Annotated in this window: 185 protein-coding genes, 3 tRNA genes and 2 pseudogenes (1 of these 190 running past the window's edge); 101 read left to right on the top strand and 89 right to left on the bottom strand. The window is 69.1% G+C overall.

What is annotated here, in order from left to right:
- Window positions 1-290 precede the first annotated feature (290 nt).
- Both BSZ36_RS16360 and BSZ36_RS16355 read left to right on the top strand, forming a co-directional pair.
- Entirely contained in the window at window positions 291-4,421 is a 4,131-nt protein-coding gene (locus BSZ36_RS16360) for a PAS domain-containing protein (protein ID WP_143536940.1), read from the top strand.
- 74 nt (window positions 4,422-4,495) lie between these two features.
- Window positions 4,496-5,251: a sulfotransferase-like domain-containing protein gene (locus BSZ36_RS16355; protein WP_094550895.1), complete on the top strand. Its 756-nt coding sequence runs from the start codon at window positions 4,496-4,498 to the stop codon at window positions 5,249-5,251.
- A gap of 70 nt (window positions 5,252-5,321) precedes the next feature.
- On the opposite strand, the gene BSZ36_RS16350 is transcribed toward BSZ36_RS16355, so the two are convergent.
- From BSZ36_RS16350 to BSZ36_RS16325, 5 genes are all read right to left on the bottom strand, one after another.
- The gene (locus BSZ36_RS16350; RefSeq protein WP_094550893.1) at window positions 5,322-5,831 is read right to left on the bottom strand and encodes a transposase; all 510 of its coding nucleotides are present in this window, start codon (window positions 5,829-5,831) and stop codon (window positions 5,322-5,324) included.
- A gap of 324 nt (window positions 5,832-6,155) precedes the next feature.
- Window positions 6,156-8,804, bottom strand: coding sequence for a ligand-binding sensor domain-containing protein (locus tag BSZ36_RS16340; protein ID WP_094550890.1), 2,649 nt, complete (start codon window positions 8,802-8,804; stop codon window positions 6,156-6,158).
- 55 nt (window positions 8,805-8,859) lie between these two features.
- Window positions 8,860-9,255, bottom strand: a complete 396-nt coding sequence (locus BSZ36_RS16335; protein ID WP_094550888.1) for a hypothetical protein — start codon at window positions 9,253-9,255, stop codon at window positions 8,860-8,862.
- A 374-nt stretch (window positions 9,256-9,629) separates the two neighbouring features.
- Window positions 9,630-11,087, bottom strand: coding sequence for an RNA polymerase factor sigma-54 (gene rpoN, locus BSZ36_RS16330; protein WP_094550886.1), 1,458 nt, complete (start codon window positions 11,085-11,087; stop codon window positions 9,630-9,632).
- A gap of 59 nt (window positions 11,088-11,146) precedes the next feature.
- A complete protein-coding gene (locus BSZ36_RS16325; protein ID WP_094550884.1) occupies window positions 11,147-11,836 on the bottom strand; it encodes a DUF3109 family protein in 690 nt (229 codons plus the stop codon).
- 233 nt (window positions 11,837-12,069) lie between these two features.
- Between BSZ36_RS16325 and ruvB the strand changes: the two genes are divergently transcribed.
- Window positions 12,070-13,104 (top strand): Holliday junction branch migration DNA helicase RuvB, encoded by a 1,035-nt coding sequence (gene ruvB, locus BSZ36_RS16320; protein ID WP_094550882.1) that lies wholly within the window; start codon window positions 12,070-12,072, stop codon window positions 13,102-13,104.
- Window positions 13,105-13,162: 58 nt separating this feature from the next.
- Here ruvB and BSZ36_RS16315 read toward each other — a convergent pair whose 3' ends face one another.
- The 9 genes from BSZ36_RS16315 to BSZ36_RS16280 form a co-directional block, all read right to left on the bottom strand.
- A complete protein-coding gene (locus BSZ36_RS16315; RefSeq protein ID WP_094550880.1) occupies window positions 13,163-13,738 on the bottom strand; it encodes a hypothetical protein in 576 nt (191 codons plus the stop codon).
- Window positions 13,739-14,104: 366 nt separating this feature from the next.
- On the bottom strand, window positions 14,105-14,944 hold the full coding sequence (locus tag BSZ36_RS16310; protein ID WP_094550878.1) for an SDR family oxidoreductase: 840 nt from the start codon (window positions 14,942-14,944) through the stop codon (window positions 14,105-14,107).
- A 101-nt stretch (window positions 14,945-15,045) separates the two neighbouring features.
- Entirely contained in the window at window positions 15,046-15,585 is a 540-nt protein-coding gene (locus BSZ36_RS16305; protein ID WP_094550876.1) for a toxin-antitoxin system YwqK family antitoxin, read from the bottom strand.
- An 86-nt stretch (window positions 15,586-15,671) separates the two neighbouring features.
- Complete coding sequence (locus BSZ36_RS16300) at window positions 15,672-16,160, bottom strand: VOC family protein (protein ID WP_094550873.1); 489 nt, start codon at window positions 16,158-16,160, stop codon at window positions 15,672-15,674.
- 91 nt (window positions 16,161-16,251) lie between these two features.
- Window positions 16,252-16,890 (bottom strand): class I SAM-dependent methyltransferase, encoded by a 639-nt coding sequence (locus BSZ36_RS16295; RefSeq protein ID WP_094550871.1) that lies wholly within the window; start codon window positions 16,888-16,890, stop codon window positions 16,252-16,254.
- On the bottom strand, window positions 16,890-17,024 hold the full coding sequence (locus BSZ36_RS20070) for a hypothetical protein (protein ID WP_281253160.1): 135 nt from the start codon (window positions 17,022-17,024) through the stop codon (window positions 16,890-16,892). The genes BSZ36_RS16295 and BSZ36_RS20070 overlap by 1 nt, the downstream gene beginning before the upstream one ends.
- A gap of 402 nt (window positions 17,025-17,426) precedes the next feature.
- Window positions 17,427-19,346 carry a hypothetical protein gene (locus BSZ36_RS16290; RefSeq protein WP_143536939.1) on the bottom strand — a complete coding sequence of 640 codons (1,920 nt, stop codon included), beginning with the start codon at window positions 19,344-19,346 and terminating at the stop codon, window positions 17,427-17,429.
- Window positions 19,347-19,451: 105 nt separating this feature from the next.
- Window positions 19,452-20,162, bottom strand: coding sequence for a gamma-glutamyl-gamma-aminobutyrate hydrolase family protein (locus BSZ36_RS16285; RefSeq protein WP_094550867.1), 711 nt, complete (start codon window positions 20,160-20,162; stop codon window positions 19,452-19,454).
- Window positions 20,163-20,243: 81 nt separating this feature from the next.
- Entirely contained in the window at window positions 20,244-20,576 is a 333-nt protein-coding gene (locus tag BSZ36_RS16280) for a Smr/MutS family protein (protein WP_094550865.1), read from the bottom strand.
- 68 nt (window positions 20,577-20,644) lie between these two features.
- On the opposite strand from BSZ36_RS16280, the gene BSZ36_RS16275 reads away from it, so the two are divergent.
- The 6 genes from BSZ36_RS16275 (at window position 20,645) to BSZ36_RS19530 (ending at window position 26,199) form a co-directional block, all read left to right on the top strand.
- Window positions 20,645-21,667 carry a YihY/virulence factor BrkB family protein gene (locus tag BSZ36_RS16275; RefSeq protein WP_218827714.1) on the top strand — a complete coding sequence of 341 codons (1,023 nt, stop codon included), beginning with the start codon at window positions 20,645-20,647 and terminating at the stop codon, window positions 21,665-21,667.
- Between the two features lie 20 nt (window positions 21,668-21,687).
- The gene (locus BSZ36_RS19065; RefSeq protein WP_143536938.1) at window positions 21,688-22,092 is read left to right on the top strand and encodes a hypothetical protein; all 405 of its coding nucleotides are present in this window, start codon (window positions 21,688-21,690) and stop codon (window positions 22,090-22,092) included.
- A 100-nt stretch (window positions 22,093-22,192) separates the two neighbouring features.
- The gene (locus tag BSZ36_RS16265) at window positions 22,193-23,389 is read left to right on the top strand and encodes a KamA family radical SAM protein (protein WP_094550861.1); all 1,197 of its coding nucleotides are present in this window, start codon (window positions 22,193-22,195) and stop codon (window positions 23,387-23,389) included.
- Window positions 23,390-23,431: 42 nt separating this feature from the next.
- The gene (locus tag BSZ36_RS16260) at window positions 23,432-23,923 is read left to right on the top strand and encodes a hypothetical protein (protein ID WP_094550859.1); all 492 of its coding nucleotides are present in this window, start codon (window positions 23,432-23,434) and stop codon (window positions 23,921-23,923) included.
- An 84-nt stretch (window positions 23,924-24,007) separates the two neighbouring features.
- Complete coding sequence (locus BSZ36_RS16255) at window positions 24,008-26,020, top strand: M13 family metallopeptidase (protein ID WP_094550857.1); 2,013 nt, start codon at window positions 24,008-24,010, stop codon at window positions 26,018-26,020.
- A gap of 14 nt (window positions 26,021-26,034) precedes the next feature.
- The gene (locus BSZ36_RS19530) at window positions 26,035-26,199 is read left to right on the top strand and encodes a hypothetical protein (protein ID WP_179271234.1); all 165 of its coding nucleotides are present in this window, start codon (window positions 26,035-26,037) and stop codon (window positions 26,197-26,199) included.
- On the opposite strand, the gene BSZ36_RS16250 is transcribed toward BSZ36_RS19530, so the two are convergent.
- Entirely contained in the window at window positions 26,196-27,605 is a 1,410-nt protein-coding gene (locus BSZ36_RS16250) for an OmpA family protein (RefSeq protein WP_094550855.1), read from the bottom strand. The genes BSZ36_RS19530 and BSZ36_RS16250 overlap by 4 nt on opposite strands.
- Before the next feature lie 114 nt (window positions 27,606-27,719).
- Entirely contained in the window at window positions 27,720-28,553 is an 834-nt protein-coding gene (locus BSZ36_RS16245) for a carbon-nitrogen hydrolase family protein (protein WP_094550853.1), read from the bottom strand.
- A 152-nt stretch (window positions 28,554-28,705) separates the two neighbouring features.
- Here BSZ36_RS16245 and BSZ36_RS16240 point away from each other — a divergent pair, with 152 nt between their 5' ends.
- From BSZ36_RS16240 to BSZ36_RS16230, 3 genes are all read left to right on the top strand, one after another.
- Window positions 28,706-29,017, top strand: coding sequence for a YhbY family RNA-binding protein (locus BSZ36_RS16240; protein ID WP_094550851.1), 312 nt, complete (start codon window positions 28,706-28,708; stop codon window positions 29,015-29,017).
- 213 nt (window positions 29,018-29,230) lie between these two features.
- Window positions 29,231-29,764: an RNA polymerase sigma factor gene (locus tag BSZ36_RS16235; protein ID WP_179271233.1), complete on the top strand. Its 534-nt coding sequence runs from the start codon at window positions 29,231-29,233 to the stop codon at window positions 29,762-29,764.
- Window positions 29,765-29,771: 7 nt separating this feature from the next.
- On the top strand, window positions 29,772-30,416 hold the full coding sequence (locus BSZ36_RS16230; RefSeq protein ID WP_094550847.1) for a hypothetical protein: 645 nt from the start codon (window positions 29,772-29,774) through the stop codon (window positions 30,414-30,416).
- Window positions 30,417-30,689: 273 nt separating this feature from the next.
- On the opposite strand, the gene apaG is transcribed toward BSZ36_RS16230, so the two are convergent.
- Window positions 30,690-31,073: a Co2+/Mg2+ efflux protein ApaG gene (apaG, locus tag BSZ36_RS16225; RefSeq protein ID WP_094550845.1), complete on the bottom strand. Its 384-nt coding sequence runs from the start codon at window positions 31,071-31,073 to the stop codon at window positions 30,690-30,692.
- Window positions 31,074-31,208: 135 nt separating this feature from the next.
- On the opposite strand from apaG, the gene BSZ36_RS16220 reads away from it, so the two are divergent.
- Window positions 31,209-31,475 (top strand): hypothetical protein, encoded by a 267-nt coding sequence (locus tag BSZ36_RS16220; RefSeq protein ID WP_094550843.1) that lies wholly within the window; start codon window positions 31,209-31,211, stop codon window positions 31,473-31,475.
- Window positions 31,476-31,493: 18 nt separating this feature from the next.
- Here BSZ36_RS16220 and BSZ36_RS16215 read toward each other — a convergent pair whose 3' ends face one another.
- From BSZ36_RS16215 to BSZ36_RS16205, 3 genes are all read right to left on the bottom strand, one after another.
- Window positions 31,494-32,729, bottom strand: coding sequence for an esterase/lipase family protein (locus tag BSZ36_RS16215; RefSeq protein WP_094550841.1), 1,236 nt, complete (start codon window positions 32,727-32,729; stop codon window positions 31,494-31,496).
- 7 nt (window positions 32,730-32,736) lie between these two features.
- Window positions 32,737-35,322 (bottom strand): cation:proton antiporter domain-containing protein, encoded by a 2,586-nt coding sequence (locus BSZ36_RS16210; RefSeq protein WP_094550839.1) that lies wholly within the window; start codon window positions 35,320-35,322, stop codon window positions 32,737-32,739.
- Between the two features lie 197 nt (window positions 35,323-35,519).
- Entirely contained in the window at window positions 35,520-36,956 is a 1,437-nt protein-coding gene (locus BSZ36_RS16205) for a DUF4139 domain-containing protein (RefSeq protein ID WP_218827713.1), read from the bottom strand.
- 362 nt (window positions 36,957-37,318) lie between these two features.
- On the opposite strand from BSZ36_RS16205, the gene BSZ36_RS16200 reads away from it, so the two are divergent.
- Window positions 37,319-38,515 (top strand): pyridoxal phosphate-dependent aminotransferase, encoded by a 1,197-nt coding sequence (locus BSZ36_RS16200; RefSeq protein ID WP_094550837.1) that lies wholly within the window; start codon window positions 37,319-37,321, stop codon window positions 38,513-38,515.
- Window positions 38,516-38,886: 371 nt separating this feature from the next.
- On the opposite strand, the gene BSZ36_RS16195 is transcribed toward BSZ36_RS16200, so the two are convergent.
- The 6 genes from BSZ36_RS16195 to lipA form a co-directional block, all read right to left on the bottom strand.
- On the bottom strand, window positions 38,887-40,254 hold the full coding sequence (locus BSZ36_RS16195; RefSeq protein ID WP_094550835.1) for an ankyrin repeat domain-containing protein: 1,368 nt from the start codon (window positions 40,252-40,254) through the stop codon (window positions 38,887-38,889).
- 86 nt (window positions 40,255-40,340) lie between these two features.
- On the bottom strand, window positions 40,341-41,255 hold the full coding sequence (locus tag BSZ36_RS16190) for a DUF4349 domain-containing protein (protein WP_179271232.1): 915 nt from the start codon (window positions 41,253-41,255) through the stop codon (window positions 40,341-40,343).
- 135 nt (window positions 41,256-41,390) lie between these two features.
- Window positions 41,391-42,026, bottom strand: coding sequence for a PDZ domain-containing protein (locus tag BSZ36_RS16185; RefSeq protein ID WP_094550831.1), 636 nt, complete (start codon window positions 42,024-42,026; stop codon window positions 41,391-41,393).
- 166 nt (window positions 42,027-42,192) lie between these two features.
- The gene (gene ndk / locus BSZ36_RS16180; RefSeq protein ID WP_094550829.1) at window positions 42,193-42,633 is read right to left on the bottom strand and encodes a nucleoside-diphosphate kinase; all 441 of its coding nucleotides are present in this window, start codon (window positions 42,631-42,633) and stop codon (window positions 42,193-42,195) included.
- A 141-nt stretch (window positions 42,634-42,774) separates the two neighbouring features.
- A complete protein-coding gene (locus tag BSZ36_RS16175) occupies window positions 42,775-43,194 on the bottom strand; it encodes a hypothetical protein (protein WP_094550827.1) in 420 nt (139 codons plus the stop codon).
- Between the two features lie 10 nt (window positions 43,195-43,204).
- Window positions 43,205-44,089 carry a lipoyl synthase gene (lipA, locus tag BSZ36_RS16170; protein WP_094551389.1) on the bottom strand — a complete coding sequence of 295 codons (885 nt, stop codon included), beginning with the start codon at window positions 44,087-44,089 and terminating at the stop codon, window positions 43,205-43,207.
- A gap of 713 nt (window positions 44,090-44,802) precedes the next feature.
- Between lipA and BSZ36_RS16165 the strand changes: the two genes are divergently transcribed.
- From BSZ36_RS16165 to BSZ36_RS16125, 9 genes are all read left to right on the top strand, one after another.
- Entirely contained in the window at window positions 44,803-46,881 is a 2,079-nt protein-coding gene (locus BSZ36_RS16165) for a putative bifunctional diguanylate cyclase/phosphodiesterase (RefSeq protein WP_094550825.1), read from the top strand.
- A gap of 222 nt (window positions 46,882-47,103) precedes the next feature.
- Entirely contained in the window at window positions 47,104-49,755 is a 2,652-nt protein-coding gene (locus tag BSZ36_RS16160) for a T9SS type A sorting domain-containing protein (protein WP_094550823.1), read from the top strand.
- 167 nt (window positions 49,756-49,922) lie between these two features.
- Window positions 49,923-52,562, top strand: coding sequence for a T9SS type A sorting domain-containing protein (locus BSZ36_RS16155; RefSeq protein ID WP_143536936.1), 2,640 nt, complete (start codon window positions 49,923-49,925; stop codon window positions 52,560-52,562).
- A gap of 128 nt (window positions 52,563-52,690) precedes the next feature.
- The gene (locus tag BSZ36_RS16150; protein ID WP_094550819.1) at window positions 52,691-53,353 is read left to right on the top strand and encodes a NuoI/complex I 23 kDa subunit family protein; all 663 of its coding nucleotides are present in this window, start codon (window positions 52,691-52,693) and stop codon (window positions 53,351-53,353) included.
- Between the two features lie 64 nt (window positions 53,354-53,417).
- Window positions 53,418-53,972, top strand: a complete 555-nt coding sequence (locus tag BSZ36_RS16145; protein ID WP_094550817.1) for a hypothetical protein — start codon at window positions 53,418-53,420, stop codon at window positions 53,970-53,972.
- On the top strand, window positions 53,969-54,853 hold the full coding sequence (locus BSZ36_RS16140) for an alpha/beta hydrolase (protein WP_094550815.1): 885 nt from the start codon (window positions 53,969-53,971) through the stop codon (window positions 54,851-54,853). Before BSZ36_RS16145 ends, BSZ36_RS16140 begins: the two co-directional genes overlap by 4 nt.
- A 103-nt stretch (window positions 54,854-54,956) precedes the next feature.
- Window positions 54,957-55,706: a hypothetical protein gene (locus BSZ36_RS16135; RefSeq protein ID WP_094550813.1), complete on the top strand. Its 750-nt coding sequence runs from the start codon at window positions 54,957-54,959 to the stop codon at window positions 55,704-55,706.
- 117 nt (window positions 55,707-55,823) lie between these two features.
- Window positions 55,824-56,846, top strand: a complete 1,023-nt coding sequence (gene holA, locus BSZ36_RS16130; protein WP_094550811.1) for a DNA polymerase III subunit delta — start codon at window positions 55,824-55,826, stop codon at window positions 56,844-56,846.
- 276 nt (window positions 56,847-57,122) lie between these two features.
- Complete coding sequence (locus BSZ36_RS16125) at window positions 57,123-57,698, top strand: RNA polymerase sigma factor (RefSeq protein ID WP_179271257.1); 576 nt, start codon at window positions 57,123-57,125, stop codon at window positions 57,696-57,698.
- A gap of 115 nt (window positions 57,699-57,813) precedes the next feature.
- On the opposite strand, the gene BSZ36_RS16120 is transcribed toward BSZ36_RS16125, so the two are convergent.
- Both BSZ36_RS16120 and BSZ36_RS16115 read right to left on the bottom strand, forming a co-directional pair.
- Entirely contained in the window at window positions 57,814-58,332 is a 519-nt protein-coding gene (locus BSZ36_RS16120; RefSeq protein WP_094550807.1) for a hypothetical protein, read from the bottom strand.
- A 202-nt stretch (window positions 58,333-58,534) separates the two neighbouring features.
- Window positions 58,535-59,194, bottom strand: coding sequence for a hypothetical protein (locus BSZ36_RS16115; protein WP_094550805.1), 660 nt, complete (start codon window positions 59,192-59,194; stop codon window positions 58,535-58,537).
- Between the two features lie 177 nt (window positions 59,195-59,371).
- Here BSZ36_RS16115 and BSZ36_RS16110 point away from each other — a divergent pair, with 177 nt between their 5' ends.
- From BSZ36_RS16110 to BSZ36_RS16085, 6 genes are all read left to right on the top strand, one after another.
- A complete protein-coding gene (locus tag BSZ36_RS16110) occupies window positions 59,372-60,058 on the top strand; it encodes an OmpA family protein (protein ID WP_094550803.1) in 687 nt (228 codons plus the stop codon).
- Window positions 60,059-60,392: 334 nt separating this feature from the next.
- Window positions 60,393-61,910 (top strand): SulP family inorganic anion transporter, encoded by a 1,518-nt coding sequence (locus BSZ36_RS16105; protein WP_342760094.1) that lies wholly within the window; start codon window positions 60,393-60,395, stop codon window positions 61,908-61,910.
- Window positions 61,911-62,004: 94 nt separating this feature from the next.
- Window positions 62,005-62,442: a hypothetical protein gene (locus BSZ36_RS16100; protein WP_094550801.1), complete on the top strand. Its 438-nt coding sequence runs from the start codon at window positions 62,005-62,007 to the stop codon at window positions 62,440-62,442.
- A gap of 197 nt (window positions 62,443-62,639) precedes the next feature.
- Window positions 62,640-64,976: a TonB-dependent siderophore receptor gene (locus BSZ36_RS16095; RefSeq protein ID WP_094550799.1), complete on the top strand. Its 2,337-nt coding sequence runs from the start codon at window positions 62,640-62,642 to the stop codon at window positions 64,974-64,976.
- A gap of 13 nt (window positions 64,977-64,989) precedes the next feature.
- Window positions 64,990-66,228 (top strand): PepSY-associated TM helix domain-containing protein, encoded by a 1,239-nt coding sequence (locus BSZ36_RS16090; protein ID WP_094550797.1) that lies wholly within the window; start codon window positions 64,990-64,992, stop codon window positions 66,226-66,228.
- On the top strand, window positions 66,225-66,476 hold the full coding sequence (locus BSZ36_RS16085; protein ID WP_094550795.1) for a hypothetical protein: 252 nt from the start codon (window positions 66,225-66,227) through the stop codon (window positions 66,474-66,476). Before BSZ36_RS16090 ends, BSZ36_RS16085 begins: the two co-directional genes overlap by 4 nt.
- 34 nt (window positions 66,477-66,510) lie before the next feature.
- On the opposite strand, the gene BSZ36_RS16080 is transcribed toward BSZ36_RS16085, so the two are convergent.
- The 3 genes from BSZ36_RS16080 to BSZ36_RS16070 all read right to left on the bottom strand — a co-directional run bounded on the left by BSZ36_RS16080 (window position 66,511) and on the right by BSZ36_RS16070 (window position 69,917).
- Window positions 66,511-67,368, bottom strand: a complete 858-nt coding sequence (locus BSZ36_RS16080) for a DUF4344 domain-containing metallopeptidase (RefSeq protein WP_179271230.1) — start codon at window positions 67,366-67,368, stop codon at window positions 66,511-66,513.
- Window positions 67,369-67,524: 156 nt separating this feature from the next.
- Window positions 67,525-69,012 carry a hypothetical protein gene (locus tag BSZ36_RS16075; RefSeq protein WP_094550791.1) on the bottom strand — a complete coding sequence of 496 codons (1,488 nt, stop codon included), beginning with the start codon at window positions 69,010-69,012 and terminating at the stop codon, window positions 67,525-67,527.
- Between the two features lie 284 nt (window positions 69,013-69,296).
- Complete coding sequence (locus tag BSZ36_RS16070) at window positions 69,297-69,917, bottom strand: TetR/AcrR family transcriptional regulator (RefSeq protein ID WP_179271229.1); 621 nt, start codon at window positions 69,915-69,917, stop codon at window positions 69,297-69,299.
- A gap of 157 nt (window positions 69,918-70,074) precedes the next feature.
- Here BSZ36_RS16070 and BSZ36_RS16065 point away from each other — a divergent pair, with 157 nt between their 5' ends.
- The gene (locus BSZ36_RS16065) at window positions 70,075-70,776 is read left to right on the top strand and encodes a hypothetical protein (protein WP_094550787.1); all 702 of its coding nucleotides are present in this window, start codon (window positions 70,075-70,077) and stop codon (window positions 70,774-70,776) included.
- 72 nt (window positions 70,777-70,848) lie between these two features.
- Here BSZ36_RS16065 and BSZ36_RS16060 read toward each other — a convergent pair whose 3' ends face one another.
- The 3 genes from BSZ36_RS16060 to BSZ36_RS16055 form a co-directional block, all read right to left on the bottom strand.
- On the bottom strand, window positions 70,849-71,094 hold the full coding sequence (locus BSZ36_RS16060) for a VF530 family protein (protein ID WP_094550785.1): 246 nt from the start codon (window positions 71,092-71,094) through the stop codon (window positions 70,849-70,851).
- 353 nt (window positions 71,095-71,447) lie between these two features.
- Window positions 71,448-72,350 (bottom strand): DUF3800 domain-containing protein, encoded by a 903-nt coding sequence (locus tag BSZ36_RS20165; RefSeq protein ID WP_425442688.1) that lies wholly within the window; start codon window positions 72,348-72,350, stop codon window positions 71,448-71,450.
- A gap of 182 nt (window positions 72,351-72,532) precedes the next feature.
- Window positions 72,533-75,535, bottom strand: a complete 3,003-nt coding sequence (locus tag BSZ36_RS16055; RefSeq protein ID WP_094550783.1) for a vitamin B12-dependent ribonucleotide reductase — start codon at window positions 75,533-75,535, stop codon at window positions 72,533-72,535.
- Window positions 75,536-76,069: 534 nt separating this feature from the next.
- On the opposite strand from BSZ36_RS16055, the gene BSZ36_RS16050 reads away from it, so the two are divergent.
- From BSZ36_RS16050 to BSZ36_RS16040, 3 genes are all read left to right on the top strand, one after another.
- Window positions 76,070-76,453: a co-chaperone GroES gene (locus BSZ36_RS16050; RefSeq protein WP_094550781.1), complete on the top strand. Its 384-nt coding sequence runs from the start codon at window positions 76,070-76,072 to the stop codon at window positions 76,451-76,453.
- Window positions 76,454-76,463: 10 nt separating this feature from the next.
- Entirely contained in the window at window positions 76,464-76,997 is a 534-nt protein-coding gene (locus BSZ36_RS16045; protein ID WP_179271228.1) for a DUF1131 family protein, read from the top strand.
- A gap of 72 nt (window positions 76,998-77,069) precedes the next feature.
- Entirely contained in the window at window positions 77,070-77,594 is a 525-nt protein-coding gene (locus BSZ36_RS16040; RefSeq protein ID WP_094550777.1) for a hypothetical protein, read from the top strand.
- Between the two features lie 33 nt (window positions 77,595-77,627).
- Here the strand turns inward: BSZ36_RS16040 and BSZ36_RS16035 are convergent, their stop codons facing one another.
- The 9 genes from BSZ36_RS16035 to BSZ36_RS15995 all read right to left on the bottom strand — a co-directional run bounded on the left by BSZ36_RS16035 (window position 77,628) and on the right by BSZ36_RS15995 (window position 88,474).
- Window positions 77,628-78,383: a hypothetical protein gene (locus BSZ36_RS16035; RefSeq protein ID WP_094550775.1), complete on the bottom strand. Its 756-nt coding sequence runs from the start codon at window positions 78,381-78,383 to the stop codon at window positions 77,628-77,630.
- A gap of 135 nt (window positions 78,384-78,518) precedes the next feature.
- Window positions 78,519-81,443, bottom strand: a complete 2,925-nt coding sequence (locus tag BSZ36_RS16030) for an FAD-binding and (Fe-S)-binding domain-containing protein (RefSeq protein WP_094550772.1) — start codon at window positions 81,441-81,443, stop codon at window positions 78,519-78,521.
- A 73-nt stretch (window positions 81,444-81,516) separates the two neighbouring features.
- Complete coding sequence (locus tag BSZ36_RS16025; RefSeq protein ID WP_094550770.1) at window positions 81,517-81,822, bottom strand: GIY-YIG nuclease family protein; 306 nt, start codon at window positions 81,820-81,822, stop codon at window positions 81,517-81,519.
- A 266-nt stretch (window positions 81,823-82,088) separates the two neighbouring features.
- Entirely contained in the window at window positions 82,089-83,213 is a 1,125-nt protein-coding gene (locus tag BSZ36_RS16020; RefSeq protein ID WP_094550768.1) for an alkene reductase, read from the bottom strand.
- A 79-nt stretch (window positions 83,214-83,292) separates the two neighbouring features.
- Window positions 83,293-83,943: a peroxiredoxin-like family protein gene (locus tag BSZ36_RS16015; RefSeq protein WP_094550766.1), complete on the bottom strand. Its 651-nt coding sequence runs from the start codon at window positions 83,941-83,943 to the stop codon at window positions 83,293-83,295.
- Window positions 83,944-84,028: 85 nt separating this feature from the next.
- The gene (locus BSZ36_RS16010; RefSeq protein ID WP_094550764.1) at window positions 84,029-84,556 is read right to left on the bottom strand and encodes a DsbA family protein; all 528 of its coding nucleotides are present in this window, start codon (window positions 84,554-84,556) and stop codon (window positions 84,029-84,031) included.
- Between the two features lie 41 nt (window positions 84,557-84,597).
- A complete protein-coding gene (locus BSZ36_RS16005; protein ID WP_094550762.1) occupies window positions 84,598-85,191 on the bottom strand; it encodes a thioredoxin family protein in 594 nt (197 codons plus the stop codon).
- A gap of 148 nt (window positions 85,192-85,339) precedes the next feature.
- Entirely contained in the window at window positions 85,340-86,713 is a 1,374-nt protein-coding gene (locus tag BSZ36_RS16000) for an MBL fold metallo-hydrolase (RefSeq protein WP_094550760.1), read from the bottom strand.
- Window positions 86,714-86,872: 159 nt separating this feature from the next.
- The gene (locus BSZ36_RS15995; RefSeq protein ID WP_094550758.1) at window positions 86,873-88,474 is read right to left on the bottom strand and encodes a S8 family serine peptidase; all 1,602 of its coding nucleotides are present in this window, start codon (window positions 88,472-88,474) and stop codon (window positions 86,873-86,875) included.
- 134 nt (window positions 88,475-88,608) lie between these two features.
- On the opposite strand from BSZ36_RS15995, the gene BSZ36_RS15990 reads away from it, so the two are divergent.
- The 3 genes from BSZ36_RS15990 (at window position 88,609) to BSZ36_RS15980 (ending at window position 91,992) form a co-directional block, all read left to right on the top strand.
- The gene (locus BSZ36_RS15990) at window positions 88,609-90,096 is read left to right on the top strand and encodes a 1-acyl-sn-glycerol-3-phosphate acyltransferase (protein WP_094550756.1); all 1,488 of its coding nucleotides are present in this window, start codon (window positions 88,609-88,611) and stop codon (window positions 90,094-90,096) included.
- Window positions 90,097-90,213: 117 nt separating this feature from the next.
- Window positions 90,214-90,591, top strand: coding sequence for a PRC-barrel domain-containing protein (locus BSZ36_RS15985; protein WP_094550754.1), 378 nt, complete (start codon window positions 90,214-90,216; stop codon window positions 90,589-90,591).
- A gap of 153 nt (window positions 90,592-90,744) precedes the next feature.
- Entirely contained in the window at window positions 90,745-91,992 is a 1,248-nt protein-coding gene (locus tag BSZ36_RS15980) for an alkaline phosphatase family protein (protein ID WP_094550752.1), read from the top strand.
- Between the two features lie 26 nt (window positions 91,993-92,018).
- Here the strand turns inward: BSZ36_RS15980 and BSZ36_RS15975 are convergent, their stop codons facing one another.
- The 4 genes from BSZ36_RS15975 to BSZ36_RS15960 all read right to left on the bottom strand — a co-directional run bounded on the left by BSZ36_RS15975 (window position 92,019) and on the right by BSZ36_RS15960 (window position 96,192).
- Window positions 92,019-92,426: a hypothetical protein gene (locus tag BSZ36_RS15975; RefSeq protein ID WP_094550750.1), complete on the bottom strand. Its 408-nt coding sequence runs from the start codon at window positions 92,424-92,426 to the stop codon at window positions 92,019-92,021.
- Between the two features lie 161 nt (window positions 92,427-92,587).
- Complete coding sequence (locus BSZ36_RS15970; protein ID WP_094550748.1) at window positions 92,588-93,199, bottom strand: hypothetical protein; 612 nt, start codon at window positions 93,197-93,199, stop codon at window positions 92,588-92,590.
- 103 nt (window positions 93,200-93,302) lie between these two features.
- The gene (locus tag BSZ36_RS15965; RefSeq protein ID WP_179271227.1) at window positions 93,303-95,696 is read right to left on the bottom strand and encodes a TonB-dependent receptor; all 2,394 of its coding nucleotides are present in this window, start codon (window positions 95,694-95,696) and stop codon (window positions 93,303-93,305) included.
- Between the two features lie 112 nt (window positions 95,697-95,808).
- A complete protein-coding gene (locus BSZ36_RS15960) occupies window positions 95,809-96,192 on the bottom strand; it encodes a hypothetical protein (RefSeq protein WP_094550744.1) in 384 nt (127 codons plus the stop codon).
- Window positions 96,193-96,424: 232 nt separating this feature from the next.
- Between BSZ36_RS15960 and ccsA the strand changes: the two genes are divergently transcribed.
- From ccsA to BSZ36_RS15920, 8 genes are all read left to right on the top strand, one after another.
- Window positions 96,425-98,983 carry a cytochrome c biogenesis protein CcsA gene (gene ccsA / locus BSZ36_RS15955; RefSeq protein WP_094550742.1) on the top strand — a complete coding sequence of 853 codons (2,559 nt, stop codon included), beginning with the start codon at window positions 96,425-96,427 and terminating at the stop codon, window positions 98,981-98,983.
- A 132-nt stretch (window positions 98,984-99,115) separates the two neighbouring features.
- Window positions 99,116-100,261, top strand: coding sequence for an alpha/beta hydrolase family protein (locus tag BSZ36_RS15950; RefSeq protein WP_094550740.1), 1,146 nt, complete (start codon window positions 99,116-99,118; stop codon window positions 100,259-100,261).
- Between the two features lie 186 nt (window positions 100,262-100,447).
- The gene (locus BSZ36_RS15945) at window positions 100,448-101,605 is read left to right on the top strand and encodes a cysteine desulfurase family protein (protein WP_094550738.1); all 1,158 of its coding nucleotides are present in this window, start codon (window positions 100,448-100,450) and stop codon (window positions 101,603-101,605) included.
- Between the two features lie 86 nt (window positions 101,606-101,691).
- Window positions 101,692-102,321 (top strand): DUF2480 family protein, encoded by a 630-nt coding sequence (locus BSZ36_RS15940; RefSeq protein ID WP_094550736.1) that lies wholly within the window; start codon window positions 101,692-101,694, stop codon window positions 102,319-102,321.
- Between the two features lie 58 nt (window positions 102,322-102,379).
- Window positions 102,380-103,162: a subclass B1 metallo-beta-lactamase gene (bla, locus tag BSZ36_RS15935; protein ID WP_094550734.1), complete on the top strand. Its 783-nt coding sequence runs from the start codon at window positions 102,380-102,382 to the stop codon at window positions 103,160-103,162.
- 66 nt (window positions 103,163-103,228) lie between these two features.
- Window positions 103,229-104,005: an SDR family NAD(P)-dependent oxidoreductase gene (locus BSZ36_RS15930; protein WP_094550732.1), complete on the top strand. Its 777-nt coding sequence runs from the start codon at window positions 103,229-103,231 to the stop codon at window positions 104,003-104,005.
- Window positions 104,006-104,066: 61 nt separating this feature from the next.
- On the top strand, window positions 104,067-104,879 hold the full coding sequence (locus tag BSZ36_RS15925) for a hypothetical protein (RefSeq protein ID WP_094550730.1): 813 nt from the start codon (window positions 104,067-104,069) through the stop codon (window positions 104,877-104,879).
- Between the two features lie 58 nt (window positions 104,880-104,937).
- Window positions 104,938-105,753: a hypothetical protein gene (locus BSZ36_RS15920; RefSeq protein WP_094550728.1), complete on the top strand. Its 816-nt coding sequence runs from the start codon at window positions 104,938-104,940 to the stop codon at window positions 105,751-105,753.
- Window positions 105,754-105,888: 135 nt separating this feature from the next.
- Here BSZ36_RS15920 and BSZ36_RS15915 read toward each other — a convergent pair whose 3' ends face one another.
- The 3 genes from BSZ36_RS15915 to BSZ36_RS15905 form a co-directional block, all read right to left on the bottom strand.
- Window positions 105,889-106,932 (bottom strand): glutathione synthetase, encoded by a 1,044-nt coding sequence (locus BSZ36_RS15915; RefSeq protein WP_094550726.1) that lies wholly within the window; start codon window positions 106,930-106,932, stop codon window positions 105,889-105,891.
- 272 nt (window positions 106,933-107,204) lie between these two features.
- Window positions 107,205-109,166 (bottom strand): peptidase MATCAP family protein, encoded by a 1,962-nt coding sequence (locus tag BSZ36_RS15910; RefSeq protein ID WP_094550724.1) that lies wholly within the window; start codon window positions 109,164-109,166, stop codon window positions 107,205-107,207.
- Window positions 109,163-109,963 carry an N-formylglutamate amidohydrolase gene (locus tag BSZ36_RS15905; RefSeq protein WP_218827712.1) on the bottom strand — a complete coding sequence of 267 codons (801 nt, stop codon included), beginning with the start codon at window positions 109,961-109,963 and terminating at the stop codon, window positions 109,163-109,165. Before BSZ36_RS15905 ends, BSZ36_RS15910 begins: the two co-directional genes overlap by 4 nt.
- A gap of 110 nt (window positions 109,964-110,073) precedes the next feature.
- On the opposite strand from BSZ36_RS15905, the gene BSZ36_RS15900 reads away from it, so the two are divergent.
- Together BSZ36_RS15900 and BSZ36_RS15895 are read left to right on the top strand one after the other, a co-directional pair.
- Window positions 110,074-110,883, top strand: a complete 810-nt coding sequence (locus BSZ36_RS15900) for a hypothetical protein (RefSeq protein WP_094550720.1) — start codon at window positions 110,074-110,076, stop codon at window positions 110,881-110,883.
- 46 nt (window positions 110,884-110,929) lie between these two features.
- On the top strand, window positions 110,930-111,820 hold the full coding sequence (locus tag BSZ36_RS15895; RefSeq protein WP_094550718.1) for a hypothetical protein: 891 nt from the start codon (window positions 110,930-110,932) through the stop codon (window positions 111,818-111,820).
- 30 nt (window positions 111,821-111,850) lie between these two features.
- Here BSZ36_RS15895 and BSZ36_RS15890 read toward each other — a convergent pair whose 3' ends face one another.
- Entirely contained in the window at window positions 111,851-112,696 is an 846-nt protein-coding gene (locus tag BSZ36_RS15890) for a CPBP family glutamic-type intramembrane protease (protein WP_094550716.1), read from the bottom strand.
- Window positions 112,697-112,930: 234 nt separating this feature from the next.
- Between BSZ36_RS15890 and BSZ36_RS15885 the strand changes: the two genes are divergently transcribed.
- Window positions 112,931-114,229, top strand: a complete 1,299-nt coding sequence (locus BSZ36_RS15885; RefSeq protein ID WP_094550714.1) for a DUF481 domain-containing protein — start codon at window positions 112,931-112,933, stop codon at window positions 114,227-114,229.
- Window positions 114,230-114,276: 47 nt separating this feature from the next.
- Window positions 114,277-114,933, top strand: a complete 657-nt coding sequence (locus BSZ36_RS15880; RefSeq protein ID WP_094550712.1) for a uracil-DNA glycosylase — start codon at window positions 114,277-114,279, stop codon at window positions 114,931-114,933.
- 42 nt (window positions 114,934-114,975) lie between these two features.
- On the opposite strand, the gene BSZ36_RS15875 is transcribed toward BSZ36_RS15880, so the two are convergent.
- Together BSZ36_RS15875 and BSZ36_RS15870 are read right to left on the bottom strand one after the other, a co-directional pair.
- Window positions 114,976-115,407 carry a type I restriction enzyme HsdR N-terminal domain-containing protein gene (locus tag BSZ36_RS15875; RefSeq protein ID WP_094550710.1) on the bottom strand — a complete coding sequence of 144 codons (432 nt, stop codon included), beginning with the start codon at window positions 115,405-115,407 and terminating at the stop codon, window positions 114,976-114,978.
- Between the two features lie 415 nt (window positions 115,408-115,822).
- A complete protein-coding gene (locus tag BSZ36_RS15870; protein ID WP_094550708.1) occupies window positions 115,823-116,266 on the bottom strand; it encodes a hypothetical protein in 444 nt (147 codons plus the stop codon).
- Between the two features lie 260 nt (window positions 116,267-116,526).
- On the opposite strand from BSZ36_RS15870, the gene thiL reads away from it, so the two are divergent.
- Entirely contained in the window at window positions 116,527-117,627 is a 1,101-nt protein-coding gene (thiL, locus tag BSZ36_RS15865; RefSeq protein ID WP_094550706.1) for a thiamine-phosphate kinase, read from the top strand.
- A 53-nt stretch (window positions 117,628-117,680) separates the two neighbouring features.
- On the opposite strand, the gene BSZ36_RS15860 is transcribed toward thiL, so the two are convergent.
- On the bottom strand, window positions 117,681-120,962 hold the full coding sequence (locus tag BSZ36_RS15860) for a PAS domain S-box protein (protein WP_094550704.1): 3,282 nt from the start codon (window positions 120,960-120,962) through the stop codon (window positions 117,681-117,683).
- A 281-nt stretch (window positions 120,963-121,243) separates the two neighbouring features.
- On the opposite strand from BSZ36_RS15860, the gene BSZ36_RS15855 reads away from it, so the two are divergent.
- The 3 genes from BSZ36_RS15855 (at window position 121,244) to BSZ36_RS15845 (ending at window position 126,863) form a co-directional block, all read left to right on the top strand.
- The gene (locus tag BSZ36_RS15855) at window positions 121,244-122,875 is read left to right on the top strand and encodes a hypothetical protein (protein ID WP_094550702.1); all 1,632 of its coding nucleotides are present in this window, start codon (window positions 121,244-121,246) and stop codon (window positions 122,873-122,875) included.
- 76 nt (window positions 122,876-122,951) lie between these two features.
- Window positions 122,952-124,517 (top strand): acyl-CoA carboxylase subunit beta, encoded by a 1,566-nt coding sequence (locus BSZ36_RS15850; RefSeq protein ID WP_094550700.1) that lies wholly within the window; start codon window positions 122,952-122,954, stop codon window positions 124,515-124,517.
- A 222-nt stretch (window positions 124,518-124,739) separates the two neighbouring features.
- A complete protein-coding gene (locus BSZ36_RS15845) occupies window positions 124,740-126,863 on the top strand; it encodes a LysM peptidoglycan-binding domain-containing protein (protein WP_094550698.1) in 2,124 nt (707 codons plus the stop codon).
- A gap of 79 nt (window positions 126,864-126,942) precedes the next feature.
- Here BSZ36_RS15845 and BSZ36_RS15840 read toward each other — a convergent pair whose 3' ends face one another.
- The 3 genes from BSZ36_RS15840 to BSZ36_RS15830 form a co-directional block, all read right to left on the bottom strand.
- Window positions 126,943-127,347 carry an HIT family protein gene (locus tag BSZ36_RS15840; RefSeq protein ID WP_094550696.1) on the bottom strand — a complete coding sequence of 135 codons (405 nt, stop codon included), beginning with the start codon at window positions 127,345-127,347 and terminating at the stop codon, window positions 126,943-126,945.
- Between the two features lie 33 nt (window positions 127,348-127,380).
- Window positions 127,381-129,138, bottom strand: coding sequence for a 2-succinyl-5-enolpyruvyl-6-hydroxy-3-cyclohexene-1-carboxylic-acid synthase (gene menD / locus BSZ36_RS15835; RefSeq protein WP_094550694.1), 1,758 nt, complete (start codon window positions 129,136-129,138; stop codon window positions 127,381-127,383).
- A 72-nt stretch (window positions 129,139-129,210) separates the two neighbouring features.
- Entirely contained in the window at window positions 129,211-130,557 is a 1,347-nt protein-coding gene (locus tag BSZ36_RS15830; protein ID WP_179271226.1) for an isochorismate synthase, read from the bottom strand.
- A gap of 154 nt (window positions 130,558-130,711) precedes the next feature.
- On the opposite strand from BSZ36_RS15830, the gene ubiE reads away from it, so the two are divergent.
- Both ubiE and BSZ36_RS19060 read left to right on the top strand, forming a co-directional pair.
- A complete protein-coding gene (gene ubiE / locus BSZ36_RS15825; protein ID WP_094550690.1) occupies window positions 130,712-131,440 on the top strand; it encodes a bifunctional demethylmenaquinone methyltransferase/2-methoxy-6-polyprenyl-1,4-benzoquinol methylase UbiE in 729 nt (242 codons plus the stop codon).
- Window positions 131,441-131,511: 71 nt separating this feature from the next.
- Complete coding sequence (locus tag BSZ36_RS19060) at window positions 131,512-131,703, top strand: hypothetical protein (RefSeq protein ID WP_143536934.1); 192 nt, start codon at window positions 131,512-131,514, stop codon at window positions 131,701-131,703.
- Between the two features lie 47 nt (window positions 131,704-131,750).
- Here BSZ36_RS19060 and BSZ36_RS15820 read toward each other — a convergent pair whose 3' ends face one another.
- Window positions 131,751-132,887 carry a PQQ-dependent sugar dehydrogenase gene (locus tag BSZ36_RS15820; RefSeq protein ID WP_094550688.1) on the bottom strand — a complete coding sequence of 379 codons (1,137 nt, stop codon included), beginning with the start codon at window positions 132,885-132,887 and terminating at the stop codon, window positions 131,751-131,753.
- A gap of 110 nt (window positions 132,888-132,997) precedes the next feature.
- Here BSZ36_RS15820 and BSZ36_RS15815 point away from each other — a divergent pair, with 110 nt between their 5' ends.
- Entirely contained in the window at window positions 132,998-135,004 is a 2,007-nt protein-coding gene (locus BSZ36_RS15815; RefSeq protein WP_094550686.1) for a TonB-dependent receptor family protein, read from the top strand.
- 108 nt (window positions 135,005-135,112) lie between these two features.
- Here the strand turns inward: BSZ36_RS15815 and BSZ36_RS15810 are convergent, their stop codons facing one another.
- Window positions 135,113-136,819, bottom strand: coding sequence for a dipeptidyl-peptidase 3 family protein (locus tag BSZ36_RS15810; RefSeq protein ID WP_094550683.1), 1,707 nt, complete (start codon window positions 136,817-136,819; stop codon window positions 135,113-135,115).
- A gap of 204 nt (window positions 136,820-137,023) precedes the next feature.
- Between BSZ36_RS15810 and BSZ36_RS15805 the strand changes: the two genes are divergently transcribed.
- The gene (locus BSZ36_RS15805) at window positions 137,024-137,497 is read left to right on the top strand and encodes a hypothetical protein (protein ID WP_094550681.1); all 474 of its coding nucleotides are present in this window, start codon (window positions 137,024-137,026) and stop codon (window positions 137,495-137,497) included.
- A 103-nt stretch (window positions 137,498-137,600) separates the two neighbouring features.
- Here BSZ36_RS15805 and murJ read toward each other — a convergent pair whose 3' ends face one another.
- A complete protein-coding gene (gene murJ, locus BSZ36_RS15800) occupies window positions 137,601-139,502 on the bottom strand; it encodes a murein biosynthesis integral membrane protein MurJ (RefSeq protein WP_094550679.1) in 1,902 nt (633 codons plus the stop codon).
- Window positions 139,499-139,936 (bottom strand): type II 3-dehydroquinate dehydratase, encoded by a 438-nt coding sequence (gene aroQ, locus BSZ36_RS15795; RefSeq protein ID WP_094550677.1) that lies wholly within the window; start codon window positions 139,934-139,936, stop codon window positions 139,499-139,501. The genes murJ and aroQ overlap by 4 nt, the downstream gene beginning before the upstream one ends.
- A 225-nt stretch (window positions 139,937-140,161) precedes the next feature.
- Between aroQ and BSZ36_RS15790 the strand changes: the two genes are divergently transcribed.
- From BSZ36_RS15790 to BSZ36_RS15735, 12 genes are all read left to right on the top strand, one after another.
- Window positions 140,162-141,343 (top strand): endonuclease/exonuclease/phosphatase family protein, encoded by a 1,182-nt coding sequence (locus BSZ36_RS15790; RefSeq protein ID WP_094550675.1) that lies wholly within the window; start codon window positions 140,162-140,164, stop codon window positions 141,341-141,343.
- A 184-nt stretch (window positions 141,344-141,527) separates the two neighbouring features.
- Window positions 141,528-143,741 carry a hypothetical protein gene (locus tag BSZ36_RS15785; protein ID WP_143536933.1) on the top strand — a complete coding sequence of 738 codons (2,214 nt, stop codon included), beginning with the start codon at window positions 141,528-141,530 and terminating at the stop codon, window positions 143,739-143,741.
- A 133-nt stretch (window positions 143,742-143,874) separates the two neighbouring features.
- Window positions 143,875-146,136: a T9SS type A sorting domain-containing protein gene (locus BSZ36_RS15780; RefSeq protein ID WP_094550671.1), complete on the top strand. Its 2,262-nt coding sequence runs from the start codon at window positions 143,875-143,877 to the stop codon at window positions 146,134-146,136.
- A gap of 87 nt (window positions 146,137-146,223) precedes the next feature.
- Entirely contained in the window at window positions 146,224-147,855 is a 1,632-nt protein-coding gene (locus BSZ36_RS15775) for a hypothetical protein (RefSeq protein ID WP_094550669.1), read from the top strand.
- 58 nt (window positions 147,856-147,913) lie between these two features.
- Complete coding sequence (locus BSZ36_RS15770; RefSeq protein WP_094550667.1) at window positions 147,914-150,826, top strand: TonB-dependent receptor; 2,913 nt, start codon at window positions 147,914-147,916, stop codon at window positions 150,824-150,826.
- A gap of 54 nt (window positions 150,827-150,880) precedes the next feature.
- Entirely contained in the window at window positions 150,881-151,900 is a 1,020-nt protein-coding gene (locus tag BSZ36_RS15765) for a PorV/PorQ family protein (protein WP_094550665.1), read from the top strand.
- A 191-nt stretch (window positions 151,901-152,091) separates the two neighbouring features.
- Window positions 152,092-153,417 (top strand): NHL repeat-containing protein, encoded by a 1,326-nt coding sequence (locus BSZ36_RS15760; protein WP_094550663.1) that lies wholly within the window; start codon window positions 152,092-152,094, stop codon window positions 153,415-153,417.
- Window positions 153,418-153,717: 300 nt separating this feature from the next.
- Complete coding sequence (locus BSZ36_RS15755) at window positions 153,718-156,990, top strand: TonB-dependent receptor (protein ID WP_094550660.1); 3,273 nt, start codon at window positions 153,718-153,720, stop codon at window positions 156,988-156,990.
- 196 nt (window positions 156,991-157,186) lie between these two features.
- A complete protein-coding gene (locus BSZ36_RS15750) occupies window positions 157,187-157,789 on the top strand; it encodes a LemA family protein (protein ID WP_094550658.1) in 603 nt (200 codons plus the stop codon).
- A gap of 76 nt (window positions 157,790-157,865) precedes the next feature.
- The gene (locus BSZ36_RS15745; RefSeq protein ID WP_094550656.1) at window positions 157,866-158,684 is read left to right on the top strand and encodes a TPM domain-containing protein; all 819 of its coding nucleotides are present in this window, start codon (window positions 157,866-157,868) and stop codon (window positions 158,682-158,684) included.
- A gap of 106 nt (window positions 158,685-158,790) precedes the next feature.
- Complete coding sequence (locus BSZ36_RS15740; protein WP_094550654.1) at window positions 158,791-159,114, top strand: tetratricopeptide repeat protein; 324 nt, start codon at window positions 158,791-158,793, stop codon at window positions 159,112-159,114.
- The gene (locus tag BSZ36_RS15735; protein ID WP_094550652.1) at window positions 159,111-160,184 is read left to right on the top strand and encodes a LysM peptidoglycan-binding domain-containing protein; all 1,074 of its coding nucleotides are present in this window, start codon (window positions 159,111-159,113) and stop codon (window positions 160,182-160,184) included. Before BSZ36_RS15740 ends, BSZ36_RS15735 begins: the two co-directional genes overlap by 4 nt.
- Window positions 160,185-160,200: 16 nt before the next feature.
- Here BSZ36_RS15735 and BSZ36_RS15730 read toward each other — a convergent pair whose 3' ends face one another.
- A complete protein-coding gene (locus BSZ36_RS15730) occupies window positions 160,201-160,908 on the bottom strand; it encodes a hypothetical protein (protein WP_094550650.1) in 708 nt (235 codons plus the stop codon).
- Between the two features lie 20 nt (window positions 160,909-160,928).
- Between BSZ36_RS15730 and BSZ36_RS15725 the strand changes: the two genes are divergently transcribed.
- From BSZ36_RS15725 to BSZ36_RS15690, 9 genes are all read left to right on the top strand, one after another.
- Window positions 160,929-162,362, top strand: coding sequence for an ABC transporter permease (locus tag BSZ36_RS15725; protein ID WP_218827710.1), 1,434 nt, complete (start codon window positions 160,929-160,931; stop codon window positions 162,360-162,362).
- Window positions 162,363-162,608: 246 nt separating this feature from the next.
- Complete coding sequence (locus BSZ36_RS15720) at window positions 162,609-163,520, top strand: outer membrane protein assembly factor BamD (RefSeq protein WP_094550646.1); 912 nt, start codon at window positions 162,609-162,611, stop codon at window positions 163,518-163,520.
- Window positions 163,521-163,562: 42 nt separating this feature from the next.
- Window positions 163,563-164,804 (top strand): hypothetical protein, encoded by a 1,242-nt coding sequence (locus BSZ36_RS15715; protein ID WP_094550644.1) that lies wholly within the window; start codon window positions 163,563-163,565, stop codon window positions 164,802-164,804.
- A gap of 210 nt (window positions 164,805-165,014) precedes the next feature.
- On the top strand, window positions 165,015-165,251 hold the full coding sequence (rpmB, locus tag BSZ36_RS15710) for a 50S ribosomal protein L28 (RefSeq protein ID WP_094550642.1): 237 nt from the start codon (window positions 165,015-165,017) through the stop codon (window positions 165,249-165,251).
- A 41-nt stretch (window positions 165,252-165,292) separates the two neighbouring features.
- Window positions 165,293-165,463, top strand: a complete 171-nt coding sequence (gene rpmG / locus BSZ36_RS15705; protein ID WP_094550640.1) for a 50S ribosomal protein L33 — start codon at window positions 165,293-165,295, stop codon at window positions 165,461-165,463.
- Window positions 165,464-165,543: 80 nt separating this feature from the next.
- Window positions 165,544-165,717 carry a DUF4295 family protein gene (locus BSZ36_RS19055; protein ID WP_143536932.1) on the top strand — a complete coding sequence of 58 codons (174 nt, stop codon included), beginning with the start codon at window positions 165,544-165,546 and terminating at the stop codon, window positions 165,715-165,717.
- Between the two features lie 39 nt (window positions 165,718-165,756).
- Window positions 165,757-165,830: transfer RNA gene (locus BSZ36_RS15700), tRNA-Pro, on the top strand.
- Window positions 165,831-165,872: 42 nt separating this feature from the next.
- Window positions 165,873-165,946, top strand: a tRNA-Arg gene (locus BSZ36_RS15695).
- Window positions 165,947-165,983: 37 nt separating this feature from the next.
- Window positions 165,984-166,054, top strand: a tRNA-Cys gene (locus tag BSZ36_RS15690).
- Window positions 166,055-166,131: 77 nt separating this feature from the next.
- On the opposite strand, the gene BSZ36_RS15685 is transcribed toward BSZ36_RS15690, so the two are convergent.
- Window positions 166,132-166,398 (bottom strand): hypothetical protein, encoded by a 267-nt coding sequence (locus BSZ36_RS15685; RefSeq protein ID WP_094550638.1) that lies wholly within the window; start codon window positions 166,396-166,398, stop codon window positions 166,132-166,134.
- 135 nt (window positions 166,399-166,533) lie between these two features.
- Here BSZ36_RS15685 and BSZ36_RS19525 point away from each other — a divergent pair, with 135 nt between their 5' ends.
- Window positions 166,534-166,911, top strand: coding sequence for a hypothetical protein (locus tag BSZ36_RS19525; RefSeq protein WP_179271225.1), 378 nt, complete (start codon window positions 166,534-166,536; stop codon window positions 166,909-166,911).
- Window positions 166,912-167,002: 91 nt separating this feature from the next.
- Window positions 167,003-169,225, top strand: a complete 2,223-nt coding sequence (locus BSZ36_RS15680; RefSeq protein WP_179271224.1) for a TonB-dependent receptor — start codon at window positions 167,003-167,005, stop codon at window positions 169,223-169,225.
- A 46-nt stretch (window positions 169,226-169,271) separates the two neighbouring features.
- On the opposite strand, the gene BSZ36_RS15675 is transcribed toward BSZ36_RS15680, so the two are convergent.
- Entirely contained in the window at window positions 169,272-169,793 is a 522-nt protein-coding gene (locus tag BSZ36_RS15675) for a DUF3124 domain-containing protein (RefSeq protein WP_094550634.1), read from the bottom strand.
- Between the two features lie 97 nt (window positions 169,794-169,890).
- The gene (gene ggt / locus BSZ36_RS15670; RefSeq protein ID WP_094550632.1) at window positions 169,891-171,645 is read right to left on the bottom strand and encodes a gamma-glutamyltransferase; all 1,755 of its coding nucleotides are present in this window, start codon (window positions 171,643-171,645) and stop codon (window positions 169,891-169,893) included.
- 75 nt (window positions 171,646-171,720) lie between these two features.
- Between ggt and BSZ36_RS15665 the strand changes: the two genes are divergently transcribed.
- Window positions 171,721-172,170, top strand: a complete 450-nt coding sequence (locus BSZ36_RS15665) for a DinB family protein (protein WP_094550630.1) — start codon at window positions 171,721-171,723, stop codon at window positions 172,168-172,170.
- An 83-nt stretch (window positions 172,171-172,253) separates the two neighbouring features.
- Here the strand turns inward: BSZ36_RS15665 and BSZ36_RS15660 are convergent, their stop codons facing one another.
- The 4 genes from BSZ36_RS15660 to BSZ36_RS15645 form a co-directional block, all read right to left on the bottom strand.
- Window positions 172,254-172,727, bottom strand: coding sequence for a hypothetical protein (locus BSZ36_RS15660; protein WP_094550628.1), 474 nt, complete (start codon window positions 172,725-172,727; stop codon window positions 172,254-172,256).
- Between the two features lie 348 nt (window positions 172,728-173,075).
- Window positions 173,076-173,915: a sigma-70 family RNA polymerase sigma factor gene (locus tag BSZ36_RS15655; RefSeq protein WP_094550626.1), complete on the bottom strand. Its 840-nt coding sequence runs from the start codon at window positions 173,913-173,915 to the stop codon at window positions 173,076-173,078.
- Window positions 173,916-174,282: 367 nt separating this feature from the next.
- Window positions 174,283-175,482 (bottom strand): trans-sulfuration enzyme family protein, encoded by a 1,200-nt coding sequence (locus BSZ36_RS15650; protein WP_094550624.1) that lies wholly within the window; start codon window positions 175,480-175,482, stop codon window positions 174,283-174,285.
- Between the two features lie 74 nt (window positions 175,483-175,556).
- Window positions 175,557-175,946: a hypothetical protein gene (locus BSZ36_RS15645; RefSeq protein WP_094550622.1), complete on the bottom strand. Its 390-nt coding sequence runs from the start codon at window positions 175,944-175,946 to the stop codon at window positions 175,557-175,559.
- A 167-nt stretch (window positions 175,947-176,113) separates the two neighbouring features.
- Between BSZ36_RS15645 and BSZ36_RS15640 the strand changes: the two genes are divergently transcribed.
- Entirely contained in the window at window positions 176,114-177,271 is a 1,158-nt protein-coding gene (locus BSZ36_RS15640) for a sensor histidine kinase (RefSeq protein WP_094550620.1), read from the top strand.
- A gap of 83 nt (window positions 177,272-177,354) precedes the next feature.
- Entirely contained in the window at window positions 177,355-178,215 is an 861-nt protein-coding gene (locus BSZ36_RS15635; RefSeq protein ID WP_218827709.1) for a LytR/AlgR family response regulator transcription factor, read from the top strand.
- Between the two features lie 45 nt (window positions 178,216-178,260).
- Here the strand turns inward: BSZ36_RS15635 and BSZ36_RS15630 are convergent, their stop codons facing one another.
- Complete coding sequence (locus BSZ36_RS15630; protein WP_094550618.1) at window positions 178,261-179,643, bottom strand: aminopeptidase P family protein; 1,383 nt, start codon at window positions 179,641-179,643, stop codon at window positions 178,261-178,263.
- 278 nt (window positions 179,644-179,921) lie between these two features.
- On the opposite strand from BSZ36_RS15630, the gene BSZ36_RS15625 reads away from it, so the two are divergent.
- The 3 genes from BSZ36_RS15625 (at window position 179,922) to BSZ36_RS15615 (ending at window position 181,681) form a co-directional block, all read left to right on the top strand.
- Window positions 179,922-180,392 carry an SRPBCC family protein gene (locus tag BSZ36_RS15625; RefSeq protein ID WP_094550616.1) on the top strand — a complete coding sequence of 157 codons (471 nt, stop codon included), beginning with the start codon at window positions 179,922-179,924 and terminating at the stop codon, window positions 180,390-180,392.
- Window positions 180,393-180,495: 103 nt separating this feature from the next.
- Window positions 180,496-180,957 (top strand): MarR family winged helix-turn-helix transcriptional regulator, encoded by a 462-nt coding sequence (locus tag BSZ36_RS15620; RefSeq protein WP_094550614.1) that lies wholly within the window; start codon window positions 180,496-180,498, stop codon window positions 180,955-180,957.
- Window positions 180,958-181,159: 202 nt separating this feature from the next.
- Entirely contained in the window at window positions 181,160-181,681 is a 522-nt protein-coding gene (locus BSZ36_RS15615) for a metal-dependent hydrolase (protein WP_094550612.1), read from the top strand.
- Here BSZ36_RS15615 and BSZ36_RS15610 read toward each other — a convergent pair.
- The 3 genes from BSZ36_RS15610 to BSZ36_RS15600 all read right to left on the bottom strand — a co-directional run bounded on the left by BSZ36_RS15610 (window position 181,608) and on the right by BSZ36_RS15600 (window position 185,465).
- Window positions 181,608-182,243, bottom strand: a complete 636-nt coding sequence (locus BSZ36_RS15610) for a hypothetical protein (RefSeq protein ID WP_094550610.1) — start codon at window positions 182,241-182,243, stop codon at window positions 181,608-181,610. The genes BSZ36_RS15615 and BSZ36_RS15610 overlap by 74 nt on opposite strands.
- Window positions 182,244-182,247: 4 nt before the next feature.
- Window positions 182,248-182,826 (bottom strand): TetR/AcrR family transcriptional regulator, encoded by a 579-nt coding sequence (locus BSZ36_RS15605; RefSeq protein ID WP_094550608.1) that lies wholly within the window; start codon window positions 182,824-182,826, stop codon window positions 182,248-182,250.
- A gap of 134 nt (window positions 182,827-182,960) precedes the next feature.
- Window positions 182,961-185,465, bottom strand: a complete 2,505-nt coding sequence (locus BSZ36_RS15600) for a cation:proton antiporter domain-containing protein (RefSeq protein ID WP_094550606.1) — start codon at window positions 185,463-185,465, stop codon at window positions 182,961-182,963.
- Between the two features lie 101 nt (window positions 185,466-185,566).
- Here BSZ36_RS15600 and BSZ36_RS15595 point away from each other — a divergent pair, with 101 nt between their 5' ends.
- The 3 genes from BSZ36_RS15595 (at window position 185,567) to BSZ36_RS15585 (ending at window position 188,130) form a co-directional block, all read left to right on the top strand.
- Window positions 185,567-185,908 carry a glutaredoxin family protein gene (locus tag BSZ36_RS15595; RefSeq protein WP_094550604.1) on the top strand — a complete coding sequence of 114 codons (342 nt, stop codon included), beginning with the start codon at window positions 185,567-185,569 and terminating at the stop codon, window positions 185,906-185,908.
- Between the two features lie 93 nt (window positions 185,909-186,001).
- On the top strand, window positions 186,002-186,838 hold the full coding sequence (locus tag BSZ36_RS15590; RefSeq protein ID WP_094550602.1) for an alpha/beta fold hydrolase: 837 nt from the start codon (window positions 186,002-186,004) through the stop codon (window positions 186,836-186,838).
- A 167-nt stretch (window positions 186,839-187,005) separates the two neighbouring features.
- Entirely contained in the window at window positions 187,006-188,130 is a 1,125-nt protein-coding gene (locus BSZ36_RS15585) for an aromatic ring-hydroxylating oxygenase subunit alpha (protein WP_094550599.1), read from the top strand.
- Here BSZ36_RS15585 and BSZ36_RS15580 read toward each other — a convergent pair.
- Complete coding sequence (locus BSZ36_RS15580; RefSeq protein ID WP_094550597.1) at window positions 188,127-188,981, bottom strand: universal stress protein; 855 nt, start codon at window positions 188,979-188,981, stop codon at window positions 188,127-188,129. The genes BSZ36_RS15585 and BSZ36_RS15580 overlap by 4 nt on opposite strands.
- Before the next feature lie 714 nt (window positions 188,982-189,695).
- Window positions 189,696-190,964, bottom strand: a complete 1,269-nt coding sequence (locus tag BSZ36_RS15575; protein ID WP_094550595.1) for a glucose-6-phosphate isomerase — start codon at window positions 190,962-190,964, stop codon at window positions 189,696-189,698.
- Between the two features lie 229 nt (window positions 190,965-191,193).
- Between BSZ36_RS15575 and BSZ36_RS15570 the strand changes: the two genes are divergently transcribed.
- Window positions 191,194-192,015 (top strand): aldo/keto reductase, encoded by an 822-nt coding sequence (locus tag BSZ36_RS15570; RefSeq protein WP_094550593.1) that lies wholly within the window; start codon window positions 191,194-191,196, stop codon window positions 192,013-192,015.
- Window positions 192,016-192,124: 109 nt separating this feature from the next.
- Here BSZ36_RS15570 and BSZ36_RS15565 read toward each other — a convergent pair whose 3' ends face one another.
- From BSZ36_RS15565 to BSZ36_RS15555, 3 genes are all read right to left on the bottom strand, one after another.
- Entirely contained in the window at window positions 192,125-192,736 is a 612-nt protein-coding gene (locus tag BSZ36_RS15565) for a DUF2911 domain-containing protein (protein ID WP_094550591.1), read from the bottom strand.
- A gap of 114 nt (window positions 192,737-192,850) precedes the next feature.
- Window positions 192,851-194,029: a glycosyltransferase gene (locus BSZ36_RS15560; protein ID WP_094550589.1), complete on the bottom strand. Its 1,179-nt coding sequence runs from the start codon at window positions 194,027-194,029 to the stop codon at window positions 192,851-192,853.
- A 111-nt stretch (window positions 194,030-194,140) separates the two neighbouring features.
- Window positions 194,141-195,295 carry a glycosyltransferase family 4 protein gene (locus BSZ36_RS15555; protein ID WP_179271222.1) on the bottom strand — a complete coding sequence of 385 codons (1,155 nt, stop codon included), beginning with the start codon at window positions 195,293-195,295 and terminating at the stop codon, window positions 194,141-194,143.
- Window positions 195,296-195,481: 186 nt separating this feature from the next.
- Between BSZ36_RS15555 and BSZ36_RS15550 the strand changes: the two genes are divergently transcribed.
- Window positions 195,482-196,615 (top strand): FIST signal transduction protein, encoded by a 1,134-nt coding sequence (locus BSZ36_RS15550; RefSeq protein ID WP_179271221.1) that lies wholly within the window; start codon window positions 195,482-195,484, stop codon window positions 196,613-196,615.
- A 46-nt stretch (window positions 196,616-196,661) separates the two neighbouring features.
- The gene (locus tag BSZ36_RS15545; RefSeq protein ID WP_094550585.1) at window positions 196,662-199,274 is read left to right on the top strand and encodes a hybrid sensor histidine kinase/response regulator; all 2,613 of its coding nucleotides are present in this window, start codon (window positions 196,662-196,664) and stop codon (window positions 199,272-199,274) included.
- Between the two features lie 77 nt (window positions 199,275-199,351).
- Here BSZ36_RS15545 and uvrA read toward each other — a convergent pair whose 3' ends face one another.
- Entirely contained in the window at window positions 199,352-202,516 is a 3,165-nt protein-coding gene (gene uvrA / locus BSZ36_RS15540; protein WP_218827708.1) for an excinuclease ABC subunit UvrA, read from the bottom strand.
- 236 nt (window positions 202,517-202,752) lie between these two features.
- Between uvrA and BSZ36_RS15535 the strand changes: the two genes are divergently transcribed.
- The 5 genes and pseudogenes from BSZ36_RS15535 to hflX all read left to right on the top strand — a co-directional run bounded on the left by BSZ36_RS15535 (window position 202,753) and on the right by hflX (window position 214,795).
- A complete protein-coding gene (locus BSZ36_RS15535; RefSeq protein ID WP_094550583.1) occupies window positions 202,753-206,232 on the top strand; it encodes a right-handed parallel beta-helix repeat-containing protein in 3,480 nt (1,159 codons plus the stop codon).
- A gap of 718 nt (window positions 206,233-206,950) precedes the next feature.
- The gene (locus tag BSZ36_RS15530) at window positions 206,951-210,433 is read left to right on the top strand and encodes a right-handed parallel beta-helix repeat-containing protein (protein ID WP_179271220.1); all 3,483 of its coding nucleotides are present in this window, start codon (window positions 206,951-206,953) and stop codon (window positions 210,431-210,433) included.
- Window positions 210,434-210,642: 209 nt separating this feature from the next.
- The gene (locus BSZ36_RS15525) at window positions 210,643-212,748 is read left to right on the top strand and encodes a BatA domain-containing protein (protein ID WP_094550579.1); all 2,106 of its coding nucleotides are present in this window, start codon (window positions 210,643-210,645) and stop codon (window positions 212,746-212,748) included.
- Between the two features lie 5 nt (window positions 212,749-212,753).
- Window positions 212,754-213,306 (top strand): annotated as a pseudogene (locus BSZ36_RS15520) (NADAR family protein).
- Window positions 213,307-213,400: 94 nt separating this feature from the next.
- Window positions 213,401-214,795, top strand: coding sequence for a GTPase HflX (hflX, locus tag BSZ36_RS15515; RefSeq protein ID WP_094550577.1), 1,395 nt, complete (start codon window positions 213,401-213,403; stop codon window positions 214,793-214,795).
- 39 nt (window positions 214,796-214,834) lie between these two features.
- On the opposite strand, the gene BSZ36_RS20065 is transcribed toward hflX, so the two are convergent.
- Window positions 214,835-214,957, bottom strand: a complete 123-nt coding sequence (locus BSZ36_RS20065; protein WP_281253159.1) for a hypothetical protein — start codon at window positions 214,955-214,957, stop codon at window positions 214,835-214,837.
- Between the two features lie 44 nt (window positions 214,958-215,001).
- Between BSZ36_RS20065 and BSZ36_RS15510 the strand changes: the two genes are divergently transcribed.
- Together BSZ36_RS15510 and BSZ36_RS15505 are read left to right on the top strand one after the other, a co-directional pair.
- Window positions 215,002-215,658, top strand: coding sequence for a CBS domain-containing protein (locus tag BSZ36_RS15510; protein ID WP_094550575.1), 657 nt, complete (start codon window positions 215,002-215,004; stop codon window positions 215,656-215,658).
- Window positions 215,659-215,716: 58 nt separating this feature from the next.
- Complete coding sequence (locus BSZ36_RS15505) at window positions 215,717-216,226, top strand: hypothetical protein (RefSeq protein ID WP_094550573.1); 510 nt, start codon at window positions 215,717-215,719, stop codon at window positions 216,224-216,226.
- 489 nt (window positions 216,227-216,715) lie between these two features.
- Here BSZ36_RS15505 and BSZ36_RS15500 read toward each other — a convergent pair whose 3' ends face one another.
- The 5 genes from BSZ36_RS15500 to BSZ36_RS20060 form a co-directional block, all read right to left on the bottom strand.
- Window positions 216,716-217,888, bottom strand: coding sequence for an anhydro-N-acetylmuramic acid kinase (locus tag BSZ36_RS15500; protein ID WP_218827705.1), 1,173 nt, complete (start codon window positions 217,886-217,888; stop codon window positions 216,716-216,718).
- The gene (locus tag BSZ36_RS15495; protein ID WP_094550569.1) at window positions 217,885-218,751 is read right to left on the bottom strand and encodes a tetratricopeptide repeat protein; all 867 of its coding nucleotides are present in this window, start codon (window positions 218,749-218,751) and stop codon (window positions 217,885-217,887) included. Before BSZ36_RS15495 ends, BSZ36_RS15500 begins: the two co-directional genes overlap by 4 nt.
- 50 nt (window positions 218,752-218,801) lie before the next feature.
- Entirely contained in the window at window positions 218,802-220,247 is a 1,446-nt protein-coding gene (locus BSZ36_RS15490; RefSeq protein WP_143536930.1) for a glycosyltransferase, read from the bottom strand.
- Between the two features lie 91 nt (window positions 220,248-220,338).
- Complete coding sequence (locus BSZ36_RS15485; RefSeq protein ID WP_094550565.1) at window positions 220,339-220,917, bottom strand: LptE family protein; 579 nt, start codon at window positions 220,915-220,917, stop codon at window positions 220,339-220,341.
- On the bottom strand, window positions 220,910-222,205 hold the full coding sequence (locus tag BSZ36_RS20060) for a sigma-54 interaction domain-containing protein (RefSeq protein ID WP_094550563.1): 1,296 nt from the start codon (window positions 222,203-222,205) through the stop codon (window positions 220,910-220,912). Before BSZ36_RS20060 ends, BSZ36_RS15485 begins: the two co-directional genes overlap by 8 nt.
- 179 nt (window positions 222,206-222,384) lie before the next feature.
- On the opposite strand from BSZ36_RS20060, the gene BSZ36_RS15475 reads away from it, so the two are divergent.
- The 3 genes and pseudogenes from BSZ36_RS15475 to BSZ36_RS15465 form a co-directional block, all read left to right on the top strand.
- Window positions 222,385-225,321, top strand: coding sequence for a GH92 family glycosyl hydrolase (locus BSZ36_RS15475; protein ID WP_143536929.1), 2,937 nt, complete (start codon window positions 222,385-222,387; stop codon window positions 225,319-225,321).
- A gap of 100 nt (window positions 225,322-225,421) precedes the next feature.
- A complete protein-coding gene (locus tag BSZ36_RS15470; RefSeq protein ID WP_218827704.1) occupies window positions 225,422-226,498 on the top strand; it encodes a glycosylasparaginase in 1,077 nt (358 codons plus the stop codon).
- Between the two features lie 26 nt (window positions 226,499-226,524).
- Window positions 226,525-226,872, top strand: a pseudogene (locus BSZ36_RS15465) ((2Fe-2S) ferredoxin domain-containing protein); the annotation flags it as partial.
- 235 nt (window positions 226,873-227,107) lie between these two features.
- Here the strand turns inward: BSZ36_RS15465 and BSZ36_RS15460 are convergent.
- The 4 genes from BSZ36_RS15460 to BSZ36_RS15445 all read right to left on the bottom strand — a co-directional run.
- Window positions 227,108-227,914 (bottom strand): hypothetical protein, encoded by an 807-nt coding sequence (locus BSZ36_RS15460; protein WP_094550559.1) that lies wholly within the window; start codon window positions 227,912-227,914, stop codon window positions 227,108-227,110.
- 12 nt (window positions 227,915-227,926) lie between these two features.
- The gene (gene miaB / locus BSZ36_RS15455) at window positions 227,927-229,429 is read right to left on the bottom strand and encodes a tRNA (N6-isopentenyl adenosine(37)-C2)-methylthiotransferase MiaB (protein WP_094550557.1); all 1,503 of its coding nucleotides are present in this window, start codon (window positions 229,427-229,429) and stop codon (window positions 227,927-227,929) included.
- 538 nt (window positions 229,430-229,967) lie between these two features.
- Window positions 229,968-230,579 carry a riboflavin synthase gene (locus tag BSZ36_RS15450; protein WP_094550555.1) on the bottom strand — a complete coding sequence of 204 codons (612 nt, stop codon included), beginning with the start codon at window positions 230,577-230,579 and terminating at the stop codon, window positions 229,968-229,970.
- Between the two features lie 32 nt (window positions 230,580-230,611).
- Window positions 230,612-230,686: the final stretch of an AMIN-like domain-containing (lipo)protein gene (locus BSZ36_RS15445; RefSeq protein WP_094550553.1), read on the bottom strand. The gene runs 495 nt beyond the window's last position; only the last 75 of its 570 coding nucleotides appear in the window; the start codon falls outside the window, past its right edge; it ends in the stop codon at window positions 230,612-230,614.

Raw genomic sequence — 230,686 nt, 5'->3', positions numbered from 1 at the left:
ATCCAGGCCGCTGGCGGGACTCCTGCCCGCATGACAGCCGTTATTGTTCCAGGACGGGAGTGCCAAGCCCGTGCCGGCGGCGGCGGACCGCCACGGTGGCAGACGGTCGGCGCGGCGGGCGGTTTCGCGGCCTCTGGCGCCAGAGGCGTGGTCTCCTTCGCGCGCCGGAGGCCGCTGCTCGGTTTGTGTGGGCGCTTCTCAGGTGACACAAACGGCAGGATCTGAGCCTACACGCTTCAGGATTGTCGCCATCCGGCGATACCGCTGACTCGGATCTCCCCTACGACTTCGTGCCTTCCGACAGCTCCTCCGCTCACCTCGCCAAACTCCTCACCTTCCGTTGGCTGTTGCTGCTCGGCGGGTTCTCGACTCTGGGGTTCTGGTGGCTGTACCGGTACGTCGGGCCGAGCGAGTACGACGTGCTCTGGCTTCGGGTCGTGATGGCCTCGCCGTTCTTCCTGATTTTGGGCGGGACGTACGTCAGCGACTGGGTGCGGAGAAAGGTGTGGGGGCTCAGCCTGGGCGCGGGCGCGCTCATGAATGGGTACTTCTCCACCCTGGCCGTGCTGGCCGGGCTCACGGAGGCCTGGACCATCGCCATCCCGACGGCGACGATCGCGACCGTTCTCGGCCTCGCGCCCTACGCCAGGACGCGCGGGCAGGTCTGGACCGCCGCCGCGATCAACGTCGCGGCGTCCGCGATCCCCCTCGTGGTGCTGGGAGCGGACCCGAACCAGTCGGCGCTGATCCTCTCCTACACCAGCCTTCTCGCCGTCCTGGTCTCCGTCGCGGGTCTGGCACAGGTCCGAACGCGCCACGCGTACCGCACGCAGCGCGATGCCGCCGCGGAGCAGTCCCAGCTGCTGCGGACCATCGTGGACACCATCCCGGACTTCATCTTTGTCAAGGACAAAGAGGGACGGGCGCTGCTCCGCAACCTCGCCAACACGCGCGCCTTCGGGTTCGAGAACCCCGACGACCTCGTGGGCCTGACCGAGCACGAGGCGTTCCCGCACGACGAGCTGGCGGCGAAGTACCACGCCGACGACATGCAGGTGATCGCCTCTGGCGAGCCGATGTTCGACATCGAGGAGCCCATCCTTATCGATGGGGAGGAACGGTGGCTTTTGACCACGAAGGTGCCGCTTCGGGACGCCAGCGGCGCCGTCGTGGGACTTGTGGGCACGGCCCGGGACATCACCGCCATGAAGGCCGCCGAGGCCGACCTCGTGGCCGCTCGCGACGAGGCGCAGGCCGGGCAACGCCTGATCCGTGCCGTCGTGGACGCCATCCCGATGCACGTCTACGTCAAGGACCGCGAGGGGAAGTGCACGCTCCGCAACGCGCACAGCGCCACGCGGATGGGCTTCACGAACCCCGAGGACGCCGTCGGGCTCTCCGTGTTCGACACGTCCGAGGACCCCGAGATCGCGGCCGAGTACTGGCGGCAGGAGGACCGCGTGATGGCCTCTGGCGAGCCCGAGATCGACCACGAGGAGCCGTACGCGTTCGGCGGCGAGACGGGGTGGATCGCCTCGTCCCGCGTGCCGGTCCAGGACGAGAACGGGGACGTGGTGGCCCTGGTGGGCATCACGCGGGACATCACGGCCCAGAAGACGGCCCGCACGGCGATGGAGAAGCAGCAGCGCCTGCTCAACACCATCATCGACGCGATCCCGGACCCGATCTACGTCAAGGACCGCGCCGGCAAAACGCTGCTCCGCAACCAAGCGTCGCTCAACGCGCTCGGCCTCAAAAGCAAGGAGGAGGGGACGAACCTCTCCGTGTTCGATATCGCCTCGCCAGAGGACGCGGAGAAGTACTGGGCGGACGAGCGGCGCGTGATGGAAACGGGCGTGCCGATCCTCAACCTCGTCCAGCCGTCCATCTACGTCACCGGCCACACGGTCATGACCACGAAGGTGCCGCTGCGGGGCGCGGACAATGAGATCATCGGCCTCGTGGGCATCTCGCGCGACATCTCCGCGCAGCAGGACGCGCAGGCCGCGCTCCGCACCAGCGAGGAGCGCCTCCGCTCCATCCTGGACGCCGCGCCCGACGCCATCCTCACGCTGGACGAGAACGACACCGTCCTGGACGCCAACGCGGCGGTGGAGCGGATCATGGGCTTCTCGCCAGAGGCCCTCCGCGGCAACCGCCTCTCCGATTACATCGTGCCCGAGCGCTTCCGCGAGGAGCACCGCGACAAGCTCCTGCGGTTCGCCCAGGAAGGCATCACGGGCTCGCTGACGCAGCGGTTGGAGCTTCCTACCCTCACGGCCTCTGGCGAGGAGATTGTGACCGAGGTCACGTTCCGACCCCTGCGGTTCGGCAAGGGCCGCGCGCTGTTCACGATGTACATCCGCGACGTGCGCGTGTACAAGGCCGCCGAGGCGGCGCTCGTCCAGGCCAAGGAAGCCGCCGAGGCGGCGACAACGGCCAAGAGCGAGTTCCTGGCCAACATGAGCCACGAGATCCGCACGCCGATGAACGGCGTGATCGGGATGACGAGTCTCCTCGTGGAGACCGACTTGGACAGCGAGCAGACGGAGTTCGTGGACACCATCCGGGCCTCTGGCGAGGCGCTGCTGACCATCATCAACGACATCCTGGACTTCTCGAAGATCGAGGCCGGGATGCTGGACATGGAGAAGGCGCCGTTCGACGTGCGGCAGTGCGTCGAGGAGGCGCTAGACCTGGTCGCCAAGCCCGCCGCCGAGAAAGGGATCGAGCTCGCGTACCTCATCGACGAGGGAACGCCGGTGTCGGTCCTCGGCGACATCACGCGCGTGCGCCAAGTGCTCGTCAACCTGCTTTCCAACGCCGTCAAGTTCACGCACGACGGCGGCGTCTGCGTGCGCGTAAGCGGCGAGCCGCCGGACGCCCAGCCGCCAGCGGCCTGCACGCTCCGCTTTGCCGTGGAGGACACCGGCGTGGGGATCGCCGAGGACGCGCTTGAAGGCGTCTTTGGCGCCTTTACCCAGGCCGATGCCTCCACCACCCGGGAGTACGGCGGCACGGGGCTCGGCCTCGCCATCTGCCGCCGCCTGACGGAGATGATGGGCGGCACGCTCCGCGCCGAGAGCGAGGTCGGCGTGGGGAGCACGTTCTCGTTCTCCATCGAGACCGAGGTGGCCCCCGGCCTTCGCCGCGTGTTCCAGCGCCCGGACCAGCCGCACCTCACCGGCCGCCGCGTGCTGATCGTGGACGACAACGTGGTCAACCGCGAGATCCTCCTCCGCCTCTCGCGGAAGTGGGGCATGACGCCTCTGGCGGTGCCCTCCGGCCCTGACGCGCTCCGCGCCCTCGACAACGAGGAGCCGTTCGACCTCGCGCTGCTGGACATGCAGATGCCCGAGATGGACGGCCTGGACCTCGCGACGATCATGTCGGCCCGGCCGGGCCCGACGCCCGTCATGATGCTCCTCACGTCGATCAACCGGAAGGTGTCGCTCCGCGAGCGCGCGGAGGAGATCGGCGTCGCGCGCGTGCTCTACAAGCCCCTCAAGCCCTCCGTTCTCTACCACGCCCTCGTCGACGTGTTCGCTTCTACCCCTTCCGCCTCCCTGGAGGCCTCCCCCACCGCCTCGCCAGAGGCCGCCACGGTGGACACCACCCTCCGTGTGCTCATCGCGGAGGACAACGCCATCAACCAGCGCGTGGCGCTGCGCACGCTCGGCCGCCTGGGCCTCACCGCCGACGCGGTCGCGAACGGCGCCGAGGCGCTCGCCGCGCTCCACGCCCGCCCGTACGACGTCGTCCTGATGGACATCCAGATGCCGGAAATGGACGGCCTGGAAGCCACGCGGCGCCTGCGCCAGGAGCTTCCCGAGGAGCGCCAGCCTTACGTCGTCGCGCTGACCGCCAACGCCATGCAGGGCGACCGGGAGGCATGCCTGGAGGCGGGCGCGAACGAGTACGTCTCCAAGCCCATCGCGCACGCCGCGCTGGTCTCCGCCCTCGGTGCAGCCACGCGCCTTGGCGACCCGCCTCCGGCGCCAGAGGCCGGCCCGAACCCGGACGTGCTGGAGCTGGTGCAGGACATGCGCGCACGCCTGTTGGAGCAGATCGGCGAGGACGACCCGGAGTTCATGCGCGAGTTGGTCGGGGCGTTCTCTGAGCGCGTCGGCGGGACGGTCGAGAACCTGCGGGCGTCGGTCGCGGCGGGCTCGCGCGAGGGCATCGGCGACGCGGCGCACTCGCTCCGCGGCGTGGCCCTCGCAATGGGCATGGACCGCCTGGCGTCGGTCGCGACGGCCATGGACGAGGGCTCGCGCGGGGAGGCGCCCGTGCCGTTCATGAAGCACATGGTGGCGCTGGACTGCGAGATGGCGCGCGTCCGCCTCGCGTTGGCCGTCCTGCTGGAGCCCGACGCCGCTGGCGCGGGACCTGCCGTGAGCGCCGCGCCGCAATCCCTCTAGCGGGCGACGCCAGAGGCCTCTGGCGCCGGGCAGCGCGCCGTGGGTAGCCTCCGGGCGCACCCACCCCGCCCGCGTTGTCCGACCCCGTCCGCATCGCCATCTGGAGCGGCCCGCGAAACATCTCGACGGCGCTGCTCCGCGCCTGGGGCAGCCGCGCCGATACCGCCGTGACCGACGAGCCGCTCTACGCGGCGTACCTCGCGGCGACGGGCAAGGAGCACCCCGGCCGCGCCGCGATCCTGGCTTCTCAACCGACGGACTGGGAAACCGTCGCCGAGCACCTGACGGGCCCCGCGCCTCTGGCGCCAGAGGCCTCGGACGACGCCCCCGCGCTCTGGGTGCAGAAGCACATGGCGCACCACCTCCTCCCGCACATGGGCCGCGCGTGGCTGGACGGCTTCCGCCACGCGTTCCTCATCCGCGAGCCCGCCGCGATGCTGGCCTCGCTCGCGAAGGTGCTCCCGGACGCACGGCTGGAGGACACCGGCCTGCCACAGCAGGTCGAGTTGTTCGAGCGCACCACCGACCGTCTGGGCCACGCGCCGCCGGTCCTCGATGGCCGCGCCGTCCGCGCCGCGCCTGAGCCCTCACTCCGCGCGCTTTGCGCCGCGATCGGCGTGCCGTGGGACTCGGCCATGCTCCGCTGGGCGCCCGGCCCGCGCGCGACCGACGGCGTCTGGGGGCCGATCTGGTACGAGCGCCTCTACGAAACGACGGGCTTCGAGCCGCCAGAGGCCGAGCGCGAGGCCGTCGTGCCTGAGCCTCTGGCGCCGGTTCTGGAGGCCGCGCGGCCGTTGTACGAACGCCTGGCGGCGTTCCAGATCGGGTAGCCTCTGGCGCCAGAGGCGGGGGGCGCGGCGGTTAGGTGGGACAAGGCTGCGGGCGAGGCGAGCCTCGCCCCTACAGGCGGTGCCCGTCGCGGCGCCCTGGGTCTAGAGCGTCCCACCGCATCGGGTTCTCAGCGATGTACCGGCGGATGTTCTCGGCCTCCCGGTCAGAACGGACCACGCGGTCGTAGTACCCGCGTTGCCAGACGCGAGTCGTCAGGTAGAGCCTCTGAGCGTGCCGGGACACTGCGGATTTGTACTGGCCGATCACGGCCCCCAGCGTCCCAGGCAGCGGGGTCCGACGCGTCTCTGGCGCCAGAGGCGGAAGACGGGAGGGCAAAAGAGCGAGCAGCATGTGGACGTGATCCGGCATCACGACGAACAGATCTGCGTGCAGGTGCTCGTACCTCTGGCACGTCCGCTCCCACTCGTCGTGCGCGAGATCGCCCAGTTCGGATCGGACCATCTCGCCAGAGGCCACCTCTCCGAATAGCCTCTGGCGGCCGTGGCAGCAGACGGTCACGAAGTAAGTCCCGTCGGCGTACGTATGCTCTCGGAGGCGGACGGACCGGCGCTGGCGCATGCGTCTGGCTGGGCAAATCTGCCGTCATAGACACGACACCGATCCCCGCCTAACGCTCCACCCACCACCCATCCCACCGTAGGGGCGAGGCTTGCCTCGCCCGTTCCGGGTCCACCGCCCGTTCCGGGTCCACCGCCCGTTCCGGGTCCACCGCCCGTTCCGGGTCCACCGCCCGTTCCGGGTCCACCGCCCGTTCCCGGTACACCGTCCGTTCCCGCCGCCGTCCGGCCCCCGCCGCCGTCCGGCCCCGCCTCTGGCGCCAGAGGCGCAGGAGCAAGCCATCGCGGTCGGTCGGTGGGCGAGGCGAGCCTCGCCCCTACGGAGTTATGGCCCGTCCCACTCGGGCGGGCCGAGTTCCTCCACGACCGTCACCAGTCCGTCGGCCACCTCGGTGACCGTGACGCGGACGGCGCGCGCGGGGTGGTTGTCGTCGCCAGAGGCCAGCGCGTCCAGGTCGTCGCCGACGCGGCGGAGCGCGGGGACGGGGCCGGTGTGCAAGTGGTGGGCCACGCGGCGCCTCTGGCGGAGATGCTCCAAGCGCTCGCGGCGCAGGCGGCCGCGGTGGATCCGCACGGCGGCAGCCGCGAGGCCCGAGACCGCGAGAAGCGCGGCCAGCATCTGCAGCCACCGCACCTGCCACCACGCGGGCACAACCGTCACGGCCACTTCCACAGGCTCCGGGTTGAACACGCCGTCGCGGTTGGCGCCGCGCACCTCGAACACGTACTCGCCCGGCGGAACGCGGGTGTAGACCGCGAAAGGCTGGCGGCCGTTCGTCTCGCGCCAGTCCGCCTCGTAGCCGCGCAGGCGGTACTCGTAGCGGTTCTGCTCCGGGTTGCGGAAATCCAGGCTCGCGAACTCGAAGCGGAGGAAGTTCTCGTCGTGCCCTACGCGGAGGCGGTCGCCGGACTCGACGAGGCCAGGCTGCGCCACGTCGCCGGCGCGGACGCCGGAGATGACGACGGGCGCGATCTCGCCGGTCGGCGCGAGGCGGTCCGGGTGGAAGTACGTCAGCCCGTGCGGGCCGCCGACGTACATCGTGCCGTCGCGGCCGCGGTGGTAGGCCATGAAGTCGAACTCGTTGCTCGCGAGGCCGTCCGCGACGGTGTAGACCGAGACGGCGCCAGAGGCCACGTCCAGGCTCGCGAGGCCCGCGTTGGTCGTCATCCAGAGGCGGCCGTTGCCGTCGGCGAGGAGGCCGTAGATGGTGTTGTTGGGCAGGCCGTCGGCGGTGGTCACGCGGCGCCACGTCTCGGCCTCGGCGTCGAACTTCGCGAGGCCGCCGCCGACGGTCCCGGCCCAGAGCGAGCCCCTGGCGTCCTCGGCGACCGTCCACACGATGTCGGCACCGAGGCTGGTGGAGTCGCCCGGGACGTGGCGGAAGCAGTCCAGCGCGCGGATCTCGCCCAGCACGCCGGGCGCGAAGCGGCACAAGCCGCCGTCGGTCCCGACCCACATCTGGCCCGTGCTGTCCTCGAACGCGACGTTGGTGTGCGTGGACGGCAGCCCGTCGCCAGAGGCCGTGAAGCCCCGCCACTCGCCGGTCACCTCGGGGCGCACGGCCAGGCCATCGCTCGCGCCGACCCAGAGACGCCTCTGGCGGTCCTGCATCACGTAGCGGATGGGTACGCTCGGCGCGTCGGAGCCGCCGAAGAGCGCGCCGTTGAAGCCGGCCTCGCGCGCGAACTGGCCGCTTGCGGGATCGAAGCGGAACAGCCCCTGGCGCTTGCCGCCCACCCAGAGCGTGCCCGCGGCGTCCTCGTAGACCCACCAGAAGGCGCTCGGGAAGGCCTCGCCCGGGGCGCCGTCGCGGCGGTAGACGGTGACCTCGCCGGTCTCGCGGTTCAGCTTGTGCAGTCCGTCGTTCGTCGCGATCCACACCAACCCATCGCGGGACTGGTGGATGCCGTTAGCGCCAGAGGCCAGCCCGCCGGGGCCTCGCTCGACGACCTGGAACGCGCCGGTCTCCGGCGGGCGCCAGCGGCCGAGGCCCAGCGCGGTCCCGATCCAGACCGAGCCCTGCGCGTCGCGGTAGAACGTGCGGACGGTCGCGGAGGGCAGGCTGCGCGGGTCGGCGGGGTCGGGGCGGTAGAAGCGGGACTCGCCGGTTTCCGGGTCCACCTCCAGGATGCCGTCGGCCTCGGTCGCGATCCACACGCTCCCGCTCGTGGCGATCGCGTTGCGCGAGCCGCCGCTCATGCGCACGCCGGGCCAGACCTCGGCGCGCGTCCACGTGCCGCCGTCTTCGGTGTAGAGCGCGAGCCCCTCGGGCGTGTCTCCGAACGCGACGCCTCTGGCGCCCGGGACCGCGCGCGTCCACGAGACGGCCATGGCCTCGCACGTCCGCGTGGCCTCGTCGATGCGGCAGACGCCCGCCGCGCCGTCCGTGCCGATGCCGGTGAGGTGCGCCCAGAGCGAGCCTCTGGCGTCGCGGAAAAGGGCGAGCGCGCCCGGCTGGTTTTCCGGGATGGGCCGGACGCGGACGGGCTCGAAGGCGCCAGAGGCGGCATCGCGGGTGCACAGCCCGCCGTTGCGCGTCGCGGTCCAGAGCGTGCCGTCGGCGCCCCCTGCGAGCGCGGTGACCTCGCGGCCACAGGCGCCGTCCAGGTCGCCCGGCGCGCCGGGCGCGATGGAGAACGTCTCGGTCCGGCGGTTCAGCCGCGCGAGGCCGTCCGTCGTCCCGACCCAAAGCGTGCCGCCCGCGTCCTCGGCGAGGGCCGTGACGCGGTTGCCGGGCAGCGCGGTGCTGTCGTCCGGCACGTAGCGGTAGGCGGCGAAGCGGGCGCCGTCGTAGCGGTTCAGCCCGTCCTCGGTCCCGAACCACAGGTAGCCCTGCCGGTCCTGCACGACGGCGTTGACGATGCTCTGCGAGAGGCCGTCCTCCGTCCCGAGCCGGTCGAAGCGCGCGCCGGGCTGGGCGCTCGCGCCAGAGGCGGCGAGGAGGGCGAGGAGCAGGAGCGCGCGGACGGTCACGCCCGAAGGTAGCCGGTGCGCGGATGCGGCGGCTCAGGCCTCTGGCGCCAGAGGCTCAGTTCCGGATCGGGATGCTGAAGGAGTACACCACGCTCCGCGTGCCCGGCGCGTCGTTCGTGATGCGGACGCTGGCTCCTGCGCTGCTCACGCGGCCGGGCACGTCGGAGGTGCGCGGAGCGATGAAGCGGACCTTCGGCCCGTCCGAACGCCCCTCGACGGGGAGCGTGTACGGCATCCCCCAGAGGTAACGGAAGCTCGTGTCGAGGCTGTCCGTGATGACGACGTGGATCAGCGTCGTGTCCCCCACCGCCACGGTATCGGGGTCGAGCGTGAGGCGGACCACGCGGGTCTGCGGGCCGCCGCCGGTGCTCGGCGGCGCCGTCGCGGGCGGGCCGATGTCGCAGGCGACGAGCGCGGCGGCGAGGAAGAGGACGGCGGCGAACAGCTTCACGGATGTGCGGGGGGATCTGCCCCAGAATACAGCCTCTGGCGCCAGAGGCTCTGGGCGGAAAGCTGCGGCATCCTGAACGCACCCCCTGAAAAACACGCCTGCGACGGCGGTTTTTCTGTTCCCCTCGGAGAGAGGGACAGTGGACACCAAGCACGCATCCCGGACCGCGTTGGCTCGGTGTCTCGCCAGAGACTGGACTTGGATTGTCCCCCTGAATCAGGGGGACAGCTTTGCGACCGAAGGGGAGCAAAGCGGGGTCCACCCGAAGCGCAGCGCCCCGACCCAGCGCCGGCCCCGAACGCCGGGCCTCTGGCGCCAGAGGCCTCCCCTGCCGCTGCTCACTCGCTGCTGCCCCCTTCCCACCTCGCCCGCGCCTACGCGAGCACGATCTGGCGGCGCAGCCTCGCGACCGGGATGTTGGCCTGCTCGCGGTACTTCGTTACGGTCCGGCGCGCGATGGGGTACCCCTTCTCCGCCAGCAGGTCCGCCAGCTTCTGGTCGCTCCAGGGCTTCGTCTTGTCCTCGTCCGAGATGATGCGCTCCAGGGCGGCCTTGACCTCCTTGTTGCTGACCTCCTCGCCGGTGTCGGTCTCGATGCCTTCGGAGAAGAAGTGCTTGAGCTCGAACACGCCCCACTCTGTCTGCACGTACTTGCCGTTGACCACGCGGGAGACCGTCGAGATGTCCATGTGGATAATCTCCGCGATGTCCTTGAGAATCATCGGGCGCAAGTGGCCTGCGCCGTGCTCGAAAAACGGCTCCTGGATCTGCACGATGGCCTCCATCACTTTCAGCATCGTGTTGCGGCGCTGCTGGATGGAGTTGATAAACCACCGCGCACTCTCCATGCGCGTCTTGAGGAAGTTCTTGGTCTCGGTCGCGGCCTTGTCGCCGCGCTTCTTCTTGGCCGAGAGGTCGTTCCACATGTTCCGGTAGTGCGCGTTGACGCGCAGCTCCGGGGCGTTCCGGCCATTGAGCGAGATGCGGAAGCCCTCATCGTCGCGGACCACGGTGTAGTCCGGCGTGATGTAGTTGGTCTGGGCCGCGAAGTCGCCCTCGCCGGGCTTCGGGTCCAGGCTCCGCACCAGGTCGTACGCCTCCTTCAAGTCGTACTCGTCGATGCCCAGCTTGCGCTGGATCTGGTCGAAGTGCTTCATGGTGAACGCCTTGTAGCAGTCGTGCACCAAGTCGTAGGCGTTCTCGCGGCCGTCCACGTCGTTCGGCATCATGTCCAGCTGCACCAGCAGGCACTCGCGCAGGTCCCGCGCGGCGATGCCGACGGGCTCCAAACGTTGGATCCGCGAGAGCACGCGCTCCACGTCGGCCTCGGTCAGCATCACGCCGAAGTTGAACATCACGTCGTCCAGGATCGACTCGACCGGGCGCCGCAGGTAGCCGTCCTCGTCAATGGAGCCGATGATCTGATCCGCGATCAGCTCTTCGGTCTCGTCGAAGTCCAGCAGGCCCACCTGCTCGCGCAGGCTTTCGGCCATGGACGAGAGGTCCGGCATGGGCGCCTCGCGGTCGTCCTCCTCGTTGTCCGGCGCGGCCTTGTAGCCGTAGAGGTCGTCGGGCGCGTTGAGGAACTCGTCCCAGTCGAACTCATCGTCCTGCTGCTTCTCGTCGGGCGCGTCGTCGCGCTCGGCCTCTGGCGTGTCCAGGTTGAGGTCGTCCTCCTCTTCCATGCCCTCCTCCAAGAGCGGGTTGCTCTCCAGCTCCGCCTTGATGCGCTGCTCCAGCGCGAGCGTGGGCAGTTGCAGCAGCTTGATGTACTGGATCTGCTGCGGCGACAGCTTTTGCTGGAGCGACTGCTTTTGGTGGAGGTTGAGCATGTCCGCGCGGGGCGGGAGGAGAAAGAGGGGTCGGGGGTATCGTCGTCGCAGCCGTCGGCTTAAGGTTCCGTGGACGCGGAGTGACGGCCGCCTGGAGCGCCGGCGCTGCGGTCGCCGCCAGAGGCAGGATCGCCCGCCGCGGGCGGGCTGTCTGTAGGACCGATGCCGAGAAGCTCCCGCCGCTCTTGGAGCGTGGCTTTAAAGCGCGCCAGCCAGTCGTCGCCGTAGCGGCGCGCCAGAGGCCGCGAGAGGAAGTCGGCGAGTTGGAGCCCCAGGCGGCGGCCGTGGGGAATCCCGGGGGTGCACATCTCGATCTGCTCGTAGTTGAGCACCTCCACGCGGCTCTCGCCTTCGCCGTAGGCCTCCACGCGGACCGGGTAGAGGTGGCACGAGATCGGCTTCTCCCAGTCCAGCTTGCCCTCGGCGTACGCCTCCTGGATACCGCACACGGCTGTGCCCTTGCGGAAGACGACGAACACGCACTCCTTCCCCGCGACGGTCGTCGTCGCGTAGCCCTCGCGCTCGTTGCCCTCCCACACGCCCTCCTTGCCGATCACGTCGTGCGCTTCCTTGCGCAGCCGCGGGCCGACGATGGGCAGCGCGCGTTCCAGCTCGGCGCGCTCCTCCGGAAGAAGCGGCGCGCCGCGGTCGCCCTCCACGCAGCAGCTGCCTTTGCACGCGGTCAGCGAGCAGCAAAAGGGCGCGTCGAGCAGCGCGTCGGAGACGAGGACGTGGTCTACAGCAAACATGGCGCCAACGTAGAGACACCCCCCGGCGGAGTCAACGGGGGGCGCCTCGGAAAGCCCGTCGCGCGGGGCAGTTCCAGGGGATCACGAGCCCGGCGGCTCGGGCGCCGCCGGAAACGCGGAGCCTCTGGCGCCAGAGGCCTGTGGCCTTCGCTCCCAGGCGGCCCTCCAGCCGGTGGCATGACACGCCCTGTCACACCCGCCGCGTACCTTGGGCGTAAACCACTCCCGCACACATGGACACCCCCGCCAGAGGCCCCATCGACGCCACCGCGCGCGACGCCGACTTCGAAACCGCTCTCCGCCCCCGCGCGCTCGACGAGTTCATCGGGCAGAAAAAGATCAAGGACAACCTCCGCGTGTTCGTGACGGCCGCGCTCCAGCGCGGCGAGGCGCTGGACCACGTCATCCTTTCCGGCCCGCCCGGACTCGGCAAGACGACGCTCGCGCACATCGTGGCCGAGGAGATGGGGGCGGCCATCAAGACGACGAGCGGGCCGGCGCTGGACAAGCCGGCGAGCATCGCGGGATTGCTCACCAACCTGGAAGAGGGCGACGTGCTGTTCATCGACGAGATCCACCGGCTCTCGCCCGTCGTGGAGGAGTACCTGTATTCCGCGATGGAGGACTACGCGATCGACATCCTGATCGACTCCGGGCCGAGCGCCAGAAGCGTACGGATCTCGTTGCCGCCCTTCACGCTTGTCGGCGCAACGACGCGCAAGGGGCTCCTGACGGCTCCGCTCCGCGCCCGCTTTGGCATCGACTTCCGGTACGACTACTACACGGCGGACCTCCTGCAGAAGATCGTGCTCCGCAGCGCCGAGCTTCTGGGCGTGGAGATCACCGAGGACGGCGCGTACGAGATCGCGCGGCGCTCCCGCGGGACGCCGCGTATCGCGAACAAGCTGCTCCGCCGTACGCGGGACTTCGCCGAGGTAGACGGCGACGGCCGTGTAACGCCCGCCCTCGCGAGCCACGCACTGGACGCGCTCGACGTGGACGAGGCCGGCCTGGACGACATGGACGCCCGCGTACTGCTCGCGCTCATGGAGAAGTTCGAGGGCGGCCCGGTCGGCGTGAGCACCATCGCCGTCGCTGTGGGCGAGGACCCGGGGACCATCGAGGAGGTCTACGAGCCGTACCTCATCCAGGAGGGCTTTATGGCGCGCACACCGCGCGGACGCGTCGCCATGCGCCGCGCGTACGACCACTTCGACCTGGTGCCGCCGCTCAAAGACACCGACCTCTTCGACGGGATGCTGGACTAGCCTCTGGCGAACGCTGCGCGCGGCCTCTGGCGCCAGAGGCCGCCGCTCCGCCCGAACGCTAGGCCTCCACCCGATCCGCCGCTTCTTCGGCCTCCTCCTCGGCGTCTTTCGCCAGGATGGCGTCGCCGTCCAGCCAGCACGTCTCGATGAGGTCCGTCGCCGCGTTGTACAGGCCGAGGACGACCGCGACGAGGAGCCCGGACGTGAGCGCGGACGCCGTTGCGAGGGTGTAGTACGCGACGGTGTAGAACGTGGAGGAAAGCCCGGCCTCTTCCCCGAACGGGATCACGAGCATTACCAGCAGCACGATGGAGCCGACAAACGTAGCGACATCGACCTGCGCGATCCGCCAGAGGCGGCGGTAGAATCCGGGGTCCACGTCTAGGTCCGTGTTCGCGCTCAAGCCGAGAAGCGTGAGGATGAGCGCGAGCGTCGTCGCGGAGGCGGTCACCACCGCCGAGGCCAGGAAGCGCACCGTCGGCATGGAGGCTTCGAGGAGCAGACGGACATCGACCCCGCTCGTGACGCCCACGATGGTGCCGGCGCCGAGCGAGACCGCGGCTGCGATGCCGCCACCGAGGAGCGCGCTTCGGAGGTACGTCTTGTTGGGCGAGATGTCTGGAGTCGGGAGCACGTGGAGGCGGCGGTGGGCACCGCGGGTGGTAAACAGGACGACGGACCCGGTAGCCTCGAAGCGCTCTCGCTCGCCGGAAAACGGGAGCCTCAGAAGGCGCGCGGCAGGCTGCTGACGCGAAGCCCTTCACGCCACGCCAGCGCCAGCCAAGACCGCCGCTGGCGTGGCGCCAGAGGCCAGCCGGGCACGGAAGCTCCTACGGAGGGGTGACACCGCCGTGTTCCTGCCCTTCCTAGCCTCTAAAGCTCCTTTACAAAGTGGGCCTCGGCGTGCCGTGTACGCCATCTCCGCAGCACGCGGAACGGGCCTCTGGCGCCAGAGGCCCGGGGGTTGCCGACGCCGGGCACATCTGATCAGCCCGTGCCTCTACAGGAACAGGTCCGGCATCAGCTCCGCGCCGGGGGTGACCGCGTACTGGTCGAACTGGGTTTCGCCCGCCATGCGGAGAACCTCCTCGTCCAGGAAGAAGTGGCCCGTCGTGCCGCGAGGGTCTTGGCTGAGGATCCAATGCGCGGCGTTGGCGACAATATCCGGCGTGCGGCTGGCCTCGATCATGTCCTGACCGCCGAGGAGGTTTTTGACCGCAGCCGTCGCGATGGTGGTCTTGGGCCAGAGCGCGTTGGCGCCGATGCCGATCTCTTTGAACTCGCGCGCCCAGCCCAGCACGCACATGGACATGCCGAACTTGGACATGGTGTACGGGAGGTGGCTCGCGAACCACTTCGGGTCCATGTCCAGCGGCGGCGAGAGCGTGAGGATGTGCGGCCCCCGGCCCGCCTTCGCGCTTTCCTTCAGGTGCGGGAGCGCCGCCTGGGTGACGGCAAACGTGGCGCGCACGTTGACGCTCATCATGAGGTCGTAGCGCTTCATCGGCGTCGCCTCCGTGGACGCGAGGAAGATGGCGCTCGCGTTGTTGATCACGATGTCGATGCCGCCGAAGTGCTCGGCGGTCTGCGCGATGGCCTCGGCGACGCGCTCATCGTCGCGGGCGTCCATCTGGATCGCGAGGCCCTTGCCGCCCGCCTCCTCGATCTTCTCGACGGCGGTGTGGATCGTGCCTGGCAGCTTGGGATGCGGCTCCGATGTCTTGGCAGCCACGGCCACGTTCGCGCCGTCCTGCGCCGCGCGGACCGCGATGGCCTCGCCGATGCCGCGGCTGCCGCCAGTGATGAAAATGGTTTTGCCTGCGAGCGGGGCGTCGGACATAGGAGGTGCGAGAGAAGGTGCGGCAAGGTAGACCGGACAGCGCACTCGGTTCCCCCTCCGGCGCTCGGCGCGCGGAGGGGCGGGCCTCTGGCGCCCGGTGCTTACATCCCGATCTGGACTTCGATCTCGACCACCGTGCCGCCCTCGTACGTCTCGATCGCCTCGACGGCGCCGTCCTTGCGCCACGTGTGCCATGCGCCCTCTTTCTCGCCCTGCTCAAAGCGCCCGGACCACGCACGGGCACCGTTCGGGTGCCACCCCTCGCTGATGCCGTGCCACACGTCCGCGGTGACGCGCGAGCGCTCGCGGATCGCACCGGTTTCGTGGAAGTACGTCCACACGCCCTTGCCGCCTGCCCATTCCCCGATGTACCGCGGCACGCCAGAGGCGTACCACTCCACCCACACGCCCTCCACCAACCCCTCGACAACGGTGTAGCGGATGCGCGGCGCTCCGTTCTCGTGCGTGCCTACAACCTGCGCCGTAATGGGCTCGCCCGTGGCGGCATCCGCTACCACGCCGTTCTCGCTCGTCACGCTGGCCTCCTGCACGACGGGAAGCTGGGAAGGAATACCGCGAACGTCCTGAGCCTCTGGCGCAGCGGCAAGCGCGAAGAGGAGGACAAAGAACACGGAGCGCATGAGGGCCGATGTGGAGTGGTGCCACAACGTACAGCCCTGCGCGCCTCACGCCAGAGGCCTCTGGCGCGCTCGTCTCCCCAGACCGATCAGCCTCCGGCTTCGCGGAGCCGCTTGAGCGTCAGGTTTTCCTGCTGTCCTTGCCAGAGCGGGTTTCCGCCTGGCCTCTTGCGGCGGTCGGTGTAGACCTCCAGCTTGTTGCCCTCGGGGTCGTGGAAGTAGCACTGCCACGCGATCTGCGCTTCTTGCAGGTCCGTCTCGCAGCCCATCTCGCGCAGGCGTTCTACAAACGCGAGAAGCTCGGCCTCGCTGTCCACCTCCCACGCGAAATGGTCCAGGCGCGTGGACTCCGCCAACGGCTCGCCAGAGGCCTCTCGCGATTGACGCAGCACGAGCCGGTGGTGCATCCCGTCCTGCGCGCCCCCGGGGATCGGCTGGGTGTCTGTCAGAAACGCGTAGTGGCTCTCCTCGTCCGTTGCGCGTTCGCGGACGCTCAGGCCGAGCGCGTCGCAGTAGAACTGCGCCATGCGGTCGAGGTCGGCGACATTGAGACGGAGGTGTCCGAGGCGGGCGGGCATATGCGGTGGGCAGGCCTCTGGCGCCAGAGGCCGCAGTGATTCCCCACGCCGACGGGCGGGCTCGGCGGCGGGTTCCACGGGCGCCAAAGGCTCAGGCGCGTTTCCTGAACACGCCGCGGACGACTTTCGCGAGGCCGTCGTGGTACGCGCCTTCGCGCAACGTGGTCTCGGTCTCTTCCAGCGCGAGCACGTCGGCGCCCTCGAAGTCGGCGCGCAGGAGATCGGCGGTGAACAGCATGTCGGCGCGGCCGGGACCGCCCGAGCCATGCACGGCGCGGTAGACGAGTTGCCCGATGTGGAAGCCTTCCACAACCACGAGACCGCCTGGTTTCAGCGCTGCCAGCGCCCGTCGGTGCAAGTCGCTCCGGACGTGCGGCTCCACGTGCACAAAGCTGAGCGCGACGACATCGACCTCCGCCAGAGGCCAGTCCCACGTCCTGAGGTCTGCGTGGACCGTCGCCACGTCGACGCCTCTGGCGTCAGCCAGGCGGTGCGTCTTGGCCAACCCGGCAGCCGAGAGATCCACGGCCGTAACCGTTAGACCTTGCTCGGCGAGCCAGACCGCGTCGCGGCCTTCGCCAGAGGCAGGCACGAGAGCGCGGCCGCTGGCGGGTAAATGGCTCGCCTGAGAGGCGAGCCACGCGTTGGGAGCGGTCCCGTAGGCGTACGCCTCCTCGGCGTAGCGCGCGTCCCAGAACGGGGTGGCGGGCGTGCCGAGCGCGTCCGGCACTACGCCAGAAGCAGGGCTCCGAGTAGGGGCACGAGGACGACGGCGGCCACGCCGAGAAGCGTCAGGACGCCGGGCCAGTAGATCGTAGAGAACACCGAGACCGCGTCGGGGTCGGGTGCGAAGTCGCGAGACATGACTGTGGAGGGAGGAGGTCAACCGAGCCGCGCGAAGCGGTCCCGAGGTATCGGCCGGTTCGCGGGCTTCGAAAGCGCCGACCTCCTACGAAGCGTGTTGGAACAAGTGCTTGACGAACCGCCCTAGATAGTCCCGGTTTCGCCTGAAAAGACGCCTTCTCGCAAGGGTCACGCCGGCCTCTGGCGACCTTCACAGTCCACACCGCGCCCCCGGTAGTACCGGTTTTCGAACGCCTGAGCCTGCTCCCGCTTTGGCCACCCCAGCCGTACGCGATGACTCACGCGCCAGAGGCCGGTGGCGGGGCCGAGAACGCGCCGGCACCCTGTACTCGGCCTCTGGCGCACAAAAAACCGCCCCCGCCAGAGGCTGACGGGGGCGGCGGGATTGGGAGGGCGCCAGAGCTAGAAGATCGGCGCGGGCAGCGGGCCGCTGGCGAGGCTGTCGTTGCGCAGATCCAGCGGGTTGATGGAGAGCAGGTTCTCGCGCGTGCTGACCAGGCTTTCGAAAGCGCTGGTGCGCCAGAACATCCGGTGGATGCCGATGATCTTGGACTGCGTCTGGCGGTAGCGGCTGTCCGGGTTCTGCCGCGCGAGCGCGTTCATGCTGCTGTACAGCGTCTCCAGACGGGCCTTGTTGGCGCGCGTGAAGCCGAACTGGCCGATGTCGTCTACGAGCGCCTGGTACTCGCGGTCGGTCGGGGTGACCTCGCTCGGGTCGAGAACAAAGGTGTCCTCGTCGAACGACGTCATCTCGCCGATCACGTCGAGACCGGTGCGCTTCATCGCCTCCACGGCTCCTGCCGGGAGGAAAAAGCGGATGGGCTCGCCGCCCGCAGCGGACGTCAAGACGAGGTTGCCGCGGTCGGGAACGCCAGAGGTCCCGGGCGCCATCGGGAGCTTGATGTGCGGGTTGAGCTGGCGGAAGCGCTCGTAGGCGGTGTCGCCATCGGCGTAGCTCCAGTCCAGGCGCTGATCCACGGACTCCAGGGCCGCAAGGATGCGCTCCAGCGTTACGCGCTCACCGGCGCGGACCTGCACGCGCTCAACGCGAGCGGTCTCCGAGGGATCGATGACCTGATCCTCCGTTGCGCGGAGGGCGCCGTAAGCCTTAAGAACGTAGATGCGAGAGTGCGGACCAAAGCTGGACACGGCGTCCACCTTCTCGAAGCCGTCGGTGATGCCCCACATGTAGGCGTCCGAGACGTGAAGGTTGGAGCGCACCGCCAGAGGATTGGCGCGGAGGTACTCGCGGTACAGCTTGTGGATGTTCGCGACACCGGCGTGGTAGGCCGAGATGCCCGGCAACTCGTGCCCGACGGCGTTGGAATACGCGCGGACGAGCATCAGCGCCGGCTCCATCGAGAGCAGCGGGTGCAACTCTTCAGCCACGCCCACCGAGCCACCGCCCGCCAGAGGCACGTTGTAGCGCTCCACGTTGAACATGCTCAGGATGTCCGGCATCATCTGGTAACGGGAGCGGGCGCCCGCGCTGGAGATGAGGTGGTCCTGGTTGAACGTCTCCACGGTGCCGATCTCGGTCGTGAGTAGGCTCAGGCCCAGCCGACGTGCGAGTTGCGCCTCGTACTCCACGAAGTGGTTGTCACGCGAGCGCGCTTCCAGGGAGTTGTCCTTGTAGCCCCAGCGGATCACGATGTCCTTGCGCGGGATGCCTGCGGCCTGAAGCTTCTGGCGAAGCTCGGTGGTCGCGGTACGGCGGGCGCGGTTGACCTCATCCCAGTTCACGCTGCCTGAGGCGCGGTACGCGTTGCGCATGCCGGTCAGCGTCACGGCGTCCAGCTCGCGGCCGTTGCGGCCGTCATAGGCGCGGATGGTAAAGTTGTCGTCCACGCCATAGGCCTTGCGGAACATCTCCAAGCGCCAGCGGAAGTCCGACATCATGTCGCCTTCGGCCGCGGCCTCTGGCGAGGCGTCGGTGAGGAACGCGCCGGCGAAGTACTTGCCGTGCATCCGATCCGGGTGGATGTCCAACTGGCGGAAGGCGTACGCCTCGCCAGCGGCAATCGGCGGAGCAGCAGGAGCCGCAGCCGACGCCGGGCTGTCCGGCGCCTTCTGCGCGGCCACGTCGCCTCTGGCGACGAGCGTGCCGACAAGCGCGACGGCGCCCAAGAAGGCGAGCGCCGCGAGCGGGATACGGAGGCCCGAGCGGAAGAGGTCGCGACCGCGCCTCCCCTGCGGAGAGGTGTCGTCCTCGGGGTCGCCGACCGCCGTCTCCTCCTGCATTGGGTCCGGGATGTAATCCAGGGCCGGGAGGAAACGGGGGGGCGCACCTTCAGGGCGGGGCGTGCTGTCGGGGTCGCTCATGGTGTAGGGGAGGTATTCTCGTGTTCTACGCTCGGGGGCCGCTGCGGGTCCGAGGAGGCGTGGACAGCGGGCGTTGACGATACGGCAAGAATCGGTCCGAGAACGCTACGGTGCGGTCTTTTGTGCACCACGGGCCCGCTCCACGAGGTCACGGAAGAGCACGTCGAGCGGGGGGTCCATCGCCTCCGGGTGGAACTGGACGCCCACGAACGACCCGTCTGCCGTCTCGATGGCCTCTATGACGCCGTCCGGCGCCGTCGCGCTCACGACGAGCCCCGCCCCGGGTTCGGCGAGCGCCTGCACGTGGCGCGTGTTGATGTGGAGCGTGTCCGTCTCCGTCAGGCGCCAGAGGCGTGTGCCCTCGTGGACGCGCGCGGGGTGCGTGCTTCCGCCGCGTCCTCGGCTGTGGACGGCGGTGCCCTCCACGTCGCGCTCCACGTCGGCGTAGATCGTACCGCCGCGCAACGCGCTCGCGAGCTGCATCCCGTAGCAGATGCCGAGCGCGGGGCGCCGCGCCTCCAGGAACAGCGCCAGAAGCCGCTTGTCGCTCGCCACACGGAGCGGCTCCGTCTCGTCGATGTCCTCCGGAAGCTCCCCCACGAGGCCGTCCGTGACGGCCGGGCCGCCCGTCACCACCAGCCCGTCCAGGAGGGCCGCGAACGCCTCCGCGGCCTCTGGCGTGTCGAGCATGGGCACGACGAGCGGGAGCCCGCCCGCGCGCTCGACGGCATGGACGTAGCGGAGGTCGAGGCGTTGTTCGAGGTCGCCGCGGTCCGTGCGGTTCAGCGAGGTGGTGATGCCGATGCGGGGGGCCATGTGGAGCAGAGGGGGTGGGATAGGGGAAGATCGGGCCTCTGGCGGAGCACCGGGAGAAGGCTGCTCAGCACGCGCCACAGGTTAGAGGTCCCCGATCGTGAGGCGGCGGCGGTCCGGCGCGCCAGAGGCGCTCAGGCCGAGCAGCATCGCGCCCTCGGTGAGGTGCTCGCTGGCGACCCAGGCGTCCAGCGCGCCGCTATCGAGCAGGTCCAGGAGCGCAGTCTTGACGGTCCGGTTGCCGCCGTCCCAGTCGGTCGTGCTCGCGCCGTGAACGATGCGGAGCGTGCTGCGGCCCGCGCCAGAGGCCTCTTGCGCGGCGCGGCGCGCGAGGTGCTCGGCCTCGGCGATGCGGGCGCCGTGGAGGTCCAGGGTAACGGCGCGGCCGTCGTCGGTCAGCGTGGGGCGGCGGAGCATGGCAAAGCAGTTGGGGCAACCTGAGAGGCGGGGCGCGCATTCTACCGCCCCCTTCTCCCCCGCCTTTCGTGAAGCTCACCGCCGCCGACGTCACCGCCGTCCTCAAGAAAACCGCCGCTGAGGTGATGGACGACGACGTCCCGAGCCTGAGCGCGGCCATCGCGTACTACACGGTGTTCTCCCTGCCGCCGCTGCTGGTGGTGATCCTGGGGGTTTCCGGCGCCATCTTCGGCGTGGACCGCGTGCAAGAGGCCCTTGTGGGCCAGGTCGGCAGCATCATCGGCTCCGACGGACAGGCGGCGATCCGCACGATGATCGAGAACGCGAGCACGCTCGGGGACGGCATCGGCGCCAAGCTGGCGGGGCTGGCGGCGCTGCTGTTCGGGGCCTCTGGCGCGTTCGGGCAGTTGCAGAAGTCGCTCAACCGCGCGTGGGAGGTAGAGAAAGCGGCCGAGGGCGGCGGACTCATGGCGGTCTTGGTCAAGCGGCTGCTCTCGTTCGGGATGGTGCTGACGATCGCGTTTTTGCTCCTCGTCTCGCTGGCGCTGAGCGCCGTCCTCGCGGCTCTCGGCGACGCCACCAGCGGCCTGGTGCCGGGCGGCATCGCGGGCACGCTGATCGACGTCGCGAACGTCATCGTCTCCATCGGCGTGATCGGGCTGCTGTTCGCGTTCATGTTCCGCTACTTGCCAGATGCCGAGGTCTCGTGGCGCGACGTGTGGGTCGGCGCGTTCGTCACCGCCATTCTGTTCACGCTCGGCAAAACGCTCATCGGGATCTACCTCGGCGTTTCCAGCCCCGGATCGGCGTTCGGAGCCGCGGGATCGCTCGCGCTACTCCTCGTCTGGATTTACTACTCGTCGCTTATCGTGCTCGTCGGTGCCGAGTTCACGCAGGCCTGGGCCGAGCGCATGGGCGACGGCATCGAGCCCGACCCGCCGGGCGGCGACGACGGCGGCTCCGAGCCCACGCCAGAGGTCCCGCGCACATCCGGCGACGGTGCCCATGCTCCGGAGGCACCCCTGCCCGACGTGGCGCACCCCGTTGCTGCCCCGCGCGACCCGGCGCCGTACTCGGGGAAGGAAGGATAGGGGGCATGCGATGAGGAGGGATGCGGGCCTCTGGCGGGACACGCCGCTCGCCTCTGGCGCCAGGGGCGGAGTGCGCCATCCACGTCGCGGGCTATCAGCGGCTCTGCGCCGGCCGGTCGGAATCCACCGCCCGTGCGCGAACGCCAGAGGCCTCTGGCGGTAGAATCCGAGCGCTCCCCCTCTCGATGATGGCCGACCGACCGACTTGCTCCTGCGGACACGACCGCTACCACCACTGGGCGCGCGCGTCGCTCTCGTACGGTGGCGGCGGCTGGCTGGCGCTTCTCAACGGGGCCAGCGGCACGCCGCGGCAGATCGTGTTCCGCTGCGGGAAGTGCGGCGAGACGTTCGAGACCACGCGCGATTCGGCCGTTCTCAAGGAGTTCCGCCGGTACCCGTACGTCCAGCGCTCGGACAGCGAGTGACCTATCGGCTTCCCCGTGCGCCTCTGGCGCCGGAGCCCCCGGCGCCTAGACGCGCCGCCTTCCACACCACCCCGCCGCACTGCCCGACCGCGCCAGAGGCATGACCACGTTTCCCCAGCACAACGCCTCGGACGAGGAGTGGACCGACTGGCGCTGGCAGATGCGCCACCGCGTCAACGACGAGGCGACCCTCGCACGCTACATCCGCATCACGGACGGCGAGCGCCACGCGATCAAGGCCACGCGCGGCATCTTCCGCTGGACCATCACGCCGTACTACGCGAGCCTGATGGACGCCTACGACCCCCAGTGCCCCGTCCGCCAGCACGTGGTCCCGCAGGCGCCAGAGGTGGAGCCCGACATCGTGGGCGTGGTGGATCCGTTGGACGAAGTGGGCCATAGCCCGGTCAAAAACCTCGTCCACAACTACCCGGACAAGGTGGCCTTCTGCGTGACGAGCGAGTGCGCGGTCTACTGCCGCTACTGCCTCCGCAAGAGGATGGTCGGCGACGCCGACTACATGATGCGGAAGGACGAACTGCGCGACGCGCTGGGGTACATCCGCGAGACCCCGGCCATCCGCGACGTGCTCCTCACCGGCGGCGACCCGCTGGTCTTCTCGGACGCCAACATCGACTGGCTGCTGGGCGAACTCCGCGCGATCCCTCACGTCGAGGTCGTCCGCATCGGCTCGCGCCTGCCGGTTGTCAACCCGATGCGGATCACGCCGGAGCTGTGCGCGGTCCTCCAGAAGCACCACCCGGTCTGGCTGAACACGCACTTCAACCACCCCAAAGAGCTCACGCCAGAGGCCTCTGGCGCTGCGGCGCGGCTGGCCGACGCGGGCGTGCCGGTGGGCAACCAGAGCGTGCTTCTGGCGGGCATCAACGACGACGCGGCGACGCTCAAGGCGCTCTGCGAAGGGCTCGTCGGGCTCCGCGTGCGGCCGTACTACCTCTACCACGCGCAGCTCATCGGCGGGACGGCGCACCTGCGCACGCCGATCGAGAAGGGCATGGACCTGATGCGCGAGATCCGGGGCCACACGTCGGGCTTCGCGGTCCCGGCCTACGTGCTGGACACGCCCGACGGCAAAGTGCCGCTCACGCGCGACTACGTCCTGGGACGCTCGGGCGACCACGTGGTCATGCGCACCACGCGCGGCACGCTCTGGGCCGAGCCGAATCCCCTCGGCGACTACCAGCCTCTAACGTCGGTGCCGGAGATCCCGATGCCGCCAGAGGCGCGGACGGTCCCCACGGGGGCGCCGACGTTCGTGCACGCCGAGGCGGTCTGAGCCTCTGGCGCAACGCCAGAGGCCGCGCGTCGTAGCCACGCGATGTTTGGCCTGTTCGTCTTTGTCCTGCTCGCGATTGGTCTCGGCGTCTGCGCGCTCTTCGGGGTGATGCTCTGGCGGGCGGGTCGGTGGGGAGTCGCTGTGTTGGCCGTGCTCGTGCTCGTGTTCGGAGCCGTTGCGTACCTCCTCCTCTTTCCAGACCTAGACGCGTATCGCACGCGGTTTACCCGAGAGAGCGCGGTCCCCTTCCCGGCCTCTGGCGAGTTCGTGCAGCACGCGACCTCGCATGGAGACGTGGACTGCTCCGCCGCGATTGTCGCCATCTCGCCAGAGGACGCCGCGCGGCTTCGGCGCTATCTCGAAAGCCACGACGCGGAGGTTGGGGACAGCCCGCGCCGCTCGTGTGGCGACCTCTTCATCGGGTTCGGGGAGCCCTACCTCGCGGACGGCTACGACTCCAAGGACGGTCGCTCGTTCTGGTGGGGGCTCGCAGAAGACGAGCAGACGTTCTCGTTTCTCTACCGAGAGATGTAGAGCCCCGCGCCAGAGGCTCTGCCTTCCCCCTCGCCAGGGGCCTCTGGCGTCGCGAGATTGCGCGCGCTCTCACCACCGCATTTGATGAAACGACTCCTCTTCGCAACGCTCCTGCTCGCCTCCGGCGCGAGCGCCCAGACGAGCGCGCCGCTCGGCCTCGGCGTGGACACGACGGCCATGGACCGGACCGTCCGCCCGCAGGACGACCTCTTCCGCTACACCAACGGCCGCTGGCTGGAGACTGTCCAGATCCCGGACGACAAGAGCCGCTACGGCTCCTTCGACATCCTCCGTGAGAAGGCCGAGGCCGATGTGCGCGCCATCGTGGAGGACGCCGCCGCCGGCCGCGTGGACGATCCCGATGCGCAGCGCATCGCGGCCGTCTACACCGCCTACATGGACTCCGCCCGCGTGGACGCGCTCGGCGTGACGCCTCTGGCGCCGGACTTCGCCCGCATCGATGCCATCGCCTCCCGTGACGACCTGGCGCGGTACTTCGCCGCCAACGCCAGAGGCACCTTCGGGCCGTCGCCGCTGGCGGCCTTTGTGACCGTGGACGCGCGGAACTCCGGCCAGCACATCACGGCGCTCTGGCAGACCGGGACGGGCCTCCCGGACCGGAGCTACTACCTCGAAGACGGCTTCGCAGACGAGCGCGCCGCCTACGTGGACTACCTCGCGACGATCCACGACCTCGCGGACCTCCCCGGCGACGCGCAAGAGGCCGCACGGACCGTGCTCGCGCTCGAAACCGAGATCGCGCGGCACCAGTGGACGCGCGTCGAGAACCGCGATCCCGAGGCCCGCTACAACAAGATGGCGTGGACCGAGCTCGTGGCGACGTACCCGCAGGTGCGGCTTCCTATCCTGCTCTCCGGGTCCGGCTTCCCGGCCGTCGATTCGGTGATCGTCAACCAGCCCAGCTACGTGGCCGCGCTGAATACGATGATGCGGCGCACCCCGCTGGAGGACTGGAAAACGTGGGCACGCCTCCAGACCGTGAGCGAGGCCGCCGGCCTGCTCTCCAAGCCCTTTGCCGAGGCCAACTTCGACTTTTTCGGCCGCACGCTTTCCGGCCAGACCGCCGACCGCGTGCGCTGGAAAAAGGCCGTCGGCGCGGCCTCTGGCGCGCTCGGCGAGGGCATCGGCCGGGTCTACGTGGCGCGGCACTTCCCGCCAGAGGCCAAGGCGCGCATGGACGAGATGATCCGCAACCTCCAGGTCGCCATGCGGCAGTCCATCTCCGAGTTGGAGTGGATGACCGACGAGACGAAGCAGGCCGCGCTCGCCAAGCTCGACGACTACACGTTCAAGATCGGCTACCCGGATGAGTGGGAGGACTACTCCGCGCTCGACCTCCGGCCCGACGACTTGATCGGCAACACGCGTAAGATCGCGGCCTGGAACTGGGAGGACATGCTCTCCGACCTCGGGCAGGCGCCCGACCGCGCCGAGTGGGGCATGACGCCTCAAACCGTCAACGCGTACTACAACCCGTCCTTTAACGAGATCGTTTTCCCGGCCGCTATCCTCCAGCCGCCGTTTTTCAACGTGGAGGCGGACGACGCCGTCAACTACGGCGGCATCGGCGCGGTCATCGGCCACGAGTTCTCGCACGGCTTCGACGACCAGGGCAGCCAGTACGACGGCCAGGGCAACCTCCGCAACTGGTGGAGCGAGGCCGACCGGACGGAGTTCGAGGCGCTGACCGACCGCCTCGTCGCGCAGTACGATGGCTACGAGCCTCTGGCGGGCGAGACCGTCAACGGCCGCCTCACGCTCGGCGAGAACATCGCCGACCTGGCAGGCCTCACGATGGCCTACCGCGCCTACCGGCTCTCGCTGGACGGCGAGGAGGCGCCGATTATCGACGGCTACACCGGCGACCAGCGCGTTTTCCTGGGCTGGGCGCAGGTCTGGCGCAACGCCTACCGCGACGCGTACCTCACGCAGTTGCTCAAGACGGACAGCCACTCGCCCGGCCCGTACCGCGCCGTCGGCCCGCTCTCGCACATCCCGGCGTTCTACACCGCGTTCGGCGTGGAGCCGGGAGACGGGCTGTACCTCGCGCCCGAGGACCGGATCAAGCTGTGGTAGAGGAGGGATAAGGGATGCGGGATGAGGGATGGGCAAAGCGCCTGTTCAGCCTCTCGCTCCCCGTCGACTCCTTCGCCAGAGGCTCGTTTGGTTTCGTTCGGCCCGTCTCGCCTCTGGCGGGACGGGCCGTTTTCGTTCGCGCCAGAGGCTGGGCTCGCGCCTCTGGCGCCAGAGGCTAGAGCCGCACGAGCTCTACGCGGCGGTTTTGCTGACGGCCTTCGAGCGTGCCGTTGTCGGCAGCGGGTTGGGTCTGCCCCAGCCCGGCGGCTTCCAAGCGCGAGCCGCTAATACCCTGAGCGGTGAGGTACGCCACCACGGCGTCGGCGCGCTGCTGGCTAAGGGTGAGGTTGGCCTCTGGCGTGCCGGTGTTGTCCGTGTGGCCCTCGATCCGCAGGCGGAGGTCGCCGTTTTGCTGCATCGTGCGCACGATGTCGCCGAGGGTGGGCGTGGACTCGGGCTTGATCGTCGCGCTGCCGCTGGCGAAGAGGATGCCCTGCGTGGCGACGCGGCCGTCCGCCAGAAGCTGGTCGTACAAGATCTCGCGCCCGCCGGCGGCGATGCGGACGTTGTCCACGAGGATGGGCCCGTTGCTGCCGTCGTCCGTTGCGGCGACCTCGCCACCGACGGCCCACAAGAGGCGGTCCGTGCGCTGGATGTCCGCATTGGGGATGTTCGCGACGCGCTCCTCGCCGATGTACATCTTGACGTAGGAGCCGTCCACGGCGATCCGGACGGGCACCATCGCGCTCAAAAAGGCGTCCTTACGCTGGAGCGAGGAGCCGCCAGAGGCGCCCTCGGAAACGCCGGTCTGGAAAAAGTCCGCGACGCGGAATTCGGAGGCGGCGTGGTTCTTCATGTCGCCGTGGAAGGTGTGGAAGCCGTCCTCCGCGTCCACGAGCGGGCCGGTGGCGAGCGTGGTGTAGTTCCAATCGTCGCCGTGATACAGGTCGAACTCGATGGTGAACCGCTCGGGGAGCGTCTCAGGGAGCGGGATCGCGAAGGCGCTCGCGTCGCCGAAGCGGAGCATCTGGTTGCCGTTCTCGCTCACGACCTCCATCACGCCGCTCTCGAACTCGATCCGGCTCGGCACGTTGCCTACATAGTCGCTCTCGAAGTCCTCGGAGAAGAGCGGCCGGGCGCCGGGCACGAAGTCGTAGTTGGCCCACGCCCCCGTGCCGGGCGCGGCGGACGGGCTGGCGCCAGAGGCCGCGCCGGATTGCGCCGCTGGCGCCCGCACGATGGCGTCGGTCGCGTTGTCCGTGCCGACGGGCGCGCCGTTGCGGTCCACGTACTGACCGTCGTCGTCCACGAGGACCACGTCGCTGCCCTCGGCCTGGGCACTCTCGATGCACTCGGGGTCGGTAAAGAGGCATTCGATGGCGTCCTCGCCCGCGTCGAAGGCGGCGCGGACGGCGTTCTCCACCGCGCGTTCTGTCCGGGATTCGACCTCGCGCTCGGCAGCGCGGCGAGCGGCGTCGCGGGCACGTTTGAAGATACTCTGGGCATCGGCCGCGTCGGCGGCGAACAGGCTGACGAGGAGCGTGAACAACAGGGCGCGCGTGAGGCGCCAGCGGAGCGGAGTCATGGTCAGGGATGGAGAGTGAAGTCGTCTCCATGTACCGGATCCGCCGCCTCGCCCCGTCACGCTGGCCAGGCCGCCTCTGGCGCCAAAGGCCGCGCACCGCTGCAGCGCCAGAGGCTATCGCGCGAGCCAGTCCGCGTACAGCTCCGGGCGGCGGTGCTGGAGGAACAGGCGGCGCGCGTGGGACTCCGCCACTGCGCCGAGGTCCACGTCGGCGTAGAGGATCTCGTCGGCGCCAGAGGCGGCCCGCGCGACGACGCGGCCGTCGGGGGCGGTCACAAAGCTCTCCCCCGCGAACGTCAGCCGCGCCTCCTCACCGACGCGGTTGACGAGCGCCGTGAAGTAGCCGTTCTGGAACGACGCCACCTGCATCTCGGCCTCGTAGAGCCCGTCCGGCCACTCCCCCACCGCCCCGGCCTGTGGCACGATGACCACCTCAGCGCCCGCCAGCGCGAGCGCGCGCATGGCCTCGGGAAAGTGCCGGTCGTAGCAGATCGCCACGCCGATGCGGCCGGCGGCGGTTTGGTAGACGGGCAGGCCGTTGTCGCCCGGCGCGTAGAACCCCTGCTCGTGGAACGCCTCGTAGTCCGTGATGTGGATCATCCGCGTCACGCCCAGCAGCGCCCCGTCCGCGTCGATCACCGGCGACGCGTCGAACGTCTGCTCGCCTCTGGCGCCAGAGGCCCGCTCGAACAGGTTGAGCACGCACACGACGCCTCTCGCTGCCGCGCGCTCGCGAAACGCCGTGACGGTCGGCCCGTCGATGGGCTCGGCGTGGGCCAGGAGTTCGGGCGTGGCGTGTCGCTGCGGCCAGAACGGGTGGAAGGCCAGTTCCGCGAAGGCCACGAGGTCGGCGCCCGCGTCGGCGGCGCGCTCGAAGGCGGCGAGGCCTCTGGCGAGGTTGTCCGCGAGGTCGGGCGTAGCGGTCTGCTGGACGAGGGCGAGCTTCATGGAGGACTGGGGACTGGGGACTGGGGACTGGAAGATCGCGGCGCCTCTGGCGCCAGAGGCTCCTCTCCGGCTCCGCGTTCTTTCCTCGTCCCTCTTTCCTTCTTCCCCGGCGCCAGAGGCGCGATCTTGAGGCCGATCCGATCTCCACTCCGATGGCCCTCACCTCCAAGCAGCGCGCTCACCTCCGCAAGCTCGCGCACCCGCTCAAGCCCGTCCTGCACCTCGGTAAAGAGGGCGCGACCGTCCCGACCGTGCGCGCGCTCCGGCAGGCGTTCAACACCCGCGAGCTCGCCAAAGTCCGCGTGCACGACGGCGGCGAGTTGGGCCCACGCGAGGCCGCCGAGGCGCTCGCCGCGCAGGTCGAGAACACCGTCGTGGTCTCCGTCGCGGGCCGCAGCGCGGTCCTGTACCGGCCGGACCCGGACGCGCCGCAGATCAAGCTCCCGCAGTCCAAGCAGGCGTAGCGCCAGAGGCCTCTGGCGTCTGGACTCGGGTTCGAGTCCCGGCATCCCCACATCACACAGGCCGGGCCGACACCGCAGCTGGAGATCGCCTCTGGCGCCAGAGGCCGATGCAATCACAGGAGAGCATGGGGCGTCTCTCCGCAGACGGTCTCTCCGCACGCCGCCTCTGGCGGAGCGGGCGGTGCCGCCCCATCTCCCCCTGCCCCATCGCTCGTGGCCCCTGCTCTCGCCCTCGCCTCCGCGCCCTCACTCCGGCGCGTCGTCGCGCCCCCGCCAGAGGCTGAAGAATTGGACGCGCTGCTCCAGCGCGCCTACCGCTTCGCGCTCTCGCTGACGCACGACGAGAACGAGGCGCGCGACATCGTGCAGGACGCGAGCCTGTCCGTCGCCCGGCGCGGCGGGCCGTGGCACGCGGGCTACCTGCTGACCGCTGTCCGCAACCGCTTTCTGGACCTCCGCCGCCGCCCGGCCCTGTTCGACCACGAGGTAGACACCGCCGCGCTGGACGACCCGGCCGACACGCCCTCGCCAGACGACACCGCGCCCTTTGCCGCCGTCGCGCTCGGCGACGCGCTGGGCCTCTTGCGCGAGGACGAGCGCGAGGTGCTGTTCCTCCACGCCGTCGAAGGCCTGACCGCGTCCGAGATCGGCGCGATCACGAACCGGCCGCGCGGGACCGTTCTGAGCCTGCTGCACCGCACGAAAAAGAAACTCCGCGCTCGCCTCGGCGACGCCTACCGTCCCTAGCGCCACCATGACTCAGCCCTCTCTCGACGAGGCCGTCCGCGAGCACTACCGGACCGCTTCCCTCGACCCCGACGCGCTCCGCTCGCTCCGCGAGGCCGTGCTCGACGCCGCGCCAGAGGCCTCAGCCCCGGTTCCGCCAGAGGCCAGCCGCCTGGCCTCGCGCCGCGCGGGGGGCCGCGCGCTCGCCTCTGGCGCCGCCCGCCTCTGGCGCCCCATCGTGGCAGGCGCGCTCGTGGTGGCTCTCGCCGCGGCTCTTCTGCTTGCCTGGCCTGCGGGCGGCGTCTCCGCCGAGGCCGTCGCGCAGGAGATCGCGCTCAACCACGTCCGCGCCCTCGACCCCGACGTGCGCGCGCCGTCCTTCGCCGACCTCGCGGGCGACCTGGAAGGCCTGGACTTCGCCGTTGTCCGGCCTGCCTCGATGGAGATGGGCGAGCTCGTCGGGGCGCGCTACTGCTCGCTCGGCGGCGAGATGGCGGCGCAGATCCGCTTCCGCGACGCCAACGCGCGCATCTGCACGCTCTACCAAGCCAAGGACTCCGATACGTTCCGCGACGTGCAGGAGGGCACGTACGAGCGCGGCGGCGTGCGCGTGCGCGTCTGGCGCGAGAGCGGCCTGGTCATGGGACTGGCCGAGCCCATCGCGGGAGCGTGAGGGAGGGATAAGGGATGTGCACGCTCCGCGCGCAGGGATAGAGGGATGGGCAGAGCCATCGAACTTCGCGCAAGCACCTCTCCTGAGGATCATCCCGGACTTGAGACGGGACCTCCTCGGTGCTGCCTACCCGCGTTTCTGTGCCCTCGGCCTGCGTCTTCAAGGGCTCCGCACGGATTCCCGCCTCAACATGCCAGAGCCTCTGGCGCCAGAGGCTTCCCTCTGCGCATCCCTCCGCCCCGCGTCCCCTATCCCTGCAGGCGCCTCTGGCGCCTAGTTCGCCATCGCGCGGAGAAAGAAGCGCGGGATCTCGGCGCGGAAGCGGGCCCCGTCGGCGCGCTGCATGAGGTAGTCACCTTCCATGCTGCCGCCGAAGGTGGGGAGCACGCAGAACGAGCGATACGTGTGCGCCTCCCCCGGCGCGAGGACTGGCTGCTGGCCGACGACGCCCTCGCCCTGCACCTCCTGCACGCCGCCGTCGGCGTCGCGGATCTGCCAACGGCGGCGCAGCAGTTGGACCTCTTGCGCGCCGGCGTTCGCGATCTGGACCTCGTAGCCGAACACGAAGCGCCGCGCGAGCGGCTGCGATTTTCCGTCGAGGTAAGCCGGGCGGACCGTCACGGTGACGGCTTCGGTGGTCGCTTCGTAGGACACCATGGGATCGCGTGATGGGGCCGGGGTTCACGCCAGAGGCCTCTGGCGGTTCGCGCCGCCGTCATTTTCACGCGCCCCGCGCGGCAACCTCTGGCGGGCTCGGCGGGTTCACCCCTCCGAACACGCCCCGCCGATCCCATGCACCCCGACCAGTACACCCCCGACTCCCACCGCTACCGCGCCGCCGATAGCAACCCGGCCAAGCCCGAGCAGGACCAGAACTCCGACGCCATCGACGAGGCCGTGGAGACGGACTCCGACGAGCCCGGCTCCGCGCCAGAGGTAGAGGGCGGCCGCCAGGCCGAGGCGGGCAACGCCTACGTGGGCCGCACGATGGATGACAGCCTGAAATCCAGCCCGCGCGTGGACGAGCCCGGCGCTGGCACGGCCGACGAAGACGACTAGCGCTCTTGGCACCAGAGGCTACGACGTGGCCTCTGGCGCGAGCCATCGGGCGAGCGCAGCCGTCACCTCGGGGCGGCTGAGCAGTTGGAAGTGGTGCGCGCCCGGGACAAGGAGGGACTCCGCGAACGCGAGCACGCGCGAGGGGTCCTCGTGCTCGCCGAGCGCGCTCGGGACCGGCACCAACCCGTCGCCCACAGTCCGTGCCGCCAGGGGCTGCACGACGGCGCGTTCGCGGGAGGCCGTGGACGCGGCGACGGCATAGCACGCGACGCCTTCGGGAAGCGGCACGGCTGCGCGCGTGTCGCCACGGCGCTCGAAGCGGTCGGCGCCTTGCCAGTCGGCGTCGAGGAGGTTGCCGTGGCGGAGGTCCGTCACGCCCGCGCTGCGGATCTGGCCCAGCGCCGCTAGAGGCCGCGTGGTTCGTCGCAATGCGAGCAGCGTGTCAATGCCGTTGCCGGCGCGCTCCAGCGGCGATCCGTGGTGCGGCGTGCCCAGAAACACGATGCGTGAGAGCAAGCCGGGCCACCTCAACCCCTCGCCTCTGGCGACGTGGACCGCGCTCCGCGTGACGAGGCCGCCCATACTGTGCGCGATTACGGCGATGTCCTGCACCGGAACGGGCCAGCTCGCGACGAGCGCTTCCATCTGCGCCGCCAGCTCACGCCCGTTTTCCGAGATGTGGAGGCCGGTGTTGTAGCGCGCATAGATGGGCGTCCACCCCAGCGAGATAGCGGTCTCGGCGTGGTTGACGGGCTCGCCTTCGTGGCGCGCCTGCCACTGGAGGTCGTTCATGCACAGGCCGTGGATCATGAGCACGATCCTGCCCGTGACCTCTGGCGACGCGGCCTCTGGCGAAACCGCATCGGCCTCTGGCGCCAGAGGCCCGGTGCGCAGCGTCATCGGGATGGCGAGCGCGTTGCCGGTCGCGGCCATGCGGTCGCCCAGCACGCCGTTGAGCGCGGCCACGAACGCCTGCCGGCCGCGCGACCCCTCGCCAGCGGCCGGGTCGGGGTCGGACGTGACGCGGCCCAGAAGCGAGTCCACCGTGCGGCCTACGAACCGCGTGACGGCGCGGACGGCGCGATACACCCCGCCGGTGATGCCGCGCGTGCGGCCGGGCGCTCCCGCGCGTACCCCGAGCGTGCGCCAGATCGCCGCGTGGACGCCCTCGGCGACATTGGCCGCGCCAGAGGTCGCCTCGGTGACGAGCGCGGCGAGGGCGCGGAGGTCGGAAGCGCGGAGGGGAGCGGACATGGCCCGCCTACACGCCAGCGGCAGCGGGGGTGCGCCCTCGCGAGATCTCCGCCGAGGCCTCTGGCGAGTTCGCGTCGGAATGCGCGGCTAGGAGCAGTGCGTCGATGGCGGCCTCTGGCGTCGGCGCAGAGCGCAGCGCCTCGACCGTGGCGTCGGCGTGGAGCGTGCGGGCGAGAAGAGCCAGCCACCCGAGGTACGCCGGCGACGCGGCCTCCAGCGGCGCCACAAACATCACCACCACGTGGACCGCGCCAGAGGCCCCGGGCACGCTCAGGCCCTCGGCGCTCGTGCCGAGGGCAAGGAGCGGCTTGCGCACGGCGGCGGTGCGGGCGTGGAGGAGGAGCACGCCGGGGCGGATTTCGGTCCGCGCCTCTGGCGGGGCGGCGAGGAGCGCCTCGCGGGCCGCGCTCCGGTTGGTCTCGGAAAAGGCGCTTGCGAGCGTTTGCCGCACCAGGTCGTCCACCGATCCGGGCCGGAGCGAGATGCGCACCCCGTCGGGGCCCAGGCGGTCCAAGAACGTGCGCTCGCCTCTGTCGGGGCGCGGGAGCACGCCGGAGCCGGGCGCCTGGCCGGGGTACAGCACCAGCAGCGGGTGTCCTGGGAATTGCTGCGCGAGCGTGCGCGGAAGGCGGTCCGCCGCGGCGCTCCACGCGATGGCGCCGGGCCGCGCGGAGACGAGCGCGAGCGCGTCCGACGGCCGCACGATCTGCGCGAGCGCCTCTGGCGCCCCCTTCCAGTCGTCCAGCGCCAGAGGCTCCGGCTTCGGCCCGCCGCGGCGCGACCCGAACGCGGCGAGGACGCCCTCGCGATGCGCCTCTGGCGTGAGAACCGCGAGACCTGCGCCTGCGCGCGAGGCCAGGCCGGCCAGGAGATGCGCGGCTTCGGCAAAGCCGGGCTCGCCCTCCGCCAGAGGCGGGACGACCACCACGAGCCGCCCGACGGTCGCCAGAGGCGCGCCACCGCGGGCGACGAGAACAGCCGCTGAGGTTTCGCGGAGCACGCGATCCGGGATAGTCCCGAAGAGCAGGCGCTCGGCTGTCGCGCTGCCGTCCCAGCCCATCACGAGCGTCGTCGCGCGGGTCTCGGTCGCGGCGCGCGCGAGGGCTCGGGCCACGTTGGCCTCGCTGCGGACCAGCGGCAGCACCGGCACGTCGGCGCCAGCGGCGTGGACGACGGCCGCCGAGAGGAGCCGCTCGCCTCTGGCGACCTCGGCCTCGGGATCGGCGCCGCGGTCGACGACCGTCACGGCCACGATCGGCGTGGCCGGATCGGGCTCGTGCGCGAGCAGCGCGAGGTCGAGGATGGCCTCCACGCTCGCAGGGTTGGAGAGCGAGACGAGAAGGCGCGGGCGCCGCGCCAGAGGCGCGTGGGCGGCGCGGGATTCGGCGGTGAGGGCGAGCCGCCGCCCGGCGCTCTCCACCAGCCATGGGCCAACCAGGCACGTCACCATCACCATCGCGATGGTCCCGTTGAGGATCGCAGCGTCGAATAGGCCCACTTCGACGCCCACGAGCACGGCGGCGAGCGTCGCGGCCGCTTGCGGAACCGTCAGGCCAAAGACCAGCCGCGCCTCGTCAGCGGTGTAGCCGAAGGCCGGGCGTGTGGCCCACGCCGCGGCGCCCTTGGTGAACAAAAGCGAGCCCACCATGGCCCCCGCGACGGCCCACGAGCGCGCGACATCGGGACCGGAGACGAACGCGCCGAGGTCGACCAGCATCCCCGTCGCGAGGAGGAAGAACGGCACGAAGAGCGCGTTGCCCACGAAGCCGACGCGGTTCATGAGCGCGCTGCCTTCGGGCACGAGCCGGTTGAGCGCCAAGCCCGCCAGGAACGCGCCGATGATGGGCTCCACGCCCAGCGCTTCCACGCTCAGCGCGCACGCGAAGACGACCGCGAGCACGAACACGAACTCGACCGTCGCGTCCTGCGCCGCGCGGCGCAAGAACCACGCGCCCGCCCGCGGCACGCCCCACAGGACCGCGACCGAGAACAGCGCCAGAGGCCCGGCCACACGGACGAGCACGAGGGGGTCGAACGCGGCGCCAGAGGCCCCGGACCGCGCGCCGCTGGCGATGACCGCGAGCACGAGCAGGGCGAGCGTGTCGGTCAGGATCGTCGCGCCGACGGCGGTCGTCACGGCGTTCTCCTTCTGGAGCCCGAGCCGCGCCGCGGCGGGGTAGGCCAGAAGCGTATGGCTGGCGAAGACGCTGCCGAGCAGGATCGCGGCGGGCCAGCCCATCCCGAACCCTAGAATGCCGACGGCCGTGCCGACCACCTGCGGGAGGGCAAACGTGAGGCTGCCGAAGACGAGGCTCTGCTTGCGGTGCCGGATAAACTCGTGGAGGTCGATCTCCAGCCCGGCCAAAAACATGATGTACAGCAGCCCGACCGTCCCGAGCAGGACCATCGTCGGGTCGCGCGCCAGCACGCCGAGAGCGTTCGGCCCCAGCGCCACGCCCGCCAAGAGCAGCACGACCGACGAGGGGATCCCCCGCCGGCCCACCAGCGGCGCCGCGAGGAGCACCAACAGCACGGCCGTAAACACGGCCACGGGTTCGGTAAGCGGGAGCGAAAGGTCGAGGGCGAGCAGCACGCGAGAAGAGGAGAAGCGGCCGTCCGCAAGAGGCGCGCACGATACGACGCGAAGCCTCTGGCGTCACCATCCGCGGCGCGGACCGTCTCGTGCGCCGAGCCCTGCACGAATCCGGCCTCTGGCGCAGTCGCCAGAGGCCGGATGACGGGGTGCGCCAGGGCGCGGGGCCTCATCGGAGGCGTGGCTTTCGCCAGAGGCTACCCGCGGAAGCGGGCGGTGTAGCGGACCGTCTGCGTCTCGTCGGGGCCGAGCGTGACGGTGAACTGCGCTGTGCGCGCGTCGATCTTCTCGCTCGGGACCGTGGACTGCGTGATCTCCCAGTCGCCGTAGAACACGCGCTCCACGATGTCGACCGTGGCAGGCACCTCTTTGCGGTTGCGGACCTCGACTTCGACCGTGATCTCGCGCACGCGGTTGGAGATCCGCTTGTTCTCGACCTCGCGCCGCGTGCCGACCACATCGAACGCGTCGCCGACGTAGAGGCGGACGGTCTCGTTGCGGGCCGTGTGCTGGATCTGGTCCTCGCCCAAGAACTGGAGGTTGCCCCGGCTGTCCTCCTTGTAAACCCGCACGATGCCCTCGGGAAGCGGCATCCCCATGTTGTTGGCCTCCGAGTTCTCGACCTCCAGCACGACCGCCGCAGCCATCTCATTCGTCGCGCCGCCCGCACCGGGACGCGGCGCGCGGTAGAACGGGAAGTAGCTGCCCGCGCCGTCGAAGATGAGGCGGCGCTGCGTGCCGGCCTCTTGCGCCGCGAGAAGTTCGAGCTGCTTGGTCTCGCGCTCTGCGATGGTCGTCGGGAGGGGGAACGTGTAGAGGTGGTACTCGAAAAAGGCCTCCTCTTGCGGCGCGGCGCTCACAGCTTGCGCTTCGTACATCACATCGGCAGCCCGCCCCCCGCGGAAGTTCATCTGCGGTTGCACGCGGCGCACGTCGCCCGCGATGAGTTGGAGGCTGGCGTCGGTGTAGGTCGCGCCGCTCTGGTTGTTGATGGTCACCCAGCCGGTGAGGTCCAGGCCCGTCTCGGCTTCGTTGACGACGGCCACGTAGTCGGCTTTCCAGCCGATGCCTTCGGTCATGTACCGCGCCTCCACGCGCTGCGTGCCCGCGCGCTCGGAGTCCAGGCGCCAGAGGAGCGAGGGGCGCGAGAGGAGGCCTTCGGGCAGCGTCAGCAGCTCGATGGTGCCCTCGGGGTTGACGAGCACGCGGCCGTCGTCCAGGCGGATGATGCGGCCCTGGTTGGGCTGCGAGATCAGCACGCCCTCTTCCGCGATGGTCCGGTCGCCGATGTCGCGCACAATCCGCACGCGCTGCCCGACCGCCGCGTCCAGCACGCTGTTCGTGCCGATGAGGTTGTACTGGTAGTTCTGCTCCAGCACGCTCAGGCTCCCGGGGTTGGAGAGCGAGGCCAGCGAGAGGCTCGCCGGGTTGATCTGCGCCGGGACGCCCTCGAAGCGTACGGCGTTGACGCCTCTGGCGAGCGCCAGCGGCCGCACCTCGCGCACGATGCCGAAGCCGCCGTTGTAAACTGTGAGGGAGACCGCCTCGCGCTGCTCGGGCGTGGAGACGACGGGCGATTGGGCACGCGCGGGCATGGCGAGCAGAAGGGCGAGAGCCGGGAGGAGAAGGCGCATGGGGTCGGGGGAGGTGAGCGGGGAAGACGCTGGAACCGATCGGTTTGGTATCCGAGGACCGCCAGAGGCCGCATCCGTCGCCTTCGCGTGACACGGCCCCCGGCGGCCCCGCCCCCGGCGCCAGAGGCCTTCCCAACTGGTGTCATCGCGAGGAGCGCAGCGACGCGGCGATCTGCTGGTCCGCGCTCGGGTGCGCGGGATCGCCACGCTCCGCTCGCGATGACACACTGGAGTAGTGGAGGCGTATGCAACTCCATGTCTAGCCCTCTGGATGTCTAAGCCTCTGGCGTCGCCTCCCTTGGCGGCTCCGGCCTCTGGCGCCAGAGGCCCGGTACCTTCGTGGAAACACAACGCCCCCCCGCATGAAGCCGCTCGCCTCGCGCACCGACGCCCTCCGACAGTCCGACATCCGCGCCATCACGTTCGCCGTCAACGAGCATGGCGGCGTGAACCTCGGCCAGGGCATCTGCGACCAGCCCACGCCAGAGGCGATCCGCGAGGGCGCCAAACGCGCCATCGACGCCGGGCGCTCGCTGTACACGGCCTACAACGGCATCCAGCCGCTGCGCGAGAGCATCGCGGAAAAGGCCCGCACGTTCAACGGGATCGACTGCGACGAGAGCCAGGTCGTCGTCTCGGTCGGCAGCACGGGGGCGTTCGTGAGCACGGTCCTCGCGCTGTGCGAAGCCGGCGACGAGGTGATCCTGTTCCAGCCGTTCTACGGCTACCACAGCGGCATCCTGCGGCTGCACGGCGTGACGCCCGTCGCCGTCCCTCTGGCGCCGCCCGGCGGCGCGCAAGAGGCCTGGGCGGTGGACCTCGCGGCGGTCGAGGCCGCGGTGACTGAGAAGACGAAAGCCGTCCTGATCTGCACGCCGGCCAACCCGACGGGCAAGGTCTGGACGCGCGAGGAACTGGCCGGCGTGCTGGAGATCGCTACGCGGCACGACCTCTGGTGCATCACCGACGAGATCTACGAGCACATGACCTACGACGGGCGCGAGCACGTCTCGCTGGCGTCCATGCCTGGCGCGGCCGAGCGGACGGTCACGCTCTCGGGCTTTTCCAAGACGTTCAACATGACCGGCTGGCGGCTGGGCTACGCCATCGCGCCGCCAGAGGCCTCTGGCGTGGACGTGGCGCAGAAGATGGGTCTCGTCAACGACCTGCTCTACATCTGCGCGCCCGCGCCGCTGCAGTACGGCCTGGAAGCCGCGCTGCCGATGCCGGACAGCTACTACGCGGAGATGCTCGCGGACTACACCGCCAAGCGGACGCTGATGTGCGACACGCTCGCGGCCTGCGGCTTCGAGGTCACTCCGCCCGAGGGCGCCTACTACGTGCTCGCGGGCTTCCGGCCTCTGGCGGACCGCCCCGGCTTCGCCGACGACAGCGAGGCGGCGCAGACGCTTATCGAGGGGGCGGGCGTGGGCTGCGTGCCCGGCAACTCGTTTTTCGCCGCCCCCGAGGACGGCCGCTACTTCCTGCGCTTCTGCTACGCCAAGGAGATGGACGTGCTGGAGGACGCCTGCCGGCGCCTCCGGGCCTTCTTCGCCTGAGCCTCTGGCGCCAGAGGCTGCGCGGGCCGGACGCACAACACTCTTCCAATCGGTGTCATCGCGAGCGGAGCGTGGCGATCTCGTGACGCCGAGCGCGAGCCAACCAGATCGCCGCGTCGCTGCGCTCCTCGCGATGACACCGGTTGGGGGAGGGTGCGCTGTTTGGGGGAGGTAGCACAGGGATGCCCGACGCCTCTGGCGCCAGAAGCCAAAGCGCCAGAAGCCAAAGCGCCAGAAGCCAAAGCGCCAGAAGCCAAAGCGCCAGAAGCCAAAGCGCCAGAAGCCAAAGCGCCAGAAGCCAAAGCGCCAGAAGCCAAAGCGCCAGAAGCCAAAGCGCCAGAAGCCAAAGCGCCAGAGGCCACGCGGGCGGACTACTCAGGCGCGCCCGCGGCTTCGAGCAGCGCGATGACTTCGGCGTGGCCTTCCCCGCGCGCGACGCCGAGCGCGGTCACGTCCTCCGTGCTCCGCGCGCCCAGATCGACGCCATCCACGGCGAGCAGGAACCGCACGATCTCGGCCTCGCCGTTGCGTGCCGCCTCCATGAGCGGCGTCCACGCGTACGAGTTGAAATCATTGGAGGCGCGGTTGACGTCGGCGCCAGAGGCGAGCAGCAGTTGGGCGATCTCGATGGCGACGCCGGAGTCCATGCTGCGGCCGGAGACGGCGTTGAGCAGCGGCGTGTAGCCCAGCGCGTCCGGGAGGTCGGGGTTGGCGCCCGCGTCGAGCAAGATCCGGACGGCCTCTGGGGAGCCGTTGGTGACGGCGAAGTGGAGCGCGCCCTGGTTTTCCAGAACCGGCAGTTGCGCGTCGGGGTCGGCGCCAGCGTCCAGGAGAAGCTGCATCCGTTCCAGGTCGTCGTCGATGGCGGCGCCGGGGAGCGGGGCGCGGTTGGCGAAGTCCTGCGTGACGTTGACCTCGGCGCCTGCGTCGATCAGGAGCTGGGAGATCGCCGCCGTGGCGACGTTGAGTGGCGCGAAGCCTTCGGCGTCGGTCGCGTTGGGGTCGGCGCCTCTGGCGAGGAGCAGGCGGACGGCGTCCTCATGCCCCGCGCGTGCGGCGGTGAGGAGGGCGCTCCCGCTGTAGAGGCCGGTCTCGTCGCCCGAGGCGTCGAGCGGCGCCCCGGCGTCGAGCGCCGCCTCGATGGTGGCGACATCGCCAGAGGCGGCGGCGGCGAGAAGGGCGCGCGAGGTCTCGGGAAGGCACGGGCGCTCGCCGCTCTGCACGTCCACCGTCACGCCGTCGGAGCCGGTCGAGATCTCGACACGGCGGCCGTAGAAACCCGGGCATTCGAGCACCCGGAGGCGCGAGAGGAGGCCGCTGTCCAACTCCCAGCCGGGCAGCGCGGTGGTCACCTCGCTCGCGATGGCGTCGCGCGTGGCCTCGTTGCGGCTGATGCGCTCCTGGCGCTCCTCGCGCTGATCGTAGGTGAGCTCCGAGGTGGAGAGCCCGAAGCGCGCGCGGTAGCTGGAGGTCACGTGGCCTTCCGGGTCCGTCGTGACGGTGACGAGCGCCTCGCGGGCGGAGTCGGCCGCCAGAGGCGCGCGGTAGAGCGTCTCGCGCGAGAGCAGATCGCCGTAGCCGTAGGTCTGCGTCGTGTCGGCCACGCCGCGGACGGCCGCGAACTCGTGCGGGGCGTCGGCGACGAGCGAGGCGAGATCGGCCGAGGGCGGGGCCTCTGGCGAGGGCTGCGCCGTGGCGCACCCGGCGAGGGCGAAGGCGGCGAGGGCAAAGGGACGCATGGGAGCGCGGGGGATTCGCCGGGGAGTCTACCCCCAGCGCCCCCGCGCTCGGCTCCCGAGATCACGGGAGGCTCAGGCCTCTGGCGTCATGCGTCGGGCGCATCGTGACGCGCCAGAGGCCTCTGGCGTCGCGGCGTGCGTGGGTGCCTCTGGCGCCAGCGGCGGAAGGCCCAGACGCCGAGGCCGAGCACGATCCAGAACGGCCACAGCGTCACGATCCCGACGAGGAAGCCAAGGAAGACCTCCCAGCCGTCGCCGAAGCCGTCGGCGAGGCGGCTGAAAAAGCCGGGGCCGGCGCTGATGCCCGTCGGCGAGGACTCGTAGAGCGTGAGCGTGACGGTGCTGAGCGCGGCGCGGTCGCGGAGAAAGCGCAGGCGGCCCTCGGCGCTCTCGATCTCCTCGCGCACCTCGGCAAGCGCGGTCTGCACGGCGAGGACCTCTTCCACGTCGCTCGCGCGCGAGAGGAGCGTGACGTACTGCGCCTCCACGGCGCGGCGGGCGCGCAGGCGGCCCTCCACGTCCACGTACTCCTCGGTCACGTCGTCCACGTTTATGCTGCGGGAGTCCACCTCGTCCGCGAGGTCCATCAGCGCCGTCATCAGCGAGTCGAACTGCGCCGCGGCCACGCGGATGGTGTAGGTGTTGCTCACGCGGTAGGACTCGCGCGATTCCTGCTCGCCGGCGAGGTACGCGTCGAACCGGCCGACGATGCCGGGCACGGCGCCAGAGGCCTCCACGTAATCGTCCACGCGCAGGCGGAGGTCGGCGCGGCGGATGAGGACGGGCGCGCGGCGCCTCGCGCTCGTGTCCTGCACCGCTATGACCGGGACGGCGCCGCTGGCGCCAGAGGCCGGGCTGGAGAGCGGCGCGGCGGCGTCCATTTCCGTCATCTCCGTAGAGGAGACGACGTCGGACTCGGAATACGATTCGCCCTGGCACGCGCCGAGCGCGGCGAGGAGCACGAGGAGCGACAGCGCTCGCGCGAAAGGGTGGGAATACATAGGCGTCCGGCGGGGTGAGAGCCGGGGTGGGTGAGCCGCCAGAACGTACGCGCCGCCGCCTCCGTGCTCTGTCATCGTTCTCCGCCTCTGGCGCCAGAGGCGCTCCGGCGCCTCGCGCGAGACCACGCCAGGGGCTCAGTCTGGGAGGCCGGGGCGGCTCACGCCGTGCTCGTCGGTGTAGACGCCCGGAGCCTGCGGCGTGTCGTCCAGGAAGGTGCCGGTCCAGCGCGAGCCGTCGGGCCAGAAGTAGGTGCCGCGGCCGTGGAAGAGGTCTCTGGCGTAGCCACCGGAGTAGATGCGGCCGTCGGCGAGGGTGAAGACGCCCCCGCCCTCGCGGACGCCCTCCACGAACGTGCCTTCGTACCAGTCGCCGTTGGGATGGCGCCAGAGGCCCGTCCCGTTCCAGCAGTCGCCCCTGAGGCAGAGGGTCGCGTTGGACGCCTGGAGCAGGTCGGCCGGGCGGTAGGGCGCGACGCCGAGCGCGAGGTCGAGCGTGTCGGCGCCTCTGGCGACGCGGACGGCCGCGGGCAGCGACTCGCGCGCGGCGCGGAGTTGGTCCAGCGCGCCAGAGGCGAACACGGAGTCCCCGGCGACGGTCACGAGAAGGTCGCCGGCCCGAAGCCCTGCGGTCTCGGCGGCGCCACCGGGCGCGATGCCGGTCACCATCACCCAGCCCTCGGCGTCCTCGTGGAACATGAAGCCGAAGCCCACCGGGTCCTGCGCGAGGACGGGCGAGGCGGCGAGAACAAGAGCGAGGAGGAGCAGGCGCATAGTGGAGCGGAGGGACTCCTGTTCATGCGTCGTCCGGGCCTCTGGCGGGCCAGCCGGACACAGAAACGCCGGAGCCTCGCGAGAGACCCCGGCGCTTGCTTTGGACTCTGGCGCCCCCGGATCGGGACCGGCGCCAGAGGCAGAGCGGTGCGGAACGCCAGCGGCGCTACGCGTCGATCACATCGGCGCCGTTGGCGACGATGACGCTCTCGGGGAAGAAGTAGCGGCCCTCCTTCACGCCGTTCTCGGCGGAGTCCGAGCCGTGCACGGCGTTCTCGCCCATGCTCGTCGCGAACTGCTTGCGGATGGTGCCCTCCTCAGCGTCGGCGGGGTTCGTCGCGCCGATGACCTCGCGCCACTTGGCGACGGCGTCGTCGCGCTCCAGGACGAGCGGGATGCAGGGCGCGCTGGACATGAACTCCGTGAGCTCGCCGAAGAACGGGCGCTCGGCGTGGACGGCGTAGAAGCCCTCGGCCTGAGCGGGCGTGAGCTGGACGAGCTTCATCGCGCGGACGGCGAAGCCCTCCTGGAGGATGCGGTCGAGGATCTTGCCTGCGTGGCCGGCCGCGACGGCGTCGGGCTTGATGATGGCGAGCGTGCGCTCCATGTCGGTAGGGGGTTATTCAAATGGGGAACCCAAATCAACCGCCAGAGGCCGCGTGGGGCCGCGAAAAGGCCGGGAATGCGGCGCGGCGCGTCCGCCTCTGGCGTCAGAGGCTCCTGGAGGGAGCGGAGCCTGCCAGGATCTTTACTGGACCGTTCCGGCGCCTGGCAGGCGCGGGAGCTCTTCCGCCTCCACGACACACCGTGCGTCTAGTTGCCGGCGTGCCACGCCGAGCTCAAGCCCGGTCGCGACAACGTCGATGGGGACCTCGATGCCCTCCGACCACTCCGCGTTGCGGAACGCCGGGGGGAAGCGGCGGAAGATGGACTGCCCCTCGCGGTCCGGCCCCTCCAGCACGTCGCCCTGCTCGAACGCGTAGCCGTCCTCGACGACCTCCATCAGCGCGTAGCCGCCGCGGTGCACCTTCGCGACCGCCGCCGCGCAACCCGTGGGCGCCAGGAAGACGACGTGCGGCGCGATGGTCGTCCCCGCGGGGCGGCCGAGGAGGCCACACCCCGCCAGAGGCAAGAGCAGTGCGAGGCCGAGCAGCGGGAGAAGACGCATGGTGGCGGGGCTAGACGTGCCGCTCAGCGTGATAGGAGGAGCGGACCAGCGGCCCGGCCTCCACGTGGTCGATGCCGTAGCCCTCGCCGATCTCCTTGTACTTCGCGAACTCGTCCGGGTGCACGTAGCGCTCCACCGGCAGGTGCATCCGCGTGGGCTGGAGGTACTGCCCAATCGTCATCACGTCGATGCCGTGGGCGGCAAAGTCCTTCATCGTGCTGTGCACCTCTTCTTCGGTCTCGCCGAGGCCGACCATGATGCCGCTCTTGGTGCGGAGCCCGTACTCCTCCTTGGCCATCTTGAGCACGTCCAGCGAGCGCTGGTAGTTGGCCTGTGGCCGCACGCGGCGGTAGAGCCGCGGGACGGTCTCCACGTTGTGGTTGAGCACCTCGGGCCGCGCGTCGAACACGGTCTTCAGCGCGCTCTCCACGCCGCGCATGTCCGGGATCAGCACCTCGATGGTCTGCCCCTGCTCGTGGATGAGCCGGATCGTCTCGGCGAAGATGGGCGCGCCGCCGTCCTCGCGGTCGTCACGGTTGATGGAGGTCACCACGACGTGCTGGAGCCCCATGAGGCGAGCGGCCTCGGCCACGCGGCGCGGCTCGTCGTAGTCCAGGTCCTTGTTCTCGGGCCGGCCGGTGTGGACGGCGCAGAAGCTGCACGAGCGCGTGCAGACGTTGCCGAGGATCATGAACGTGGCCGTGCCCGCCGTCCAGCACTCGCCCATGTTGGGGCAGCGCGCGGACGAGCAGACCGTGTTCAGGTTGTAGTCCTCCAGCGTTTGCTGGATGCTCCGAAACGTCTCGCCGTAGGGCAGCTTGACGCGCAACCACGGCGGCCGCTCGCCGCGGCGCGGGGCCTCTGGCGCCTTCTGCACGACGGGAAGCTCCAGCATCCCGCCATCGAAGTCGGCGCCGTCGCCAGAGGCGAACGTGGCGGCCTCTGGCGTGGTGGTCTTGAGCGCGACCTCGCCGGGGCGGCGGGGGGCCTTTGTGGGCGTAGCCATGGTGTATGCGGTTGGTTTACGCGAAGGTACCGCCGGGCGCGCAAGGGGTTCGCCAGAGGCCCCGCGCGAGCGCGCAGTGTGAAGCCGACCGAAGACGGCAGGCCTCTGGCGCGCCCGCGCCCGGAATCGAGCAACAGGTCGTGGCCGGCACCGCCGACCCTTTTGCACGCCGCCGCCACGGCCGACCAACACGCCGCTATCGCCCTAGCCCACCAATGCAATCGTTTGCGGAAAGAGGATCAAGCTTCTACTCATGCACTGTCTGCGGATAAATCTGCGGGGTGACGAGGACTTGGACGTGCCACATCAATATCCGGGCGAGGCGCCACGAAATCGTTCCGTGTCCTCCCCCACATAGGCCCGGACCCATCAAACAGGATCAAATCCGCCCCGCTTTATAGCGTCAACATCGGTCAGTATACCTCCCGCCCTAAACGCCCCGTTTGGCAGACCGATCCCCTCTATTGACTAGGGTTTATGCGTTTGCCTTGGGAGAGCTTGCACGAAGAGGCCGTGCCGAGCTCCAAAACCCAGCCTACCAGTGGCATGTCTGTGCTGCTCAAACTGTGCCTCGTATGACCGGCAAGCATGTATAGCTCACGATGTCGCACACCTCATCTCCGGGGGCGTCTGCCTTCCAGGAAATCGTCCAGCGTTCGGCAGTTGGCCTGATGGTGATCCAAGACGCCGCCGTCGTGTATTGCAACCCGGAGGCAGCACGGCTCTTCGCATATTCTGAGGCCGAGCTGTGCTCGCTCTCGCTATTGGACCTCATCGCAGGCGAGGACGTGCCCTTCATGGAAGTCGGCTCCGCCCTAAGAGCGCAGGAGCCCATGACGCACTCGGTGCAAGGAGTTCGGAAAGACGGGAAAACGGTCCCCCTCGAATGGACAAGCGTTCCAAGCCAGCATGACGGCCGCTGCGCCATCGTCGCAACCGTTCTCGACGCGACGGACCGGAGGGAGGCAGAACGCAGGGCTCAAGAGGAGGCGGAGCGGTACCAGCTTCTGACTCAGCACATGACGGACATGATCTGCCTGCACGCTCCAGAAGGGGAGTACAAGTGGGTCAGCCCGTCGGTGGAGTTCATCCTCGGCTACTCGCCAGAGGAATTCCTGACGCTCCACTCCGAAGACCTCCTCCACCCTGAAGAAGCCGGAGGCCTCCTAGACCTGGGGCGCACCCTTCTCCTAGGAGGCGAGCGCCCGGTCTCTACGCTTGTTCACCGGTGCCTCCACAAAGGCGGCCACTACGTCTGGCTGGAGTCCCACACGCACATCATCTGCGACGACACAGGGGAGATCCTTCACCTCCAAACGTCCGCGCGCGACGTGACAGAGCGCCGGAAAATGGAGCTCCGCCTAGAGCGCCAAGCGCACTACGACCCCCTCACGGGGCTTCCCAACCGACGCCTCTTTCTCACGCGCCTTACCGAAGCCCTTGCTCACTTCGGTCCGGAACACGCAGAAGGGATGGTGCTCGTCGTTGACCTGGACCGGTTCGAGGCGGTCAACGATACCCTTGGCTACTCGGCGGGCGACGAGGTGCTCCAGGAAGTTGCCCGCCGCCTTACACGGACTGTCGGGCCGACCGACACCGTTGCGCGGATCGGCAGCGACGAGTTCGCAGTTCTGCTCCCGACTCGGCCTCTGGCGGAAGGCGCAGAGGACGTCGCCCTACGTATCCGGTCCGAGCTCAACCGCCCGATCCAGTTGAGGTACCGGGAGGAAACGGTCGCGGCCTCCGTGGGGGCGGTTACGGGAAGGGCGGACCACGTGAGCGCGAGCAGGATATTGAGCGAGGCCATGGGGACGGTGCACGTTGCCAAAACAGTCCGGAAGGGAATCCACATCGTGCGGAGCCAGAAAGAGACGGACGGAACGAGCCGCGGCCACCGGCTCGAGATGGACCTCCGTCACGCCGTTGCACGGGGCGAGCTCCGCGCTTTTTACCAACCCGTCGTGCGCCTTTCTGATCTCTCCCTGGCGGGGTTCGAAGCGCTCGTGCGGTGGGAGCACCCCGAGTTCGGCCTGCTCGGGCCGGAGGCCTTCCTGCGTTCTGCAGAGCGCAGTGGCCAGATCACGGCCATCGACCGGTGGATCCTTCGTGAGGCCGGGCGTCAGGCGTACGAGTGGGGCGCAGCCAGCGACGGCCGGCCTCTGGCGATCAACGTGAACTGCACCGGGCACGATGTCTTGGACGCGGGCTACACCGATGATATCCGCTGGGTGCTGGACCTCCTCCACGACAGTCCCTATTCCCTTGCCCTTGAGATCACCGAATCGCTACTCGTCGAGGAGACCGGGCTCGTATCCGCAGAGCTCCAAGAGCACCAAGCCGCTGGCGCTCGCGTCTGCATCGACGACTTCGGGACGGGCTACTCCTCGCTCCGCACGCTCCAAGAGCTCCCCATCGACGTCCTCAAAGTAGACCGCTCGTTTGTGAACACGATGACGAAGGACACCCAGAGCCGGGAGCTGGTCCGAGCGGTCGTCCACCTCAGCCAGGTTCTCGGCAAGCACGTCGTGGCGGAAGGCATCGAGTCGGCTGAGCAGGCGGAACTGCTCCGGCAGATGGGCGCGACGTATGGCCAGGGGTACCTCTTCGGGAAGCCTATGCCAGCGGGCGAAGCTGCAGCGTTCACCGAGCGGGGCGTGTTTGTGGCGGCTGCGCTCGCGTAGCGGCGCGGGCCTGGCCTCTGGCGCCAGAGGCGGATCGCCTTTCCATGCAAACACGGGGTGAGGCTCCCGGCGCCAGAGGCTTCTGGCGCGAGAGGCCGACGCGGGGGCGCAGCCGAGCGGACGCGTAGCCACTCAGCAGCACCGCGAGACCACTGACGGGTTTCTCCGAGCGGTTCGATGTACGCGCAAATATGTTGCGGGTACGCTATCGCTTCTAACCATATGGGTCGTTTCGCTACACTCCTCGCAGTGCTCCTCTTTGCAGCCTCTGGCGCTCACGCCCAGACGCCCGGCTCGTGCGCGCTAGGAACGGCCGAGGGGGACCTCGACGTGTCCAACGTCTTCGCCCGCGTGTTCAACACCGGGAGCCTGTTCTTCGGCAACGCGACCACCAATGGCGACGGCTACCTCGTGCCGCGCTTCTCCAACCACTCCCCGCTGTTCGCGGCGGGCATCTGGCTGGGTGGGTACGCCGAGGGCGAGCTCCGCGTCGCGGGCTCGCGCTACACCAACTTCAATTTCTACCCCGGCCCGCTCAACGAGGACGGCACGCTGCCCGACGCCGACGACTGCTCCGCCTTCGACCGGATCTACGTCGTGAGCACCGTGGACGTGGACCGCTACGAGGCCTCTGGCGAGGCGAGCGCGGACCTCGCGGCGTGGCCGGTGGGACTGGGCGCGCCCGCCGTGGACGCCAGCGGCCAGCCTCTAGCGGCGACCTCGCGGGAGCAGGTGCTGGACCTCGGCGCGGGCGAGCGGCCGGTGATCTACGGCAGCCAGACGGCGTGGTGGGTCATGAACGACGTGGGGGCGCCCCACCTCCTTCAAGACACGCCGCCGCTGGGCGTGGAAGTCCGCGTGAGCGCCTTCGCCATCTCCGGCGAGGGCGATGCGGTGGCCGGCACGCCAGAGGCCACCTTCTACCGCTACGAGATCGTCAACCGGAGCGCGAACGAGATCACAGGCCTCCGCGCGGGCTTCTTCACGGATCCCGACCTGGGCGATGCGGCCGACGACTACATCGCGACCGATACGACGCGGAGCCTCGCCATCGTCTACAACGACATTCCAACAGATGGGGTGTACGGCATCCCGCCCGCACTAGGGATAGACCTGCTGAACGGCGCGGGCGCCTCCAGCTGGTTCATCGGCGGGGCCAGCGCGACGACGACGGGGGACCCGGTCACGGGCGAGCAGATGTACAACGTGCTCCAGGGCTTGTGGAGCGGCGGTTCACGGGTGCGCGAGTTCGGGGACGGTTACGGGCAGCCCGAGACGTACCCCGTTACGCCATTCGTCCTTGCAGGAGACCCAGTAACGGGGTCCTTCTGGAGCGAGGAGAACATCGACGGCGAGGGCACGAACAACCCTGCTGGCGACCGACGCATGGTCATCACGGCGCCGCCCAGCACGCTGGCCTCTGGCGCGAGCCGCACGGTGGACCTCGCGGTCCTCTTCGCGCAGGGGACGGACCGCTTCGATAGCGTCACCGAACTCCGCGCCGTCAGCGACGAGGTGCAGGACGCTTACGACGCGGGAACGCTCTGGGACCTCGGCGCTGATCTCACCGCGCTCGCTACGCCCCAGTCTCTGGCGCCAGAGGCTGGAGCTCCGGCTACGCAGGCGGACTCGGTGGTCTTCTCGTGGACGCCGGTGGGTGGTGCGAGTGGCTACCAGGTCCGCTGGGGGTTCTCGCCGGACAGCCTGTTTAACACGCAGCAGTCCCCCGGGTCCTCGCTCGCTCTACGCGTTGAGCAGCTCACGCGCATCGACCGGCGGCGATCGCGATTCGGCATACAGGAGGTTTTCTGGAGTGTTCGCCCGCTCGGCGACGGGGGCATCGGAGAGTATTCCGAGCCGCGGTCCGTATTCGTGTACCGCGAAGGGCCACTCATGCTGGCCTCTGGCGCGCTCGCGTTTATCGAAGTGGCGGGGCCGGGTGGCGCAGACCCCTGCGCCGAGAGCGCACAGAGCCGAGACGGGTGCGACGAAACCGGCGGCAACCTCGTGTACCGTTCGCTGAACTCAACGGGCGCGTACTATTTCGCCTCGACCCAAGAAGACTTTTCGGCCTACCAAATCGGACCCTTCGCGCCTAATGATTACGAGATCCGCTTCACCAGATCGGGCGGACTCGCGAGTTGCGCGCCTTTCTGTAATGGCCTTCGAGTACGCAGGGTCCCCTTCGAAGTCTGGGATGTGGGCGCTGTTGCGCTAGGGGAGGAAAACGACCCCTCAGATGACGTCCAGCTGCTGCCGACCTATCGGTCCGACATGGCATGCGAGTTCGGCCCCATCGGTGGCTTCAACGTGAGGGATCCAGATTTCCCGGGCTATGTCTTCTCGGACCGTATCGGGGCCGCATATCCCGTTACGACGTACGCGGATTTCGAAGCGGAATACGCCCCCCTTGTGGAAGCGGCACCAGATGGGTGCTTCGAAGAGACCGACGGCGAGCGGTTCCAAACCCTCTTCGACGTTGACCGCCTACCAGTGTACGGATACCTCTTCGGGTCGCCAGAGGCCGCGCCCGCGCTTCCCGAGGCCGGCACGGTCATCCGCCTCTACACCGCCGACCCGCCCCCCGTCTCCGGCGAGCCTACACCCGGCGCCTCTGGCGAGATCGCGCTCACCGTCGCGCCGAACCCCGCGCGCGGCGCCGCCACCGTCCGCCTCGCGCTCACCGCGCCAGAGGCCGTCCGCGTCCGCGTGCTCGACATGCTCGGTCGCGAGGTGGCAACGCTAGCCGAGGGGCCACAGGCCTCTGGCGACATGGCGCTGCGCCTTCCGGGGGACCTCGCCTCTGGGGTGTACGCCGTGGAGGCGGTGGCAGGCGAGCGCCGCATGACGCGGCTCGTGACCGTCGTCCGCTGAGCAAGCCTCGGGCGCCAGAGGCCGCTAAGGCTTTTGCCTCTGGCGTGATAGAATCCGACTGACCGACGTAGCGCCAGAGGCCGCCATGTCGGTTGCAGGGCAGCAGCAATGCCCTCGGCCGTCCCCCCCAGCGGGGTATGCTTCCACCCGCCCCCTGCCCGAATCGCATGCGCCGTTTCGCTACGCTCGCCGCCCTGCTCCTCTTTGTAGCCTCTGGCGCCCACGCCCAGACGCCCGGCTTGTGCGAGATGGGGACCGCCGAGGGGGACCTCGACGTGTCCAACGTCTTCGCGCGCGTGTTCAACACCGGGAGCCTGTTCCTCGGCAACAGCACCGCCAGCGGGTACGTCGTGCCGCGCACCTCGGGGAACTCGCCCGTTTATGCAGCGGGGCTCTGGCTGAGCGGCGAGGTCGGCGGGGAGGTACGGGCCGCCGGCGCCGTCTTCGGTGGCCCCGCGTTCTGGCCCGGCCCGCTCAACGAGGACGGCACGCTCCCCGACGCCGACGACTGCTCCGCGTTCGACCGCATCTACGTCGTGAGCACCGCGGACGTGGACCGCTACGAGGCCTCTGGCGAGGCGAGCGCGGACCTCGCGGCGTGGCCGGTGGGACTGGGCGCGCCCGCCGTGGACGCCAGCGGCCAGCCTCTAGCGGCGACCTCGCGGGAGCAGGTGCTGGACCTCGGCGCGGGCGAGCGGCCGGTGATCTACGGCAGCCAGACGGCGTGGTGGGTCATGAACGACGTGGGCGCGCCGCACACCGCTCGCGAGACGCCGCCGCTCGGTGTGGAGGTGCGCGTGAGCGCCTTCGCCATCTCCGGTGCGGGAGGCGAGGTGGCCGGGACGCCAGAGGCCACGTTCTACCGCTACGAGGTCCTCAACCGAGGGCCGAGCACCATTGAGGGGCTCCGCGCGGGCTTCTACGCCGATACAGACCTCGGCGATGCCAGCGACGACTTCCTCCACACCGACACGACGCGCTCGATGACGGTGGTGTACAACAGAGCGGAAACCGACGCAGTGTACGGGACTCCGCCCGCGTTTGGCTTCGACCTCCTCGGTGGCGCGGCGACGTCGACCTACATCCCTAACGGGCACCCCGCGATGACGACCGGATACCCCGCTACCGCGAATCAGTACTCTTACCGTCTCCAGGGATTGTGGGGCGATGGCTCTCCACAGCGCGAATACGAACATGGGTATCAGCAGCCCAGCACGTATCCCCTGACGCCGTTCTTCTACCCCGGCGACCCGGTCACCGGACAGTTCTGGAGCCCGGAGAATGCAGACGGGATGGGTACGAACGGATTCGGAGGCAACCTCACGTTCGTTCTCGCCGCGCCCCCGCTGGACCTGGCCTCTGGCGAGCGCCACACGGTAGACCTCGCGGCCCTTTTTGCGCAAGGAGCGGACCGCCTCGACAGCGTCACCGAACTCCGCGCCGTCAGCGATGCCGTGCAGGACGCCTACGACGCGGGAACGCTCTGGGGCCTCGGCGCCGATCTCACCGCGCTCGCCACGCCCACGCCTCTGGCGCCAGAGGCCGGAGCTCCGGCTACACAGGCAGATTCGGTGGCCTTCTCGTGGACGCCCGTTGATGGCGCGAGCGGTTACTACGTCCGCTGGGGGTTCTCGCCCAGCACGTTGTTCAACTCCCGAACGGTCACAGAACCGTCGCTCACGCTTCGGATTTTCGATCTGACCCGCGATGCCCGGACCGCCCGGTTTGGAACGCAAGAGGTGTTCTGGCAGGTCCGCGCGTTCGCGAATGGGGGCAGCGGTTCCGCCTCGGAGCCCCAGTCCGTGTTCGTGTACCGCGCGGGGCCTCTCACGTTGGCTTCTGGTGCGTTCGCGTTTGTCGAGAGCGCGGGACCGGGCGGCTCTGATCCGTGCGCCGGCAGCGCCGAGAGCCGAGACGGATGTGAGGAGGTGGGAGGCAACCTCGTCTACCGCTCCCTGAATTCAACGGGCGCCTATTACCTCAATACATACAGCGGCTCGTACGCGGCGACGGCCCTTGGCCGGTTCACTCCCAACGATTTCGAGATCCGGTTCACCGATGAGGGCAGCCTCGCAACGAGCGTGTACGACCTCACAGTGCGAGGCGTCCCGTTTGAAGTCTGGGACATCGGTGCGGTCACGCCCGGCGCCGAGAACGACCCCGCCGATGACGTGCGCCTCGTACCGACGTTCAATTCGCGCGCGCCATGCACGTTTGGGCCGGGAGAAGGATTCCAAGGTGTTCCCACCCCCGCAGACTTCCCGAACTACGTCCAGTCGAGCACGATCGGCGCGTACTACCCAGCCACGACCTATGGGGAGTTCGAAGCGGAGTACAGGCCACGCGTCGAGAGCGCACCGGAGGCGTGCTTTACCGAACCCGACCGAGCGCGTCTGTTCTCGCTTATAGACACTCGCAGAGACCCGCTGGACGAATACGTCTTCGGCTCGCCAGAGGCCGCGCCCGCGCTCCCGGAGGTCGGCACCATCATCCGCCTCTACACCGCCGACCCGCCACCCGTCGCCGGCGAGCCTACACCCGGCGCCTCTGGCGAGATCGCGCTCACCGTCGCGCCGAACCCCGCGCGCGGCGGCGCCACCGTCCGCCTCGCGCTCACCGCGCCAGAAGCCGTCCGCGTCCGCGTGCTGGACATGCTCGGCCGCGAGGTCGCGGTTCTGGCAGACGGGCCACAGGCCTCTGGCGACGTGGCATTGAAGCTTCCGGGGGACCTCGCACCAGGCGTCTACGCCGTGGAGGCGACGGCGGGAGAGCGCCGCACAACGCGGCTCGTGACCGTCGTTCGCTGACCCGCCCTCGGGCGCCCGAGGCCACGACGCCACGCCTCTGGCGGTGAACACGTCCCGAAGCGCCGCGCCGAGGGCGAACCGCGCCCCGCCAGAGGCGTAGCTTTCACCCGAGACCGAAACCACCGTCCATGCCCGGCCAGTTCGTCGACAAATCCACGCCCGATGAGCGCAAGCTCAACTTCTGGGAGCGCCTCTACCTCCCGGAGATCTTTAAGGGCCTCGGCTACTCCGCTTCCAAGATGAAGCTGGAGAGCTACTCCTTCCAGTACCCGGAGGAGCAGTGGTACCCGCCGGATAGCTACCGTGGCCGCCCCGTCCTCGTGGAGGAGCAGGGCCGCCCGCGTTGCGTGGCCTGCGGCCTCTGCGCCCGCTCGTGCCCGCCCCTGGCGATCTCGATGCAGGCTCACGAGGTCACCGACGACATCAAGGAGCGCGAGCCCGAGTGGTTCGAGATCAACATGCTGCGGTGCATCTACTGCGGCTTCTGCGAAGAGGTCTGCCCCGAGGAGGCCATCGTGATGTCCAAGGAGTACGACCTCACGTTCCAGGACCGCGAGGAGGCGCACTTCGGCATCGACAAACTCCTCGTGCCCAAGGAGCGGCTCACGGACCGGCTCAACTTCCTCCAGCTTCGGCGCAACGGCGCGCCCTCTGGCGATTGGAAGCACCGCCAGGACAACAACGTCCACACGCTCCGCAACCGCCTGGACTACATGGCCGGTCTGGAGGAGTCCCTCGCGCGCGCCGACGAGCACGAGCCGCCGAACACGGAAGTCATCGCTGACGCGTAGCCAGTCGCGAGTGGGGAGTGGCCAGTAGCGCCCCCGCTGGCTCCTGGCCCATTCCCACTGGCCCATGGTTGACCTCGACAGATACCGCGAGCCCTCGCGCGAGCCCGCCGTGCTCGAAGCGCGCCGGCTTGCCCTCGTGGACCAACTCGGCTGGCTGGCCGACGAGGCCGCCGCGCTGGGCCCACTTTTGGCAGACCTGCCCGCTTGGGCCGTGGACCAGGCGCCCGTCCCCGAAGAGCGGACGGTCAAAGAGACCCTCCAGGCCCTCGCCGCGCTCGACCGCGACGTGTACCCCGGCTGGCTGGACCAGATCGAGGCCTCCGGCGCGTCGCCAGAGGCGCCCACGTTTGCCGTCCCGGACCTGAGCGCGCTCGGCGAGGGCGCCAACGAGCGCGACCTCCATGAGCTTCTGGCCGACGTCCGCGCCCAGCGCCAGCCTCTGGCGGCGCGCGTGGCCGAGATCGCGCCAGAGGTGTGGGACCGGCCCCTCACGCTGGGCGACGAAACGATGGACCTCTACGGCCTCGCGCTTGACATCGTGCGGCGCGACGCGGACGAATTGAAAACGCTGGCCTACCGCCTGCACAGCGCGGACATCTCGCAACGCACGCGGGGATGACCCGGCGGGCGAAGGTCACGAGCCTCATCGTAGGCGCCGCCCTTCTCGTCGGCATCAGCGGCGTGCTCGCCCTCGGCTCTTTGCTGACGGCCCCCGTCCCACGAGAGATCGGGCCGCCGCCCGCGGACCTCGGCGCCGAGACGGTCGGTATCCCCAGCGCCTCTGGCGCCGACTTGGCGGCGTGGTTCGTGCCCGCGGATTCTAGCGGAGAGGCTGGCGCCAGAGGCGCCGTCGTGCTGATGCACGGCGTCCGCGCCGACCGCCGCAGCCTGACCGAGCGCGCGCGGCTGTTCCGAGACGCCGGCTATGCCGTGCTCCTCTTCGATTTCCAGGCCCACGGCGAGAGCCCTGGCGACCAGATCACCTTCGGCTGGCGCGAGCAGGACGACGCCATCGCGGCCGTTGCGTGGATGCGCCAGAGGCTTCCCGGCGCGCCCGTGGCGGTCGTCGGGCAGTCCATGGGCGGCGCCGCGGCGCTCTACGCCGGGGCCGACCTCGGCGCCGACGCCCTCGTGATCGAGTCCGTTTACGGCTCGCTTGCGCAGGCGACCGAGAACCGGCTCACGATGCGCCTCGGCGGTATCGGCAGGCCCCTGGCACCCGTCCTCACCTCCCAGGTGCGGCTCCGCCTCGGCGTCCCGCTGGACTCCCTCGCGCCAGAGGCCGCCATCCGCGACGCGAACGCGCCCGTGCTCGTCGCCAGCGGCACCGAAGACGAGCACGCCACGCCCGAGGAGGCCCGGCGCCTCTACGCCAACGCGCCCGAGCCCAAAGCGCTGTGGATCGCCTCTGGCGCGGCGCACCAGGACCTCTACCGGTTCGCGCCAGAGGCCTACCGCGAGCACGTTCTGGGCTGGCTGGAGACCACGCTGGAGCGGTAGGTGCCTGCGGCCCCTGGCGCCAGAGGCCATCGCATTTCTGGGGGGGCGATGGTCCTTCTCGGGGGCGAACGACGCACGAAAGGGGGAGCCCCCCTTTCTAGCCATGACGCGTTCCCGCTTTTCCCTCCCCCTCCTGATCGTCCTTCTCGTAGCGACCGCCGCCCCTACGAGCGCGCAGTCGTTCTGGCAACGCGCCCGCGATGCCGCCAAGTCCACCATCCAGTCCGGCGTGGACGCCGTGCGGAAAGACGTGGAGCGCCGCAGCAGCGCCGCCATCAACGGCTTCATGGGTGACAGCACCGCCACCGCCGAGGCCTCTGGCGGCGCCTTCGCTCCCGGCGCGACCGTCGTCTTCGAGCTCGGCGGCGATCCCGGTACGCTGCCCGGCGGCATCCACGTCTGGGGTGGCGCCTTCGCGCTCACCGACGACGGCGCCCTCGAAGCGTCGGAGTCCGGCGCCTTCGACGTGGTCCTGGACGGCCCGATGCCTGACGCGTTCACCGTCGAGTTCGATCTCCTGGCCTCTGGCGCGACGCCGTTTATCCAGATCTCCGTCGCCAGCGAGAGTGGCGATCCCGCAGGCGAGAGCTACGTCATCGTGGACGGCGAGAGCGGCCTAGCGCTCGGCAGCGCCAGCGGCGGCGAGTACGTCTCGCCCGAGATCGCCGGCGCCGACGAGATCCCGGTCCGCCTCGCGGTCGATGGCGCGGAGGCTCGCCTCTACCTCGGCGACGCGCTCGTCGCCTCCGTCTCGGACGCCGACTTCGGGCAGGACATCCGCGTGCAGTTCGTCGTGGACGGCGTCGCGGACGTGCCGGTCGCCTTCCACGGCCTCCGCGTGGCGACGGACTGAGCCGCACGCCCAACCGGGCGAGACCGCTCTGGCGTAGGGAGGCCTCTGGCGCCAGAGGCCTCCCGTCTTCGCGCCGGACGGGCGGACCGCGCCAGAGGCCGGGCCGTAGCTTCCCGTATGGCTAAAGGGAAGAACACCGGCCCCTCTTTTGAGGACCTGCGGACAGCGTTCCAGAGCGGCAACGTCAAGCCGCTCTACTTCCTCTATGGCGAGGAAGGCTACCTCATCGACGAGTTGCAGCGGCTGGCCGTTGGGCTCGTCGCGCCGCACGAGCGGGACTTCAACCTCGACGTCATCTTCGGCCCCGAGGCGCAAGCGCAGTCCGTCCTGGCTCAGTGCGCTCAGTTCCCCATGATGGCGGAGCGGCGCGTCGTCATCGTGCGCGGGTTCGAGCAACTGGACGACAACAAGTTGTTCAGCGCCTACGCCGCGCAGCCCAACCCGACGGCCGTTGTCATCCTGTGCTGCAACTCCAAGCCCAACCTCTCGCACCATCCGTACCGCGCGCTCAAGCAGCATGCCGTCGCCTCGGAGTTCGCGACGCTCAAGGACCGCCAGCTCCACGGCTGGGTGGAGAGCCGCTTCCGCGAGCAGGGGAAAGCCACCGAGAGCGGCGCCGCCCAGATGCTCGCAGATCTCTCCGGCCCGGACCTTCGGACGGTCGCCGGAGAGGTGGACAAACTGGTCACCTACGTCGGTAGCCGGGACCGCGTCACGCGCGATGACATCGTGCAGGCGGCGGGCCACAGCCGCGAGGAGAACGTCTTCGAGCTCCAGAGCGCCATCGCAGGGGGCGACCGCGCCCGCGCGCTCGGCATCGGCCTCTCGCTGATGGGCCTCGCGACGAACCGTCGCGGAGAAGCCATTCGGATGATCGCCCTGCTCGGGGCGTACATCCAGAAAGTCTGGAAGGTGACAGCTTGTCGGGAACAAGGCGTGCCCGAAAACCAGATGGCCCGACAGGTCGGCGTGCCGCCGTTCGTCCTCCGCGAGTACATCGCCGCCGAGCGGCGCCTGGGGCCCCGCCTGCCGGCCGCCTTTGGCGCGCTCCTTGCCGCCGATGCAGAGCTCAAAGGCGGGTCTCAGCGCGATCCACAGGCTGTATTCGCCTTGCTCATCCGCCGCCTTACGCCCGGTTGACGCGCGCCAGAGGCCTCCCGGCCATACCGCAGCAGGCCTCTGGCGTGCTCCGAAACGCCACAGTGCCCCTAATGCATTCCCCCGTTCGCTGTTACAACAGGCAGATGGGCACGGCCTTTGAACATCCACTCAGTCCTGCCACGCTTGCCGGTGGCACGGACCGACCACCTCTCCTTAGCTCCCATCTCGATGCCCACTCTCAAGAAGCAAACCTTCGCCAAGGCCGCCGCCCGCCCCGAAACGCCGGGCCGCCGCAACCATGACGTGCTCGTCGAGATGACAGACGAGGATCTGATGTCTCAGTTCCAGATGGGCACCGTCGAAGCGTTCGACATCCTTGTCAAGCGCTACCACGACCCGCTGACGAACTACATCTACCGCTTCCTCGGAGATGTGAAGGAGGGCGAGGATCTCCTGCAGGAGACGTTCCTCCGCGTGTACCGCAACCGGCACAGCTACCGCCGAATTGCCAAGTTCTCGACCTGGCTCTACACTATCGCGGGCAACCTCGCACGTAGCGAGTACCGCAAGCGCAAGCGCCGCCGCGTGTACAGCCTCCAGTCCACCAACCGGGACGACGAGGAGTACGAGGTCGAGATCCCGGACGAGACGTTCTCGCCCGACACCCACGCTGAGAGCACCATCCAGGACCGCCACATCCAGGACGCCTTGAGCCAGATCCCCGAGGAGTTCCGCGAGGTCGTCGTCCTCCGCGACGTGCAGCAGCTCGCCTACGAGGAGATCGCTGAGATCACGGGCCTCCCGATGGGCACGGTCAAGAGCCGCATCAACCGCGGCCGCACCAAGCTCCAAGGCATCCTCAAGGACGTGTACTCCCCCGAGGAGTCCTAAGCCTCTGGCGAGAGATCCCACATGCAACGCCCCGGCCGTTTCTCACGACCGGGGCGTTTCTGTATGCGCTCCAAACGGTGCCGTCGGCCTCTGGCGCCAGAGGCCGCCCGGATCATTACGGGTTCGTGCGGTTCAGCGTGATCGTGAGGCGGCCGCTGACATCGTTGAGGCTGCCATACTGCGGGTCGTAGGCCTCAAGGTCCACACCGTCGACGTCGATGTTCGCCGAGAGGCGGTTGGCGTTTACCTCATCACGGTTGAGCGAGAAGGCAGCGGGCAGCAGGATGCGTTCCAGCTTGCCGGCATCGGCGTCCGTACGGGCCGTGACGCTGACCAACCGCGAGGTGGCGCGCGCCGTGCCGATCACGAGCTGGCTAGCGCTGCCGATGCGCTCAAATCGCACGACCGCCTGGCCATCCCCGACCACCTCGATGGTCGCCCCCGCGCGGAGGCCTGCCAGCACGTCGATATCCGCGAGGACCTCGGGCTGATCCGGGTTGAAGGAAAGCTCCGTGATGGCGTAAACGCCCTGCACCTCGGTCAGGCTGGAGCCGGGGTTGTTGGTATCGCACCCGCTGAACGCGAGGACCCCAAGGAGGAGGGCGAAGAGAACGCAGCGGGGACAGGTGGGCATCAGTCAGAGAGGAGGAGGAGACGGGAAATTAGGGGCAGACCCAGGCGCGGATCCGCTCTCGCCAGAGGCAATGCGAATCCATGGCCTCTGGCGCCAGAAGCCCCGAACGGCCGACGCGGGCGGCCTCGTGTGCGGGGGGAAAGGGCGCCCTCGCTGTGGCGTCTCGGCACGAGAGCTCGCCTCTGGCGTGGCGAAGCCCGCGCTAAAGCCCTAGAGCGCGCAAGAGGCCCGATCCGCGCACGGTCACGCTGGGCACCACCACGAGGTCGCTCTCACCGAACCCCGACGTGGGGCTGTAGAAGAGGCCGAGTTCCGGCGCGATCGCGAGATTGGGCTCGCCGAACCGGATCCCGCCAAAGACGCCGGTCGCGAACACGTTCTCGTTGTCGTTGCCGAAGGGGCCGAGGTACTGGGCGCGCACCCCGCCGTAGGGCGTGAGCTCGCCGATGGATGCCGCCGAGGTCACGACGCTGGCTTCCAGATGCGCGTGCCCGCCGCCGCCAAACAGGATGCCTCCGCCCGCCAGAAGCGTCGTCCCGGCGTCGGTCCCAGGCATCCCTGTCAGCCGCCGCCCGTAGGTCACCACTGCGCCCACGCCGACGATGCGGAGCCCGATATCGGACCGCTCGTCGAGCCCCAGACGGACCCCGTTGCTGAGCATGAACGCGGGGTTGTCGTCGTCGCCTGGTTCCCGAAGGCGGTCGTGAGAGGCGTACTGGAAGGTCGCGCTCGGGACCGCGACGCCCTTTGGAGTCGTGCGCGCGGTTTGCCCCACGTTGTAGGGAACGGCGCAACCCGCCAGAGGCACGAGAACGGCGAGGGCAGCGAGGGCAGCGAGGGCAGCGAGGAAAAGAGTACGCACGGGGCTTCGGGCGGGACACGGAGAAGCTAGCGCGTGCGGTGTGCGCCCGCCGAGCCTCTGGCGCGCACGGAATCAAAGCGGGCGCCGTTGAAGGCCCGTGCTTTTCGCAGCGGTGTACGGAGAACGTCTCCATCTCGCGCCGCGTAGGTTCTCCCCTTCCGGACCCGACACCCAGCCATGCTCCAACGCTTCGCCCTCGCCGCTCTCTGCCTTAGCCTCGCGGCCTGCGACTCCACCACGGGGGAAGCCGTGGCCCCCGTCCTGTCGGGATGCACGGTCTCCGAGAGCGAGATCGAGCCTGGAGATGAGGTGGTCTTTAACGCGGTGCTTAACGGAGACGCCCAGGAGCCCGTTCTCGTCTCCATCGACTGGGGGGACGGCGACGAGGACGACGTGACCACCTTCCCCGTCTCGCACACCTACGATGCCGCCGGGACCTTCTCCGCGAGGGTGACCGCCATCAACGCGCTCGGGTCGGCCTCTTGCGCGGAAACCGTCGAGGTGTCCGACCCTCTCTGTGAGGACCTGCAATTTGCTCAGGTCCTTTTCCCCTTCCAGAGCGCTGTGCTCGACGAGAAGGATCTCCTTGCTCTGGACCGGAACGCCCTGTCGGTCCGGCAATGCAGCAACGTCTGCCTGACCATCCAGGCGTACACGGATGACCTGGAGACCGACCAGGCCGCCCTCTCCCAAGCACGCGCGGATGCTGTGCAGGACTACTACCTCTCCCAGGGCGTCGCGAGAACGCGCGCCGCTGCGCAAGGGCTCGGGCAGGACCCGAATGCGAACTCCGCGGGCACGCCAGGGCAAGGAGACTTCCGCGCCCGGCGCGCGGATTCGGTCCCCGGCGTCTGCCCGCAGTAGGCAGGCCTCGTCCACGCCTCTGGCGCCAGAGGCCTACCGCGCATCGCTTGTTTGAGGAGCGGTGCGCGAAGAGCCTGTGGCCGGCGTGCCCGAACCCAGTGAAGAGAAGCGCTTCCGCCTTGCGAGAGGCGCGAGCGGGAGGCCCCGAAACGTAGGTTGAGCACATTCGGCTCTGCCGCCTCCTGCTCTCGCGGCTCCCGCCGATACCCCTTTGGACCCCAGCGTCGCTCGGGTCCTTTCTCTTTTCGGGTCGAGCGGCACTACCCGCCCTCCCTGCTTCGCCAGAGGCCTGCTCGCGCCGAGCCGCCTCGTTGACTGAACCGTCCGCTTGAACATCAGCACCATCTTTGGAGACAGCCGGTACGGCCTCTCCCTGCCCAGCCGCCGCACCCTCCAGGAGCAGTGGTTCGGCAACGTCCGCGCCGACCTCCTTGCGGGCGTCGTCGTGGCCCTCGCGCTTATTCCTGAGGCCATCGCGTTCTCCATCATCGCGGGCGTGGACCCGAAGGTGGGCCTCTACGCCTCGTTCTCCATCGCTGTGATCACGGCGTTCGTGGGTGGGCGGCCCGCGATGATCTCGGCGGCGACGGGCGCGATGGCGCTCGTCATGATCACGCTCGTGCGCGATCACGGCCTCCAATACCTCTTCGCCGCAACGATCCTGACCGGCGCGATCCAGGTGTTGTTCGGCGTGTTCAAGCTGGGGCGGTACATGAAGTTCGTGCCGCGCCCGGTCATGACCGGGTTCGTCAACGCGCTCGCCATTCTCATCTTCATGGCGCAGCTGCCGCTCTTCGTCGGCACGGGGCCGCTGATGTACGCCGTCGTGGCCGGCGGCCTGGCCATCATCTACGGCCTGCCGTACCTCACCAAAGCGGTCCCCTCACCCCTGATCGCGATTGTGGGGCTCACGATCCTCGCGGTGGCCTCTGGCGGCGGAGGCCTCAGCACCGTCGGCGACATGGGCGAGCTGCCGACGACGCTGCCGTTTTTCTCCATCCCGAGCGTGCCGCTCAACATGGAGACGCTGTCCATCATCTTCCCGGTCGCGATGGCGCTCGCGCTCGTGGGCCTCATTGAGAGCCTTCTGACGGCGTCCATCGTGGACGAGATGACCGACACGCCGAGCGACAAGAACAAGGAGTCTCGCGGGCAGGGCATCGCCAACGTCATCACCGGCTTTTTCGGCGGCATGGCGGGCTGCGCGATGATTGGGCAGAGCGTCATCAACGTGAAGTCGGGCGGCCGCGGGCGGCTCTCCACCTTCGCCGCGGGCGCCTTCCTGCTCTTCTTCATCCTGGTCCTCTCCGACTGGCTCGTGCTGATCCCCATGGGCGCCCTTGTGGCGGTCATGTTCATGGTGTCCTTCAGCACGTTCGACTGGTCCTCGCTCCGCGTGGACAAGGTGCCATTTAGCGAGACGCTCGTGATGGGCGTCACCGTGGGCGTCGTCGTCGGCACGCACAACCTCGCGCTCGGCGTGCTTGTCGGCATCCTGCTAAGCGCGATGCTGTTCGCGCGCCAGGTGGCTCACCTCGCCTTTATGGAGGACCAGCTGAGCGAGGACGGCCGCACCCAAACCGTCGCCGTTGTCGGCAACCTCTTCTTCGCGACCGTCACCGGCTTCCTGGACCACTTCGACTTTACCGCCGACGTGGACAAGGTCATCCTCGACCTCTCACAGGCACACGTCTGGGACGCTTCCGCCGTCGCGGCCATCGACAAGGCCGTGCTCCGCTACCGCGCCAGAGGCGTCGAGATGGAGATCGTAGGCCTGAACGAGCCCAGCGCGGCGATCGTGGAGCGCGTGGCCGTGCACGACAAGCCGGGCATGGCGCTGGCCGGGCACTAAGCCCCCAGCGCCAGAGGCCTCTGGCGTGCTCGCGTTTCGCCCTTGCTCTCTGGCGAGAAACGCGACCACCTTGGGCCTCCTCCCCTCCGCTCCGATGTCACGGGTAGTCCTCACCGCGCTGGTCGTGCTCGCCGGCTGCGACGCCTTCGCCTCTGGCGAACCCGTCGCGTTTACAACGCTCACGGCGCCGATGGAACGGATCGCCGTGAACGGCACGACCGTTCTCCGAGACCCTCAGGCCCTCCCGGCGTTCGTCCGCGAGGCTCCAGACGAAGGGCCGGTCCTCTTCCCCGACATCGACTTCGAGCGCCAGATCGTCCTCGGCGTCTTTTACGGCGGCTCGTTCCACGCGGGGTGCACCGGCGCTGTGGATGTCATCGAATCCGTCCAGCAGGAGCGGGATGAACTCGTGGTCCGCATCGGTCCACTGCCGGACCTGGGCCCGTGCCGCGCCGTCGTGTATCCCTCCCAGCTGGTGGTCGTGGACGCGACGTCCCCAAAAGTCCGCTTCGAGGGGCGTCTCCCTCGCTAGAGGCCTCTGGCGCCAGAGGCCAGAGCTGACGGCCTCACGCGTCATGAGCGGTCGGCTCCAACGCCAGGGGCCGTCCTTGAGCACGTGGGCTTCCAAGCACCTATTTCGGCGTCCCTGTTAGGTTTGCGCGAAGGGCGAGCGCCTTATCTAGATCAAGTCTAAAATGGACTCAGTCTAAATAAGCTCCTCCACTCTCCATGTCCCGCTCGCTTTTCGGCCTCGCGCTGTTCCTGCTCACCGCGTCCACCGCGCTTTCCCAGACGGGGACGCTCGCCGGGCGCGTTACCGATTCTCAGACGGGCGTCCCGGTGCCCGGCGCCACCGTCCAACTCGTGGGCACAGGGACCGGCGCGGCGGCGGACGCCAGCGGCTACTTCGTCCTCGCCGCTGTTCCTGTAGACACGCACGCCGTCCGCGTGAGCAGCGTGGGATATGAGCCCATCACACGCACGGTAGCCGTCTACGAGGGCGAGCGCGTCGTGCTCGATGTCGCGCTCTCAGAGCAGACGGCGAGCTTGGGCGCCATCAGCGTCGTCAGCCGCCGCGGCGGGTTCGTCCCGACCGAGCTGACCTCGGCGAGCAAGCTGGGCGCCCGCCCGCTCGAAACGCCCCACTCCGTCTCGGTCCTCACCCAGGACCAGTTGGAAGTCCAAGACGCGACGACCCTCGCCGAGGCGCTCCGCTACACGCCTGGCGTTCAGGGCGAAGCCTGGGGCTTCGAGCCCCGCTTCACGTGGATCAAGGTCCGCGGGTTCGACGCTACCCAGACCGGCCTCTACCGCGACGGCCTCCAGCTCCGCAACGTGAACTACGCCGTGGGCTACAACGTCGAGCCGTACGGGATGGAGCGGGTCGAGGTGCTGCGCGGGCCCGCGTCCGTGCTCTACGGCGCGGGAAGCCCCGGTGGTGTGGTCGCCTTCTCCTCCAAGCGGCCCACACTTGTCGCCCAGCGCGAGGTGGCCGTCGAGGCCGGCAGCTTTGGACGGCTCCAGGCCCAGGCCGACCTTTCCGGCCCCGTCCCGGGAACAGACGCGCTCCAGTACCGCGTGACTGGCCTCTTGCGCGACAGCGACACCCAGGTGGAGTTCGTCCAGAACGACCGGCTGTACGTCGCCCCGGCGCTGACCTGGCGGCCGGGCGCGAGCACGACGTGGACCGTCCTCGGTCACGTGCAGCGCGACGACACCGGCGCCTCGCAGGCGCTCCCCATCGAGGGGACGCTAGAGGCCAACACGTTCGGCGCCGTCCCGACCGATTTCTACACCGGCGCCCCCGGGACCGACCGCTACGACCGCAACGAGTGGTCGGCGTCCTCGCTGTTCGAGCACCGCATCGGCGACACGTGGACGCTCCGCCAGAACGCCCGCTACTACGCCTCCGATCTGGACGACGTGACGGTTTACAGCACGGGCCTCCTCGATGACCGCCGGACGCTCACGCGCTCCATCTTCGGCACTTTCGGCTCGCTGGACGGCTTGGCCCTCGACAACCAGGCGCGCGCCCAGTTCGCCTCTGGCGCGACGGAGACGACGATCCTGGGCGGCCTCGACATCCAGCGCCTCGACGTGGGCCTCCAGCAGACCTTTGGCGGGGCCCCGTCACTCGACCTCTTCTCGCCCGACTACGACCAGCAGGTCGAGGCGCCGCCGACGTTCGCCGATACGCAGACCGACCAGACCCAGACGGGGCTGTACCTCCAGGGCCAGACCAAGTGGGCCGAGCGGCTCGTCCTCTCCCTCGGCGGCCGCTACGACTGGGCAAAGACCGAGACCGTCAACCACATGGCCGACGGCGCCGTCACGGAGCAGAACGACCGCGCCTTCACCGGCCGCGCCGGCGTGGTCTACCTCTCCTCCATCGGCGTCTCCCCGTACGTCAGCTACGCCCAGTCCTTCCTGCCCCAGGTAGGCCTGGACGCCAGCGGCGAGCCGTTCAGCCCGGAGCGCGGGCGCCAGACCGAGGTCGGCGTCAAGGTGCAGCCGCCTGGCGTCAACGGGCTCCTCACCGTGGCCCTGTTCAACCTCACCCGCGACGACTTCCTTCAGTACGACCCCAACACGTCTCTCCAGGTCCAGACCGGCCAGGTCCGGTCGCGAGGCGTCGAGATGGAAGCCGTGGCGAGCCTCACCAACGGGCTCGACGTGACGGCCGGGTTCACGGCGCTCGACGTCGAGATCACCGAGAGCGCGAACGAAGCGGAGATCGGGCAGCGGCCTACGCAGATCCCCAACCGGACCGCCTCCCTCTGGGCCGATTACTCCGTTCCCAGCGGGCCTCTGGCGGGGCTCGGCGTCGGCGCCGGCGTGCGGCACATCGGCGCGACGTGGGGCAACGTGCCGAACACGATCGAGACGGCCGCGACGACGCTCGCAGACGCCGCCCTGTACATGGACGTGCGGCGGCTCCGGCTCTCGGTCAACGTCCAGAACGTGTTTGACGACACGTACGTCGCCTCCGCCTTTGCCCGCTCCTCCACGCTCGTCACGTTTGGCGCCGGGCGGCAGGTAAGCGTGGGCCTCCGCGCCAAGTTCTAGACCGGCACCTCCCATGAAGACACCGAAATCCATGCGCACGTGGTGGTGGGTCCACAAGTGGAGCAGCCTCGTCAGCACGCTGTTCTTGCTCCTTCTGTGCGTGACCGGCCTGCCGCTCATCTTCGCGCACGAGATCGACCACGCGCTGGGCAACAGCGCGGACCCGCCCGTTCTCGCGGAGGTGCCCGCCGAGCGGGCCTCCGTGGACGCGATGATCGCCGACGCCCAGGCCCGCTACCCCGACGAGCACATGCAGTTCGTCGTCGGCGATCCCGACGAGCCCGACGTGACCTACATCCGGATGGGCGAGTCGCCAGAGGGCTCCACCATCAACGTGTTCGACACGTACGACGCGAGGACGGGCGAGCACCTCAACGCGTACCCGTTGGAGGCGGGCGGCTTCATGGAGGTCATGGAGCGGCTGCACGTGGACCTCTACGCCGGGCTCAAAGGGACGCTCTTTCTCGGGTCGATGGGCCTCCTGCTCGTGCTGTCGCTCGTGTCCGGCGTGGTCCTCTACGGCCGGTTCATGCGGAAGCTGAAGTTTGGGACGGTCCGAGACCGGACGCCGCGCCTGCGCTGGCTCGACCTCCACAACCTGCTGGGCATCGCCACGCTGGTGTGGCTGCTCGTCGTCGGCCTGACGGGGACGATCAACGCGCTCGCGATCCCCATCTTCCAGCAGTGGCAGGCGACGGAGCTCGCCGAGATGACCAGCCGCCACGCCGCGCCGGATCAACCGCCCGTGACCGAGCTCACCTCGGTCGATGCCGTACTCGCGAACGCCTCGGCGGTCGCGCCTGGGAAGGTGCTGAGCTTTCTCGCGTTCCCCGGCAACGAGTTCGCGAGCCCGCACCACTTCGTGGCCTTCATGGCCGGCGAAGAAGCCCGGACGGAACGGCTGTTCACGGCCGTCTTGGTAGACGCGAGCACGGCCGAAGTGCTGGAGGTGTCGTCGATGCCGTGGTACACCCAGGTGCTCTTCGTCTCGCAGCCGCTCCACTTCGGCGACTACGGCGGCCTCCCGCTCAAGGTGCTGTGGGCGCTTCTCGACGTGCTGGCCATCGTCGTGCTCGGCAGCGGGGTATACCTCTGGCTTAAAAAGCGGAACGTGACGTTCGACCAGTGGCTCGCCACGGCCCGAGGCAACGCGGCCTCTGGCGAGGCGACTCCCGCCCCCGCGGTCTCCGGCGACGGGGCCTCTGGCGACCCGGCGACCCTCGGCATCCCGTCCACCCGAACGCTGTCATGAGCCACGTCCTCTCCCGCCGTCAGATCTGGGGACCGCCCGTCCTGCTCGGCGTGCTGAGCCTGGTGGGGCTCGTCGCAGCGCTCGTCGCCGACGGCGTGGGCGACGCCCTCTCGTGGGCCGCCCTCGCGCTGCCCGTAGCCGTGTGCGCCGCGGCGTTCCGCCGGCGATCGCAGCGAAACCCCTCGCCCGCCTCGGCTCCGCCCTTGCAGGTGGCCCGCCCCGTAGGCCCTCTCCCTCGGCGGGGGTAGGCCGCCTCTGGCGCGTGGCCTCTGGCGTCAGAGGCTACTCGGCGCGGGCGTGCGGCGCCAGCACGCGCTCGATGTCGCGCACGGCCAGGCTGTACTCGCGTTGGCAGGCGTAGAGGCGCTGCGCGCCGTACTCCGAGGCGGGGTCCAGCGGCAACGCCGCCGTGCCGACGAGGTAGCCGTACCGCTGCGGGTTGGAGCCGTAGAGGTAGCACGCCGTCGCGGCCATCCGCTGCTCGCTGAGGCCGTGCTGCCCCCAGTAGGCGATAAACTCCGGGCCCGCTTCCGCGATGCGGTCCTGCATGGTGGAGAGGAAGTAGACGAGGCCGCCCGTCACGCGGTCCGTATCGCCGCTCCGCACCGCGAAGTAGGCCGCGAGCAGGTCTGCGGCGTCCTCGTTGCGGCCCAGCACGGGGAGTTCGAACTGGTCCACGAGCGCGTGGCCCATCTCGTGGAGCGTGATAAACTCCAGACCGCCCCACAGCAGGTCGTTCCGCTGCTCCGGGTCCTCGATGTCCACCAGCCACCGGTCGAACGCGGCCACGAGGTCGTCGCAGATCACGATGTAGTCGTCGACGTAGTTGTAGTACGCGTTCTCCTCGCCGCAGGGCTCGGAGTAGACGGGGACGTCCACCGGCAGCGCCACCACGCTGTTCACGTCGCGCGTGGTCTGCGCGACGACGCCCGTGAGCACGAGCCCGGTCCGCCCGAGGAGGAGCTGCCCCGGCGCCCGGTTGCGGTCCTCACGCACGAACCGCCCGCTGTCTGCGGAGACGACGGTCTCGATCTCCGAGATCGAGAGGAACGACGGCCCGGGCGGCGCGGCCTCTGGCGGAGGCGCCGACGTGGCGCAGCCGACAAGGACGAGAAAGGCGACGAGTGGGAGAGCACGCATGGCGGCAGCGGTGGATGCGTGCTCAAGAAACGCCCGGAGGCTCGCCCGCTGCATCCCCAGATCGAGGGAGGCCTCTGGCGCCAGAGGCCCGAGCGTGGCAGAGCCAGTGTACCCGCTGCCCTCTCGGCGCCACCACAGCGCGCCAGAGCCCACGTGTTAGATCTCGCGGCAGGCCCCAGGCGCGGGCCGGTCGGTGCCGGCCACAACGACCGGGGCGTTCTCCAGCGTAGGCCGGGGGATGCGCGCGCGGCCCCTCACCGGCCCCGTCGAGCGGTCCAGGCTGGCCGGCAGCGGCTGCGCGACGGTGTCGCCCCGAGGCGCGTACGTCATGGTGTACACCAACTCGAACTCCCGCACGGTCACCGACTGGGGCTTGATCCGCGTCGGGCGGCCCGTTGCCGGGTCTGGCGGCCCGTCGCGAGCGGGCATGACCACCGTGCGCCCTGTCGTCATGCGGTTGAGGGCGTCGGCCCCGAAGCTTTCCGCGCGTCCGAACTGGGACCAGACGGCCCCGCCGAGGCCGTTCGTGAACAGAAGCTGGAGCCGGTCGAAGTCCGTCACGTCCACGGTCCGGCAGTAATTGAGGGGAACGACGCCCGCCTCTGGCGGGAGAGTCAGCGTTCCGGTCGCGTTGGGCGTAAGCGGCGGGATCACGACGTGGACCCCGTTGAGGAACACGCTGAACTGTCCCACCTCCATGCTCCCGGGCGTTGCCTGCCCCGCCCCGTCGAGAGCCGGGAGCCTCTTGCGGACGATGCGGAGGAAGTGGATCGTGGCGCGGTCGCGAGAGCTTCCCACGGCGTCGGGACGGGGGCGGTTTCGGGCCCGTTCCGCACTGCCGCCCGAGGAGACAGGGTCGTACAGGGCGCCATCGGACGTGAACGCCGTTGCGGGGTTGTCGCTCGCGAAGACGCCGACCGAGGCACAGCGCCCAACGCTTTGCGAGATGGACCCGATGGGAGACAGTTCCTCGTTCATCCGCCTCTCGATAAAGCCCGACAGGTTGCCCGACCCGAAGAAATCGAGGACGGACTCCAGCGGTCCGGGATCGCCGATGACTGGCTCTCGGATGTCGATCGCGACTCTGAAATCGCCGGTCCGTGCGCCGTCCTCGGCAGCGCACGTGAACGTCACGTTGTACTGGTAGGTGAGAGCCCGGTTGAATGGCCCGGGCGGATCGGCGACGAACTCCAGCTTCCCGCTCACCTCCGCGCGCCTCAGGTTGGGCCGCGTGAGAAAGGTGGTCTGCCTCAGGACGGGCGCGCCGATGCAGTTCTCGCCGCAGCGGAGAGGGCGCGCGCCGCTGGCCCAGTGCACGATGCCCTCGCCGTCCCGGACCTTCGCGGCAAACGCGGGCTCGCAAGCGCTGGCGTCGAAAACCGCCGGGATCGGCCGTCCGGCATGCGTCATCAGCACCTGGCACAGGGCGAGATCCGCCGACCGCTCGATCTGGTCGCGGAGGATGAGGATGGGCACGCCGCGAGGGGCGTCCGCGCGTGCCTCCAGCGGGTACTGCAGGGCCTCTGGCGGCCCGAGCTGGTTCTGCTGCGCAGCCGGGGCTGACGGCAGCGCCAGCGTCCACACGACGAGCGCGGCGAGGAGGCAAGTGGTTCGCCGTGCGGTCGGGGTGGGGTCGTGGGTCATGCTGGGGCCTCGCGGATCAGGGGAGTTGCCTCGCGGTCGGCACACCTACGCCGCTATGCCCGGGCCCATCACGGTACACACCAGGATCTTATGATCATAAGACTTAACTCTTCCTGACCGGGCCTCTGGCGAGAAGCGGTCCTCTTGCTTCCTCGCGCGGGGCTGTACCACGGCGCGCCAGATGCCGTAGGCGCCCCTCCTGCCGACTCCCAATCTGCCGACTGTGCGCGAGCGCCCGAGGCGCTGGCCCCTGGCGCCAGAGGCCGTCAGCGCAGGGTGCGCACTCAGGCGAAGTGGGGCTCCGCAGGAGGCGTCTCGTGGAGGACGAGGGCACGGAGCGTGGCAAGGTAGGCCGGCACGTCGAACCGCTCGGGGTCCATCACCACCTGGAGCGCGCACCCCTCAATGTAGCCGGTGGCGACCGCCGCCAATGACTCGGGCGTCACGCCGGGGTAGCGCTCCGGCTCACTCCGGATGGCCGCCGCCGTGAGTGGCACGTACGCCTCGCGGTAGTCGCTGAGAGCCTTCCGGATCTTCGCCTGCACGTCCGTATGCTGGGTGCCCATGACCCAGAAGTCGATCAGAAGCGCGACGCGGTGCCGGTTTGGCGGGAGCCCTTCGATGTCGCGCTCGATGGTGTGGAGCAGGCGCAGAACGGGCGAGAGGTGGTCTGTTCCTGCCCGGTTGGGCGCCAGAACGGTGGTCTCGAGCAGGCGGTCGAGCAGGGCCAGGACGAGTCCCTCGCGAGAGGCAAAGTGGAAAAAGACGAGGCCGTTGCTGACGCCGGCCTCTTTGGCCACCGCGCGCGTGGTCAGCCCGCCGAGCCGGTCGCGCGTGGCGACGCGGTAGGCCGCAGCCAGAAGCTCCTCTCTGCGCTCGTCTTCGGGGATTCTGGGACCGGGCATGACGTTTTCGGACAGGGTATTGACCAGGCGCTCAGTATACACTATGCTTATTGAGCAACCGCTCAGTTTCAACTGGTCGGCCGCCCTTCCCCATCTCTGCCGTCTCCCGACGGTGCCGGCGCCGCCTTTCTCCCGGCTCCACACGACCTCTCGCTTCATGGCCTCCCCCTCTTCTCGCCCTTCGCAGACCCAAGGCGACGGGCACACCAGCCCGGTCCCGTTCCTGACGAGCCCCCGCGTTCTCCGCCGCCTCGGCCCAGAGCCGACCGTTCTGGTGATCGGGTACCCCGCCCCTGCCGCTGTGCGAATCGTGGAACGGCTTCTCGCGACGGACGCTCGCACGGTCGCCTGCGTGGTTTCCCGCGAGCGGTGGGCCGATGCGGAACAGATGCACCGCGGGGCGCAAGAGGCCGGGAGGCTGCGCCTGTTTGAGGGCGCCGCCGCGCTCCCGGGGCTCGGCCTTCCGCACACGGCTTGGCGGATCCTGGACACGACCGACGAGATCTACGGCGTCGCCTCCGCCCGGGAGATCGCGGTCGGGCACATCCAGGACTTCGCCGACGAGTGCCCATTGCTGCGCGAGCTGCACCTGGTGCCCCTCGATGCTTCCGGCCGCTCCACGCCTCCTTCCAAACAGGGAGCACTCCGCCGCATCGCGGGCCTGTTCTCCGGCCTGACCCGGGCGCGCACGTCCTTTTCCAGCCTCGCGTCTGCTTTCGCGCTCGGTGGTGCCGTTGTCGCCTCAGTTGCGCGCGCCGTCGGTCCGTGGAGGGAGCTTCTGGACTTCGACATCGAGACGGCGCTTTCGTGGGAGGACATCGAGCGCGACCTCGCGCCGGGTCTCCGCCCCGCTGTGTGAGCGACGTACGTCGGCTCTCCGATAGCCGTCTGGGCGCGCTGGCCTCTGGCGGCGGACGTGCCGCGTCTGCGTTTATACGCCTCGCGCCCGCCGGGCCTGCTCGCGCAGCATGAAGAGGTAAAGGCTCTCCACCTTCTCCCGTGCCCACGGCGTCTTCCGCAAGAACTTGAGGCTGGATTTGACGCTCGGGTCGTGCGTGAAGCAGCGGATGCGGATCTCCTCACCGAGGCCCTTCCAGCCGAAGTACTCGACGAGCTCCGTGACGATCTGCTCCAGCGTGATGCCGTGGAGCGGGTTGCGGGGTTGGGGGAGTGCCATGCGCTCAGTCTGGGGGGAGGCGGTGCCGCGTGCGGGTACCTGGAATGGTACCGTGGTGCCGCTGGCCCGGGTGCGCGCCCCCGTCGAAATCGCCCATAGTGGGTGCTGACGCCAGAGGCTTCTGGCGGGACACGCTTGCTCTCGCACTGCTTCCTACAGCGTCCTAAAACGTCATCCTGAGCAAGTGGAGCGCGCCGAAGGATCTGTGCCGAGTGTAGTTCTCCGATCCGACCTCTCGCCTCTGGCGGGAGACACCGTCGCACTACAGATCCTTCGGCTGCGGCGCCAGAGGCGCCTCCGCTCAGGATGACAACACGGGCGGGGGTGTGGTGCGGGCCTCTGGCGCCAGAGGCTCACGGCGTTCGGATACCTGATTGGCTGTTCCGTCGTGGAGCATACCCTAAGCCAGAAGGTGTTCGGAATGGCCAGAAGTTGATCGCTGCGTCTTTATGTGTTCGCAGAGTGCTGAGCCCTCTGCCTTCTGTTCTCCTAACACCTCTTGGCTCTAATTCCTCTAGCAGCCTCTCAACAACCTGACGTTTGTAGCGGTCTCCACCCGACAGGCGAGGACTATCGTTTCTCTCGCCCCATAGAGAGGAGGGTCGATTCGCTGAAAACGCCGCCGCCCCTGCGAACAAATCTGCCACTTGAACAAGATTATGGTCTCCTGACTCTGACTCGCGGATCTGGAAACGTTTCGCTTGGCCCAGGCGCTGCCCCAGTTGAAGCCTCTCAGCACAGCTTGCCCAGTCAACTATTGACCCCTTGTCAGGGTACAGAACCCACGATCTGGCATCGATCCACCTGTCAACACACACTCTCCGAATCAAATTTCGAGCCCTGTTATTTGCATTCTGGGCATCGTCCCGCTCGTAGACGCTGTGATACCTGTCCTGTGTATCCCAGTGCAAGATGTCGACACGAATGAGCCCTTGGTCGGCTAGTTCGAAAGCACGCAGTAGGATTCTAGAGGCAGCCTGCGCCTTGGCTTCTCCTCTTACGTACTCGAACTTGGCTTCTCGGCTGGATGGCCAACTTTCAAAGGGATCATGGAAGGCTTCGCGCACCTTGCCAAATGCGCCTAGTCTCATTGAGACTAAAGCAATCGCTCCATGCCTTTCAGCGGTGAGGCAGGACTCGTCAATGAAGCCGTAGTGGCTTGGACCAAGTGACCACTCCTCTAACTGGCTCTCGTTGGTGCTTTTCTGTTTATCGCGCGGAAAAGGCTTGCGGTCCGCGGCTCTCTGTTCTAGCATGGGTGCCCGTTGAGTTACGCGGTCTGAGCTTTCTCCGCCGCCGCGTGATGATTAGGTATGACTACACCCTGGCTGTTGGCGCAGCTGGGGTGTTGTCGTTTATGAGGTTTGTTTCGGGATGTACTGGATTGACAGGTGCTTCATCCGCCTCTGGCGCCAGAGGCAGATGAGCGAGATCTGGATCAGCCGCAGCCGGACGTTGACCCGCAGTTCGGGCAGTTGTAGCAGCTACCCGCCCGGACCGTGATGGACCCGCAGTTGGAGCATGCCGGGCTGTCCTCCTGGTGCTGGAAGGCGCCCAGTTGCCCGCTCGGCTGCGCGGCGTCGCCGCCAGAGGCCAGCACGCCCTCCACAGTCCCGCCGACGTGCGGCGAGGTCTCCGGGGCGAGGGCCGCCTCCGAGATGGCGAAGAGGTCCGCCTGAGACTGGTCCTCCGCCGAGCCGTGCTGCGCGGCCTCTTGCGCGACCGCGTCCGTCGGGTCCTCGGCCTCCTCCGGCTCCGCCAGAGGATCGGCCACCTCCGGCACCTGCAAGAACTTGAGCGAGAGGTAGCGGAAGATGTAGTCCGTGATGGACTTCGCGATGGGGATCTGCGGGTTGTTGGTAAACCCGGACGGCTCGAAGCGGACGTGGCCGAACTTCTGCACGAGGTCCTCCAGCGGCACGCCGTACTGCATGGCGAGCGAGACCGCGGTCGCGAAGCTGTCCATCAGGCCCGCGATCGTGGAGCCCTGCTTCGCCATCGTGATAAAGATCTCGCCGGGCAGACCCGTGGACGGGTAGAGGCCCACGTGGAGGTAGCCCTCGTGGCCCGCCACGGAGAACTTGTGCGTCACGCTCGGGCGCTCGTCGGGCAGGCGCTGGCGGTGAGGGCGGTAGACGATCTTCTCGACCGTCTGCATCACCGGCTCCACGCTCATGCCGTCGCCAGAGGCCTCTGGCGTGGCGGCGACCTCCACGGTCTTGCCGCTCGTGTTGCCTCCCTCCTTGGTGGAGAGCGGCTGGGAGCGCTTGGAGTTCTCGCGGTAGATGGCCACGGCCTTGAGGCCGAGCTTCCAGCTCTGCATGTACGCGTCCGCGATGTCCTCCACCGTCGCCGTCTCCGGGAGGTTGACCGTCTTGGAGATCGCGCCCGAGATGAAGGGCTGAACGGCCGCCATCATGCGGATGTGGCCCATGTGCGAGATGTAACGCTCGCCGTTGAACGCCTTGAAGGCGCAGTCGAAGACGGGCAGGTGCTCGTCGCGGAGACCCGGCGCGCCCTCAATCGTGTCGTTCTCGTCGATGTAGTCCAGGATGACCTGCGCCTCGGCCTGGGTGTAGCCCAGCTTGGCGAGCGCCTCGGGGACCGTCTGGTTGACGATTTTCATCAGCCCCTCGCCCTTGCCGGCGAGCAGCTTGTACTTCACGAGTGCGATGTCGGGCTCGACGCCGGTCGTGTCGCAGTCCATCATGAAGCCGATCGTCCCGGTCGGCGCGAGGACGGTCGCCTGCGCGTTGCGGTAGCCGTGCTTCTCGCCGAGCGCCACCATGCGGTCGGCGGACTCCTGCGCGGCGTCGCGGAGGTACTGCGGGCACGTCGCGCCGATGTCGCCCACCGCGTCGCGGTGCATCCGCATGACCTCCAGCATGGGCTCCTCGTTTTCGGCGTAGCCGTCGAAGGTGCCAATCGCGGGGTTGGACGCGATCTCCGCGCTCCGGGCGTACGCCTCGGAGTGCTCGATCGCCATGAGCGCGGCGGCCACGTCGCGGCCCTCCTCGCTGTCGTACGGCAGGCCCATGCTCATCAGCAGCGCGCCGAGGTTGGCGAAGCCGAGGCCGAGCGGGCGGTACGCGTGGCTGTTCTTCGCGATGTCGGCGGACGGGTAGCCCGCGTTATCGACGAGGATCTCCTGCGCGGTGATAAAGATGCGGGCGGCGGCGCGGTAGCGCTCCACGTCGAACGTGCCGTCCTCCATCTTGAACTTGCGGAGGTTCAGGCTCGCGAGGTTGCAGGCGCTGTCGTCCAAGAACATGTACTCCGAGCACGGGTTGCTGGAGTTGATGCGGCCGTGGTTTTTGCACGTGTGCCACTTCTGGATCGTGTCCTCATACTGCGCGCCGGGGTCGCCGCAGATGTGCGTGCCCTCGGAGATCGCCATGAGGAGTTCCTGGCCATCCACGGTGTCCACGGTCTCGCCAGAGGTCACCGCCTTCAGCTCGTAGACCTCACCCGCGTCGGCGGCCTGCATCAGCGCGTCGTCCAGGCGAACGCTCTGGTTCACGTTCTGGAAGTCGACCGAGCCGTAGGCGTCGCCGTTGAAGGAGCCGTCGTAGCCCTGCTCGATAAGGGCCCAGGCCTTTTTCTCCTCCACCTGCTTGGCGCGGACGAACTCCAGAATGTCCGGGTGCCAGGACTTCAGCGTCTGCATGATGGCCGCGCGGCGCGTCTTGCCGCCGGACTTGATCGTGCCGCCGGTCGCGTCCTGCACCTTCATAAAGGAGACGGGGCCGGAAGGCTGTCCGCCGCCGCTCAGCTTCTCGTGCGAGGAGCGGAGCTTGCTCCAGTCCGCGCCCACGCCGGAGCCGAACTTGAAGAGGCGGGCGCTCTCGCCCATCAGCTTCCAGATGTCGTCCACCGAGTCGTCCACGGAGATGATGAAGCAGGCCGAGGCCTGTGGCCGCTCGTACGGGTCCACCGCGACGACCTCGCCCTTCTCCTCGTCCCAGCCGTAGATCTTCTTGCCCCCGGAATCGACGACGCCGTACTGGTGGTGCAGGCCGACGTTGAACCAGACCGGCGAGTTGAAGGCGCCGACCTGGTGGGTGCAGAGCCACGTGAGCTCGTCGTAGAACGTGTCGGCGTCCTTCTGGCTCGCGAAGTAGTTCTGCTCGTGGCCCCAGTCCGTGATGGTGCGCGTCACGCGGTGGACGAGCTGCTTGAGGCTGTACTCGCGCTGCCCGTCGGCGGGCGTGCCGTTGCCGTCCTCGGTGTCGCCGTAGAAGTACTTGCTCGCCACGACGTTGACCGCCAGCGGGCTCCACGCCTCGGGAAACTCGACGTCCTTCTGCTCGAAGATGGCCTCGCCGGTGTGGTTCTTGATCGCGGCGGTGCGGCGCTCCCAGGCAACGGAATCAAAGGGGTGCTCGCCCTCCGTAGAAAAAACGCGGTCGATGGTCAGGCCGCTGGCGGTGTCTGCGGACATATTCGCAGGTGGGGATGGGTGGGGGGTATCAGAAGGACCGGGGAGGCATCCCAGCAGCGCGCGCGCCGTGGTTCCGACGTCTCGGTACCGGTCGCCCCGCAGATGGCGTCGAAGTCAGGAGGGTGCGCGTGCAGGACCGTGTCCTGTGTGTGCCGCCATCCGGGCCACATCGTGGGCCGCTTGCGAGGGACACTTACAGTACGACGTGAAGTAAACCGGGACAACGCTGAGGTGTCCACGGCTTGTCCACACCGTGGGCATGTTTCGCCGGTGTAACTATCCACATTCGCGCGTCTCGCCAGAGGCCCCAAAAGCGGGCTAGGGAACCCGTAGCCGGGTCCGTTATGCAAGGTTGCGAACACCTGCGCCACAGTGTTGACAACCCCTCCATATCCTACGATGCAGGGTTAGACACAGGGCCATTTGGCTTCACGACCCCATAACGGACGCTCAAAACAGATGACCGTTATGCAGAACCATCGGTTTACGCCAGGCCTCTGGCGCCCCTAGCTTACCGTCTCTCCCCTCTGAGCCGTGCCGTCGTTCGAGTCCTTTCACGTCGTTGGAGATCGGGTCCTGATCCGCCCCGAGCGGGGCGAGGCGCGGACCGAGGCGGGGTTGATCTTGCCCGCCAGCGTCCGGGCGAAAGACGCAGTCGAAGGGGGCCGCATCGTCAAGGTGGGGCCGGGCCACCTCACGGCGAACCCGGAGTACTCCGACGCGGAGCCGTGGGCGCCCGCGCGCGACGCCGTACGCTACCTCCCGCTTCAGGCGTTCGCGGGGGACTATGCCCTCTTCCTCCGCAACGACGCCATTGAGATCGAGTACGATGGGGAGACGTTTCTCATCCTGCCTCATGGCTCGCTTCTGGCGCTCGTGCGCCCCACCCACCCGGAGGACGCGGACGACTTCGCGTAGCGCCGCGCTGGTGGCGCTTCTGCTCCTGGCGGGGTGCGGTACGGAGGCCCCCGCGGCCTCTGGCGAGGAGCCTCTGCTGACCATCAGCGAACGCGGGGCGGGGACGATCACGGCAGATACGGAGTTCTCGCCAGAGGCCCTGCGCGAGGCGCTCCCCGAGGGGTTCGAGATCGAGACGGGGCGCCTGGACCTGCCGGGCGACACCATCCCGATCCTGTACGCGTTCTCCGACGGGCACATGATCCTGGAGGTCTTCCCGGACCGCTCGCGCCAGAGGATCCGCCGCATCGACGCCTCGAGCGAGTGGGTGGCCGGGCCCGAGGGCGCCCGAGCCGGGGCGCGGTTTGCAGACGTGGGCGGCCGGCGCATGGCGTGCGTGCCCGGGACCGCAGACCTCGCCGGGCGCGCGCTCTGCACGCCGCGCGAGGGCGGGCCCGTCCGCTACGTCTTCGCGCACGGCGCCGAGACCGCCAGAGGCGAGCTGCCAGGCCGCGACGTGCTCGCTCAGTCCATCTTGGAGCGGATCGTGTGGATGGCACCGTAGGGGCACGGCCGTTGGCCTCTGGCGCCCGCCGGATAGAGGACTAGGTTTGGCATCAACTTCCACACCTATTCGATGCGTTTCGTCCTTCTCGCCGCTCTCCTCCTCCCGCTGGCCTCTGGCGCGCAAGACGCGACGGCGCTTACGAGCAAGGGCAACCTCCTCATCGGGGGCAGCGCCAGCCTCACGGTCTCGGAGTACTTCACGTCCTACGGGGTCAGCCCTCGGGTCGGCGTCTTCCTCGCTGATGGAGTGGCGGTAGGCGCTCGCGTCAGCGCGACCCGTGCGACGTTCGGGAGCCAGGCGCCACGGGCGTCCCTGACCCAGCTCACTGCGGAGCCGTTCGTGAGCTACTACTTCGCCTCGCCAGAGGCGTCGGTTCAGCCGTTCGTGTCGGCGGCGGCGGGCGCCTTCCACGCGCGCTCAGACGGATCTGAAACGTCGACCGGGTACACTGCCGAGGCGGCCGCTGGTGCGATGCTCCGCCTGGGTCCCAACGTGGGGCTAACGGGCGAGGCGTATTACCTCCACGGGTTCAACGACTTTATTGAGCATCAGGGCGGGCTCCGTGGCGGCATCGCCGTCTTTCTCGGCCGCTGAGCCTCTAGCGCTTGGAACGCCCACGTCAGGAGCCTACGCGCGCCGCACGAAGCGGACGATCTCGCGCAGGTGCTCCACGAACTGCCGGTCTTCGGTAACCGTCGCGAGAGCCGATCGGTACTCCTTCTCCAGACGCGAATGCTCGTCCGCGTTGGTCGTGCTCAGAACGCCGACCCGCTCGGAGAGCCGGTTGTGCTTGACTGTTACGTCGCGCAGACGGTCGACGAGCGTGGACGCCCACGACTCCTCCGTGAGGTCCAGCATGGACTCCAGCGACACGAGCCTCTGGCGCAATTCGACAACGTCCTCGCGCGGGTGGTGCACTTCCTTGCGGAACGTGTACAGCCGTTCCGCGAGGTACGCGTACGCGCGAGCACCGGGCCGGACAAACGTCAGCGCGACCGCGACCGCGGAGGCGGGGTACCCGACCGCGCTCCATCCAGCAGCGGCGACGGCGTACAGAGCGGCCGCGGACGAGACGTGTAAGACCAGCGCTACGGCGAGCGAGAGCCGAGAGAGGCGGCGCACGTCGGAGAGCCGCGAGGCGTCGACTGCGATCCCGAGCGACTGGCTTTCCTCCGCGTCACGGATCGCTGCCTGAGCATCGAACCGCACGTTCCAGGGAACGGTCGTGACGAGGAGGAGCCACCAGACGCTCACGAGCCCGACGCCCCAGTCGAGCAAATCACCACGGGGAATCCCGAGAAGGTGGAGCGCGGCGAGGACGGCGAGCCCGAGAAGAGTGACGAAGGCGACAGCGCGCAAGTAGCGCCCAAAGCTGAGTGTCATGGCGAAAGCGGTTTGTTGACATCGTCAACATATGGACGGATGTTGACACTGTCAACAAGCGGTGTTCACCTTGTGCGTCCGCTGCTTTCGCACGTCACCCGGCGGGTCTGAGCCGCGCCTCTGGCGCCAGGGGTCCTACCGCTTGAGTGCCGAAGCGAGCGCCTGCGCCGGGTGCACCGCCGTGCGGCCCGTCACGTGCTCGATCTGGTGGCGGCAGCTCGTGCCCGCCGCCACGATGACGGTCTCGCCAGAGGCCGCGCGGACCGCGGGCGCCAGCCGGTCCTCGGCGACCGCGCGGCTGACCTCGGCGTGGTCCTTCTCGTAGCCGAAGCCGCCCGCCAGACCGCAGCAGCCCGCGCCCGAGCCTCTGGCGTCGAAGCCTGCGGCGCGGAGGGTCGCCAGAGGCGCGTCCATGCCGGAGAGGGCCTTCTGGTGGCAGTGGCCGTGGACGAGCGCCTGGGCGGGAGCACCGTCTCCGCTAGCGTGCTCCCACGTCAGGCCCGCGAGGGTTTCGGCGCGCGACTCAGCCCATTCCTCGAACAGCATCGACTGCTTCGCGATAAGGAGAGCACGCGGGTCGCCGAGAAGCAGCGCGGGCAGTTCGTCGCGAAGGGTGAGCAGGCACGAGGGCTCCAGCCCGACGATCAACACGCCCTTTTCGGCCTCTGGCGCGAGGGCATCGGCCAGTTTGTGGGCCTGGGCTTCGGCTTTGCTCAGGTAGCCTTCCGACAGGTAGGTGCGTCCGCAGCAGATGTCGGGCGCCACGCCGACGCGCTCGCCAGCGGCGCGGAGCACGCGGACGGCAGCGCGCGCGATCTCCGGCTCCATCGTGCGCGCGAAGGTGTCGGCGTAGAGGAGAACGGTCGGGTTGGGGTCGTTGGCTTCGCTCGTCTTGAACGGCCGGGAGGTAAACGGTGGCAGGTCGCGCTCGGGGTCGAGGCCGAGGGCGCCGCGCGTCTTGCGCGCAGGCCAACTCGCGGCGGCGGCGTTCGCGATCGGCGCCAGAGGCCCGGCGGTCTTGCGCGCCATCTCGGGGAGCATCGCCAAGAGTCGCGTGCGTGCGGGCGGCGTCTCGGTTTTCCACCGCTCGTTGAGCCACGCCGTTTTGAGGCGGCTCATGTCCACGCCCGCCGGGCACTCGCTTTTGCAGGCCTTGCACGAGAGGCACAGGTCCATCGCCTGCTCCACTTCGGGCGCGTTGAGGCCAGAGAACCCGCCGGTCAGCGCCTCGCGGAGCGTGTTCGCGCGGCCTCGCGTGGAGTCGCGTTCCTCGCGGGTGGCCATAAAGCTCGGGCACATCGTGCCCACGTCGGTCTTGCGGCAAACCGCGGAGCCGTTACAGGCTTCTACCGCTTCCACGAATCCGATGTCGCGTCCCTCGGCGTCGGGGAACGCGATGGGTATCGCCAGAGGCCGCGGACTGTAGTCGGGGCCGATGCGGAGGTCGTCGGTGAGGGGCTTGGCGTCGACGATCTTGTGCGGGTTGAGCAGGCCTCTGGCGTCGAAGGCGCGCTTGGTGGCGGCGTAGGCGGCGTAGAGGCCGGGCGAGTAGAAGTACTCCGCGAGGGCGCCTCTGGCGCGTCCGTCGCCGTGCTCGCTCGCGATGGTCCCGCCGTACTTGCGCGCTAGGTCGGCCGAGGCGCGCGCGATGCGGTCCATGGCCTCCACCTGCGGCCTCTGGCGGAGGTCGAGAAAGGGGCGGACGTGCAGGCAGCCCGCGCTCGCGTGGGCGTACATGACGGCCTCCACGTTGTCGGCTTCCATCGCGGCCTCCAGCTCGCGGATGTACGCCGAGAGGTGCTCGACCGGGACCGCGGCGTCTTCGATGATGGCGGCGGCCTGGACCGGCAATCGCGCGCTCATCGCGAGGCCGAGCCCCACCTTGCGGACGGCCCACACGTCTTCGATCTGCGCGTCTTCGAGCGCGTGCGTGATGACGGCGCCCGGGCCGAGGTGCTTGCCGAGCCGCTGCATCCCGTCGTCCACCGCCAGAGGCGACTCGCCGTCGTACTCCACGAAGAGAAGCGCGCCGGGCAGGCTGCCGTCCGAGTTGCGCTGCACGAAGTGGAGCTTGGGCGCGTACTCCGTCACGTCCTGCGCGCGGCGCAGCGCCACGCGGTCGAAGAGTTCGACGCTCGCCGGGCCTGTTTCCATGATGCCCTCGACGGCTTCCAGCGCGGCGTGGCGCGACGGGAAGTGGACGACTGCGAGGCCGCTGTGCGCGGGCTTCTCGGTCAGGCCGACCGTGATCGAGGTCGTGAAGCCCAGCGTGCCCTCAGCGCCGCAGAGCAGCTGCGCGAGGTTGCGCGTGCCGTCCCACGGCCGTCCGGGGCCTCTGGCGACCTCGGGCGCCTCCATCAGCCGCTCCAACCGGTAGCCGCCCGCGCGGCGCCAGTGGCGCGGCGTGTCGTGTCGGATGGCCTGCTCGTGGACGCCCAGAAGCGCGCCGACGCGGCGGTAGATCTCGCCTTCTAAGCCTCTGGCGCCAGAGGCATGGTCCCAGGCCTCGGGCGAGAGCGCGCGGAACGTGACGAGCGATCCGTCCGCCAGAAGCACGTCGGCGGACTCGACCCAGTCGACCGTGCTGCCGTACTGGATGGAGTGCGTGCCGGTCGCATTCGTGCCGACCATCCCGCCGAGCGTGGCGCGGTTGGAACTCGCGGGGTCCGGCCCGAACCGCAGCCCGTGGGCGCCAGAGGCTCGGTTCAGGTTGTCGAGCACGACGCCGGGCTGAACCGTCGCGGTCTTTGCCTCGGGGTCGAGCGCGGTGATCCGGTTGAGGTGCTTCGTCGTGTCGATGACGAGCGCGGCGCCGACGGCGGAGCCGGCGAGGCTGGAGCCCGAGCCTCGCGGCAGGACCGGGATGCCGAAGCGCGCGGCCTCTTCCAGCGCGGCCTGCACGTCGTCCGTGTGGCGCGGGATAAGCGCGCCGATGGGCATCTCGCGGTAGAGGCTGGCGTCGGTCGCGTAGAGCGCTTTCGAAAGCGCGTCTAAACGGAGGTCGCCCTTGATCCGTGGGCGAAGGGCGGCGGCGAAGTCGTCGAGGCGTTCGGTCTCCATGCCGAAGTCTACCGCCTCTGGCGGGGGCCGGGCGCGCCAGAAGCGGGGTAGAGTTGACCTCTGGCGCCAGAGGCTACCGGGCCGCTGGCGAGGAGGGCGCGAGGTCTAGCCATCCCGCGCTGTGAGACTCGATCAGGCGGGTTTTCTTTTCCCGCCGCCATGCTTTGATCTCCCTCTCGCGCTGGATCGCATCGCGGACGTTGCGGTGCTCCTCGAAATGGACGAGGCGGTGGATCTTGTACCGCCTCGTAAAGGCGGAGCCGACGCCAGCGCGATGCTCCTCGACACGCCGCGCGAGATCGTTTGTGACGCCGGTGTAGAGCCGGCGCGACTGGCTCGCGAGGATGTAGACCCAGTACTGATGATCGCGGGTGGGCATGTCCTGAACCTACCTCGGCATAGCCCGCCTGCACGGCCCCCCACACTGTCATCCCGAACGGACGTGAGGGATCTAGCCGCGTCCGACTCCTGCGTGCCGAAGGCCACGGATCATTCTGCGAGTAGATCCCTCGTCGCTCCGCTTCCCTCGGGATGACAGAAGCGAGGTCAGTGCTCGCCCCAAACGCCTCTGGCGCAGCAGCCACGCACAACAGAGCCTCTGGCGACCGGGTCGCCAGAGGCTCGACTGCTGCGGAGCGGCAGAGGCTAGGCGGCCTCCTCGGCCTCCAGAACACCGACGCCGTCCCAGATCGGGTAGTCGGTGTAGCCCTCGGCGCCACCGCCGTAGAACGTGCTCTGGTCCGGCTCGTTGAGCGGGGCGTCCAGGCCGGCGGCCTGCGCCGCGAAGCGGATGGGCAGGTCTGGGTTGGCGAGGAAGGGACGTCCGTACGCGACGAGGTCGGCGTTGCCGCTTTCGAGCTCGGCTTCGCCAGAGGCCCGGTCGTAGCCCGCGTTGGCAATCACCGCGCCGTCGAAGTTGTCGCGCATGAGCTTCACCACGTCGAGGTCGCCGTTCTCGCCCGTGTTGCCGGAGTGCGTGTTGGGGCGCACGCCGTGTACGTAGACCAGCCCGGCATCGCGCATCCGGCGCGTGGCGGCGGCAAACGTCTCGGCGGGGTTGGCGTCGTGCACGCCGTTGGTGCCCAGTCCGAACGAGAAGCGGATGCCGACGCGGTCGGCGGGCCAGACGGACAGGACGGCCTCGGTCACCTCGTCCAGGAAGCGCAGGCGGTTCTCCAGCGAGCCGCCGTAGGCGTCGGTCCGCTCGTTGGAGCCGGTGGACAGGAATTGCTCGATGAGGTAGCCGTTGGCGGCGTGGATCTCGACGCCGTCGAACCCGGCCTCTTGCGCGCGGCGCGCGCCCTCGCGGTAGGCCTCGACGGTTTCGGCGATCTCCTCTGGCGTGAGCGCGTGCGGCGTCTCGAAGTCCACGAACTCGAAGCTCGGCGTCATCGCCTTGCCCGTCGCCGCCAGAGGCGAGGGCGCGACCGGGAGGTCGCCGCCGTGGTAGGACGAGTGCGAGACGCGGCCGACGTGCCAGAGCTGGAGGAAGATGCGCCCACCAGCCGCGTGGACCGTGTCGGTGACCTTTTTCCAGGCCTCCACCTGCGCGTCGTTGTGGATGCCCGGCGTGTCCGGGTAGCCCTGGCCGCGGGGCGTCACCTGCGTCGCCTCGGCGATGAGCAGGCCGCCAGAGGCGCGCTGCGCGTAGTAGGTCGGCGCGAGGTCGTTGGGGACCGTCTCCGCGTGGCGGCTCCGCGTGAGCGGGGCGAGCACCATGCGGTTGGGGAGCGTGAGCGGACCGAGGTCGAACGGTGTGAGGAGCGTCATGTCAGTAAGGGCAGTAGAAACAGAAAGCGGCCTCTGGCGACGCGGGGCGCGCCAGAGGCCGGGAGATCAGGCGGGGCGGTCAGGCCGCGACGGCCTGGAGCGACGCGAGCACCTCGGAGGGCTCGGCGCGCTTCGTGTAGTCGGCGTCGACGAACGCGTAGCGGATCGTGCCGTCGGGGTCGATCACGTAGGTCGCGGGCAGCGGCAGGTCGCCAGAGGCGTCGCCGTTGGAGCCTGCGACGTCGAGCCCGAACTGGTCGTAGGCGGCCACGAGATCGGCCGGGAGCGTGTGGACGAGCCCGAACTGGCGCGCGACGGCGTTGCCCTCGTCGCTCAGGACGGTGAACGTGAGGTCCTTCTTCTCCTGCGTCGTCAGGCTCGCGTCCGGCGTCTGCGGCGAGACCGCGACGAGCGTGGCGCCTGCGGCTTCGATCTCGGGCAGCAACGCCTGGTACGCCCGGAGCTCCAGGTTGCAGTACGGGCACCAGCCGCCGCGGTAAAACGTGAGGATGACGGGGCCGCTGGCGAGAACGTCGGAGAGGGCGACCGTCTCGCCAGAGGCGTTGGGCAGCGAGAACGTGGGCGCGGAGTCACCGACGGTGAGCGCGGAGTCGGCGAGGCCGCTGGCGCGGACGGCGTCGGTGGCGCGGTCCATGACGGCGAGCGTGTCGGCGTCGATGCGGGCGCGGCCGGCGTCGTTGGACGCTTTGAGATCCTGGCGGAGAGACATGTCAGAGGGGGGTGTTGTAGCGTCACAACCCCGGCCCTGAAATATTTGTTTCAACAACAAAATACGAGCCTCTGGCGCCAGAGGCCTACTCCCCCTCTTTCAGCGGCTTGATGACCCGCTCGACGAGCGCGTCCTCCACGTCGTCGTCCTGGTAGAGCTCGCCGTCGATGAACAGCGAGAGCGTGGAGCGCACGCCTGCGCGCACGCCGCCCCGCTTTTGCGCGAGGATAGAGGTCTTGCCCTCTTCCTCCTGCACGGCCTGATCCACAGCCTCGCGGTCCGCGCCGATCGCCTCCGCGTGCTCTCCGAGTTGCGCGGGGCGGAGCGCGAGTTGGTTGGCGTACAACCGGTCGTGGTACGCCCAGAAGGCCTCCTCGCCCCCAGTCCGCGCCACGGCCTCGGCGGCGATGGCTGCGTTGAGCGCGTGCGGGTGGTACTTCAGCGGGAAGTGCCGAAAGACCACCCGCAGGTCGTCCGGAAACGCCTCGCGCATCTCCTGTGCGATCTGGTGGATCTGAAGCCCGAAGGGGCACTCGAAATCACCGTACTGGACAAGCGTAATGCGAGCGTCCTCGGGGCCTCTGGCGTGGTCGTCGGGCGTAACGGGGGACATGGGGCGGTAGAGAGGTCTGGGGGAGCGCCGGGCGCCAGTGGCTATCCGACGTGCTGCGTGCCGCTGGCGTGCTCGATCATCGTCACGATCTCGTGGAGCGTGGTCTGCGCCTTGTCGCGGGCGTACCACTTGCGGACTTCCTTGTAGCGCTCCTCCTTTTCCAGCTCCATGCCGGCGGTCTTGACCCACGCCTGGAGATCGGCCGGGCGCGAGCCCCACCACGCGCGCTCGTTGTAGTCGGCGTCGAGCAGGATCACGACGGGGATGGAGCGGGCCGTGCCGCCGGTGAGGTGCTCGTCCATGAGGTCGAGGTTCTCGTCGCGCTCCAGCAGGCGGAGCTCCAAGTTCTCCGTCTGCGCCGCGAGGCGTGCGACGGCCGGGATCGTGTTGGCGGCGTCTCCGCACCAATCTGCGGAGAGCACGAGGAGCTTCCAGGTCCCCGCGACGCCAGAGGCGCGCTCTTGCAAGCCGTCGCTGATCTTGGCGCGCGTCCAGACGGAGGTCCAGACGCCCTCGTTCTCTTCTGCGGTGGGCAGGAAGTCCTCGAAGGAGACGCCCCGTTCCCAGTCGGCGGAGCGGTCGCGGCCGTTGAGGAGGGGGTCAAAGTGGGTGGTGCTGGCGAGAGTCGCTGGCATAACGGGTAGGAGTTGTTTGCCGCTCCTACGACGCACACACCCCCGGGTTCGTGAGGGCGCCAGAGGCCTCTGGCGAGGTGGCCTCTGGCGCAAATCGCGTGGTGCTCGGCCCGCCTCGCGCGACGCCGGGCAAGAACTCGGGCGCCGTCTAGACCTCGATCTCCTCGCCCTGAGCGGGAATGATCACCTTCACGTCCGGGTGGAAGTACAGGATATTGTCCTTTATCCACTCCTTTGCCGCGGTCTCGCCGTGCACCAACACGACCGTCTCCGGCTTCGTCTTCTCGACGATGGAGACTAAGTCGCGGCGGTGCGCGTGGCCGGAGAACCGGAAGCGCTCCACGTCGGCGCGGATCGTCTGGGGCCCCTGGAGTTCGTCGAGCGTGATCGGCTCGCCAGCGGCGGCCTTTTCCTGAAGCAGCGCGCCGGGGGAGTCCTCCTTGCTGTAGCCGACGAAGAACACGCCGTTCTTCTCGTTGCTGATCATCATCCGCGCGAGCGAGTGCGAGGGCGTCCGCTCGAAGAGCATGCCGCTGGTGACGACGAAGATGCCGCCCTCCTTAATCGCCTCCATCGTTTTGGCGTCGCTCCGCGGCAGGCGCTTCTGCTCCACGCCGTAGACCTCGAAGTCGGGGTCGAGGCGGGGCGTCGTCTCGCGGGTGTCGTCGTAGATGGCGGAGATGCCGCGCATGCTGCCGACGGTGTAGACCGGCGTGTCGTCGGGGATGAGGCCGCGGTTCTTGAACCGGCCGATCATCGCGAGGACGTCCTGGCTGCGCCCGAGCGCGAAGACGGGCACGAGCGCCGAGCCGCCTCTGGCGATCACGCGCGCGATGGAGGCGCCGAACATCGTCTCCTGCTCTTTCCGCGTCGTCTCCTCAGCCTCGGGGTCGGCGCCGAGCGTCGTTTCGAGGAAGAGCACGTCGAGCGGCCCCTCGGGGTAGTCCGCAGGCTGGAGGATGGTTTGCGGCTGGACGCTCGTGTCGGCGGTGTAGAACGCGCGGCGGTGGCGACCGTCGTCCTCGCCTTCGATCAGCACGCCGACGGCGCCGAGCACGTGGCCGGCGTGGTAGAAGCGGCCCGTCACGGGCTTCTCGCCCTCAAGCGAGAAGTCGGTATCGAGGTTGTGGAGCTCGTAGAGGTAGCTCAGCGACTCCGCCTGGTCCTGGTCGAAGACCGGGTGCGCCGTCGTGGAGCCCTCCTTGAGGCGCCGGCGCTGCAGCCGCGCCGACGAGGGGAGGATCATGTCGGCCAGCATCGCGGTCGGCTTCGACATGTGGATCGTCACGTGCGGCTCCTTCTGCACGAGGACCGGCAGCGCTCCGAGGTGGTCGTGGTGCGCGTGCGTGATGATGGCGTGGTCCAGCTCGCGCTCCTTGAGGAGCTCGAACGGCGGGACGGCGGCGTAGCCGTCCTCGTTGGGGTCCATCCCGGCGTCGAGGACGATGCCGGTGCCTCCAAAGTCGATGTAGTGACAGGAGGCGGAGATGTCGGCGGTGTCGCCGAGGGAGAGATATCGCATAGAAGATGTTCGTCTACAGCGATGGTAGCCGCGCCAGAGGCCTGCGTTTCTTCGGAATGCGTGAGTACGGCGCGGACGGCCTCTGGCGCTGAGGCAGGCGGTAGAGGGCCCGCACGGCGCCTCTCCCCCGCCCCACACTGCCGCCAGAGGCCTCTGGCGCTACCGCACGATCACGAGCCGTTGCGCCGGCAGCGCGCCGCCCTCGGGCCACACGAAGTAGAGACCAGAGGGCAGGTCCGGCGCGAGGACGGTCTGGCGGCCTCTGGCGCCGGCGGGGATCTCCGCCACGCGGCGGCCCAGCACGTCGAGCACGGCCAGCGCCAGAGGCTCGGGCGTGTCCACGGTCAGCGGCGAGCCCGCTCGCACGGGCGAGGGGCCGACGCGCCAGAGGCTCTCTGGCGGGGTTTCCAACGCGGTCGCGACGGCGAGGGCGGCGGGGCCGTTGACGACGCCCCAGCCCATCAGGTTGTCCGGCGCGGAGGCCTGGCTGGCCGTACTGCGGAGCGCCTCGCGGACCTGGATCGGCGTCAGGCTGGGCCGGGCCTGTAGAAGCTGCGCGACGACGCCGGTCACGAGCGGGGCGGAGTAGGACGTGCCCTGACCCGTCGTGGAATACGCGCCGCCACGGGTCGCGGTGACCATGTTGGTGCCCTGGGCCATCACGTCGGGCTTGATGCGGCCGTCGGCGGTGGGGCCGGTGGAGGAGAACGTGGCGCGGATGCCGCCGGGGCGCGTCGCGCCGACCGTGATGACCGAGTCGGCGTCGGCGGGCGCGGTGATGTACTGCCACGCGCTGTTGCCCTCGTTGCCCGCGCTCGTCACGATGACGACGCCGCGAGAGGCCGCGGCATCGGCGGCGCGCGTCACGAGCGTCGTGTTGCCGTCCATGTCGGCGTAGGTGAAGTCGCCCTCGCCGGCGTCGAAGGTGCTGTAGCCCAGCGAGATATTGACCACGTCCACGCCCTGCGCCTCCAGCCACTCCAGCCCGGCCACGAAGTTGTCCTCCTCGGCGTGCGTCTCCGTCGGCGCGTACTCGGTCGTCGCGGCGAGAACGCGCGCGCCTCTGGCGGGGCCGAGAAGCATCCCCTCAGCCCCGCCGAGTGTGATGGAGGAGACCGCGAGGCCGTGGAAGCTGCTCTGCTGCCGCGGGCCGGTAAAGTCCTCGACGCCCGCAAGCCGGCCACTTACGCCGATGTGCGTGAGCGCGGGGTGGTCGAAGTCGTACAGCGTGTCCAGAAAGCCGACCGTCACGCCTGTCCCGTCGTAGCCGGCGTCCAGGAGCCGGTCTGCGCCGACGCTCGCGAGCTGGGCCAGCGACGGCCCCGCTTTGGGCATCGCGCCCCACGGCGCCAGAGGCGCGGTCATGGACACAAACGCCAGAGGCTCGGCCAGAGGCGCCCGGTCCGCTTCAGCGGGCACGAAGCGGCCCACGGGCCGCACCTCGCGCACGAACGGCAGCGCCGCCACCGCCGCGCGCTGCTCCGCCGTAAGCGCCGCGCTGACCGCGCCCAGCCACCGGCTTTCCACGAGCGGCACGACGCCGTGCGCCAACAGCTCGGCGCGGGCCTCTGGCGCGAGCGTCCGGTCCGACGGCGCGGCCGTGCCGCGGAGCGCGCGCCGCGCGGCGGCCTCTGGCGAGGGCGCCGGAGCCGCGACGGTCTCCCCGACCACGATCCAGTAGCGCGCCGCCTCTTGCGCGGACGCGGAGACACCGACGAGGGAAAAGAGCGCGAGCGCGCACGCGAGGCGAAGGGGGGACATCAGACGGAGAAGGCAGAAATGGAGAGCTCGAACGTACGCCGCGCCGCGTCTGTCTCCACGCGGCGCGCGGACTCCGTACACGCAACGTCGGGCAGCGCCAGAGGCCTCTGGCGCCGCCGTCGCTACCATCCGGGATGCCGACTCCGCTGACCCGCACCTACACCCTCGTCCGCGGCGCCGTCCGCTGGATGCTGCGCCTCTTCTTCCGCGAGATCGCCGTCGAGGGCCGCGAGCACATCCCGGCCGACCGCGGCGGGCTGCTCGTGGCGTGGCACCCCAACGGCGTGATCGACGCGGGCCTGATGCTGGCGGCGTTCCCCGGCCACGTCGTCTTCGGCGCGCGCGATGGCCTCTTGCGGTGGCCGATTCTGGGCAACATGATGCGCGCCGCCGGGACCGTCCCGATCTACCGAGCCCAGGACCAGAAGGGCATGAGCGAGGCCGACCGCCGCGCCGCCAACCAGCGGAGCCTGGACGCGCTCGCGGGCGCCGTTGCGGGCGGCTCCTTTTCCGCGCTCTTCCCCGAGGGCCAGAGCCACGACGCGCCGCACGTCACGCCGGTCAAGAGCGGCGCCGCGCGGATCTTTCTCCGCGCCCATGACCTCGCCTCTGGCGCGGCGCCCGCGCTCCCGGCGCCAGAGGCAGGCTCTTTCACGGCGCCACCCGTCATCATCCCCGTCGGCCTCCACTACGACGACAAGGCCGTTTTCCGCTCCGACGTGCTCGTCGTCTTCCACCCGCCGCTGGCGCTTTCGCCAGAGGCCCTCGCGGACCCGCACGTGCTCAGCGCGGAGATCGAGCGCGCCCTGGTGCGCGTGGTGCACGCGACGGAGGACTGGGACCTCCACCGCGCCATGATCCGCGCGTCCTCGCTTATGCGCGCCGAGATGGCGGCCCGCGACGGCCGCCTCGCCGAGCCCGCGACGATCGCCGAGCGGCACCTGGACTTCGAGGTGATGTGGACCAGCTACCACGCGCGCCTGGACACGCACCCCGCAGAGATCGAGGCCCTACGCCGCGACGTAGCGGCCTACCGGCGAAAGATGCGCCTGCTCGGCATGAACGACGCCGACTTGGACCGTCCGGGACGCTCGGGCGTCTTCCAGATCGCGTGGGCGTTGCTACAGGCCGCCATCGCTTACCTCGTGTTGCGACCGCTCTTCCTGCTCGGCTTCCTCGTGAGCGGGCCGCCGTATTGGGCGCTCAAGCCTCTAGCGAGAAAGGTGGCGACCGCCGAGAAGGACAAGGCGACGATCAAGCTTCTCGGCGGGCTCGTGCTGTTCCCGCTGGCGTGGATCACGGCCTCCGTCGTGGCGGCGTTCGCCTACGGCCCGCTGCGCCGGATCGCGCCGTGGTTGCCCGATTGGCCGATCGGCGTGATCGGTGCGCTCGCGTTCGTGCTGTGCGTGGCCGGCGCCGTCGTCGCGCTCCGCTCGGCGGAGCTGACTCTGGAGACGTGGCGCACGGTGCGCGCGCGCATGGCCCGGCGCATGGAGTCCGAGCGCGTGGACGCGCTCCGGCGCCAGAGGGCGGACCTGCACGACCGCCTCGTCGCGCTCGCGCAGGGGCTGCCGGCCGTGGAGCGCATCGAAGGTGCCAAAGCGCCGCCAGAGGCCGTGTGAAGGGATCTTGCTCCGGACTCCACACGCAGTTGACAACTATTCCGGCGCAATCCCATTGAACATATTGAGCAGCAGGAAATACTGCTCATTCATTTCTGAACACATCCCCTCTACTCCATGTTGACTCTCTCAACTACATCCCTTATCGGAACCGACGTTCGCAACAACGCAGGCGAAACGCTCGGCGACATCAAGGACTTCATGCTCGACGTCGATAACGGCCGCGTCCTCTACGCCGTCCTCGACTTCGGCGGCTTTCTCGGCATCGGCGACAAGTATTTCGCCGTCCCCCTTGAGGCCTTCCGAGCCGACACGCAGAGCGAGAAGCTCGTGCTCGATATGGACAAGGCCCGTCTCGAGAACGCGCCCGGCTTCGACAAGAACAACTGGCCAGCGACCGCTAACGACACGTTCGTCGAGTCCGTCTACGACTTCTACGGTCAGCGCGAGGCGTGGACCCGCTCGACGCAGACGCGCCAGACCGTTCTCAACTAGAGGACTCTCTCGACCCTTCCGCCTCTGGCGGATTCCCGCCGCCCGGACTCACCCCCCGGGCGGCGGTTTTGTATGTGGCCTCTGGCGCAACGCTGAGGCGATACACGAGGCCAGGCGCGCGGCGATCTTGCAGGTCCACCGCCAGAGGCTTCTATGCGCACCCCGTCGTTCCTGCTCGTCGTCCTTCTCCTCGCCGGGTGCGCCTCCGGCGGCGCGCCACAGATGGCGCCAGAGGCCTCGGGCGAGCGCACGCCGCTCATCCTGATTTCGGTCGACGGGATGCGGCACGACTACCTCGACCGCGAGGACGCGAGCACGCCGACGTTCGACGCGCTCGTGGCCTCTGGCGTGCGGGCCGAGCGGCTAATCCCCTCGTACCCGACCAAGACGTTCCCCAACCACTACACGCTCGTGACCGGCCTGCACCCGGCCGAGCACGGCATCGTGGGCAACACGATTCTGGACCCGGACATGGGCGACTCGCGCGGCGACTCGGCGCGCTTCTCGCTGGGCAACCGCGAGGCGGTCACCGACGGGCGCTGGTGGGGCGGTGAGCCCATCTGGGTGACGGCCGAGAACGCGGGGATCCGCACGGGCACGGTCTCGTGGCCGGGTTCGGAGGCCGAGATCATGGGCGTGCGCCCGACCAACTGGATGGTCTACGACGGCGACCTGTCCTACGACGCGCGCGTCGACAGCGCGCTTGGGTGGGTCGGCGCGGGCGCGGGCTTCGTGACGCTCTACTTCGAGGGCGTGGACACGCAGGGCCACCGCAACGGGCCGCTGGCGCCCGAGACGGCGCGCGCGCTCGAAGACGTGGACGCCGCGCTCGCGCGGCTCGTCGCGGGCCTCCGCCAGAGGCAGATTGACGCCGACATCGTGATCGTGAGCGACCACGGCATGGCCGACATGGCGCCCGAGCGGCGCGTCGTGCTGGACGACGTGATCGACCTGGAGACCGAGACGGCGTACGTGATCTGGGGCGAGGCCGCTGGCATCTGGCCCGCGCTGGGCGCCGACGTGGACGACATGGTCGCGCGGATCGACGCGATGGACCACGTGAGCGCGTGGCACCGCGACGACGTGCCCGAGCGCTACCGCTTCCGCGGCAGCCGCCGCATTCCGCCCATCGTGATCGACCCCGAGGAGGGCTGGACGGTGACGAGCCGGGACTACGTGGAGCGCTACCCGGACCGCCCCAACGGCGGCGCGCACGGGTTCGACAACGCGCTCCTGTCCATGCACGGCGTCTTTCTCGCCAGCGGCCCGCACTTCCGCGCAGGCACGATGACCGCGCCTCTGGCGTCCGTCGACGTGTACGACATCCTCGCGCGCGCCCTCGGCGTGACGCCAGCAGCCAACAGCGGCGACCCGGCCGTGGCCGACCGCGTGCTTCGGTAGGCGCCTCTGGCGACCTCGCGCAGGGCCTACAACCCGACGCGGAGGGCGACCGTCGCGCCGCCATCAGGACGCGGCAAGACCGTGAGTTGGCTGCGCCTGTTGGCGCGCCGCGCCGCATTCGGCGCGTCGATGATGCCGTAGAGCCAGAGCACGCCCGCTGTGCCCAGCCCAACGCCGAAGCGCGTGCCGTGCGTGGTGTAGTAGCCGCGGTCCGGCACGTTCCGAGTCAGATCATCGATTTCCGTCGCGGCCACCGCCAGCCCTACAACGGCACCGGCCAGCAGGACGGCGCCCTTAACGGTCTCGCCAGCGTAGAACTGCCCGCCACCGGGGGCCATAAACGAGTACAGCTGGGCGCGGACCGGCTCTTTGGGCGATTGGGCGGCGGCGCCAGAGGCGAGGAGCAGAGACAGAGCGAGGAGCAGACAACGCATGTGAGCGAGGAGGGGTGTACCTGCTCACGCAGGAACAACGGCCCAAACCGATCACGGCGCGCGCGGCCTCTGGCGCCGAGGGGCCGCCTCCCCGGCGACCCGACACATTGCGGCCTCTGGCGCGCGGGGCGCCAGAGGCCGAAACGGACAGTATTTCCGGGTTAGCGGGCTGTCATCGGAGCCGCGAAGGAGACGGGGAACGCGATGTCCACGTCGATCTCGTCGCTCGTGGCGGTGCTGCTCGTCTTCGGCGCGTCGTCGAAGTGGTAGAGCACGGCGCTCATCGTGCCCGAGCCGCTGGCGCCAGAGGCGACGGCCGCGCGGAACGTGAGGCCGACCGCGAAGTCGCCGCCGTTCTCGTCCGCGGAGCCGTAGTCGCTCTCGGAGTCGGTCAGCGTGATCGTGCCGCCAGAGGCGGGCGCGAAGGCGTAGCGGAAGAGGTGCTCCTCGGCTTCCTCCTCAATCTCCTCCGTGATGCTCTCGTTGTTGATCGTGTCGCGGAGGTCGATGGTGCCGTTGTAGGTGGCGCCGGGACGCAGCGTGATGCTGGACGGCGAGAACGTCAGGCCCGCTCCGTCGCCGTCGGGGTCGGAGGCGGTGATCGTGACGGAGTCGGACGCGTCGTCAGCGTTGGTCAGCGTGATCGCGACCTGGGTGATGAGCTCTTCTTCGCCTGCGCCGTCGACATCCGGCTCGCCGGAATCGCAAGCGGTGAGGCTGAGGCCGAGCAAAACGGCGAGCGCGGCGGCGCTGCGGAAACGGGTCGTAAACATGAGGGTGGGGTGGAGTGTGGCCGCCAGAGGCGAGGCAGAGCCTGCTCGTCGGCTGACGACCGGGAAAGCGGCGCGGACCGAGTGCCCACGCCGAGTCGGGTGTCTAGCCGAGCGGGATCGAGACGCGGAGGGATGCGCCCAGGCCTGGCTCATCGACGAAGTAGCGGAAGCGGCTCAGCGCGTCGCGGTAGCGCACGTCGAACAGGTTGTCGACGCGGAGCTGGACGCGGAGCGGGGTGGCGCCCCACGGGAGCGTGCCGCCCACGCGGAGGCCGGTCAGCGTGTAGGCGGGCGGGTACGGCGCCGCGAGAAAGGCGCCCGTCTGCACGCGGGTCTGCCGCGCGACGTGCTCCACGTCGATCTCGGCAAAGACGCCTCTGGCGCCAAAGAGGCGCTCGGCTGTCATGCGGACATGGCCGCCCACGCGGTTGGAGGGCACGCCGTAGAGCGGGCCGCCGAGGTCGAGGTTGTCGGCGCGGAGAAGCGAGGTCTTGGCGCCGAGGTCGAGCCACGCCAGAGGCCGAACCTCTACCGTCGCGTCGATGCCCGCCAGCCGCGCGTCGGTGTGGGTCGTCTCGAACGTGGGGAAGGTGCCACGGATGGTCACCGTCGGCTCCGGCCGCTCCAGCGCGTAGACGTAGCCGTAGATGTGGTTGACGTAGGCGCTCACCTCGCCAGAGGCCCAGTCGCTCTCGTGGCGGAGCGTCGTGCTCACGTCCAGGCTGCGCTCTACGCCTAGGTCGGGGTCGCCGATCTCGAACTGCGCCGTGCCGTGGTGCACGCCAAAGGAGTACAGTTCGCTGATGTTGGGCGGGCGCCACGCGCTGCCCACGTTTGCGGCCACGCTCCACCGCTCGCCAAGGGAGAGCAGCCCGCCCGCGACGGCCGCGCCGCCGACGAACGTGCGCCGCACGTCGCCGTACTCGCGCAGCGTGCGGTCGTAGGGGTAGGCGCGCTGCGTCCGGGCGTCCAGCCGCACGCCGGCGTCGAAGGACAGCGCGCCAGAGGCGATGTAGCTGCCGTGGGCGAAGAGGCCCGCGTCGAAGGCGCGGTAGTTGGGGACGAGCGAGCCGCTGGCGCTGTTCTCGTTGAGTTGCGTCCGCCCCTGCACGCCGATGGAGAGGCGCGCGCGGTCGGAGAGGTTGGGCTCCACCTTGAGGTCGAGCGACTGGGTGAGCAGCGAGAGGTCGAACGAAGGCCGGGCGCCGAGCGCGGCGAGGGAGTCGCTATAGGGCCGGTGCGCGTCGAACTCCTGCCGCCGGTTGTTCTGCACCGCGTACTGCGCATCGATGTGGTGGCCGTCGCCAAACGTGGTGTGCCCATGGAGGCTCGCCACGTCGTGCGTGACAACCTGCTTGGGCGCCTCGATGTCGTAGGAAAACGCGTAGTCCCAATCCGGGTCCGGCCCGCCTCTGGCAATGATCTCCTCCAGGTTGCGGGCGTTGCCGAAGTGCGAGCCTTTGTAGATGCCCAACTCGGTCGCGAAGCGTCGCAGGTGGCCGTCAATCTCCAGCGGGCCCTTTGTGTACCCGAGCGTGAGGTGCCCCGAGGCCTCGGCAAAGGCCGAGTTGCGGATCACGAAGTCTGGCGAGCGCGCGTCACCCGCACGCCGCGCCGAACCCTGGAGCCGCCACGCGAAGCCCGGCAGGGCCTCTGGCGCGCCGTCGAGCTCGAGCGAGCCCGCGCCCTGGCCGCTGTTGGAAAACGCCTGGAGCGAGACGTGCCCGCCGACGCCCGGCGTGCTCGGCAGATCCTCGTCGTCCAGACGCACGACGCCCCCGATGGCGCCCGCGCCGAACTCGACGCCAGCGGCCCCCTTGATGACTTGGATGCGGGAGGCCGAGAACGGGTCGATCTCCGGCGCGTGCTCGCCGCCCCACTGCTGGCCCTCCTGCCGCACGCCGTTCTCCAGAATCACGATGCGGTCCGAATGGAGTCCGCGCACGACGGGCTTCGAGATCGTCGGGCCGGTCGAAAGCGTGGTCACGCCGTTGAGGTTCGCGAGCGTCTCACCAAGCGTCTGCCCGCGGAGGTCGTCCAGTTCCACGCCGTCGAGGACGCCCACGGCGCGGGTGTCGCGGCCCAGGGCCTCTTGCGCCGCGCTCACGCTTACCACCACCTCGCCCAGCAACGCCGCGTCATCGCTCAGGGACACGTCGAGCGTGGCGTCTCCCGAGCGGAGATCGACCGTTCGCGAGACCTCGCGGTACCCGACAAACGAGACCACGACGGTCGCGGTGTCGCGTGGGAGGCCGAGAAGGCGGAAGCGGCCGTCCGGGTCGGTCGCCGCGCCGCGGTCCAGCGCGGGCAGGCGCACCGTGGCGCCTGGAAGCGGCTCGCCAGAGGCGGCATCGGTGACGGTGCCACTCAGAGCAGCACCCGGTTGAGGGGTGCCCGTTTGCTGAGCGGAGGCGGGAACGGCGAGGAGGACCAGCGCGAGGCTGAAGGTCCAGAACGAGGCGGAGCGGTGCGCTCGGCCCCAGGTCGTGAGTAACACGGCAGGCAGGATCGACAAGGAGAGGCGCCCGGCGAGAGCCGGGACATCGGTCACTCAGCGCCAGAGGCCCAGGAGGGCGCACGGCGCGAGCGCTCCCGCACACGCGGGAGTCCTAGCCGATGGGGGGCGCCCTCGCGCCTGCACCCCAGGCGGCCTGCATGCGGACCACATCCGCATAGGCCGAGAACGCGTCGTGCTCGGCCTCGGGGGCCAGGCCGCGATCCAGCGTCAGGTCGGCGGCGGCCGAGAGCCCACTACACACGGCGCAGTCCACATCGTTCGGCAAGGGCGGGCACGGAGCCTCCGCCAGAGGCGTGGTCCTGGCCTCTGGCGCGAGGTGCGCCACCTCGTCGCCGTGGTGTGCATCCTGGTGCGCGTCGCGCTCTTCCTGCGTCTCCATCGCGTGCGCCACGCGGTGCACCGACGGCAGCACCACACCACCCACCGCCAGCACGGCGAGGAGGACGGAGGCGAGGACCGTTCGGAAAGCGACCAACCGAGGCGGGGCGGAGATGCGAGCGGGAAGGTAAACGTGTCTCGGCCGGTTGTGTTGCCGTCGGCGCCAGCGGCCTCTGGCGCTGACGACCGCCCTTGCGCCCGGCGCCACCCCACGGCCCGGCGTTTTATCGCCCGCGCCAGAGGCGATTTCGCACCTCCCGCACCGTCCGTACACACGAGTGCACGGGCCTCTGGCGTAGGTTTCACTCCACGCTGAAACCTCCCCCACGATGTTAGGGAAAGCGGGCGAGATCGCCCTTCTGGTCGCCTTTGTCGGATCCATCGCGGCGCTCGTCGCCTTTGTCCGCGCGACGGTCGCAAAAGCGCCGTCGGAACGCGAGACGTGGATGCGCCTCGGCCGCGGGGCGTGGTGGGCCGTCCTCGGAGGGACCGTCGCCGCCAGCGGCATCCTGTGGGCGCTCATCTTCGGCGGGCACTACGAGATCGCCTACGTCTACCAGCAGACGTCGGACGCGATGCCGTTCCACTACCGGATGTCGTCGTTCTGGGCCGGGCAGGAAGGCTCGTTCCTGCTCTGGATCCTCATGACGGTCCTCGTCGGCGCGGTTCTCGCGCGGTGGAGCGCGCAGCGCCTTCCAGCCGACTCCGCGGGACACGCCTCTGGCGCCAGAGGCGCGAAGATCACCGCTGTCGGCGTCCAAACCCGCGAGTGGTTCGGCGCTCCCGTCATGGCCGTGACGGCGCTTTGCGCGGGCTTCCTGCTTTCCATGGTCGTCGGGCTCGATCTCGGCGCGTTCTCGCTCGGCGCGAGCCCGTTCCTGCCCCTGGCGGAGAAATTCCCCGACGCGCCCATGCTCCAGGTCGCCGGCTTCGTCCCCGCCGACGGCAAGGGCCTCAACGACCTGCTCCAGAACCCGTGGATGGCCATCCACCCGCCGACGCTCTTTGTCGGTTTCACGCTCACGATGGTGCCGTTCGCGTTCGCCGCGGCGGGCCTCGTCACGCGGCGCTACACTCAGTGGGTGCGGCCCGCGCTGCCGTGGGCACTCGTGGCCTCTGGCGTGCTGGGCTGCGGCATCATGATGGGCGGGTACTGGGCCTACGAGACCCTCAGCTTTGGCGGCTGGTGGGCATGGGACCCGGTGGAGAACTCCAGCCTCGTCCCGTGGCTGTTCAGCGTGGCCGGGCTCCACGCGATGGTGGTGCAGAAGAAGACCGCCGCCGGGCACAAGGCTGCGCTCATCCTCAGCATCGTCGCCTTCCAACTCGTCATCTACTCCACGTTCCTGACGCGCAGCGGCGTGCTCGGCGACGTCTCGGTTCACAGCTTCGTGGACCTCGGGCTCTACAACCAGCTCCTCGTCTGGATTCTCAGCATTGGCGCCGTCGGCTTCGGCCTCTTCGCGTGGCGCTACCGCGAGCTCCCCGCCCCCGCGACGCCGCCCGCGACGCTCTCGCGCGAGTCCATGATCTTCACCGGCGCGCTGCTGCTGGCCCTGACCGGGCTCGTGATCGCGCTCGGCACGAGCGCCCCCATCTTCGGCAAGCTGTTCCGCGACAACCCCAGCGCCGTGCCCATCGCGTTCTACAACGCGTGGACGCTGCCTCTGGCGATCGGCATCGCGTTCCTGATGGGCATCGGGCAGGTGTTCTGGTGGCGCAAGATGACCGTGGACGACGTGAACCGCGTGCTCATGAGGCCTCTGGCGCTGACCGTCGCGAGCACGGCCATCGTGATCCTGTCCACGCCGTTCGTGCAGGAGACCGTTCAGCCCGCTGCCGCGGTGGGCGGCCCCGTGACGGCCCAGGCGGGGCTCTTCGACGCCGGGTTCTTCCAGACCCACGGCACGAGCCTGCTCCTGCTCCTGCTGCTGTTCACGTCGTTCTTCACGCTCTGGGGCAACCTCCTCGTGATGGGCCGCGTGGCCAAGGGCAACTGGAAGCTCATTGGCGGTAGCCTCACACACGTCGGCTTCGGGCTGATGCTGCTCGGCATCTTCGCCTCCGCCGTCTTCAACGACCCCGTCGGGGAGGGCGCAGGAACGGACATCCAGGGCAGCCGGGACAACGTCGTGGTCCCGCTCGGCGAGACTGTCGACTCCGGCGACGGCTACCGCATCACCTACACCGGGACCGAGCTCAACGAGGAGGGCTTGCCGACGTACCTCCTGGATTGGGAGCGCGAGGACGGCCACACCTTCCAGACCCGCAACGTGGTCTACAAAGACATCCGCGACCAGTGGATCCAGCGGCCCGACGTAAAGGAGCACCTCATTGAGGACCTCTACGTCGCCGTGTTCCCGTCCGCGATGAGCAACCGCGCCTCCGAGGCCGAGTCCGGCGGCGCTGCGAGCGAAGAGGCCGAGGAACTCGTCCTCGCCAGAGGCGACTCGACGATGCTCCAGGTCGGCGGGCGCGACCGCTACATGCTCTCCTTTACGGACTACGAGCTCGGCGTCGACTACGACGCGGTCGGCCTGGACGCGGCCAACGTGGACCTCGCCGTGGCCGCGCGCCTCGTCATCCGCGACATCGCCTCTGGCGAGACGCGCACGCTCCGGCCCGTCTACTCCATCACGAAGGACCAGCAGCAGCAGTTCGTGCAGAACCGCGCGCTGGACTGGAACCTCGGCGCCACGTTTGTGGGCATGGAGGTCGAGGAGGACGCGATCAAACTGCTCCTCGACGGCGCGCAGCCGCGAGAGGAGGAGTGGGTGGTGGTGCAGGCGGCGGAGAAGCCGTTCATCTCCGTTCTCTGGATCGGCACGCTGGTGATGCTCGCGGGCTTCGCTGTCAGCGCCGGGCGCCGCTGGAACGAGACGCGCTAGAGCCTCTTCAGGCGAGGGCTTAAAGGACAAGCCTCTGGCGCGGACTCACCAGCGCCAGAGGCCGGGGCACGCCGATCTCCCGGAACCTGCGCGGCCTCTGGCGTAGACCGTTGCCTCCCTCTTTCTGTGGTTATGTCCCGTTACGTTTTCGCCAGAGGCCTCGCGCTCTCGGCCGCCCTCTTCCTCGCCGGCTGCGGCGACACGCCCGCCGGGGACTGCGGGCCCGAAACCGGGGTGGAGTGCCCGTCGAGTGATCTCGTCGTCGCGGGCGTGAACCTCACCGACTTGTTCGCGCCGCCGTCTCCGGGGGAGGTGGATGCGGCGCGGGCCTCGTGGGCCGTTGAAAGCCGCGCGGTGGGCCAGGGCAACGTGTACGACCTCGGCTCCGATGGAACGGTAACGGTCCTGTTCGAGAGCGGAGGCACAGGGAATGAGAGCCCCATCGGCGCCGTTCGGGAAGCGCCGCGCGAGAGCGGAGACCAGAGGCTCCGCCCCATCCTCGTCATGTTCGTGGACGGCCCGTTTCTCACCTTCCCTGCAGCCATCAGCGCAGTCCCGGTTCGGCCGAGCCTGCGCGATGCGGCGGTCATCGTCTACGCGATGCCCCGCGGCGGCGCGGTCCGCGTCGGCGGCGAAACCCTGGGCCCGCTTCCGACCACATCTATCTCCTATGACCCGGCGAGCACGGCGGACGCGCTCGCCCTCATAGAGCATGTCCGTGACCGTGCGGAGGTCTACGGCGCGGACCCGTCGCGCGTGGCGTTTATCGGCTACGGCCGCGGGGGCACCCGCGCACTTCTGGCGGCTCAGCAGACCACCGCAGAGGACTACATCCTCAGCCTCGCCGCCCCGACGAGCTTTTTCCTACCCTCCGTGCGCACCGCCGCCGCCGCCTACCTCCGCGGCGAGGTCTACGAGGACTTCCCCGGCCTGACCGAAGTGCTCGACGCTACCCTCGCGCCTCTCCGCGACGGCACGCTGACGCCAGAGGAGGCGCGCCTAGCCCTCATCATCCGCTCCCCTGCCCTGTTCACCACGCCGAGTGCCCAGAGCGGGCCTCTGGCGCCGTTGCTCGTCGCCCACGGCGAGCGCGACACCGTCGTCCCCATCGAGCACGGCTCGGCGCTGGACCCGCTGATTCGGGCCGCGGGCGGATTCGTCTACCTCCGCCTTCCGGAAGTCACGCACGAGGGCATTCTGACGGACTCTCAGGTGCTCTCCACCGGCGCCGGCTTCCTCTGCGACGAGCTGTTCCCGAATGTCCCCAACTGCTTCTAGCGGCGCCTCTGGCGCCACCCGTCGGCGCAAGAGGCGGAGTTCGGGAACGATCCTAAGGGCAAACCGGCACGGTCATTCCGGCGTTTCCTCACAACAACGCGAGGCCCGCCTCCGTATACCTATGGAAGCGCTGACGGAACGCGCCGCCAGCCAGCGAAACGCGGGGTGTATAGGCCCCTTGAGGACATGAGCGCGCCGATTTACCTGGACCACAACGCCACCACGCCCGTCGCGCCAGAGGCCCTGGACGCGATGCTCCCGTTCTTCTCGGAGCACTACGGCAACCCCTCCAGCGAGCACGCCTTCGGGTGGGCTGCTGACGAGGCGATCAAGATCTCCCGCAAGCGGATCGGCAAAGCCCTCGGCTGCGATCCGCGCGGCCTCACGTTCACCTCTGGCGCCAGCGAGGCCATCTCGCTCGCGCTCCGCGGCGCGGGCTTCACGTACGGCGGGCGCAAGCACCGCATCATCACCGTCCAGACCGAGCACAAAGCGGTTCTGGAAACCATCGCCTCGTTGGAGCACGACGGGTTCGAAGTGGTCCGCCTGCCCGTCGACCGGGAGGGGCTGATCGACCTCGACCAGTTGCGGGACGAGGTGGACGACAAGACGCTGATGGTGAGCGTGATGTGGGCCAACAACGAGACCGGTGTTGTGCAGCCGATGCGGCCCATCGCTGAGATCGCGCACGAGGCGGGCGCGTTCATGATGAGCGACGCGACGCAGGCCGTCGGCAAGGTGCCCGTGCACGCGGACGCCGCAGGCGTGGACCTTCTCGCCGTCTCGGCGCACAAGTTCTACGGCCCGAAGGGCGTCGGCGCGCTGTTCGTGCGCCGCCGTGGGCCGCGCGTGCGGTTGCAGCCGCAGATCGCGGGCGGGCAGCAGCAGAACGGCATGCGCGCCGGCACGCTCAACGTGCCTGGGATCGTCGGCATGGGCGTCGCGGCGCAGCTCGCGCTGGCGAACCTAGAGCCCGCCGCGATCCGCATGGAAGGCCTGCGCGACCGTTTCGAGGTGCGGCTCAAGGACGCCGTACCCGGCATCCGCATCAACGCCTCTGGCGCCCCGCGCCTGCCCAACACGTCTAGCGTCGTCTTCGACGGCATCGACAGCGGCAAGCTGCTGAGCTCGCTCCGCAGCGTGGCCGCCTCCACCGGCGCCGCGTGCCAGACGAAGGTGCAGAAGCCCAGCCACGTCCTCACCGCGATGGGCCTCACGCCCGACGAGGCGTTCTCAACCGTCCGCTTCTCGCTCGGCCGCACCACGTCGGAGGAAGAGATTGACCACGCCGTCCGCGCCGTCACCGATGCGGTAAACGCCACCCGCCAGAGGCGCGCCGCGTGACGAGTGACGAGTTCCCGGTTCCGAGTTCCGGGTTCAGATCGGTTGGAGACCCAACTCGGAACTAGGAACTCAGAACCAGGAACTCGATGGACCTCGTCAACCGCGTCGCGCAGAGCGACATCACGACCGTCGACCTCGCGAGCCTATGGCCCGGAGGCGAGGTCGCCACGTTCGACCTCGCGCCGTTCCTGCACCGCGGGCTCGTCCTGCGCGAGCGGGACTTCCGGCAGGCGATGAAGGACCACGACTGGGAGCAGTACGCCGGCCAGCACGTGGCCGTGACGTGCTCCGCCGATGCCATCGTGCCGACGTGGGCGTTCATGCTCGTCGCCGCGCGGCTCCAGCCCGTCGCCTCTGGCGTCGGTGCTGGGACGCCAGAGGCCGTCCGCCGCGACCACTTCGTCCGCGCCATCGAGGCGCACGACTGGACGCAGTACGCCGGCAAGCCCGTCGTGGTCAAAGGCTGCGGCAACGACATCGTGCCGCTGGACGCCTTCCTGCTCGCGACGCAGAAACTCCAGGCTGTCGCAAAGAAGCTGATGTACGGCGAGCCGTGCTCGTCCGTGCCGGTCTGGCGCGCGCCGGCCCCCGCGCCAGAGGCGCAACCCGCCGGGGCCTCTGGCGCCGTGAAGCCCGCGCGCCCCGCTGGACTCGCGAAGCCCGCGGGTCTGCCGAAACCTGCGGGCATGAAGCCGGCCGGGCCGCCGCGCGCCTAGCGCCAGAGGCCACGGACCGGCGCTACGTTCGCGCCCCCCTTTCCAGCCCTCCGGCCCGATGCTCCGCGTCTGTCTCCTCGTCCTCTTTCTCTGTGGCTGCCAGTCCACGTCCGAGCCTCTGGCGCCAGAGGCCGCCCCGCAGGCCACGCCCGCCACGCCAGAGGTCGCGCGGCCGAGTTGGGAGATCACGCCCGACCTGCAGGTAACCGAGATCGCCTCTGGCGTGTGGCTTCACGTCTCGTGGTGGACGCTGGACAACGGCGTGCGGTATCCCTCGAACGGCCTGCTTGTGCAAGACGGTAACGGTCTGCTACTCGTCGACACGGCATGGGGCGAGGAAAGCACGGCGGCGCTTCTGGGCTGGGCAGAGCGGACGCTGGGTATGGAGGTCACGCGCGCCTTCTCGACGCACTGGCACGCCGACCGTCTCGGCGGCGCGCCGGTCTTGGAAGCCCGCGGCATTCCCTTTTATGCCCACCCGCTCACGCGAGAGGCCGCCATCCGCGAGGGCAAAGCCGTACCCGCCTCCATCGGCGACCTCGGCGTGGGTGAGCGCGCCGCGTTCGGCCCGCTGGAGGTGTTTTACCCCGGCCCCGGCCACACCGCGGACAACACGATGGTGTGGGTGCCGCGCCAGGGGATCCTCCTCGGCGGCTGCGCGGTGAAGGACCTGGACACGCACGACCTCGGCAACACGGCCGATGCTGACGTGGCCGAGTGGCCGGCGTCCATCGCGCGCGCGCAGGCGGCCTACCCCGAGGCGCGGCTCGTCGTGCCCGGCCACGGCCCGCTCGGCGGCCTGGAGCTTCTGGACCACACGCGGGCGCTGCTCGCGGAGTAGCGCCAGAGGCCTCTGGCGCGCACGCACGGGAACGGGGCGTAGGTTCGGCGCCCTCCCGCTCCCGCCATGACCCTCGACCTCACCGGAAAGACCGCCCTCGTCACCGGCGCCAGCCGCGGCATCGGCCGCGCCGTCGCCGAGCAACTCGCGGCCTCTGGCGCCCGGGTGGCGCTGCACCACAGCGGTCGCTCGCCAGAGGCCGCGCGAGAGCAAGCCGACGCGCTCGGCGGCATCGCGATCGCGGCCGACCTCCGCGATCCGCGTGCCGCTCAGGGCCTCTGGCGCGAGGCGATGGAGGCGATGGGCCGCGTCGACATCGTGATCGCCAACGCGGGCGTGTTCGTCGAGGCGTCGCCAGAGGCGGACCTGGACGAGTGGCTGGAAGCGTGGGACACCGTACTCGCCGTGAACCTGACCTCGCTAGCGGTCCTCGCGAAAGAGGCCGTCGCGCACTGGGCGGAGCGGCACGCGGCCTCTGGCGCCGAAGAGATCGTTGGTCGCCTGGTCACGGTCTCCAGCCGCGCGGCCTTCCGCGGCGACGACCCGGCGTTCCTTTCCTACGCCGCGAGCAAGGGCGGCGTGGTGTCGCTCACCAAGTCCATCGCCAGAGGCTGGGGGCGCCGCGGCGTGGTCGCGATCGGCGTCGCGCCGGGCTTTGTGCGGACGGACATGGCCGCGGGCTCCATCGAGCAGGACGCGGCGGCGCTGGACGCGCAGACGAGCATCGGCCGCATCGCCGAGCCCGAGGAGGTCGCGCCGACGGTCGTCTTCCTCGCCAGCGGCCTCGCGGACCACGCGACGGGCACGACGGTCGACGTCAACGGCGCGAGCTTCGTGCGGTAGCCTCTGGCGCCAGAGGCATCTTCCCTCGCGACGGCCCGTAGGGACGCCACCCCTACACGTCATGCCCGACCACTACTCCGAGCGCCAAGCCGCCGACCTCCTCCGCCGCGCCTCGCTCCTTCAGGCCACGTCCGACGACGCCAGAGGCCCCGGCCTCTCGCTCGACGAGGTCAAACGTGCCGCCGAGGCCGCCGGCATCGATAGTCAGTACGTGGAGCAGGCCGCCCTCGGCGCCGGCGACGACCTCCCGACAAGCGCGCCGTTTCTCGGCATCCAGACCGGCGCGCAGCGCACGCGAATCGTGCCCGGGCGCGTAAGCGACGCCGAGTGGGCCAAAATGGTCGCCACGCTGCGCCGCCAACTCGGCGGCACGGGCACGGTCGAGATCATCGGCGAGGTGCGCGAGTGGCGCCGCGGGCCGTACCGCGTCCTCCTGGAGCCCGAGGGCGAGCGGACGCGCATCACGGCCTCTGGCGAGTGGCGCGCCGACGCCGTTAGCGCGCTTGCCGCCACGGCCATGCTGATCGGGTACGCCTTCGTGATGGTGGCCGCGTCGGTCGTCAAAGGCAAGCCCGACGTTCTGGTCCTCGCCGCGATGTTCGCCGCGATGGGCGCCGCCTCTGGCGCCTGGGCGTGGCCACGGCTCTGGCCCAAAGGCCCGAGGATCGAAGGCAAGCTGGACCGCGCGATGGAGGCCCTCGAAGCCGTCGCCCTCACCGACGAGCGGGCCGAGGCCCGCGCAAGCGCCCCGCCTCTGGCGGAGACCTACGCGCCAGAGGCGCTCCCGGACGCGCCACGCCTCGACGCGTCGCTGCTGGACAACACGCCGGACGCCTCTGGCGACGCGCGCTCCCGCCAGAGGCTCCGGGAGTAGACTCCCGCAAAGCCGGCCCCGACCGTTTCCCCTACGCCTTCCGGAGCACGCCCCGACCATGCCCAAGCGATTCACCGAAGCCGATGCCCAGCGCATCTTCGCCGCCGCGGCTGAGCGGCAACTCGAACGCAAACAGACCGAGCCCGGCCTGTCGCTGGAGGAACTCGAAGAGATCGGCCGCACGTCGGGGCTGGACCCTGAGCTCGTGCGCGAGGCCGCGATGGACGCGCTCCGCCCCGACCCGGCCGCGACGACCAAGACCGTCATGGGCATCCCGCTGGCGTTTCGCCGCGAGCGGTTCGTCCGCGGTACCGTCACGCCCGAGACCTGGGCCGAGATCGTGATGGACCTCCGGCGACAGTTCGACAAGCCGGGCCTCGTGACCGACATTGGCCCGCTCCGAGAGTGGCGCTCCGTTGCCAACGATCAGCAGCAGCCCGTCACCGTCACGCTCTCGCCTGAGCGCGACGGCACGCGCGTCGTCATCGAGCAGTCGCAGACCAACGCCGCGCTCGGCCTCGGCATCGCGACGGGCATCAACGCCGTCATGGGCGTCGTCTTCGCCCTCATCGCGGTTACCGGCGTCGAAAGCGACATGTTCGTCCCGGCCATCGTGATGCTCCTCTTCGCGGCCCTCTTCGGGGGCGGCTCGTATGGCGGGATGCGGGCCTACGCCTCCAGCCAGATCGCGAAGTTCGACGCCACGCTGGACCGCATCGACCTCGCCCTGCGCAACGCCGAGGCGGACGCGCAAGAGGCCGAGCCTCTGGCGGAGGCGCCGCCCGCGCGCTCCGGCCGCATCGACGCGGCCCTTCTCGACGACGAGCCAGAGGCCGAGACGCCTCTGGCGGACCGCCTGCGCTCGCGCGCCTGAGACCGACCCAGACCCGGCGTGCTGTCCGCGCGAGGAGCGGCGCGGCGACCTCGCGGTTCAGCGCTCGGCGTCACGAGATCGCCGCGCTTCGCTCGCGATGACACCGGTTTGGGTAGAGTGTCTATGCCTCTGGCGCTACATCGTCGCCAGCGTCACGTTGTCGAAGTGCTGAGTGTACCGCTGCCGCGCGAGCACCTTGCGCTCGACCGCCGCGATCACGTCGGGCGCGAAGTCCACGCCGGTCAGCTGCTTGATCCCGCCGATGCCGCCGGGGCTGAACACGTTGACCTCCAGGAGGATGCCGCCCGCGATGTCCAGCCCGACCATGAACATGCCGTCCTGGATGAGCTGCGGGCGCACCATCTCGGCGATCTCCAGCTCGCGCTCGCCGATCACGGCCTCCACGGCGCTGCCGCCGGCGGAGATGTTGCTGCGGATGTCACCCTCGGCGCCCTCGCGGCGGAGCGCGGCGTAGACGCCGTCGCGCTGGAGCGGCTCGCCGTTGACGAGGAACATCCGCGTGTCGGCGCCAGCGGCCTCTTGCAGAAACTCCTGCACCACCATGTAGCCGCTGGCGCACACGGCGTCGATGATCTGGTTGAGGTTCGCGTGGTCGTCCTTGCGGACGACGAACACGCCGTCGCCGCCCGAGCCCTGGAACGGCTTGATAATGGCGTCGCCGCCGTGCTCCTTGATGAAGTGGCGCACGTCGTCGGGGTGGCGCGTGACGAGCGTCTTGGGCCGCACGGACTCCGGGAAGCGCTGGAAGTACACCTTGTTGACGGCCTTCGCGAGCCCTTCGGGGTCGTTGAGGACCAGGCAGCCACGGCGCGCCGCCATCTGGCCGAACACGATGCCCGCCGACTGCGCCCACGACCGGCTGCCGGCGTCGTCGGCCGGGTCGTTGCGCAAGAGGAGCGCGTCGATCTCCTCGACGGGCATCCGGTGCTCCACGTGGTCATCGCCCTTGATGCCCTCGATAAACGTCTTCTCCGTTTTGTACGTCCCGCCGGGCGTCCGCACGCGCACGCGCAGCGTCTCGTCCGGGTCGCAGATGAAGTCCTCGACGGTGAGGTAGCAGACCTCATGGCCGGCTTTGTGAGCCGCGAGCGCGAGCCGCGTCGTGGTGAAGACGTCCTTTTCAGTCTCGTAGTCGTTGATCAGGAAGGCGATGCGCATGCGGGGAGGGAAAGGGGGATGCGGGAGGGATGGGCAGAGTGCCCGTCCACGTGTCCGCAGCAGGTCGAGAGAAGAGTGCGCCTCTGGCGAGACGCAGAGAGAGATGTGGAGCCGGAGGCCGTAGGGGCGTATCGCATACGCCCGGTTCGAGTGCGCCAGAGGCCTCTGGCGGGGCTCGGAGGCATTCAGAGGCGCGACCCCCTCCGCCCGCTCGCGCGGGCACCTCCCCGAGGGGAGGGGTGAAGGCGGCGGCCTCTGGCGCCAGAGGCCGGTCAGGCCATGAGGTCGAGAACGGTGAGGCCGGAGCGAGCGCGGTCCAGGCGGGCGAGGGCGTCCGCGTCCTCGGCGTAGCGGGGGCGGAGCGGGGCGTCGTGGAGGACGCCTCTGGCGCGGAGCGCCTCGGCATCGGCGGCGCGCGCGAGCGAGACCTTGCCGATAAAGAGCGGCCAGTAGGCGCCGCCGTTGCCGAGGTAGGCGAGCAGATCGCGGAGGCCGCGGAGGTAGATCATGTCTTTGGTGAGACCGCCGCCGCGGTACACCCGCAAGGTGATGCCGAACGCGCCGCGATCGGTTAGCGCCGTGTTTTCCTTGAGGTGGCGGAACGCCTCGATAAACGTGGCGCCAGAGGCCAGGCACCGCGCGGTGAGCACGCGCGCGGCGAGCGTCTGCATCCGGGCGGGCGTGAGGCCGCCGACAAGCCACTCGGCGAGCACGGCGAGGCCTTCTTGCAGGCTCTCGTAGCCGGCCATGCCGTGCCGCAAGAGGCGCAGCGGCTGGGCGCAGCCGTTGTAGTACGTCAGCACGTGCGTGCCGACCTCGTGCGCGAGCAGCGCCTGCACGCGAGGCGCCGGGACGGACGCGCCCGCGCCGATCAGCAGCTGCCCCTGCGAGACCATCAGGCTGCCAGGGATGTCGCTCCGGATCTCGACGGACGACGAGAAGCCGTCGAACTGCGCGCGGTAGTGCTCCAACTCCCCGTCTGCGGCCGCCGCGAACGCCGTCGCGCCGACGACCTCCTCCCCGGCCGCCACGCGGCCTCTGGCGCCAGAGGCTTCTGGGATCGCGGCGAGCACGTCGCGCGCGAGCGCCACGAGCGCGTCGTCGGGCGCGCCGTAGATCTTGAGGCTGCCCGCGAGGAATCCGGGCGTCTCGCGGTCCAGGATCATTTGCACCTGGGTCGCCATCTCGTCGCGCTTCTCGCGCAAGAGGCGCGCTACGACGGGGTCCTCGACGCTCTCGACGGGTAGCGCGAAGAGATCGCGGCGGAGCGCGTCGGGGTCGAACGTGAGCGGGCGGTAGAGCAGTTCGGGCGCGCTGTCGCAGCCCGACTCGCTGAAGTCCGTCCACGCCTCTCGCGAGTTGACGGGCGTGACCTGGAGGAGAAAGCCGTACTGCCGCGTGAGGCGCGAGAGGCCACGGTCCACGCGCTCCGCCAGAAGCTCCAGGTGCCGCCGGCCGGAGGGCGCCTCTGGCGCGCCGACCGCGCTGGCAAAGGCCGTGGCGCCGGCTTCGAGCGCGGGCGCGAGGGCGTCGCGGAGGGCGTCGAGCACGCGGGGGTAGAACTCGTCCTCGCGCGTGTTGAGAAAGACGGCGTCCACGGCGAGGCCGAGCAGCGCGACGCGGGAGCGGCCTCTGGCGCCGGGCGCGCAGTCCAGGAGCGGCGCGAGACCGGGCGGCGCGATGGCGTCGGTCGTGATGCACGTCACGTCGGCGCCCTGACCGGCGATCTCGATGCCGCTGAGCGCGTCGGCGAGGGCGGCGCCCGCAGCCTGGGCCTCTGGCGCTTCGGGGAGGTAAAGCGTAAAGCCGGGGCGCCGGTCGAACGGGTCAACATCGTCGTCATCGGTCGCGTCGATGGGCGTCCAGACCTCGACGACGAGCGCGGCGCCGGCGCGCTCGGCCAGGGCCTCGGCCGTTGCGGCCGTGAGCGCGCACACGCCCTCGGCAGCCGTCCCGCTCGCTTCGGCGGAGACGCCAGAGGCCAGCAGGTACGCGGGCTGGCTCGTAACCAGGCGGTGCGCCTCGGAGCACGCGAGCGCGCGGTTCTTGGACGGGTCGCCAGAGGCCTCTGGCGCGGTGTGGCAGCGGTGGACGGCGAGCGCGGGCGCGGCGTGGTCCACGAATAACCGGCCGGAGTGGTCCGGGAGGTCGAACGTTAGAGGCTCCGCCTCGCCGGCCCCTTCTCGGGCGCGGCGGGCCAGCGTGTCCCAGTCGTGCTCGCGCGGCCCGCTCATGCGTCTGCCGTCGCGCTCATGATGGCCTCGCGCGAGGCCAGCGTGCCGGGAACGGTGTGGACGAGCGCGGCCTTGATCTGCTCCAGGTGCGCGCGGTCGGGCTCGCCGCTCCACTCATCCATAAACGTCTTCTTGAACTCGACGGCGATCACGCAGGCGCCGTTGCCATAGCGCTCGTGGATCCAGCGGGAGAAGTGCCCGCCCTTGAACTTGACGTTTTCGCGCACGTCCAGATCGTCGCGCCCGGCCTCTTGTGCTCCCTCCTTCAGCTCGCGCATGAACCGCTCCACGAGCGGCGCCCAGCGCGGGTCCAGGCTGCCCGTTCCGATGTTGACCTCGGGGTTGGCCTCGGGGTCCGCCAGAGGCCCGTCCGGGCCTTCGCGGCGGTGGTTGTAGGTGTGGAGGTCGTAGACGACGACGGAGCCGTAGCGGCGCACCTTCTCGTCCAAGAGCGCGCCGACGGCGTCGTAGAACGCGTCGTAGAGGCCCATCGAGCGCGTCACCACGCTCTCGGGAAGGTCCTCCTTCCAGACGTTCAGGCCCCAGGCGTCCTCGGGCGTGCGGTAGACCGCAGCCTCTGGCGGGCGGTTGAGGTCCACCTCGAAGCGCGAGCGCCGACCGATGATGCGCGCCGGGGCGACCTCGGCCATCTCGGCGGTAAACGGGTCCTCCTCGCGCAAGCGCTCAAGGTCGTCCAGCGCGAAGCGCACGGCGGTGTCGGGGTCGGCGGCGTGTCCGTCGTGGACGGCGGCGGCGACGAGCGGACCGGGGCCGGCCGTGAGGGTGAAGGGGTCCACAGGGAAAGGCGAAAGCGAGAGGGGAAGGGAGTACGCTGCCGGCGCCGGCGCGGTTCGTGGGGCCTCTGGCGCCAGAGGCATCCGTAGCTTTGCGCACACACCTCTTGCCCATGCCCGAGCGCCGATTCACCGAGGAGGAAGCCCGCCGCGTGTTCGCCGAAGTGGCCACGCGCCAGGGCAGCGCGCAGGCGGACGAGACCGGCCTCTCGCTCGCGGAGATGCAGGAAGCCGCCGAGGCGAGCGGCCTGGACCCCGCGCTGGTCGCGGCCGTCGTGGCAGAGATGAGCGGGGGCACGCCTGACGAGATCCCGACCTTTCTCGGCGCGCCCCTGGCGGTGCGCCAGAAGCGCGTGCTGCCGGTCGGGGTGGACGACGACGCCTGGGCGCGCATCGTGGGCGAGCTGCGGCGCGAGTTCGACACCCCCGGCACCCCGACCGAGATGGGCCGCCAGCGCGAGTGGACCTCTGGCGGCGCCCACGGTCACACGCCCGTCCACCTCACGCTTACGCCCAGCGAGGCCGGGTCCGCCGTCACGCTGGAGCAGACCATCGCGAAGCAGAGCAAGGGCGCTGGCTGGATCCTGCCCGGCGCGGTCATCCCGATGGTGCTTCTGGCGGCGTTCTTCAACCTCGTCGGCGCCGCAGGCCCAGAGATCTGGTCCCTACCCGTCCTCGTGGCCGGCGTCATAGCCGTCGTCCTCGTCGGGCTCTGGGCGATGTGGAGCAGCTGGGCGCGCCGCACGGAGCGCCAGTTCGCGCGCGTGCTGGACCGCATCGAGATCGCCGCGCGCGACGCCGCCCGGGCCTCTGGCGTGCGCACGCCCCCCGCGCCAGAGGCGCCGCTCCTGGACCTCGGCGCCCTGCCCGACGCGCCGGACTCCGCGCGCGAGCCGCGCACCCGCGGGCGCGAGCGTTCGTAGCCTCCGTGACGTCCGCCTCTGGCGCCAGAGGCCGAGCCCACTCCCCATGCCGAACACGTACACCGAGCGCGAGGTCGCGCAGATCATCGAACGCGCCGTGGTGCGCCAGGAAGAGGCGCGCCGCCGCCAGGGGCAGGCGGGGCTCTCGCTGGAGGAGATCGAGCGCCTGGGCCGCGAGGTCGGCATCGACCCCGAGCACATGCTCGCCGCCGCGGCCGAGATCGACGCGGGCGCGTCCGAGAAGTCCTCGTACACCACATCCACGCACAACCACGTGGAGCGGTGGACCGCTGGGCCGCTGGACATCCACGATTGGGAGGACGCCGTGGACGACCTGCGCCGCGAGCTCGGGACGGACTACGGCGCGTGGTACGGGCGCACGAGCGCGACGGAGTTCAAGGAGCAGGGCGCGACAAAGGTGTGGGAGCACACGAGCGGGCTGGGCGTGCACACGCGCCTGACCGTCTCCGAGCGCGGCGAGCGCACGCGCGTCCGCATGGAGCAGCACGTGGGCTACATGAACCCGCCCGCCGAGGGCGTCGCGTACGGGCTCCTCTCGATGATCCTGCTCGGGCCTCTGGCGGGGCTCATCGGCACGGGCCTGTTCGACGGCGCCCTCGCGACCGGGGTCAGCCTCGTGCTCGGCTTCGTCCTCTTCCTCCTCGCCTCGTTCGTGATCTACAAGGCCGACGTGAAGTGGCGGGCGAAAAAGCACCGCAAGCTGGAAGACCTCGCCGACGATCTCGCGGTCCGGCTCGCGCCCTCCGGTCCTGTCCGCTCAACCCTTCGCTCGCCGGAGACCGACGACGAGGCCTCTGGCGAGGCTGTCTCCTCGGCGGCGCCAGAGGCCAACGCGCCCCGCCCACTTCTGGACCTCGACGCGCTCGACGTCGTCGCGCCGGAGACGCTGCCGCGCCGCCGCCGCGACCGATCCTGACCCGCCAGAGGCCTCTGGCGAGGGGCGCGGCTACAGCGCGCCTGTGACCACCAGTACGTCGTAGATCGCGTGCGTCCACGCCGCCACGGCGAAGCCGCGGAAGAGGAACACACCGTTCAGCGCCAGGCCGAACACGAAGCGGTAGGTAAAGCTGGGGAGCTGGAACGGGTCGCCCAGGGGGCCCATGTAGTGGACCGCGCTGAACACGAGCGCGCCGATCACGGCCGCGAGGAGGTAAGCCTTCCGCTGGTCCGCCATCACCTTTCGGAACCCGAGAAACATCCCGCCGACCAGGATCACGCGGAACACCAGCTCCTCGTACAGCCCCGCGCCGATGGAGAGCGAGAGCTGAAGCGGGAGGCTGAGCTGCGCCATCTGCGCCAGCGCCAGAGGCTCGGCGGGCCATAGCGCCGCGTTGAACACCACACCCACCAGCGCGCTCACGATAAACGCCAGGACCACCGCGTACACCGTGCTCTCCACCAGGATGCCGCCGAAGTAGCGCGGCACCAGCCGCGGCCGCCTCTCGCGCTCCATCCAGAACACGACGCCGCCGACGATGATCACGATCGCCGCCAGGAGCACCCCGCCTTGCACGCCCATGGCGCGGAGCAACTGCTTGAGCCACACGTCCGCCCCCACGCGCACCTCCCCCGCGCCCGTGTTCGTGAGCAGAATCCCGATCTCGTAGAGGATCAGGAGCGGGATCGCCGCGAGGAATCCGTACGTGGCGGTCCGCGTGGCGTGCGCGTAGCCCGCGAGGCCGCTCTGGGGCGCCGGAGAGCCCGCGCCAGAGGCCGGGCCTCCGCTAGGGGCCGCGAGGCGGTCCATCTCGCGGAGCGAGGCCGCGATCTCGTCCGTGATCTCTGAAGACATGAGGGTGGGAGTAGAAGAGAGGCCTCTACGAGGACTCGCGCCCGAGGATACGTCCGCCGGCCTCTGGCGCTCCCGCGCCGCAGGGCGGTTCGGGCTCGCCGTCCTGTGAGGACGTGGCGAAACGGCCGCCTTTAGATGCCCATGCCGCGCGAGCGCCCAACGCGAGCGGTAGCCTGTGGCCCCGCCGGGGACGAGCCGCACGCTCTCCGCCGGCCTGGACCTCCCCTCTGTCGTATGTCTCGCGCGCTCGCCTTCCTGCTCGTCCTCCTCGCTGCCGCGTCGGCGCCTCTGGCGCAAGAGGCCAAGGGCGCCAAAGCCACCGCCTTCCGCGTGGCCTACGACTGCCGGACGGGCGGCTGCGACCGGGACTTCTTCCAGACCGAGCTGCCCTACGTGCAGTTCGTCCGCGACCAGGGCGACGCCGACGTGTTCGTGCTCATCACTGGCGACCAGACCGGTAGCGGGGGACGCCGCTACACGCTCTTCGTAGAGGGCCGTGGCCCCTACAAAGGACAGGAGAGCACGCTCACCATCACGGTCCCCTCGGACGCGACCGACGACGACGAGCGCCGCGCCATCGCCTCGCGGTTGGCGCTCGGCATGGCGGGCTACCTCGCGCAGACCGCCGTCGGCGAGCGGCTCTACGTCTCCTACGATGCGCCGCCAGAGGCCGCTGGCGGGATTGAGGCCCCGCTGGTGGACCCGTGGAACGGGTGGACCTTCCGGCTCAACGGCAACGCGAACGCGAACGGGGAGTCCTCCTTTTTCGGCTTCAACGGCAGCGGCGGCGCCTCCGCCTCTCGCGCGACGGAGCGGTGGAAAACGCGCGTCAGCGTGTACGGCAACTACAACCGCCGCGAGTTCGACCAGACCAGCAGCTCGACGGGCAACGACACCACCATCGTCAGCGAGCGCTCCGACTTCGGCGGCAACGGGCTCGTGGCGCGCAGCCTGGGGCCGCACCTCAGCACCGGGTTTGAGGTCAGCGCCGGGCGGAACACGTTCTCCAACTACACCGCCCGTTTCGTGCTCGGGCCGGGTGTGGAGTACAGCTTCTTCCCCTACGCCGAGGCGACCAGCCGCGTCATCACGGCGAGCTACAGCGTGGGCATGGAGTTCGCCGCGTACACGGATTCCACCATCTTCGACGAGATCCAGGAGATCCTGCCGCAGCACTCGCTCCGCGCGCGCGCCGAGTTCGCGCAGCCGTGGGGCTCGTTTGACCTCTCGTTTACGGGCCAGCAGTACCTCTCCAAACTGGAGCGGTACGAGGCCGGCATCGGCGGCGGGCTGAACATCCGCCTCGCCAGAGGCCTTCAGCTCAACGTTGGTGGCAACGCGTCGGTGATCCAGAACCAGCTCTCGCTCGCTGCGGGTGACCTCTCGCCAGAGGAGATCCTACTCCAGCAGCAGCAGCAGGCCACGAGCTTCCGCTACAACGGCCGCGTGGGGATCTCGTACTCCTTCGGCTCCATCTTCAACTCGGCCGTGAACACCCGCTTCGACCGTGGCGGCGTGCTCGTCGTGGGCTGAGCCTCTGGCGTCCCGGCACCGCCGCGCACGCGGCGTGATCTTGCGCGATGCCTGATCCCACACCCGGCGACCGCCTCTGGCGCGCCCTCCAGACGCACGTGCTGGACGCCCCTGGCGGCCCCGCTCTCGTCAACCCGTACACGTACGAGGACCCCGCGCTGGATATGGACGGCGCGGCGCAGATCCGGCGCGAGAACATCCGCGCCTCCGCGCTCACCCTCGCTGCGCCGCCAGAGGCCCTGATAGTGGCCGAGGCGCCCGGTCCGTGGGGCTGCCGCTTCTCGGGCGTGCCGCTCGTGAGCGAGCAGCAGCTCTTGGACCCGGACTTCCCGCTGGATGGCCGCGCGACCTCGCTCCGCGCGCTCCACGGCGAGCCGCTCAAGGAGTACTCCGGCGGCATCTACTGGCGCCAGATGCTTCCGCGCTGGGGCCGCTTCTGGACCTGGAACGCTGTCCCGTTTCATCCGCACAAACCGGACGAGCCGCTCACGATCCGCGCACCGCGCGTGCGCGAGATCCGCCAGTTCGCCGACGCGCTCGCGGCGGTCGTGGAGGCCGTGCAGCCGGGGCGCGTGATCGCGCTGGGCCGCGTGGCAGAGCGAGCGCTGACCGCAGTTGGCGTGGAGAGCACGTACGTCCGCCACCCCTCCCAGGGCGGCGCGGCGCTGTTCCGCGAGGGCACGGACAAGCTTTTCGGCGTGTAGCCTCTGGCGCCCCGATACCGTGTAGGGGCGCGCATCACTCCCTTACGGTGCCGCGTCGAGAGCCGCAAACGGCGGCACGCCGCCCACCCACCGCCAGAGGCCGCCTTCGTCTTGGACGCAGGTGCGCAGCGCGTCGCCGTTGGTGGCGACAAGCGCGCGCGCCCCGAGAACGGCGTTGTACCGCGCGAGTTGGTCGAACGTGGCCTGAGCGATGGCGAGCCCCGGCGCCTTGCACTCGGCCAGCAACACGGGCCTCTGGCGCCGGTCGTAGGCGACCACGTCGGCGCGCCAGAGGCGACCGAGGTGCTCCACCTTTTTCTCCACGGCCAGAAGCCCGGCGGGATAGCCGAGCGAGAACAGCAATGCAATCAGCCGCTGGCGCACGCCCTCCTCGGGCGTGAGCGCGACCCACTGGCGCCGCACGGGGTCCAGGATCTCGCGCCGGCCCTCGCGCTCTCGAATCTGCATGCTCATTCTGAGGAGAGACGCCACCCGTGCGGCCACAGCGCGGCCAGGAGGAGGCCAAACAATAGCGCTACCACTACGTCTTCCCGATGCCCCTCAAGCAACATCTCCGCCTTCTCAAACGGACTGCGCTTCATGATGGAGATCGACTCAATGCACTCGATGGAAGCTATTGGCCGCTGCGACGCATTCCACACTGCCCACACACACACTCCGAGCCACGTCACACCTGAGGGCCGTGCCGCTGCTGTGAGAAGTAGAACACCTCCGATCAGCGGAGGCAAGAATGGATATTGAACGTGCCGACACGGGAAAGGCTCAGTAAACGCGTTGAGCCAAGCAGCACCGAGGTAAGAAACGCCGAGGCAGAGGTACACCCATCGTCTCCACGTCACGGCGCGCTCAAAGAGGATCGCGTTGACGCTCAAGCTCTCGCGGCGCGCTTCTCCAGCGCGCGGAAGGCGCCCACCCACCAATCGGCGTCGCGCAGCTTTTTGCCGACGTTGACGTGCGCGAAGCGCGGGATCAGGGAAACGAGGGCGTCGGTCGCTCCCTCCCAGTCTGCGGCGAGGAGCGCCGTCTCCATCGCCTCGGCGGTCTGGGGCGCCCAGCGCCAGTCGGCGCGCAGCTTCTCGGCCTTTTTCCAGTAGTTGCGGTCGTCCCAAGCTTGGGCGCTGCCCTCGATGGTCTCGCCGATATCGCGCAGGTTGATGGCGAGGAACGCCGCGAGGTCTTTGGCCTCCAGGTCCCACACGCCAGAGGCGAGCGCGGGCTTGGCGCCGAGGGTGCGCAGCGCTTCGGCGCAGGAGCGTTCGAGTTGGCGGCGGCGCTTGGCGGGCGTGTCGCCCGCATGGATGATGCGGCTCATAGGTCGGGGTGCGTGCCCGGAAGCTAGGGAGAGCCGGCCGCCTCTGGCGCCGCTCCGGGGTTGCGCTCGCCTCTGGCGCCAGAGGCTTCTCTGCCGATCCCCCGTCCCCGCGCGCCAGGCGCGCACATCCCGCACCCCTCCCCTCGCGTCACCGTCCCTGCGCGGTCTTTTCGCCCGCTCCTCCCGGACGCCCCGCGCCAGAGGCCGTAGGCTGGCGCACTCTCCAGAAGCCGCCTCTGGCGCCAGAGGCCCCGACCGCTATGTCCGACAGCCCCGTGTTCACCCCCGTCTCCGAGGTCGGCGAGTTCGGCCTCATCGCGCGCCTGCAGGAGGTGCTCGGCGACGCCGCCCGCTCCGAGTCCCTGACCACGCCGATCGGCGACGATGCCGCGGTCTCGGACCTCGGAGGCGGCCGCTCGCAGGTCATCACGACGGACCTGTTCGTCGAGGGCGTCCACTTCGACCGCACGTTCGCGCCGCTGCGCGCGCTGGGCTGGAAGTGCGTCGCCGCGAGCGTGAGCGACGTATGCGCCATGAACGCCACGCCGACGCTCGTGACGGTCGCGCTCGGCCTGCCCAACAACCTCTCGGTGGAAGGCGCCGAGGCGCTCTACACCGGCATCGCGCAGGCGTGCGAGCGCTACGGCTGCACCGTGGCCGGCGGCGACATCTCGGCCAGCGCGCGGCTCGTCGTCTCCGTCACCGTTCTCGGTGAGGCCGAGACCGAGCGCATCGTCACACGCGCGGGCGCAGCGCCCGGCGAGGTGCTGTGCGTGACCGGCGACCTCGGCGCCTCAGCGGCTGGCCTGGAGCTCTTGCTCCGCGGCAAAGAGCAGACGCTCGCCTCTGGCGCCCCGCCAGAGGCCGCCGAGACCTCGGGCGATGGCTCGCCGACGATCTCACTCACGCCCGACGCTGCCCCCATCGACCTCGGCCAGTTCCCGACGCCGCTGGAACGCCACCTCATGCCGCAGGCGCGGCTGGACCGCGTGCGCCTCTGGCGCGAGGTCGGCTTCCAGCCCACGTCGCTGATCGACGTATCCGACGGCGTGGCGAGCGAGGCGCATCACCTGTCCATTCAGAGCACCGTCGGCGTGGTCGTGGAGGCCGGGTTGCTCCCGGTCCACATCCAGACGATGCAGGCCGCCGAGGCGCTCGCCAAGCGCGCCGAGACGTGGGCGCTCTACGGCGGCGAGGACTACGAGCTGATGTTCACCGCCCCGCAAGAGGCCCTGGAGGTGCTGCCCAAGGACTCGTACGCGGTCGTCGGCAACATCGTAGAGCCTGAGGAAGGCGTCGCGCTGCGGATGCCGGACGGCACGGTCATCCCGATGGAGGCCGACGGCTTCAAGCACTTCTAGCGCGCAGCCAACGTGCGGAGTACGGCCTCTGGCGTGGCGCCAGAGGCGCGACGCTACCCGGCGAGCGGGAACTGGACGAGAAACGTGCTGCCCACGTTTTTCTCGCTCTCGACGGTGACCGTCCCGCCCATCATCTCCGCGAGGCGCTTCGAGATCGCCAGCCCCAGGCCGTTGCCCTCGAACCGCCGTGCCTCGCCCTCGGACTCCTGCCGGAAGTCCTCGAACAGGGCCGGCACGAAGCTTTCGCCGATGCCGACGCCGGTGTCCTGAACGCGGATGGTGACGGCGCCAGAGGCCACGCTCGTCGAGAGGGTGACGCCGCCGGACTCGGTGAACTTGATCGCGTTGGAGACGAGGTTGGCGATAATGCGGTGCAGCGCCGCGTCCTCTCCCCGGATCACGGCCGGCGCGTCGCACGGCGCGACCACAAAGCGGAGCCCCTTGGCTTCGGCCTGGGTGCGGAACAGGTCACCGGCCGAGGTCACCGCCGCCTGCACGTCCACGTCCGCGAGGTTGAGGTGGCGGCGGCCGGCCTCCATCTGCGCGAGGTCGAGCACGGACGTGAGCGTGTGCATCAGACGGCGCCCGCCGAAGACGATCGGCTCCACGAGTTCCTGCTGATCGCCGCTGACCTCGCTGGCCAGCAGGTCCGCAAACCCGATGATGCTGGTGAGCGGCGTCCGGATCTCGTGGCTCATGTTGGCCAGCAGGACGCTCTTCATGCGCGCGGTCTCCTCGGCACGCTCACGCGCGGTGACCGCGGCTTCCTTCGCCTCGATCAGCGCCTCCTCGTAGACCTTCTCGTCCGTGATGTCGCGCGCGGTGCCCACCGTACGTGTGGGCCGGCCTCTGGCGTCGCGTTCTACGCGCCCGTTGCTGCGGAACCACCGGATGGCACCATCCACGCGGGCTCTGTACTCCATTACGAACACCCCGACATCGGCATCCGGGGCGCCCGTGATGGTCTCCACCACCATGTCCCGGTCCTCTTCCAAGACGTGCCCGATCCAGAAGCCCAGGTCGTCTCCGTCTCCTTCGGGCAGTCCGAAAAGGCCATACGTGCGCGCCGAGCACGTCACCGCGCCGGTCTGCGCGTCCACCTCCCACGAACCCATGTTGGCCGCATCAAGCGCGAGGCGGAGGCGCTTTTCGTTTTTAGCGAGCTCGGCCTGCTGCCTCTGGCGCTGGATGGCCTCGCCCAGGCTGGCGGCGGCGGCAGCTAGCGTGGCCTCCTCGGCGGCAGACCACGCCCGGGCGCGGGAGCAGTCGCTGAAGCCGAGAAAGCCCCACACCTCGCCCGCGGTCCGGATGGGGACGATGAGGATGGACTCGATACCGAGCTTGAGGAGAACCGCCTGCTCCTCGATTGGGAGATCGCGGACGAGCCCCGAGATGGAGCGCCCAGCCTTTAGCTCGGACTCCCAACGCGCGAGGCCGACCTCCCCAAACGGGCAGTTCTGCAACTCCGGGTTGTCGATCTGCGGCTCGACGCCCTCGCGCGCCCATTCGTAGTGCTGGCTAAAGAGCGTCTCGTCCACGAGCACGCCTTTGTGGATCCCGAAGACGTACACGCGGTCGGCGTCGGTGACCCTCCCGAGCTCTTCCAGAGCATCCGGAACGGCGGCGTCCATGTCGTCCGTCAGCAAGCGCGTAAGCGCGCTCGCGACGCCGGTGAGCAGCCTCTCGCGCTGGAGCATCTCGGCCTTGTTCCACGAGCTCATTTCTTCGGCCTTCAGCTTTTCCTCCACGTCGCTGCACGTGCCGACCCAGCCCAGGAACGCGTCCCCGTCGAACACGGGCACGCCACGGACGCTAAACCGGTGGTAGACGCCGTCGTGGCGGCGCACGCGGTAGTCCAACGCCAGAGGCACGCGCCGCGCGATGCTGGAGGTCCACACCTCCACGGTGCGGGGCACGTCTTCGGGGTGGAGGACGTCGGTCCAGCCCCAACCCTCGGTCTCCTCTGGCGTCTGACCGGTGAACTCCGCCCACGAACCTCCGAGCTCGGTCACGTTGCCTTCGGCGTCGGCTTGCCACACGACCAGAGCGGTCGCCTCAACGAACGAGCGGAAGCGGACCTCGCTCTCGCGGACGGAGCGCTCGGCGATCCTGTAGTCGGTCACGTCCCGGATGATGGCCTGCACCTCGTCTTTGCCCGCGGGCACGATCCGCGCCTCGAACAGGCGGTCGGTCCCGTCCTGAGTCGTGAGCTCGTACTCCATGTTCTGAGGCGTGCCGCTCTCGCTCGCGGCCCTCATCACGCTGTGGATCCGGGCCGCCAGAGGCGCCGGGAGCGACTCGAACAGGGTGCTGCCGATGAGGCTGTTCTTCTCCTTCGCCAGCAGGTTGTCGTCGGGGGCGACGATGTCGAGATAGCGGCCGTCGGCAGTGACGCGGAAGAAGAGGTCCGGCGAGGCCTCGATCAGCCCGCGGAAGCGCGACTCGCTCAGGCGGAGTGACGCCTCGGCCCGCTTCCGCTCTGTGATATCGCGGCAGGTGCCGCACAGGCCGATCTGCGCGCCGGTGCGGTCGAGCAGCGGGCTTCCGCTGATCTCGTACGCGATTTCCCGCCCGTCCTTCGAGAGGATCGTGGCCTCCACGATAGCCCGGCCATTCTGGTAGGCCTCGGCCATCGCGGCGTGGATGCGCGGCCGGTCTTCGGGGACGAACAGCTTTTCGGCGAGCACCCCCCGGAGTTCGGCGGGGGTGTACCCGCTGACGGCGCAGAGCTGGCTGTTCCAGCGGACAAGCCGCGAGCGGGTGTCCAGAACGTAGAAGATGTCCTCGATGGCGTCGAAGCCGCCCCGCAGCAGCGCCCGGTCGTCGTCGCGCGCGCGTTCGGCGGCTGCGAGCCGCGAGAGCGCGTCGCGACGCTCCATCTCGTGGGTGAGCATCGTGGCCAGGGAGGCCAGCGCCTCCTCGTCGCCGTTGGTCCAGTCCCGAGGCACGGAGTCCGTGACGCAGAGGGCGCCGAGCACCTCGCCAGAGGCCGCGCGGACGGGCACGCCGAGGCACGCGACCACATCGGAAGCGGCCCCGCCTCTGGCGTCTGGTCGCACGTGATCGATCCGGACGGCCTCGTTGCGCTCGGCGACGTGACGGCAGAACGACTGCGCGAGGGACGGCTCGGCCTCGCTCGCACACATCCCGCTCGCGCCCCGGACGATTAGCCTCTGGCGGTCCAAGAGCCCGGCGAGGGCCACCGGCGCGGAGGTGGTACGCGCCGCCAGGCATGCTACCCGCTCAAAGGCTTCGTCCGCGCCGGAGCGCGGCAACGTGGGGCCCAGCACCGAGGCATCCCGAGGTGGAAGTGTGGGTGCTGGAGCAGGGAGCATCGGGGAACAGACAAGCGGAGGTAGCAGCGATATGGGCCAGGCGGACCTCCGGCCACAACACGCCTCTGAATTGAAACCGTAACGTTCCAGATCCACGCGCTGCGGACGCCTCCGCGTGCCTCGTTAGGCCCCACGCGAGGCGTGCGGCGCTGGATTCTCCTCGCCCCCCGGGCGCGAGCGCGGCCGCTGCGCCGTTGACCGCCTCTGGCGCCAGAGGCCTGTGCCAGCCCCGCCCTTCCCAGCGCCTGCGCGCTAGCTTCGCGAACCGCCCCTCTCCACACATGCTCGACGCCCTCTCGGACGCGCTCGCCCGTCAGATTTTTGAGACCCTCGCCGCGGACCGCTCGCACGCCCGCGCCGACCTCGCTCAGCTCCCGCCGCTTCTCGCGCACGCGATGCGCCAGACGCTGGAGCGCGAGGCCGGCGCGCGCCTGGACGAGGCCGCGCCGTGGCTCAGCCGCACGCCGGAGGCGTGGCGTGAGGAGGCGCTTGCCGGTGCGCGCTTCCCCGCCGATGCCTGGAAGCCTGCCGTCCGCGAAACATGCAGCGAGCTCTTGGCGACTCTGGTCATGCCGTCGGAGGCGCTTCCCGAGCAGCTGATCCCGGAGGGGACCGCTCCGGCGCCAGAGGTGCTGCACGGGCTGAAAACGCTCGGCGTGTACCCGTACCTCGCCGAGATCGTGCGCCGCTATGTCGAGAAAAAGGGCATGGAGACGTTCGAGCGCGAGGAGCTCGGGCACCTTCTCGCGCGGATCGACCGGCGCGTGGCGAGCGAGCTGGACGCGGACGGGTGGATGGCGCTTCTCGCGCCGCTCTACGAGGTCGTCGGTGGGATTCCGGAGCAGGACGGCGACGTGCCCGGTCTCGTCCTCGCCGAAGCGTTTTCCGCCAGAGGCTGCCCCGGATTGGGTCGCGAGGTGGTCTCGCGTACCGAAGTCGACCGCGACGCGCTACGCGGCGTCCTGACGCGCACGCTGCCGCCCTCCGCCTCTCCGCCTCTGGCGCCGGAGGCGACATCCCCGATCCCAGCGGACCCCGAGCTTGCGCACGCGGCGGCCGAAGTCCACGCCGTCGACGCGCCGATGTCGGCCGAGTCCGACGACATCGAGGACGCGGATGTCGTGGACGACGCGGCGCTGGCGCCAGAGGCGAAAACGCCAGAGGCGCCACGCTCCTCCTCGGACTTTCTCGCCGCGCTGATCGACGGCGCGCCCCAGGACGAGCCGGACCACACCGACGAGCCTCCTGCGGCAGACCCCGATGAAGCTCTAGAAGACGAGGCTCCCAAAGACGCAGCGCCAGAGGCCGCAACGGCGGAGAAGGACGCCGCGGAAGCGGGCCCGGCTGCTCCCGCCGGTTCCCCGCTCGATGCTCCGATCCGTCACCTGGAGGAGCCAGAGGACCTGGACGGCCCCGCTGCGCCAGAGCCGCCAGAGGCGCCCCCTGCCCCGGCTGTCGCCTCCGAGCCCGAGTCGGAAACGCTGCTCGACCGCCTCGCGCGGCAGCGCGGCCAGACGCTCGGCACCGACGCGCCTCTGGCGACGCCCGAGCCCGCCTCCGCGGACCCGCTCTGGAAACGGTTCGCGCAGGGCGGCACGCCAGAGGCTCCGCCTCCCGCTCCCACGCTCCACGACGCCATGACGACGCCCGCGCCCGACGCGCCGTTGGAAGCCCACGAGGCCGCCGTGCTCGGCGAGGCCGCCGAGAATCGCGACTGGTACACCGAAAACCTCTTCGGCGGCGACCCGGCCGCCTACGCCCGCGTCCTCGCGCAGCTCTCCAACTCGTCCTCGTGGACGGACGCGACGCAGATCATCGGCCGCGAGGTGTTCCGCCGGTACAAGGTCAACATCTACAGCGAGCCTGCGGTGAGCTTTACCGAGGCCGTCGAATCGCGCCTCCGCCGAGACTAAGGCCGGTCCCGCGCCTCTGGCGCCAGAGGCCGGGCGGGGACGCGTAGCTTCCGGCCCCTCCGACCGAGCCGCCCCGATGCCCGACACGCAGACCGACGCCGACGCCCCTCTCGACCCCTTTGCCGACCTCGACCGGCGCCGCGAAGAAGCCCGCGCCGGAGGCGGCGAGGCCCGCATCGCGCGGCAGCACGAGAAGGGCAAGCTGAGCGCGCGCGAGCGGCTCGACATCTTGCTCGATCCCGGCTCGTTCCAGGAGCTCGGCCAGTTCGTCCGTCACCAAGCCGTCGGCTTCGGCCTGGAGCGCCAGAGGCCCTACGGCGACGGCGTCGTGACCGGCTGGGGCAGCATCGACGGGCGGATGGTGTACGTCTACTCCCAGGACTTCACCGTTTTCGGCGGCTCGCTCGGGCTGGCGCACGCGCGCAAAATCGTGCAGCTGATGGAGCTCGCGCTGGAGAACGGCGCGCCCGTGATCGGCCTCAACGACTCCGGCGGCGCGCGCATCCAGGAAGGCGTGGCGGCGCTCGGCGGCTACGCCGACCTGTTCCTGCAGAACACCCTCGCCTCTGGCGTCGTGCCGCAGATCTCGGCCATCCTCGGGCCGTGCGCCGGCGGCGCGGTCTACAGCCCCGCGATCACGGACTTCACGTTTATGGCGCGCGGCACGAGCTACATGTTCGTGACCGGCCCCAACGTGGTCAAAACCGTCACCAACGAGGTGGTCACGCAAGAGGAGCTGGGCGGCGCCGACACGCACGCGAGCCGCTCCGGCGTGGCGCACCGCGCGTTCGCGAACGAGGCCGCGCTGCTGCTCGGCATCCGCGAGCTCATGGGCTACCTCCCCTCCAACTGCGAGGACCCCGTGCCTCTGGCGCCAGAGGCCGCGCCGGAGTCGGTGGACCTGGACGGCATCATCCCGGAGTCGCCCAGCACGCCGTACGACATCCATGACGTGATCCGAGGCGTCGTGGACGCGAAGAGCTTTTTCGAGATCCACCCGGACTTTGCCGAGAACATCGTCGTCGGCTTCGCGCGGCTCGGTGGCCGCAGCGTCGGCATCGTGGCCAACCAGCCGGCCGTCCTCGCGGGCGTGCTGGACATCGACGCGAGCGTCAAGGCCGCGCGCTTCGTCCGCTTCTGCGACGCGTTCAACATCCCGCTCGTCGTGTTCGAGGACGTGCCCGGCTTCATGCCCGGAACGGACCAGGAGTGGAATGGCATCATCCGCCATGGCGCCAAGCTGCTCTACGCCTTCTGCGAGGCGACCGTGCCCAAGGTGACCGTCATCACGCGCAAGGCCTACGGCGGCGCGTACGACGTGATGAACTCCAAGCACATCCGCGCCGACCTCAACCTCGCGTGGCCGAGCGCCGAGATCGCCGTCATGGGCCCGAAAGGAGCCGTCGAGATCATCCGCAAGCGTGAGATCGCCGCGGCGGACGACCCGGCCGCAGCCGAGGAGCAGTTCACCGAGGAGTACCGCGAGCGGTTCGCCAACCCGTACGTCGCCGCCGAGCGAGGCTACGTGGACGACGTGATCCGCCCGAGCGAGACGCGCCAGAGGCTGATCTCGGCGATGACGATGCTCCAGAACAAGGTGCAGAAGCTGCCCCGGAAGAAGCACGGCAACCTCCCGCTGTAGGCCTTGCGTGGGATGCGGGGAACGGCCTCGGCCTCTGGCGCCAGAGGCCGAGCCTCGCGGCGTTCGTTCAAGAATCGGCCTAGCCCCTTGACGCAGCATGAAGGCGCGCGGTAGGCTAGCGCCCCGGGTCGCGGGAGGCGGATATGTGCACGGTGTTGGGCATCGCTCTCTCGCGCTTTACTTTAGGCATTCCCTGTAACCCCTTCCTAGCCCCGCGCTTTCATGCCACGATTCTTCTTCGCGGCGGCGCTGCTGTTCGTCTCGGCCCCTCTCCTGGCCCAGTCCGTCCCCACGGAGGTCGCGGTACCGGCCCTTCGCACTCAGGCGAGTGCGTCGGCCCGTTCCCTCGCCTCGGTGGACGTGGACGCGCTTTCGGAGACCGAGCTCGCACGCCGCGTCGCCCACCTGTACCAGCGCCACGCTGACCTCCTCCTCGCCGCCGCCGACGGCCAGGACTCGCGCTACGCCTCCCTTCTGGAGGGCTTGGTGGGGGACCTCGAGCTTCTGGCGCAGCGCCCCGGGATGCTCTACGAGCCGCGCTTCCGCGAGCTCTACGCCTCGGTCCTGACCGAGAAGGAGCTGTTCTACGGGACCGAAACCCTTGACCGCGGCGACATCTATGCCGTCAACGCCGAGGCCTTCCGGATGATCTACGAGCCCAATGAGCCGACGCTGGCGTCGGTCCGGCTCCCGGTCATCGTCAGGACGCGGGAAATCGTGGAGGCGACGATCCCGATGGAGGTCACGCCGAGCGTGGAGAGCAGCCTGCGTTATCTCTTGCGCCGCCCGAGCCACGTCGCCACGCTGCGCCAGCGCGCCGACACCTACTTCCCGATGGTGGAGCGCATCCTCGCCGAGGAGGGCGTTCCGGACGAGCTGAAGTACCTCGCGATGGTGGAGAGCGCGCTCAACCCTGTCGCCCGGAGCCACATGGCTGCGGCAGGCATGTGGCAGTTTATCCGCGCGACGGGCGGCGCCTACGGCCTGCAGGCCAACGGCGACATCGACCACCGCCTGGACCCTGAGCTCTCGACGCGCGCCGCGGCCCGCCACCTCCGCGACCTCTACGACCGCTTCGGTGACTGGCAGCTCGCGCTGGCCGGCTACAACTGCAACCCGGCCGTTATCGCGCGCGCCGTGCGGCGCTTCGAGGACCAGACCGGACACAAGGCCACCTTCTGGGACATCGATCACGCCATCCCGAAGGAGACCCGCGGCTACGTCCCGATGTTTATCGCGACCTCGCTCATCCTGAGCAACCCGGACGCCTACGGCTTCGAGGCGCCTGAGCCCGGCCCGGTATACGCGTTCGACCGCATCCCGGTCGCCCCAGGCACGAGCCTCTCCCAGGTCTCGCGCACGATCGACGTGGACGAGGCCGTGCTCCGCGCCCTCAACCCCATGCTCCGCCGTGGCCGCGTGCCCAGCACGCGCATGCCGCACACCATCCGCGTCCCGCAAGGCTTCTACGAGCGGCACGCCGCACAGCTGGACCGCCTCGCCTCGCCAGAGGCGGAGGGCATGGGCCTCGTCGCCGAGACCATCAGCTTCGGCCCACGCGCCGTGCGGCCTCTGGCGAGCGAGGAGCCGGCCGAGATCCTGATCGCGGCCCGCGAGGCCGCTGGCGCCGAGTCTGGAAGCCGCACGCTCGTCGCCACGAGCGGCGCGCCGACGCGTCCGCCGTTGCCTCCGGCCACGTTTACGCGCCCGGAGCGCGCCGTCGCTGAGCCCGTGGCCGCCGCACCCCAGGCGACGGAAGTCGCGGAAACGGTCGCCGTTGCCGAGTCGCCGCGTGTCGCGGCGTCCCCTGCTGCCCGAGAGGCTGAGCCTCTGGCGGCGGCCGAGCCCGTGAGGGATGATGAGGCGCCAGAGGCCGCGCCCGCGCCTGAGCCCGTCGCGCAGACGGCGCCAGCACCCGCTCCCGAGCGTGCTGCGGCTCCCACGCCGCCCGTTCGCCTCGCAGCCAGCACGCGCAATGCTCGCCCGACGAGCCACCGCGTGCGGAGCGGTGAGCACCTGACGATGATCGCAAACCAGTACGGCATCCGCGTCAGCGATCTCCAGGGCTGGAACGACCTCGACACCGACGTTATCCGCGTGGGTCAGCGCCTCCGCCTGACGGCGCCGGACGGGTACAACCCGCGTGCGGCCCGCGCCGCCCGGGCCCGTGCCGCCACGGCAACGCGGACGACGACGCACCGCGTCGCCAGAGGCGAGAACCTGACGCAGATCGCGCGGAAGTACGGCGTCTCGCTGAGCGACCTCCGCCGTTGGAACAGCCTCTCCGGCGACACCATCCGCCCGGGGCAGTCGCTCAAGATCGAGCGGAGCGGCGTGCGCGGCTAAGCGCCCCTTCTGTTTTCTCTCGCGAGGCCCGGCGGTTGCGTCGGGCCTCGCTGCGTTTCAGGCCTCTGGCGCCAGAGGCCTACGCCTTGAGCGCGGCCAGGAGCGCGTCGAACCGTTTCTCGATCTCCGGGTGGTCCGTCCACGACGTGTCCTGGCCGTCGCCCTCGCGGCGGGGCAGGATGTGCACGTGGAGGTGGAACACGTCCTGCTGCGCGTGCTCGCCGGAGTGGTTGAGAACCTCCACGTTCTCGATGCCCAGCCTCTCGCGGTAGAGGTCCGCCACGTCTTTCACAGCAGCCGAGACGCCGAGCCATTCGTCGGAGGGGATCGCGAAAAGGTCGGCGTGGTGGCACTTGGGTACGACGAGCGTGTGGTACTCGGCGGCCGGGCCGGTCGCGAAAAAGGCGAGCGCGGTCGGCGTCTCGTGCACGATCCAGGCGTCGGCGTCGCCGCGGATGATGGCACAGAACGGGCAGTCGTCCATGGGACCGGAGGCCTCTGGCGCCAGAGGCGCGGCTTAGAGCGTTGCGCCGACAGCCTCGGCGCAGCGGGCGGTGATCGCGCGGTGCAGCGCGGCGTTGGCGTGGCGGTCCGTGCACACCTCGATGATCGCGCTCGCGCCAGAGGCGAGGGCTTCTTCTAGATACCGCTCGAAAAAGCGCGCAGAGTCTGGCGCGTAGTACCGGAGACCGAACATAGCCGCGGCGTCCGCGAAATCCAGCCCGTGCGGCGTGCCGAAAAACGGCTCGAAGGCCTCTGGCGCCAGAGGCGCGGGGCCTGAGCCGCCGGGCGCGATGGGCAGAAAGTGGAAGATGCCGCCGCCGTCGTTGTTGACGGCCACGACGACCACCGGCGGGCCGGAGCGCAGCAGCGCGAGGCTGTTCAGGTCGTGCAGGAGCGCGAGATCGCCGATCAGCAGGACCGTGGGCGCGCCGAGACCTCGCGCCACGCCCCCAGCCGTCGCCACGGTCCCATCGATGCCGCTGGCGCCGCGGTTGGCGAAGACCGGCGCCAGAGGCTGCCCGAAGCTGTCCACGTCTCGGATCGGCATCGACGCTGCGACCACAAGAGCGCTAGGCGCAAGGGCAGCGACGGTCCGCGCGACGTGCGGTTCGGTGATCTCGCCGCCGCTCAACGCGTCCTCGATGACACCCGCGACGGCGCCAGAGGCCGCGTTCCACGCCTCGCGCCAGCCCGCCTCTGGCGAGGACCGGACGGCGGCAGCCAGCGCGTCCAGCGCAGGTCCAGGATCAGCGGTGATGCGGTGCGTGACGCGGTGCGCGGGGTCCAGCCGCCCCGCCTCTGGCGAGATGCGGATCGCCAGAGGCGCGCGGTCAATCAGTGCCTGGAGCCGCTTCGAGGTCGGCCGGGCACCGACGTGGACGACGGCATCCGGCGCGTGCGAGGCCGCAAACGCGGCGCTGCTCAGCGCGAGATCGTAGAACGGGGCGCCAGAAGCCTCTGGCGTGCGGGCGCCCGAGAGCACATCGGCCAGAAGCACCCAGCCGGTCGCCTCGGCCGCGCGGCGGCACGCGGCGGCGTCGGCGCCCTGCCCAGCCACGAGGAGGACGCGGCGACACCCGCTCAGCGCCTGCGCGGCGCTCGCGACAGCCTCTGGCGCTGGAGCAGTCCTGACCTCGATGGTTTCGGTGTAGGGCGCCACGCCAGAGGCCCAGGCCTGGAGGTGATCGGGCAGCGCGCCCGTCCCGTTCTCCACCGGCGCCAGAGGCTCGCGAAACGGGCAGTTGAGGTGCACCGGACCGGGGTGCAGGCCTCTGGCGCGAGCGACGGCGTGCGCCGCGCTCGTGAGCACATACGCGGGGTCCACCTCCGGCGTAGGCGGCGCGAGGTCCGTAGCCCAGCGCGCGACCGACGCGAAAAGCGGCGGCTGGCGGATGGTCTGGTTCGCGCCCGTGTCGCGCAACTCGGGTGGCCGGTCGGCCGTGACGAGGAGAAGCGGGACGCCAGCGGCGTCGGCCTCGACGGCGGCGGGGAGACCGTTCGCGACCGCCGTGCCGCTCGTCGTGATCCACGCGGCGGGGATTCCGGTCGCGCGTCCGATCCCGAGCGCGAGAAACGCGCCGCCACGCTCGTCGATGTGCACGTGCGCCTCGGCGCGAGGGTTTTGCGCAACCGCCGCCGCCAGAGGCGTACTCCGGCTGCCGGGCGCCACGACGAAGTGCGTCACGCCATGGCGGACCAGTTCTTCTACCAGAAGCGCGGCCCAGAGGTGGTTGGCGTTCGGCGCGTGGAAAACGGAGTCGGGAGCGGGCATGGCCTAAGATCGCGTGGCGCGAGAGCACTGACAGCGGCGCCTCTGGCGCCCCCAGATCGGGGCAGGCGCCGGCTACGCGTCCAGGCCGAGCGCGTCCGCGAAGGCACCGAGCTTGGCTTCGGTCTCCTGCCACTCGGCCTCGGCTTCGGACCCGGGCACGATGCCTGCGCCCGCGTAAAGCGCGAGGTCCGTTCCGCACACGAGCCCGGAGCGGATGCCGACGGCAAACTCCGCCCCGTCGCGCCCGACCCAGCCGACCGGGCCGGCGTAGAGCCCGCGGTCGAAGCCTTCCAGGTCGCGGATCGCTGCGAGCGCCTCTGGCGTGGGCGTACCGCCAACGGCGGGCGTCGGGTGCAGCGCGTTCATCGCCGCCAGAGGCGTCACGTCGCCACGGAGGTGAGCGCGGAGCGGCGTCTTGAGGTGCCGCACGCGCCCCGCCTCGATCTGGCGCGGCGCCTCGACGGCGACCAGCGACGCCAGAGGCGCGAGGGCCTCGGAGATGAAGTCGCGCACGAAGGCGTGCTCGCGGCGGTCCTTCTCGCTGCCGGCAAGCTCGTCGCGGAAGGCGAGCGCCCCGGCGCCCTCCCCCTTCCGGCGCGTGCCCGCAACGGCCTCCGTCCACGCGCGGCGTCCCTCTACGCGCACCAGGCGCTCGGGCGTGGCGGCCACGAACGTGCGGCCTTCGCCATCGCTGAGCAGCACGTGGAAGGCCTCTGGCGCCGCGATGGTCAGCCGCGCGAGCAGGGCCGCGGGGTCGAGGCCTTCTTCGAATCGGTAAGTGGCGCGGCGCGCGAGGACGACCTTTTGCACATCGCCGCGCTCCATCGCCGCGAGCGCCGACGCGATTGCCTCATCCCAGCGCTCGCGGTCCGGGCGGTCCAGCCGCGCGACGGGAAAGTCCAGGCGCGTCGCCAGAGGCGGCGCGTCGAAGGTGAGCGCGTCTAGGGCGGCGCGGAGGTCGGCGGGCGTGTCGCGAGAGGCGACGGCGTTCAGCGCCAGAACCGTCCGGTCGCCTCTGGCGACGAGTTCGACGCGCGGGAGCACGAACCGGCCGGAGCCGAAGCCCGCCCATTCCGCCTCCGGCGCCATCGAGTCGTCGAAGCGGAGGCCGCCGAGGTAGCGCGCGCCGTCGGGGAGCGCCCGCGCCGCTTCGTCCAACCTCGCGAACAGGTCCTCGCCCTCGATCACGTCCGCGGCACCAAGCGCGGCGCGGCACGAGCCGTCATCGCGGCCGTGCCAGAAGGCCTTTTCAGAGCCGTCCTGTGCGGCCAGCCATGCCAGAGGCTCCACGGCGTCGGGCAGAAGCGTCTCCACGCGGATCACGCCCCGCCGCTGGCGGAGCGCTTCGGTCGCTTCGCGCCAGAGGCGGGGGCGGGGGCGGGGGCGGGGGTCAACGGCGGTGTGGAGGCGTGCGGACACGGCGGGAGGCCGGGGATGCATAGGGGATTACCCGACCTGTATCGGCAGGTTTCAGAAAATAGTGAAAGTTGACCCGAATGCACGGGGCAGTCACACAACGCGGCACCGGGCGGCCTCTGGCGCGTGTGAGGCTAGATCCACCCCTTGTTTTTCGATGACAAAGCCCCCCATCGGCCAGGCCCCCGGCAAAGCGGTCCAGGTCGAGGCCATGTTCGACGAGGTCGCTCCGCGCTACGATTTTCTCAACCGCGTCGTCTCCGGCGGCATCGACATCTGGTGGCGCAAGAAAGCTGTCCAGATGCTCCGCGCCGGCATGGACCGCGCGCCTGAACGCCTGCTCGACGTAGCGACGGGGACGGCAGACCTCGCCGTCGAGATGCTCTCGCTGAACCCCCGCGAGGTCGTGGGCTCGGACATCTCAGACGGGATGCTGGAGGTCGGTCGCCAGAAGCTGGCGCGCAAGAACCTCGACGATCGCATTACGCTCGTCCAAGCCGACGCCGTGGATATGCCCTTCGAGGACGGCGCCTTTGACGGCGCAACGGTCTCGTTCGGCGTGCGCAACTTCGAGGACCTGCGCGCGGGCTTGGAAGGCATCCGCCGCACGCTCAAGCCGGGCGCGCCGCTCGTGATCCTAGAAACCAGCCAGCCCACGCGTTTCCCGTTTACAGTCGGCTACAAGCTGTACGTCGGTCACATCATGCCGCGCCTGGGCAAGTGGTTCAGCGGCAACGCCGAGGCGTACGAGTACCTCCCGGAGTCCGCGCAGCGCTTCCCCTCTGGCGAGGCGTTCCTCGCGGAACTGCGAGCGGCCGGCTACTCCGACTGTGTGGCGAAGCCGCTCACGTTCGGCGCCGTGAGTCTGTATCGGGGGCTAGCGTAGCGCCAGAGGCCGCCGGAAGGGCGAACCGGCTTGCGCCTAACCCGTAGGCACGGCCCATCTCTCCCCCTTCCATGTCTAAGCCTCCTACCCGCGGATTCAGCCCCACGGGGTACATCATGTTCGGCGCCGCGGCCCTCGCCATCGTTCTCTTCGTTGTCCTGCTCGTGACCCAACGTGGGTGCAGCCAAGACGTTGAGAGCGGCAGCGACGACCTCGCGCGCGTGTACGTCGACGGCGGAGCCGCCTTCGCCGCTAGAGCCTAACTCCCGGCCTCTGGCGCAGCGTGGCCGCGGCGCCAGAGGCCGAACTGCTACTCCGCCGTTAGCGGCGAGAGGCGCCACACGTGGCCGTCGCGGTCGTCGGTGAGCACGTAAAGGTGGCCGTCCGGACCCTGCTCTACGTCACGGATACGGGCGCCGAGCGGGATGATCTCCTCGTTCGCAACGGCGCCGTTCTCGAGGTTCAGGCGCACGAGCCCCTGGCGCGAGAGGCTGCTGATCACGAGGCTCCCGGTCCACTCCGGGAAGACATCGCCCGTGTAGAAGATCATGCCGGAGGGCGAGATGACAGGCGTCCACTGCTTCACGGCGTCGGTGAACTGGGCCTCGCCGTCCGGGTCTGGAATCTGTGAGCCGTCGTAGTTGTCGCCCCAGCTCACGACGGGCCAGCCGTAGTTCGTGCCGGGCGTGAGGAGGTTCAGCTCATCGCCACCGAGCGGGCCGTACTCCGCCTCCCAGATGTCGCCAGAGGCCGGGTCGAACGCGATGCTTTGCACGTTGCGGTGGCCGTAGCTGTAGATCTCCGGCAGCGCGTCCTCGCGGCCCACGAACGGGTTGTCCTCCGGCACGGAGCCGTCGCGGTTGAGCCGTACGACGGCGCCCATGTGGTTGGTGAGGTCCTGCGCCGGGTCGAACTGGAAGCGCTCGCCAAGGGTGAGAAACACGTGGCCCTCTGGCGAGAAGCCGATACGGCCGCCGAAGTGGAGCCCGTTGGAGAACCACGGCGTCTGGGTGAACATCACCTCCCAATTCGTCAGGCTGTCGCCCTGCATCGTCGCGCGGCCGAGAGCTGTCGCGGACGACGAGCCCGGACCGGGGCGCGAGTACGAGAGCCACACGTGCTGGTTGGCCGCGAAGTCAGGGTCCAGCGCGACGTCGAGGTAGCCACCTTGGCCCTGTACGTAAGCCTTCGGCCCACCGGGGACCTCTGGCGAGACGTTGCCCTCCGTGTCCACGATGCGAAGGCGCCCGGCGCGCTCCGTGACGAGAAGCCGTCCGTCGGGCAAGAACGCCATGCCCCACGGGTGCACGAGGCCGCCGGTCACGTCGAGGACCTCGACGTTGCCCGCGTCGGTTGCGACTTCATCGGCGGACTGGCCGGGGAGCGTCTGCGCGCACATCGGCGCGGCGAGCAGCAGGAAACAGAGGGCGAGAGCCGAGCGGATCATGGCGGGAGTAGGGAGTTCGTCCCTCAGAGACCCAAACGCTTCCCGAGGTGTTCCGCGCGGGCCTCTGGCGTGCGTCCGGAACGCCACACCCGCGCGCGTGTCCTCTGGCGATGCGACGACTCCTCACGCTCACGCTCCTCCTCGCCGCCTCTGGCGCCAGAGGCCAGGCCCCAGCCCCCGACACCCTCGCGCTCCCGTCGGTCCGGGTAGAGGCCACGCGCAGCGAAGGCGGCATCGCGCGCGCGCCGTTCAGCGTGGCCGTGATCGAGCGCGGCATCACCGAGCGAAGTGCGAACGCGGGCGCCGGGCTGGAGACCGCGCTGCGGTCGCTCCCCGGCCTGTTCGTGGCCGACCGCGAAAACGCGGCGCTCGGCGAGCGGCTGATCGTGCGCGGGCAGGGCTACCGCTCCGCCTTCGGCGTGCGCGGCGTGCAGGTCGTACTGGATGGCATCCCGCTCACGCTCGCCGATGGCCAGGCCGTGCTCGGCGTCGTGGACCCCGAGACCGTCCGGCGCGCCGAGATCGTGCGCGGCCCCGCGAGCGCGCTCTGGGGGAACGGCAGCGGCGGCGTCCTCTTCCTCGACACTGTCCCGCCAGAGGACACGGCGACGGCGCAACTCACCGGCGGCGCCTACGGCCTGATCCGCGCCTCTGGCGAAGGCGCGACGCGGCTGGGAGCCGGGCGCGTCGGGCTCGCGGTAAGCAGGACCGAGCGCACCGGCTACCGCGACTACAGCGCGCAGGAGGTGTACCGCGCCAGAGGCTTTGCCGACCTGCCGCTCTCCCTCCGCGCCGACCTGCGGATTCTGGCCGCGCTGGAGGAGTCGCCGCTGCTCCAGCATCCCGGCGCGCTCACACTGGAGGACCTGGAAACGGACCGGCGGCAGGCCGAGACGCGCTACGTGGACTCCAACTCAGGCAAGAGGAGCACCCAGGGGCAACTCTCCGCGCGGCTCCGCGCCGTCACGCCAGAGGCCACCTATTCGGCCACGGCCTACGGCATCGCGCGCGACCTCCGCAACCCGCTCCCGTTCGCGTACATCGGCGTGGACCGCCTCGCGGGAGGGCTTCGGCTGAGCGCCGAGCGCGATCTGGGGCCTCTGGCGGTTGCCCTCGGTGCCGATGGCGCGGTCCAGCGCGACAGCCGGTTCAACGCGCCCAACGAGAACGGCGAGCCGGGCGCCGTCCGCGATCTGGATCAGCTCGAAACCGTCGCCAGCGGCGGGCTTTTCGCACGCGCCGGATTGCCTCTGGCGGGGCCACTCCGCGCCGAGGCCGCACTTCGCGCCGACCGTGTCCGCTTCTCCGCCGATGACCGGTTGCTGAGCGACGGCGACCAGAGCGGATCGCGCACGCTGGGAGCGTTCAGCCCGCAGGTCGGACTGAGCTACCGATCCAGAGGCGTGCTCGCCTTCGCGTCCTTCGCGACCGGCTTCCAAACGCCGACGACGACCGAACTCGTCAACCGTCCCGAGGGCGGCGGCGGGTTCAACGCCGAGGTCGGGCCGCAGCGCTCGTCCGGGGTTGAACTCGGCGCCAGAGGCGTCATTTTGGGCCGCGCGCTCGTGGACGTGGCCGTGTACAGCCTGGTCGTGCGCGACGGGCTCGCGCCGTTCGAGGGCGAGGACGGGCGCACGTTCTACGCCAACCGCGAGCGCACCACGCATCGCGGCCTCGAAGCCTTTGCCGAGTGGTCGCCTCTGGCGGACGTCCGCGCGACGGCGACGTACGCCTACAGCCGCCTCCGTTTCGCTTCGGCCCATGGGACGGACGAGTTGGACGGCAACACGCTCCCGGGCGTGCCCGAGCACCGCCTCTCGGCGCGGATCCGCTTCTCACGCGGCGGCTTTTTCCTCGCGCCAGAGGCCTCGGTCCGCTCGCGCCTCTGGGCGGACGACGCCAACACGGCCGACGCCTCTGGCGCCGTCGTGCTGGACCTCGCGCTGGGCCACGAGGGCCTCCGCGCCGGCGGCGCGACGCTCCTCCCGTTCGTCCGCATCCAGAACGTGCTGGACGCCCAGACGGTCGGCTCGGTCGCCATCAACGCCAGAGGCGGACGGTATTACGAGCCCGCGCCAGGCCGCGGCGTGAGTGCGGGGCTGAGCGTTCGTCTGTAGGGGCGTATCGCATACGCCCCCTTCGGTGCCACAGCCTCTGGCGATGCGCCGAGGCCCCTGGCGCATCGCCAGCATCGAGCGGACACACCAGCGGTGTGTCCCTACGGATCATTCGCCAGAGGCCTCTGGCGAGAGGCCCAGCACGTCCACGCCCTGCTCGAAGACGACATCCACCGGGATGCCCGCCGCGGCGAGCTGCTCCAGGCTCGCGGTCAGCGCAGGCGTCATCTCGCCGTAGGTCGCCGCGAAGGCGGCGGTCGCGTCGTAGTCGCCGTCGCCCTGGAGCATCAGCAGGTCGCGGGAGAGGCCGTCGGTGGCCTCGGCCATTTTCTCGAGCACGACGCGCCAGCGGCCGTCGTCCTCTTGCACGATGGCGCCCTTCTCGACGAAGTAGTTGAAGCGCACGAGGTTGGCGCGGCCGTGCGCGCTGCTCGCCCCAAAGCGGACGCTGCGGAAGATGGACGCCACGAAGGTGACGTAGTGGTCCTCTAGCGTCGCCTCGGTCCACTCGCCGCGCTCGATCAGGCTCGTGACCATGTAGAGGCCCAGCACGTCGGCCTTGCCCTCCTCGATCGCGCTCGCGTTGTCGCGCAGCGCCTCGCGGACGGTCCCGTTGCCCGAGACCGTGTTCTTGATGCCCAGCCCGTGCGCCACCTCGTGGAACATCGTGTTGCCGAAAAAGGCGTCGAACGTCACGTTGGCCCGTTGCTCCTCTACGATGAGCTCTTCCGTAATGGGCCGCAGAATGCGGTCGAACTTGGCGCGCATCGCGTTTTTGAGCTGCAACCGGCGGCTGCCCTTCTGGAGCTGCACCTCCTCATCGTTGGGCAGGTTGATCGCGATGGTCTTGGAGCCCGCGTTCGCATCTCCGCCGACGTAGAGCACGTCGTAGGCGCCGAGGTCGGCGTCGGTCCCGGGCGTTTCGGTCTTGTAGGTGCTATCCACCGGGAGGCCGCGCTGAAGCTCGGGCAGGAGTTCGGCGTAGCGCTGCAAGCGCGCGCTCCACTCGGGGTCCTTGAGCAGCACGTACGCCTCGTGCGCCGCCTTGAAGCCCATCAGCTGGTCCTCGTACGTCTCGATGGGGCCGATCACCACGTCGAGCGGGTTCGTCTTCATGTCCATCCACGCGAGGTCGCTGGGCTGGTAGTTGCCCGTCTCCAGCGCGTCGGCGCGGAGCTCCAGGTAGGTCTTGAGCCCCGCGTCCTGCGCGAGCGCGGCAGCGCGCCGCAAGAGGCCCGCCGCGCGTTCGTGCTGCTCGGCAAAGGCGACGTGGTACGGCGTCCCGTTCAGGCGGCCTCTGGCGTTGCGCCGGACAACGGTGTACAACCCGAGCAGGTCGCGCTCCGGGTAGAGATCGGCCGCCTCACGGATGGCCTCTGGCGTGGCGCCGCGCGGGTAGAGGTTGGCCCCCAGTGGCTTCGGCCCGACGCCCGGCAGGAACGGCGCGTTGCCGTCCAGGCGGTCCCACGGCCCGTAGTTGATCATCACGTAGCGCCTGGCGGCCTCGCTGTCCAGGCTCGCGAGCAGCGAGTCCTTGTCGCCGGGGTAGGCCTGCATCCAGAACACCTCATCCATGGCCTCGGCGGCTTGGATCAGCAACGGAATCATCTGGCGCGTGCTGTCGCTGAGCCCCGAGAGGTCGGCGTCCAGCCGCACCGTTGTGTACTGCGCGAGCTTGGCGACGAGGACGGAGTCCTCCTGGGGCGTCAGGCCGTCGGTCGTGGCGGTAGGGCTCACGGCGGGCGCGCTCTCGGCGCGGCAGCCCGCGAGCACGGCGAGCGCCGCCAGCGGCAGAAAGAGCAAAAAGGGCTTCATCGTGGGCTTCGGGTGGGGATTTGCCTGAAACCTACGACGGGGCGTTCCAGCCGATGGGAAGCCCGGCCCCAAGGAAGCGCCCGCTGAAACCGTCGCCAAAGGCCTCTGGCGCGAGAGGGGCACGCCCCGCGTCGCAAGAAGCCGCGCTTCAGGTAGATATTCGCCTCGCGAGCGACGACCGCCCGTTCCCTTACCCTCATCTCTATGCGACTCCTGCTTCTGCTGTCCCTCACGTTCTCCCTTGCCGCCTGCGCCGACGACGCGGCGGTGGACGACGCCACGGGCTCACCCGCAACCGACAACGCCGCAGTAGTGGCCGACCCAGAACCCGCGGAGCCCGCACCAGCGGCCACCCCGCTCTCGGTCTCCGATCTCGAAGCTGGTTACTGGCTGCACTGCTCCGGGATGACTCCGCTCGACGAGGAAGCCTCGTTCGGCGAGGAAGGCCTTAGCACCTACGCTGGCAGCCGCCCCATGCAAGCGTCTGTGGAGTACGCCCTCGACGGGGACAACCTGACCGTTGACGGCATGTCCTACCGCGCCGAGTACGACGGGACGCTCCTCACGCTCACCGACGCCGACGGCCCTGGCGTGTACGGACACGTCACGGGGGACGAGGAGGCTGACCTCTCCGAAGAAGAGCGCAAGGCCCAGGCAGGGTGCCCGCCCTCGCGGTAACCGCCTCCCGCGGCGCAAAACTCCCTGGAGCCCGCGCTGCGGGCCGATGCCCACCGGGCGTCTGCTCCGCGCCAGAAGCCTCTGGCGCGGAAGGCCTCTGGCGCTAGGACCGCTTCAGGCGGCGCAGGAACTTGCCCGTCCACGCGTCGCCTTCGGGGAAGCTCAGCGCGTGGCCCAGCGCGAGGTAGCCGAAGCCGAAGACGGCCAGCACGCCCGCGCCGTACAGCCAGATGGGCAGAATGTCGACCGGAACGAAGGCGTAGATCAGGCCCGCCGGGACGGCCGCCAGAAGCGCGAGGCCTGTCATGCGGCCCGCGCGGCCCCACGGCAATGTGAAGTCCGGCGCCTGCTTTTTGAGCGCGCGCACGAGCCGCCAGAGTTCGATCCAGCCGCCAGCGGCCGAGCCCAACGCGAGGCCGACCGCGCCCATCCGCAGCGGCTCGCCCTCGCTCGCCACGCCGATGACCTCGAACACGCTCAGGCGGTCGAACACGATCATCAGCGCCGAGCCGACGATGGCGGAGATGACCACGCGCCAGACCGCGATGCGCGCGGGCGTTTTGGTGTCGTCCAGCGCGTAAAACGCGTTCTGTAGCAGCCGGCTGGCGGTCGTCGCGGCCAGACCGACGGTGTAGGCCGCGAGGACGAGGTAGACGAGCCACGTATCGTCCACGCCAAAGCTGCCGGTTTGGTAGAGCACGCCCACCACCAAGTACCCGAACGCGAGGTAGCCCACGACCGTCGGGATGACGAGGTAGAGGATCTGGCCCAGCGAGCCGCGCACGCGCTCCAGGAACGTGCTCAACTCCGTTTTCGAGATGCGCGAAAGCTCGGGGAGCTCGCTCGCGGCCACGCTCATGCCGAACAGCGAGATCGGGAGGAGGTACAGCGTCTGCGCGTAGCCCAGCGCCGCGAGGGCGCCAGCGGCCAGGAAGCTGGAGAGGAAAACATCGAGGTAGCCCGAGAGCTGGTACGCGCCGCGGCCAAGGACGACGGGCACGAACGCCTTGATGCCTTCCTTCACGCCTGGAACGGCTGTGGAGACGCTCAGGCGGAAGCCCTTCATCACGCGAAAAACCGTCGGCAGTTGGACGCCGAACTGGAGCACGCCGCCTGCGACGCCGCCGATGAACAGCGCGATCAGCAGCTTCGAGAGCGCGTCCGTCGGGACCACGTCGAGCGCGCCCACCGCCAGCGGGTCGTCGAAGTACAGGTACGCGCCGATGCCGAGCGCGACGAGCAGCGCCACGTTCCAGGCCACAGGCGCGAAGTACGACAGGAGGAACTTCCGGTGGCTGTTGAGGATGCCCAGCGCCCACGCGCTCAGCACCAAAACGGCCGTCATCGGGAAGGCCAGCCGCACGACCGCCACCGCCAAATCGTAGCGGTTGACCGCGATCTCGCCTCTGGCGAAGGCCTCGGCGTCGCCCAGCCAGCCCGGCTGGAGCACGCCGACGATGGCGTCCGCGAAGATGACGCCCAAGAGCGCGACGCCGAACGCGACGACCGCCAGGAGCCCGAGGACCGCGCCGGCAAAGCGCCCGGCGTCTTCCTCGCGCCCGTTCTCCACCATCCGGCTGTAGATGGGGATAAACGCCGCCGAGAGCGTGCCCTCGCCGAGCAGGTTCTGCAGCAGGTTCGGCGCCCGCAGCCCCAGCCGGTACACGTCTGAGAACGCGCCGACGCCAAAGAAGTAGCCGATGATGCGGTCGCGGACGAGCCCGATAACGCGGCTCGCGAAAATGCCCGCCGCCACGAGGCCGGCCGCGCTGCCCGCGCCAGAGGCCTTTGGCGTAGCCGTTTCAGCGCTGCCCGGGCCGTCGCTGCCTGAAGCGGTGCCGCTCGCCTCTGGCGGAGCATCTCCGTGCGATGCCTCGGCGTCCATCGCCGCCTCCACGTCAGCCTCTGGCGTGGACTCGGAATCCTCGGAGACGGCGCCCGGGCCGCCAGAGGCGTCGAGCGGCTCGCCCTCTGGCGCGGTGCCGTCGTGGGGGGTGCTGCTCACGGCCGGTCCGCGAAGTGCCGTACCGCCATCCGGTAGCTCTCCACGCCGAAGCCCGCGATCACGCCCGAGCAGACCGCCGCGATCAGCGACGTGTGACGGAAGGACTCGCGGGCGTACACGTTGGAGATGTGGACCTCCACGACGGGCGTGGAGATCGACGAGATGGCATCGCGCAGGACGACCGACGTGTGGGTGTAGCCTGCGGCGTTGAGCACGATGCCGGCCGTCTCCACGGTGTCCGCGGCGTGCAGCGCGTCGATCAGGCCGGCTTCGCTGTTGTGCTGCTCGAAGCGGAGCGTGAGGTCGGGAAAGTCCGCGCGCAGGCCGGTTTCGAGATCCGCCAGCGTCATCGCGCCGTAGATCTCCGGCTCGCGGATCCCGAGGCGGTTCAGGTTGGGGCCGTTGAGGACGAGAACGGCAGGGCGGGAAGACATCCTGTGCGGGGAGAGGGGCGGCAAGCTAGCGCAGCCTCCCGCGACGGCGGCCTCTGGCGCGAGCCTCTGCCGCGACCGCTTTTCGCCAGAGGCCGGTCTCCCCGCGGGAGCGCCGCCCGGCGCGCGGCCTCTGGCGCCCTGGAAGCGCTACGCGAAGAAGAGGGGAACGGTCTGGACTCGCGCACTTGACCGCATACATTCGAAGGCCCCACCGCTCCGCTTTCGATGCGTCTGTTCTCCCTTTTCGTCTCTTTCGTATTCGTCGCCAGCGGCGCCACCGCCCAGACGATCGCCCCACGCGGCACCGAGGCCACGTTCGATGTCGCCTCGTGGAACATCGAGAACTTCGGGACGGGCGCGGGCGGCACGCAGCAGCGGCTCAACGCCGCGGCGGTGATCCGGCAGGCGGACATCGACCTGTGGGCGCTCCAGGAGATCGTAGACGTGAACGACTTTAACCTCCTCGTGCAGGAACTGGAGCAGGACGGCTACGCAGGCATCCTCGGCCCCGAGCCGCGCCTCGGTGGCGACCAGCGGCTCGCGTACATCTACAAGCCCGACGTGGTGACGGTCGTCGCGACGCGCTCCATCCTGACGCAGAACGAGAACGACTTCGCGTATCGGTACCCGTTCGAGATGTTTGCGAGCGTGACCGTGGGCGACGCCGTGCAGTCGATGCAGATCATCAACATCCACGCGAAGTGCTGCGGCGACCAGGCCAGCTACGGGCGGCGCTCGCGGGCGGCGGCGGCGCTGAAGAACTACACGGACCAGCTCGCGAATGACAACCGCGCCCTGATCGTCCTCGGCGACTTCAACGACGAGCTCAACCAGTCCATCGCCGGCGGCCTCTCCCCGTACCGCCCCTACTACACGGACACGGCGACGTACACCATCGCCACGCGCGAGCTCAACCAGTCCAACACGCCGACCTACTGCTCGAACTCCTCGTGCACGTCCGGCAGCACCCTGGACCACCTCCTGTTCACGCAGGACCTCGCCGCGAGCTTCCTGCCCGCCTCTGGCGACCGCTACGGCGAGCTCGTCGCGGCGATCCAGAACTACCGCGAGTCCACGTCTGACCACCTGCCGGTCCTGGCGAGCTTCACGCTCGTTGTCGTGGCCGACGAACCCGCGCCAGAGGCTGCGGGTGTGGCGCTGCTCGCGCCGGCGCCCTCCCCGTTCCGCGAGTCGACGGCACTGCGCTTCCGCCTGGACGAGCCCGCCGACGTGCGGCTCGACGTGGTGGACGTGCTCGGCCGCCACGTGATGAGCGCCAGCGGCCCTTACGCCGCGGGCGAGCACGCCGTCACGCTGGACGGGTCCGATCTCGCCTCTGGCGTCTACGTCGTGCGGCTCGAAACGGGCGGCGCGGTGCAGACGCGGACCGTCGTGCGCACGCGCTAACCCGTTTGTTTCCGGGCGGGGCACGTGAGATGGCCCTCCCGGTTGCGGAAAGACAATCTCACCTTCGCCGTCTCTCCTTACGCATTCTGCGATACTGACGGCAGCTCTTGTTCTCCTGCCGGCTCCGCTCCCGCCTCCGTTGGTCTTCTCTCTCGATACCCTCCGCCGGACCGCCCTCACGGCGGTGCCCTTTGCGGCCCTGCTCCTCGCGCCTTTGAGCGCGGACGCCCAGCCCTTCGAGCGCGTCGCCACCGACGTTGGCAACACCGGGCTCTCGGTCACCAACGCGGGCACGCTCGGTCGGCCCGGCGTCGCCAACGACCCGAGCGGGCTGCCCTCGTTTGAGTACCCGCTCAACTCCGGCATCGAGCACCTCTTCGAGGCCGGCCTGTGGGTCGGCGCGCGGCGCCCCGACGGCGTCGTCAGCGTCCGGACCGGCGCCGTGACCTCCTCGGGAGGCTACTCCCCCGGCGCGCCGGGCTTCGAGTTTGCGCAAGAGGCCACGTTCCAGCGCCGCTCCTCGCTCCAGACCTCGCCGTTCTTCTCGCCTCTGGCGACGAGCCAGCAGGACTTCATCACGGCGTACTCGGACACGCTCGCCCTCCTGCCCGGCACGAACACGCCGCTGCCGGACGTGCAGAACCAGCTCGGGCTGAGCGTCCAGCAGACCTCTTACGCGTGGAGCTTCCCGTTCACGGAGTACTTCGTGATCGTGGAGTACGAGATCACGAACGTGAGCGGCGGCCCGCTGACCGACATCTGGGTCGGCCTCTGGGATGACCTCGTCGTCCGCAACGTGGTCACCACGACCGAGGGCGGCGGCGCCTTCTTCAACAAGGGCGCCAGAGGCATCCTCGGCTACCCGGACTACGAGGGCGGGACGGGCGCGCTCACCAACGCGAACCCGGACTCGCAGTACGTCTCCTACGCGTTCAACGCGGGCGGCCAGGAGGAGAGCCTGAACACCTACGGCTCCATCGCCTTTCTGGGCGCGGAGTGGAGCGACCCCGGAAGCGCCGGGCGCCCGGCGGCGCAGCGCTTTTTCCACCCCAACGTGGCGCAGCAGTACCGCGACCTCGGGCTTCCCGAGCCGCGCCTGAACCCGCGCTTCTGGCTCTTCGGCGGCAACGACCCGGACCCCGCGCTCGCGCGCCCCGCGGACGACCTGGAGCGCTACCAGCGCATGCAGCAGCCGTACCCCAACCCCGCCGCGTTCGCGTCGGACGCGGCCTACGAGAACGCCCGCGACGCCTTCTACGGCGGCGGTCAGGGCATCGGCCGCCTGCAGACCGACGGCACCATCGGGGCGGGCAACTGGATCGGGCTCACGTCTGTCGGCCCGTTCGCGGCGCTCGCCTCTGGCGAGAGCGTGACGGTCACCTTCGCGCTGGTTGCCGCACTCAAGCCTGAGCAGTTCCAGACCGTCCCCGTTGGCCGCGAGGCCGATACGCCAGAGGCCCGCACCAACCTCCGCACAAACGTGTTCTGGGCGCAGGAGACCTACGCCGGCGAGGACGCGAACTACAACGGCGCCCTGGACCCCGGCGAGGACATCAACGGCAACGGCGTCCTGGACCGCTACCTCATCCCCGAGCCGCCGAGCAGCCCGCAGCTCCGCGTGGAGCTGGAGCAGGGCAAGGCCATCCTCTACTGGACCGAGTTCGCCGAGCAGTCCGTGGACCCCGTGACGGGCCGCGTGGACTTTGAGGGCTACCGCGTCTACCGCTCGGACCCGGGCGACGACCGCGCGGGCAACATCCTCGGCGACGCAGGGCTCATCGCGCAGTACGACAACCCCGGCAACGAGGTCGGCTTCAACAACGGGCTGGACGCCATCCGCCTGGACACGCCGGTGACGTTCGAGGGCGACCCCAACGAGTACCGTTACCGCTTTGAGGCGGCGGGCCTCTTGGACGGCTGGCAGTACGCCTTCGCCGTGACCGCCTTCGACGAGGGCGACACCGCCAGCGGCCTGCTCCCACTGGAGTCGTCCAAGACGACCAACGCCGTCCGCGTCTTCCCAGGAACGGAGGCGGGCACCGGCAACAAGCCCGGCGTCTTCCCCAACCCGTACCGCGTGCAGGCTGCCTGGGACGGCCCGCTCTCCACGCAGCGCAAGCTCTACTTCTACAATCTCCCGGAGCGCGCCCAGATCCGCGTCTACTCCCTCGCCGGCGAGATCGTCGCCGAGATGGACCACGACGCGCAGACGGCGACCGGCGACATCCGCTGGTTCGACGACTTCAGCACCGACGACCGCGTCGTTGCCGGCGGCGTCCACGCGTGGGACATCCTCTCCGACAACTCGCTCCGCATCTCCAGCGGGCTCTACCTCTTCTCCGTCCAGGACCTCGATTCCGGGGAGACCGAGACGGGCAAGTTCGTCATCCTCCGGTGACGGTCGCCTTCGGGCGGCACCCCTCGCCTCTGGCGCCCGCCTCGGCGGCCCGCGCCCGAGGCCTCCGCGCCGCACGGCGCCCCCGCCAGAGGCCTCTGGCGCGCAAGACTCTCCTCCCCTCCCCTCCACACTCATGATGAGAAACGCTACCCTCGCCCTCGCGGCGCTGGCACTCTTCGCGGCGCCAGAGGCGCTCGCGCAGTGCACCGGCACCGCAGGCACCGACTTCCAGCGGGTCACCGTTCGCGACATCAACGCGATCCCGCAGGCCAACGTTGACCAGCTGAACTCCGCCTCCGCGGCGGGCACGCTGGACATCGCGCAGATCCAGACGCTGCTCACCAACGACCTCGAAGACGAGCTCGTCGAGTTCACCGCCGTCGTCCTCTCCAACCCACGCCTCTCCGGCCTCGCGTCGGCTGTGGACGGCATCCCGGGACGTATCCACGTCTTCGTGCGCGACATCACTGCGGCGACCGCAGGCCCTGAGGGCATGGGCATCCAGATCGTGGACGGCCGCTCCGCGCGTGAGGAGACGCAGAACCTCTTCGTCGGCGACGAGATCACTGTTTGCGGCTTCGTGAGCCCCTTCGATGGCGGCGGCAAGAGCATGCAGATCTCCCCGGTCAGCGTCACCAACAACGGCAACCCCGTTGGTGCTGGCGACCCGATCCTGGACCCGATCACGGTTTCCATCGACGACTTCCACGACGCCGTTGACGACCTGACGCAGATCGACTGGAGCGTGTACGGCGACTACAACGGCCAGTACGTCCGTTTGGTCAACACGACCGTCGTGCAGGGCGTTCAGGGCGCGCGTCCCAACGTGCTGTTCTCCGACGCCTCTGATGGCGGCGCACCGCAGACCAACCTCTACGACACGTCCGTCTGCTTCCGCAACGACCGCGACGCGACGTACTTCCCCCCCGGCCAGGCCGCAGCCTGCATCGACGACGACTTCGTGCCGCCGGCAACGGGCACGGCCAACGTGCAGGGCTTCCTGCTCTTCACCGGCGACACCGGAGGCTTCAACTACTCCACGCCGAACGGCGCTAACTTCGTCATCAACCCGTTCGAGGACACGGACTTCGAGGTCGCATCCGCGCCTCCGACCGTCTCCGTGAACGGCCCCGCAACGGTCCCCGGCCCGAGCGACGACGTGACCATCACGGCGACCATCGTGGCCGGTGACGGCACCATCGCGAGCGCGGTCCTGAACTACCGCTACGTGGTGGACGGCACCGAGGTCCAGAGCGGCCAGGCGACGCTGACGCGGACCTCTGGCGACGAGTTCACGGCCACCATCCCGGCCCGTACGAGCGACGACGCCAACGGCGCTTACGTCTTCTACAACGTTGTCGCTACCGACACCGAGGGCGGCTCGACGACGACCGACGAGCAGGCCTACCTCGTGTTCGAGGGCGCAATCAACAGCATCGCGCTGATCCAGACCGTCTTCGACGCCACCGCAGGCGCGGAGGCCAGCCCGCTCGCCACCGGCAACGCGGTCACCTTCGACCTCGACGCCGTCGTGCAGTCCATCTTCCAGACCGGAAGCGGCAACAACTGGGTCGCAACGATCCAGGACGACGAGGACCTCGCGCCGTTTACTGGCATCTGGATCTTCTTCGGCTCCGCCGACCCCGGCCTGGCCGTGGGCGACCGGATCAACATCAGCGAAGCGACCGTCACCGAGAACTTCAACGTGACGCAGCTCACGAACGTGACGTTCACCGAGACCGGAAGCGGCGCCCCTTACGGCTACGTAGAGGTCCCCACGAGCGCGTTCAACGGCTCGAACGGCGCGTTCACGGCAGAGCAGCACGAAGGCATGCTCGTCTCGTTCGACGACGTGACGGTGGTCTCCACCAACGCGGACGCCCCGAACGGCCCGTTTGGTGAGTTCCTGTTCTCCAGCGACGGCACGACCGGCAACGGCGTCCGCGCGGACGACTACTCGAACGGCCTCTCGTACACGGGCAACGACCCGGACGAGCTGCTCGACGAGGGCAACGTGCTGGACTTCGTCCGTGGCCCGCTCTACTACTCGTTCTTCAACTACAAGGTGACGCCGGTCACGACCGCCGACATCGGCGCCGTGATCAGCGCGAACGAGGGCGGCATCCAGGCCCGCACGATCCGCATCGACGGCACGTACCCCAACCCGGTGACGGGCATGGCACGCGTGGAGTATGAGCTGGACGCCGCTGGCCCCGCCACGCTGCGCCTGTACGACGTGACCGGCCGCGAGGTCGCCACGCTCGCCTCTGGCGACACCGCCGCTGGCGCGCACGTCGCGACGCTCAACGCTGCAGGCCTCGCCTCTGGCGTCTACGTCCTCCGCCTGGAGGCCGCCGGTGAAGTCACGACGGCCCGCATCGCGGTCGTCCGCTAACCCTCCGTGGGCCCGGCCTCTGGCACCTTCTCGCCAGAGGCCGGGCTTGCGTTCTGGCGCCCTGCGCGCCGACTGATTCTGACTCGAATGCTCCGCTCCCTTCTCGCTCTCACCGCGCTCGTCGCGCTCGCCGCCTGCGACGCGGGCTTCGAGGGCAACCGCTCGGACAACCAGGCGCCCGAGACCGAACTGTCCGTCCGCTCGACGGACCTGCGCGAAGACCTCGCCGGTCGCCGCCTCGTCTCGACGGTGAACGTGGCCTGGAGCGGAACCGACGCCGACGGCGTCGTGCTCGCCTACGAAGTCCGCGCCTACGCCATCGGTGCCGGGCTCCCCGAGCCCGCGCCCGAGGACGGCTGGGGCCGCACCGCGCGCCGCGACTCCACCCTACTGCTCCCGATCCCGCTGGGCTCCGCCGAGGCCGACGTGGCCGTCGAGGTCCGCGCGATCGACAACGACGAGGCCAAAGACCCGACGCCTGCGCGCACGGTCTTCCCCATCGTCAACTCCAACCCCACCTTCCGGCTGATCGCCGCCGAGGCCCCGCCGGACTCCACTTGGCCGGTCGTCTCGTTCTCCTTTGCGGCCGCTGACCGCGACGGCGACGCCAACCTCGCCGCCATCGAGCTCTCGCTGAACGACCCCGACGGAACGTTTACGCGCATCGCGCCAGAGGCCACGTTCCTCACGCTCGTTGCGGAGAACCCGCGCGCCTCTGGCGAGACCGGCGCGCGCCTCTACGTGGGCCGCGGCTTCTCCAACACGGGGACGGTCCTGCCCGGCCTGCGGCTGGACGGCGACAACGTGCTGTACATCCGCTCCGTGGACCAGGCCGGCGCCACGAGCCCCACGCTGCGCTACCCCGACCTGGACGCCGACGGCACCCCGCTCGGCGCCTTCTACGTCCGCCGCGTGACCAGCGACGTGCTGCTCGTCAACGACTACCGCGCCGCTGGCGACGATGCCGTGCTCGGCGTCGCGCGAGAGGCCCTCGGCATTCACGGCACGGCGAACTACGACGAGTGGGACCTCTCCGCGACCGCCCAGAGCGCCGCCAGCCCCACGTTTTCCGACGCGCTCCCGGCCACGCAGGACCCGACGCTCCGCGAGACTCTCGCGCTCTGGAACCGGATCTACTGGGTCTCCAACGCCGTCACCAACCGCGTCTCCGGCAACAACTTCCCGCGCGCCGCGGCCGTCCTCGGCGACTTCTTCGACGGCGGCGGCCGGATCCTCGTCCACACGCCCATTACGCTCCCGCAGAACGCCGACGACGGCGCGGGCAACCCGGCGATCGACGTGCTGCCGCTGGGCAACCTGATCGAATTCCGCCCGGGCGTGATCGCGCTCCGCGCCAACAGCGGGACCGCCGTCCGGCCCGGCGTTGAGGTCCCGGGCACGGGCCGCACGCTCCCGCCGCTTCAGACCACGCGGCTGCTCACCAGCGCGCTCCCCTACGAGGCGCGGCCGGACGACCTGGTGCTCTACCGCATCTCGTTCTACGAGAACAACCGCCCCACCGATGTCTGGCAGGGCAGCGAGGTCGTGGCCAGCATCCGCGCCGACCGCCGCGTGGCCCTCTTCTCTCTCCCGCTTTTCGCCGGCCCGAACCCGCTCTTCGCGCCCGCCGGGGGCGGGACCGAGGGCGTCGCCGACGCGCTCGCCGTCCTGCTCGACGGCCTCGACTTCCCGACCGGCTCGACCTTCGCCGCCCGTTAAGCGTTTTGGCCTCTGGCGCTCGCCAGAGGCTCTGCTCTGAGATTCTGTCTCTCGCTCTATGACTCCGCGCCTGCTCCTCCTCGCTGCCCTCACGGTGTTCCTCCTCGCGCTCGCGCCAGAGGCCTCCGCGCAGGGCACCCTCGCCGGGACCGTTACCGACGCGTCCAACGACGAGACGCTGATCGGCGTCAACGTGCTCGTGATCGGCACCACGCGCGGTGCCGCGACGGACCTCGACGGCGAGTTCTCCATCGGGGACCTCCGCGCGGGCGACTACACCGTGCGCGTGTCGTACGTGGGCTACCAGACCCTGGAGTTCACCGGCATCTCCGTCCGAAACGGCGAGACGACGCGGCTGGACGTCGAGCTTGCGGAGGCCTCGCTGGACGCCGACCAAGAGGTCGTCGTGATCGGTGAGCGCCCGCTGATCGACGTGGAGCAGGCACAGAGCGCCTACTTCGTGAGCGCCGAGGAGATCGCCGCGCGTCCCGTGCGCGACGTGCAGGACGTGGTGAGCAACCAGGCCGGCGTCTTTCAGGACCCGACGGGCCTCTACATCCGCGGCGGCCGCGCAAACGAGACCGGCTACGTCGTGGACGGCGTCAACGCGAAGGATCCTCTGGCGGGAACGGGCTTCGGGCTCGACCTGGGCTCCAACTCGCTCGGCGAGGTGGAGGTCAACACGACCGGCTCCGACGCCAGCGTAGGCGGCTCCACCTCTGGCGTGATCCAGGTCCGCACGCGCGAGGGTTCGGACGAGTTCGAGGTCGGCATCGCGGTCCAACGGGACAACGCCGGCTTTAACGACGACTGGGCGAGCACCTTCAACGAGGAGAACTACGAGCTCTCGGTCGCCGGCCCCATCGTGCCGGACCGCCTGCGGTTCTTCGTCTCCGGCCAGTCCAACTTCCAGGATGGCTTCCAGGGCTTCGTGCCGGACCAGTTGGAGTCCTCGGTCGTGCAGAGCGACTTCTGGGCCCCCCGCCGCAGCAACCGCTGGAACGGGCTGGGCAAGCTGGTCTTCCTGCCGCGCTCGGGCATGAAGCTCGTGGGCTCCTACCAGCGCTCGCTCGGCATCAACCAGGACACTCGCAGCCTGCAGGTGACCGGCAACGACGCGGTCGTCGCGCCGGGCTTCCAGTACGCCTTCGCGCAGCAGCCGGACCTCGCGAACACGTACACGCAGAACTCGAACCTGAGCTACCTGCTGTGGACGCACGCCAACACCCCGCAGTCCATCTACGAGATCCAGGTCTCGCGCCTGTTCACCCAGCTCCGCGCCGACGCCAACGGCCGCGACTGGCGCCCGGAGAACGTGGACACAGAGCTCGACCCGTCCTCCATCCCGGGCTACCCCGGGACCATCTTCGGCAACCCGGACCTCGGCAGCCTCCCCTCGGATACGACGCTGTTCGTCCTCCCTGGGCCGGGCTTCTTCAACAACGGCGGCGTCGCTACGGACTGGCACGATCACTTCGCGGAGCAGATCACCGCCAGAGGCGAGTACACCCGCTTCTCCAAGGACACCAACTACGAGTTCACCGCCGGCCTGGAGGCGTCGTTCAACGACTACCAGTGGATCGACATCGTGCGCCCGTGGGTCGGCGCGCCGATCACGCTTCCGGACGGGACGGTCTCGCAGTCCAACCGCCTGGGCCAGTCGGCGGACATCTGGCGCGTGAAGCCGCGCAAGGGCGCCTTCTACACCTCGCACCGGATCCGCTACAACGGCCTCATCGCCACACTCGGCGCGCGCGTCGAAACGTGGGCCGCTGGCGAGTACGTGGACAACCTCGTGGAGAGCGAGGCCTTTACGATCCCGGCGCCGCTCCGCGAGGCGTACCTGGACGAGACCACGAGCGCGCTCGGGCTGCGCTGGAAGGGCCGCTTCCTGCCCAAGCTCTCGGTGAGCTTCCCCGTCCGTGAGAACCAGGTGCTGTTCTTCTCTTACGGCCACTCCATGCAGCAGGCGCACCCGACGTTCGTGTACGCCAACCTGGACCCGTTCTACCAGGACCGCTCCTTCTTCTCCGACCTCGGTAACCCCAACCTCAACCCCGAGGTGGACGTGGCCTACGAGCTCGGCATCCGCAACCAGATCACGCAGAACGACGCGCTGAGCGTGACGGCCTTCTGGCGCGACAAGTACGACTTCATCACCGTCGCCCGCGCCACGATCATCGACCCGACGGGCCGTGAGACCAACCGCGCGCTCCGCGTCAACGGTGATTTCGCCCGCGTCCGCGGCATCGAGGCGTCCTACATCAAGCGCATCGGCTCTTGGTTCCAGGGCCAACTCAACGCGAGCTACTCCCGGGCCACAGGCCTGAGCTCCACCAACAACGACGCGCTGGATGACCTCATCCGGACAGGCAACGTGGACAACACGTTCGAGACGCCTCTGGCGTGGGACCGCCCGCTGGACATCAAGGGCTCGCTCACGCTCAGCCATGACGAGGACCGCCCGTGGCTCGGGATCCCTGGGTTGAACCGCGCCAAGCTGTTCCTCCAGAGCACCTTCCGCAGCGGGCAGCGCTACACGCCCGTCGAGTTTATCGGCAACGAGCGCAATCCGTTCACCGGCGAGCGCGACTGGCGCCCGATCTACGAGACCGTGGACGACCCCGCGCTCCGCTTCTCCGAGAGCGGCAAGCCGTGGTGGTGGTTCGACCTCCGCGCCGAGCGCCGCTTCGCGGTCGCCGGCAGCGACGTCGTCTTCACGCTGGAGGTGGAGAACCTCTTCAACCAGAAGAACGGCGTCATCATCAACCCCGTGACGGGCCGCGCCTACCCCGAGGTGGACGAGACGACGGACTTCACCGCGCTCCGTGGCAACCCGGACTATGACGTCACCGGGACCGTCCGCGACCCGCGCTACGAGGACCCCGACACGAGCGGCCTCCCGCCGCTCAACCCCGCCCGCTACCTCGCGCCCCGGCACGTCGTCTTCGGCCTGAGCTACAAGTTCTAGCGCACACCGGCCTCGCCAGAGGCCTCTGGCGCTCCGCCTGCGGATCCCGCATCCATGACCCGATTCTCCCCCTCCCTCTCCCGGCCTCTGGCGCTGCTCGCGGCGCTGCTGCTCGTGGCCTCTGGCGCGAGCGCACAGCTGCTCCCGTCCTACGGTAGCGACCGCGCGGGCACCTCCGGCTTCCAGTTCCTGGAGGTCACGGTCGACCCCCGCGGCGCCGCGCTCGGCGGCACGGCCGTCGCCACCGCCGACGACGCCAGCGCGCTGTTCTGGAACCCGGCGCTCTCCGCCAGAGGCGCCGACACGCAGCTCGCGCTCGCGCGGCTGAACTACTACGCCGACGTGAGCATGAGCTACGCCGCGCTGACGCAGAAGGTGGGCGCCTTTACCGTCGGCGCACACGTGCAGGCTCTGGACTCCGGCGACATGACCGTGACCGACGAGTTCTCCGGCCCGTCTGGAACCGGCGAGACGTTCTCGTACGTCGGCATCGTGGGCGGTTTGACCGTCAGCCAGGCGCTCACGGACCTGTTCTCCTACGGCGTAACGGCCAAGGTCGTCCGCGAGAGCGCCGCCGACGTGGCGATGACCGCCGGCCTCGTCGACCTCGGCGTGGCGTACAAGGTGGGCGACACCGGCGCCAACATCGGCATCGCGATCCGCAACTTCGGCCTCAACGGTGTGGCCTCTGGCGACCTGCCGCGCACGACGGTCGAAGGCGACCCGGTGATCGAGGACGAGTTCGAGGACCTCGTGCCGCCGACCACCTTCCTGCTGGGGCTCAGCTACGACGTGATGCGCACCGCGGACCACGCGCTGACGGTCTCGGGCCAGCTCACCAACCCCAACGACAACGCCGAGCAGTTCAACCTCGGCGCGGAGTACGTCTTCGGCGGGCTCCTGGCGCTGCGCACCGGCTACGCCTTCGGCGCCGACGAAGCCAACCTGCCCTCCTTCGGCTTCGGCATCAACGTGCCCGGCTTGGGCGACCGCGAGGTCCACGCCGACTACGGCTACACCCAGCTCGACCGCCTCGGCTCCACGCACCGCATCGGCGTCACCGCTTCGTTTTAGGGCCAGTAGGGAGTGGCCAGCGGGGGCTAGACCCGGCGCCAGAGGCCGCTCCGATTTCCGCCTCTGGTGGCGCTTTTCTGCTCTCGCGATTCTGCCTCTGGCGCCAGAGGCCTCCCTCTCCGAAAGTAGGCGTATGCAATACGCCCCTACCGTCTGCTCGCTTCTGGCGTAACCGGCCACACCCCTCTACGATGACAGTCCCGCGCCTTTTCTGCTACTGCCTACTGGCCGCTGCCCCCATCCTCCAGGGCTGCGACGCCCTTTTCGGCTCGAAGGGCGACAGCACGACCGAGGAGATCTTCGAGCAGGGTCAGACCGATCCGACGCTCGCGGACGACGTGGGCTACGTCCCGCTCAACCCCTCCTACTCCCAGGGACTGGACGGCGCCTTTGACCGCCCCGTGGATGTCTACGTCGGCTACGACGAGTTCGTCTACGTCGCCGACGCCAAGGGCCTCCACGTGCTGGACCTCGCCGGACGCCCGCGCGAGTTGCTGACCGAAGTGCTGGGCCAGCCGCTGCGCGACATCACGGCCGTGACGCAGGACCGCCGCCTGGACGTCTACGTCGCCGCCCGGCGCGATACGACCGTGGCGGGCGCGGACTGCCCCTCTGGAGGCAACCCCGAGCAGTGCGATCTCGCCGTCGTGTACCGCATCCGCGGCCTGACGGTCGGCGCGCCACGCGTGGTGGACATCCTCTGGCACCCGTTCGATGACGGCAGCCGCCGCCTCACTCGCTTCGAGCTTCCCGACACCTACGCCGGCGGCACGAGCGACGAGGACGCCGTGTTTACGGGCGTCTCGCCTCTGGCGGACAACAGCGTGTACATCACGCGCAGCGGTCCGGTCAACACCACGGCCACAGGCCGCCCGAGCCAGACGTTCAGCCCGTTCAACGCTTTCCTGCAGTACACGGCCTCTGGCGACTACGTGCAGTACATCCGCGCGCTCTCGCCGGACCGCCCGAGCCTGCTGAGCGCCTACTACCCGTCCGACGTGCTCACGTTTGTGGGCCCGCCGCAACGCGCGAGCGTCTCGCTCAACCCGGACTTCCTGATCGCCCAGTCCCCGCCAGAGGCCTTCGCCTCGCCGACCTACGGCGTCGTCTCGGTCAAGGTCGTGGAGACGACCGACGGCATCGAGTACCGCGTGGATAGCCAGCGCCTCGGCGCGGCGGGCAACCCGGACGCCGGTGACGGCGCGCTTTTCGAGGCTGGGCAGTTCTCCCGCGTCTCCTCGCTCGGCTACGCCGCCGACCAGACGGGCTACCTCTTCGTGCTGGACGCGGGCAAGGACAGCCTGTTCGTGTTCAACCAGGCGGGCATCGAGGGCGTGGCGCCGCCACCGGGCGCGGACTCCTCGCTCCCGGTCCGCGTCTCGTTCGGCGGCACGGGCAGCGGCCCGCTCCAGTTCTCCAACCCGCAGGGCGTGGCGTACTACAACCGGATCGTGTACGTGGCAGACACGGGCAACAACCGGATCAGCCGCTTCCGCCTGAACACGGACTTCGAGTAGCCTCTGGCGCCAGAGGCTTGTCGACGTCGCGAGGGCGGTCCGAGAGGGCCGCCCTCGCTCTGTTTTGGGGCGGGTGGGCGAGCGCTCGTTACGGACAGCTATTGCATGAAATCCTGGTTCGCCAGAGGCGACGCTCCCCTCTGGCGGGGCATCAGGGCGTCCCCTAGATGAACCAAATGTGACTCCCTTTCGGCTTCACGAAGCGCCCAATCAGGACGCCTAGCTTCGGCCCAACTTCCGCGTCTGGGACCTCCTCGGCCGCGCAGCTTCTCCATAGGACTCCACCTACCCTACCCTCCCATGTTTCACGCTACCCAGCGTTGGCTCCTCGCCCTTGTGGCGTTGCTCGCCTTCGCCAGCGGCCCCGCCTTCGCGCAGGGTACCACGAGTGCCGCGATGAGCGGCACGATTACGGACGCCAACGGCGATCCGATTCCTGGCGCGAACGTCGTCGCCGTCCACGAGCCTTCGGGCACGCGCTATGGTGGCGCAACGCGGATCGACGGTCAGTACAACCTCCGCGGTCTCCGCGTCGGCGGCCCGTACACGGTTACCGCGACGTTTGTTGGATACACGGATGTCACCCAGACTGGAATCCAGACGACGCTGGGCCAGAGCCTGACGCTCGATTTCGTGCTCCGGGAGGACATCGGAGAGCTGGGCTCGATTGAGGTGACGGCTGAAGAGGACGCCGTCCTCAGCGCGAGCCGCACCGGCGCGCGCACTGTCATCGGGAGAGAGGAGATCGACCAGACCCCGACGATCAGCCGCTCTCTGGCTGACATCGCCCGCCTGACGCCTCAGGCCGGTGGAGGGTCATCCGACCAGACCACGGTCGCAGGCCGGAACAACCGCTACAACAACATCCAGATCGACGGTGCGACGCTGAACGACGTGTTCGGTCTCTCCGGCACGGGCGCTCCAGGCGGCCAGGCCGGCGCGCAGCCGATCTCGCTCGACGCTATTGAGGCGTTCAATGTTGACATCGCACCGTACGACGTTCGCTACAGCGGCTTCACGGGCGGTCTCATCAACGCGATCACGCGCAGCGGCACCAACGAGTTCTCGGGCTCCGTCCGCTACCTCGGCCGGAACCAGGACCTCGCGGGCGCGCTCCCCGTCCGCCAGTCGGACGGCACGTTTACCGACCAGCGCCTCGGCGACTTCACCGACCAGTACTTCGTCGGCACCCTCGGAGGCCCCATCGTTCGCGACAAGGTGTTCTTCTTCGCGAACGTCGAGTATCAGGATCAGGCGACCCCGCTCAACGCAGGTGTCATCGGCTCCGGCGCTGCGACCATCTTCCAGCTGCCGACGAGCGCGCTGGATAGCATCCGCACCATCGCGCAGGACCGGTACAACTACGACGCCGGCACGACCGACGCGTTTACCGACGGAACGAGCAACATCAAGCTCCTCGGCAAGCTGGACTGGGTGCTGAATGACGCCAACCGCCTCAGCCTCCGTGCGAGCTACGTAGACGCTCAGGACGACGCGGGCATCTCGCGGAGCGTAAACAACTTCGACTTCTCGAACCGCCTGTACCAGTTCAACAGCAACACGCTCTCGACGGTCGCCGAACTCCGGAGCCAGCTTGGCAATAGCGCCTTCAACGAGGCCCGCCTCGTTTACACGGGCGTTCGTGACAGCCGCGACGTGCAGGCTCAGCCGTTCCCTTACGTCCAGATTGTGGACCAGCGGGGAGGCGAGACGAGCAACGTGTACCTCGGGATCGACCGCTTCAGCCAGGCCAACTCCCTGGACCAGGACCTGATCGAGTTCACGAACAACCTCACCCTGTACAAGGGCGACCACACCGTCACACTCGGCACGTCGAACCAGTTCTTCCGGTTCAATAACCTGTTCATTCAGGACTTCTACGGTGGCTACGTGTTCGATTCCATCGAGGACTTCGCCTCTGGCGATCCAAGCCGCTACTACCTGAGCACGTCGCTGCTGGACGACCCGCAGCCGCGCGCCGAGTTCTCGGCCGCTCAGCTCGGCGCGTACGTCCAGGACGAGTTCCAGGCAACGCCGCTGCTGCGCCTCACGGGCGGCCTCCGTGTGGACCTCCCGGTCTTCCCGAGCGACCCGCTGAACAACCCGGCGTCTGAGGAAGCCTTCGGCCTCCGCACCGACGAGGTGCCGAGCGGCAACTTCCTGTTCTCGCCGCGCCTCGGCTTCAACTACGCCGTCAACGAGGCTCGCTCGACGCAGCTCCGCGGTGGAACCGGCCTCTTCGCAGGCCGCACGCCGTACGTGTGGATCTCGAACCAGTACTCCAACACTGGTGTCGACTTCGCTCGCATCGACGTCCGCAACCCGGACATTGAGTTCAACCCGAGCGCGGACCCGGAGTCGCAGGCCGAAACGGCTGCGCAGCTCCCGACCGGGCAGACGGCTGAGATCAACCTGACCGACGAGGACTTCAAGTTCCCCCAGGTCTGGCGGACGAACCTCGCGATCGACCAGCAGCTCGCTGGCGGTTTCGTGGCGACGGTTGAGGGCATCTACTCGAAGGCGATCAACGACATCGACTACACGAACCTCAACATCATCCAGACCGGCACTTCGTTCGAGGGACGCCCGATCTACGGCGACGCCGCCTTCGCAGGCAGCACGAGCCGGACGCTCAACGGCTCGACCAACCGCGACGACGACCGGTTCACGAACGCCCTCCTGCTCCGCAATACGAGCGAGGGGTACGAGTACAACGTGACGGGCCAGCTCCGCCGCGACGCGCTCAACGACGGAACGGTGCTCGGCGGCCTCAGCGGCTCGCTCTCGTACACCTACGGCCGCGCGACCTCGGTGAACAACGGGACCTCGTCCCGCGCCATCTCCAACTGGCAGTTCAACGAGAACTTCGACGTGAACAACGCCGAAGTCGGCACGGCAGACTTCGAGGTTCGCCACCGCGTCCTCGGTACGATGTTCTACCGTGCGGAGTACGGCGGTCGGTTCGCGTCCAGCTTCGGGTTGATCCTCGACAGCCGCGCGGGCAACCCGTTCTCGTGGATCTACGCGGGCAACGCCAACGGCGACACGCAGTCGTTCAACGACCTCGTGTACATCCCGGCCTCTGAGGATGACATCATCCTCACGACGGGCAACTACAGCGACCTCGACGCCTTTATCCAGAGCGAGCCGTCGCTCGCCGACAACCGTGGCACGGTTGCAGAGCGCAACACGGCCCGCACCCCATGGCAGAACCTGCTCGACCTCCAGTTCACGCAGGAGATCCAGACGGTTCAGGGCCAGAAGGTAGAGCTGACGGCGAACCTCCTCAACGTGCTCAACCTGCTGAACAACGACTGGGGCCGGGTTTACTTCCGGTCGAACGACAACCAGACGCTGCTCAACTTCTACGGCTACGTCGACGCCGACGACGTGGGCACGACCATCGCAGGCCAGACCATCGCCGCTGGCGATGTTGGCAAGCCGGTCGTCGGGTACGCCCCGAACACCCGCGACAACAACGGTGACGGAGAGGTGGACCGCACGGACATCTTCAGCTCGACGGCTCTCAGCTCGCGCTGGCAGCTCCAGCTGGGCATCCGCTACACGTTCTAGCCTCTGGCGCCAGAGGCTTCGGCCTCCGGCGACGGATCCCGGCCGGCCCTGCTCATGCGGGGCCGGCCTTTTTTATGCGCCTCTGGCGAGCTCGGCCTCCGCGCCAGAAGCCCCGGGCCCGCTCCGCCAGAAGCGCGTGGAACGCAACACCGGGCCGCACGTCCGTATCGTGCGAACCCTCTCACCCCCCGTCGATATGCGCAGCACTGGCGCCATCATCATTCTCGTCCTCGTCCTCGTCGTGGCCTTCGCAGGCTGCGCCGGATGCGGGACGTACAACTCGCTCGTCTCCGCGGACACCAACGTAGAGCAGGAGTGGAGCAACCTCGAAGCGACGTATCAGCGCCGCGCCGATCTCATCCCGAACCTCGTGGCGACCGTCCAGGGCGCTGCGGACTTCGAGCAGGAAACGCTCACGGCCGTGACCGAGGCGCGCACCCGCGCCGCCAACATCACGCTCGACGGCGACGACCTCAACAACGAGGCCCGCGTTCAGGAATTCCTCAACGCGCAGGGCGCACTCAACGCGGCCACCGGCTCTCTCATCAACCTCGTCCGCGAGGACTACCCGGAGCTCGGCGCGACCGAGTCCTTCCGCGATCTCCAGGTGCAGCTCGAAGGCACGGAAAACCGCATCAACACGCAGCGGCGCGACTACAACGCTGCGGTGGCGGACTACAACCGCGAGGTCCGCACCTTCCCGACGAACATCGTCGCCGGCTTTACCGGCTTCGACCGCAAGGTGCCTTTCGAGGCTGAGGCCGGCGCCGAGAACGCGCCCGACGTGAGCTTCGACTAGCGCCAGAGGCGTCCCCCTTCCCGCGAGCCTCTGGCGCGGCCCCCGCGCCGACGCCAGAGGCCGCCTCCCGCTTCCCGTGCGCGTCTCACTCCTGCTCGCCTTGCTGTTTGCCCTCGCCTCTGGCGCGGCGGCGCAGCGCTTCGACCTGCCGCCGGTCCCTCGGGACGCACCGGTGGGCGACTTCGCAGGCGTGCTCTCGCCGTCGGAACGGATGGCGCTGGGACGCAAGATCATGGCGTTCGGGGACTCCTCCACGGCCCAGATCGCGGTCGCCGTTGTGCCGACCGTGGGCGGGGCGGACATGAACGAGTACGCGACGGCGCTGGGCCGCGCGTGGGGCGTGGGCACGGCCGCTGAAGACAACGGCGTGGTCTTGCTCGTGGCGCTGAACGACCGCGAGATCTACATCGCGACGGGCTATGGGGCCGAGGGCGCACTTCCAGACGCGCTCGCGGGGCAGATCATCCGCAACGTGATCTCGCCTCGGTTCCGCCAGGGACAGTTCTACGCCGGCCTGGACGAGGGCACAAACGCCATCATCGCAGCGCTCAGCGGCGAGTACACGCGCGACTACTCCAACCAGCCGGTCGCCTCTGGCGAGGGCATGGGGGCCTCGCTGTTCTTGGTGCTGCTCATCTTCCTCGTGTTCGTGATCCTGGCCTCCAAGAGCCGAGGCCGGCCGGGACCGCCGCCTGGTGGGGGCGGAGGCGGACGCCGGCGCCGCAGTCCGGGCGTCATCTTTATCCCAGGCGGGGGCTACTCCGGCGGGTTTGGCGGCGGCTTCGGCGGCGGTGGCAGCGGTCTGGGAGGGATTCTCGGCGGCGGTGGAGGAGGCGGATTCGGAGGGTTTGGCGGCGGCGGCTTCGGCGGCGGCGGCGCGGGCGGCGGCTGGTAGCGCCGTGCGCCTCTGGCGCCCGAGCCTTCGCGCGCACCTCGCCAGAGGCGCACACGGTCTCGCGGGGATGCCCCGTTATCTTGCCCCACGCTATCGCCGACGTTGCATGGACCGTCTTGCGGCCCTGACTGCTTTCTACGAGGAGGACCCCGACGACCCGTTCACGCGGTTCGCCCTCGCGCAGGAGCACCTCAAAGCCGGAGACGCCTCCACGTCGCTGGCCTTTTTCGAAGGCCTCGTCCGCGATCACCCCGCTTACGTGGGGACCTATTACCACCTGGGCGCGCTATACGCGCACCTCGGCCGCGAGGACGACGCCCTGCGCACCTACCGCGAAGGCATCGCGGAGGCGACGCGCGCGAACGACCTCCACGCGCGCGCCGAGTTGCAGAGCGCCCTTCTGGAGGCCGAGGGCCTCGGCTTCGAATGATCCGTCTCCTTCTCTTCGCCGCCCTTTTCCTCGCGGCCTCTGGTGTGGCGCCAGAGGCCGCCGCCCAGGATTCCCGCGTCCACGTGGTCCAGCCCGGCGAGACGCTCTACCGCATCGCGACTGACGCGGGCATGAGCGTCGCCGAGCTCAAGGCGTTCAACAGCCTGGACTCCGACACCATCCGCGTGGGCCAGCGGCTCCGGCTCCCCGCCAGAGGCGCCGCGCAGACGCCCCGGCAGCCGGAGCCACGGCAGCCCGAACCACGCCAGCCTGAGGCGCCCGTAACGCCGCGCCCCGAGCCACGCGTGGAAGCCCCGCGCGTGCCCACGGGCCGACCCACGCAGGCACCAGCGGCCTCTGGCGGGACGACGCACACCGTCGTGGCAGGCGAGTCGCTGTTCCGCATCGCGCTCCGCTACGACACCACGGTGGAGGCGCTGCGGCAGCTCAACAACATCCAGGGCGACCAGATCGAGGTCGGCCAGCGGCTCGTGGTCACGCGCGGCGGCGGGCGTCCCTCCACGGGCGGCGCAACGCAGCCTGCGCCCATCGCGCGGGCGCGCGACTGGGACATCCAGCGCACTACGGTCCCGGCCGACATGGTGCACTTCACCGAGCCCGGCGAAACGCTGTACTCCATCGCGTCCAGCTACGGCTTCTCGATGGACGCGCTGATCGCGCAGAACGCCGTGACGACGGCGCCGCTGGTGCCCGGCACGATGCTCGTCCTGCCTCGCGCCGTGGACCCCGCCCGCGCCGTCCGCGCCGAGCTCCCGCCCGCGATGGATGCCGGCCTCGCGCTCGTCTTCCCCGACGTGATGCAGGGCCGCCCGACGGCCTCTGGCGAGGCCTACGACCCGCTCCAGTTCACAGCCTCGCACCGCGATCTCCCGTTCGGGACCATCCTGCTGGTGACCAACCCCGCCAACGGCCGCAGCACGTTCGTGCGCGTGGCCGACCGCGGCCCGGTCAGCCAAGCGTACCTGATGGAGCTCTCGGCCGCCGCCGCGTCCGCGCTGGACCTGGACCCCAACAACGCGCGCGCCGTCGAGATCCGCGCGCTGCCGTAGCCTCTGATGCCAGAGGCTACCCGCCGATTAGCCGCACGAGGTGGAAGCTGACCACCGGCGTGATAAACCACTGCCGGGAGGGGTCCTCCACCTCGGGCCGCGGCTCCAGCAGGTCCACCTCGGCCGGGAAGTAGTGCGCGATGATGCCGAAGCGGAGCCCCTGCGTCCGCTTTTCGCTCCGCCCGAAGTAGGCGCCGAGTGCCGCGTTCGCGCCGACGCCCACGCGGATCTCACCGTCGGGGATGCCGCGGAAGGCGCCTTGCAGCTCTTCCCCCTCATCCAAGATGCCGTCGCCGTTCACGTCCTCGAAGTAGGGCCACTGGAACGCCATCACGGGCCCGCCAGAGGCCGTCACGAACGGGCGGAAGTTGTCCTCTACGCTGCGGCGAAACAGCCGCTGCTCCAGCCCGAGGTGCAGCGGCACGAGCAGCGCGTAGTTGCGCTTGAACGGCGTCACGGAATCGCCGAAGGAGCCGAAAAAGAACTGCTGCTCGCGCGTGTCCTTGCCCGAGCCGACCGCCGCCTCGAACGTCAGAGAGAGGTCGTCCGTCAGCCGCGCGCGCGTGGCGCCGCCGAGCCCGAAGCCGTACTCGTCCAGCCGGATGACCAAGGCCGTACTGCTCCCGAAGCGTGCAGCGGTCGTGTCCGCGTCCGCCAGGGGCAGCGGCTGGGCGCCGCTAGCAGCGGCGGCAAGGAGGAGGGCGAGAGCGAGCAGAGAGCGCATGGCACAGGATAGAGCGGTTCGTGCGCGTTCGTCGGTCCCAACAGCGCGCCCAAGCCTCTGGCACGGAAGCCTGGTCCCGGCCTCTGGCGCCAGCGGCCACTCCCCGCGCCGAAGCTTCTGACGCCAGAGGCTCCGCCAACCGCGATCTTCCGTTCCCCGCCCCGCTTCTCGTGGACTACCGCCTCCTCATCGCCCGCCGCTACCTCGCGACCCGCCGTCGCGTCACGCTGATTTCGGTCATCAGCGGCATCAGCATCGGCGGCGTGGCGCTGGGCGTGGCCGCGCTGGTCGTGGTGCTGAGCGTGATGAACGGGTTTTACGACGTCGTGCGAGACCTGCTCGTGAGCGTGGACCCGCACGTCCGCATCGAAGCCGTGGGCGGACGCGGCTTGGAGGACCCCGAAGGGCTCGTCGAGCTCGCCTCTGGCGTCGAGGGCGTCGTCTCCGCCACGCCGTACGTGGAGGGCAAGGCGCTGCTGACCGCGCCAGAGGCCCCGGCGCTCAACCAGGTCGTGACCGTTCGCGGCGTGGACCCGGCCGCGCTGGACTCCGCCACGGCGGGCGCCATCCGGCAAGGCGCCTTCGACCTGGCCCGGCGCGAGGGGCCGCCTGGGCTCGTGATGGGCGCCTCGCTCGCGGCGCGCTCCGGCGTGCAGGCGGGAACGCAAGCCACGCCCGAAGGCGACGTGGCGACGGCCGGGACCGAGGTCTCGCTCCTTTCCGCACCCGCCCTGGAGCGCGCGCTCGTGGCGTACCCGTTCGGCTTGCCGTCCCAGCAGGGCTTCGACGTGCGCGGCATCTACGAATTGGAGCCTGCCTACGACGAGAGCCACGTCTTTGTGGGCCTGGAAGAAGGCCAACGCCTGTTCCGTATGGCCGGCCGCGTCAGCGGCATTGACCTCCGCCTGACGGACTTGGATGACGCCGCGGCCGTCCAGGACCTCTTGCGCCAGAGGCTGGACCCCGAGCAGTTCAGCGTGCTCACGTGGTACGACCTTCAAGCGTCGCTCTACGGCGTGATGCGGCTGGAGAAGTGGGCCGCAAGCGCCATTCTCGTGCTCATCGTCGTCGTGGCCGCGTTCAACATCGTCGGCGCGCTGACCATGACCGTGATCGAGAAACGTCGCGATCTGGGCGTGCTTCAGGCGATGGGCGCGAGCCGGAAGGACATCCGCCGCATCTTCCTCTTGGAAGGCATGCTCGTCGGCGGCATCGGGACCGGGATCGGCCTTGCGGTGGGCCTTCTGATCTGCTGGGTGCAGGGCACTTTCGAGCTCGTGCCTTTGGCGGAGGCGGGCTCGTTCGTGATCGACAGCTACCCCGTCGCTGTGCGGCCGTTCGACGTGGCCGTGGTCGTCCTGGTGTCCATCACGATGTGCGCCCTCGCGGCGCTGTACCCCGCTACGCGAGCGGCGCAGACCGAGCCCGCGCGGGCCGTTCAGGAGGGCGCCTAACCGCACGGTGGAGCACGCTCCCCATCGCCAGAGGCCTCTGGCGGACGATCCTCAGGAAAGCCACACCTTCGGATGGGGGATCTTGCTAGCCCGGAAAGCTGCCGTAGAGTAGGTTGAAAGAGTCCGCTCACATGTGCTTCCACATACAAAAGAGCGGCGCGGGATTAACCACGGCGTCCCACGTGCCGATACCCGGTGGGACCGTGCCCTGTCCGCACGCCGCGCGCTTCTCGACTCTCCGCCACTATGCGTTTCCCTGCCTTCCTGGTCGCCCTTGCTTTTGCCCTGACGCTCTCGGCTTGCGACCAGAGCACGTCGTTCCCAAGCAACCCAGACGACCTCCTCGCTGACGCCCGGATCGCGCGGCAAGCCGGCGACATCAACCGCGCCGTCGAGCTGTACGAAGAGGGCTTCGCGAACGACCCGACGAGCGCCGTTCTCCGCATCGAGCTCGCGGCCGCCCTGTTCGAGCAGGCAGACCTCGGGATCGCCAACCTGGACGAGATCGCGCGGACCTTCTCTCGCGAAGTGTCTGCTGGCGGCCTGACCGGAGCCTCTGGCGCCGCTTTCGCCCCCCAGAAAGCCGGGACGTGCCCCTACGCCGACGATCCCGACGCCGAGGCGTTCGACCCCCGGGACTTTGACGGCTACGACGACTACCTCGTCCGCGCGCCCGTCGCGACTCGCGTTCTCGAACTGCTCGACCCCGTCATCAACGACGTGGTCCGCCCCGCCGATTTCCTCTGCAACGGCATCGTAGACGGCGAGCTCAACTACGACCGGGCGGCCGCCATCGGCGCCCTCCGCGCCGTCGACCCCGAGCTCACCGACGATCACATCGCGTCTGCGCTCGCCATGAACGCGGTCTCGCTCGTGCTGAAGACCTACGGCTTTATCACCGAGGACCTCAACACCCAGACCGACTGGTACAGGCTCTCCGACGAAACGCTCGGCATCTGCCCGCGCAACATGGACGAAACCGCACTCCGCGACTTCTCAGAGGACGCCATCGCGGACTTCGGCGAAGCGCTCGTCTCCATCGACCTCCGCACCGAAGTCCTCGACGCCGGCGACGTTTCCACCGAGCTCGTCGGGCTCGTCCTCGACGTGTACCAGGAGTTCCGCGACGACCTCGCGCCCTACTGCACCGGCACCTGATCGCCTCTGGCGCCAGAGGCGCACTTCCCCACCACCGGCTTTATGCGCGCGCTCGCTCTATCTCTTCTCGCCCTGGCCGCCGCCACGCCAGAGGCCTCGGCCCAGTACCGGTTTGGCGCGATGTCGCAGGACGCGGCCGTTGACGTCCCGGAGATCACGGCCCTCGCGATGGGGGACGCCGTGACCGCAGTCCCGCGGGCAGAGACGTCTTTCTTTTCCAACCCGGCGCACCTCGCCAGCTTGGATGGCTTCCGTCTCACGGTTGTCGGCGCCCAAGCGGGTATTGGCGGCGACGCGTGGGAGGCCTACACGTTCTACCGCGACGATTTCGGACCGGCGCTCGAAGAAGGCCTGGACACCATCAACGACACCGACCCGGACCGCCTCCGCGCGCTCTACGACGAGGCGTTGGAGGTCGGGCGGAACCAGAAAACGCTCGACGCGACCGCCGAGGCCCTCTCCGTCCAGTTCGGCGCGGGGCCTCTGGCGATCGGCGTCGGCGCCTTTGGAAACGTGCGCTCGCGAGCCAAGGTGAACCGCGGAGGCGTCGGCGTGCCGTTTCTAGACGCGTACTCGCAGGCCGACTTCGTCGTGCCGGTCGTCGCCGCGATGGACCTGCCGGACTTCCCGCTCTCCATCGGCGTGAGCGCGGCCTACGTGCAGCGCCGTGTAAGCGCCAAAGCCGACTTCGTGGACCAGTTGGAGCCGGACGATGAGAAGCTGTACCTCCTGAAAGGCGAAGGCATCGCGCTTAGCGCGGGCGTCGTCAGCGAGGACTTCCTGCTTCCTGGCCTGAACCTCGGCATGGCGGTCAGCAACATCGGAGGCGTCGGGGACCTGACCTACAGCGAGTCCTGGGCCATCTCGACGCCAGAGGACGAGCCTGAGCCTGCAGACGACCCGGCCGAGATCGCAGGCTTGGAAGCGCGCTTCGCAGCCCGCTCGGCGACCCCGGTCCTCCGCATGGGCGCGGCCTACACCATCGGCCTGCCCGCCGCGTCGCCCCTCAACGACCTCGCCGTCTCGGCGGACTGGATCAGCGGCTCTACGAGCGAATTCGACCAGGGCCCAGAGGCGGGCGTACGCCTCGGCGCGCAGGCGCGTCTGGCGGGATTCATGAACCTCCGGGCCGGGCTCGCGCAGGGGTACCCCACCGCAGGCGTCGGCCTGGACCTCAAGTACCTCCAGATCGACTACGCCACCTACGGCGTGGAAGACGGGCGGACGCTGGGGCAGCTCGGACGCCGTAACCACGTCGTCCAGCTCCGGTTGGGCATCTTTTAGCCTCTGGCGAGGCCTCGCGGGCGGCGCCTCTGGCGCCAGGAGCCTCTCGTTCTTCGCCCGCGTCTCACACGATCCACGCGCTCAACACTTGGAGCTGGCCCCTCCGGCTCCGTAGGTTTCGTGGCTCTGCCCCGCCATCCGCGCCAGCGGCTCCGGTGGGGCGTTTTTCTGCGACCGAACAGGAGCTCCGGCTCCCCCTCCGACGATCCGATGGCACGCAAGGACCAACTGACGGGCAAGGGCCCGATGGCCGGCAACCACGTCTCGCACGCTCACAACAAGGTGCGGCGGCGTTTCAACGTGAACCTCCAAAAGAAGCGGTTCTACATCCCTGAGGAGGACCGCTGGGTCACCCTCCGGATCTCGGCGCAGACGCTGAAGACGATCAACAAGAACGGCATCACCGCTGTTCTGAAGGAAGCGCGCGCCCAGGGCGTCCGCGTCTGATCTCGAACTCGCGCCTCTGGCGCATTTAGACTCCCGATTCGATGGCAAAGGGCAAAGACGCACGCATCCAGGTCACCCTCGAGTGCACCGAGGCGCCCGGCACCTCGCGGTACTCCACGACGAAGAACCGTCGCAACACCACGCAGCGCCTGGAGTTGAAGAAGTACAACGCGAAGCTCCGCAAGCACACCCTCCACCGCGAGATCAAGTAGCCGCGCGGCGCACCTGCGCCGCCCCCGCCAGAGGCGTACCCTCTGGCACCGCAGCTCTCTCGCACTAGACCCCCACTCCGATGGCCAAGAAGGTCTCCAAGAACCAGCGCACCAACCGTGGCGGCGCCCCGCAGAAGCAGATGGCCAAGATCATCGTCGCTGCGAAGAAGCAGAACGGCGAGTTCGAGTTCCGCTCCCGCATGGTCGAAGCCGACCAGGTGCAGGACGAGCTGAAAGCCGCCAAGGCTGCCTAGTGACTCTCGCCTCTGGCGGTACGCCAGAGGCGACACCTTCGGGGTGTAGCTCAGTCCGGTAGAGCACTCGCTTTGGGAGCGAGAAGTCGTCGGTTCGAATCCGGCCACCCCGACACCGCCTCTGGCGCGACCTGCGCGCTGGCGCCAGAGGCCTTGGGCCCGTAGCTCAGCTGGATAGAGCGGCAACCTTCTAAGTTGCATGTCGCAGGTTCGAGTCCTGCCGGGCTCGCGATCCTGCCGGCCGAGGCCGTATCTTCGGCGCACCGGGTCCCGTGGCCGAGTGGCTAGGCACAGCTCTGCAAAAGCTGCTACAGCGGTTCAAATCCGCTCGGGACCTCACACGAACGCTCCCCTGACTCGCGTCGGGGGAGCGTTGTGCGTTGGGGCTCTCGCCAGAGGCCTCTGGCGCCGGTGCTAGGCCGCGAGCGCGAGGCGCGGCGCGCGCGTGGGAAGCCAGACCGGGCGGCGGGCCTGCGTGGCGCGGCGGGCGGCATGGGAGTGTGAGACGGACTCCACGTGGATCGCGTACACTCCGGCGATGCCGCCGATCGCGCAGAACTTGACCTTCTCCCCGAGGACGAGCGGCTCGGCGGACGAGAACGGGAAGGCGGCGCCAGAGGCGCAGGTAACCGTTCCGGTTTTGCGTTTGGAGCTGTAAGAGGTGACGGTGCCGAAGGTCATGGGACGGGGGGTGAGGTGCTCGCTGCCCTACGGCTGCACCTCCCGCCGGTTACACGGCCCACCCGCAACGCCGCGCGCCGTGCCGGCGCCAGAGGCCTAGCAGGGCCGCCGCCTCTGGCGCCGTAGCTTGAATCTGTGTCCGGCTTCCGCTCCTTTATCGCGCTCCTGCTGCTCGCCGTCCTGACGACGGGCGGGACCGTCGCGCCGGTGGTCCACCGGGCGGCGCATGCGGAGGAAACGGCGGAGACACGAGAGCGGCACGCAACGGCGGAGCATCATCACCACGCGGGCGCCAGCACGCACGGGACCGAGGTGGTCCCGCCCTGCCCTGAGCCTCTGGCGGATCACCTCCTCTGCGTGCTGTGCGCCGCCGCCTCTGGAGCGGTCGCGATGGCGCGGAGCGACGGGGCCGAGCCAGAGCCGAGCGGCACGTTGCACACCCGAGAAGCATTCGCGCTTCTCCCGGGCGCGCTTACGACGCAGGGCGCCAGAGGACCACCCGTGCAGGCCTGACGCCTCTCGAGCGCCATACCGAGCGCCAGAGGCTTCGTGTCCTGTATGCCCTGTGGGTCGCCCGGTGCGCCCCGCCTCCCTGTGGTTTTCTATGCTCCGCTTTTTCCTCGCGGCCGCCCTCGTCGGTCTTGCCGCTGGCGCTCACGCGCAAACACTCTCCGGACGCGTCACCGACGCCCAAACCGGCGAGGCGCTTCCCGGCGCCACCGTTTTCCTCCCCCAACTGGCCTCTGGTGCCGCGACCGACGCCGACGGGCGGTACACCGTTGCGCTTCCGGGCGCCGGCGTCTACCGGGTGGTGGTCTCCTTTGTAGGCTATACCTCGCGCACCGAAGCTGTCACGGTAGCCTCCGGCGGGACCGTGTACGACGTCGCCCTGCAGGATTCGGCCGTGGAAGCGCCCGTGATCACCGTAACGGCGCGTTCCGGGGCGTCGGACATCCTCACGACGCCGCAGTCCGTCGCCGTGATTACCGCGCGGGAGTTGCAGCGCGAGGCTACGGGCTCTCCGATGGACGCGCTTGAGGACGTGGCCGGCGTGCGCCTCTTGCGGACCGGCCCGGCCGTCGCCAAGCCCGTCGTGCGCGGACTGACGGCGCAGCGCGTGCTGATCGTCAACGACGGCGTGCGCCAAGAAGGCCAGGGCTGGGGCGACGAGCACGGCCCCGAGATCGGCGGCGCGGACGTGGACGGCATCGAGGTGGTACGCGGCCCGGCAAGCCTGCTCTACGGGTCGGACGCGCTGGGCGGCGTGATCCAGACCGTCCAGGACGACCTATTCGACCTCGGCGCGTTCGGCGCGACGGCGCAGGTGACAGGCGTGAGCATGGCGCAGAGCGCCGCTGGCCAACTCCGCGCCGGAGCCTCTGGCGCCGACTGGGGCGCCGAAGCACGCGTCGGCGGACTCCGAGCGGGGCAGGTCCGCACCCCCCAGGCGCTGATTCCCAACACGGCGCAGGAGCAGTTCACGCTCTCGGCCCGCGCGGGGCGGCGTTTCGCCAGAGGCGAGGTTGTGGCAGAGCTCGGCCGGTTTGAGCAGCAGCTCGGCCTTTTCGAGCCGGAGGAGGCGGACGAGTTGGGAGACCTGAGCCGGTTCGAGATCGGCGCGCCGTTCCAGCGCGTGAGCCATGACCGCGCCGTGCTCCGCGGCGAGACACGTCTGGCCTCTGGCGACCGCATCGAGATCATCGGCGCGGCGCAGCAGAACCGCCGCCTTGAGTTCGAAGAGGCCGACGAGGCCGAGCTCTCCCTCCGCCTCACGACGGGCACGCTCGACGCGCGCCTCCACCACCGTCCGATCGGGCGCGTCTTTGGCACGATCGGCGTGAGCGGGATGGCGCAGACGAACGAGACCCTCGCGGAGGAAACGCTGATCCCAGGCGGGCAGACGCTCAACGGCGCCGTGTACGTCGCAGAGCAGTTGATCCTCTCGCGCGTGACGCTGGACGCCGGGCTCCGCTTCGACGCCAGAAGCCTAGACGTGGACAGCGCGCCGGACCTGGGCGTAGAGGCCCAGACGCGCTCGTACACGGCACTGACGGGCGCGATCGGCGCGGCGTACCAGCCACGGACCGACCTCTCGTTTGCCGCCAACCTGGGCCGGGCCTTCCGCGCGCCGGTCCTGCAAGAGCTGTTCGGCAACGGCGTCCACGAAGGCACGCTCCGCTTTGAGCGCGGCAACGCGGACCTCACGCCAGAGGCCAGCCTCGCGCTCGACGGGACGGTCCGCTACTTCACGCCGCACGTATACCTCGAAGCCGCCGCGTTCGTCAACCGCATCGACGGCTACATCTACCCGCTGGCCTCTGGCGAGATCGACGACGAGAGCGGGTTCGAGATCTTCGACTTCACCCAGGCGCAGGCGCGGCTGTACGGCGCCGAGGTGCGGTTGGACATCCACCCGCACGTGCTGCACGGCTTGGGCGTGCACCTGCAGGGCGATCTCACGCGCAGTGACAACCTCGACACCGACGTACCGCTGCCGTTCGTGCCGCCGGCGCGGCTCGAAACCGTGGTGGAGTACAGCGCGGAGCGGATCGGACCGGCGCGGGACGTGGAGGTCCGCTTCGGCCCCACGTTTACGGCTTCGCAGACGCGCCCCGAGCTGCCCAGCGAGATCCCGACCGACGCGTACACGACGTGGGACGCGAGCCTGAGTGCCGCCTTCCAGGCCTCTGGCGCCACGATCACGCCCGTCCTAGCGCTGGACAACCTGACCGACGCGGCGTACGTGGACCCGCTCTCGCGGTACCGCCCGTACGGCATCCTCTCGCCCGGACGCAGCGTGCGCGTGAGCCTCCGCGTCGCGTTCTGAGCGCCGCCAGAGAAGCGGACCGAGCGGCCTCTGGCGCCAGAGGCCGCTACAGCCCTACGCTTTCCACCACGCGGCCCTCGGTCACGAACGAGATCCCCTGCTGGTAGGCGGTGCTGATCATGACGGCTTCCACGACGGGCTGGGACACCGCTCCCTCTGCCGTCCACTCCACCATAAAGCTGGCGCCCGCGCCGCCCGCGCGGTCGTTCTCGTTGACCACGAACTCCGCCGACGCCAGAGGCCCGAGCGTGCGCGGCGCCTCCAGGTAGGAGCGGATGACCTGCCCTTCGGAGCCGGCGTAGCGGATGCGCGTGAGCCGGATCGGCGCGGTGGCGTCCGTGTTGCGGATGCTGAGCGTGGCCGTGAGATCGACGGGCTGCTGGCGGTTGCCGGAGTACACATGGGAGTACGCCGGCACGTAGAGCGCCTGCCCCACAACCGCCCCTGGAAGCGCTGAGCCCGACGTATCAGGCGCCACATCGGACGAGGCGACAACGGGCGCGCGAGACGGCGCAGGCTCGTCCGTGCAGGCGGCGAGCGCGACGAGAACGATCAGAGACCAGCGCATAGGACGAAGCCGAAGGGTGCCGCAAGATCGGGACGGCGCGGGCCTCTGGCGCCAGAGGCCAGGATTTCCGCGCCCCCATCCGTCCCGCACCCTTCTTTCAATAGCCTACCGCCGTGTCCTCGCCGCGCGGATCCGCCCCGCCCAGCAGCACCCGAGCGCGGACCACGGTTTCCACCTCGGTCAGCCCCGAGGGATCGTCCGCCACGCCAGAGGCCTGCTCCGCGACGACGATGCCGTCGGCGCGGGACCACCGGCCGCCTTCTCGGACGCTCCAGCCGCGCTGCTCTAGGGCCATGAATACGTCGGCCGAGAGCGACTGCCGCTCGGCGTAGAGCACGTCGGGCAACCACTGGTGGTGGATGCGCGGTGCCGCGACGGCGGCCTGGATGTGCATCTCGTGGTCGATCACGTTGAGAATGACCTGGAAGACGGTCGTGATGATGCGCGCGCCGCCGGGCGAACCAATGACCATGAACAGCTCGCCCTCTGGCGTCTCCAGGATCGTCGGCGTCATCGACGAGAGCATCCGCTTACCGGGGCCGACCGCGTTGGCCTCCGTCCCCACGAGCCCGAACATGTTGGGCACGCCTGGCGCCGCCGCGAAGTCGTCCATCTCGTTGTTGAGGAAGAACCCCGCGCCGTCCACCACGAGCATGGAGCCGTAGCCGCCGTTGAGCGTCGTCGTCGTGCTGACGGCCATGCCGCCCGCGTCCACGACGGAGTAGTGCGTCGTCTCGTCGCTCTCGCCCGCCAGAGGCACGCCGTAGCTCACCGTCGCGCTGGTGTCGGCGCGGTACGGGTTGAAGTCCGCCATCCGCTCGCGCACGTAGTTCACGCCTGTGAGGCCGCTCACGGGGACGGGCGTAAAGTCCGGGTCGCCCAGCCACTCGGCGCGGTCGGCGTAGACGCGGCGCATGGCCTCGGCCATGAGGTGGACCGTAGCGGACGAGTTGAAGCCCATCGCGCGCAGGTCGTACGGCTCGACGGAGCGCAGGAGTTGGACGAGCGCCACGCCGCCAGAGGACGGCGGCGGCATCGAGATCACGCCGTAGCCGCGGTAGCTCCCGCGGACCGCCTCGCGCTCCACGGCGCGGTACGCCGCGAGGTCCGCGTGCGTGATGAGCCCGCCGCCGCGCTCCATCTCAGCCACGAGCAGGTCCGCCGTCTCCCCACGGTAAAACCCGTCGCGGCCTCTGGCGGCGATGCGCTTGAGAACCGCCGCGAGGTCCCCCTGACGAAACGTCTCGCCCGCGCCGAAGCCCGCCTCTGGCGCGAAATACTTGGCCGTGCTCGCAAACGTCTCGAAGCGCGGGCGGTAGCCGTTGAAGCGCTCGGCCTGCTCGCGCGAGAGCGCGTACCCCTCGGCCAGCCGGATTGCGGGTGCCATCACCTGCGCCAGAGGCAGGCTGCCGTAGCGCTCGTGCGCCATCAGGAGCCCCGCGACCGCGCCCGGCACGCCAGAGGCGAGGGTGCCCACCCGCGACCGCTCTGGCACGTACGTCCCCGTCGAGTCCAGAAACATGTCGCGCGTGGAAGCTGCGGGCGCCGTCTCGCGGTAGTCGATGGTCGTCGCCGTCCCATCGGGCATGCGGATGACCATAAAGCCGCCGCCGCCGATGTTGCCCGCGATGGGGAACGTCACCGCCAGCGCGAAGCCTGTGGCCACCGCTGCGTCCACGGCGTTGCCGCCGGCCTTCAGGATCTCGACGCCCGCGGTGGACGCGTTGACCTCGGCGCTGACCACCATGCCGTTCTCGGCACGGAGCGGCGGCGGCGTGGCCGAGACCTGCGCCTCGGGCGTGGGCGCGCACGAGGTCAGAACAAGGACGACGAGAGTAAGACGAGCGAGCATCGGCGTAGTAGCAGGGAGGCACCGAACCTACCGCCTCTGGCGGCGCGACCTTCCGGTTCTCACTTCCCTCGCGCCGTGCTTCTCGACATCCGCCAGTTCATTCTCCGCCTCACCGACGGCCTCTCGCCCGCGCAGCTCCGCACGATCCCCGACGGCGAGCGCAATCACATCTTGTGGCACCTCGGGCACCTCGTCGTCACGCAGCAGCTTCTCACCTACGGCCTCGCCGGCCTCCCGCTGCTCGCGCCAGAGGCCCTCGTCGCGCAGTGCCGGAAGGGCACAGCACCCGCCGATTGGGACGACGAAGGGCCCGCCCCGGACGAGGTCAAGCGCTTGCTCGTCGCCCTTCCCCAGCGGTTCGACGCCGACCGGGCCTCTGGCGCGTTCACCGACTTCCGCGAGTACCCGACCTCGACCGGCGTCGTGTTGCGCTCGCTCGATGACGCGGTGCAGTTCAACCTCTTCCACGAGGGCCTGCACGCCACGTCGATCGCGCGCCAGAGGCGGGCGGTGCTCGGGGCGTGAGCCCTTCTTATGCACAGCGGCCCGGCCGAGCAGAGCCGGCCGGGCCGCACCACGCTGCCTCTGGCGCCAGAGGCGGCGGTCGGCTAGAAGTGGCGGTTCAGGTCACCGAGGTTGATCGTCGTGCTCGTCGTCCAGCCGTTGGAGCTCGGGAAGTACTCGATGTGGGTGTTGCCGCCGCGCTTGATCTCGAACTTGTAGCGCCGGCGGGACCCGCAGCCGAGGTCGAGGTTGCAGGACTCGCTGTAGGTCTGGCGGTCGTTCGGGACGCTGACTTCGTCGTCGGTGCACGCGCCGCCGACCGTGCCGGCGACCTTGTCGATCCGCTTCCAGATGCCGCCGCGGACTTTCACCTTGGAACGGGTCAGCTTGATCTCGATGTCGCGGTTGCCGCGGTTCGTACCGCGGATGGAGACGGTGCAGCCCTGGCCGAGTTCGGCGATCAGGTCGGACGTGGCGCCCGGCGAGGCGACGGCGGCCTGGCTGGAATCAGGCGTGACAGCGAGAGCGACGGCGAGCGACAGGCTGAGGCCGAGCGCGAGGAGGATGGAACGATACATGATTGGAACGGAAGAGGTTGAAGGACCAGGCAGAGGCGCAGTGGGCACCTGCCTATCCATTCGACACTCCTCTCATCAGCAGACCATCCTGCCAAAAAAAGCGACCGGGACCGCTGGCCTCTGGCGCCAGAGGCTCAAGCGCCATCTCAAGCGAAGCCTGGTGATCTCCTTCCGCCGAGCGCTGGGTCGCGAGGTCGCCGCGTCGCTGTGCTCCTCGCGAGGACAACAACCCGGGATCTGGTGAGTGTTCCTCCGAACACACGCAAAAGGCCCGGCCGAAGTGAATCGGCCGGGCCTCAGAAATCTGCCTCTGGCGCCAGAGGCGCCGGGCGCTCAACTCGCCAGAGGCTAGTTGAGGTGCGCCACGAGTTCCTCGCGGCGGTGCTTCTGGCGGAGCTTGCGGAGCGCCTTCTCCTTGATCTGGCGCACGCGCTCGCGCGTCAGGCCAAAGCGCTGACCGACCTCGACGAGCGTGAGCGGCTGCTCGTGCCCGATGCCGAAGTACAGGCGCGTGATCTCGGCCTCGCGCGGGTGCAGCGTGGCGAGAGCGCGCTCGATGTCGATGTTGAGGCTCTCGTTGGTGAGGTCCTCATCCGGGGACTCGTAGGAGTCATCGGGGAGAACGTCGAGGAGGCTGTTGCCGTCGTCGTCGTCGAAGGGCGCGTCCATCGAGAGGGAGTGGCGCGAGTGCTGCAGGCCTTCGCGGACCTTCTCCTCCTTGATGTCCATGTGCTCGGCGATCTCCTGCGGGGTCGGCTGGCGGCCGAGTTCCTGCGCGAGGCGCGCCGAGGCCTTCCGCATCTTGCTCAGCGTGCCGACGCGGTTGAGCGGGAGGCGGACCGTGCGGACCTGATCGGAGAGCGCCTTGAGGATGCTCTGGCGCACCCACCAAACGGCGTAGGAGATGAACTTGAAGCCACGGGTCTCGTCGAAGCGCTGGGCAGCTTTCACGAGGCCGTAGTTGCCTTCGGAGATCAGGTCGGCGAGGGAGAGTCCCTGGCCCTGATACTTCTTGGCGACGGAGACGACGAACCGCAGATTGGCGCGCACCAACTGGTGCAGCGCGAGTTGATCACCCTGCTTGATGCGGACGGCGAGCTCGACCTCCTCTTCAGGTTTGAGGAGGTCGACCTTGCCGATCTCCTGGAGGTACTGGTCCAGCATCCGCTGGCTGCGGGGGACGTACATCGGGCGCGTATGGGGGTAGTGTTGAAAGGGCGTCGGTCAGCGACGCGAACCGGGTGGGGTGCCGCCCAGGGCCGGAGAGCCACATTCGTGCGGCTCAATCCAAAAGCTAGGGCGCCATTGGGAAGTCTCCGGGGAGCAACGGAGGAGGAATCGGCAAAGAGCGCGCGGGTTCCTGCGCTATTGCCTTTTCGTTACCGCTCCGCACCTCTGACGTTCCAAACGGGCCGACTGCTAGTGCGGTGTGCCGGGTTAGAGACTTCACCGCGCCCTCACGCCTCTGGCACGCGCTGAGATGACTCCAGAGCCGGTGGCGGCAGAGCGGGCGCCTCGCCAGCGGCCTCTGGCGCTCGATCGCAGTCGCGCGGCCCTACCCGTCCAGCCCTCTCAGCAGGTCGCGCCAGAGGTCCTCAGCGTCTTCCAGCCCGACCGCCAGGCGCAAGAGGCCGGGCGTGATGGCGCCGCCTTCGCCAGAGGCCACGCGCTGCGTGAGTCCCGCCGGATGCTGAATAAGGGTGTCCGTGGAGCCCAGGCTGACAGCGGGCGTGATGACGCGGAGCGCGCGCATGAGGCGGTCGGCTTCTACGAAGCCCGCGACTTCGAACGAGAGCATCGGCCCCGGACCGTCCATTTGGCGCCCGACGAGCCCGTGCGGGTCTCGGCCAGGAACGCTGGGGTGGTACACGTTCGAGACGGCCTCGTGCGCCAGGAGCCGTGCGGCCAGGTCGGTCGCAGTCTCCTGCGAGCGACGCACGCGGAGCGGGAGCGTGGGCAGACCGCGGTGGAGCATGTAGGCCGCCATCGGGTGGAGGTTGGCGCCCGTCAGGATGCGGACCTCGCGCAGCTTTGCCGCCCACTCCCGCGAGCACGCCACGACGCCCGCGAGCACATCGCCGTGGCCGCCGATGAACTTGGTCCCGCTGTGGACCACCATCGCGACGCCGTGCGCTGCAGGGCGTTGCAAGACCGGCGTCGCGAACGTGGAATCGCACATGACGGGCACGCCAGAGGCCTGCCGTACGATATCCTCCAGGTCCACCAGTTCCAGCGTCGGGTTGACGGGCGTTTCCACACACACGAGGCACGTGTCCTCGCGGACGGCGTCCCGCACGCCGCTGGCGTCGGTCCACGTGACCTCCAGGCCGAGCGTGCCGGAAGAGAGCAGCTTGTCCGTCGTGCCGTAGATCGGCTTTACGCCGACCACGTGGTTTTTGCCGGTGCCGTTCTCGCCAGAGGCCGAAGCCTCGCGCGCGGCCAGGACCGCGGCGGTGATCGCCGCCATACCGCTGGAGAACGCGACCGCGCGCTCGGTCCCCTCCAGCGCGGCGAGGCCGCTCTCGAACCGCGCGACCGTCGGCGAGTGGAGGCGGGAGTAAACCGGGCCGCCCTCTGTCGGGTCGTCGCCCGCCATCATGGCATCCAGGCTGGCCACGGCGCCGTCCAAGCTGGCGAACGGGTACGTCGTGGAGAGGTCCAGCGGGAGCGCGTGGACGCCGAGGGCGCGGAGATCGCCGCGTCCGGCGTGGACGGCGAGGGAATCGGGGGAGAGGTCGTCAGGCAGGTCAGACATGGGCGCGGGGGGATCGCGTGCAAGATCGCGCCGTGCGCGCCGCCGCGTCTTCGCGCCAGAGGCCTCTGGCGGCGTCAGCCCGCGAGCGTGAACCCCTCGGGGGCTATAAGCTCTCCCTGCGGCGGGTCGTACATATTGAGGTACAGCAGGACCGGTGCATCCAACCCCGGATAGGTGACCTCGTACACGTCCAGCAGGCCGGTGTCCATGATGCCGCGCGGCGTCCTAAACGCGCAGCAGTTTCGGATCCGCGTGTACTCCACGGCCTCGTTGTTGGGGCCCCGCAGGCGGTCCAGATAGGCGCGCTCGCTGGACGGTCCGCCATCGGCGAGCCCCGCGACGCGGATCGGGTTCTCCTCGCTCGTCCCGAACGCGCCGGAAGAGACGCTGCGAGACGGTCCCGCGCACGACGCCACGGCCGCAGCGAGGAGGACGAGGGCAAGGATTCGTACCGAGCGTGGCACTGCGAAGCGGGAGGAAGAGCCGGAAACATACAGAAGCCGCAGTCGCCCCCGTTCGGCCTCTGGCGCCAGAGGCCGCGTGCATCGCGCGCTCCGGCTTGGTCCCGAAATCTCCCCATGCGCGCGCATCTCGCGCGCACGCACCCCGCCAGAAGCCGTAGCCTATCTCTATGACTACCAACCTTCCACGCCTCCCAAACTCCAGGTGGGGGCGCATCGGCGTGCTGGTCGCCTTTTGGGCCTGCTTCACGCTCCTGATCGTCGGCCACGCGTACGTCACGCTCGTGTACGTCGTGGGGATGGAGTACCGCATCGGGTACGGCGTCTCCGGCGCGGTGCAGGGGCTGACGTGGATCTTGGTGACGCCGCTCGTGATCGCGATGGTGGCCCGCTTCCCCCTGGCTGGCCGGCGGTGGATCCGCAGCATCGCGGTGCACTTCGGGACCGCAGCAATCGTAGCGGCGGCCGTGGCCGTCCTGGTCGTCGTCGCGATTAGCCCGTTCGACATGGGCCCGCGCATTCCAACGGGGTGGGCGGCTTTCCCGGGGACGTACACCCGCGTGTTCCTCCTTTTCGAGATCATCTGGTTCGCCGTTGCTGCTGCGGCGACGGCCGCCACCGCGACCCGCATCGCGCTTGCGCAGGAGCGACGGGCCGCCGAGCGCGAGGCCGAGCTCCGCAAACGCGAGATTCGCGCGGCGCGCCTGCGCGAGCGCACGGCCCAGCTCGAAGGGCAGCTCTCCGCCGCACAGCTGGACGCGCTGCGGATGCAGCTCAACCCGCACTTCCTGTTCAACACCCTCCACGCCGTGAGCACGCTCATGGCGCGCGACGTGGACGGCGCCCGCACGATGATCTCGAACCTCTCGGGCCTCTTGCGCCGCGTCCTCGACGGGACGGACGCGCCGGAGGTCCCGCTGGACGACGAGCTGGACCTGCTGGGGCACTACCTGGAGATCGAGCGCGCGCGCTTTACCGACCGCCTGGACGTGGCCATGGACGTAGACGACGGCATGCGCAGCGCCCTCGTCCCGACGCTTATCCTCCAGCCACTCGTCGAGAACGCCATCAAGCACGGCATCGCGCCGCGTGGCGAAGGCGGACGGGTGGAAATCGCGGCGCAGCGCATGAACGGGCACCTCGTGCTCCACGTCTGCGACGACGGCCCCGGCCTGCCCCCCGGCGGCGTCAAGCGCGAGGGCGTCGGCTTGCGCAACACCCGCGACCGCCTGGAGAAGATCTACGGCGACGAGGCGCGGCTCACGCTGAGCAACCGCCCGGAAGGCGGCCTCGACGCCGAAGTCCGCATCCCCTTCACCTCCGCCTGACCTCTGGCGCCAGAGGCCGGGCACGATTCGCAGAGCCGGTGCATCTTCCGACGGCTTTCCCCGCAGAACGACGCGCACCCACTATGTCCGAGATGCCCCCCCTTCGTGTTTTCGTCGCCGACGATGAGCCTCTGGCGCGCGAGCGCCTGCGCGAGCTTTTAGGCACGCGCGGAGACGCCGAGTGCGTCGGAGAGGCCCGGAACGGGCGCGAGGCCGTGGACAGGATCCGGGAGCTGCGCCAGAACGGGACGGCCCCCGACCTGCTCCTCTTGGACGTCGAGATGCCCGAGCTAGACGGGCTCGGCACCCTCAACGAACTGGACATCGAGGAGCGCCCCGCCGTCGTGTTCGTGACCGCTTACGACCGGTACGCGCTCCGCGCCTTCGACCTCCACGCGCTGGATTACCTCCTCAAGCCGTTCGACGACGCCCGTTTCCACAACGCCCTGGACCGCGCCCGCGATGCCGTCCGCCGCGGCGAAGCCGCCGCGCTTACCCAGCGGCTTCTCGCGCTCCTGCGCCAGGACGACGGCGAAGCGGCCGACGTCTCGCGCGCCGATCCCGATGGGGCCTCCGGCGCCAAGGGCGAGAACGAGGACAGCGAAGCCCTGCTCACGCGCCTCGCGATCCGCACGGGCAGCCGCTACCACCTGGTAGAGGTCGACGAGATCGACTGGATTGAGGGCGCGGGGGTGTACGCCCGGCTCATCGTGGGCGACAAGGCGCACCTGCTCCGGACGCCTCTAGCGGAGTTGGAGCGCCGCCTGGACCCGACCCGGTTCGTGCGCATCCACCGCTCCACGATCGTCAACCTGGACCGCGTGCGTGAGGCGCGCGGCCACGCCCACGGCGAGTACGTGCTCGGCCTGCGCGACGATACACGCCTCAAGGTCAGCCGCACCTACAGCGACCGCATCCGCGCCTTCCTAGACGGCCTCTCATAGCCGCCTCTGGCGCCAGAGGCAACCTGTGGTCCCTCTCCAGGGGCGCTAGCGCCCCTGCACGACGGCTTCGATGGCCTCTGGCGTCTTGGCCAGCTCCGGCCCCAGCACGCGGTGGCCATCGTCGGTGATCACGATGTCGTCCTCGATGCGGACACCGCCGAGCCCCACCCAGCGCTGGATCTCGTCGAAGTTCAGGAAGTCGGCGTGCGTGCCCTCGGCCCGCCACTTGTCCACGAGCGCGCCGATGAAGTAGCACCCGGGCTCGACGGTCATCACGTGGCCCGCCGCCAGAGGCCGCCCGAAGCGGAGGTTGGAGGTCCCGAACTGCGTGCTCCGCGTGGCCGCGTCACCGTAGCCGACGCGGTCTTCGCCGAGCGCCTCCATGTCGTGAACGTCCAGCCCCATCGCGTGGCCCAGGCCGTGCGGCATGAACAGCGCGTGGGCGCCAGCGGCCACGGCCTCGGCGGGATCGCCGCGCATCAGGCCCATGTCCGCCAAGCCGCTGGCGAGAACGCGGCACGCCTCGTCGTGGACCTCGCGGAAGGCCACGCCAGGGGCGCACATCGCGAGCGAGGCCTCTTGCGCGGCTAGAACAGTGTTGAGAACCTGCCGCTGGCGGTCCGAGAACGTGCCGCCGACCGGCGAGACGCGCGTGAGGTCCGAGACGTAGCGCGAGGGCGCCGCGCCGCCGCCGTCGTGCAGGAGCAGGTCACCCGCTTCCAGCACGGCATTGGAGGCGTGGTTGTGCAGCGTCTCGCCGCGCTTGGTCACGATCAGCGGGAACGACGTGAACCCGCCCGCGCCAGAGGCCACGGCCTGCATCGCCGCGGCGATCTCGTGCTCCGTCCGCCCGGGCTGCGCCATGCGCATCGCCGTCTCGTGCATGTGCACCGCCACCTCGACCGCCTTCTCGATCTCCGCCACCTCCTCGCCGGTTTTGACGAGGCGCTGCGCGATCACCGCGTCGATCAGCGCCGCGGACGGCTCCACCGCCTCTGGCGCGAGGCCGAGCAGGCGGCCCAGCCGGAGCGAGTGCTCGCCCCGGTAGGGCGGCAGCACGTGCACCTCTCGGCCCGCGCGCTGCGCCGCTCGAATGGCGTCGGCCAGCGCCTCGGGCGGAGCCGTCGCGGCGATCCCCGCGTGCGCGGCCCGCTCACCCATAGACGCCAGAGGCCCTTCCCAGATCACGTCGTCCATCGTCGGCTCGTGGCCGTAGAGCGTGGCCTCGCCGCTATCGGCGTCGAGCCCGAGCGCCAAGCCCGGCTCGTCCAACCCCACGTAGTAGAGAAAGCTGCCGTCCTGCCGGAAAGCGTAGACGTTGTCCACGTAGTTCATCGGCGCGTGGGCGTTGCCGAGGACGACGACGAGGCCGCTCATGTTGTCGGCAAGCGCGGCGCGACGGGCGGCGTAGGTGTCGGAGGAGAACATGGAGGACGGAGGTGGAAAGCGGACGGAAAGAGACGCGCCTCTGGCGCCAGAGGCAGCGGCGCAGAGGCGGCGCGGCGCGATATAGATACCGCTCGTGTCGCGGATCCCCGCTCGCAACGGCGAAGAGTTGGGCCGCCAGAGGCTACGGACGATGCCCTCCCGTGTGTCGCTCCGCGCGCGCCTCACCCCTCTTTCATCCCTCGCCAGAGGCCTCTGGCAAGGCGCCTATGGATCCCGGCAGGCCTCTCGCGGTAGGCCTCCCCTCCGCCTCCCGACCGATGGACTCCACGCACCTCTTCTCCACCGAGATGCACCTCCCGCTTCCGCGGGACGAGGTCTTCGAGTTTTTCGCCGACGCGAAGAACCTGGAGCGCATCACGCCGCCAGAACTCCGGTTCTCCATCACGAAAGCGCCAGAGGCCATCGCGCGGGGAGCGCTCATCGAGTACCGGCTGCGTCTGTTTGGCATCCCCTTCGGGTGGCGCACCGAGATCGCGGCGTGGGAGCCGCCGACGATGTTCGTGGACCGGCAGGTAAAAGGCCCGTACCGGGTGTGGCACCACACCCACACGTTCCTGGACGAGCCTAGTCTGGACGGCACGCCTGGAACGCGCATCCTGGACGTGGTGACGTACGCGCTCCCGCTCTGGCCCTTTGGCGAAATTGCGCTCCCGGTGGTGCGCGGGCAGGTCCGGCGCATCTTTGCCTACCGAGAGCGCGCCATCCGCGAGATCCTGCTCGGCGCCTGACGGGATCGGCACGCCAGAGGCCTCGCTCGGCGCCGCCTGTGGCGGCGTGGGACCCCAACCGCTGGAGATCGGTACCATATGTGCCTTCTTCCCCCCGCGTCCTGTGAAGCTTGCCGACCTCATCCAGCAGTCCTCGTTCGCCTCGCCCGCTCATGAGGCGCTTCTCAACGTTATGGCGACCGCCTCGTGGGCTCAGGGCGAGATCAACGCGGCGCTGGCGCCGCACGGCGTGACGCACGCGCAGTACAACGTGCTGCGCATCCTCCGTGGCAACCACCCGAACTGCTACACCTGCTCCGATGTGGGCAGCCGTCTGCTGGACCGGACGCCAGACGTTACGCGCCTTCTCGTCCGATTGGAGCAGCGCGGCCTGATCCACCGGCAGCGCGCCGAACACGACCGCCGCGTTGTGGAGGTACGGATCACAGACGAGGGGCTTGCCCTGCTGGACAAGTTGGACGATCCCATCCGCGAGACGACCGAGCGCGTGAGCGCGCATTTGGACGACAGCGAGCACCAGAAGCTCTCGCGACTGCTCGAGACGCTGCGGACCGACCAGGAGTAAAACGGCTGCGATGCGCCTCTGGCGCCAGAGGCGCCGCACTTTCCTGGAGCGGTAGGCAGCGCGTGTGGAGAAAGCCCGGGACCACAGGTGCGGCTTGGAACGCCGTCACAGACGGTGCGCCGTCACGCGCGCCAGAGACCGTGACGCACCTCTGGCGCTCGGCCTCCCGTTCTTAGGCCCCTCCATCTCCTCTCCCTTCTCCGTGGCAGGCTACAAAGGACACCTCACCGGCGCCGTTGTCGTAACCGGGCTCTACCTCGCGGGGCTCGCGGCGGTTTTTGCCGTGGACGAGGCGTACCGGCAGTTTTCGGAGATGGAGATGGTCGGGTGGGCGGCGGTGCTCATGGGGATCGGCCTCATGTTCGGCCTGTGGCCGGACGTGGACACCAACTCGAAAGGCCAGAACATCTTCTACTGGCTGTTTTTCCTGACCGACGTGGCGCTTATCGGCGGGCGGCACTTCCGCGAGGCTGCCTATCTGGGCCTTTTCTGCATCCTTCCGGTGATCGGCAAGCACCGCGGGTGGACGCATTCCAAATGGGCCATGCTCGTGGTCCCGGCGCCGCTCGTGCTCGTGCCGATGCTGCTCTTCCCCGATCAGGAGCCTCTGGCGGGGCTGCCGTTCTACGGCGCCGCCGTGGCGGGCTATTTCAGCCACCTGCTGATGGACGGCCTGATCGTTCCGCTGCCGTGGAAGAAACGCCGCTCGGGCTGGAGCCGCTAGCCTCTGGCGCCAGAGGCGTCCGCCGGGCGAGCGCGAGGGCACGCAGGGGGTTGGCGGCCACGTAGTTCAAGAGCGTTGCGGTCGGCTTCTGGCGGTGTTCGCACTCACGCAGCGTCCGAGCGTTTTGCCAGAGCGCGCCGATGGTGCGAAACGGGCCGTGGGGGAACGACCACCACCCCAACAGCACGGACCGGGCCATCGCGCGCTTGGCGCGGGCTTCCCGGCAGTCTGCGCACGCGACGAGCACCTTTTCGTCGTACACCCCGGTGATGATGAGCCCGTAGGTGTTCGCGATGACGCCTGCGTTGACCGGTCTCCGGGACTGGCCGCATTGGGGGCATGGCCGCCGAACGATCGCATACGCTACGGCTCGGACCTCCTTCTGCGAAAGCGTCAGAGTCTGCGCCCGTATCGCCGCGCCCACCAACGGCCCCAGCCGGCGCGCGTCGATCTCGGCCGTGAGAACGCCAACGGCCTCTGGCGTGAGGTCCCCCGCTTCCTCCCGCGCGATGTGGAGCAACTCCTCGCGCGACATCTGGCGGTACCGGTCGGCCAGCGTCATCGGGCTACGCGAGCGCGGCGAGCGCGCCAGAGGCTGCCTGTTCCATGGCCTCGCGTGGAACCCGCGAGCGGGCCAGGGTGCGGAGGCCGTATACCGAGGCCGCAAGGCCGTAGCTCAGAGCCACCGGGTCTTTCTCGGCGGAGATGTCGCCAGAGGCTTGGGCCGAGCGGATGGCGGCCTCGAAGCTCCCCGCGAGCGCGCTCAGCGCGTCGCGTGTGCGGAGCCGCGTCGCGCTGCAATCCGGCCCCCGCTCCGCGCTCGCACCGACCATAAAGCAGCCGCGGCCCGGGGCCTCCACCGCGTCCTCCACCAGCGCGCTGAACACGGCACGGATGCGCGCCAGTGGCTCACCGGAGCGCAGCAGCGGCAGAAACGCCACCGCCCCATCGCGGCGCCGGTAGCGGTCTAGGGCGGCGATGTAGAGGCCGAGTTTGTCGCCCCACTGGTTGTACAGGCTGGAACGGCTCAGGCCTGTTGCCTCCGTGAGGTCCTGGATGCTGGAGCCCGCGTACCCGTGCTGCCAGAAGGTGCGCATCGCGGCGTCCAGGGCCGCGTCGGGGTCGAACGAGAGGGGACGTGCCATATCGGAAGCCGCGGTTCAGGAACGTTCCGTCCAACCTACCCCGGCGGCGGCCTCTGGCGCCAGAGGCTTCGCGGCCACCTATGCCCTGTCGTGGAATGCCCCTTCCGCCAGAGGCTGTGGTGCCGATCTGAAGCCTACACCCCGTCCGCCCGCAGCCCGTCGATCAGCAGCTCGCGTGCGGCCTCTGGCGTCTCCGCGTCGAGCAGCGCCTCAACGGTCTCCTCCGAGCGGACCATTTGTGCCACGACGGAGAGATAGCGGAGGTACTCCTCCGGCGCCATGTCCATCGGCGCGAGGAGCGCGAGCACGACCCGAGCGGGGCTGCCTGTGTCTGGAAGGGTGGCACCTCTGGCGCAGACGCCCACAAACGTGGCGGGCTCGTCCACATCGGCCACGTGCGCGTGGTAGAACACGACACCCGGCATGATCTCCGGCGCGCTTTCCGCGTGGACCCGCGCGACGTGCTCCGCGAGGCGGGCGGCGAGCCCGGGGTGGTCTGGGAAGCCACCATAGAACAGCCGGCGCAGCAGCGCTTCCGTCTCCGCAGGCTCCAGCCCCAGGTGGATGTTCTCGGCGGGCAGGTACAGATCGTCGTCGCCCACCCCGTCTACCGCTGCGGCCGCTTGCGCCGCCACCTCCGACTCCGAGAGGTAGATCGTGAGCAGGTCCAGCGTGTCGAACCGCCGCGCCAACACGCGCGGCAGGCGCGTCAGCGCCGGGCGCCACGCGACCGTCCCCTGGCGCACGTTGAGCAGCGCGATCACGTCGCCCTCTTCGGCCAGCACGTCCATCGCGCCCATGACGTCCTTCCAGTCCCCGAGCGCCTGGATGTCGGCGTCAAGTTCGGGCCGCGTCTGGCCCAGACGCACCTCCAGAACCTCGCGGTCGCTCTCCACCGCGAGCACCACCACGCTCATCCCCTTGTGGGCGGCCAGTACGCTCAGCACACGGACGGCACGGGCAAAGCCGGCCTCGCGCCACGCCAGCGGCGGGATCAGGATCACCAGCCGCTTCGCCGCCGCCAGAGGCCGCACGAGCCGCGCGACCACCATCATCGCGCGGCTGCCCTCCAGCACGCTATCCAGCACGCCGCCAAACGCCCGGTCCCCCGCCGAGGGCGCCCCGGACCATCCCGCGATGATCTCCGACGCGCGGATCTCACGCGCGGCCCTCAAGATGCCCGCCGTCGCGTTGTCGTCGATGCGCACCGTTGGCGAGACCGGCACGTCCGCCGAGGTGCAGTGCAGCACCGCGCGCTCCATCACGCGCTCCGCGTCCGCCACGTGCGACGCTTCGTCGAACCCGCCTCTGGCGATGGTGAGCGGGTACACGGGCTCCTCGCTCTGGTCGCTGCGCACGAGTAGCGCCAGTTCCATGAGTTCGGTCGCCGTCTCCGGGTTCGCCAGAGGCACCAAGATGCGCTCGGGCGCGCGCGCGGGCTCGTAGGGGCGCTCGGCTTCCGCGAGGGCCAGCTTCGCACCGAAGCGCCGCACGAGGAGCGGCCCCAACAGGCATGTGATCACGATCAGCACCACGACGGCGTTGACGGCGGTCTGCGAGAACAAGCCGATCTCGAAGCCGATCAGCGTCACGGCCAACGTCGCAGCCGCTTGCGGGAACGTGAGCCCCGCCACGGTCAAGCTCTCTTCCCGCGTGAAGCCAAACAGGGGGCGCCCCAGCAGCGCCGCGCTGCCCTTGCCCACCACGACGAGGCCCGAGAAGACGAGCGCCAGACCCCACACCTCTGGCGAGCCCAGCACGCTCACGTCCACGAGCAGCCCCACCGAGACGAGGAAGAACGGGATCAGGATGGCGTCGCCCACGAACCGCAGCCGCGTCATCAGCGGGCTCTGCTTGGGCACCATCCGGTTGAGCGCGATGCCCGCCACGAACGCGCCGATAATGGGCGCCAGCCCTACGAGCGATGCCAGCCACGCGGTCAGGAACACGGCCGCGAGCAAAAACGCGAACGCCTGGTCGTCCTCGCGCCGCACGCGGCGGAAAAACGCCCGCGCGACGCGCGGCAGCATCCACAACACGAACACCGCCCACAAGAGCGTCAGCCCCTCAAACTTCAGCCAGAACCCCACGCCAGCCTCCCCGCTTTGCATCCCCTGCACGATCGCGAGAACCAGCAGCGAGGCCAGGTCCGTCACCAGCGTTGCCCCCGTTGCCACCACGATCGAGGTGTTTTTGGAGATCCCGAGCTTGCCCGCCAGAGGCAGCGCCAGCAGCGTGTGGCTCCCCACAATGCTCCCCAACAGCGCCGACGCCAGAGGCGAGTAGCCCAAAACGCTCGTGCCGACGGTGAACGCGAGCGCCATGGGGATCGCGAACGAGAGCAGCCCGAAGCCGATGGCCCGGCGCCTCTGGCGCGAGAACTCGCCCAGGTCCAGCGTCACGCCCGCAATGAACATGAGGTAGAGCAACCCCAGCGTGCCGAGGAGTTGGAACGTGGCGTCGCGCTCCAAGAGACCGGTCATGCTGGGGCCCGCCACGGCGCCCAGCGCGATCAGGCCTACAAGCCCTGGAATCCGGAACCGCTCGAACAGGAGCGGGCCCAGGAGCAGGATCCCCATCGTGATCGCAACGATGAGGACGGGGTCGGTAACGGGAAGCTGAGGCACGGGGAGATCCATCCCTAAAGCTCGCACTCCTGCCTCCCATCGGCTTCCCTTGGCAGGATTTCAGGGGAGGCCTCTGGCGGCCGATACCCGACACCACACGACAGGCCTTTGCCATGCGCGTCCTACTCGTCGTTTTGATCGCGGTCTCCGGCTGGCTCGGGGTCCGCCAGATCCACCTCGCGCAGCGCGCCGAGGCGGAGCAAATGGCCGCCAGCGCGGAGGTCGTCGTGTACGTCACCTCGTGGTGCGAGGTCTGCGCCCAGGCACGTGCGCACCTCGAGAGCAAAGGCGTGGAGTACGTCGCGCGCGATATCGAGAAGAGCCCGGAGGCGTACGACGCGTACCGCGCCAGAGGCGGTTCGGGCGGCGTGCCGCTGATCGTGATCGGCGACGAGGCCCTGATGGGGTTCAACCCGGAAAGCGTCGATGTCCGGTTGCGCGCGGCCGGCGCGTGAGGCCTCTGGCGCCCCGCGCATGAAATCCACCTAGCGGTGCCAACCTCGGCGGCAGCGGCATGTAAGAGAGGTCCTTTCCATCCTCCTCTCTCCATGCCACATTTCAAAACGTCCTCGTCCTCGCCAGAGGCCGAGATCTACTACCAAGACTGCAACCCCACCGGCACTGAAACGGTCGTGCTGATCCACGGCTGGCCGCTGAGTCATCGGATGTGGGAGTACCAAGTCAACGCTCTTACCGAGGCGGGGTACCGCGTGATCGCGTACGACCGCCGCGGCTTCGGCTCTTCCGCGTTCCCGTGGGGCGGGTACGACTACGACACCCTCGCAGCCGATCTCTACGACCTGCTGGCTGAGGTCGACGTTCAGAACGCGACCATCGTCGGCTTTTCCATGGGCGGCGGCGAGGTCGCGCGCTACTTCGGCCGGTATGGCTCGGAGCGCGTCGGCAAGGCCGTGTTCGTGTCGTCCGTTGCGCCGTTCATGCTCAAGACCGCGGACAACCCCGATGGCGTCCCGCAAGAGGTGTTCGACGACATGCTCGCGAACGTCAAAAAAGACCGCCCCGCCTTTCTCGACGGCTTCGGCAAGGACTTCGTCAACTACGATAAGCTGAGCGACAAAGTCAGCGAGGCGATCCTGCACTACAACGGGCAGATCGCGCGGATGGCGCAGCCGTACGCCACGCAGCAGTGCATCCCCGCCTTTGGAACAACGGACTTCCGCCCCGACATGGCGAAAATCGACGTGCCGACGATGTTCGTCCACGGCGACGCCGACCAGATCGTGCCGCTCAAGGTCTCGGCCGAGCAGGGCCACAAGATGGTCAGCGGTAGCCGTCTCGAAGTGCTCAAGGACGCGCCGCACGGCCTGAACGACACGCACACCGAGAAGCTCAACAGCCTGCTGCTAGACTTCCTCAAGTCCTAGCCTCTGGCGCAGCGCTCGCTGTCTCGCGCCGCCGTCCGCTCCGCGTGGACGGCGGCGTTTTTGTGGGCTTCGGGCGCGAGTCGCTGGTTTCAGGGACGGAATCGCGCCAGAGGCGCTGGAGATATCCATACGTGTGGGCATCTTCCGCTCTCGCCTGCTCTCTGTCCATGGACCTGCCTGTTTTCTCGCCAGAGGCTCTCCACCACGCCCCGATCGAGCGCGCCCAGACCATCCCGTCGGCGTGGTACACGGATCCGCGCGTGCTCGCCTTCGAGTCCGAGGCCGTGTTCGCATCCTCGTGGCAGTTCGTGACGCACACCTCGCGGGTTCAGGCCTCTGGCGACTTCGTGACGGCAACCGTCGCCGAGGACCCCGTGATGGTCCTGCGCGATGGGGATGGCGCCCTCCGCGCCTTCTACAACGTGTGCCGCCACCGCGGCGGGCCTCTGGCGACCGACGCCAGCGGCTGCGCGCGGATGCTCCAGTGCAAGTACCACGGCTGGACGTACCGGCTGGATGGATCGCTCCGCGGCGTCCCGCGCTTCGGCCACTCGGAGTTGTTCGACAAGCGAGACTTCGGCCTCGTCCCCATCGAGGTCGCCGAGTGGGAGGGGCTCGTGTTCGTGCGGCTTCGCGCCAGCGGCCCGCCTCTGGCGACGGTTCTGGGCGGCATCCGCGAGCGCATCGCGCCTGTGGATATCGCCGCGATGCGCTTCCACGAGCGTGTCGTCTATGACGTGGCGTGCGACTGGAAGGTGTATGTGGACAACTACCTGGAGGGGTACCACCTCCCCATCGTCCACCCCGAACTGTGTGACGTGCTGGACGCGGCGGCGTACGCCACGGAGACGTCTGAGCACTACAACCTCCAGCACAGCCCGCTCCGCGAGGGTGAAGCCAACGTCTACGGAGACGCCAGCGACGCCGCGTTCTACTACTGGATCTTCCCCAACACGATGCTCAACATCCTGCCGGGGCGCCTCCAAACCAACACCGTCCTCCCGCTTGGCCCCGGGCGCTGCCGCGTCGTCTTCGACTTCCACTATGTGGATATCGAGTCGCCAGGGGCCCGGCAGCGCATCGCGGACGACCTCGCCTTCAGTGATCGCGTGCAGGCCGAGGACATCGAGGTATGCGAGCACGTCCAACGCGGGCTCGCCTCTCGCGGCTACGATCAGGGCGTGTTCTCGCCCGCTCAAGAAGTGGGCGTCCACCACTTCCAGGGACTTCTCAAGCGGGCGTATTCGGCGGCTCTCGCGAGCCCAGCGGCGGCTTCTGGCGCCAGCGGCTAGCTGTAGAGGAAGAGCGGGATCGTGGTCTCGTTGAGCAGCTTGACGGCCGTGGTGCCGAAAAAGAAGCTCTTGATGCCCTTGGTGGAGTACGCACCGGCCACCAGCAGGTCTGCGCCAGAGGCCTCGGCGTAGGCGCCGATACGCTCGGATGGGGAGCCGCCTTCCAGACCGGTCGTCGTGAGGTCCGTGTAGCCGTAGGCGCGGAGGAAGTCCGCGGCGTGGGTCATCATCGCGTCGCTCGCGCGGCGGGCCTCTGCCGTGTCGGCGCGGAGGTGGACGATCTCCACCGCGAGGTCCGTCCCGAACGGGGAGAGGTGAGCAAACTTCTGGAGCGTCCGTGCTGCAGCGGTCTCGCCGTCGTAGGCGATCAACACCTTACGCACATTGGGGATAACCTTCTCGATGACGAGCGTGGCGGCGGCGGATTGCTCCACCACTTTCGCGAGGGTGTGCGTTCTCTTCTGGGGCTCGGCGTAGTAGAAATGGCTTTCGCGGCCTGCCACCAGCAGGTCGTGGGTTTTCATGTCCTCCACGAGGCTCTGAACCCGGGCGCCTTCCGCGACGTGGTCTCCCGTGTGGCGCACACCGGCCTGGTCCAGCTTCTGGGTGAACTGATCCAACAGAGTCTTAGCCGTTGCGCGGGTCTCTTCCTTGAGCTGACCCCGTAATTTCTCGGCGTAGTACATGGAGCCGATGCCACCTCCCGCCGAATCGGCGTTGATGGCGTCGGTGTCGACGAGGGCGACGCAGGTGATCTCGCCGTCGTAGCGGCGAGCGATGTCGATGGCGGTGTCGAGAGCGACGGGCGTGTCGTCATCGGTATCGAGGACGACGAGTATGCGCTTGGTCATGAAGGGGGGCCGTGAGGAGCGGATGCCAACATACGGGCCTGAGGGGGCCGTGCTCCACGTGGTACACGCCGATATATCGGGCAGAGTCCGGAGGTCCGTTCACAATCCGGCCTATGTCATGTAGACTTAAAAAAGTAAAGCAGAGGGTATAGTAGGGGCTGTGGATACGTGGATAACCGATTTGGCGCCGTCGATTGTGGAGCGCCGTGCAGAAGTGCAGAGGTTCTCCCCGGCGCCGTCCACATGTGGCGGAGGGCTGAACGCCGCGAGCGCAGGCCTCTGGTGAGATCGCGAGCACGTTGTCCACTTCTCCACGGGTGTCCACACCAGAGCCTCGCACCTAGCCCGCTCGGGTTGTCCACGCGCGGGCTCCGTGGGTAACCGTGGGGCGCGGCGTGCGCCGACTGTGGTTGCTTTCGGCTCGCGGTACCCCATTGTTGGAACGCGTGTGGACCGGAGCCCACTTGCGCCCTGTTCTCCACAGGGTTCTCCACGATGTGGAGAAGTGTTTGGCGCCAGAGGCCCTGAGCCGCTCCATTCGGCGATTTAGGACAGAAGCGGTTTCCACGACCGGCGATTCTGGCCTCCTATGGCCTGTGTATCGGTTGCGCCGGAGGTCTGCCAAAGGGTCCAGAAACTTGCAGGCCGTGTGAACGCAACGCGGCCTCTGGCGAAATCGAACGCCAGAGGCCGCAGAGAAGGGGGTGATGGGTCCTAATCGCGCCCGAGCAAGCGAAACATCTTCTTCTTGTACGCCTCTACGCCCGGCTGGTTGAAGGGATCGACGCCCAGCATCGTGCCGCTGACGGCGACGGCGTGCTCGAAGGTGTAGATCGCTTCGCCGAGAGCGTCGGCGTCGATGCGGGGGAGTGTCCACGTCCAGCTGGGCACGTCGCCCTCGCGGTGGGCTTCGGCGGTGCCTTCCCAGGCGGCTTTGTTCGCAGCGCCGTAAGGCGTGCCGGCGAGGTCGTTGAGTTGGTCTGGGTTATCGGGCTCCTCGTCCAGCGTCAGGCCTGCCTTCTCGTCGTCCAGGCGCAAGAAGCTTTCCACGAACAGGCGCTTGCCTTCTTGCACGTACTGGCCGACTGAGTGGAGGTCGGTCGTGTACTGGAGCGTAACGGGGAAGAGGCCTTTGCCTTCCTTGCCCTCGCTCTCGCCGTAGAGCTGCTGCCACCAGTAGCCCAGCCCGCGCAACTTGGCTTCCATGACGGACATGAGCTCGACGCTGTAGCCGGCCTCGTGGAAAGCGAACCGGTCGCCCGCGTACGCCAGCGCCGGGTGGTCCGCGCCCGCATCCGTCAGGCCTCTGGCGGCACCGACGGCGCCGTAAAACAGCGAGCGGATGTCGTGACCGGCCGCGGCGATGGGGAGCAAGCCGACGGGCGTGAGGACCGAGAACCGGCCGCCGACGTCATCCGGCACGACGTAAGTCCGGTAGCCTTTCTCGTCGGCGAGCCCACGGAGGACGCCAGAGGACTTGTCGGTCGTCGCGATCACGCGGCGGTCGGCGTCGTCGAAGCGCTCTTCGAGAAAGCGGCGGAGGAAGCGGAAAGCCATCGCGGGCTCCAGCGTGGTCCCGGACTTCGAGATCACGTTGACGTACACGCTCTTGCCCTCCAAGTACGCCAGAAGCTGCTCGTGGTAGGCGGGCGAGAGGTGGTGGCCGGCGAAGATGACCTCGGGACTATCTGCTCCGAAGTACGGCGCGAGGGCCTGGTTCACGGCCTCGGCGCCGAGGTACGAGCCGCCGATGCCGACGCACACGAGCACGTCCGCGCGCTCGCGGATCTCGCTCGCGACGTTCTGCACGGATTCGATCAGCGCGTCGTCGGGCTCAAGGAGCATCTGGCGCCAGCCGAGCATCTCGGGGCTGCGCGTGCCGCCGGTGAGCACCTTGCCGTGGGCGTCCAGCACGGCGCCGTCGAGCGCGTCGCGGTCGGTGAGAAAGGGGAGGGCGCGGGAGCGGTCGAGGGAAAGGCGCATGGCGTAGGGAAAGAGGAGGACGCGGGCTGTACGCCGCCAGAGGCGTGCGGTGCCTCTGGCGATGACTGTGGAGAGAGGCAGATCGGCGCCGTGCGTAACGGGGCGCTTTCGGCACCACTCAGATAGCGAACAGCCGTCTCGCGGTTTCCGCGAACAGCCGCCGCGCCAGAGGCCTGTGGCGAACCGGCGTGGGCGCGGGGGCGTGCATGCGGAAATAGCCCCTACCCGTATGCCTCGCCACCTTTCCATCCACGGCGTCGTCGTCCCCACGCTCGGACTCGGCACGTACAAGCTCCGCGGCAGCGATGCCGAAACCGCCGTCCGCAATGCCCTCGATATCGGCTACCGTCACATCGATACCGCGCAGATGTACGGCAACGAGGAAGAGGTCGGGCGCGGGCTGAAGGCCTCTGGCGTCGCGCGCGATGACGTGTTCGTCACGACGAAGGTGTGGCGCGACGACCTAGATGCGGCCGGCGTGCACCGCGTGGCGGACGAAAGCCTCCGCAAGCTGGACACGGACTACGTGGACCTGCTCCTTATGCACTGGCCGAACGCCGACATCCCACTGGAGGAAACGATCCGCGCGCTTGCCGACGTGCGCGACGCGGGGAAAGCACGGCTGATCGGTGTGAGCAACACACCCAGCGAGATGCTGGAACGCGCGCTGGAGATCGAGCCGACGCTGGCGTGTGACCAAGTGGAGTATCACCCCTTCCTGTCCCAGGACACGCTTTTAGAGGCCGTCCGCGCCAGAGGCCTGTTCCTGACGGCGTACAGCCCCATCGCGCAGGGAGCCGTCGTGGAAGACGCGACGCTCCAGGCCATCGGGGACGCGCACGGCGCGACGCCGGTGCAGGTCACGCTCGCGTGGCTGATCCAGCAGGACCGCGTGGCGGCGGTGCCCAAGGCCACCTCTCGCGCGCACATCGAGGCCAACTTCGCCGCGTTGGACCTCACGCTCTCGGCCGACGAAGTCGCGCAGATCGATGCGCTCGCTCGTTCGCAGCGGCTCGTGCAGCCCGGGTTCGCGCCAGACTGGGACGCCTGAACGCTTAACTAGCGGGCCGCGCGGCGCCTCGCCGGTGGCCCCAAACGAACCGAGCCTCTGGCGAGACCACGTCTGCGCCAGAGGCTCGGAAACTGTTCGCCGGAGGGTACTAGCCTGCGACGGAGATGGAAACGGGCACGCGGACATCGTCCCATGCGAGGACCATCACGCCGCCTTCTGCGGTGACGTTCTCGAAGGAGATCTCGAACTGCTCCTGCGCCGGTCCGCCGGAGATGGGCGCTGCCATCACGCGGAGCGCGTCCTCAGCCTCATCGTAGCCCATCGAGCCCCACTGCTCGGCGACGTTGTTGAAGATGATGGTCCACTCGCTTTCGCCGGGGATGGTGAACAGGCCGTAGGTGCCGGCTGGGAGCGTTTCGCCGCCGATCATCACGTCACCAGAGAAGGAAACCGCCGTCGCCTCGTTGGCTCCGGTCCGCCAGACCTTGCCAAGCGGGACGAGCGCGTCGTCGCTGCTCGCGAAGATGGTGCGGCCCTTGGCGGATGGGCGGCTGTAATGCACCATCACGGTCGTGGTGCCGATGGTCTGCATGACGCCAGCGTTGGGGCTCGGGCGCGCCGAATCGTTGGCGCGCATGGGCGGCATGTTCTGGTGCATCGCGTGCTCGGCGCCATCGTGGCCTCCGGCCATGTCATGGTCCTGAGCCTGGACGGCCGAAGCCGCGAAGAGGAGCGCGAAGAGGAGTGTCAGTTTGGTCATCGTGAGTCGGGGTAGGGGAGGAAGACAGGAGGTAGACGACGAGACCACGCGCTTGATTCCACCCGCGCTTGTGGTTTGGCGAGGGACGCGAGGCCAGCCTCTGGCGCCAGAGGCCTACGCCGTGCGGGCGAGCGCGGCGTCGTAGAGGCCGAACATCTTGCGGAAGGTGATCTCCCACGCGAAACGCGCGACGACCTCCTCGCGTCCGGCGCGGCCCATCTCGTCGCGGCACTCGGCGACCTGGAGGATGTTGGTGGCCATCGCCTCGTCGTCGTCAACGGGGCCGAGGAGGCCGAGGCCGTCGGGCACGCGCTCGATCAGCGCGCCGCCGGCGACGCCGACGACCGGGAGGCCACAGGCCTGCGCCTCGGCGACCGAGAGGCCGAACGTCTCGTACGGCCCGGCGGTGAGATAGAGGTCGGCCGAGGCGAACAGGCGAGCCAGCGCTTCTTTGCTCGTGAGATAGGGGAGGACACGGATAGGCGCGCCCGCTTCCTGTTCCTCTTTGAGGCCATCGCGGTGCGGGCCTTCGCCCACCATCACCAGAACGGCCGGGCGCGTCTCATTGACGCGCCGAACCGCGCTCACCATCGTGTCCGTACGCTTTTCCGAGTCCAGCCGGCCGGCGTAGACGAGGAAGAGGGCCTCTGGCGGGATGCCGAGTTCGGCGCGGACCTCGGCGCCAGAGGCGGCCTGGGGCGTGAACGTCTTGACATCCACGCCGTAGCTGGCCAGGAGCACATCTAGGCCGCGCTTGTGGAAGTCCTGGGCCTGAGCAGGGGAGGGCGCCGCCGCGCAATCGGCGCGGTTGATGAGCTGCTTGACGTAGACGTGCGCCGCTTTGCCGGTCAGCTTTCCCACCCGGTCGCCGAGCACCTGCGAGACGTAGCCCTCGGCGTAGGAGTCCGCAAAGTCGGTGTGGGTAAAGATGGAGACGATGCCCGCTTTCCCTGCGCGGCGCCTCGCGTTGCGGACCGCGAACGCGGGCTGCCACTCAGTCGGCATGAAGTAGGTGCCCAGCTCGATCACCTCTGGCGCGACGTATTCCAGCGCTCTACGCGCGCTGCGGGGGTTGCGGAACCACCGGTACGGTTCGGCGCCCGCGATAAACGGCGCCGCCACTTCTACGGTGACTGCCCGCCCGTCGCGCGTCACGCGGTCCGTTTCTCCCGGAATGACGAGCGCGTGCGAGTGCTCCGTTTCCTCCAGGATGTAGCGCCGCTTCGCGTCGATGTAGGTGCGGATGCCCCCGCTGGTCTCGTGGTAGGCGTGCGTGAGGTCGCAGACGGTCATGCGGTCGGTCGTGAGGAGGGCCGCAAGGTGCCGCCGCTGGCGCGCGCGGGCAAGCTCAGACCTCTCGAAACTGAGGCTTTCCCTGAGTCTCCGGCGCCAGAGGCCCGTGGCTCACCGCGCCTCGCCAGAGGCCGCGGCGCGGTACCGGTCGGCGAGGCGCCCCAGGATGGCGTCCCAGTCGTAGGTCAGCGCGCGTTCACGGGCGGCGGCACCCAGCCGCTGGCGGAGTGCGGGGTCCTCTACCAGGCGTGCGGTCGCGTTTGTAAAGGCGTCCACGTCGCGGGGCGGGCAGAGAAAGCCGGTCTCGCCGTCCACGACGAGGCTGCTGCTGCCGACCGCGTCGGCGCAGACGGCGGGCAGCCCGCTCGCCATCGCCTCCAGCGTGACGTTGCCGAACGTCTCGGTCTCGCTGGGGAACAGGAATATGTCGGACGACGCGTAGGCCGCCGCGATCTCTTCCCCGCCGAGGTGCCCGGTAAAGACGGCGTCGGGCGCGCGCGCTTCCATCGCCTCACGCTCTGGGCCAGAGCCCACCACGAGCCCCCGCACCGGCAGGCCTCTGGCGCGCAGGCGGTTGACCACGTCGGCGTACACGTCGACGCTTTTCTCCTTGACCAGCCGGCTCACGAACGTGATGACGATCTCGTCCTCCGAGAAGCCTTTGGCCTCGCGCCAGAGGCTGGAGCGGGCCTCTGGCGTGAACCGGTCGGTCTCGACGCCGCGCGGCCACAGCTCGATGGGCGCCGTGATGCCGTGCTCGCGCAGCACGTCCGCCATGGACGGCGTCGGGACGAAGACCTCCCCGACGCGGTTGTAGAACCGCCGCGCCAGGCGCCAGAGGAGGGGTTCCAGCGCGCCCGCGTGGTAGTAGCCCAGGTACGACGGAAAGTGCGTGTGGTAGGACGAGACGATGGGCAGCCCCTCGCGCTCGGCCCATTTCAGCGCGGCGAAGCCCAGCCGATCGGGCGTCGCGATGTGGACCACGTCGGGCTTCCAGTGCCGCACCTTCCACTTCACGTCGCTCGGAAAGCCGGTCGTGAACTGGTACTCCGGTCGCGTGGGGATGGACACGCTGGGGACCGGCACGAGCGTCCCGGCGTGCTCCATCGGCGGGTCTGGGACAGTCGGCCCAATGATCAGCACCTCATGGCTCTGCGCGAGCAAATACCGCACAAGGCGGTTCAGTGTGCGCGAGACGCCGTCCTCGACGTGGTGGTAGTTGCCCGTGAACAGGGCAATGCGGAGAGGGCCTCTGGCGTCGGGCACGGGAGAGGGGAGGGGGGCTGGCCCGAAACGTACCACGCACGGCTCGCCTCTGGCGCCAGAGGCTGCGGGGTGACCGCGCGGGAGCGTGCAGAAGACCGATGGAGATGCCGAAGTGCACATCCCATGGGCTCGTTTAACAAACGGTTCCACTACGCCGATGCTTTCCCCGTTACGCCATCACCGCCCATGCACACGACCCGCTGGTCCTGGATTCCCGGCACCCCGGTCGCCCCCGAGAGCGAGCCCGCCGATCTGGTCTTCGCATTCGGTTCGACCGAGCTGATCTCCGACCCGCGGGCCTTTGCTGCCGTGCGGGCCCGGTATCCCCACGCACGGATTCTGGGCGCTGCCTCGGGCGGAGAGATCTCCGGCGACCGCGTGTCCGACGGCTCTCTCGTGACGGCCGCCGTCACGTTCGGCACCTCAACGGCGGAGGTCGTCTCGGTCCCTCTGGTCCCCGGCGAGACGGCCGACGAAACGGGGCGCCGCCTGGGAGCCCTCGTGGCGCCCCGCGACCCCGACGGCCAGCCTCTGGCGCACGTGTTCGTCCTCGCGGACGGGATCGCCCTCAACGGGAGCGCTCTCGCCAGAGGCCTCGAAAGTGCGCTTCCGAGTGGGACTAAAGTGACGGGAGGACTGGCCGCCGACGGCGAGCGGTTCGAGCGCACGCCTATCTGGGCCGACACGCCGCTTGAAGGCCCCGGCGCTGCCGCGCTCGCGCTCTATGGCGAGAACCTGCGCGTCGGGTCCAGCGCGGTCGGGGGGTGGGACACCTTTGGCCCGCGCCGCGTCGTCACGCGCTCGGAAGGTAACGTCCTCTACGAACTGGATGGCCGCTCTGCCTTCGACCTCTACTGCGAGTACCTCGGCCCTTACGCTGCCGACCTCCCCGCCAGCGGCCTGCTCTTCCCGCTCTCCATCCAGGTCCCCGGATCTGATTACGTGCTCGTCCGGACGGTTCTCAACGTGGACCGGGAGGCGGGCACCATCACGTTTGCTGGCGACATCCCGCACGGGGCCACGGCCCAACTCATGCGCACCAGCCACGACCGGCTCGTGGACGGCGCCGCTTCGGCAACGGAGCTCGCCGCCGACATGCTCGGGCAACCCGCCGAGCTCGCCTTGATCGTGAGCTGCGTGGGCCGCCGGTGGGCCATGGGACCACGCATTGAAGAGGAAGTGGAGGAAGCGTCCTCTGTGTTCGGCGCAGCGGCGTGCGTGGGCTTCTACTCCTACGGAGAGCTCGCGCCCGTGCAGGGCAACTCGCTCTGCGAACTCCACAACCAGACCATGACGGTCACGGCGCTCGCCGAGGCCTGAACCCACCCCGGCCGCGCCTCTGGCGCCCCGGCCCCCGCCTGATCTCTTGTCGTCTCTTCATCGCCTGCTCCAGCGCCAGATCGCCCGCACCTACGGCGACGAGGCGCCTGAGGACCCCCGCTTCGGACACTTCATCGCGCGCGTGGACGCGGCCTACCGGCAGGCGGACAAGGACCAGGAGCTGCTAGAGCGGTCTCTGGGCGTCTCCTCCCGAGAGCTCACCGAGCGGTACGATCAGATCCACCACGAGCTCAGGGAGCGCGAGCAGGCCGAGGCCGCCTTGCGCGAAACGCTCGACCGCCTCGAAGAGGCCCAGAGAATCGCCCACATCGGACATTGGGAGTGGAACGTGGCCTCTGGCGCCGCTCACTGGGCAGACGAGACGTTCCACATCTTCGGCTACGAGCCCGGCTCCGTGGAGCCGACGGCGATGCTGTTTCTCCAGCACGTCCACCCCGATGACGTGGAGCAACTCACCCAGGCGATCCAGGAGACTGCGAGCCGCCGCGCCGACCCCGTCCACTTCCGCATCCGCCGCGCCGACGGAAAGCAGCGCGTCCTGCGCGTCGTCGGAAAGGTGGAGCGGGACGCGGAGGGGCACGCCGCGGCGCTTTCCGGGCTCATCATGGACGTAACGGAGCAGCACGCCCACGAGCGCGCGTTGCGAGCGGCAAAAGAGGCCGCCGAATCCGCCACGCAGGCCAAGAGCGAGTTCCTGGCCAACATGAGCCACGAGATCCGGACCCCGCTTAACGGCGTGATCGGGATGACCGGGCACCTCCTGGACACCGACCTCACGCCCGAGCAGCAGGAGTACGCCAGCATCATCCGCTCCAGCGGCGAGAACCTCCTCGCGGTCATCAACGACATCTTGGACTTCTCCAAGATCGAGGCGGGGATGATGGAGCTAGAGGACCACCCGTTCGAGGTCCGCTCGTGCATCGAGGATGCGCTGGACCTCGTGGCGTTCCACGCGGCGGAAAAGGGCGTCGAAGTGGCCGCCGTCGTGGACGAGGGCGTCCCGTTCATGGCCTCTGGCGATGCGACGCGGCTGCGCCAGGTCATCCTCAACCTGCTTTCCAACGCCGTCAAGTTCACCGATCACGGCGAGGTCGTCATCGACGCGCGCCTCGCCTCTGCCGACCTGCTCGGTGCCAGAGGCCTCCCTGACGCCCCCGCGTTGTACATCCAGGTCGCCGATACGGGGATCGGGATTCCCGAAGCCCGTCTGGACGCCCTTTTCGAGGGGTTCGTGCAGGCCGACACCTCCACGACGCGCAAGTACGGTGGCACGGGCCTCGGGCTTGCCATCACGAAAAGTATCTGCGACGCCCTCGGGGGCACCGTCTGGGCAGAGAGCGAACTCAACGTCGGAACCACCTTTCACGTCGTCATCCCCATCGTGCCGCTCTCCACCGAAGGTCCCCGCACTCTCTGCGAAGGCATCGACCGCGTCCGGGGCAGCCGGGTCCTCATCGTCGATGACACGGAAGCCAACCGCCGCATCCTCCAGGTGCAGGCGGACAAGTGGGGCGCCGAGGCCGTCGTCTGCGCCTCTGGCGCCGAGGCCCTTATCGCGGTCTCCCAGAGTCCCCCCTTCGATTTCGCCATTCTGGACCTCCAGATGCCGGACATGGACGGTGCCACGGTGGCCCGCGCGCTCCACGCGCTGGCGCCGTCTCTGTCGCTAATCATGCTGACGTCGATGCACCAGAAGCCTGACCTCCCGCCAGGGATGTTGTCTGCGTGCCTCTCCAAGCCCATCAAGCCGGCGCATCTCTGCCAGGTGGTGGTAGAAGCTCTCAGCAAGGCGAGCGCCCCCACTCCGGCGCCAGAGGCCCCGGCGAACGCGCCCGCTTCGGCCTCTGGCGAGACGGCCAACCCGCTGCGCATCCTCGTCGCCGAGGACAACCCCGTGAACCAGCGCGTCGTCGCGCTCACGCTGAAGCGGTTGGGCTACCGCGCCGACATCGTCGCCGATGGGACCGAGGTCTTGGAGGCCCTCCACCGGAGCGACTACGATCTCGTGCTGATGGACATCCGGATGCCGCTCATGGACGGGATCGAGGCCACGCGCCGCCTCCGGGACGAGGCGGGAATCCAGCAGCCGCGCGTGGTCGCGATGACGGCCGACGTGACGCACGACAAACGCGAGGCGTGCTTCGCTGCCGGGATGGACGGCTTTCTGGGCAAACCGCTCGACGTGGGCGCGCTCAGCGAGGTCCTCGCCCAGGTGTCCCTCACGACGGAAGTGCCCGGAGCGCCCCTGGCGCCGCCCGCCGATGTCGTCTTCCCGCTTCTCATGGAGCAGGCGCTTGACTTGGATCTCTACCGCTCGCTTCTGCAAGACACGGTGGACTCCCTCCACGAGGAAGGCGCCGCGGCGCGGGAGTCCCTCCAAGCTCAGGACTTCGCGCGTGCGGCCCGCGCTGCGCACACGGCGAAATCTCTCGGGGAGATGTTCGGCATGGAAGACCTCGGGGACAGCGCGCACGCGCTCCAACTCGCCTGCGACGATGAGCGGATCGAATCCGCAGCGGTGGCTCTGTTCCCCTTCCTCCTCGCGATCGAGGACGTGGTCAAGCGGGCCGCTCAGGACCTCGGTTCAGGCGTGCCCGCCCCCGCCTCCCAGGCCGAGACGGTGGTCGCGGCCCTCTGATCGGCCTCTGGCGCCCGCTCCCTCTGGACGAAGGGGCGCTATACCTCTAGGCGGAACATCAGGTGTCCCGCCAGAGGCTACAGAATGTCGCGCAGGAAGCGGGCCGTGTGGCTCGTGTCGTGCTTGGCGACGGCCTCTGGCGTGCCCTCGGCGACGACGAAGCCGCCGCGGCGCCCGCCTTCGGGGCCGATGTCGATCACCCAGTCGGCCGCTTTGATCACGTCCAGGTTGTGTTCGATAAGGATGACCGAGTGGCCCGCCTCCACGAGCGCGTTGAACGCGCGGAGCAGCTTGGCGATGTCGTCGAAGTGCAGCCCGGTCGTGGGCTCGTCGAACACGTAGAGCGTGTGCCCGAAGTGCCGCTTGCCGAGGTGCGCTGCCAGCTTGACGCGCTGCGCCTCGCCGCCCGAAAGCGTGTTGGCAGGCTGCCCCAACGTGAGGTAGCCCAGCCCGACCTCTTGGAGGACCGCCAGCTTTTTCTCGATCCGCTTCTGGCCCGCGAAAAAGTCCACGGCCTCATCGATGGTCATGTCCAGCATGTCCGCGATGTTCTTGCCCTGGAACCGGATCTCCAGCACGTCCTGCTTGAAGCGCTTGCCGTGGCACGCCTCGCACTCCAGGTAGAGGTCGGCCAGGAACTGCATCTCCACCTGCACCACGCCGTCGCCCTGGCAGACCTCGCAGCGCCCGCCGGGCACGTTGAACGAGAACGTGCCGGCGCGGTAGCCGCGGATCTTGGCCTGGTGCGTGCTCGCGAGCAGGTCACGGATGGCGTCGAACGCCTTGACGTAGGTGACGGGGTTGGACCGCGGGCTCTTGCCGATCGGCGACTGGTCGATCATCTCGACCGAGTCCACGAGCGCCGCGCCCTCGATGGAATCGTGGGAGCCGACGCCAGAGGCCTCGGAGCCCTTGAGCCGGGCGAGGCCGGTGTAGAGCGTGTCGTGCACGAGCGTGCTCTTCCCGGACCCCGAGACGCCGGTCACGACCGTGATCATGTCGAGCGGGAACGAGACGTCCAGACGCTTTAGGTTGTGCGAACGCGCGCCGCGGACCGTGATCTGGCGCTCGTCGTCGGCCTCGCGGCGCTGTTCTGGAACGGGGATGCTCTTCCGTCCCGAGAGGTACGCGCCGGTCAGCGAGCCCTCGTCCTCCAGCGCCTCTTCAAAGGTGCCCTGGAAGATCACGTTGCCCCCGTGGACGCCGCTTCCTGGACCGATGTCCACGATCTGATCGGCGCGGCGCATCATCTGCTCGTCGTGCTCCACCACGAGAACCGTGTTGCCAATGTCACGCAGGCCTTCGAGGATGGCGATGAGCCGGTCGTTGTCGCGCGGGTGCAGACCAATGGTCGGCTCGTCCAGCACGTAGAGGCTGCCGACGAGCGAGGAGCCGAGACTCGTCGCGAGGTTGATGCGCTGCGTCTCGCCGCCCGAGAGCGTCATGGCGAGCCGGTCCAGCGAGAGGTAGTCCAGGCCGACTTCCACCAAGTAGCCCAGCCGCTTCTGCACCTCTTCCAGCACGCGGCCCGCGACCTCCTTCTGGTGCTCGCTCAGCACGAGCCCGTCGAAGAACAGCCGCGCGTCGGCGGTCGTCAGCTCGCACGCCTCGCCGATGTGCATCCACTCGGTCCCGCCAGAGGCCTCTGGCGCCGCGCCGATCTTCGGGCCTTCGATCTTGACGTTGAGCCCGGCGGGGCGCACGCGGTAGCCGTTGCACTCCGGGCAGCGGGTGTAGCCGCGGAAGCGGGCGGCGTAGATGCGGTAGTGCATCTTGTAGCTCTTCCGTTCCAGAAAGCGGAAAAAGCCCGTGAGCCCGATGTAGTCGCCTTTTCCGGCCCAGACGAGATCCTTGTGCGCCTGCGGAAGCAGTTGGTAGGGGAGGTCCAGGTCGATGCCTTCTTTCCGCGCGATGCGGACGAGCTCTTTCTGGTGCTTGCCCCACGCCTCGGTCCTGAACGGCGCGAGCGCACCCTGGCGCAACGTGAGGTCCGGGTTGGGGATGATGAGCTCCGGCGAGAGGCCGGGGACGCGCCCGAAGCCCTGGCACGTGGGGCACGCGCCGAGCGGGGAGTTGAACGAGAAGAGCTGCGGCGTGGGCTCCTCGAACGTGAGGCCGTCGCGCTCGAACAGAGCCGAGAAGTCGAGCCGCTCGTAGCGCCCCTCTTTGGGCACCGTGATCACGACCGTGCGCTCCTCGCCCTCGCGGAACGCCTGCTCCACGCTGTCCGCGATGCGGTTCGTGACCGATTCGTCGCCGGGCTTCGCGACCAGCCGGTCCACGAGCACGAGCAGCCGCGCCAGAGGCGTCTTCACCTCCTCTGGCGGCGTTTCCAGCATGTCGATGACCTCTGGCGCCGCGCCCTTTTTCGCCTGCGTCTCGGTCGGCAGCGCGACGAGGCGGGCGAAGCCTCTGGCGAGAAGCGCCGCCAGCTCCTGGGCCTTTTTCGCGCCTTTGTGCTGCGGAACGGAAAAGGCGAGATAGAACCGCGTCCCGGACTCTAGCGCCGCCTGCACTTCGTCGGCGACCGAGCGCGGGCTGTCTTTGGTGACCACCTCGCCAGAGGCGGGCGAAAACGTGGTCCCGATGCGGGCGTAGAGGAGCCGGAGGTAGTCGTAGACCTCGGTCTGGGTCGCGACCGTCGAGCGCGGGTTCTTGGTCCCGTTCTGCTGCTCGATCGCGATGGCGGGCGCGAGGCCCGTGATCATCTCCACGTCCGGCTTGTCCATCCGGTCCAGGAACTGCCGCGCGTACGCGCTCAAAGACTCGACGTAGCGCCGCTGCCCCTCGGCGTAGATGGTGTCGAAGACGAGCGAGGACTTGCCGGACCCCGACGGCCCGGTGACCACGACGAGCTGCTTCTTGGGGATCGTGAGGTCGAAGCCCTTCAGGTTGTGCTGCCGCGCGCCTTTGACCACGAGGTCCCGCCCCACGAAGCGCTTGGCGGCGCCAGAGGCCGAGCCGCTGACTTTGCGGTCACGGCTACGGGTGGGAGAGGCGGGCGCTGTGGTCTTGGCCGCGCTCTTGGACTTCGCACCTTTAGCAGCGGTGGCCTTTTTGGGTGCGGCCTTCCTGGACGCCGCTTTCTTCGTCGTGGCAGAGGCCTTGGCTGACGTCGCCGCAGCGGCTTTCGTCTTGGCGCCAGAGGCCGCGCTTGCCTTCGCGGGCTTCTTCTTGGCCGCCTTCGCGCCAGAGGCTGCCTTCGTGGTCTTGGGTTTGGGAGCCGCTTTCTTCGTCGCCATCAGGTATCGGGGGTGCCTCTGGCGGATGCTCGCCAGACGTGCGCGAACGCCGCGCAGGCGGCGAAGATGCCGGAGGGGTGTGAAAGCGTGGTGTCACCGCCAAAGGCTGAGTCGCTGGCGGCTCCGGTCCCCTTGGCTGCTCTGCAGATGAATAGGGACGAGGGCTGGATGGTATTGGGGCGCGAATAGGCGTACGATGGCAGACGCACGTATCGATCCCGCTTCCACGCTTCCCCATGAGGCCTCTCTACTCTTTCCTGGGCGTCCTCGTCCTTCTACTCGTCATCACGCCTCTAGCGTCTGCCGCGACGATCATCGTCACCACGCTAGATGACGAACTCAATAGCGACGGGGACTGCTCTCTGCGCGAGGCGATCGCGGCAGCCAATACCGATGCCCTTGTTGATGACTGCACGGCGGGAAGTGGCAACTTCGACGCCATCCGGTTCGATCAACCGGCCCCTCTCACCATCGCCCTCACTTTGGGACCGCTAGAAATAACGACGGACGTTGTCATCCATGGGGGGCAGCAGGATGACTCGACCGTCACCCTTCGTTCCGACGGCACCCGACGCATCTTTTACATCACATCAGGTCGTCTGGCGATCTCGGATCTCACCCTTCGCGACGGTCGAGCAGTACGCGGCGCAGCGGTGTATGTCTCACCGGGTGCTCGCTTCGTTTGTAACAGGTCCATTGTTCGCAACAACGAGGCCACAGGCACATCGTCCACGGACGGTGGCGGTGCCATTTACAACGACGGCGGTGACGTCATCGTCGCCAATTCGACGCTGGAGCAGAACGCGGCCTCTGGCGAGAGCGGTTCTGGCGGCGCTGTATTCAACAACGGTGGAACGTTGACCGTGGAGTCGTCTGACTTCATCCGCAACACCGCGATGCGCGCGGGAGGCGCGATCGAGTCCGCAGGCGCGAGCACGACGACGATGAGGTTCGCGGATTTCGTCCGGAACGAGGCGCAATCGAATCCCGGCAATGGTGGGGCGTTTCACATCTCGTCGAATGGGTCGGCTACCATCCGCGAGGGCGTTGTTTCGGGAAACATCGCCTCACGGGAGGGAGGCGGCTTCTGGAACGGCACCGGCACGATGGAGATCGACGACACCCGGTTCGAGAACAACGAGGCTCGGGGAGATGAAGCGGATGACGGCGGCGGTGCCATTTTCAACAACGGCGGTACGCTGTCGATCTCAGGCGTCACTGCCACAGGCAACACCGCCTCTGGCGCTAGCGGCTCCGGCGGCGCTTTGATGTCGGTCGGTGGGACCATGACCGTCTTCTCGCCGACGATCACGGGCAACCGTGCCAACCGCGCCGGAGCTGGCATTGAAAGTGCGGGCGGAATGATCACAATCGTGCGCGGCACGATCTCTGAGAACGTGATCCCTGCTGAGACGGCGTCGCCTGGCAACGGCGGTGGCATCCACGCGGGCGGAGGCACGCTCACAATCGAAGGCACTACCATCGCAGATAATCAGGCCACTGAAGGGGGCGGCGTGTGGTCTAATGGTGACCTCATTATCCGCGCGTCTGGTGGCACCAGCTCCATCATCTCCGGAAACGTGGGACGCGGCGACGAGGCTACGAATGGCGGCGGGGGTGTCTACGTCGAGACGGGCGGCGACGCGCTAATCGCCCGCTCGGAGATTTTCAGCAACGCGGCCTCTGGCGCTAGCGGCTCGGGCGGCGGCCTCTTTGTCGCCAGAGGCGCCGTGGCCACCCTCGACAACGTTTTTGTTGACAACAACGCGGCTAATCGCGCGGGCGCGGGCATCGAGAATGCGGGGGGCGAGGTGCTCCTCATTCAAACGATGCTCACCTCGAACGCCATTCCTGCTGCGACGGCCAACCCCGGCAATGGTGGAGGGCTTCACAGCGGCGGTGGGACGGTGACGATCCGCGGAGGTGAGATTGTTGCTAACCAGGCGACAGAAGGCGGTGGCCTGTGGAGCAGTGGCGTGCTCGTGGTCGAACTGAGCGGTAGTGGTCCCTCCATCACGCAGCCGGATATTTCCGCGAACGACGCTCGGGGTGCTGCGGCGGACAACGGAGGTGGCGGTGTGTACATGGAGAGCGGCGGCGAGGGCTTCATCACAGGCGCAGTCCTTCTCACCAACCGCGCTTTGGGCGCCAGCGGCTCTGGCGGCGCCCTCTTCGTCGCCAAGGGCGCGACGCTCACGGTGACCGACACCGAACTCCGAGAAAACCAGGCCAACCGCGCGGGTGCAGGCATCGAGAACGCAGGCGGGACGGTCCATCTCATCAACACGAGCGTGGTCTCGAACGTGATTCCTGAGGAGAGCGCGGCACCCGGCAACGGAGGAGGGCTGCACAGCGGAGGCGGCACGGTCACCGTCCGTGCCGGGTTCTTCGCCAACAACCACGCCACCGAAGGCGGCGGCCTGTGGACCAGCGGCGTGCTTCGCATCCTCAACCCAGATGATGAGCCGTTCCCAACGGTCATCAACACGAACTACGGCCGGGGCGACGACGCCACAAACGGCGGTGGCGGCATCTACGCCGAGACGGGCGCCGATGTGCTCATCAGGAATGCGCTGATCACGAACAACCGGGCCTCTGGCGCCGGCGGCTCCGGCGGCGGCATCTTCGTAGCCGATGAGAGCGTGGTCCAACTACAACGCGTCACCGTCTCGGACAATCGTGCCAACCGCGCCGGTGGTGGCATTGAGGTCGCCGACGACGGCGCGCTCGCAGGTAAAACGGCCCTCGTGCTCACGGACGTGACAGTAAGCGACAACCTTATCGATGATGCAGCCCCTGGAAACGGCGGAGGGATCCACGTCGGCGGCTCCGGTGTGGCGACGATCCGCACCTCAACGATCTCTGGCAACACCGCCCGCGAGGGTGCGGGTGTGTGGGTTGCGGGCACCGGCGCACTCGATATCGCGCTAGCGACCGTCAGTGGCAACGACGCGACCGAGAATGGTGGCGGCATCTATGACAACGGGGGCGCATCCAGTGCCGACATCTCGTTGCAAAGCGTGACGGTCGTAACGAACACATCGGGCGGCAACGGCGGCGGCCTGTACTCGCAGAGCGATGACGGGGCCAGCTTCACGTTCGCGAACAGCATCATCGCAAGCAACGGAGCCGTTTCAGGCGGAGATTGCTTCGGTACGTTCGCCTCTGGCGGGTTCAACCTTATCGGGGCGAGGGGTGAGTGCAGCATTGTAGGCGCGATAAGCACCGACGTGACGGATCTCGACCCGATGCTCGAGAACCTCGCGGACAATGGCGGGCCAACGCGTACGCATCTTCCAATGGACGGCAGCCCGGCCATTGACTCAGGACGGAGTGTGTTCAGTCTGGACCAGCGTGGCTTCCTCCGAAACGTCGGCCAGGCCGATATCGGCTCAGTCGAGCGCGGCGCGCAGGCCGTTCCTAACGAGGAAGTCCCTGCTTTCATTGAGACGGACTTCGCGCTACTGCCGACGCGCCCGAACCCGGTGCGCAGCCAAGCGACCATCGCGTACACCGTTGCCACGGCGGCGTCGGTCCGTGTGGAGCTCTACAACGTGCTCGGCCAACTCGTCCAGACCGTCTACGACGGAATAGGTGAGGCTGGCACGGAGCAGACCGTTCCGCTCAACACGTCGCGCCTCGCTCCTGGCGTGTATGTGATCCGTCTGCAGAGCCAGGATCAGCAGGCGACGCAGCGGATCACGATCATCCGCTAAGGGATCGGCCTCTAGCGGCCGGCTGCGCCAGGAACCTTTACTCTTCCCTGAAAAGCGCTTGGTCGGATTTGTTCGATGGGTCGTGTTTCGTTGAAGACATGGGCTTCAGCAAGGGGGTGAGAGCGCCGAGGGTGCCGTGGAAAGTGACGGGGCGCTGTAGGTCCTGATCATGCGTGAAAGCACGATGGCCGGAAGTGATCTTGATCCAGATTACTGATCGGATGGACTACACGATACCTGTAGATGAGGTCTGCACTGAGCTAGGGCGTATCGTCGAAGCGTCGCCTCACTAGCACGGCGGCTCGTGGGCCTTGCAGGTCACCGAACTAACGGAGAGCACCGTCGAGATGCGGGCCATGATGTCCGCCGCCAACGCGGGCAACCTATGGGATCTGCGGTGCGAGGTGCGAGAGGCCCTTCTCACTTGGCTATGTGAGGCTCACCCCGGGGCACTTCCGCGTACGCGCGTTGACGTAGATACCTTTCCGTCTCACTTGGAGCCGTCTCTCTCGTCAGAGGCCGCTGGCGCGTAGGGAGCGTGCGAGCCTGTTGAGGACTCGCATAGGGGAATGCCGGATATATCTAGACCTCGCTCTTCCTGACGGTGCTATCAGACGGACTCGGACACGTTCGGGCACGTAATGAGCATATGATGGTCTTCCAGATAGAAGGCCTCGCCCTTCATCTTGCCAACTCCCCTCTCTCTCTTCCCGCTCTCATGCGACCATTCTACAGACTCTTCGGCGCCTTAGCGTTTCTCCTTACCGCGCCTCTGGCGACCGCGGCCACGATCACCGTCAACACGCTCAACGATGAGTTGAACAACGACGGTGATTGCTCCCTTCGTGAGGCCATCGTCTCTGCCAACACCAATGCCTCTGTGGACGCCTGCGCCTCTGGCGCCAGCGGCCGGGACAACATCTCGTTCTCGATTACGTCCACGCCCACGCCTGCACTTCTGATGCTGACGCAGCAGGCGATGGAGGTGACGGAGGATCTAACAATCAACTCTGGATTGGGCGGAGGGGTCACGGTCGTCATCGATGGTGCGGACACCTACCGGATCTTCGCTGTAACGGGTGGGCGGTTCGTTCTCCAGAACACCGTTATCCAAAACGCTCGCGCCGAACGCGGAGCAGGCATCTACATCGCCTCTGGAGCCGAATTTTCCGCAGACGACTGCGTATTCCGCGACAATGTCGCCACGGGTGTTGAGGCAACCGATGGAGGAGCAGCTGTATACAACGATGGCGGAGACGTCACGCTGGTTGGCGTCTCCCTCACCGGCAACGCTGCCTCTGGCATGAGCGGTTCAGGCGGTGCTGTACTCAACAACGCAGGCACGCTGACCATCACTGAAAGCGCTTTTAGAGACAACTCGGCCAGCCGTGCTGGTGGCGCTATCGAGGCCGCAGGTGCAAGCAGGACAACGATCACCGATACGAACTTTGCCAGCAACTCTGCGGGCTCCAACCCCGGAAACGGCGGCGCCTTCCACATCTCCGCGACCGGATCGGCAACGATCACCGGCGGCGTGGTGAACAACAACGTCGCCACCCGCGAGGGCGGCGGCTTCTGGAACAACACCGGCACGATGACCATCACCGGCACGCGCTTCGTGGGCAATGTGGCCTCTGGCGCAGCCGGTGACGACGGCGGCGGCGCGCTGTTCAACAACGGCGGTACGATGAACGTAGAGGGCATCACCGCCGAAGGCAACGTGGCCAACGGCGCCAGCGGCTCCGGTGGCGGTCTGATGACGCTCGGCGGCACGCTGAACGTCCGCGCGTCAACCCTTCTCGGCAACGTGGCCAACCGCGCAGGCGCCGGCATCGAAAGCGCAGGCGCGACCACCACGGTCACCGGCGGCATGATCAACGGCAACGTGATTCCCGCCGCGAGCGCAGCCCCCGGCAACGGCGGCGGCATCCACGCAGGCGGGGGTACGCTCACGATTGAGGGCGCGACGCTCTCCGGCAACCAGGCCACCGAAGGCGGTGGCGTGTGGGCCAGCGGCGGGCTCGTCATCCGCTCCTCTGGCGGCACGGCGACGACGATCTCAGGCAACATCGGCCGCGGCGACGACGCGACCAACGGCGGCGGCGGCGTGTACGCCGAGACCGGCGCCGACGCGACGATCGACGGCGCGACGATCTCCGCCAACCAGGCCTCTGGCGCCAGCGGCTCCGGTGGCGGCGTGTTCGTCGCCAGCGGCGCCTCTATGGACATCAACGGAGGCACCATCGCCGACAACCGGGCCAACCGCGCTGGCGCTGGCATCGAGAACGCAGGCGGTGACATGATCATCACCGGCGTGACGGTTCTGAGCAACATCATCCCCGCCGCGAGCGCGGCCCCCGGCAACGGTGGCGGTCTCCACGCGGGTGGCGGCTCGGTCACCATCCGAGGCGGCGTGTTCCGCAGCAACGAGGCCACCGAAGGCGGCGGCCTGTGGAGCAACGGCACGCTCGTCATCGAACTCACCGGCGGCGACTCCGGGGACCAGACGGTGATCGCGTCCAACATCGGGCGCGGCCCCGCAGCCGACAACGGCGGCGGCGGTGTCTACGTCGAGAGCGGAGGCGAGGCCTCCATCACGAGCGCGGTCATCGAGATGAACCGGGCCTCTGGCGCCAGCGGCTCCGGCGGCGGCATCCTCGTCGCCAGCGGCGCCTCGGCGACCGTGACCGGCGGCAGCATCCGCCAGAACACGGCCAACCGTGCGGGCGCCGGCGTCGAGAACGCGGGCGGCACCATGCAGATGGTCAACGTCAGCGTGCGCGAGAACGTCATTCCCGCTGCGACGGCGGCCCCCGGCAACGGCGGCGGCTTGCACAGTGGTGGTGGCATGATCACGATCCGCGGCGGTGACTTCACGGCCAACGAGGCCACCGAAGGGGGTGGGCTCTGGAGCAACGGCACGCTCGTCGTCGGTGACGAGGACGACGACGCCGCTACGACGATGATCACGCAGAACATCGGCCGTGGCGACGACGCCACGAACGGTGGCGGTGGCGTCTACGCCGAGACCGGCGGCGACATCCGCCTCTACGACGCGATGATCACGGATAACGTGGCCTCTGGCGCCAGCGGCTCCGGCGGCGGCATCTTCGTCGCCGACGAGAGCATCGTGGTCATGAACCGCGGGACCGTCAGCGGCAACCGCGCCAACCGGGCCGGTGCCGGGATCGAGGTGGCCGATGACGGCAACTCGACCGCTAAAACGGCGCTCGTGCTCACCAACGTGACCGTGAGCGACAACAGCATTGCGACGGCGGCCCCCGGCAACGGCGGCGGCATCCACATCGGAGGCTCCGGCGTCGCGACGATCCGTAGCTCGACGATCTCTGGCAACACGGCCCGCGAGGGCGCTGGCGTCTGGGTTGCAGGCGCAGGCGCGCTTGATATCGCGCTCTCGACCGTCAGCGGCAACGCGGCGACCGAGGACGGAGGTGGTCTCTACGACAACGGAGGCGACTCCAGCGCGGAAATTATGCTTCAGGACGTCACGGTCGCGCTCAACACCGCCGGTGGTAACGGCGGCGGGCTCCTCTCCGAGAGCACCGACGGCGCGAGCTACACGTTCGCCAACAGCATCATCGGCGCCAACACGGCGGCCTCTGGCGCGGACTGCTTTGGCATGTTCGAGTCGGGTGGCTACAACCTGATCCAGAACACCTCCGGCTGCACCATCAACGGCGAGACGGACACCAACGTGACGGGCATGAGCCCGATGCTCGGTGACCTCGCGGACAACGGCGGGTTCACGATGACGCACCTTCCGATGGAGGGCAGCCCAGCCGTGAACGCGGGCAGCAGCTCATTCGACGTGGATCAGCGCGGCTTCATGCGCAGCGTTGGCCAGACCGATATCGGCTCTGTCGAGCGCGGCTCGATGCCGGTCGCAGGCGAGGAAGGCCCGATCGCGCTTGCGACGGACTTCTCCCTTCTGCCTACGCGCCCAAACCCGGCGCGCGGACAGGCGACGATCGCGTACACCGTTGCCGAATCGGCTCCGGTCCGCGTGGAGATGTACAACGTGCTCGGCCAGCTTGTCCAGACCGTCTACGACGGCATGGGCGAAGCGGGCTCTGAGCAGACGATCTCGGTGGACGCCTCGCGCCTCGCGCCCGGCACCTACATCGTGCGTCTTCAGAGCGGCGACCAGCAGGCGACCCGTCGCATGACGGTCGTCCGCTAGCACCGCTCGGCCTCTGGCGCCACGCCGGAGGCCTCGCCCTTCCCCGGGACGCGCCCCGCCGGATCTGTCCGGCGGGGCGCGCTTGCGTTTAGCGGACGCGCGGGCGGCACCGCCAGAGGCCTCTGGCGAGAGCCGCATCTCCATCCCCTCGCCGGAACGCGAACCGCACCGCTTCGCCGTTGCACCTCGCCCGTCGGTAGCATGCGCGCGTGACGTTTCTCAATCCCCTCGTCCTTTTCGGGCTGGCCGCCGCCGCCATCCCGATCCTGATCCACCTCTTCAACTTCCGCCGGCCGCGGGAGGTGGACTTCTCGACGCTGCGCTTTCTGCGCGAGGTGGAGCGCCAGTCGATGCGCCGCGTGCGCATCCGGCAGTGGCTGCTGCTCGCCCTTCGCACGCTCGCGATCGTGTGCCTCGTGCTCGCCTTTGCGCAGCCGACGCGCCAGAGCGCCTGGGACGGCGTTTTTGGCGAGACCTCAGCTCGCTCGCTCGCCCTCGTCGTGGACAACAGCCTCTCAACCGGCCTGCGCGACGCCAGAGGCGCCCTGCTGGACCAAGAGCGCGAGATCGCGGAGGCGCTCATCGACGCCAGCGGCCGCGGCGACGAGCGCATGATCGTGCCGACGGCGCCGCAGCCGGGGCTCACGTCCACGCGCTTCCTCACGCCCGAGCCTGCGCTGGACGCGCTCACCGAACTCGCCCCGGCCTCTGGCGCCGCAGCGCTCACCGCGACGCTGGCACGGGCCGCGTCGCTGCTGGAAGACGCCACGCATCCGCGGCGTGAGATCGTCGTCTTCTCCGACCTCCAGGCCTCCACCCTGACCGATTCCGCGAGCGCGCGGCTGCCCGAAAGCGTCGGCGTGACGCTGATCCCCGTCGGTGGCCAGACGATCACGAACACGGCGGTGACCGACGTACAGGTGAAAAGCCAGATCGTGGAGCCCGGGCGCCCCGTGCAGGTCGAGGCCACGATCCAGCGCTGGGGCGGGAGGGCCGAAACCATCGCTGTCCGCCTGATCCTAGATGGCCGGCCTGTGGCCGAGAGCGCCGCCGACGTCGTCCCCGGCCGCGCCGTCACGGTCCCGTTTACCGTCACCCCGCCCGCCAGAGGCTGGCTCGGTGGCGAGGTCCGCATCGAGCCCGACGGCGCCGAGTGGGACGACGCGCGCTACTTCACGCTCCGCGTGCCGCCGCCTCCGCGCGTGCTCCTCGTCAGCGGCGGCGACGCCCGCGCCGACATGGCGCGCCTCGCGCTCGAAGTGGCCGCTGAATCCGGCGCCCTGACCGTGACCGAGGTCGATGAAGCCGGGCTCTCCGGCGCCGACCTGGACGCGCTCGACGCGGTCTTCCTCGTCGCCCCGCGCGAGATCTCCTCTGGCGAGGCGCAAGCCCTCCAGCGGTTCGCCTCTGGCGGCGGCGGCATCCTCCTCTTCGCAGGCGACGGCGTGGCCGAGGGCGGCGCGAACACCTTATTGGACGCCCTCGGCGCGGGCCGTTTCGAGGGCGCCAGAGGCCAGGTCGGCGGCGAGGTCGTCGCACGGCTCTCGGACTCCAGCCTGGACCACCCCATCTTCGCGGGCGTCTTCGAGGATGCCCGGCCGCGTTTGGAAGAGGTCGCGATCCAGCGCCTCGCCGCGTTCCGCGCTAGAGGCGGCCAGACGCTGCTGGGCACAACCTCTGGCGTGCCGCTCCTCCACGAAACGCGCGTGGGAGACGGCGCGCTGCTCGTTCTCAGCGTGCCGCCAGACCCCTCGTGGAGCGAACTGCCGGAGCGCGGCTTGTTTGTGCCGCTGCTGTTTCGCTCGGCGTCCTACCTCGCCGCAGGCTCCGAGGTCGCCGAGCGCGCCAGCTTGGACGCGCGCGAGGGCGGGACGGTCCGGGTGGAGAACGCGACGGCGGGCGCGCCGCTGCGCCTTGTCTCCGCCTCTGGCGTGGCGCTCACGCCCGCGCAGCGGACCGTTCCAGGCGCCGTGCTCTTGGAAGTGGGCGCCGAGGCAGCGCAGCCCGGTCTCTACCGCGTTATGCAGGGAGAGCGTAAGCTGAGGACCGTCGCCGTCAACGGCGACGCCCGCGAGTCCGACCCGACGCCTCTCTCGCCAGAGGCCGCGGCCGAGATTCTGGAGACCGCCAGCGGCCGACCGGTCCGCGTGTTGGACGCCTCTGGCGGCGCGGGCCTAGAAGCCCTCGCGACACGCGAGGAGACGGGCGGCGTGCCGCTGTGGACCGTCCTGCTCGGCATCGCGCTGGCGGCTCTTGTCGCGGAAACCCTCGTGGCGAGCCGCTGGCGCCCCGAGCGGGAGCCCGTGGCGGCGTAGCCCCGATGCGAGATCCAGCTCTCCGGCTTGAGGAGCTTTGCGCGGCGGTCGAGTCGCGCCAGAAGATCAAATGGCTCTTCTTCTGGGGGCACGAGTCGCCGGCCGGGGTTGTCACGAAGGCGTGTCTGAGCCAGTGGTACTCCTCGGTGTTCGAGGTAGACGGCGTGTCGTAATCCCACCGCCGAGCACTGGATGATGGCGGAAAAGGCACGTCTCTTTGGAGATGCTGAGGCGTTACGGCGCATCCTTGCCACACCTCATCCGGGTGCCGCGAAAGCCATCGGCCGCGAAGTCCGCGCGTTCGACGAGGCGACGTGGTCAGCCGCTCGGTACGGCATCGTCGTACGCGGCAACCTGGCCAAGTTCTCTGCCGCTGACTCGCTCCGCAATTTCCTGTTGGGGAGTCACCAGCGCGTCCTGGTAGAAGCCAGCCCGCTAGACCGTGTGTGGGGGATCGGACTCGCTGGAGAGGACGAACGCGCACGGCAGCCCAGCCTCTGGCGGGGACCCAACCTGCTCGGGTTCGCGCTGATGGAGGTCCGGGAGCGCCTTTCCTGACGTTCTACGGAGAGGGCGCACCCCGCCTCTGGCGCCAGAGGCAACCCCCCGGCGCGCGGCGCGTTCTAGGGGCATACAGACACAACGCGACCGCTTGACCGACCGACCGACCACCCGTACCACGCGCGAGACCGCCGTCCTTGTCGGCGTGAGCACCCCGGACATCACGACCGAAGAGTTCGCCGAAGGGCTGGAAGAACTCGAACTGCTGACCGATACTGCCGGCGCCGATACCGTCGCCATTGTGACGCAGAACCTCCCGCGGATCAAGACGACGACGTACATCGGCAAGGGCAAGGTGGAGGAACTGGAGGACACCGTGAAGCGCCACGGTGCCGATCTCGTCGTCTTCGATGACGACCTCACGCCCGTCCAGATCCGCAACATCGAAAAGGCGATCTCCAGTCAGGACAACAACGTCAAGCTGGTGGACCGCTCCGGGCTGATCCTGGACATCTTCGCCCGCCGCGCGCGTTCGTCGCAAAGCAAGGCGCAGGTGGAACTCGCGCAGTTGCAGTACCTCCGCTCGCGCCTGACGCGCGCCTGGACCCACCTGGAGCGCCAGAAGGGTGGTATCGGCATGCGCGGTCCGGGTGAGACGCAGATCGAGACCGACCGGCGCCTCATCGGCAAGCGGATCGCGGTCCTCAAAGACCAACTCGACCGCATCGACCGCCAGAGGACGACGCAGCGCAAGGGCCGCGCGGATCAGACGCGTGTTGCGCTTGTGGGCTACACCAATGCGGGCAAGAGCACGCTCATGAACGCGCTTTCGGACGCTGAGGTGCTGGCTGAGGACCGTCTCTTCGCCACGCTCGACGCGACGACGCGGCAGGTGTTCTTCGCACCCAACAAGCCCATTCTGCTCTCCGATACGGTCGGGTTCATCCGCAAGCTGCCCCACGCGCTTGTGGAGAGCTTTAAGAGCACGCTGGACGAGACGCGAGAGGCCGACGTGCTGCTCCACGTCGTAGACGCCACGCACGAGTACTTCGAGGACCACATCGCCGTCGTCCGCGAGACGCTCAAGGAACTGGGCGCCGAGGACAAGCCGACGCTCCTCGTGTTCAACAAAGTGGACGCTCTGGAGGAGCGCGGCCTCCTCACCGCGCTGCGCGCTGAGCACGGCGACAACGCCGTGTTTGTCTCCGCGCTTCGCGGGATCGGACTGGACACGCTCCGCGAGAAAACGCTCGAACTCGTCGAGTCCGACTACTCCGAGCGGACGGCACTTTTGCCGATGACCGAGGCCAAAGCCCTCGCGCACCTGCACCGGACCGCCGAGATCCTCGACGAGTCCGTGGGGTACGCCTCTGGCGACGATGGCGTCACCAAGCCCGTGATGCGCATCCATTACCGCGCATCGCCGAAAAACGCCCCGGAACTCGCCCGGATGCTGCTCCACTTCGACTACCTGACGTGGCAGGGCGAAACGCCTCCGGGCCTCGCGCCAGAGGCCGAGACCGCCTCTGGCGACAGCATGGCGTAATCGCCTCCGGGCCTGCCAGCGCGGGCCCGTTTCGACCTGTCAGAGTGCGTGCCGGGGGCGGCCTCTGGCGTTGTCCTCCGCGAACGGTTCACAGCGGGTGCCGAACGGTCCGCCGTTCTGCGCCATCCGCGATACCCGGTACGCCTCTTGCACGTCTAGCACGTGACTCCGGCGCTAGCTTGCCTCGCCGGGTGACCCTCACGCCCATGACTGTTCAGACACTCTACAGCCCCGAGCCTGCTCTCCTCTCCACCGATTCTATCGGGGACGCGCTTCTGCGCCTGGAAGAGGAAGGCCTCGCGGCGATGCCCGTCGCGGATGAAAGCGGCAAACTGGTCGCAGTCGTGAGCGAAATCGCGCTGCAGGACCACCCGGACCCGCGCGCGCTTCTGAGCACGCTGGGCCAGTACGGCGCGCCCCTTTCCTCTGAACCGGACACGCACGTGTTCGACGCCGCGCACCTGATGCGCGAGCACGACCTGGTCTCGCTTCCCATTGCGGACGCCGACGGCACGTACCGCGGCCTGGTCACACGTCGCGACGTGTTCGGCCAACTCGCGCACATGCTCGCGACCGAGGAGGACGGCGCCATCATCGTTGCCGAGGTGGGCCGCCACGACGTGTCGCTGGCGCAGCTCGCGCACCTCATCGAGGGCAGCGGCGTCCGCATCCTCTCTATCTCGACCGAGGACGACGCGGCCACAGGCCACGTCCGCATCACGCTCAAGTTGAACGTGACCGATACCTCGCGCGTGCGGCACCTGCTCACGCACCACGGCATCGGAGTGGTCGGCGTGTTCGACGAGGCCGACAGCGACCTCGAATCCCGCGCCGCCGAGTTCCTTCGCTACCTGGAGGTCTGATTCGTGATCCGTGATGCGTGAGGTCGCCTCACGGATCACCTCTTCCGCATCACGAACCATGCGCGATCACACGCACCCCGCCGTCGCCCTCCACGCCCTCGCGCTCGTCGCGGCGGCCCGCACGGCGCTTGCAGCCGCCCGCTCCATCACGGAGCGCCGCGCAGGCTCGGACCCCACGACGCTCGAAGCGCCAGAGGCCGCACGCGAGGACTTGACCGTTCTCGCGGGAGAGATCGGCTCGCACGTGGCGCGGCTGCGGTTGCGGAGCATCATCGTGGGGGAGGAGTTGAGCCGTGCCGCCTCCCTCGCGCAAGCGTTCGAGGACCGACTGCTCTTGGACGACCTGGCGCGCGACGCCCGCCGGGCGCATCAGAAGCTGCTCAGCCTGCACGCCGAGATGCCTCTGGCGACGATTGAGGAGGCCCGCATTGTGGCGCAGAGCGCGACGCGCCTCGCCACCGAGCCCGACGCCCTCCCGGCCTCTGGCGACGCGCCCGCGTCCCCAGAATGGCTGGACCTCGCCGAGCGTGCCGCCGACTGGCTGGATGCGCTGAGAGAGGCGCTGTAGCTACGGACGCCAGAGGCTAGGGCGATCGGAGAGCCGTGAACACTCCTTGCCCTGAGCCGGTATCGAAGACGAGGTGGTAGGTCCACACGCCGCCGCTCTCGCCTCCGCACCTCAAGGTGTACGGATCGCGCTGACACGCCAGCGGACTACTAGGAGGCGGCTCATATGTGGGCGCCGCGCTGAACGAATAGCTCCACATCCCATCCTGGGACCGCATGCCCATCTGGTTGGGAATGGGCAACGTCCAATACCGCCACCACACGCGCGCTGTGCGCGTCCATCTGGAGAGCAGACTAGAGGAAGGGGGAGATGCCGTTTGCACCAAAGGCGCACCCACAACGGCCTGCATCTCCTTCAACTGAGGAGGCTCAGGAGTCCGGTCCCACGTGACAAACACGGCCGCAGCGATGAGAGCCGCGGCACCTAACGCTACCCGCCAGCAGCGTTTCTTCTGCGGTGCGGGCTCTGGCGCTTCCAAGGACATCGGCGCTACGGCAGATACAGCGCGCCCTGCATCGCTGGGCCGCTGGCGCCGGTCACGGCGGGCAAACCCGTGCGCACGCCGTTGGCCCACTCATGCGCGAGAAGCGCGAACAGGATGGCCTCCTTCGCATCGGGATCGACGCCAGAGGCTTCCGTCGTCTCGACGGGGCAGGGAAGAGCGTCCTCCAGCATCTGCATCAACGCTCGGTTGTGGACGCCGCCGCCAGAGGCCAGCACGCGGTCGAGGTGGTGCGGCACGAACCGATCTACGGCGTCCGCGATGGAGAGTGCCGTGAGCGCGACGGCTGTGGCAATCATGTCTTTAGGCTCCGATGGACCTCTAGTGACGAGCATGCCCACGTAGTCCGCGCCGAAGGCCTCGCGGCCGGTAGATTTGGGCGGTTCCTGGCGGAAAACGAGCGTCTCTAGCAGTTCGCGCACGAGCGCGAGGTCCGGCGTGCCGGATGCAGCGAGGGCGCCATCGCGGTCGTAGGGCTGGCCCGTGAGGCGGAGCGTGAGGGCGTCCGCGAGCATGTTGGCCGGGCCCGTATCGAAAGCGCGCGCGGCCTCCGGGCCTTCGCCGGCGGGCAGGATCGTGATGTTGGCGATGCCGCCGAGGTTGAGCAGTCCACGCGTCTCTGTTTCGTGCGCGAACACGCAGTCGTCTAGGTACGGCGCCAGAGGCGCCCCCTGACCGCCTCTGGCGACATCGGCGGAGCGGAAGTCGGCGATGACGGGAACGCCCAGCCGAACCGCGAGCCGCGCGGGGTCTCCAATCTGAAGCGTAGCCTGAATCGGCCTCCCGTCGATGGAAACGGGTTCTGGAACGTGTTGGACCGTTTGACCGTGACTACCCACGAGGTCGAGGTCGCCAGAGGCTAGGCCGGCGTCATCAAGCGCGTCATGGACGACAGCGGCGAAGGACTCGGCAAGCGCGGCGTGGAGCAGCGCGAGGCCGCGCACATCCGACGTGCCGGCTTCCACCTGGGCCGCGAGCCTCTGGCGGAGGTCGTCGGAGTAGGAGGTGCACGCGAAGCCGAGAGTTTGGATCTGCACGTCGCGCCCCGACCCCGAGAGACGGACGACAGCCGCGTCGATCCCGTCCATCGACGTGCCGCTCATCAATCCGGCGACGACGCGCTCCCGTGGCCCGAGCAGGTCAGAAGCGGGGTGACTCACTGCGAGGCGCGTTGGCGCATCTCGTCGGCGCGCTGCTGCATCTCCGAGGCTCGGTCCGGCCTCTGGCGCGCGAGCTTCTCGTACACGCTTGCCGCGCGCTCGTACTGCTTCTGCGCCGCGTAGATCTGCGCCAGGGTTTCGGATGCGATCTCCTCTCCATCGTCGTCGTTCGCGAGTATGTCTGGCCCGTTGAAGTTGGGGTCGGGACGGATGCGCGGAGCGTCCTCGAGATCGCGGATCAGCGCGTCGAGATCGCTGTCGAGTCCGTCTGCGCCCGGAAGCGGCGCGGCGTTGGGGAGGTCGTCGAACTCCACCGGGCTCGCCTCGATGGGATCGAGAGAGGGGAGGAAGTCATCGTCGCTGCCTTTCGCGCGTGTCCACCCGCTCGTGCTGTCCTCCGGCGCGTCCGCGCGCTCGTCAGTCTCCGAGTCCACGAACGGAGGCAGGACCGACGCACTCGGCTCTGGAAGCTCGCCAGAGGCCTCAGAATCCTCATCTGGAACGATGGGTTCAGATGGCTCGGGTGCCGGCGCCTCCGCCAGAGGCGCGTCGGGGTGCGGCTGCGCGATCTCCTCGGTCCGCGCCGGTGGCGGGACAAGCGTGTCCAGCAGCCTCTGGCGCTCGCGCGTCACGAGCGGGCTGCTCGGCACGAGGAAGTAGGCGCGGTGCCACGCGTCCAGCGCGCGCACGCGGTCGCCGGTGGCCTCGCGCGCTTTGGCCAGCAAGACGTAGGCCGCGGCGTACGTCGGCGCAGCGCGGACGAGGGCGTTGAGTTCCCGCGCCGCCTCCGTCGCGCGCCCGGCCGCGATCAGGCCCGCGGCGACCTGAAGGGCGGTGGGAAGCGAGGTGGGATCGGTCGGCATGGGCGGGGCGCGTGTTGCGGGAAGGTAAACCGCCTCTGGCGCCGCTTTGTTCAACGTGAGGCCGGAATCGGTCTCGGGAGCGGGTCTCCACGCTCATTTCCCTCCCTCCACGCCGAGACGGCGAGTGTTGCCGCGAAGACGATCTGGAACGCGAGCGCCACCCACGCGCCGACGGCGACGAGGACAGCGGCGGCGCCCAGGGCGTACGCCGCGAGCGCCACCTCGGCGCGGCTGACCGATGCTTCCCGGCGCGCCCCTCCTTTGGGCGTACGGACAAACGCCGTCTGCTTCCCCAGAACCGCGCGTCCGACGGCCCGCGTGCCCGTCATCGCAAGTGCGACCGGGGCTGCGAGCCCGAGACCCAGGTCACCGATCCGGCGCCAGAGGCTGCTCGTTTGAGGCGCCGGACCAATCGCCCGCTGCGCCACAACGTGCGCCACAACGGCGCCGATCAACCCCAACCACCCCGCGCCGAGCGCGGTGAAGAACGTCTCGCCGGGCCCCGTCCCGAGCGCCTGGGCAACGGCCAGAACCGGGTGGAGCACGATCACCGCCAACAGGGCCGGAAACGAGAACGAGGCCGAGATCGCGAGAAGCGCCCGTAGCCGGAGCGCCAGAGGCTGGCGCGCGCGCAGCACGCCTCTGGCGTGGAGGAGCGTGACCGCGGCCATACCCTCGGCCCAGCGCGCCTGCTGCGTGCGCCACGCGGCTAGGTCGGCGGGGAGCTCGGCCGGGACCGCAAGCGGCTCCACGAATACGCCTCTGGCGCCTCCCATCCAGGCACGGAGCGAGAGGTCGAGGTCTTCTGCGAGCGTGTCGCCGCGCCAGCCGCCTGCGGCCTCGATGGCCTCGCGGCGCCACACGCCGGCCGTCCCGTTAAAGGGAAGGAAGCGTCCGGTCCTCTGGCGCCCGGTCTGTTCCACGCCGAAGTGGAGGTCCAAGAGAGCGCCCTGCGCGCGCGTCAGCGGCGAGGCGTCGCGGTTGAGGTGCGCCCAGCGCGCTTGGGCAAACGCCGCCTCTGGCGCCGCAACCAGCGCCGAGACGAGTTGGCGGAGCGTGCCGGGCTCGGGCAGGAAGTCGGCGTCGAAGATGGCGAAGAGGTCGGCGTCCGTGTGCGTCATGCCGTTCGCGAGGGCGCCGGCCTTGAACCCCTCCCGGTTGTCCCGCCGGATGTGCGTGGCGCGCACGCCAGAGGCGTTCAGATCTCGAACGGCGCGGGCGGCGCGCTGCGGCGTGGAGTCGGTGGAGTCGTCCAGCACCTGGATCTCCAGGTCGGGATAGTCCAGCGCGCCCAGCGCGGCGACGGCCCGTTCCACGACGGCCGGCTCGTTGTAGACCGGAAGCTGCACGCACACACGTGGCCACGCGATGCCGGCCTCTGGCGCCAGAGGCTCGGGCGAGGTCGTCAGCCGCGCGAAGGAGAGCCCGAGCAGGCGCAGACCGTGCGCGACGAGGACAGCGGTGGCGAGGGCGTAGAGGGCGGCGAGAACGATCACGCAAGACAGACGAGCAACGGCCCCCACCGACGGCACCGCCCGCGGCAGCGTTCCGCCAGAGGCCGAGAGCCGAGCCTCTGGCGAACGGGCATTACCAGTCCGAGGTCGCGGCGGTAAAGGCGTCTTGCGCCACCTGCTCCAACGCGCGGTTGGCCGCGTCGGCCTCGCCCGCCAGGCCTTCGGCGGGCGTGTAGTCGGCGGTGGCGGTAAAGGAGCGCGCCATGAGCTCCGTCCCGTCCATCTGGTTCGTCGCGACTACGCGGACGCCCAGCGTGACGCGGTTGAGCGCGGCCACCTCGTCGCCCTCGCCGCCCGTGATGGCCGCTGGCGCGATGGTGTAGCGCTCTACGGTCGCGCGGACGACGAGATCGGCCTCGGCCTCGTCGGATTCGAGATTGAGGCGCGTCCGGTCCGCGAACCGCTCGATCAGGGCCGTCGTGAGCTGCTGGTCCAGGTCCGCCGGCCCGCCAGAGGCGCGGCTCTCGACTGGAGGGACAGCGACCGTCCGGAGATCCGCCGGGAGCGACGCGCCCGAGAACGTGTAGCAGCCCGCCAGGAGCGTGCACGCCGCAACGCCCCACGCCATGAGAGCCAGAGGCCGCCTCTGGCGTCGGCGCGATGGAATCCGGGCGGGGCGCGCGCCGCCAGAGGCCCGCCGAGGGCTACTCATCCCCGTCGAGGTCCTTGACCTTGCGGTAGAGCGTCCGCTCCGAGATGCCGAGCGCGTCGGCGGTTTCGCGGCGGTTGCCGTCGTAGCGGCGGAGCGCTTCGCGGAGAAGCGCCATCTCGGCCTCCTCGATGGTCGGAAGGGGAAGGCCCTGCGAGAGCGCCTCGTCCAGCGAATCGGGCAGGGTCACCGCGGGTCCGTAGTCGTCCTCGACCTCGAAGTCGGTGTCCGACGCCTCGTAGGTGATCGCGGGCGTTGGAGGATCGTAGGCGACGTCCATGTCCTCACCGAACGGCGAGGTGGTTGGAATGCCCGAGGTCTGAGCGATCTGCCGGGCCGGTCCGTCGAAGGCGCGCTCGCCGTTGGTGAGCAGGTCGCGGATCTCGCGCAGTTCGGCGCGCATCTCCAGGATCGACCGGTACAGAACGCCGATCTCGCCGGTATCGGCGGGTTCGGAGCGTGGCGGCGGCGTCGCGGTGCTTTTGACCGGGACGGTCCCGGCACCTGCCGAGATGCCACGGAGGTAGGGGCGGAGGGCGTCCGGAGTGAGCACGCGCCCTTGCGTCAGGACCACGCTCTGCTCGGCGACGTTGCGGAGCTCGCGGACGTTGCCGGGCCAGCCATAGCGCAAGAGGAGCTGCCGTGCCTCCGGGTCGATCTGCGGGACCGGCGCGTCGTAGCGGCGCGCGATGTCGCGCATAAACGCCTCGAACAGCGGCCCAATATCCGACGGCCTATGGCGCAGCGGCGGGATCTGGATGATGACCGGGCTCAGGCGGTAGTAGAGGTCCTCGCGGAAGCGCCCTTCGGCGACCTCCTTGCCCAGGTCTTTGTTCGTCGCCGCGACAATGCGCGCGTCGGTTTTCTGGACCGTGCTGGAGCCCACGCGGCTGAACTCGCCGGTTTCGAGCACGCGCAAGAGACGGACTTGGGCCTGGATCGGCATCTCGCCGATCTCGTCCAGGAACAGCGTCCCATCGTGGGCCTCCTCAAAAAAGCCGATGCGCCGCTCCACGCTGCCGGTGTACGCCCCTTTCTCGGACCCGAACAGCTCGCTCTCGATCAGCCCCTCCGGGATCGCGCCGCAGTTGACGACGACAAACTTCTTGTGCCGCCGCTGCGAGAGGCCGTGCAGCGCGGTCGCGAACACCTCCTTGCCGACGCCGCTCTCGCCTTCGAGCAGAACCGTGATATCGACCGGGGCCACCTGCCGGATGCGGTCCAGCGCGCCGCGCAGCGCGGGGCTGTCGCCGAGGATGCCGAATCGTTCCTGGACCGCGCGTCGATCCATCGTGGTTGAGCGGGGAGTGAGAGGGTCGCGAAAGGTAACCGCCGCGCCGCGCCCCCCGGCATAGGGAGCCGCCGGGATCGCGCGCGTGGCCTCTGGCGCGCTGCGGCCGGGGCGGTGGCTACGTTCTGCCTTCCACAGCCGTGCTCGCCTCTGGCGCCAGAGGCCGGCCCTTGCTCTCCATGCGCACGCTTCTCGCCCTCCTCGTCCTCGCGCCTCTGGCGCTCGTCTCGCCCGCACCCGCGGCCCAGTGGACGCAGCACGTGGACCCGTTTATCGGGACCGGAGGAACGGGCCACACGTTTCCGGGCGCGACGACACCATTCGGCATGGTGCAGCTCAGCCCTGACACGCGCATCGACGACTCGTGGGAGGGCTGCGCGGGCTACTACTACGACGATCCGCACCTCTACGGCTTCTCGCACACGCACCTGTCGGGGACCGGCATCTCGGACTACGGCGACATCATGTTCATGCCCACGATGGGCGAGCCGACGACCGACCGCGAACGGTACAAATCCGCGCTGGACCACTCGACTGAAGAGGCCTCGCCCGGCTATTACACCGTCACGCTGGACAGCGGCATCCGCGTGGAGTTGACCTCCACGACCCGCGTCGGCCTCCAGCGCTACACGTTCCCGCGCGACGGCTGGGCCAACGTCGTGCTGGACCTCACGCATCGTGACAAGCTGACGAGCGGCAAGATCCAGGCCTCTGGCGCAACGCTCAGCGGCCACCGCTTCTCGAAGGGATGGGCGGAGGACCAGCGCGTGTTCTTCGCGACCGAGTTCTCACGCGCGCCAGAGGCCATCACGGTCGGAGAGGGTTCAGAGGGCGAGCGCACCGCCGTCGCCCGCTTCCGCGTGCGCGCGGGCGAGGCGATCCTCGTCAAAACTGGCATCGCCGGAACGGACAGAGTGGGCGCCAGAGGCAACCTCGCGGCGGAGCTTCCCGGCTGGGACTTCGATGCCACGCGCGCCGCCGCCGATGCTGCCTGGAACGCCGAGTTGGGCAAGATCGACGCCTCTGGCGGCACGCCAGAGGCCACGACCAACTTCTACACGGCGCTCTACCACACGATGATCGCGCCCAACACGTGGAACGACGTGGACGGCCGCTACCGCGGCATGGACGGCGATATCCACACCGCCGACCACACGGTCTACACCGTGTTCTCCCTCTGGGACACGTTCCGCGCGCTGCACCCGCTCCTCACGCTGATCGACGAGGACCGCACGCGCGATTTCGTCCGCACGATGCTGCTCCACCACGAGCAGAGCGGGCGCCTGCCGGTCTGGGAACTGGCCGCCGACGAAACCAACACGATGATCGGCTACCACGCCGTGCCGGTCATTCTGGACGCGCACGTCAAGGGCATCGGCGGTTTCGATACCGCTCAGGCCCTCCGCGCGATGGTGGAGACGGCCACGACCGACATCGAAGGATTGCACGAGTTCAACGCCAGAGGCTTCCTCAGTGTGGAGGATGAGGCCGAGTCGGTCTCGCGCTCGCTGGAGTACGCCTACAACAGCTGGGTCGTGGCGCGCATGGCCGAGAGCGAGGGCGACGCGCCTCTGGCGCGAGAGTTCGACAAACGCTCCCTCGGCTACCGCTCCATGCTCGACGCCAGAGGTTTTGCCCGGCCGCGCCAGAACGGCGGCTGGCTCACGCCCTTCGAGCCACGCGAGGTCAACAGCCACTTTACCGAGGCCAACAGCTGGCAGTACTCGTTCTTCGTCCCGCACGACCTCGCGGGCTGGATCGACTGGCGCGGCGGGCCTCTTGCGGTGGAGGCGCACCTGGATTCGCTCTTCACTGCGCCACAGTCCACGACCGGGCGCGACCAAGCCGACATCACAGGCCTCATCGGCCAGTACGCGCACGGCAACGAGCCCAGCCACAGCTTCGCGTACCTCTACGCGGCCACAGGCTCGGGCTGGAAGACCCAGCGCCGTGTCCGCCAGATCCTGGACGACCTCTACGTGCCCGCCCCTGACGGCCTCCCTGGAAATGAGGACTGCGGCCAGATGAGCGCCTGGTTCGTCTTCTCCGCGATGGGCTTCTATCCCGTCACGCCCGGCACGACGACCTACGCGCTGGGCACGCCTCTTTTCGAGACCGTCAAGCTGAAGACCCCGGACGGCGGCACGTTCACCATCACCGGCGACCCCGCGGTCGGCCCGTACGTGCAGCGCGTCGCGCTCCACGGAATGGAGCACCAGCCTCTGGCGATCGACCACGCCGACCTCCGCGATGGGGGCACGCTCGCCTTCACGCTGGGATCCGAGCCCTCCGACTGGGGCACGCCCATGCCACTCACGCGCGTGGACGACGCGGGCTTCGTCCCGGCGCCCGTCATCCACGCGAAGCGCTCGTTCCGCGGTTCGCAGCCGCTCACGGTCCAGAGCCTCGCGCCAGAGGCTACGATGCGTGTCTACACGACAGACCGCCGGCCTGCGCCGCCGCGCACCCGGCCCACCACGGATCTGCTCGTTCGCGTCGACGACGGCCCCATCCTGCGGCAGGTACGCTCTCAGGGGGCTCTTACGATCGACACGACGGCGACCGTGACCGCCTGGGCCGTGGACGCCGACGGCAACCACAGCGCTCCCGCCAGAGGCACGCTTATCGAGCGGCCCAATGATTGGACGCTTGCTCTCGGTTCCACCTTTGCGCCGCACTACGCCGGCGCAACCGAGGACGCGCTCATCGACGGCATCCGCGGCGACGTGGAATGGCGCAAAGGCGACTGGCAGGGGTTCTATGAGCAGGACCTCGTCGCCACCATCGACTTCGGTGCGATGCGCACGTTGCGCGGCGTCCACGCGAGCTTCCTGCAGGACTCGCGCCCGTGGATCCTCTTCCCTCGCGAGGTCATCTTCGAGGCCTCTGGCGACGGCGTCACCTTCCGCGAGATCCTGCGCGTGACGCCCGAGGTCACGCCGCGCGACGAGACCCCGCAAACGACCAGCCTCGGCGGCGCGCTCGCCGCGCCAGAGGCGGCGCGTTTCCTCCGCGTTCGCGCGCTCCCGGTCGAGCGCCTGCCCGACTGGCACCTCGGCGCGGGCAACGCGGCGTGGATCTTCGCGGACGAGATCTGGGCGGACGTAGAGGGATAGGGGATGTGGGAGCGTGCAGAGCCAAGGGCAGCCTCTGGCGCCAGAGGCCTGGTCTCTCCCTCGCTCTCTCATAGCTTGCGGCTCCACCGCGCCCCCGCCTATGTCTCTGTCTAGCCGCCGCGAGTTTCTGCGCCGCAGCGCCGCCGTTGGCGCGCTCTCCGCCCTGCCGGCCTCTAGCGCCCTCGCGCGTTCCGTCGCTCCGCCAGAGGCTCCGCGCGTGCCTCTGGCGCAGGCCGTTATCGCCACGTGGGACAACCGCGCGGCCGCTGAGGCCGCCTGGAACCGCCTGACCGCTGGCGAAGGGGCGCTCGACGCCGCTGAGCAAGGCGTCTGGATCCCCGAGGCAGACCCCAGCGACACGAGCGTCGGCCTGGGCGGACGGCCGGACCGCGACGGCAAGGTGACGCTGGACGCGTGCGTGATGGACCACCAACACCGCTGCGGTGCCGTCGCGGCGCTGCAAGACATCCTGCACCCTGTTTCGGTCGCGCGGCGCGTGATGGAGGCGACGCCGCACGTCATGCTCGTCGGTGACGGCGCCCGCGAGTTCGCACTCCAGCAGGGTTTTGAACCGACCGATCTGCTCACTGACGCCTCGCGACGGGCGTGGGAGGCGTGGCGCGAGACGCCAGAGGCGCAGGTCCGCCCGCCCATCAACGTGGAGCGCCGGCGGCCGGTCTCGGCAGACGACCACGACACCATCGGACTCCTAGCGCTGGACCGCCGCGCGCGCCTCGCGGGCGCCTGCACCACGAGCGGCTGGGGCTACAAACTGCCGGGCCGCGTGGGCGACTCGCCCATCATCGGCGCCGGGCTGTACGTGGACGGCAGCGTGGGCGCTGCCACGGCCACAGGCCACGGGGAGGAGATGATCCGCATCGCGGCGGCGCACTCGGTCGTGGAGGCCATGCGCTTCGGGCTCTCGCCAGAGGCCGCCTGCCAGTCGGCGGTGGAGCGGCTGGCCCGCGTCACGCCATCCGACACGCGCGAGATCCAGGCGGGCTTTCTCGCGCTCACGCCCGACGGAGCCTCTGGCGCTTGGGCGCTCCAGCCCGGCTTCGTCTACGTCGTCACGCTTCCCGAGGGCGCTCCTGAGCCTGCCGGCGGGATCCGTGCCCGCACGCCCGTCGTGGGCGGCGTCACCTACACCATCGAAGCGCCCGCTCTGCTCGGCTAGCCTCTGGCGCCGCCGCCTCCCCCCGTATGCCCACCACGCCAGAGGCCCGCACCGACGCGGCCATCCAGAAACAGGTCGCCACGCTGGGGATCGACAAGATTCAGCGCCACATCTTTCTCTGCGCCGAGCCGACGAAACCGAAATGCTGCGCGACTGAACTCGGCCTGGAATCGTGGGCGTTCCTCAAATCGCGCCTGGCCGAACTCGACTTGACCGGTGCGGGCGGCGTGTACCGTACAAAGGCGAACTGCTTGCGCGTGTGCTTGCAGGGGCCTATCGCGGTTGTCTATCCGGAGGGCGCGTGGTACCACTCGTGCACGCCAGAGGCTCTGGAGCGGATCATCCAGGAGCACCTCATCGGCGGGGAGGTCGTGGCACGACCTGCTGATCCACGAGCGGCCTCTGGCGGAGTAGCCACTGGCGCCAGAGGCTTCCTTCTCGCAAACAGACTCCCCCAGCGCTGTCATCGCGAGCGAAGAGCGGCGATCTCGTGACGCCGAGCGTGAGCGTACCAGATCGCTGCGTCGCGATAACCCATTTGTGGGGGGCAGCAAAGAGGGCGGCGGCCTCTGGCGCCAGAGGTTCCCCCTGGTAGATGCGCGGCGTCGCCTACGGAGCGTCCGGTGGCATCAGGACCTTCTGCTCGGACGTGTAGCGCATTCCGCCAGAGGTCGTGTAGCCCGGGTACGTGCCCGTCGTCTCGCCTGACCATTCTGTGCGCACGTCCAGCATCCAGTCCAGCCGGCGCACAATGCGAGCGGTCATGTCCATCGTCATGAGAGCGTCCGGCTCCCCAACCTCGACCTGCACCTCTTGCGTGATGAAGGCGGCGGGCGCTCCGCCGTACGTACCCAGGCTGTCTAGGCGGACCGTTAGCCGGTGCGGCCTGTCCGTTGCGGAGACGTACACCTGTCTCAAGAGCGAATCGGGGACCACGTAGGTCTGGCCGACCGCCATTGGCGTCGCCGGGTAATCCGCGTCGTCTAGCGAGATTTTGTCGTCCAGCGCCGCTTGTTGCTTCGCGTCGGGCTGCCAGCCAACGGGCACTTTCTGCCACCCTCTGTCGTCTCGCGCGATAGCGACGGGGAGGCCGTGCATCACGCTAGCACGCGGAGGGCCGGTAGGCCTGCCGTTGACCAGAAACCGGCTTTCGGACGCCTTCTCGGTTTGGAGCGCCTGCGTCAGTTGCCCGCCTTCCACCTCCGCCATGACCGTGAGCGTGGAGTCGTAGGTCTGGGACACAAACTTGGCTTGCCCCGTCGCGCTTTTCGCGATGCCACTGGACTGCGTTCGTGACGTCGTGATCACCGCTGCGCCCTCGGGTAGGGTCCACCCACCTAATATGGCGGACTCTTGCGCGAGGGCGGGCGCGGCCGCCCAGAGGCTCGCCAACGCGAGGATGAGATAGAGGCGCATCAGAGGAAATGATTAGATGGCGACAACCTCGCCAGAGGCCGCGTTCGCAGCTTCCAGCGTTGTCGCGCGCGTCACGTCACCGAAGAGCGTCGCGCTCGTGGAGCCGGTGATGAGGACCTCGGCGTAGTCGCCCTTCTGCAAGCCTCTGGCGCGGTCGAAGACGACCATGTGGTTGCCGTCCGTGCGTCCCTTGAGTTGGTCGTCGCTGCGCTTGCTCGTGCCCTCCACGAGGACCACCTCGCGGCGGCCGATCATCGCGTCGTTCTTGACCGCCGAGATGCTGTTCTGCAGCGCGATGATCTGGCTCAGGCGGGCCTTTTTAACCTCCTCCGGCACGTCGTCCTCGTACTTCCGCGCCGCGAAGGTGTCGGGCCGCTCGGAGTAGAAAAACATGAACGCGTGGTCGTACTGCACGCGCTCCATAAGGCTGAGCGTGTCGGCGTGCTCCTCTGGCGTCTCGCCGCAGAAGCCCGCGATGATGTCGGTCGAGAACGTGACGCCGGGCACGATGGCGCGGGCGCGGTCGATGAGGTCGAGGTAGTGCTCGCGCGTGTACGTCCGGCGCATCCGCCGCAGTACGTCGGTGTTGCCGTGCTGGACCGGGAGGTGGATAAAGTCGCAGACGTTGGCGACTTCGCGGTGGACGTGTAGCAACTCGTCCGAGCAGTCCTTGGGGTGGCTCGTGGAGTAGCGCACGCGCAACTCGGGCGAGAGCCGCGAGATCCGGTAGAGCAACTCCGCGAACGACACGCTCGCGCCAGAGGCCTCGTCGTGGTACGAGTTGACGTTCTGGCCCAGGACCGTGATCTCCTTGTACCCCGCGTCCACGAGCTGCGCGCACTCAGCGAGGATGCTCGTGACCGGGCGGCTCCGCTCGCGTCCGCGTGTAAACGGCACCACGCAGAAGGCGCACATGTTGTCGCAGCCGCGCATGATGCTCACAAATGCGCTCACGCCATTCGTGTCGTAGCGGACCGGCGTGAGGTCGGCGTAGGTCTCCTCGCGCGAGAGCTGCACGTTGACGGCGGCCTGCCCGGTCTCGCCGGTTTCCTCCAAGAGCCGCGGCAGATCGCGGTAGGCATCCGGGCCCACGACCAGGTCCACCAGCTTTTCCTGATCGAGCAGCTTGGTCCTGAGCCGCTCCGCCATGCAGCCCAGCACGCCGATGGTGAGATCGCCCTCGCCAGAGGCTAGCCGGTCCTTTTTCTGCGCGCGGAAACGCGCCAAGCGCCCCCGCACGCGGTCCTCGGCCTTTTCGCGGATGGCGCACGTGTTGATCAAGACAACGTCCGCGTCAGCCTCGTCCTCGGTCAGCCCGTAGCCTCTGGCGCCGAGGATGGACGCCACGAGCTCGGAATCCGCCACGTTCATCTGGCACCCGTACGTCTCGATGAGGACGCGCTTCTCGCCAGAGGCTGCGGGCGCTGCCGCCACGGTGTGCGGCTGGTCGATGCCTCTGGCGTCGGGTGCAGAGGAGACGGGGGCGAGGATGTCGAGGTCGGGCAGGATCTGCATCTCCGGGCGTGTGCTGTGCGGGCGGCGAAGCTACGGCAGGAGGCTGCGGGACCGGGCTAGGCTTGGGTGGAGACGGCGCGCCCCTCTTGATGGGGTTCGGGGCTCGCCAGAGGCCTCTGGCGAAACGAAAACGCCCCCACCTGCGCCGGAGGGACGCAAGCGGGGGCGAATTGGCTGATGGAGTGGTGGGTCTCCATCAAGCGAAACATCCGGCCCTTGTAAACAGAAGGGAAGGGCGGGCCGGGGTGCGAGCCTAGGCCATCATGAGGCCTAGAGCCGCTGCGATAGCCGAAAGGCGAACCGCGATTGAGAAAGGCGTGATGAGACGGGAGCGAGAGAGGAGGCGTACGGTCAACATGACGTTGGGACCAGATGGGATTGGCCACCCTTGCATGCAAGGTGCCATTGCCACTCTTGCAGCGTGAATGGGGCCGGTTCTCAGGTTTTCCCCTTAGCCCCGTTTGGGGGAAGACACACCTAACCGAGGGTTATCCACACCTCCCGTGGTTTATCAACGGTCCGTGAACGCGACGGAATGTCAGATGGGCGCCGAAATGGCGCTGTGCCCCTGGCCTCGCACGACATATTTGCCGACGAGGTCGAACTCCAGGTTGACGGCCTGTCCCACGCGCCAGCGGCCCGCCGTGGTCTTTTCCCACGTGTGCGGGATGATCGCGAGCCGGAACGTTCCCGCCGGCTCGTCCAGCGCGGCGACCGTCAGCGAGATCCCGTCTACGGTCACGCTCCCCTTCGGGATGAGGTATGGCGCGAAGGCCCCGGGGTACCGCACCACCACTTCGTGGGAGTCTGCCAGCGTCACGATCTCTGCGATCTCGCCTCTGGCGTCCACGTGCCCTTGCACCAAGTGGCCATCCAAGCGTGAACCCAGCACGAGCGCGCGCTCCAGGTTGACGCCGTCGCCAGAGGCCCGGTCGCCGAGCGTAGTCTTGCGCAGCGTCTCCTCGACCGCGACGGCCTCGAAGCCGCTGGCGTCCTGCACCACAACGGTCAGGCACGCGCCATCCACCGCGACGCTCTCGTCCACGCGCAAGGCGTCCGAAAAAGAGCACTCGACGCGAACGCGGCGACCTCCATCCAACTCGTCAACGCGCGCGATGCGGCCGATCTCTTCAACGATGCCTGTAAACATGGGGTGTGGGCGCGATGGGCCGCGCTAAAGGGTCAGTCGGGGAGCGGGTGCCGGATGTCCACGGCCAGCCGCTCCGGGTTGTGGAGCCGCGTGATGCGGTAGGCCTC

The organism is Rubricoccus marinus (genome assembly GCF_002257665.1).
GTDB lineage: Bacteria > Bacteroidota > Rhodothermia > Rhodothermales > Rubricoccaceae > Rubricoccus > Rubricoccus marinus.
The sequence above is the reverse complement of the archived record's forward strand: the minus strand, read 5'-3'. Positions and strand labels throughout refer to the sequence as shown.

Coding starts and splice junctions, on each gene's coding strand:
- bla (WP_094550734.1), top strand. CDS start 102,380: ATGCTCCGCGTCTGTCTCCTCGTCCTCTTTCTCTGTGGCTGCCAGTCC.
- ruvB (WP_094550882.1), top strand. CDS start 12,070: ATGGACACCCCCGCCAGAGGCCCCATCGACGCCACCGCGCGCGACGCC.
- BSZ36_RS16205 (WP_218827713.1), bottom strand. CDS start 36,956: ATGCGCCTTCTCCTCCCGGCTCTCGCCCTTCTGCTCGCCATGCCCGCG.
- BSZ36_RS15650 (WP_094550624.1), bottom strand. CDS start 175,482: ATGTCTGACCTGCCTGACGACCTCTCCCCCGATTCCCTCGCCGTCCAC.
- BSZ36_RS16175 (WP_094550827.1), bottom strand. CDS start 43,194: ATGCGTCTTCTCCCGCTGCTCGGCCTCGCACTGCTCTTGCCTCTGGCG.
- BSZ36_RS15855 (WP_094550702.1), top strand. CDS start 121,244: ATGCTCGACGCCCTCTCGGACGCGCTCGCCCGTCAGATTTTTGAGACC.
- BSZ36_RS15630 (WP_094550618.1), bottom strand. CDS start 179,643: ATGTTCTCCTCCGACACCTACGCCGCCCGTCGCGCCGCGCTTGCCGAC.
- rpmG (WP_094550640.1), top strand. CDS start 165,293: ATGGCAAAGGGCAAAGACGCACGCATCCAGGTCACCCTCGAGTGCACC.
- BSZ36_RS15915 (WP_094550726.1), bottom strand. CDS start 106,932: ATGCGCATCGCCTTCCTGATCAACGACTACGAGACTGAAAAGGACGTC.
- ubiE (WP_094550690.1), top strand. CDS start 130,712: ATGACAAAGCCCCCCATCGGCCAGGCCCCCGGCAAAGCGGTCCAGGTC.
- BSZ36_RS16245 (WP_094550853.1), bottom strand. CDS start 28,553: ATGAAGCTCGCCCTCGTCCAGCAGACCGCTACGCCCGACCTCGCGGAC.
- BSZ36_RS15775 (WP_094550669.1), top strand. CDS start 146,224: ATGCTCCGCTCCCTTCTCGCTCTCACCGCGCTCGTCGCGCTCGCCGCC.
- BSZ36_RS15535 (WP_094550583.1), top strand. CDS start 202,753: ATGAGGCCTCTCTACTCTTTCCTGGGCGTCCTCGTCCTTCTACTCGTC.
- BSZ36_RS15970 (WP_094550748.1), bottom strand. CDS start 93,199: ATGTTTACGACCCGTTTCCGCAGCGCCGCCGCGCTCGCCGTTTTGCTC.
- BSZ36_RS16085 (WP_094550795.1), top strand. CDS start 66,225: ATGAGCCACGTCCTCTCCCGCCGTCAGATCTGGGGACCGCCCGTCCTG.
- BSZ36_RS15570 (WP_094550593.1), top strand. CDS start 191,194: ATGCCTCGCCACCTTTCCATCCACGGCGTCGTCGTCCCCACGCTCGGA.
- BSZ36_RS15985 (WP_094550754.1), top strand. CDS start 90,214: ATGTTGACTCTCTCAACTACATCCCTTATCGGAACCGACGTTCGCAAC.
- BSZ36_RS16200 (WP_094550837.1), top strand. CDS start 37,319: ATGAAGCCGCTCGCCTCGCGCACCGACGCCCTCCGACAGTCCGACATC.
- BSZ36_RS20070 (WP_281253160.1), bottom strand. CDS start 17,024: ATGTCTCGCGACTTCGCACCCGACCCCGACGCGGTCTCGGTGTTCTCT.
- BSZ36_RS15595 (WP_094550604.1), top strand. CDS start 185,567: ATGCGCGTCCTACTCGTCGTTTTGATCGCGGTCTCCGGCTGGCTCGGG.
- BSZ36_RS15870 (WP_094550708.1), bottom strand. CDS start 116,266: ATGAGCCGCATCATCCATGCGGGCGACACGCCCGCCAAGCGCCGCCGC.
- BSZ36_RS16000 (WP_094550760.1), bottom strand. CDS start 86,713: ATGCGATATCTCTCCCTCGGCGACACCGCCGACATCTCCGCCTCCTGT.
- BSZ36_RS16070 (WP_179271229.1), bottom strand. CDS start 69,917: ATGCCCGGTCCCAGAATCCCCGAAGACGAGCGCAGAGAGGAGCTTCTG.
- BSZ36_RS16005 (WP_094550762.1), bottom strand. CDS start 85,191: ATGCCAGCGACTCTCGCCAGCACCACCCACTTTGACCCCCTCCTCAAC.
- BSZ36_RS15565 (WP_094550591.1), bottom strand. CDS start 192,736: ATGACCAAACTGACACTCCTCTTCGCGCTCCTCTTCGCGGCTTCGGCC.
- BSZ36_RS16215 (WP_094550841.1), bottom strand. CDS start 32,729: ATGTCCGCTCCCCTCCGCGCTTCCGACCTCCGCGCCCTCGCCGCGCTC.
- BSZ36_RS16080 (WP_179271230.1), bottom strand. CDS start 67,368: ATGCGTGCTCTCCCACTCGTCGCCTTTCTCGTCCTTGTCGGCTGCGCC.
- BSZ36_RS15810 (WP_094550683.1), bottom strand. CDS start 136,819: ATGAAGCCCTTTTTGCTCTTTCTGCCGCTGGCGGCGCTCGCCGTGCTC.
- BSZ36_RS15820 (WP_094550688.1), bottom strand. CDS start 132,887: ATGATCCGCTCGGCTCTCGCCCTCTGTTTCCTGCTGCTCGCCGCGCCG.
- BSZ36_RS15655 (WP_094550626.1), bottom strand. CDS start 173,915: ATGTACGTCCCCCGCAGCCAGCGGATGCTGGACCAGTACCTCCAGGAG.
- BSZ36_RS15925 (WP_094550730.1), top strand. CDS start 104,067: ATGCCCGACCACTACTCCGAGCGCCAAGCCGCCGACCTCCTCCGCCGC.
- BSZ36_RS15920 (WP_094550728.1), top strand. CDS start 104,938: ATGCCCAAGCGATTCACCGAAGCCGATGCCCAGCGCATCTTCGCCGCC.
- BSZ36_RS16300 (WP_094550873.1), bottom strand. CDS start 16,160: ATGCCCGCCCGCCTCGGACACCTCCGTCTCAATGTCGCCGACCTCGAC.
- BSZ36_RS16150 (WP_094550819.1), top strand. CDS start 52,691: ATGCCCGGCCAGTTCGTCGACAAATCCACGCCCGATGAGCGCAAGCTC.
- BSZ36_RS16055 (WP_094550783.1), bottom strand. CDS start 75,535: ATGTCCGCAGACACCGCCAGCGGCCTGACCATCGACCGCGTTTTTTCT.
- BSZ36_RS16015 (WP_094550766.1), bottom strand. CDS start 83,943: ATGTCTCTCCGCCAGGATCTCAAAGCGTCCAACGACGCCGGCCGCGCC.
- BSZ36_RS15470 (WP_218827704.1), top strand. CDS start 225,422: ATGTCTCTGTCTAGCCGCCGCGAGTTTCTGCGCCGCAGCGCCGCCGTT.
- BSZ36_RS15940 (WP_094550736.1), top strand. CDS start 101,692: ATGGACCTCGTCAACCGCGTCGCGCAGAGCGACATCACGACCGTCGAC.
- BSZ36_RS16095 (WP_094550799.1), top strand. CDS start 62,640: ATGTCCCGCTCGCTTTTCGGCCTCGCGCTGTTCCTGCTCACCGCGTCC.
- BSZ36_RS16185 (WP_094550831.1), bottom strand. CDS start 42,026: ATGCGCCTGCTCCTCCTCGCTCTTGTTCTCGCCGCCTCGCCCGTCCTC.
- BSZ36_RS15660 (WP_094550628.1), bottom strand. CDS start 172,727: ATGTATCGTTCCATCCTCCTCGCGCTCGGCCTCAGCCTGTCGCTCGCC.
- BSZ36_RS15880 (WP_094550712.1), top strand. CDS start 114,277: ATGCCTGATCCCACACCCGGCGACCGCCTCTGGCGCGCCCTCCAGACG.
- BSZ36_RS16230 (WP_094550847.1), top strand. CDS start 29,772: ATGACTCAGCCCTCTCTCGACGAGGCCGTCCGCGAGCACTACCGGACC.
- BSZ36_RS16265 (WP_094550861.1), top strand. CDS start 22,193: ATGACCACGTTTCCCCAGCACAACGCCTCGGACGAGGAGTGGACCGAC.
- BSZ36_RS15950 (WP_094550740.1), top strand. CDS start 99,116: ATGTCCCGTTACGTTTTCGCCAGAGGCCTCGCGCTCTCGGCCGCCCTC.
- BSZ36_RS16065 (WP_094550787.1), top strand. CDS start 70,075: ATGGCCTCCCCCTCTTCTCGCCCTTCGCAGACCCAAGGCGACGGGCAC.
- BSZ36_RS15980 (WP_094550752.1), top strand. CDS start 90,745: ATGCGCACCCCGTCGTTCCTGCTCGTCGTCCTTCTCCTCGCCGGGTGC.
- BSZ36_RS16160 (WP_094550823.1), top strand. CDS start 47,104: ATGGGTCGTTTCGCTACACTCCTCGCAGTGCTCCTCTTTGCAGCCTCT.
- BSZ36_RS15805 (WP_094550681.1), top strand. CDS start 137,024: ATGCGACTCCTGCTTCTGCTGTCCCTCACGTTCTCCCTTGCCGCCTGC.
- BSZ36_RS15975 (WP_094550750.1), bottom strand. CDS start 92,426: ATGCGTTGTCTGCTCCTCGCTCTGTCTCTGCTCCTCGCCTCTGGCGCC.
- BSZ36_RS15990 (WP_094550756.1), top strand. CDS start 88,609: ATGCCGACTCCGCTGACCCGCACCTACACCCTCGTCCGCGGCGCCGTC.
- BSZ36_RS16305 (WP_094550876.1), bottom strand. CDS start 15,585: ATGCGCTCCGTGTTCTTTGTCCTCCTCTTCGCGCTTGCCGCTGCGCCA.
- BSZ36_RS16220 (WP_094550843.1), top strand. CDS start 31,209: ATGCACCCCGACCAGTACACCCCCGACTCCCACCGCTACCGCGCCGCC.
- menD (WP_094550694.1), bottom strand. CDS start 129,138: ATGCCCGCTCCCGACTCCGTTTTCCACGCGCCGAACGCCAACCACCTC.
- BSZ36_RS15815 (WP_094550686.1), top strand. CDS start 132,998: ATGCGACGACTCCTCACGCTCACGCTCCTCCTCGCCGCCTCTGGCGCC.
- BSZ36_RS15730 (WP_094550650.1), bottom strand. CDS start 160,908: ATGCGCTCTCTGCTCGCTCTCGCCCTCCTCCTTGCCGCCGCTGCTAGC.
- BSZ36_RS15640 (WP_094550620.1), top strand. CDS start 176,114: ATGACTACCAACCTTCCACGCCTCCCAAACTCCAGGTGGGGGCGCATC.
- ccsA (WP_094550742.1), top strand. CDS start 96,425: ATGTTAGGGAAAGCGGGCGAGATCGCCCTTCTGGTCGCCTTTGTCGGA.
- BSZ36_RS19530 (WP_179271234.1), top strand. CDS start 26,035: ATGCGGGATGAGGGATGGGCAAAGCGCCTGTTCAGCCTCTCGCTCCCC.
- BSZ36_RS15510 (WP_094550575.1), top strand. CDS start 215,002: ATGACTGTTCAGACACTCTACAGCCCCGAGCCTGCTCTCCTCTCCACC.
- BSZ36_RS16100 (WP_094550801.1), top strand. CDS start 62,005: ATGTCACGGGTAGTCCTCACCGCGCTGGTCGTGCTCGCCGGCTGCGAC.
- BSZ36_RS15715 (WP_094550644.1), top strand. CDS start 163,563: ATGCGCGCGCTCGCTCTATCTCTTCTCGCCCTGGCCGCCGCCACGCCA.
- BSZ36_RS15680 (WP_179271224.1), top strand. CDS start 167,003: ATGCTCCGCTTTTTCCTCGCGGCCGCCCTCGTCGGTCTTGCCGCTGGC.
- BSZ36_RS15605 (WP_094550608.1), bottom strand. CDS start 182,826: ATGGCACGTCCCCTCTCGTTCGACCCCGACGCGGCCCTGGACGCCGCG.
- BSZ36_RS16020 (WP_094550768.1), bottom strand. CDS start 83,213: ATGACGCTCCTCACACCGTTCGACCTCGGTCCGCTCACGCTCCCCAAC.
- BSZ36_RS15790 (WP_094550675.1), top strand. CDS start 140,162: ATGCGTCTGTTCTCCCTTTTCGTCTCTTTCGTATTCGTCGCCAGCGGC.
- BSZ36_RS15900 (WP_094550720.1), top strand. CDS start 110,074: ATGCCCGAGCGCCGATTCACCGAGGAGGAAGCCCGCCGCGTGTTCGCC.
- BSZ36_RS15580 (WP_094550597.1), bottom strand. CDS start 188,981: ATGACCAAGCGCATACTCGTCGTCCTCGATACCGATGACGACACGCCC.
- BSZ36_RS15550 (WP_179271221.1), top strand. CDS start 195,482: ATGCACACGACCCGCTGGTCCTGGATTCCCGGCACCCCGGTCGCCCCC.
- ndk (WP_094550829.1), bottom strand. CDS start 42,633: ATGGAGCGCACGCTCGCCATCATCAAGCCCGACGCCGTCGCGGCCGGC.
- BSZ36_RS15485 (WP_094550565.1), bottom strand. CDS start 220,917: ATGAGTAGCCCTCGGCGGGCCTCTGGCGGCGCGCGCCCCGCCCGGATT.
- BSZ36_RS16155 (WP_143536936.1), top strand. CDS start 49,923: ATGCGCCGTTTCGCTACGCTCGCCGCCCTGCTCCTCTTTGTAGCCTCT.
- BSZ36_RS16285 (WP_094550867.1), bottom strand. CDS start 20,162: ATGGCCCCCCGCATCGGCATCACCACCTCGCTGAACCGCACGGACCGC.
- thiL (WP_094550706.1), top strand. CDS start 116,527: ATGTCCGACAGCCCCGTGTTCACCCCCGTCTCCGAGGTCGGCGAGTTC.
- BSZ36_RS16165 (WP_094550825.1), top strand. CDS start 44,803: ATGTCGCACACCTCATCTCCGGGGGCGTCTGCCTTCCAGGAAATCGTC.
- BSZ36_RS19065 (WP_143536938.1), top strand. CDS start 21,688: ATGCGGGCCTCTGGCGGGACACGCCGCTCGCCTCTGGCGCCAGGGGCG.
- BSZ36_RS16120 (WP_094550807.1), bottom strand. CDS start 58,332: ATGCCCACCTGTCCCCGCTGCGTTCTCTTCGCCCTCCTCCTTGGGGTC.
- rpoN (WP_094550886.1), bottom strand. CDS start 11,087: ATGCTCAACCTCCACCAAAAGCAGTCGCTCCAGCAAAAGCTGTCGCCG.
- BSZ36_RS16260 (WP_094550859.1), top strand. CDS start 23,432: ATGTTTGGCCTGTTCGTCTTTGTCCTGCTCGCGATTGGTCTCGGCGTC.
- BSZ36_RS15770 (WP_094550667.1), top strand. CDS start 147,914: ATGACTCCGCGCCTGCTCCTCCTCGCTGCCCTCACGGTGTTCCTCCTC.
- BSZ36_RS16250 (WP_094550855.1), bottom strand. CDS start 27,605: ATGACTCCGCTCCGCTGGCGCCTCACGCGCGCCCTGTTGTTCACGCTC.
- BSZ36_RS15885 (WP_094550714.1), top strand. CDS start 112,931: ATGTCTCGCGCGCTCGCCTTCCTGCTCGTCCTCCTCGCTGCCGCGTCG.
- BSZ36_RS16140 (WP_094550815.1), top strand. CDS start 53,969: ATGACCCGGCGGGCGAAGGTCACGAGCCTCATCGTAGGCGCCGCCCTT.
- BSZ36_RS16110 (WP_094550803.1), top strand. CDS start 59,372: ATGCTCCAACGCTTCGCCCTCGCCGCTCTCTGCCTTAGCCTCGCGGCC.
- rpmB (WP_094550642.1), top strand. CDS start 165,015: ATGGCACGCAAGGACCAACTGACGGGCAAGGGCCCGATGGCCGGCAAC.
- BSZ36_RS15475 (WP_143536929.1), top strand. CDS start 222,385: ATGCGCACGCTTCTCGCCCTCCTCGTCCTCGCGCCTCTGGCGCTCGTC.
- BSZ36_RS15585 (WP_094550599.1), top strand. CDS start 187,006: ATGGACCTGCCTGTTTTCTCGCCAGAGGCTCTCCACCACGCCCCGATC.
- BSZ36_RS15450 (WP_094550555.1), bottom strand. CDS start 230,579: ATGTTTACAGGCATCGTTGAAGAGATCGGCCGCATCGCGCGCGTTGAC.
- BSZ36_RS19055 (WP_143536932.1), top strand. CDS start 165,544: ATGGCCAAGAAGGTCTCCAAGAACCAGCGCACCAACCGTGGCGGCGCC.
- uvrA (WP_218827708.1), bottom strand. CDS start 202,516: ATGGCGACGAAGAAAGCGGCTCCCAAACCCAAGACCACGAAGGCAGCC.
- BSZ36_RS15895 (WP_094550718.1), top strand. CDS start 110,930: ATGCCGAACACGTACACCGAGCGCGAGGTCGCGCAGATCATCGAACGC.
- BSZ36_RS16350 (WP_094550893.1), bottom strand. CDS start 5,831: ATGCGCCAGCGCCGGTCCGTCCGCCTCCGAGAGCATACGTACGCCGAC.
- BSZ36_RS15735 (WP_094550652.1), top strand. CDS start 159,111: ATGATCCGTCTCCTTCTCTTCGCCGCCCTTTTCCTCGCGGCCTCTGGT.
- apaG (WP_094550845.1), bottom strand. CDS start 31,073: ATGGTGTCCTACGAAGCGACCACCGAAGCCGTCACCGTGACGGTCCGC.
- BSZ36_RS15460 (WP_094550559.1), bottom strand. CDS start 227,914: ATGCGCCTCTATCTCATCCTCGCGTTGGCGAGCCTCTGGGCGGCCGCG.
- holA (WP_094550811.1), top strand. CDS start 55,824: ATGGCTAAAGGGAAGAACACCGGCCCCTCTTTTGAGGACCTGCGGACA.
- BSZ36_RS15890 (WP_094550716.1), bottom strand. CDS start 112,696: ATGTCTTCAGAGATCACGGACGAGATCGCGGCCTCGCTCCGCGAGATG.
- BSZ36_RS16195 (WP_094550835.1), bottom strand. CDS start 40,254: ATGCGTCCCTTTGCCCTCGCCGCCTTCGCCCTCGCCGGGTGCGCCACG.
- BSZ36_RS15740 (WP_094550654.1), top strand. CDS start 158,791: ATGGACCGTCTTGCGGCCCTGACTGCTTTCTACGAGGAGGACCCCGAC.
- BSZ36_RS15755 (WP_094550660.1), top strand. CDS start 153,718: ATGTTTCACGCTACCCAGCGTTGGCTCCTCGCCCTTGTGGCGTTGCTC.
- BSZ36_RS16240 (WP_094550851.1), top strand. CDS start 28,706: ATGGCCCTCACCTCCAAGCAGCGCGCTCACCTCCGCAAGCTCGCGCAC.
- BSZ36_RS19060 (WP_143536934.1), top strand. CDS start 131,512: ATGTCTAAGCCTCCTACCCGCGGATTCAGCCCCACGGGGTACATCATG.
- BSZ36_RS15760 (WP_094550663.1), top strand. CDS start 152,092: ATGACAGTCCCGCGCCTTTTCTGCTACTGCCTACTGGCCGCTGCCCCC.
- ggt (WP_094550632.1), bottom strand. CDS start 171,645: ATGCTCGCTCGTCTTACTCTCGTCGTCCTTGTTCTGACCTCGTGCGCG.
- BSZ36_RS15995 (WP_094550758.1), bottom strand. CDS start 88,474: ATGTCCCCCCTTCGCCTCGCGTGCGCGCTCGCGCTCTTTTCCCTCGTC.
- BSZ36_RS16035 (WP_094550775.1), bottom strand. CDS start 78,383: ATGACACTCAGCTTTGGGCGCTACTTGCGCGCTGTCGCCTTCGTCACT.
- BSZ36_RS15875 (WP_094550710.1), bottom strand. CDS start 115,407: ATGAGCATGCAGATTCGAGAGCGCGAGGGCCGGCGCGAGATCCTGGAC.
- BSZ36_RS16135 (WP_094550813.1), top strand. CDS start 54,957: ATGACGCGTTCCCGCTTTTCCCTCCCCCTCCTGATCGTCCTTCTCGTA.
- BSZ36_RS15600 (WP_094550606.1), bottom strand. CDS start 185,465: ATGGATCTCCCCGTGCCTCAGCTTCCCGTTACCGACCCCGTCCTCATC.
- BSZ36_RS15590 (WP_094550602.1), top strand. CDS start 186,002: ATGCCACATTTCAAAACGTCCTCGTCCTCGCCAGAGGCCGAGATCTAC.
- BSZ36_RS15750 (WP_094550658.1), top strand. CDS start 157,187: ATGCGCAGCACTGGCGCCATCATCATTCTCGTCCTCGTCCTCGTCGTG.
- BSZ36_RS15720 (WP_094550646.1), top strand. CDS start 162,609: ATGCGTTTCCCTGCCTTCCTGGTCGCCCTTGCTTTTGCCCTGACGCTC.
- BSZ36_RS16075 (WP_094550791.1), bottom strand. CDS start 69,012: ATGACCCACGACCCCACCCCGACCGCACGGCGAACCACTTGCCTCCTC.
- BSZ36_RS16190 (WP_179271232.1), bottom strand. CDS start 41,255: ATGTATTCCCACCCTTTCGCGCGAGCGCTGTCGCTCCTCGTGCTCCTC.
- BSZ36_RS15625 (WP_094550616.1), top strand. CDS start 179,922: ATGGACTCCACGCACCTCTTCTCCACCGAGATGCACCTCCCGCTTCCG.
- BSZ36_RS16290 (WP_143536939.1), bottom strand. CDS start 19,346: ATGAGCGACCCCGACAGCACGCCCCGCCCTGAAGGTGCGCCCCCCCGT.
- BSZ36_RS16280 (WP_094550865.1), bottom strand. CDS start 20,576: ATGCTCCGCCGCCCCACGCTGACCGACGACGGCCGCGCCGTTACCCTG.
- BSZ36_RS15930 (WP_094550732.1), top strand. CDS start 103,229: ATGACCCTCGACCTCACCGGAAAGACCGCCCTCGTCACCGGCGCCAGC.
- BSZ36_RS15780 (WP_094550671.1), top strand. CDS start 143,875: ATGATGAGAAACGCTACCCTCGCCCTCGCGGCGCTGGCACTCTTCGCG.
- aroQ (WP_094550677.1), bottom strand. CDS start 139,936: ATGTCTTCCCGCCCTGCCGTTCTCGTCCTCAACGGCCCCAACCTGAAC.
- BSZ36_RS15850 (WP_094550700.1), top strand. CDS start 122,952: ATGCCCGACACGCAGACCGACGCCGACGCCCCTCTCGACCCCTTTGCC.
- BSZ36_RS16310 (WP_094550878.1), bottom strand. CDS start 14,944: ATGTCCGACGCCCCGCTCGCAGGCAAAACCATTTTCATCACTGGCGGC.
- lipA (WP_094551389.1), bottom strand. CDS start 44,089: ATGCTGGAGCTTCCCGTCGTGCAGAAGGCGCCAGAGGCCCCGCGCCGC.
- BSZ36_RS15685 (WP_094550638.1), bottom strand. CDS start 166,398: ATGACCTTCGGCACCGTCACCTCTTACAGCTCCAAACGCAAAACCGGA.
- BSZ36_RS16090 (WP_094550797.1), top strand. CDS start 64,990: ATGAAGACACCGAAATCCATGCGCACGTGGTGGTGGGTCCACAAGTGG.
- BSZ36_RS15575 (WP_094550595.1), bottom strand. CDS start 190,964: ATGCGCCTTTCCCTCGACCGCTCCCGCGCCCTCCCCTTTCTCACCGAC.
- BSZ36_RS15560 (WP_094550589.1), bottom strand. CDS start 194,029: ATGACCGTCTGCGACCTCACGCACGCCTACCACGAGACCAGCGGGGGC.
- miaB (WP_094550557.1), bottom strand. CDS start 229,429: ATGCAGATCCTGCCCGACCTCGACATCCTCGCCCCCGTCTCCTCTGCA.
- BSZ36_RS20165 (WP_425442688.1), bottom strand. CDS start 72,350: ATGCTAGAACAGAGAGCCGCGGACCGCAAGCCTTTTCCGCGCGATAAA.
- BSZ36_RS15860 (WP_094550704.1), bottom strand. CDS start 120,962: ATGCTCCCTGCTCCAGCACCCACACTTCCACCTCGGGATGCCTCGGTG.
- BSZ36_RS15765 (WP_094550665.1), top strand. CDS start 150,881: ATGACCCGATTCTCCCCCTCCCTCTCCCGGCCTCTGGCGCTGCTCGCG.
- BSZ36_RS15910 (WP_094550724.1), bottom strand. CDS start 109,166: ATGAGCGGGCCGCGCGAGCACGACTGGGACACGCTGGCCCGCCGCGCC.
- BSZ36_RS15530 (WP_179271220.1), top strand. CDS start 206,951: ATGCGACCATTCTACAGACTCTTCGGCGCCTTAGCGTTTCTCCTTACC.
- BSZ36_RS16030 (WP_094550772.1), bottom strand. CDS start 81,443: ATGGAGACCGAACGCCTCGACGACTTCGCCGCCGCCCTTCGCCCACGG.
- BSZ36_RS15675 (WP_094550634.1), bottom strand. CDS start 169,793: ATGCGCTGGTCTCTGATCGTTCTCGTCGCGCTCGCCGCCTGCACGGAC.
- BSZ36_RS16010 (WP_094550764.1), bottom strand. CDS start 84,556: ATGTCCCCCGTTACGCCCGACGACCACGCCAGAGGCCCCGAGGACGCT.
- BSZ36_RS15635 (WP_218827709.1), top strand. CDS start 177,355: ATGTCCGAGATGCCCCCCCTTCGTGTTTTCGTCGCCGACGATGAGCCT.
- BSZ36_RS16040 (WP_094550777.1), top strand. CDS start 77,070: ATGCGTTTCGTCCTTCTCGCCGCTCTCCTCCTCCCGCTGGCCTCTGGC.
- BSZ36_RS16025 (WP_094550770.1), bottom strand. CDS start 81,822: ATGCCCACCCGCGATCATCAGTACTGGGTCTACATCCTCGCGAGCCAG.
- BSZ36_RS15495 (WP_094550569.1), bottom strand. CDS start 218,751: ATGCCGACCGATCCCACCTCGCTTCCCACCGCCCTTCAGGTCGCCGCG.
- BSZ36_RS15610 (WP_094550610.1), bottom strand. CDS start 182,243: ATGACGCTGGCCGACCGGTACCGCCAGATGTCGCGCGAGGAGTTGCTC.
- BSZ36_RS15845 (WP_094550698.1), top strand. CDS start 124,740: ATGCCACGATTCTTCTTCGCGGCGGCGCTGCTGTTCGTCTCGGCCCCT.
- BSZ36_RS15505 (WP_094550573.1), top strand. CDS start 215,717: ATGCGCGATCACACGCACCCCGCCGTCGCCCTCCACGCCCTCGCGCTC.
- BSZ36_RS16325 (WP_094550884.1), bottom strand. CDS start 11,836: ATGTTTGCTGTAGACCACGTCCTCGTCTCCGACGCGCTGCTCGACGCG.
- BSZ36_RS16255 (WP_094550857.1), top strand. CDS start 24,008: ATGAAACGACTCCTCTTCGCAACGCTCCTGCTCGCCTCCGGCGCGAGC.
- BSZ36_RS16145 (WP_094550817.1), top strand. CDS start 53,418: ATGGTTGACCTCGACAGATACCGCGAGCCCTCGCGCGAGCCCGCCGTG.
- BSZ36_RS15945 (WP_094550738.1), top strand. CDS start 100,448: ATGAGCGCGCCGATTTACCTGGACCACAACGCCACCACGCCCGTCGCG.
- BSZ36_RS16125 (WP_179271257.1), top strand. CDS start 57,123: ATGACAGACGAGGATCTGATGTCTCAGTTCCAGATGGGCACCGTCGAA.
- BSZ36_RS20060 (WP_094550563.1), bottom strand. CDS start 222,205: ATGGATCGACGCGCGGTCCAGGAACGATTCGGCATCCTCGGCGACAGC.
- BSZ36_RS16060 (WP_094550785.1), bottom strand. CDS start 71,094: ATGGCACTCCCCCAACCCCGCAACCCGCTCCACGGCATCACGCTGGAG.
- BSZ36_RS15840 (WP_094550696.1), bottom strand. CDS start 127,347: ATGGACGACTGCCCGTTCTGTGCCATCATCCGCGGCGACGCCGACGCC.